Raw genomic sequence first — 230,686 nt, 5'->3', positions numbered from 1 at the left:
TGAGAAGTCTGGCTGAGCCTTCACCCGCTTGCCGCTGGAACCACACCGGCGCACCGCCTGCCGTCTCCCGTGATGGTGTGGCGTCACCACTGGTGTAACTACGAAGCCCCCACAGGCGCGGGACCTCGCCCGTCGCAGGTGATCCGCTAATCACAAAGGGCCCCTCGCGGACCTCCGCGCTGCCTGTGACCCCAAAGAGTTGCTCAAAGATGCCCAGCGGCCGCTTCAGTTCGTCCAGCGATGGCACCTCGTCCGCGAGCAAGAACCCGCCCTTTTCACACCAGGCGCGTATGGTCTCCGCCGACGCGCGCTTCATCAGGTGCACGTCGAACAGGCACAGGATTGCGTACTGGTCCAGCTTGCCCTGCGCGAGCTGATCCTCGTGGATGCAGTCCAGATCGCCATATGCCCGCCGGAAGGCCTCCAGGGCCACCATCACGTTCCAGTACTCCTCCTGCAGGAGAACGTGCTGAGTGCGCGGGAAGAGGAAAGCGGCTTTCGCCTGCGGCACTTTGCTGCGGGTGAGGAGCGGCGCGACCGCCTTCACTTCATTCATCGTCTCCCCATGGGTCTGCCACCAGCGTGGGTCCTCGGGGATGCCCCAGAATGTGTTCAGGTAATCACACCCGGCCGCAATCGCCGTGTAAGTCAGCTCCCTCGGAGACCATGTGAAGCGTCGCAGGTCTGACTCCGGCGCAAGCTTGCCTCCCCAGCCGGATTCCACCCAGAACCCCAGCTTCTTCTCATAGGTGTATGCCAGATTGCGCATCTGCGCGAAAGCCATGTGGATGCCGGCGATGCGCGGGACCATGGGGTCTCGGAACTTGCCCCGGCGGAAGTCCGTGGACAGGTACGGGTAGATGTCGTAATTCACCGAATCAAAGGGTGCTCCCCAGTGGAAGACGTCATCCACAGCCCAACTGCCTCTGAACCCGTTGCCGGCGGCCCCGAAGGTGTTGTGCGAGTCATGGGTCAGTTCCACCCAGAAGTCCGGGTAAAGCTCCTTGACCATCGCGTAGCTCTGCCGCCAGCCCGCAGCGAAACCGTCGCTCCAGAAGTCCACGTACTTGAGCCACAGGGCCGGGTCCTTCATGGCCTCCTCACGGGTGGGCATCTCAATTCCGTACCGCCGCCGGAACTCCTCACGGGCAGGCGGCCGGTCATCGAAGGTATTGCCGCCGACCTGGAAGGGTTCGTCCATATAGCCCTGCACGTTGAGCAGCCTCGGCACACGCCGGCAAGTCTCGACGGCTTTCTCGATCACCGGGCGCAGTGCCGCGCTGTATTCCGGCGAGTACACAGAAACGGGCGGTGGCGTATCCCGGTTCAGCAAAGAGAAGTCTCCCTGGAACGAGTAGCTGACGGCCATCCCTCTGCGTTGTGCATAGTCTTCGGCGAAGTCGAGTACCGCATTGGGGCCGGTTCGCAGCCGTCGACCGCTGAATGTGAGAGTGTTGAAGCCGTGGGCGATGATCGCCTCGATCTCCGCTTCAATGGCAGCCTGGTCGAAGGTGCTGAAGGGTGACAGGCGCATGGTGGTCGGGTAGAAATCCCCCAGATCCAGGCGCGGCACCACGTGAAACGTCAGTGCGGATTCGTCGAGGATCTTGCCTTCCGCGGTACTCACCCGGGTGCGCAACCGGTATTCCCCCTCCGCCAGGTTCGGCACACGGTAGGACCAATCGAATCGGTCCTCTCGAGGCGCCGGGGCGATACGCGCGAGTTCCCGGCCCGACGGGTCCTCGACCCAGGCAACGATTTGCGCCCCTTCGGGCAGGTCTCCCTGGCGGGTGCCCGCGAAGTCGATTTGAAAGCCCTCCGCGGTCACGGTGCGATTTCCCGGCACTGACAGCGCGATATTCACCGGGTTCGTCGCCTCCGATTGCCAGTCGCGGCGGAAGGTTACGTTGCCCTCTTCGTCGCTCATGGTTGCGGTGAAGACCAGCGTGCCTTCGGCCCGGTAGTCCAGAAGCCTGATCTCACCCTCCAGACCATTCCCATCCACAGTGGTGCGCAGCGGGCTCAGCTCTCCGGCTTCCTGCTCGAGTGTATGCCGATCCGCATATTCCACGCTCACCCGCAGCTCCACCGGAGACTGAGGGTCGGCCCTCAGCAGACGCAGGTACGGGCGAACCTGTCCGTCAATGGGGACAGTCTCGGGCAGATACTCGGCGGAACCGAAGCGCACCGGTTCGGCGCGCTTGCCCAGCCACAGCAGGCTGGTACAGAGCAGATCATCGGCCATCTCACCCGTCCCGATCCCTCCGCGCTTGCCTACGGTGTTGATCAAGAGCACGCGGCCCTGCCCCAACTCGCGCGCAAGCAGCACAGGCTGCCCGGCGACGCGTGCGAGGACCTGGGAACCGGGCTTCGGGTCCAGATCGCGCACGGTGCTGACGGGACCGAACCGGTCGGCGATGGCATTGAAGACGGGGTGCGTCAGGTCCATGGAGAGTTCCCCTTCCAGTTCGGACCCGCGGTCCGGCAACACGCCACGCGCTGCGAAAGGCGTAATCTCCCTAGCTGGTTGCCAGGCCTCGTCGTCGAACTCCACCGTGTTCCAGCCCTGCTCCTCCGGAATATGGAACTTCCATGTCCTGTCGCTTGCGATCAGCTCGCGGGTGCCGTCTTCGTACTCGATACCAACCTGCGCGTAGAACCCGCCCGGACCGTCGACATTGCGCGCCTTGAATGCGATGACGTTCTTGCCCTGCTTCAGATTGTCGGTGATGTTCCACAATTCCAGGTCATACCAGCTCCAGTGGTACCCCACCTGCTCACCGTTGACGTACACCCAGTACAGGTTGTCTGCGGTAGTCCGGATGTACGCCCGGCGCACCGGTTTGGCCACGGTGATCGTCTTGCGGATATGCCTGATGTGGTCGGGCGTCTCACCGGCTTGCGGGCCGGTCCACATCCAGTCGCCGGAATTATCGGGGAACAGGTCTGCAGCCACCACGTTTGCGGGAGCGGTATCGCCCAGTAACTGCCACAGTCGTGTGGTCTTCGACAGGGTCGCAGGCATGCCCGCGATGAGCAGGCCGCCTCCATTGCGCACGAATGCCTCCAGCGCCCCGGCCTGCACGCTCCGCGCGTCCAGGTCCGTCTCACCGTCAATCACCAACACGTCTGCGCCGCCCAGGTCCAGCGGCTGATTCAAACCAGGCGCCGTCACGGTCGCTCTTTCGCCGAGGTCGGCAAAGGCGTCGCTCAACGGCACGAGATCTGCGTCACCTGTGATATCTACAATTCGCAGCGGAGCGGCGAAACAAGTGCTTGTGAGAACCAACAGTGCCAGCAGCCATCTGACTTGCATCCGGGTCACCTCTTGCGCATCTCTACGGTCCGCCAGGCTCCCGGGCACACTTCGCGCGCAGCCCTTTCATCACCTCTGCGCACTGTGCGTGACCACGGGAAGGAACCTGGAACCCGCCCGGTGAAAGTGCGCCGGGTTGACTGCCGATCGTTCGCGCAAGCAACCGGTGCCTGCCCTTGACGCTGCAGGGCGTATCATTGAAACTCAGCGCAGCGTTGTCTGTGCATAGATCGAATGGAGGCCGACATGAGCACACTGGCTATTGACGGTGGCACCCCTGTCCGCACCACGCCCTTCCCGATGCGCGACCAGATCGACGACCGCGAGGTCGCCGCGATCATGCGTGTTGTGGAACGCGCCCGCACCGAAGGCGGCGCCTTCGAACGATACGGGGGCGTCGAGGTGGACGCTTACGAGAGCGAATTCGCCGCTCACATGGGCTGCAAGTGGGCAAACGCTGTATCCCATGGCACGGGCGCGGTCCATACGGCCATAGGAGCGCTGCGCCTCGACGCCGGCAGCGAGGTCATCTGCTCGCCGATCACCGATCCGGGGGCCATCATGCCGGTCCTCCTGCAGAACTGTATCCCAATCTTCGCCGATGCCGACCCCGAAACTCAGAACATGGACCCGGCCTCGGTTCGCGAGCGAATCACGCCACGCACGAAGGCTATCGTCTGCGGGCATATCGCCGGACAGCCCTGCGACATGGATGGGATCATGGCCATCGCGGCGGAGCATAACCTGTGGGTCGTGGAAGACTGCGCCCAGGCCCACGATGCCGAGTACAAGGGGAAGAAGGTTGGTTCCATCGGCCATATGGGCTGCTATTCGCTCATGAGCGGGAAGCATTCTACCGCCGGCGGCCAGGGCGGCATGGTGGTCACCAACGACGAGAACTTGTACTGGCAGGCCAAGCGTTTCGCCGACCGGGGCAAGCCCTTCAACTCCGACGCCCCCGGCAACATGTTCGTGGGTATCAACTACCGCATGACCGAACTGGCGGCGGCCATCGGCCGGGTGCAGCTTGAGAAGCTCCCCGAGATCGTCCGGGTGCGTCGCCGGTGCGCTGAGATCATCGGCGAAGTCCTCGCGGAGCACGGCTGCGAGGGTGTGCAGATGGGCAAGATCATTGAGGGTGCGAAGTCGGCTTACTGGTTCATCTTCCTTCGCTGGCATGCCGACCGGATGACTGTGGACAAGGCGCGGTTCTGCGAGGCCGTCGCCGCCGAGGGTGTCGGGGTGTCCCCGAACTACGGGGCTCTCGCCTGGAAGAACCCATACATCCTGGACCGCAGAGCTTACGGCGAGACCCAGTGCCCGTGGTGCTGCCCCTTGTGGGGAGGCCAGTTCGACTACGAGAACTGCTGCCCCAACGCGGAACTGGCCGATGCGAACCTGATGCGAACCTCGGTTCACGAGAGCTTCAGCGACGATGATGCTCGGGACGTGGGCCTTGCCATTGCCAAGGTCGAGCAGGCCTACCGGAAGTAGCCGGACCAGGCCGGCTTCAGTGTTCGATCGGCAAGGGTTCAGGCGCGCGGAACACGGGTTTTCCCCTGCGGCAGGTGACTGCACATGGGGCGCGAAGTACTGAACCGATGATGGACGATTGACAGGTTGCGCGGCTGCGCTGAGCGGTGGGGGGAATCCGTCTGGGGAGGAATGTCATGGTGACCAGAGCTCTCATGCTGACCTGCCTGGTGATGAGTAGGTGCCTGACGTGGGCACAGGACGAGGGGGTTCTGCGCAAGCTGGACTTCGAAAAAGATCTGGGGGGATTTGCGTCTGCCGATCCGCTGGCAGAGTTGGGTGTGACTACGACTGAAGGCTTCGCGTTCAAGGGCGCGGGCGCCCTCGAGCTTTGGTACCCGCAGCGCGCCATCAAGCCCGGCGACGCGGCGAACGGACTGCCCGGGTCGCTCATACTTCCGACCGAGGGCGGTCTTCCGGGACTGAAAGCCGTGCGGTTCGCAGCGACCGCCGAGATCAGTACCGCTCTTTCCGTGATGCTGGCTGAGGGCGGCGAAGACGGGCCGCGCTACAGCGCCTTCATCTGGTGCGAAGGCGGCGAGTGGGCTGAGTATGAGATCGGCATTGATGACTTCCACTACGACCGCGACAGCGGTGCCGACCCTGACGGCAAGCTGACCCCGGAGAGCGTCGAGGCAGTCGTGCTGGTGGATGTGGGCTGCTTCTTCCGGCTTCTTGCGCAGCAGAACCCAATGTTCCACGTGGCGCCTGCTGCCGAACAGGTCGTCATGCTCGACGAGTTCGAACTGTGCACGGTCGAGCCCGAGAAGGGTGAGACGCAGGAGGGCACGGTACTCATCCAGGACTACGCCTGGCCGCTGGAAGGTGTTGCGCTCCTGGGCGGCAGTAAGGTGAAGACGTCAGCGGTTACGCAAGAGGGAGCAGGCGCGGCGCTGAAGGTCGAGTATGAAGTCCCGGCGCAGAGTGTCTTTGCGCTTGTGCATCAGGTCAGGCCGGGGTCTCTGGAGGGTATCAAGACACTGCAATTGCAGGTGAAATCGGAGAAGGCGACTACCCTTGTCGTGGACCTCGAGGAACGCACCGGGCGTGGCGAGGAGAAGAAGGCCAACTACAGCGCGATGGTGCAGCTGCAGGCGGGGGATGACTGGCAGACGGTCGAGCTCCCCATGACCGAGTTCAAGAGGGGAGAAGACAGTATGGATGAGAACGGCAAACTCGATAGCGAGCACATCGTGATGGCCATGGTGATCGACGGCGGTGCTTTGATCAACCAGGCGGACGTGGCAAACACTCTCCAGCTCCGCGGTTTTCTGGGCCTAAAGTAGGAACTGGCAGGACAGCCCATCGCGCGCCCCAAGGCGACGTGGGAGGCAGGGTGTCCCCGACTGGCTGCCCTGTATCGCGAACACGAACCGGATTGGCCCTGGACGGACTCAAGAGATCGTACCCATGCGAGGCGTGACACCCATGCTGATACCTCCCGCATTGCTGGCTCTGGCGCTCTGCATTCCCGCCGGAGCGGCCCCGAAGTTCGAGCGCACCACCCACCCGGACGCCCAATGGTTCCCGGAAGCGGGCCTGGGCCTGTTCATGCATTGGGGAATTCACAGCGTTGCCGGAATCCAACCCTCCTGGGCGATGATCAAGGACTACCCGGCAGGCGGCGATCCCCGCTTCCACCCGCCTGACAAGTATTACGCGCTGGCCAAAGACTTCAATCCCCAGAACTACGACCCGGACAAGTGGATGCAAGCCGCCGCGGAGGCCGGCTTCACCTACGCAGTGCTCACCACAAAGCACCACGACGGCTACGCTCTGTGGCCCACGCATTTCGGCGACATGAGCACCCGCCAGTATATGGGCGGTCGCGACCTGCTACAACCCTACGTCGATGCCTGCCGCAGGCACGGTCTGAAAGTCGGCTTCTACTTTTCGCCCGTGGATTGGCATTACCCGGGGTTCCCCGTGGGCGACGTGGACTTCGACTACAATAAGCGTGGCAAGCACCCCCCACGGGAGCCTATCCAGAACCAGAAAGACTTCGACGCCTTCTACGAATACACCATCGGGCAGCTTGCCGAACTGCTCACGCGCTACGGAAAGATCGACCTGCTGTGGTTTGACGGCATGGGCTGGCCGGGCATCAAGGACATCCGCACCGAGCAGACCCTCCAGTGGGTGCGGGACCTGCAGCCCGGCATCGTGATCAATCCCCGCTGGGGAGGCGTGGGCGATTTCGCCACCCCTGAATGGAACTTCCCGGACGGCCGTCCATCGGGCTGGTGGGAATACTGCATCGCCTGGAACGGTCACTGGGGCTACAATCCGAAGGGGCGCTTTCGCCCCACATCCTGGGTCATCGAGACCCTGGTCAAGTGCCGGTCATGGGGCGGGAACTTCCTGCTCAATGTCGGCCCTGCTCCGGACGGAACTATGCCCCAGGGCTTCTACGACCATGCCGCGGAACTGGCCGGGTGGATGAAGCACAGTCGCAAGTCGCTCATCGGCGCCAGGCCGACCCCCGGCGACGACCGCGCCAATGTGCCCATCACCCGCGGGGAAGATGTCTGGTATCTCCATGTCCTTCCGGGGCACAGGGGCAATATCGAAGTGCTTCCTCCGGCCGTGCCGAAACGCGTGAGACTACTTGCCACCGGCCAGAACCTACCTCACCGCGAAGAGAACGGCAGACTCATCATCGAGGCGCCTACGGAGAGCGTGACAGGGCTGGACGACGTGATCGAGGTGCTCTGGCAGGGCTGAATAGGGACCTCGCAGAGAACGGTCTCGTCAACCACGATTGTAGTGTGCTTGACCCGGAGCGTACGGGTGCCTGACAGGCGCACAACGCCGTTCCCTGGCCGTCATCGGCTCGTTTGGTTCCAGGCGGCACGCGAACAACCGACACGAGGGACGCTTTGATCGATGACGACTCCTACTGGCCAAACGAGCAGATTCGTGCTTAGCGCGCTTCTCGCACTGACTCTGACAGCGCCAGTTTTCTCAGGCGATGTTCCCATCGCCTCGTGGGCCGCCGAGAGCATCGAAGGAACCGTTGTAACCGACACCTCCGGCAATGGCCACCCTCTCGCGCTCAAAGGCGACTCGGTCGAGCAGTTCATGGGCCGCACACTCCTGCGGACCGGGCCAGGGATGTACGCTGTCGGGCCCGCTCTGGGCGATGGCTGGCCCGCATTCTCCCTGGTCGCGGTGGTCTTCCAGGAGCAGCGCGGGAACCTCTACGCCGGGATCGTCTGCCGGGACGTGTACGGCGGTCCCGACGGCGATGTGTTCGGCATCATCACCGACCCGCAGGGCAACTGGGTCGGCCGGGTCACCACGGATTCAGGGCAGACCGGTGTCAGCGCGCCGATCGTGCCCGGCTGGCACCAGCTTGCGCTGACCTACGACGGCACGGCAGCGCGCCTGTATGTGGATGGCGGTCTCGTCGCGGAATCCAAGATCAGTGGTTCTCTCGTCTCCAGGCCCGGGACGCCTCTCACCGTCGGCGCCTACTCGAACCTCAACGGTCCCTACTCGGGTGGAGTGGCCCTTGCGGCAATCCACGACCGTGCCCTGTCCGGGGACGAGCTGGCGTCTGGTTGGGTACAGTGGCAGCAGAACCACCCCGCTGCTTTGGAGTTCGGTTTCGCGCAGGGAAACGACATCCATATCACCGACACAAAGAGCGTCGAAATCCTCAACGACGCGGTAGACATGATCAACGCCGACCCGTACGTGGCGTTCAGCCTGTGGCTGGGGGACCTGACGCAGGATTCCGCGTCAGACGCCATGGCCCTTGCGCGTATGGGACTGGATCGTCTACGCAGGCCATACTACGCTCTGCGCGGCAACCATGATCTCGCTGGGGGCTACTTCGAGCGTGAGTTCGGTCCCCTGAACCGGGTTTTCGAGTACGCCGGTTGGAAGTTCATCCTGCTGGACTCCAACCCGGAGACCGAGCCCATCGGCGGGGAGCGCATCGAGTGGCTTCGCGAGCTGCTCAAGGCTACTGACCCGTCTCAGCCCATCGTCCTGTGTACTCACCACCCGCTGTACCCCAATACCCGCGCCTATCTGGCTCCCGGCGCGGCGGATGTGATCGCGCTGTTCAAGGGGCACAACCTGAAGGCTGTTCTCTCGGGGCATTACCACGCCAATCAGGAGGAAGTCATCGACGGGGTGCTGTATACCACCACGGCCTGCCTCGCGACCACGCGGGGGAATCACGACGGCACAACGCCCCGAGGCTATCGGTTGTTCTACTGCGCGGGTGACACGATCACCACGCAGTTCGTGATTGTGCGCGATCCGCGACCGTAACTGTATCCGGCACGGCCGGCGCTCCCAGGGAGTTATCGCCAGAGACTCTGCCTCAGTCCCGCAGGCGGAACCGGAACTGCCGCCTGGTTCGCACATCCTGCGGTGCGTCCGCGCGAACGCTGAAGGTGTACGCCCATGTCCCCGTGCGTGGGTCATAATCGGCCTGCCAGACGTCCGCGCCGGGCGCTCTCATCCAGGTTTCCGCGGTCCGCGTCTCGAGGATTGCTGCTCCCGGTCGAGACAGTCCGGCGATAGTCACCGGCACGTACCCCAGCCCGCCCTCGAGGCTGAACTCCGCACGGTCCCCCTCAGCGCGGATCAATGCAGGCCGCTCGCGCTCCGTCCTCCCCACTGTGGCGGAAACCGCAATGTCGTTTCCGGTTGCCTCTCGGTACACCATCCGCCAGGTGTTGCCATCGCTCTCCAGCGCGGAACGCAGGTTCGCATTGGGGCCGTAGTAGTCCTCTGGGTGCTGGGGGAGGATCACATGCTCGATCGTGGCCTCCACGAAATCCCCCGGTTGCAGTTGGTTGACGCCGGGCGGCGGGATGATGTCGATGGTGGATGTGTCGGTCCCGCACGCACGGACCCCGTACTCCGCGACCCATGGTTTCGCATCCTTTCCGCCGAGGCGCGCCCTCCAACTGCGGATAATCAGGCCCCGGTTCGCCCACGCGCCTCCATTTTCGCCGGCCCGAGACACCGCATCGTGGAGCGACACCCACGGGACGCGGCCAGTGCACTGCATTGGCTCCGTGCGGTACTGGTCGCCTCCCCAGCGCGTGTCCCACTCGCGCACGAGGCCCTGCTCGTTGCCCAGCGCCATCTTCCGCTCGCCGGTGTAGCTGTAGGTGTCGGCGCCAATCTGGCAGATCACGAACCGCGAGAAAGGCGTCGCCTCGTTCACGTCCATCCTCAGCCGGTATACCCCCCGCACGATGTCGTCCGACCGGTACAGACTCACGGTGGCCTCGTGCTCGATGCGTCTTTGCGCCGTGCAACCTGCGTAGAGCACCTCGGTAAGAACCGGGCACTGACTCAGGTACGCGGTCTTCATGCGCGCGGGGAAACCGCGCTTGCCATCGGGGGCAAAGTACCGGAAGAAGTCGCCGCCGCCCACATTGTGCGTCCAGTTCCACTCCATGTTTCGGTTCATCGACCGCACCATCAACGGGCGCACGTCGAGGACCGTGGCCGCCGCCTGTGCCTGATCGGGTTCGTAGCAGATGCTCTCGCCCCACGAGCCCAGCGCCGACTGGTCCCAGAGCTGGTTGCTGCCCCAGCCGATCAGGCACAACTGGGCGTGTGACGCCGCCGCCACCCCGCCGTAGTGACCGTAGACGATGTTCAGCTCGAGCTCAACCGTCTCCCCGGGCGGCACGCGCACCATGCTGAAGCCGTGGAACCACTGGCCGGCATAGACGCCGCCTTCCGGCCTGCCGTGCCAGTTCTTGCTGATCTGGACGGGGATGCCCGTGGGGTTACCCTCGACGTCCAGCAGAAACGCGGACACGCCGGTAATCGGTGCGCCGAAGCGCAACGCGATCCCTGCCGCCCCCTTCTCGAACAGCAGCCTCGCGGTGCGCTCCACCGGGTCTGGGTTGGTCAGGGTAATCCTCACTCGCTCGACCGCGTCGTTCTGGTTCCCATGCCCGCCTTCCGGGATGATGGGCGCGACCCCGTTCAGGTCGATCCGATGCCAGCCCCGCGCCGGGTCATACTCCACCGCGCGCTCATTGCCCGCGGGCACCTCGGTTGCCGCCACCCTGAGCGACTGTCCGGCGTTCGGCGGCTCGTCTGTTCCCGGGGAGAGCACCAGCGCTGCTTCGCGCCAGGCGTCTGCATCCCAGGCCTCCCCCTCCGGCAGGGCCCATCGCCCTCGCTCTGTGCCTCTTTCCGTGCTCAGCAAGACCTCCATCGACGCTTCGCGCCAGCGCTCGCCGGGCCTGTTCGTCGATGCCTGCCCTTTCGGGTCGAAAGACCACTCACGCACCGGCGTTGCTCCTGCGAGCGCCTGCTCGGGCTTCGTGGTGCGCGACTGCAACTCCTCGGCGGTCAGCACGCGGTCGTACAGGCGCACCTCGTCGATCACGCCCCGGAAGTGGTAGCCGTCGCCGGAGTTGTCCTGGCGCCGCCCGAAGGCCAGTCCTCCGGCCCCTGCCGTGCGCTTCCGCCCGATCTTCAGCTCTCCGGCAGGCTGGCCGTTCACGGCGATGCGCAAGGTGTCTCCGTCATAGCTGATGGCCAGGTGGTTCCACTGTTCCGTCCGCACCACAGCTCCGCCCTGGGCCTCCAACTGGAAGCAGTTCTCGCGCCCCCCGCCGATATTCACGATCGCCCGCGGCCGGCCCCCGATGATCATGATTCCGTAGTTGCCGTCCACCCACTCGTTCCCGTTCTTGCATACCAGCCACGGGCTCAGGCGAGGCGATGCCTGGTAATCCACCGGTACGAACGCCCAGAGTTCCAGGGTGAACTGCTCTGGCTCAAGCTCCGGCGAGTGCGGGATTTCGAGGTGATTCGCGCCGGACAAGCCGTACCCACCGCCAATGCGCCCGAAACAGGGCTCGCCCTGCGGAATCGGCTGCATGCCCGGCCGGGCGGCGAGAATGAGCGCCAGGCGGTCGGGCCAGGCAACTGTCTCGAACCGCGCGTCCACATGGAGCCGGCTGCCGTCCTGCGCTGCGAATTCCAGGCCGGTCACATCCGCCCGCTGCATGACCCGTCCTGATTCGATGAGCCTAGGGCCACCGAACTGCGTCCACTTCGCGCCGCTTTCGCAACGGTAGGTCTTTCCGTTCACGGATATGGTGAGGGAGAGGTCTGCCGGGGGGAGGCTGTGCACGATGCTGTTGTCCGCCTTCGCAGCTCCGGCATAGTCCAGGCCCGCAGATACTCGACCAAAATGCGGAACCTGAAGCGTCTCGGTGTTGAGCGCGATGGCGTAGCGCCCAGTCTGGATGCAGCGCAGCCACGGCGCTTCCGGGGTATGGGACGGGAAGCCTTCTGCCCACCACATCAACGCGTAGTCTTCCGGACGGGGCACGCACTCGCTGACCTGTGTCGCGCCCGTGGCGAGGAGGAGCAATGCCTGGATACCCAACATAGGTTACCTCTCGTGATATCAGGAACCGAGTCCGGCCACGGGAACCAACCTCACCAGGGCCAGTCGCATCCCCCGGCCCTCCGCTTCAGCAGGTCCGGTCGAGAGCTGATGCGCCCCGGGCTCCGGGAAATCCACGATGCCCACGCGGTATGTACGGAACCGGGGCAGTTGCCCGCCGAAAGCTTCGCGCCGATCTCTTTCGCCGGTGTCGATGAGCGGAAAGGTCAGCTCCAGCTCATCGCACCGCACCCGCCACTCGGCGTAGTCATCTGCAGCAGGGCAGGAGTACTCCAGTTCCAGAGCATACGATCCCGGCTCGAGGGTGCGGAAAGTCCAGGTCGCGGTGCCGCCCTTCTGCCAGCCGCCCACGCACTCTGCGTGTTGCCAGTCGCCGAACTTCTCCATCCACTGGACCGTCCGCAACTCGCAGCCAGTCATCTCGGCGAGGCCTGCATCCAGTGTGTTCGTGCTCCCCGCGAGTACGGTCAGCTCCCGGTCCGCCTCAATCGGTTCCGGCACTTCCAGGACGACCACCGGTATCAGCTCGCCCGGCCGGACCGCCGGCAACTGCACCGTCACGTGCGCGTCTCCTGCAGTCGCCGGGAGTGTCTCATCGCCAATCCGGGCCGTTTCCACCGGCGATCGCAGCCCCGGAACCACCAATCTCCCGCTCGCAGGCCAGTCGAAGACGTGCAGATGAAGCTTGTTGGCCCTTGCCGTGCATTCACCCCAGGGGAGAGGGCCCAGCGGCGTGGGGTCAACGCCGTGGATCGCGTCCTCATGCGCATGCACCCAGCGTCCGACCTCGCGCAAGACTCGCTCTGATGCTTCCGGGATGCGTCCCAGCCCGTCGGGGCCGACATTGAGCATGTAGGTCCCGCCGCGGCTCGCAACCCTGATGAGCCGTTCCGCCACGGTGCGCGGGCCCTTGAAGTTGCGGTCATACCAGGCGTAGCCCCACGTATCATTGTGGGTGTCCGGCGTCTCCCAGAGACCCTCCCGAGGCAAACGCGGGATCTCCTGGTCACCGAGAGTATCGTAATCTCCCAGACCGTTGCCGATGCGGCTGTTTACCAGGCACTCCGGCTGCAGTTCGTGTACCAGATCCACCAGCATCCGCGACTGATCGGGCGTGATCGGCCCCGGCGTGTCGAACCAGACCCCGGCCACGGGGCCATAGCCGGTGAGAAGCTCCCGCAATTGGGGCACGACCTTGCCATGCAGATACCGGTCGAAATCCCCGCCCTCGGGCCAGTCCCAAGAGTTGCCCACGGCGTCCTGCTCGTGCCAGTCCTGGGTCTGCGAGTAATAGAAGCCCAGGCGCAGGCCCTCGGCACTGCAGGCATCGGCAAGTTCCTTCATCGGGTCACGGCCGAAGGGCGTGGCATCCACGATGTTGTACGGGCTCGCCTGCGACTTGAACAGCGCGAACCCGTCGTGGTGCTTCGCGGTGATCATAATGTGCCGCATGCCTGCGGCTTTCGCGATGCCTACCCACTCCGCGGCATCGAACTCCACCGGGTTGAACCGCGCGGCGACCTGCTCGTACTCAGCCACCGGAATTCGCGCGCGGTTCATGATCCACTCACTGATGCCATAGTAGGTCCGGCCCTTCCAGCGCCCGGCCAGTTCGGAGTACAGGCCCCAGTGGATGAACATCGCGAACCGCGAGTCCTTGAGCCAGGCGCCGCGCTTCAGATCGCCTTCCTGCTTCCCACCTGCTTTGCCCCACATCTCCGGGGAAGTGCCGTCAACCATGTCTGTGGACTCCTGGTCTATGATCTGCGGTGCTTGCCGTGGAACGTACAGTCTATCAGCGGCAGGTTCGCTGCTCAGTCGGTGCTGTCCTGCCCGACCGGACACTTGTCCTTGCCTACGTCCCAGCGTAGAATGCCGCGAGGACGCATAACGAAGCGCGTTGCGGCTTCCTGCCGGCAGCGCGTTTGTACTCACCGGAGGATCATGATGGACTGGAAGCCCTTTGTCTCCACTTTCACCCTTCTGCTGCTAGCCGAACTGGGCGATAAGACCCAGCTTGCGGTCATCAGCCAGGCTGCCAAGTTCCAGTCGCCCTGGCTTGTGTTCGCCGGCGGCGCACTGGCGCTGGCCGTTGTGACCGGACTCGGGGTCGTCCTTGGCCAGGTGTGCGCTACGTGTCTGCCCCGCGAGCTGATCCGGTACGTGGCAGGCGGGGCATTCATCGTCATGGGCGTGCTGGTGGTGCTGAAGGTGATCTGACGGGCCCCATACGCGCCGGTTGGTCCGCCCTCATCCCGCCCCTCCGTTGTTCGCCTCGCCTTGCGGGTCAACCCTCCAGAGTCTCCGCCAGTCTCCTCCGTCCGGTCGCAGAGACTGTCACATTGAATTGAGCTTAGTCATATATAAGCTTGAGTCAAACCAGAGAGGTCTGTCTTTTTCTTGGTTTTTTGAAAGGAACTGCCGGCTCGGATGTGGAACATTCATCATATCCGCCCGCTGTAGAGCGGGCCGGAGGGGGCAACGCAGCGAAATCTGGGTTCGCTACGTACAGGGAGGACGTCGCAATGCGAGTCAGAATGACGTGCTGGGTGCTTGTTGTGGCCGTGCTGGCTGTCGCAGTTCCCGCCGTGTATGCCGATGGAGTGGCCGTTGAGAACGCACGCGGAAAGGCCTATCTGACACTGGTTGTTGACGACCCGACCGACTTCCATTCACTGCTCATCAGCGTGATGCGCGGACGGGTTCAGGATTTCACCGCGCCGCCCGGCTGGGTGGCGACCCCGGAAGGCACCTCGGCAGTGCGCTTCGTTCCTGACGGCACCGACGGCTTCTTCCAGACTGGTGTCGCGGCCGGGTTCATGATGAAAGTCTCGGGGCGTGGGACCGGCACGTGGGCCACATACTACACCGATGGCACCGGCCTCACGGGACCAATCAACTTGAAATAGCAGGGCGGATGCACGCGGGCGCTGTGCCCAGTTTCATGCCCGCGAATCCGGACGTACCAAGCTGTTCCCCGGGCCTCCAGCGCATTGGCGTCTGGAGGCCCGGGTGTGTCCCACGGCACTTACGCGGATGGTGACTTTGTCCCCGGCCGAATTCGGCGACCCGTCCTGGAGGAACCGAGACCCTTCGGTCGGAAATGTAGGAACCAATAATGCCGCGCCGGAGGTTGTGGTGGTCCAGGACCGCGAGCGCACGCTGTTTTTCCTGATCATGTACCTGCGGCTTCTTTCCTGCGCTCACGTCCGGGTGAGAGTCCTATACTGGAAGGGACTCATCGGCGATGACTTGCCCCGATGCAGCACCGGGCAAGCCCGGACCAGAGATGCATCAAGCAGCAGGCGGAGAGATGTCGGGACTCATCAGGGCACGTGCTCTGGCACTTGAGCGCGCCGCAGTATCACATCGGAGGTCGATCCACTTGACGCGGGCAGATGCTGTGCTCAACCGTCGCCGGCCGGTCACACTGTTCGGGTTCCTGGGAGTGGTACTTATGGTCATCGAATCTTTGAGCGCTTCGGCGGGCCCGGCAAGCGGCCCCTTGCGCGTTAGTCCCGACAACCCCCGTTACTTCGCCGATCCCGCCGGAAAGGTGGTCTACCTGACCGGCTCTCACACCTGGAGCAATCTCAAGGACATGGGAAAGACCGACCCTCCGCCGGAGTTCGATTTCGTCGGCTGCTTGGAGATGATGGAGCACTACCACCACAACTTTATCCGGCTCTGGACCTGGGAACTGAGTCGCTACGCCTACGGCGGCGAGACCACCTACTGCGCCGGATTCCCCTGGCCCCGGACGGGGCCCGAGCTGGCGCTGGACGGCAAGCCGAAGTTCGACCTGTCACGCTTTGATCAGTCGTACTTCGATCGTCTCCGCCAGCGTGTTCAGGCTGCGGGGGAGCGGGGCATTTACGTGTCCATCATGCTCTTTGAGGGGCATGGTCTGCACGCCTCCGACGTGCCCTGGTGCTGGGACGGCCACCCCTTCAACGCCCGGAACAACATCAATGGCATCGACGGGAATCCCGATGGCAATGAGCGCGGCATCGAAATCCAGACCCTCGCGCTCCCCGCCGTGGTCGCGATCCAGGAGGCCTACGTCCGCAAGGTCGTGGAGACCGTGAACGACCTGGATAACGTGCTGTATGAGATTGCGAACGAGTCAGGGGCGTACTCCACCGACTGGCAGTACCATTTCATCCGCTTCATCCACGAGCTTGAGAAAGGCATGGGGAAACAGCACCCGGTGGGCATGACTTTCCAGTACTGCCGCGACTCGAAGCAGCGGGGCAAGAACGCCACGCTCTTCGAAAGCCCGGCGGAATGGGTCTCTCCCAACCCCGATGGCGGTTACCGCGATAACCCGCCGGCCGCGGACGGACGCAAGGTCATCATCAACGACACGGACCACCTGTGGGGCATTGGCGGGAACCCGCAATGGGTCTGGAAGAGCTTCTGCAGGGGGCATAATCCCATCTTCATGGACCCCTTCAGCCCTCCAATCCAGCCCGTGACACCGGGCGCGGCCCGCGCCTGGACCGACCACCTCACGGCGAACCTGTCGCTGGACCCGAAGTGGGACCCGATTCGCAAGAATATGGGATACACCTTGAGATTCGCCGAGCGGATGGATCTGTCGAAGGCGGTCCCTCACGGCGAGTTGGCGTCGAGCGGATACTGCCTGGCCGATCCGGGGGCGGAGTATCTCATCTACTCGCCCAATGGCGGCGCGGTGACGGTCGACCTGACCGGCGTCACCGGGGAACTGTCGGGGGAGTGGTTCAACCCCGCCACCGGCGAGCCGTCGGGAACGTTGACGGTCCCCTGCGGCGCAAAGGTGGAACTCGTGGCACCCTTCGACGGGGATAGTGTGCTGAAGCTTACTCGGTGAAAAGCGCGCGTCTGCCCCCACCCTGGGGGCCAGAAGACCGGCGTCGATAGTGGGGCCGCCTGAACTGATTTGTTCCCGGGAAGGATCATAATCGGCATAGAAAGAAGGTAAGTTGATAATAAAGGGAGAAAGTGAGGCTGACGGACAACAGTTCGACTCTAGTTGTGGGGGCACAGGGAATGAGCAGGTGAGTGGGCATGGCAGTGGCGCTTCGCGCTGTGCTGTTAGGCTGTCTCGCAATCCTATTAATCCCAGTTTCAGACGCTCAACGCGGAAAACCAGTCAGAGTGGCCGGCCCTCCATACGTGCCGGGTGAGATCGTGGTGGGGCTGCGCGACACTGCTTCGTCCCCCGCTGTGGCCCGTCTTGCCTCCCGGTACCGGATGACGCGCAGTAGAGCGGTACCGCGGGTGAATGCTCACGTCATGCGTCTCCGCTCTGCTTCGGACATGGACTCTGTGCTGGAGAACATCCGGCGGCGCCCCGAAGTCCGCTTCGCTGAACCCAACTACACCCGCCGCGTGCTTCTTGCTGCTCCCAACGACCCCGCGTACAATAACCTGGACAGTTCCATTGCCGTGTGGGATCCATCCGACGCCACCTGGTACCAGTGGGGCATGCATGTCATCGACGCTCTCGGCGCCTGGAACATCTACCCCAGCACCTACTATACCGCCGCGACAAAGCCCGCCAATCCTCCCAAGGTCGCGGTGATTGACACCGGCATCGACTACGGCGGGACTGACAGCATCGCCCACCCGGACTTCATCAACCTGGGGGGATCAAGCCCCGATGCGGCGCTGGGTGGGCAGATTGACATCGCCAACGGCACCAACGTGCTGGGCGGGTACTCCCCCACGGATTTCGCTGATGACTATGGCCACGGAACCGCTGTCGCAGGCGTAATTGGCGCCTCCACAAATAACGGCGGCACTGCTCCATCCAGCGGCATCGCCGGCCTGGCCTATCATTGCCAGATCCTGCCCATCAAGTGCTTTGACAACACGGGATACGGTACCGAATCGGACCTGGCCGAGTCGATCATCTGGGCGGTCGACCATGGCGCGGTGATCATCAACATCAGTGCCGGTGACATCTATTACTCCCAGCTTGAGCAAGACGCAGTGAACTACGCCTGGGAACACGGGGCGTTGGTGGTCGCCGCCGCAGGCAACGAGGGCGACTCCATGAACAGGCCCACTTACCCAGCTGCCTGTGCCGGGGTGATGGGCGTTGCTTCCACCAGTTGGCCTTACGACGCCCCGGCCTCCTACTCGAATTACGGTGACTATGTGGATGTTGCTGCCCCGGGCGGCGACGTGGACATGGACACCCTCGCCTTCTGGCTTACCTGGACTACGATGCCCACCGAACTCGTGCCCATGCATTACGCAGGATTGCCCGAGGGCAACGCGCGGTACCAGTACCAGACGGGCACCTCTCTCGCCTGCCCCTTCGTCTCCGGTCTTGCCAGCCTATATGCGGCCTCACAGGGCATCACCCAGTCAACACCAGGTGGTCTGATCCGGATCTTCCGAGCGATTCAGCGCGGCTGCGATGATGTCGGGCTCGTTCCGGGCTGGCATCCCTATTGGGGTTGGGGGCGAATCAACGCGGCGCAGACCCTTCTCGAGAATGACAACCGGGCGTCCGCTGTGGGGGCGATCACCGGCCAGGTCACGTACTATGGGACGGCGGTGCAGAATGCGGTGGTCAAAGCAACGCCGGTCGCCGGAGGATATGCGCCGGGGGCAACTACCCGCTCCGACGGCATGTATCGTATCGCCAACATCGATCCCGGTCTGTACGATATCAGCGCCACGTATTTCAGCCAGACCAAGACGATTGAGGACGTCGAGGTTCTCACAAGCTGCGACACACCCCGGGTCATCGTGAACATCGACAATCCGCGGGTGATATCCAGTACGCCCAGTTCGGCCCCGAATTCTGGTTCCGTCGCAATTACCGACCTCGAAGGCATGGGCTTCCAGAGTGGCGCGACGGTGAAGCTTGAGAAGTCGGGTGAGACCGACGTCATCGCGACCGGGGTCAGTGTAGTGAACTTCACGCAAATCACCTGCACCCTGGACCTGAACGGGGTCACGCCGGGCACTTGGGACATCACGGTCACCAACCCGGACGGACAGTGGGGGACCCTCACAGACGGTTTCACCGTTGAGTCCGACGATAGCACCCCACCTGAAGTCGTGGAATGGACAGTGGTGGCCACCCACGGCGGCGGCGTTGGGGAGATCGCCACAACCTGCACCGACGGCTACGTGGAGACCCGCACCGGGCGCGTGTCCAGGCTGGCCGTGGTATTCACCGACCCACTGGCTCCCGTGACGCCTGCTGATCTTATGGTTGTCGCCTCCAAGGCTGGGGATATTTCCGCGAGAGTTTCGGCGACTACCCTGAGCACCGACGCGCATACGCTGTTCATCGACTTCAGCCCCGCACTCCCCGACGATGACACCTTCGAGATCACTCTTTCGGAGACGATTACCGGCCGCGACAACGGTCTTGCGCTCACGGGTGATCGCGACCGCATCCTGAAATGCTGCGTGGGCGATGTCAACCACAGTTCGCGTGTGACCATAACCGACATGTACCTCATGCAGAGCATGCTGAACAAGGCGGTGACAGCGGCCAACTGCCACTACGACCTGAACCAGAACGGGCTCATCACTATCACCGAGATGTACCTGGTCCAGGCGAACATGAACCACTCCGCACCGGATATCACAGCCTCTTCGGCTTTGGTCAGCAACGCTCCGCCATCGTTCGTGGTCTCGCCTGGCTGGTCGCGCATCGCTATACCAGGGGACGTAGGATCGGCGGCTCTCGACACCATCGCCTCCGGACTGGGCACGCGTGGCGCTGACTGGGAGTTGTTCACGGTCGATGCCGGCGGCGCGCTGGCAGTCTCGTCATCGGGGACCGAGACGGGTCGCGGCTACTGGCTCTACTCCCGCCGGGGTGGATCTCTCCAGTGTCCGCCGCGAAGCGCGTCGTCTCCGCCTGATGAGGTCGTCCATCTCGAAAAGGGTTGGAACATCATCGGGTGCCCCTTCGCCCATGCAGTGGAATGGTCTGACCGGAACATCCAGGTGCTGCATTCCGGCGAATGGCTGCCGCTATCGGGTGGGGTCGAAAGGAACTGGATCTACGCGGTAGCCTACGGGTATGAGGACGGCGGAAACACCCGGCTGGCGGCCAATTCAGGGGCAATGCTGGAGCCCTGGCAAGGTTACTTCGTGTGCGCTCGCGTGCCGTGCGAGCTCCTTATATCCGCGGAATCAAGTCATGTGGAGTCCGGGGTCGCGGGCGCGGGAAGCGTCGAACAGGAAGCCGCGGACTGGCAAGTGCGACTGGTTGCTTCGGCGGGGGACTACGCGGACCGCTGCACGGTCATCGGCGCCGCTGCCCGGGGACTGGGCGCGTCGGAGCCGCACCCGCCCTTCGGCCCTGGCGTGGATCTCGTCGTGAAGTCGCAATCGTTGAGCGATCCGGGCACGCCCGGGGAGGCACTTTCCCTGCAGGCGTCAGGTGCGAGCGGCTACAAATGGCGGATCGCCGTACACAGCGGCTCCGCCGGACTGCCTGTCACCGTCTCCTGGCCTGATCTCACCCAAGTTCCGGTCACCCTGACACCGTACCTGGTGGACACGGTAACCGGGAAGCGGGTCTACATGCGCACCCGGACCGGGTACACGTACACGCCATCAACAGCCGGCGTGCGGGAACTCGGCCTTGAGTTCGTCCCGCGGATCGTCGGCGGCGGGCAGGTTACGAGTCTGTCCGCGGTGCCCCGGGGCGCGGGAGGCGCCGAGATTGCCTTCACTCTCGGCGAGCAGGCAGCGGTGGACGTGGACATTCTGAACATCGCGGGTCGGGTGATTCGGCGCTTGAGCAGCGATGCGGTGCTTCCTGCCGGCGTCAATCGCGTGGTCTGGGACGGGGTGAGCACTGCAGGCACGCGGGTCCCTTCGGGCACCTATTTCGTGAAGCTCACGGTGCGCTCGGAGGATGGCCGGCAGGCGTCGAGGACCTGCGCCCTGTCCGTGCACAGGTAGGCGACGCGGCAGCGCCCCGACCTGCGAGTGGGAGGTGGTGTCCGGCCGACCATACAGTGGGCGAGCGTCCCCAGTTCACGCATTGCGAACTGGAGGAGGGAGTCTGAGCATGAAGTGGTTCGTGCCGTTGGTGTTAGCTCTATCGCTTTCGACGGCCGCAGGCGTCCATGCCGCAACGGTCTTCCAGATGGAGACCCTGGCTGGTCACGGTTCCGCGACCATGTTCGACGGGGACACCCTGGAGATACTGGTGCGGATGATCAGTGACACGGACGTGCTGGCGGTACAGTACGATGTTGTCCTTCCGACCACCGACTGGTTGCTGGTCAGCCGCGACTACGGCAGTTACGGCTGGACCGCGGACGCGTCGTTCTTTGACCAGGCAACGCCGCGCCAGACCGCAGTCGGTTACCCGTTCACGGTGGATGCTGCTCTCTATCCCGACGGCGATCCAGGAGCAGCCGACTTCCACCAGGCCACGGGTCGGGCGGACAGCAACGCTCTTGTTCCGGGTACGTACACCATCGAAAAGTGGGTGCTGGGCGTGCCTCTCGGCACAGCCCCGGACACGTACTCCCTGACCCTGAGCAATATCCTGATCACTGAGGACGACTTCGACGAGCTCGCCGGTCAGGCCGGCAGCCCCTTCCAGGTGACTGTCCGTAATGACATCCCGGAACCGGGCACGCTGTCGCTGGTGCTCTTCGGGCTTGCGGGGATCGGGATCGCCATTCGGAGGAAACGCAGGGAACCGTTGTAACGCGCATGCATGCGAACGATCAGGGCGCGGGGTTACCCGCGCCCTGATCGCATTCGGGTGCCGGTTTGCGGAGCACGCGCCACGCGCAGAATGCCCGAATTGCGCTCTGCGCGGGAGAAGGCCTTCTGCCATTCGTCGAAAAGGTAGACCTGAGCCACAATGTCCCCGAAGCCGGACTGATTGCTCCGCGCGGCGAGGAAGTCCGCCGCTTTCGCACGTCCGTCGGGACGTAGTTGTGCACCCCCCTGCGTGCGCAGGTGTTCGTGGGAACCTCACCGGCGGTCCTTTGGCCTCACAGCCCGCGAGTCGGGCGGCAGCCGATAGGAGTGGAGCGAAGCGGAACGGAACCGGTGGAATGGGTGCAGTTCAAATCGCTTGAGCCCCCAACGGAGGCGACGGAAACGATGAGAACGCTGCGCGGCTGTACAGCAAGCACAGCGGCCCCTCTTCATCGCCGGCTGCAGTCGGTGAAGGAGACGGGGCCCCGTCTCGACCGGATTCACCTCTTTTCGGGGAACGCACTCTTGCATCACCCCCGGCAACCAACTGTCGGCAGGCTTGTACCATCTCGGTATACGTGGTACCGTTCCTGTGCAGCCACTCTGATAGCGGGCGGACCGATGCCGGCAGCGCCTGAGGCCAGTCCCTACCATGCTTCCAGGAGGTTCGAGCCATGCGCTTCTGTTGCTTCGTTGGGATTACCGTGGCAGTCCTGGTGTCTCCCACCGCGTCCTTCGCCCTCGATGATGCCACTCGCGACGCCATTCTGCGCGCCGGGAACGCGGATGATGACGCCGTTCGCCTCGCGATTCTCAGGGAACTCCAGCAGAACCCGGATCTGGATGCCGCCCTCAAGGAGGACCTGCCCAAGATAGTGTCCTTCATCGAGAAGTGGGTGGACGGCAAGAACCTGTCCTTTTTTGCCGGGCCGATCTACAAGTCTCGGGACTACGACTTCGGTATCGAGCCGGAGTCGCCCTTGTACCCCCTGACCTACATCTATCGAGGCCGCGGAGTGTTCGCCGCCACCATCCAGAGCGGGAATATCTGGAGCTACTACGACAAGCGCGCCGAGTGGTTCGCAACGGCCCGGGAGTTCTTCCAGAAGTACCATGCGGCGTTTCCCGAGAACCGCATCGCCCGGATGTACCTCGGCGAAGGCATCCCGTGGGAGAAGACATGGCCTGTGGTTGAGGGCGCCCCACAGTGGGCAGTAGACCAGCGCGCGGGTCTGGAGTCCATCGCAGACATCGTAGAGTGGTGGATCGACAATCGCCAGCAAGAAGACGGCTCTTTCGGCGGGGGCTGGGGCGATGATTGCGAGATGTGGCGGTGGTGGGTCCCGGTGATGATCGCCTTCGAGGACCAGAAGATCACCAGCGCCCAGGCCAAATTCTCGAACGCGGTCATGAGCCAAGACTACATGAAGGGCGGCTTCATGACGAAGATGACGGACGTGGAGCACTCGGCAGAGGATTCCACCGACACGGTCCTGCCGATGATGCACCTCGCGCCGGATGATGAAATCTGGCGCGCCCGGGCCTTGCGACTCGCGGAACTGATGCGGGACCTGTGGACCGGGCGCAATGAGCGTGGCTTCCTGCAGTTCAAGAGCACCTACTTCACCGTCGACAGGGTGCATGAGGACCCGCAGAAGGCCTGCGACACGCCCTACCACGTGCGGGCGATCCAGCCTGCCCTGCTGTACTGGCAGCGCACCGGCGACCCGCAACTCACGGCGCTCTTCTCAGACTGGATGAACACCTGGGTGGACGCCACGGCCCGGGAGGAGAACGGGAAACCGGCAGGGATCATCCCGGCGGCGTTGCACTGGCCCGAGGGTACTGTCGGTGGGCTCTCACCCAACTGGTGGGATCCGCGCAACCACAATGAGCCGACCCTCTACGAGTGGCCCAGCAGCATGGGGGCTTTCATGGATGCTATGCTGCTCACCTACCATATGACCGACGATGAGAAGTACCTGGAACCGATCCGCTCCATGGCCCGCATCCGCCTGGAATACCTGGAAAACGGCAGGCCGGCGGGCGATCCGGGCACGCGCAACTGGTGCGCCTCTCGTATGGGGTTCATCGGCGGAACTATGGCGAAGTACCGGGCGGTCACCGGGGATCCGCAGTTCGACGGACTTCTCGCCGGCGGCGGGTCGGCGTACCAGGGGTTCCTGCTGACAGGCGACCGCAAGCCGCTGGAAGCCGCTCTGGCAAGCAACGCAAAGGCCTTCGCGTACAATTTCCCGCGCTACACCAGCGAAGTGCGCTGGACTGATCGCGTGCTGCGTTTCCCGGCGGTCTTCACCGGCAAGATCAAGCTTGCGGAGCCCAACTTCGAGGTGCATCAGCCGGCTCCAGACCTTCTGTACTCCACAGCCACTGGCGACCCGGGGGCGCTCGGATACTTCCAGATGAACGCCGTCCGCTGGCTTACGAAGCCCCGCGAGATCGCGGCGCTGGTCACAGGCGCGGGCTCGGACCATTTCTCCGCCGAGCTGTTCCACTTCGGCGAGACGCCGCGTCCGATGGCGGCCGAGTTCTATCTGCTTGGTCCCGGCGAGTATCGCCTGAGTGTTCGGAGAGCGGGCGAGGAGCATTCGCTGGAGACCGTGACGTTCCGCGTCGAAGGCGCCAGGGCGCAGGCGTCCTTCACGCTGCCCGCGCGGGAGTTGTGCATGGTCGAGGTCAGGCCTGCACCCCAGGGTGCCCGGTAGCGTCCGGTATTCTCACGGGCATCGTGGCCACCATTTTCCTGTGCCCAGGGCGGGGCAGTAACTGACATGCTCTGCGGGAACTGCCATACCCGGAGCTTCCACGCAAGCGAGGGGAGGCCGGTACGCCTTACGGGCGATTGGAAGGCGAAGGGGTGGCGTGAGAGGAGTAGTCGATCAGCGGCGGCCGGTCTGCAGATAGCCGCGGGGTGTCGGCGTCGTCCAGCGGACGGGGCCCCGCGGGAAGCCGCCGCGCACAGGCACCGGTCCCGCGCTGCGGACCAGCTGGACGTCCGGTAGTCAAACCCTCCTGTCGCCGCGCAGGGCGCGCCAGGCCTTCCACCAGCGACTCGGGCGCAACAGAAATAGAGCTCGGCTCAGCGGGGTTGTCAGCCGCTGACCTCCCTCGCCGCCCCTTGGTGCTCGGAAAACTTCGGTAGCAACCGCCGATAGCGCGGTAACCGGGCTCTCCGAACTGGTGCATGCCAGGCGCCACAGCACCCGGTCCAGCCCCGTCGCCGATCCGGGGCGCCCGCCCATATGCGACAGCGCATCCGCGAAGGTCTCCTCAAGCAGTTGGGCCGCCCGGTTATGCACGAAACCGGCCGGGCGAAGCTTGCGGGTGCCATCGCCCACATCCATCCCCAACCAGTCGTGCAGCATGCACATTGCCCAGTACACCGCTCCGGACGAGTTCGTCTCACGAGCAGTGGCGACCAGTTCCTCGCCGGTCTCCTGCTCTGCAGCTCGTCCCGCGAGCAGCGCGAGGTCCAGCAGAGACTGCAGGCCGTTATAGAACCTGTTCTGGAACACGTAGTGGAAAGCCCCGAGAACGAAGAGGTCCACCAGGCATGGGGTCACGACGCCCGGGCTTACGGCAGGCGCATCCAGTCTCCGCATCCAGATTCGTTCGGGGGGGAAACGGAACGGGCCGCGCGCGGTGATGCGCCAGTGAAGCTCCACGATCCGGCCCTCGCACGCGAGCGTGACGTGGTACGCATCGCGGGGATCGGCGGACTCCTCAAGGTCCCGATAGCCCAGACTTCGAGCCACCGTGACCGCTTCCGGCAGCCTATCTTCGGGTACCAAAAGGTCGAGGTCAGACATGGTGCGGGGCAGGTCAGCCGGGTATGCGACCTGATCCAGCGCCGCGCCCTTGAGAAGCATGGCCGGCACACTGGCATCCGAGAGTGCCGCCGTGATGGCCCCGAGCTGGCCACGGGAGATCAGCGTCGCTGCGAACTCCTCCCTCGCGACACCGCCCAGGAGCTCCGAGGCCGAGGATGGCACGCGACAGTCTGTCCGGGCCAGCGCATGCGCGACTACTGCGCCCACGCGATGTGCGCGCGCCAGTTCGGCAACCCTCTCCCAATCAGACGCGCTGCTCGCGGCCGGGAGGTCGCTCAGGCCGCCCGCAACCACCCCGACGGCCTCGACCAGCAGGCGCTCCTCGGCCAAAGGGACCAGATCTTCGAGGGGGCGCAGTACCCTCATCAACCATTACATCCCACCCACGCGACGTTGCGGCGGCCAACGAGGGTCGATTATACTGCCTGTGCCGCATCAGGAAAAACACAAATGCCGGCCAGAGTTCCCTTCGCCATGCTTACAGCCAGCGAGAGACGGACGTTTGCCCTCACTGCACCCCGGGATGAGACGACTTCCCCCTCTGACCGGGCGGTGGCCAGCGCTGCACTGCGCATCATCCAGGAACAGTCTGACCGGCTGGCCCGTGTCTTCACCGCCGGCCTGCTGGATTCGCCTGACCAGCGTTGCCTGAGCGCGCTGATCAAGCCTGTGGGCGACAGCTGCAACCTGCGTTGCAAGTACTGCTTCAACAGGCCCGAACAGCCTGTGCAACGTATGAGCGAGGAGTTGCTCGAACGCATCATCTCCCAGGTCATGGCTCTTTCCCCCGGCAAGGCCAGCTTCTCCTTTCATGGCGGCGAACCCCTTCTGGCGGGTATCGATTTCTTCCGTCTCGCGGTGGCGCTGCAAACGAAGTACCGCAGGCCCGGGCAGCAGATCAGCAATTCCGTACAAAGCAACGGGACGCTGCTGAACCGCGAGTGGGGCCGGTTCTTCGCGGAGAATGGGTTCCGGGTGGGAGTCAGCATCGATGGCCCGCCGGAAGTGCATGATGCCAATCGCGTGGACTCCGCTGGACGCGGCTCGATAGCGCGATTGCTGGAGGGCATCGCCGCAGTGCAGGAGGAAGGCGTCCAGGTGTCAGCGATTGCCGTGGTCACATGCCCGCCGGCTGCGGCTCCCGGTGATCTCTTCAGGCTGATGACCCGGCTCGGAATCCGAAAGTGGCGCGCGAACCCGTGCCGCGCGCCCGAGACCGTTTCGTGCTTCGGCCAGTACATCGAAGACCTCTTCGACGCGTGGGCATGCGACGGCGGTGGCGCGCAAATCGGCATCATCGATGACGTCATGCGAGCCCTGTTGGGGTACTCACCCCAGACTTGTGCCCTGGGTGGGTCGTGCGCCAACTTTCCCGGCTTCGAGCCCGACGGGACCGTATCGCCATGCTGCGAGATGAGTCTGGAGCCTCGGTTTCATTTTGGGAATATTCTCAGCGACGATCTCGTGGACATCCTGAATTCGCCGGTTGCCGAGGCCTTCTGGCGGGCTCGGGCCGACGGCGATGCGGCCTGCGGCGAGTGTGATTGGTGGGACTACTGCCACGGCGGTTGCACCTACCACCGCATTCAGGCCAGCGGTTGCCCAGGTGGTGTGGACTACCTTTGCGAGGCCTACAAGGACGTGTTCACTCGGCTCGCTCGCAAGGTTGACGCGGCCCTTGCAGCAGCTGCGCAGCGTCCCGGCCGTGAGGGTGACAGGAAATGACCGAGGAGCAACTGGGGGTAGCGCGGGCCTTGCTGGGCCGGCGAGGTCTGACCGAACTCCTCGCCGTCCTGGAGGGCGCCAAACCAGTCATGCGCGTTCTCCTGCACCAAGGGTGTGTGGCGGATCTCATGGACCTCGTGCAGGCGCTGGGGCTGACCGGCGGGGTCTCGGAGTACCGTGTAATACCCCAGGCGCCTGTGGCTGGGACAGTACACGGGCACCGTCTGGCCCGCGATGACGAGACGACTGCCGCGTCCTCGGTGCATGCGTACATCGGCGCTGAACCGGTGGCTGTGCACCTGGCTCGCTTGTTTGACGGCGCAGATCCCGTGCGATTTGGGCGCCTTCTAGGGTATCCCGACTGCTGCGTAAGCTTTTTCCTCGACTGCACTGAGCGACGGCACCTGCCCGATGGGGCGGACCTTGTGGCTGCCGTTGGCTGGCCCCCGTCGGGACGTTATGATCCTTTGATCAACTATGCTTGCCGGCATTTCGGCTACGCACTGATCAGCCACTTCCCATGTCGCTGGGACTGCGAGGGATCCCTTGCCGTCGCGACCGGCACGCTTTCAGCTCTTGAGAAGCATGCGCCCGAACTTGCTCGGGAGACCCTGACATGTCTCGAGACGGATGTTGCGCATGCCCTTCCATACGTGGTCGCCTGGCGAGAAAGGCGGACAGGAGACTGTCTGCGTGTCTCCGAAGCGGCCTATCACACCGGAGAGCTAATGGTTTCGGACCTCTTGCGTCTGCGCGACGGGCGCCTGGAGGTCTTCCGAGACGGCGCCATGGTTGCGCAGGCAGGGGGTGCGGTCTGGCTTCCCTTCCGGAGTCAGTCGCCTGTGCCCGAGAAACAGGCAGATTCAGCTTGACCCGGCGTCGTCCAATGGCTACAATGGTAGTATGTAGTTTGCGCGGTTGGGCCAGTACCTTGGGAAAAAGGGAGAAACCGTGATGAAGTGGAGCAAGCCGGTGGTAAAGTCCTACAAAGAGAAGGAGCTTCTCGCTAAGCTCGCGGCCAAGGCACAGACCCACGAAGACGGCCACCTCGACCAATAGTAAGCAGTTCGTGTTTCCCAGTGTCGTTGCTGGGGTAACGTGTGCGGCCCGTGCAGGCAAATGCGCGGGCCGCGCCCATTCTTCCTGATTCCTGACCGGCCGCGAATGCCGCTTGTCCGCTGCGCGCGGTTTCGTGGTATCGTGATTGCGCCCACCCCAACCCGATCTGTCCCTTTAACCATGGAACGCCCTCCGCTGGAAGACTGCCCGCATCAGCTCGCTTTGACGCTTCTTGGGCGGCAAATCATCCTTGCCACAAATTCCCCTCGCATCCATCAAATACTCAGAGACACCTACGCAAGTCGCATTTTCGCGCCAGACCAGACCGGGCAGCGAATCCAGTTTCTGTGCCATTACCGCCCCGCCGAGGGGATCGAGGCGGCGTTCTGGACGCCGCGCGCCGGGTATCTGGCCAGCCGTTCACCCGACAACGGTTCCCTGTTCCATCTCACCCGGGTCGATGCCGAGACGGTTGTGGACGCGGGCACCTTCGGAGCCGAAGACCCGGGGGCTGACCTGAACGATGAGACGGCCCTGGAACTGCTCGCAATCCATTTCCAGAGGCGTGTACTGGACCACCTGCTTCGCGAGCAGCCTTCTGTCCGACTGGTGCATGCCGGCGCCGTGGTTCGCGATGCAGTCGGCGTGCTCATCCTGGCCCCGACGAAGGGTGGGAAGACCACGCTGAGCGTTGCCGCGACCATCGCGGGCATGCAGTTCATGTCTGACGACCTGAGCGCGGTTGATCTCGACCTCGGCATTATACTGCCCTTCGCCAGGGCGACTCGCCTGCGGAAGGGCACCCTGGAAGCCGAGCCGGAATTTGCATCGCTGCCCAGGTCCACAATCGTTGATCTGCGCGGGGAGACGCGCTACTATGTTCATCCCGAGGACGTTCGCGGGGACGCCCTGGGGAGCGAGACCCGGCTCACGCACGTCGTGCGTATCGTGGATTTCGGGCCCATGCCGTCTTTCTCTCCCGCCAAAGCGGGGATGATGGCGGGACACCTGGTCGAAGCAGACTGCTTCGCCACCGGGCGCGACGCCCTGGCGCTCATATGGCGGTGGGGTGCGATCCTGGACGGCATCGAATGCGCCAATCTGGTGGCCGGACCGCCCATGGAGACCGCGCGCTTACTGCTGGAATACACCGGGTGTGCGTCACATGGCTCAAGACGACGTTGACAGTTCGGACCCGCGTAGTGAGTATGCCTCCGCATTGGTCGCCATCCATGCCCGGAGTGGCGAACCCTTCCTGTTGCGGGTGGAGGGCGCAAGCATGGGAGGCTGTCTCGCTGGAAGCTGTGAGTGCTTGGTGGACCCTTCCCCAGGTGCATTGCGGATCGGCGACGTAGCCCTGGTGCGGCTGAAAGGTGAGTTCGTCGCCCACCGGGTCGTCGCCCGGATGGAGGACGGGTCTGTCGTCACCAAAGGTGACCGCTGCTTCCACTCGGACGAGACTTCGCCACCGGAGAGCATTGTCGGCCGCGTCACAGGAATCGTGCGCGAGGGGCGCCTGACCACACCCATCCACTGGCGCCCGCCCATCTCGCGTCTCGTGGCCCTGCTCTCGCGCGTGGAGGCGGCGCTCTGGCCGCGCTTCGGCTACCCGTTGCGTGTAGTACACAGGGCGTGGCGACTGGGGATACTGCCATCGGCGCGTCCCGCGACCGACGAAGATCGGAGGCCATAATGGACAAGCCAGTTCGTCGCAAGGACCTGCTGGGACGCCAGGTAGCCGATGAGTGGATGATCTACGACGCGAGTGGCAAGGCCGTCCATGTGCTCAACGAGACAGCGCGCTTCGTGTGGGACCGCTGCGACGGTGAGCACGACGTGGAGGACATCGTCGCCGAAGCCGTCGCCCTCTATGAGGTCTCCGAGGCCGAAGCGCGCGAAGACATCCTGGCGTGCCTGGCCAGTTTCGCTGAGCTGTCGATTCTGGAGCAATAGCGCCGAGAGCGGACGGACGAGCATGGACTATCAGGACGTGCTCAACCTTGCGCGATCGCTGGCGGCGGCGGCCCTGGTTGGTGTGGTTTGGTTCGCCCTCCGTCGGGTCTTCAGGGTCGAGGCGCTGGTCACCGGCGTCACCATATTTGCTCTGTCCGTGGTCCTCTACGGTTCCTACATCCATCTCGTCGAACCCAATCCGGGCGGCGAGGTGGAGCGGATTCTCCAGGGGAACCTGTCCTCCACCTTCCAGTTCCGCCTGCTTGTTCCCCTGCTGGCGCTGGCCCTCAGCATCGCCACTGGTATCTCCATCTCCACTTGCGCCCACATCATGCAATTCGTTTCGCTTGTCGCCGCGCTGTGGGTCCTGTGGCTGTGGTTTGGTGTCTGGTTCATCCGGGACGGGGCATTTCTGGGGCTGTTCGCGGCCGCCGCGGTGCTGCCCTCGACCTTCCATTACTGGTACTGCAGCGAATTCGCGGAACTGGCGCTGTGCACCGGGGGATACGTCCTGCTGTTGCGGCGGCCTGGGGATCTGACAGCGATGCTTGCCCTGCTTGCTCTAGCGGTGCTCAATAAGGAGACTGGCGCGCTCCTGCTGTGGCCCTGGGTTCTGGTGCAGTGGGCCCGGGGAGACAGGCGGGTGGCCGTGGTCACCGCAGTCGCGGGGGCCGCCCTGGCACTGGGCATTCTCGCGGCACTGGGGCAATACTACGGGAAGTCCTGGGGCCATCCGAATCAGCTGGCCCTCAATCTCCATTCCCTGTTCCGTCATCCCTGGGCCCTCATCCGCACCCCGGGGTATCGCAGGAATCTGCTGCTGGTTGCCGGGGGCCTGTGGCCCATTGCACTGTGGCGCCTGAACTCGGCCCCGCGATTGCTGAGGTTATGCGCCAGCACCGTCCTGCCTCTGCTCGTACTGGCGGTCCCCTTCGCATACATCGCAGAGACCCGCATATATCACCCCGTACTGGCGCCTGTCTTGGCGCTCATCGTGTGGCAACTTGCACCTTCGCTGAGGCGTGCGGACTTCCCGCGCATCGGAGGGGATGAGATGCACCCATGAGCGCCAGCCGCGCGGCCATTGCCCGTAACCGTGATGTCTGGGTGCTCGGGGCTGTCATGTTCATCGCGACGGCCCTGACGCTGCCGGGTTTTGCGAACCCCACGTGGCACGCAGGGCCATGGGTCGTTGACAATGTCCTGCACTACTTGCGCGACACGGCTCTAAACTCAAAGTTCGTCGCCTACCCAATGCTGCAGGCGAACCTCCTGGCGGCGACCGTCGTGGCCTTTTGCGCGTTGCAGGTGGCTTCGGGCGCCTGGACGTGGCCTGAGTTGTACGCGAACCTCATCGACTGGCGCGTATTCATGCCGGTTGCCAACGGTCTCAGCCTGGTGGTGGGATTGGCGGCTATCGTGGCCACATACTGGCTTGGGCGAAGTGTGGCCGACCGCACCGTGGGGCTGCTTGCGGCGACTCTGCTGGCCCTGACCCCGACGTTCAATGACTACTGTCACGAAGCGGTGCCGGACGCCACGATGACGACGCTGGCGGCTCTGGCGTGGGTGTTTCTGGCAAACGCGGCAGACAACCCCTCGCGGCGGAACTACCTGCTGGCGGGGTTGTTCACCGGCCTTGCCACGGCCGCGAAGTACAATGCGGGAATGCTGGGGGTGCTGGGAGTCGGGGTACACCTGTGGCATCGCCTCCGTCCTGGCGAGCGTAGCCCGCAAGCCCGGTGGTCCTATCTGCTCCAGGCGCTCTTGCTTGGCGTCGCCGCCTTCAGTGTCACCTCATTCCAGGTGCTGCTGGAACCCCACAAGTTCTTGCATTCCGTGCTGGTATACGAGCGCGACTACAAGCTGCTGGCCTATTCGGGTGCGGTGGATCCGGCCAGCTTCATCCCCTGGCTGTCGCATCTGGGCGTGTGCCTGCGCTCGGAGCACGGCATTGCCCTCCTGTTCGGGGTGGGTCTCATCGGGTGCATCTTTCGCCGCACACCGGCCCGACTGCTCATGGTCGTCGGAGTGCTCCTCGCGCTGGCCTACATCGGTCGCTGGCGCATGGTCCACATGCGCTTTTACCTGTTCTTGTACCCGGCTCTGGCGGTAATGGCCGCCGACGCCGTCGTGGTCGGCCTCCGACATCTGCGAACTCACAGGCCCATCTTTGCTCGCGCAGCGGCGGTTGCAGTCGCGGGCCTGGTCCTGTGGACTGTTGTGGTGTACGGTCGCGACTCCCTTTCTCTCCTCCTGCCCGACACGCGCGAACTCTCTCGGGCGTGGATCGAGGCGAATATCCCCCCGGGTGCAGTCATCGCCGGTCCGACTTCGCCCGAGGGCTACCCGGCGCTGCTTCCAATGGAGCGTGTGGAGGATTATCTGTCCCGCGGGGAGATACCGACGCAACACAGGGAAACCGTCAGCCGTATCTTGAAGGGCAAGCCGGTCTACAGGCTCTTGCCCTTGAGACAGACACTTCCCGAACCCGTTTTCCCGGAGAGCTGGCCCGGGCCGGCGATCGCCCGGCTCAAACGCAGCGAGTATGCCCGTCGCGAGGCCAGCCGGACGCTTTCTCTGGATCATGTTCGCGAGCAGGGCGCGCAGTACATCGTGACTTCGTCCACGGTCTACGATATGTACCTGGAGCACCAGAGCGCTGACGAACTCCCTCGGTACGACCCACGCACCGCGGCGTTCCCCGAGTTCCGCCGCTTCTACATCATTCTGGAGCGCGTCGCGCGAGGCGAAACAGAGCGCGGAATACGGCTGCTCAACTCCTTTGAGCCGCGAGGCGGGCAAAGAATCGGGCCGACCATCCGCGTGTACCGGCTTGCGCCGGGCAGCAGGTGAGCCAGTGCCAGCGCTCGTGCCCCTCCGCACGATGCCCCCGGGTCTTCGGGTATGACCAGGGCGCACTTGGACTGACCACGCTCGGCGGGGGAGAGTTCACCCTTCGGGCCGGCGGGCTTCAGGAAGTTGGACCGTTTCTCGGGCGCACCGGTCCAGCGCACTCCGGCATCGCTGACGATGGTCGGCGATCACATGGTCCTGGAGTCCTCCCGGCGCACGTCCCTATCCTCGATCCGGGCGTGAACGTTGTGGGAGTCCTCGCGTACACCGGGCTTGATTACCACGCGGTAGATGACGGCGACCTCGGCCGCGGTCTTCTCGCTGCGACGGCCTCGCAGTCTGGAAAGCCCTGGTCAATCCCGGCAATCCCCCCGATTTCACCGGGCTCCCCGGTGAGAATTGTGTGGCGTTCCCGTAGCCGTGCTGCGCAATGCAAGACCGGTTGGTGGGCAGGTAATCACCCGTGCCGAACCTGCTGAGAAGACCGCCGCCGCGGGCGATCACCGTCTGGGCGTTGGTGTCCAGTTGCAAGCCGCCACCGTAACGTTACGAAACAGCTATGGGGTACCAGGCGCCGGAAGCCGGCGGCTCACCGGGATCGCCTCCCCGTTTCGGGTCACGTCCATCTTGCGCGGGGATGGCTCTCACACTGCGTTGGTAGCGGGGATCAGGGCCGGCCAGACTGTAGGCAGCGCCGGGGCCTTCTCATGGAGTGCCGCCTGCGAGGAATGACGAAGGGACCCGATAGTTCGCTTCGTCGGCGCTGCATGCACCTGCCGCGAAACTGGCAGGCATTCGCGTTCGTGGCGGCGAATCTGGTTAGGACGAGACCCAGCTGCGGGAGACGACTGGAGTGATCCACGATGGCGCTTCGCAACTGTCTGTTCCTTATGATGATCATCGCGTCCGGCATAGCCTGGTGTCAGCCCCGGCAGGAGATAAGCCTGAACGGCGCTTGGCAGTATGTGCGGGTTGCGGAACTCACCACCCCGCCGGAGGAGGGTTGGTTGCCGATCGAGGTCCCGGGAACCATCAGTGGGGTGGACTACCAGCGGGCATGGTTCCGCCGTGAGTTCACGGTCCCGCAGTCCATGACCGGGCGGCGCCTCACGGTTCACTTCGGGGGCGTGAAGTTCAACAGCACTGTGTACATCAACGGGCAGGAAGTCGGCGGGCATTTCGGAGGGTACGACCCCTTCGACGTGGATATCACTGCCGCTGCGAGAGTGGGGGAGACCAACCGCCTGGACCTTGCCTGCCACGATTGGACTGGAGTGTTCAGCGCCAATGATGTCGATTTCTCTGTGATGCAGACGCGCCCGACAGACCCGCGTGATCTGCCCCGCGACCGGGTGCTCGCACCCATCGGGGGCCTGGTGAGCAACTTCGGCCCATGGGATGACGTGGAGCTTCGCGCGCACCCGGCGGTGTATGTGAAGGACCTCTTCATCAAGCCTTCGGTGCGGAACATGCGGCTGCGGGTCGAGTATACGCTGGCAAATCTCACTGATCGCGAGGCCAACCTGCAGCTGGGGGCGAGTGTGGAGGACGCTGGGCAACAGGCGCTGGAGTTGCCCGCTCAGGCTGTTACTGTACCCGCTCAGGGCGAAGCGACGGCCGTTCTCGAAGCGCCCTGGCCCGAACCCCGGTTCTGGTCGCATGAGGACCCCTATCTGTACTTCCTGCGGACGGTGATGACTCAGGACGACGCGGTGGTGGATGACCTGCGCACCCGCTTCGGCTTCCGGGAGTTCTGGGTGGAAGGCAGCCACTTCATCCTCAACGGCAAGCGTGTGAACCTGCTGGCGACTTCGTGGTGGCCGGAGTTGTCGAGGCCGAAGGAGTACATCCAGGAGCGCATCCGACAGATCAAGAATGCCAACTGCGTGATCTTCCGCACTCACACACAGCCTTGGTCCGAGATCTGGTATGAGACTGCGGATGAAATGGGCCTGATGATGATACCGGAAGGCGCTGTATGGAACGACGACGAGGTCTACCGCCTGGATGACCAGCGGTTCTGGGACAACTACGCCACGCATCTCAAGGCCATGGTGGATCGGGACAAGAACAAGCCCTCAGTGGTCATGTACAGCCTGGAGAATGAGTTCTATGGCTCCCGGATCAACGACAAGTCGCCGGCCAAAGCGCAGCTTGTGCGGCTGGGTGAGCTCATGAAGCAGTGGGATCCGACGCGGCCCATCTTCTACGAATCCGACGGCGATCCGGGCGGCGTGGCGGACGTCATCGGTATTCACTACCCGCATGAGTATCCTGAGCACACCGACTGGCCCAACACCGCCTACTGGATGGACACCCCGAAGAGTATCAGCTGGATGTTCACCAACGGTGAGGATCCCTGGCTGTGGGATCGGAGCAAGCCGGTGTATGTGGGTGAGTTCCTCTGGGTCCCCTCCTCCGACCCATCCTGGCACACGGTCTTCTACGGAGATGACGCCTATCTCGACTACGACCGCTACCGGGTCAAGGCCAAGGGCGATTCATGGCGGATGGCGATCCAGGCGTATCGCTACTATGAAGTGGGCGGGATCTCGCCGTGGACCATGGTGGAAGGTGGTCCGCTCAACGAAGACACCAATGCCATGTACGCGGCGCAGAAGTACGCCATGCAGCACATTGCGGCGTACATCCGCGAGTACGACCACAATTTCTACTCCGGCGAGCAAATCACCCGCACTGCGGACGTATACAACGACGTGCTCAGCGACTCAGAACTTGCCCTGAACTGGGCGTTGGTGGACGGTGAGCAGGAGACAGTGTGTGGCGAGATGACGCTGCAGATGAAGCCGGGCGAGCGGCGCGAGGTCCGGCTTTCAGTGAATCTGCCCACTGTGGACACGCGCACAGAGATGACCCTGCGAGTGCGCATATCGCGGGGAGGAGAGACGGTCTTCGAGGATAGCCACCCGGTGTCGGTATTCCCGCCGCTCAGGCTTACGGCGCCGGAGGGAACGCGCGCCGGGTTGTTTGACCCCGGCGGCAAGACGGCTGCGGCTTTGGAGAAATATGGGGTGAACCTTCCCCCGGTGGCCGACCTGGACGCGATCCCGGACGGTCTGCAGGCGGTGGTCGTGGGAGCCGGGGCGCTCAGTGGCATGACTGAGCAGGAGCCGGTTATCGGCCTGGAGACCGGGGCAAGGGGGCTGACCGACTTCGTGCGCGCCGGCGGCAAAGCGCTGGTGCTCGAACAGCCCGGCTACACGCAAGGGGTCCTTCCCGCGCTAACCACGGAAAGGGTCTCGACCATGACCTTCCCACAGGTGCCTGAACACCCCCTGCTTAGGGGCGTGAAACCCAATGACCTGAAATGGTGGCGTCCAGACAACTATGTGAGTCTCGCTGAGCCTGCCCGTCCGGAGGGCGGCGCGGCCCGGGCGGTCGTGGTGTCCGGCAGCCGGCAGGGCATTGCGTATGCGCCCTTGTGCGAGTATTTCTTGGGTGACGGCGCACTGGTGCTGAGCCAGCTTCGGCTCGTAGAGCGTCTGGACGTGGAACCCGCGGCCGGGCTGATTCTCCAGAACGCCCTCGACTACCTCGCCGTGAAGCCCGCACCCGCGAGCCGCACGGCCCTGTTCGCGCCGGATGCGGAAATGCGCGAGTACCTCGATGGCCTCGGACTGCAGTACGCAGACATCACTCAGGCACCCGGAGAAGCTGACTGGGCGGCCGTGGACCTGCTAGTGGCCTGCCCGCCGCTGGAGGCGCTCGAAGCATGCCGGGAAAAGATCGGGGAATTGCTGGCGAGAGGCGGGACCGTACTGCTTCACGGTGTCGCGCCGGATGATGCGCTGCTCCCGGAACTTCTGGGGAGCCCTGACCTGGCGCTGGTACCCCATCGCGGCGGGGTCGTCAGGCAGCCGGGAGCCCATGCGCTTTCCAGCTTCCTCGCCAACGAGGACCTTTACTGGCTTGGGGAATCCCGGGCCGCGCACTCGTGGGCGACGCGGCCGCTGGCCGATGACATGGCCGATTTCGTGTTTGCGAAGACCCTGGAGGGCAAGCAGGCCACCGAGTACCCGGCGGAGACCATGACGGTGGAGGGACCGTACACCGCGATCCGCAATGGTCAGGCGATCATCCCGAGTGGGTCGAGCACAGCGTCCGTCGACATCCAGATCCCTGCGGACGGCGCCTACATACTCGGGGTCGTGGCCGGTGGATCGCCGGCCCTGGGCGTGTATCCTACAGGGACCGTGAGTGTTGACGGGCGCGTGCTGGGCGCATTCTCCTGCCAGGACAGTGGGATGCGCACATATACCGTGTCGGGCGAGCTGGCCGCCGGCACACATCGGGCAGTGATCCGTTTCACGAATGACTACAACAGTGCCACGGAGGACCGCAACCTGATTGTGGAAGCCCTCAAGGTTGCGGCTGATGACGGGTCCGAAGGCGTCTCGATCCTCACCAATCCGGGTGCACTGGCCGTGATTGAGCGCGGTGGCGGGAGAGTGGTCGTGGATAACATCAACTGGGCGAAGACTGAGCGTGAGAGCCGCAAGGCCTCGCGCTACATCTCGGGCCTGTTGACGGGACTGGGCGCGCGGTTCGAGCAGGCCGGCGCCACAGTGTTCGAAGCGGAGACTTTCGAGCCTCAGCCGGGAATATCCTGGTTCCGACGCGAGGCCGGGGCCGCGTACATGGGCTCATCGGGCTGGATCGCCAAGACGGTCCGTTGCGCGCAAGCAGGACGGTACCAGTTGCGGTTGACGGCAAGTGGAACTCCGGTCAAGGGTATCTACCCAATCATTCGCGTGGAGATCGGCGGGGAAGCGGCCGGCGAGTTTGAGTTGAAAAGCGAAAGCTGGCGGAGCTACTCACTGCCCGTCGAGCTGCCAGAGGGGGTTTTCGAGCTGCGACTGGTTTTCACTAATGACGAATGGGCGCCGCCGGAGGACCGGAACCTTCGTATCGACAAGGTGGAGTTCTTCCCCGTGAACTGACGCGCGTCCGGGGATTCCGGCCGGGTCGGGCATCGGCCCGGGCGCTATGTGGCCTTTGGGTCCTGCTCCCTGGACAGGAGATCATCCACCGCGCAGATCAGCGCCATGCAGGAGAACGGCTTGTGCAGGACCCGTTCCGCGCCAAGTTCGAGGGCTCTTCGCTCCAATGCCAGGTCCATGACGCCAGTGATGACCAGCGCTGGCGGTCGGGGTTCCCGGGCGCTCAAGCAGGTGAGTATCTCCTCGCCGCCGCCGCCGGGCATAAGCATGTCGGTGATCACAAGGTCATAGGTGTCCCTGTGGAGCGCTGAGATGATCTCTCCGGTGGTTGCGAAACAATGGGCTTCGTGGCCGAAATCGGTAAGGATCGAGTAGATGAGATTGGACAGTTCAGTGCCGTCTTCCGCAACAAGGATCCGGGAGGACCTGGCGGCCGGCGCAGGGACTGTCCGCGCTGACTCGGGGCCGGATCGGGTGTCCGCCGGATAGTCAGCGGGATGGACGGGAAGCACGAGTTCGAAGGTTGTGCCGACCCCGAGCTGGCTGCGTACCCGGATCTCTCCACCGTGAGCCTTGATAATCCCGTGAGAGACGGAGAGCCCCAGGCCGCTACCTGAGACGCCCGGCTCCCCCAGGCGCGTCTTGGTGGTGAAGAAAGGCTCGAAGACCCGTGGCAAGTCTTCTTGCGAAATGCCCGTCCCCGTGTCGGTCACCGCGATGACCACATTTCCGTCGCCGGCGGGGCTAGGCACGTACCGGGTGGTCACGGTCAGCTCCCCACCGGACGGCATGGCGTGACAGGCGTTGACGAAGAGATTGAGCATTACCTGCTCCATCTGCCCCGCGTCCGCGTACACTCGCCGGTTGGCGGACTGGAAGTCGCGCCGAATGGTGACTTCACACGTCTGGATCTGCTGTGCGGCAAGTGCCAGGCCGGCTTCTATGGCCTCCTCAATATGTATGGGTTGCCGGTGAGGGGACGCCGGCCTTGCGAAGGCGGTGAGGTTCCTGCAGATATCCCCTCCATGGTTGGCGACATTGAGCGCTATTTGGGTCAGCTTCCGGTACCGTTCTTCGCATGGGTTTTCAGCGGTAAGCTCCGCCTGGAGCATCAGGCAGGCCATGAGGTTGTTGAACTCGTGGGCCACTCCCGCCGACAGTTGCCCGACGGCGGCCAGCCGCTGGGCATCTTCAGCTTTCTGTCTCTCGCGGATATCGCGTGCTACCCCGCGGTACCCCACTAAGACTCCGTCCGGTCCTGTGACGGGCATGGCATTGATTTCCGTGGGGATCAAGCAGCCGTCCTTGCGTCGCAGTTCAAACAGGCCGACGAGGGATCGCCCGCGGGCGGATGCGTCGGCAAGGCCCTCGGTTGCTCGCTGCAGGGTAACCTCATCCATTACATCTCGCACCGAAAGACCCGCGTCGAGATCCACCTGCGTGTACCAGAGCGTGTCCGTGGCGGCCTTGTTGATGTAGGTGATGCGCAGGTCCGGATCGAGTTCGAATACCATGTCGGGGAGCAGATCCGTTATCTCCCGGAACCGCGTCTCGCTCTGATCCAGTTCCAGAGCAGCACGTCTCGCTTCGGTGGTGTCCACGACGTGGGTGATGAAGTGCAGCGGACGGCCCTCGGCATCCCTCAGAAGCGACGTGTTGATTCTGGCATAGACCGGATGCCCGTCGCGGTGTACGTACCGCTTCTCAACCTGCACTGTCCATGGGCCCGACTCAGGTATGCTGCCGATCCAGTCCCGCGTTGTGGAAACATCGCCCGGGTGGGTGAGGGCCGCAACATTTACCCCCACCAGCTCATTCCCCGCGTATCCCAGCATTTCGCGGAATGCCCGATTCGCTCTGAGCAATGTCCCATCCACCGAGGTCAGGCAGACGCCAACCGGAGCGTTCTCGAAAGCCTGGCGGAAACGCTCTTCGCTCTCCCGCAGAGCGGCCTCCGAGCGTTTGCGCTGGGTGATGTCCACCAATGTCACCACGGCGCCCTCGACCTTACCGGTAGACGGGTCCAGTCTGGGCTCGCAGTTGACCAGAAGCCAGACGCACTCGTCGCTGCCTGCCGGGTAGAGCCCTACGACCGCACCTGTGACCCTTCGACCGGTTCGCAGAGTAGCAGTGACAGGCCAATGCTGCTCCGGGAACGGCGTACCATCTTCCCGCACCGCTCGCCACTGTCTGCCCGGTGGCACGCGCCTGCCGTTCTCCCCGCGCTGTAGCCCGAGGATCTCCAGCGCGTGATCGTTGGCGTCGATGATGTTCTCGTCCGCGTCAAAAACGATGATGCCGCCGGGGACTGCGTGATAAAGGCCGCGGTACAGTTCCAGGCTGGCCTGCAACTCCTGCTCATAACGCAAGCGGTCAGTAATGTCCCAAGCGGTGACAATATACGATTCGTCACCGGTTTCCACGCTCAAGGGTCGTGCCCGCAGCTGAACCTGAATCACCGAGCCGTCTCCACGGACCCAGGTGGTCTGTGTCTCGCGCACGTCCAGGCCTGGGTTGTCTCCATAGAGCGCCTGCCCCACCCGCTCGTATTCCGCTTCGGTCGCGTAGAGCGAGCGTGGCCCGAGGCGCAGGTGTTCCTCCACGGACCTGCCTGTCAGCACTGACATCGCATCGTTCACCCAGACCGGCATACGGTTGCGGGACAGAAGCATGCCGACGGGGGATGCTTTCAGTATCGAGTCGAGGATCGCAGCGCGTTCGCGCGCTTCGCGCTCCACCTCACGCTCCCGTGTGACATCCCGGCAGAAAGCGACCAGGCGACAGACGTTCCCGCTGGAGTCGATGACGGGATACACGGTGTTGGCAAAGACGCGTCCGCCGTTGCAGTCCTCGAAAGATGCAGCCTTTGCAGTGTCCAGAACCTGTTCAAGGTGAGCTGCCCGACTCCGGGCGAGGTCAGCGGGTAGATGCGATAGCGCTGGCGTGCCGACAAGCTCCGACACCGGCTTGCCCAGGCTTGCAGCAAGGCCGGGGCTTGCGGCGAGAATGACGAGGTCCGGTGATAGAAGCATTGCCACCTCGTCCATTGATCGCAAAATGTCCGATGCAGCGTCGTCCAAGTGTGAGAGCCTGGGCAGAACGGCCCTCTGAGCTCCGGAATCCACCAGGAACTGGGCGCTGATGGCCGCAGGGTCTCCATCCTGGCCGGGAACAGCGGAAAGGACAACGTCCGCCACCACGGCCACCCCCGTACTATGGATATACCGAGCCTTGAGTCGGGCGGTCCGGCACGTACCCGCGGCCAGTGCGTTGAAAAGTTGCAGCTGAGGCTCTCTGTCTTCGGGGTGGGTTAGCGATGAAATATCCCGGGCGAGAAGGTCAGACGGCGGCCAACCCAGCATGTCGCACAGGGCGCGGTTGGCCGTGATCAGAACACCCGTGAAAGACAGGATGCACGAGGGGATGGGCGAATGGTGGAATGCCGAGCAAAGAAGCCGGTCCCCCTGCAGCGCGGTACTGTCCGCGGCCCCCCCACGCTGGTTTCTTGGGGCTCTGCCTGACATCTCCTTCCTCCGAGCTCCCAGATCTCGTACCGGTTGATCCGACGCCCTTTCCGCGCTGGAGACGGGGGCACGATCATCCTGCGCGTGAGTGCAACGACGAGGGCATCGCCGTGCTCTTTGGGGCAGGCAAACAGGTTATCCTAGCAACGCAAGGATTGCGCGAGGATCCTTGGCGGAGTAGGTGTGGTACCGGATCCCCGCGCTCTCCAGGGCTTCGGCGGTGATGCTGTACCAGCCGTAGTCAATCAGTTCCGCGGCGATAACCACTTCCGGCACCCGCTCCTGCCGCTGGGAGACCAGGTCGATGATCGCTCGCATATTCCTCGTCTGCCACTCGGCATCCGTCGTTTCCGGGATGCCGCCGGGACGACGCTCGCCTTCCATGTGATGCCATCCGTGGACCAGCGAGGCGAACACAATCAAGTCGACGTCTCCGGGCTGGTAGGTTTCGAAAATCCGGCGCACGTCCGTGCAGGTTACCGCGGTATAGACAGCGTAACCATGGGCGCACAGAACCGCTGCATGGCCGAGATTCAGGGGCCTGTGGTCGGAGACCACGAGCACTCGTCCCCGGGCCTCTCCTTTGGGCAGGTACTCTTTCACCGGGGCGAGTCGGCCACCGGACATTGGCAAGTCTCCACGAGCACGGGGAGTGTCTCCCCGCGGGGTTGCGGCAGTGTTCATATATAATTCACCGTCAACGGGGCTTCTCCTTCAAAGGAGGAGTCACAGCCCAGGGGCTCACTGCCGACTGCCAGGGCCTGAGCGCGGGCCATCCATGGTCGGGCGAGCGTCCGGCTGGTCGGGCAGGGCTTGCTTTGCTGCTTGCGGCGCGGGCCGCGTCAGATGAGGCCGCGCTGCATGACCGGATCTTCTACGCTCTCTCGACCAGCGGCTGGGCGCGATCCGGCCCAATGGCACGCAGTGTCACCCAGACTTCTCAGTCCCCGAGCGAAGCTGATGACGGCCCCAGAGCCGGCACATTTGCGCGCGCGTCTTGCATCCGGGCCTGCAGCCCGCGGACTGTGATTCGATCCGGGCGCGGGCTGCAGACCTTGCGATGCGCCTGATGGAGGCTGACGGGATCGATCCGGCTTACTCGGCAGCCTTCAGTTCAAAGTAGTCCAGCCACAGACCGTCCTGGTTGTCGGGGTTGTTCTGCGGGCCCATCCAGACGTAATGGCCGGGGCCCGGCGTGATGGTTCCGAGCTTGTAGATGCGCCAATCGCTGTCGGGGATGGCGGTCATCGAGGGCTGTAAGGTACCCAGGTCCGCGCCCGTGAGGGTGTCGTAGATGCCTGCCCAGAAGGCGTTGCCGCCGTCACCTTTCTTCCCGACCTTGATCCGCGCGAACACATCGTACTTCGTTTCCGGCTCCAGCTCCTGGTGATTGTAGCGCCACTGGCAGCACCACTCGATGTGGTTATTGTTCAGGCGGATGGCGTAGCCGTCCGATGCGCCCTCAACCTGCTCAATCCATCCCCAGTTGCCGTAGTTGCCCAGGGTAATCTCGTCATCCTGGGCAACCAGTCTGCGTGCGCTGTGAGTCTCCGCACCACTGTGAACGGCTCTGGCGAAGGACGCCACATTGCGCAGGGGCCGCACCCACTGGCGCAGGCAGGCCTTCTCGCCGGGGGCCACGGTGGCTCTTGTCTTCACCTCGAAGGTGATCACGTCTCGACGGGCATCCACGCGCACCCAGACCCGCTCGATCTGCGGCGCGGAGGGGATGATCTCAACTCCCTTGCCCGCGGCGTGGTTTACGAACTTCACGCCGCCCCCGATCTGCTCGGGGGTGAAGGAAAGTTGCCGCTTGGCCTCGTCCTGCGTCAGCGACAGGCTGATGACGCCTTCCTCACCCATGGCCGGCAGGATCGCGGTGACCTGGTCGACATCGCCCAGGTCCAGGCCGAAACATGCGCGCAGGTCTCCCGGTTGCTGATCCTCGCGCCCATTGCTCACGCACGAGAGAATCTCGCAGTAGCCCTTGCCCTTGGGGACCATGACAGTACGGGTTAGCTTGACACCGTCCGCCAGATCGTGGGTCATCTCCACGGACCACGAGTCGTCCGTCTCTTGGACCGGGCTGGACTCGAAGGGGTCGGACCAGCCGGGCCCGTGCAGACCGCCTTGCCAGGACTCACCATAGCCACCTGTCGCCGGGTAGGCGGGATCTTCGGGTGCCCCCAGGGACAGGAGGTTGGGGCCGCCCTCGGACTGCATGATGAGGATGCGCCCGCCAAGCCCGGGCACGATGCCCACTGACAGTGCACGGTCGCCCATGCTCAGGACGTCGTAAGAAGAGGATTTCGAGCGAAGCCTCTGCCACAGCGTCTCCGGCGGAGTCCCGCCCTCGCGCAGCTGCGTCAGGTTGTTCTTCGCGGCGGTGGTGAAAAACCGGTCTACGCGCTCCCGGTAGCCGGGGATCGCTTCGGCCTCGTATTTGCCATTGCGGAACTCGTAGGCACTGGTGACGGTCCGTTTCGTGCGTTCCAGGATCAGCCAGTCCATGCTGAGTCGCGCCACGTTCACGCGGTTCAGCGTAGCTGGATCGTCGGCAACCGCCGCGGCGGCCTGATCCCAGAGCTTGTCGGCTTCTGCGATGAGTTCGTCGGTCAGGTAGGGAGCATTCGGGCCTTCCCAGATGTGCATGTGGATGTTCTCGTTGACCACCTTGTCGCGGAGCATGTCCAGGTACTTGCGGATCGGGGTTGCTGCCTTCCCGTACACGCCCGCGAGGAACTCGTCCATCGCCTTGTCTTCGTCGTAGTTCGGATCCCAGAGGAACTTGGCGTGCATGTATCCGTCCAGCGCGTTGAACTCTCCGCAAAGGGTCGTATAGGTGTTCTGCTCGAATATCCCGGTGACGTTGTTCTCGATAAAGAAGCGGATATTGTCCCGCAGCACGTGGCGGTTTGGGAAGGGGACGAGATAGTTCGCGAAAGATGTGGCATAGTCCCATACCCAGAGCCGTTCGCTCACCTTCGCCCAGTCTTCCAGGTCCTTGCGGAAAGCAGCGTTCTCGCCACTGTTACAGGTACGCAGCGGGTGGGAGAAGCAGCACTCGATGCTGCACAAGCGCACGATCACATTGGGGCGCGGGCGCACGTTCTTCGGCGCCTTGCGGGTGTACTGGTAGGCCAGGGTGTCGATTGCCTTGTCCGGGAACTCGTCTTTGACCGCGTCGGCGATCTTGTTGACAAATTCAATCAGCGGACCGGCTTCGGAACCCTCGCGCTCAACAATGGCCTGGCAGTTTTCGCACTGGCAGGCTCCATGCGTGTCGTTCTGCGAAACCGAGAAGACGAATGCCTCGGGGTGCTCGCGCATGCGCTTGCGGATTTCCTCGGTGGCGATCCGCAGCACGTCGGGGTTGGTGAGGCAAAGTTGGTAGTAGCCCTTCATCCGCTTGCCGTTGATGAGCGAGAAGTACTCGGGGTGCTCGTCGTAGTATTTCTCGGGCGGCACCAGCTGGTTGAAGGTATGGACGAACCCGTAATACTGGATCTTCCCGCCATGCTTGTCTTCCAGGCGCCCGGCCGAGCTGTTGACACGATTGCGCGCGCACCAGTCACCATCGAAGCAATCCATCACGAAAGGCTCTCGGTACTCAAGGGCCGGAATCTTCTTCTCATCCAGCGGCCCCACGGTGAGTTTGTTCCGCTTCGGGATCCGGCTGACTTCCGGCGTAAACCACCTGCAGCCGAGGTGGTCTTCAAGCAGCCCGAAGACACTGTACACCACGCCGCGCACCGGGCCGCCAATGAGCAGAAGGTGCGGGCCGCTGGTACGGATGATGTAGCCCTCCAGGCCGAGTTCATCCATGGGAGGTCGAACCCCGAGCTTCGCCAGGTGCGCGTTGGCGCCCAGGACGATCTCGTGCTCGGTCATGGCGGAGTCGTCCGTGGCAATTGGGAGCGTCGCCCCCGTCATCTCCTTGAGCCATCGCTGCAGCTCATCCGCCGCCCATTTGGTGGACGGCGAAGCGTCTTTCGCAATCACGATGCGGAACTCGCTCCGGCCATTGTCAGCGAGAGTGAGTGATTGCGCCGGCGCTTGACAGGCCGGGAGCGCTGCCAGAATACAGAGTAATATGCCATACTCGAAAACCTTCATGGCTGGCACCTCGCAGGTTGCTGAGGACTCAACAGGGTATTCGCCTCGGGGAGACTGAGACCTGCCCCATGTTCTTGACACCCTCTGTCAAGGGTGGCAGACTGTGCGACGGCCTGCCAGGTGCGGGCCGCCTTTGCGTCACTGATCGTCCCCAACTGGGAGCTGCACAGCATGGAAATGCATACCCACAGGCCCCCCGCGTCCGTTCCAGGCGATTTTCTCCTGCGTGATGATTCCGGCCTCTCTGCCCGTTTCTCGGAGCGGGGGGAACTGCTCGCGGTCAGCCGCGCGGATTGCGCGTGGGCGTTCACGGCGCCGTGCTTCGGCTGGTCGTTGCGCACAGGTTGGGAGGACAGTGCTCCCGAGCCACTGAGGCCGGATGACGCGGCGAGCATCGACCAGCTCGACGCGACGCACCTGCGGGTGGTGTTTGATCGGCTGAGTTACGAAGATGGCCGGCATGTCGACGCCAGCGTGTCTTTGCTCTGGGAGCTGTCCGACGGCTTGCTCCGGGGGCGTTTCGAGCACCTGGAACTTCCCGACGGTCTGAAGCCCGCAGCCTTGGCATTTCCGGAACTACGCGTCCCTTATACAGGCGATGCGCAGTGGGTGGTGCCGCTGGATCTGGGGATGCTGGTGGACAACCCGCTGAAGCACGCGGTGGATGCGCCGGACATGAGCGCCTGCTCCCGCCAGTGGATGCACGTCCAACTTACCGCATGGCTTGCAGACGGCGCAGGCCTGCACCTGGACTCGCGAGACACCAGCGGGTGGATGAAGTCGCTGCTGCTTCGCGTGGGACAAGGAACTGCCCAGCTCTGCATCGAGCACCTCCTGCCGCAGCCCCCCGAAGGGCGGCCGGAGATGCCCGCTTACCCGGTTTCCATCGCGCCCTTTGTGGGCGGGTGGTACGAGAGCGCCCGAATCTATCGGCCTTGGGCGCTGGAGCAGGTTTGGGCATCGCGGGGACCAGACCAGCGCCGGAACAGCTACGTCGCGGACCTCGCCTGCTGGCTGTGGCTTCGCGGGCGCATCGATAACGTGTGCCCGGTGGCGAAGGAAATCGCGCGCCGCCTGGACCTGCCCATCGCGGTGGACTGGTACTGGTGGCACAAGCACCCGTATGATACCAGCTATCCGGACTACTTCCCTCCGCGCGAGGGGACGGAAGCCTTCAGCGCGGCAGTCGCAGATCTTCAGGCGAACAATGTGAGCGTGCAGGTCTATAGCAACGGAATGTCATGGGACCGTGACGAGCCGCGGTGGGAGACCGAAGGCCGCAAGTGCACCACAGTCCTGCGCGACGGGGAGTACTGGGGCCACGTCTACAACACCTGGATGAACCGCAAGCTCATGCACACCTGCGGGGCCGCCGAGGGGTGGCACGAACAGGTCCTGAAAACCGTGGACGGTGCGGTGGCACTTGGGCTGGACGGTCTGTACATCGACCAGATCGCGATCATCGGTGGAACGCGACCGTGTTTCAGCACCGAACACGGACACGTCCCCGGCGGCGGATCATACGGCGTGCAGGGCTTCCGGGAGATGTTTCGCAAGGTGCGCCAACGCCATCCCGGGTTCGTGATCAGCAGCGAAAGCGTGGCCGAAGTATACCAGGACTTGCTCGAGTGCTGTATCACGCTGCAGACTAGCTGGGAAGCCTCCCGGGGAGCGGCCGGCTGCAAAGGGACCACGCTCATCCCCCTGTTCCACGCCATCTACCACGGGCACGCGGTGGTCTTCGGCAACTACTCCCATATCGACGGAATTACGCCGTGGGACGAGAAATGGCCGCAGGAGGCCCGGCCCGATCCGTCCGAGGAAAGGGATTGGCACGCGCTCTGCCCGGACCAGTTCGCGCTGGACATGGCGCGAACAGTGGCCTGCGGCTGCCAGCCTCTGGCGACCAATATCACCGCGAAGCACCTTGCAGACCCCGAGTTGGCGTGCGACATTGAGTTTTTCCTGGAACTGGCGCGGTTCTACCACGCACACCGGGAGTGGCTGCTGTGGGGAGAAATGCTGGCGCCGGGCACCGTGGACTGCGAAACAGTGGACGTGACCTGCATCATGCGCAGCATCTTCACTCCCCCATCCACAATCGAGCCGTTCACTGTGCAGCGCCCGGCGGTCCTGCACAGCGCGTGGCGCAGTCCGGATGGAACTGCCGGGCTGGTGCTGATCAACTACACGCGCGACGAGCAGACGGTGACGATCAGCCGGACGGACGGGCTGGTCCCCGAGGACGGCAAGGCCACGCTGTTCCTGCCTGCACGGAGCATGCGGTTCGTGCGGCTGATTGGGGGGTAGGCCGGGGAGAAGCTGCGGGCTTGTGCCGCCTCTTCGGGCGCTCGAAGCGTCTTGAGCGGGCCGAGTCCGCGGGTTCCGTTCCGCTTCGCTCCACTCGACCCGTGGCTATAGGCTGACGCCCGCTTCGCGGGCTGTGAGGCCCGAAACCCGGTCAGAGGGTCGGTGCGCACGCGCGAAGGGTCTGCCGGCCGGAACGATCTGCTGTCCCACACGGTCTTTTATCGCGGCCGGCGCTGGGCAGATGCCTACTGATCCGCGGTCAGTTTCACCAGCACAACCCCGTGGCGGGGGACTTTCGCTTCGAAGTGGTCCGTGAAGACGTCCAGGTCCTCCTGTCGCCACAGGTCCCGCACTCGCTGTGGCCCCTGAATCCACAGGTCCGGCCAGTGCGCCGTGACTGTGACCTCGGTCTCCCCGCGGTTGAAAAGCCCCACCGCTCGGCTTCCGTCTTCCAGGTACTTGCACCAGACCTCAGTTTTCCCCGTGACGGCTACTCGCCTGGCCTGCTCACCGAGAGGGTCCTGGTTGATCTCCAGCACTTCGTCATTGGTGAGCAGGCTCAGGGTGAAGTCGTCCAGCTTCTCCAGGTCGCAGCCCAGCAGCAACGGGGCCGAAAGCAGGCACCAGAGACTGATGTGGCTGTACTGCTCATTGGGCGTGAGGTGGGTGGGGTGCAGGTTCGGACCCCAGCCGACTTCCCCCACAACCAGCATGTCCGGGTCGTTCCAGTGGCCCGGGCCGGCAAAAGGTCCCCACGGGTCCTGCGAGAATCCGATCCCGCTCACGCTGCTCCAGCGGTCGGTGATGTCGCCGGTGGTCCGCCAGCAGTGGGCCAGACGCATCCACTCGGAAGCCAGCTCATACGGCGCGCTGTTGGACAGGCTGTAGACGATATCCCGCCCGCTTGCTCGCAGGGCGACGGCCATCTTCTCCACGTGCGGGACGTCGTTGGGGTTCCAGTCATACTTGAGATAGTCAAATCCCCAGGCCGCGAACTGCTTGGCATCGGCTTCCTCAAAGCCGAACTTGCCGTGGCCGCGCTCGCGGTTCCAGCTTCCGTCTTCGGAATTGCTGGAGCCGCCCGGGAAGCCTGCGTAGGAGGTGATCCATGGGGTCGAGTAGATCCCGGCCTTGAGACCGAGACTGTGTATCTCATCGCAGAGGCCCTTGAGGTCCGGGAACTTCTCGTTCCCCTGGAGTGCATTCAGCGGGCCACCTCTTGCGGCCTGCCACGTATCGTCAATGTTCACGTAACTCCACCCGTGGTCGACAAGACCGGTGGACACCATGGCTCTCGCGCAACGGCGCACTTTGTCCTCATCCACCGCTCCGGCCCAACAATTCCAACTGTTCCAGCCCATCGGCGGCGTGAGCGCGATGCCCTCGCCGATCTCGATGCGCAGCTCGCGGGACTTGCTTCCCAGCGCGTTGCTTACCGTGATGATTGCCCGGTACGTTCCCACCTGCACAACCGATCCGGTGATAATACCTGTGTCCGGGTCGATGCTCAGGCCCTCCGGCAGGCCTTCCGCCGCGTATGTGAGGGGCCTGTCTCCCGTGGCCGGAACCTTGAACAGGAATGGGTTGCCGGGGCGCGCTCCAAATACCTTCGGGCCATTGATGCGCGGCTCGGGCCCAGGTTTCGGGGTGAGGATTACCGGCTCGCCGTCAGGGCCAGCCATCGCCACGGGCCTCGCACCCGATACTTCGAACTGCGCATCAGCCCAGTCGGCGTGGTCGTAGTTGATGCCGTCTCCTGCGTCTGTCACGAGGAGCACCAGGATCTGGATCCCGCGGACATCGATGTCCACTTTCTTTGCTTCCTGCCCGCCCTTCATCACCCCAGACCGGAACAAGTCACGTTCGTCTCCCTGCACCACGAACTCCACGGTCCCGCGGTCGCCGATTTCGTCATCCACCCCGACCCAGGCCGCGAAGCGGTCGCTGCCGCCCTTGAGGCTCACATACAGCACGCTCATGGCGTGGGTTCCGAATCCGTGCTCGAACTTTCGGCCGCCGATGGAAAGCGGGTTGCCGTCCACCGACTTATCCACCCGCGGCGTTCCCCAATCCTGTGTGGCAAGATCCAGCTTGAGACTGGTCAGGGGAACTGTCTCCCCTGTGTGCCCGGTGACGGTAAGCAATGCAAGCAGTGCTACAGCCACGACGAACCGGCTTGCCGTGCGGGATGTTGTGTTGCCCATCTGTTCCACGCCTCCGCTTCGCGCTGATTGTGCTGGAACACACGTGGTTGTGTGCGGTTTCCCTGCTGGCATGCAGGCCACCTTGCAGCCACGGGGAGGACAATTCGGGGAAGTCAAGAGAGGCTCACAGCCGCCCCGGTCAGTGTTCCAGAAACAGGAGGTAAGGCCATGAAGTCTCGGCGACTCGTGCCAGGGCCGGGCATGTTGCATCTGCTGGATGGGTCCCCATTCCCTGGCCCTGCAAGTTGGGACAACCAGGAACTCAGCTCCATTGCAGGTCAGTCCGAGCGCGGTACCCTCGAAGAACTGGGCCGGGTGCCGCTTTGGGTACCGGCCGATGATCTCCCCTTCAACACCGATGATGAGCGCACTGATGTAGTACAGGTCACTCTCGGCCTGCATCATGGCGCGGGTACGCAGCCAGTCGGTGCGCTTCCCCGGCGGCGTCCCCCACCCGGCCTGCCTCACAGCCGGCGATCGGCGTGGCACCTACTTCGGCCAGGTTTCCCGCAGGATGCGCCCGTATTGCGGGTGGAATGTGAGTACGGGGTTCTCATCTCCGGCGGTGCTGTCCGGGTTCCCGTAGGACCAGTACAGTGCACCGGCCAGACCTGCGCGTCCCATACCCTCGACGTGCTCGCGGAAACAATCCGCGCCCAGTTCGTGGTTGATCTCCTGCCAGTTCGGTGCACTGCGCAGGTAGTTGGCGAACAGCCCGCATTCGCCCGACATCAGGGGCTTGCCGAGGTCACGCGCCGCCGAGCGGACCGTGTCCCACTCCGAGGACTCCAGGTTGCGCTCCAGGTGCCACGCGACGCTCTTCTCCGGGGTGCGCCAGGCGTACAGATGCAGGTCAACGTAGTCGAGACTCGATCGCAGCAAGGCAAGCGGACGCCCGGGGATGCGTTCATCGGCGGTCTGGTCCCGCGAACGCGTGCCTGGCCCACCTCTGCCCACGGCGGCGAAACTGAAGAGACCCGTGCCCACCAGTGTTTCGGGGTCAGCCTTGCGGATAGCCCGCGCGCAGCAATCGGCCCACTGGATCAGCACCGCATCCATGAGGTCCTGAGCTTCCGCGTCGGAGGAAAGATCGTAGCTTCGGCCTGCGAACCGGAATGCCCCTTTCCGCAGGCTGAAGGGCTCCTTCGTGGCGCTCAGATACACCTCGTTCTCAAGCTCCCAGGCCATAACCACGGGCAGCAGGTTCGGGTCCCGGGCGCGGATCGCCTCGATCAGCGCTACGATGGCATTGGCCCGGGTCCGCACCGAGCCCCGGTGCAGGCGGAAGCCGTTGATGCCCTGCGCATTATCCCAGTCCGGACGCAGGTCGCAGGCTTCCTCCCCAGGTAGCGGTGTCTCAGCCCACCAGTCCGAGCCGGGCATCCAGATGTCCCATGAGAAGATCACGTGGATGCCGTGGGCACGCGCCTGCTGCAGGAAATGGACCACGTTGTCCAGGTAGCCCGGCGCGATCTCGCGGGATTCGCGCGAGACCAGTATGCCGCTGGGGCCGACGTGGTACACCTGGAAGGTCCGGACGGTGTTGAAGCCCCAGGCTGCGACATCGGCCATCATCTTCTCGATGAAGGGCCTGTCATAGAAGCCCGGGCAGAAGGTGGCATGGACCACCTTGTCGCCGTCCACTTTGCCGACGCGGTAGTAGTTCACTCCCAGCGGGGTGAAGGGCTCGCCGGTTTCCTTGACCACGAACGCTCCATCTTTCACAACAATCCTGCCGGGCGTCTCCACTGTCTGTGCCATGCAGGAGCCCGCGGCGACAGCAAGCAGGACGGCACGTGCGGCAGCCGTGAAGCCGGCGAACGTCATCTCGGTGTCACGCTCCCTCGCCGGCGAGAACCGGGTTCAGTTCCCGGCCTGCAGGTCCCGCAGATCCTTGCCGGCCGGACGCGTGTATGCGGGTATGCGGAACACCAGGGCATCGAATCCCAGGAAGAAACCTTTGGACTTCTCGGGCTTCCCGACGCACTCCAGGCGCAGGATGTGCTCGCCAGCCTTGAGTTCCCGCATACCCCACTTGTGTTCCTTCGGGGTGGGTGCGGAGTTGTACAGGTCCATGATCTCCAACTGCTGTCCATCCAGCAGGGCTCGGTAGGTGCCGTAGTCCCAGGAGTGGATGAACTTGCCCACGAGAAGCGCGGTGGTGTCCTCGGCAACAGTGAAGGGGATTTCCACCCAACCCGTGTCATCCCGGGGGGTGAAAAACATCTGCTTGCCATCCGTGGCCATGCCGGGGAGATCCTGAACCGACATTGGGTGCTCTGAGTGGGCAGCGGTGGGCACAAGCCGGTAACCGATGGCGATGGTCTCGTCCCTGGAGGGTAGCCGTTTCGAGCCCGGCGGCAGCGGCGGCCAGGGCTTGTGGGGCTCGGTCTGGTACCAGAAGGCCACCGAGGACATGAGGTCATCGCGCTCGATGAACCCGCTCCAGGTATTGTCGGGGAAGCTCTGGGAGCCCTTGTGCTCGATCTCCACGCGCAGGGACTTCTGGAAAGACACTGCGTCGCCGATATGCCAGCGGTAAGCCGTGCCCCGGTCTCCGGGTGAGTAGCCCTCCCAGAGCGGGATGCCGTAGTAGGGGCCGTCGAACTGGCGGAAACCCCAGGCATCGCAGAAGTAGTCTTCAGTGCCCGTACCTCGCAGGCGCGGTTCCTCTTCACCGTCGATGAAGAAGAAATCGTCGCCCTCTCCGTACCATCCCTCGGATGTGTGATAGACACTCTGCACCGTGCCTACGTACTGCCCGCGTCCCTCAATGTCCGCGATCAGGTAGTTCCGCCCCATCATGCACGGGAACTCCTGGCGGTACATGGCGTGGAAGTAGGCAGTGTTCTCGGGCAGCGTGCTCTGCTTCTGCCAGTCGATGTACCAGAAGAACGCCCCGCACGGCTGGTCACTTTCATTGGTCACGGTGATTCGCGCGGATCTGGCGAAAGGCATGGGCCAGTAGCAGTTGCGCGCCCGTCCGTCCGAACTCACCCGCACGGGCAGAGATGCGAAAGGCCTGTCTACCCCGTGCCCGATCACGAAGAAGTCACCGACTGGCGCCTCAACGCTGGGATGCTCTTCGCCGTCCCAGTACATGCGCAGCGTGAGCAGGCGCGAGTACCCCTGGACATTGTGGGCGATGGTGAACCAGATGTGGGTGATGACCCCAGGGCCTTCGAGCTCGCAGAGCGTGAGCGTCTGCCCCGCCGGTATACCGCGGGCATCGCCATTCCCGTTCCGCCAGTCAGGGTCCGAGGACGAGGACCTCATGGTCTGCTGATCCCGCAGCAGTTCGAGGCCGGACAACGGGTTACCGGGCGTCATCTGCGCCCACGCAGCGCCAAACACACACGCGACGAGCGCGACTGTCGCCAGCAGCCTGGTCATCTCAGGTGACCTCCGCCTTCGCCCCCACAATCGAGGGCATATTGGCGCGACACGAACCGATTCACCGCAGCGCAGCTGTTCACCTGCGCGGTGAGGCATTCCCCGTACGCAGGCACAAGCACAGGTCACGGGTGTGCTCGCCGTCCAGAGCACGGGACCCGTGACAGCTTACAAGGCCCGTGGGGTCCGGGCGCCGGGAGGTTTCCGGTTCGTCGAAAGCGAAGGCAGCTTCGGGCTGCGACCGCCCGGGTGGAGGGAATTGTCCCATGAAGCCGTTCCCCTTGACCGCCATGCTTGCGCTGGGCATCACCGTACTCTCATCGTCCTGCCTGTGGGCCGCACCGGATGTCGAATGGACAGGGAAGAGCCGGTTCCGACTTCTCGTGTCGGTTGCCCCGGCGGACATCGCCCCGCGCCAGTTTGACTGCCGGCCTGCGACCATCGATCTCGACTTCGGCAAGGTGCTTGCCGAGACTGGTGTGAGTGGCCTCGTCGATCCCGCGTCAATCCAGGTCATCCAGCATGATGCCGCGACCGGGGCGCCAGTGGGGGGAGTGGCGTTCCGCCTCGGCAGAGGTCCGCATGACCTGCCCTACCGGTATGATGAGGTCGACCCGCGGCCCTACTGGTGGCTGTTCTCCCTGCTCGGAGACGGCCAGCGCGGCAGACTCACGTGGACCCACACCCAGCGCGGCGACGCAGTGTCCCACTACGCGATCTACTTCGACCTCGCGGAATCGTCCGATGCCGTGCGCGCCCCGGCGAGGGGCTGGATCGGCGACGGGGATGGGCTGTTCCGGGAACGCGGCCCGCTGCCGTCAATGCTGCATACCCGCCCGGACGCCTTTGACTGGGATGCCGACGGCCGGCTTGACCTGCTCATCGGCAATATCCGCGGATACGTGTTCCTGTACCGCAATGTCGGCTCTACCGAAGCGCCCGAGTTCCAAGGGCCATACTTCATCCAGGCCGACGGCGAGCCGTTGAAGGTGCCGTGGTATTCGGCGCCCCGCGTGGCTGACTGGGATTCCGACGGCTTGCCCGATCTGATCGTCGGTCACGACCCCAGCGGGCAGGTGAGGTTCTTCCAGAACGTGGGCTCGCGCACAGCGCCGAAGCTGACGTCTCGCGGGCAGATCCTCGCTGACGGGCAGCCGATCACCTGCCCCTTCGAGCCTGTGCCCGAAGCGCCGGGGATCTTCGGAAAGGACTACACCGGCGTCCCGGAAGTGGTGGACTGGAATGGCGACGGGCGGCTCGACCTGCTCATGGGCGGGTATGTCACGGGCCGCATCTTCTACTTTGAGAATGTGGGCGCCGAGGCGGATGGCCTCCCGATCCTGTCTGCTCGCGGGGCCCTCGAGGCGGACGGCGAGATCTTCGACGTGATCTGGCAGGCATCCCCCACGGCGCGCGATATCGATGGCGACGGACTGCCCGAGTTGGTGACCGGCAGCATGTTCATGAGCGCCAGCGGTGGGGAAGAGGCGCCCGCCGGTCGCCCCGGACTGTTCATGCTCAAGAACAGGGGAACCGCCGCCGCTCCTGTTCTGACCCAGGTGTCCTTCCCGCTGGATGGGACCTGGCACGAGACCTTCCTGCTCAATCCCAAGTTTGTCGACTGGAACGCCGACGGCCTGCAGGACCTCATCGTGGGCACGAACACCGTTGCCGTCGTATACCTGAACGTGGGTACCGCGACGCAGCCGCTGTTCCGCCGGCAGGAGCCGCTGACGGTGGGCTGGGTGCCCCACCTGGTTCATCCCGACTGGATGGGAGACTGGGACGGTGACGGCGGGCTGGATGCGCTCCAGGCGCACGGAGGAGGATCGGTTTCCCTCAAGTCGAACGCCGTTCAGGGCAACCCTCCCGTCTTCGAAGACGTGGCCGAGTTGCGTACGGCGTCTGGTGCGAGCATGTGCAAGCCCCCGGAGCATGGCGATCCGTGGGCCGCTTCGATTGCCTGTGACTGGGACGACGACGGCGATCAGGACATCATCGTCGGAGACGTGGCCGGGTATGTCTGGTATTACCGCAATACCGGAACGCGGGAAGCGCCCGTCTTCGACGAGGGAACGCGGCTGCAGCTTGAGACGGGTGCGCCCCTTGTCGCGGGAATCGACCCGGACACTCCCATCACCGACTTCACCGTGCTCCAGGGGAACCGTGCAGTCCCGGCCTGCGCGGACTTTGATGGCGATGGCCTCAAGGACCTCGTAACAGGCGATGCCGTGGGTGGGGTGACCCACTTCCGGAACGTGGGGACGGCCGCAGATCCGGTCTTTGCGCCGGGCAGGATACTGGCGAAGCTGTCAGGGCGCGTGCATGTGGCGGCTGCCGAGATGACCGGAGATGGCAGGCCAGATCTCATCGTCGCGCAGTCCGGCGGAGGCGCGGGCGATCAGGTGATGGTTGTCGAAAACCGCCCGGGGGATGATGGGCCGGTCCTCCAGTTCCCCGGTAGGAAGCTCGACCTTGCATGGATTCCGTACCCTCAGCCCTCGGTGGTGGATATCAACCGCGACGGGGACCTGGATGTTGTGCTGGGGTCCTCATACAGCGTGCTGTACTTCGCGGACGGCAGTTATATCCGCGCAGGAACCGCGAACGCAGAGGCTACAGGTGCGGAGAGGCGGGATGACTGAGCCCTGAACGTCGACGGGAATGAAGCGGTCCCCCGCCGGTCTGCCAGCAGGGGGCCGCGGTGTGTGTGCATGTCGCGCCTGTTACAGGGGGTGCTTGATGTTCGCCGACACCCCGACGCCGCCCACGCTCCGGATGGTTGATGTGTAGACTTCCTTGGTCGTCACCGGCAGCAGCGCCCGGCCGCGCACTCGGTTGCCGACCTTCAGCTCAACTTCCACCACCGCCTGCACGAGACGGACCTGCTCACGCGGTCCCTGAACCTGCACCGCGCCCACTGCCGTTCCCCCGCCGCCCCCACCGACTCGAACCACGGGAACGACCTTGGTCATCTGCTTGATCTCCGCCTCGCGCTGCAGGAGGATCGTGTTGATGAAGCTGTTTATCTCATCGCCGAAGATCGACACCACGGCCGCGATGCCGCCTCCTTTGAGGATATCGCCCACATCAATCGCCTGCGCCGCCGGCGGGCCGGCGAGGACGCCCACCAGGAAGCCCGCGGCAACCAGCGCACTGATACCTGTGAAACGCTTTGTGCGTGTCATGTCGGCAGCCTCCTTCAGAAGTCGTAGTCCACGAAGCCCGTGACCGCGCAGCCTTCCACGCGATCCAGGGTCTTTCCGGGGACTTCCGTTGAGATGGGCACGAATATGTCGATCTCGAGTATGTCCTTCCAGTGGGTCTCGAGCTGCGCGACAGCCTGCACATGCTGGAGCTTCGAGACAGGCCCGTTGACCCGTGCAACACCCAGCTTGAAGCCGGACAGCACGCTCACGATGGGCACGTACCGGTCATCGTACCGTTCGGGCGGCCTCCATTCGGCGCTGGGCGTGGAGGGATAGCCGGAGTACTGGCCATCTGCCTCCTGATAGTTCACGCCTTCGATGGTCCCAACGCCGCCGGTCACTGTGGCGTTGCGTCTCATCGCGATCCGGAGGTTCTTCGCCCAGGCTTCGGCGAGTTCAGCCCGCGATGAGTCTACGAGCTGTGCGTCAAATGGCATCACGGTGACCAGGTCCACCCCTCGCGCCCGGACGACGTACGAACCGCGAGACCGGGCCGAGCGAATGTCGGAGGGTTGCAGGCCCTGAGCCAACAGCGGCCGAAGCCGGTCAGCCACCATCTTCGCCCGGTCGGACGGGCTCCAGCTACCGTACTTCTGCCGCATTCGCATGACGGCCACGCCATTGACAACGATTGTCGCCACTTCGCGGCCACCCAACATCTCAGGCCATACGGTCACACCCAGATCGGCGCCAGCGCTGTATCGCGCCGGGGGATCGGCGTAGGCCGCTTGGGAACTCCCGGCAACGAATGACCTCGCCGCCGTTCCCAGAACTGCGGCCATTACGAAGATGGCCGCGGCTGCCAGGACTGCTTTCCAGCTCCTACTCATCTCGTCCACCCCTTTCTGGCTTTTGTGGTACGTCCGACACTGCAGCATACCCAACCCGATGGAAGCTATGGCGCAGCCAGTGTTACCGTGCCTACCGGCGTGTCTGCCCCAATAGCTACCGGGTAGTAGATCGGTGGCGCCAGGAGCGCTGTGTTGTACGTCTGGAATCCGGAAGCGGTGATGCTTACGGAATACTGGCCCGAGGGCAGGAATGCCCGGAAAGAGCCATCACTGGTGTTCACCGTGCCGGCTGCGATCGGGACGCTGCTGCCCATAGGCGTGACGTAGACCATGGCGTCCGGCCAGGCGGACGCAGGGTCCACAGTCAGCGAGAGCGACCCATAGTTCGGCAGCGTCTGGCTGACATCGACGATGCGTATGCCTGTGGGCTTGAACAGGTACTTGCCGCTCTGGCCTGCGGTGACGATCGCCCGTGACGGATCGAAGTCGAGAACAATGGCGTTGGCAACGCCCGGCTGGACCTCAAAACGCCCCAGGACCTTGAGTCCCGCCGTCTCGCCACTGGGGGTATCAAGGGGGAGTTTCGTTGTGGGGTCTGACAGCAAGGTCACATAGTTCGCGGGCGGCTGCCCTGACACGTTGGGAGCCACCACCAGTCTGACTTGTTCGTAGGTGCCCACGGGCACGCTCGCCGTTCCGAGTATTTCCTGCTGGTAGGCAAGATCAAGAACACTGACTTGCCGCGCCGGGGAGAAACTTGCGATGAGGGGAAGGCCGGGTCCCGTTGGGGCGCTGCCACTGCCAAGACGGACCACCCGGACGGCGACCACGGAGAGATGCACTTCAGCAAAGGGGCCACTCGCGTCTGTTATCGCAACCGAGAGACGAGCGGTCTGTGCCGCTCCACCATCATCTCCACCACCACATCCCGGACAGGTCACGAGTATAACACCAACGGCAACCAGCGAGATCACTACGGCAAGCACGGCCTGCTTCGCATAGGTCAAGGCGACCACCTCCGGCTGGTAACGGCGCTGAGATGCCCCTCCTGTCCGTTACCCATACCCGGAGTGACCGCGAAGTACTCCCTTCCTTTCCGGAAGCGAACGCCGTCGGCAATGGCAAGGCGCCGTCTGGGCTACGTTCCGGCACTCACCTGGCGGGTGCGAGATAGACCGGCTCCATGCCCGCGCGAACGGTCACCTTCCCGGTCTGTGGCACGGCCGTGAGTTTCGCCCCTTACAGGTCGCACGGGAAGACGCTCGCATCGCCCACGTCCACGGTAACCTCGCTGTCGCGCAGTGCATTCCAGACCACCCAGACGGGCTGATCGCCGTCGAACCTGTACACGCGGCTGCCGTCGGGCATTCCGGTCTCATCCAACTTCTCGAAGGACGGGTTCTGGATGATCGGCTGTGCCACGGCTCCCTGCGCGAACAACAACGCAGACAGTGCAGGAAGCGCGATCAGCAAGGGGGCCTCCGAACGCGTTCTCACGTCTCGTCCAGGTTTCTCTACTGAACCAGATGGCCCCTGCCTGTGCCACCCTTCGGCTGGCTGCGGGGGTAGTCCGGGTTGGGTTTCTGCTCGATGACCCTGATCAGCGCGTCGGCGTCCAGCGCCTGTCTTTCGCCGTCCGGGGGCTGAAGCGAAATCCGGCTCAGGCTGAGGTTGCGCACGGTGCAGTCCTTGTCCGGCGAGAAGATCTCGACCCAGGTGGCCGGGTCAGCCGGATTGTGCTTGTAGACGGCCGACAGCGGGCCTACACTCACCAGCGCGTAGCCGTCCGGCAGCGCGGAGGCCTGGAGCACCACGTTGGCAATGTCCAGCCCGTCCACGTTGCTGTGGACCTGCGCCAGCGCCTCATGCGTGGGCACGGTCACCGCGTCCCGCACGAAGATGCCGCGCATCTCGCCGATGGGCTGGGAGAAGTCCAGGTCTCGCCCCATCTCCAGATTCGGCTGGTCGTACATCTTGAGCGTGCGGATCGATCGGATGCGGCGGATGAGAACGTCTTCGATGGGACAGGCGAGTTTCGCGCCATCCGGGAAGCGCTTGTAACCCGGGAGCAGGCGGATCTCCGCGGAACCGTCAGGCACCGGTCCGGATGACTCCGCCGACAATTCGCGCCCCGTGACATCCTCCACCAGGACGTGGTGAATCCTGCCGAAGGTCATGGTGGATGCCTGCCAGTCCCAGGCATTCAAAGCCACCATGTCGTCCCCGGTGACACCGCTGATCCCGCGCACCAGCCCGTAGGATGCGGGACCATTCACATGCACGCCGTCGCGGCGGTGGTCTTCGAACCGCAGGTTCTCCACCAGAAAGTCGCGAGCATTCGTGAGATGGACCCCGAATGGCCGCGACTGGCGAACCACGAGGTCGCGCACCACAACCCGCGCCACGTTGGTGAGCACGATGATGCCATAGGCCCCGGGCACCGAATTCGCCCTGTCCACGCTGCCCCGGCCGTTGCCGTTGGATTCGGCCGGCGCTGTGGCAAGGTCGGTCCAGATGCCGCCCTGGATGGTGATGTCTGTGTCCGGCGAGGTCTCGGGAACAGGCCCGGGCCAGCCGCTCACTGGATTTGCGTTGCGGACCAGGCACGTGTTGGTACCGGGCTTCAGGCGCAGTTCGGCCTCGGGGTCAGCGATCAGCGTCTGCCCGAACTTTAGCACCAGCGGCGCGTCCAGGTAGTACGGCTCCGGGCGCGCCGGTATCAGCACCTTCGCGTGTGCGTCCAGGGCAGCCTGGATTGCGGCGCTCCACAGCTCGCCGCGCACTGCAACCGTCTTCATGCCGCCCGCGCCGTCAGGCCAGCGCTCATTCCACTCGCCGCGAATCACCAGGTGCGCATAGTCAGACGCCGGAACCGCGCCGTCTGTCGTCGCGGGGCAGCTTGGCCACAGCCCCTGCGCCCCAAGCCGATCCAGGATAGCCTCCGCGAGGGTCTCCGCCGGGCCATCCTGCGCCTGTGCGGCCGTCGCCAACAGGACGGCGATCAGCCCCACCGTCAGTGCGAATCCAATCATGTCTGCTCTCCTGGATGAATGGTGGTCTGCGTGGATCATCGCTGCACGAGCCCCTCGATCAGCCGCGCGGCCTCGGGAAGACGTCCCCGGGGACACACCAGCGAGACGGTTGAGCGGCGCTCCTCACTGGCCGTCACTGTCGGCACTCCATCACCGCGCGGCTCCTCACCCAGGGCCTGCCAGTGCAGATCGCTGAACTGCCCGTGCTGCACGAGCGCGTCGCCGATCCCCGACGCACACGAGATGCGCGCCTGACCGGTCCCGATCGCCAGCACCGCGATGAGGTAAGGCTCGCCCCCGAGGTCCGCGCCATCAAGGGACATCAGCGCGAAGTGCCCCGAGCCGAACCAGAGCAGGTCGCCGTCCAGCGACGCCTCCTCCTGGCACTCCACCGCGACCAGCGCTCCCCTTGCGTCGAAATGCGCCAGTGCCGGTCGCTTGGGGGTCAGCGTGAGTTCGAGGCTGCGTCCGGCGTGGGTCAGCGTCGCCCTCTTCGGCTCTTCCGCGGTGTTGAAAAGGACGTAGATCGTCCCGCCCTCCTGGGTGGCGTGCTGGAAGGAGTGGATCGCGCTGTCCGGTGGGGCCAACGGGATCCGCTCCACCTCCGCCAGGGACAGCAGCAGTTCGTACGGGTCGCCCGCTCCCGCGTGCGGAGCTTCCGCTTCGAGCTGCAACGTCCCTGCACGGGCCTCGATGGGGTCGGGTGCGAACAGAACCTGCCCGCCGCCCAGTTCATTCAGCACCAGACGCGGTCCGCTCTCGAAGTCCACCAGAACATTACCAGTGGTTGCTTCCACCCGGATGCACGGCTCTCCGGGCCGTCCCGCGAGGACCTCAAGGTGCGGGTAGTTCTGCGTTGTGAACCGGCAACCTGCGAGGGTCTCCAGCCGTTCTTCCCGGGCGCGTCTGCAGGACGGGTCGAAGGTGATGTCTCCGCTGAAGTAAAGATGGCCGCCCTTCTCGACGAACGCAATGAGTTCCGCGAAGACGCTGTCTTCCGGACAGAAGGGCACCGGATAGAAGAGCGCCCGCGCGGACTGCGGAAGACTGTCCAGATGCTCCTCACCGATCAGCCCGAAGCGCACCCGTCGGCGCATGAGCCGGTCGATGCAGTCCCGCACCGCGCCGTCAACCTGCCCGACCTTGTTGGTGCGCAGGTGTGCGTTGGGGACCACCACGAACACCTCCGGCGGCTCGTATCTAGGGCGGATGCCGGAGAACAAAACCGCCGCATTGCGGTAGGCCCGCAGGTGCTCCTTGGGCACGAGGTCATGGTGCGCGATGGACCATGGGAAGATGCACTCCTTATTCTCCTTCCAGTTCCAGTTGGACATCATCGTGGCGCCGACGCCCAGGCAGTAGTGGGTCGCCATCATGAAGAACTCATCGGCGCCATCGTGGGTCAGGCGGCAGTCGCGGTGCCCCGCCCATGCCGGATGGGTCAGGATGCCGAACTCCGTCTGACCAAGGGGCTTGCCGAGCACCTGCATGTCTGCGCGCTTCAGCTGGTGCGGGAACCGGAATTGGTCGCCGTAGAAGTGGGCGCTGGTCATGTCGATATCCGCCAGCACATCGGGCCGCGGCCACATGAAATCCGGCCACCAGTACATGCTGAAGTCCTGACAGTAGAGGGCCCCCCGGTTGCCCTCGTGGATGGCCGTGCTTGCGTTCTGCCGCCACGCGTCCCGGTATGTGCAGAGGAACTCTCCGGTATCCATCCCGCGCGCGCTTCCCCACGCGTCAGCCCGCGCCGCGTTCTCGTCGAACTTCACATCCGCAAAGCTCCCGGTCGCGTCCAGGCCCCAGGCGTGCGCGAGTGCCGGGTAGTCCGCATACTTCGTCTGGAGGAACCTGCGGAATGCTTCGTCCACACCCGGCCCTCCAGCGCGGATGAACTCCTGGTGGTCCATGTTGAACATGAAGCCGCCAGCCTTCGCGTAGCGTTGCGCAAGCAGGCTCAGGGCACGCCTGCGGCCCTGGAGGTCCGCGTCATCATCCCGCGCAAGCTGCAGGCCCACATTGTTCACGAACAGGAACCCCAGGCCGTGCTTGTGGGCAAGGTAGACCAGGGCGTCGAGCCTGCGAAGCTGCTCTTTCGGCAGGTCGTCCAGGGACTCCAGTGACTTGTTCGCGGGGTAGTCGCCGAAGAAGTGCATGCAGCGGTAGTAGCGCAGGCCCATGTCCCGCATGAGGCGGAACTGCTCGTCCCAGACCAGCGGGTTCTCGCTCTCGGCGTGGTACGGGTAGCCTGCATCGCCGGTGCCGCAGAGGAACGCGGTCTCGCCGTCTCTTGCTAGATACGCGTCCTTGGTGGTCCACCGCGGGGCCCTGCTTAGCTCGTCATCGCGCCAGACCACGAATGCATTCTCGTGCCGGTCGGTTGTCTGCCCATCCAGGATGAGCGCCGCGCTGACGGTGAAGAAGTCGGTCGCGAAAGAACCCGGCTGCCAGGTGGTACGGACCGTCGTCTTGGATCCCGCGGGCAGCGAGACGCTCTGCACGGTCTCGAATGCCGCAGGATCATCCGACCGGCCGGCGTGTACCACGAACCGTACCTGCGCATTCCGCTCCTGTGGCATATAGTTGGCAATCAGGGCCTCGACCGTCACCGGTTCGCCCTCGCGGTAGCAGGCGAATTCCGGATGCACCTCGGCGAGGTATGTCTTGTCCAGCATGGCTCGGAGAGTATCGCCGAAGAGCTTCCCGGCTTCAGGACTGGCCGGCGCGAAGAGGTCAGCGCTATTCACCCCGAAGACTGCCCAGTCCGAGCCCGCGTAGGCTCCCAGGTAGTTACGGATCAGAGCGCCGGCGCGTCCCCGGAGATTCCCGGCGCGGTCGAATGCGTCCAACAGGTAGATCGGGCGCGCGTGCGTGGCCGCTTTCACCGGGTTCCCGTTGCCGATGAACATCCCCGACGCGGAGTACCCGCCGACCTCTCCCGTCACCTCGAGCGCCGCGTCGGTGACCAACTGCCCCGGGCTGGTGCGCAGTGAGGTGACCTGCTCCAGCCGATACGACGGGTCGAACACCCCGATCTGGTCAGGACGCACGCGCAGGGAGTTGCCCGGCCCGTGGATGTCCCCCTCGCGGGTGTTCAGGCAGAACTCACCGCCCGTGTCGTTCACCAGTTCAACGTCGTCAAACCACGCCCGGCCGCGACCGTTCAGCAGCAGGTTCACCGTAACGTACTCGGTTCCGGCAGGGATCGTCCCCCGCACCTGCAGTCGCGTCCAATCCTGCGTTGTGGCGATCGGTGAGGACTGAGACCATGAGATGCGCACACCGTCCGCCCCGAAGTAGCTCATCGCGATATACGCGCCCACGCCATCCTTGAGGGTCTCGGTCTTGACCCAGGCGGTGAGGAGAACATCCTGCCTCGGCTTTACGCCATCCACACGTTGCAGCGCGCTGTAGAAGTCGACCTTCGCCTGATCGGTGACCGCGATACCGACGGCGCCCTCACCCGACCGCACTGGTTCGCGGACGGCTTCGACCCTCAGGCCATCAGTTTCGTGGCTTGCGCTCCAGTTGGCGAGTCCGTCCTCGAACCCCGGGTTGCCCAGGAGTCTCTCTGCTTCCGGCACTTCGCGGGAGCCGTAGAGATTGTCCCCGAAGTACCCGCCGGTGCTCAGAAGGCTCCCGCGCTGGCGCAGGAACTCCTTGAGCGCCGGAACCGCCTCACGCGGGAAAGCCGATCCATACGGCAGCACCAGGACGTCGAAGTTGGCCTTCGCAAGCACTCCGGGGACCGCCATCTGGGCTGCCGTCAGGAATGTGGCCCCGCATCCGGTTCGCCGCACCATCTGCGCGACGTGCTCCGGGTCCGAGGGCGCGCTCTCTTCCAACGGAACGGCGCTATCGCGGAAGATCGCCACATTTCCCCGGGGGGACCTTGTGTAACCGACGCTCTGAAGGGTGCTTCGCATGGCATCCTCCCCATCGCGTGTTCGCTGGGCCAGCGTCGCGCTGGACAGGCGCACGTCGTCGAACCGCACCATCGATCCCTGGAATGCGTCCAGCCCAATCCGACCGCTGGGAATGGGGGAGGGGTCGGTGAAGTCGATGAACTCGCGGCCATCAACCGATGCGCGGATTCGCGGCCCGTCGGCGCTGATCCTCACTTGTCGCCAGTCCAGCGGGTCGCCGGCATTCCGGGCGGTCGCCAGCCCGGGCATATGCACGCCGCCCTGCTCCTTGCCAAGCTCCAGCGTGCCGCCCTGGTGCAGCACCAGGTAGTAGTGGGTCCCTTGGTCATTGTACCGGAACAGTATCCGTGCCACGCTCCAGGGCCTCGCGCCGGGCTGGTCGGTCTTCATCCGCACCTCGAGAGTGTAGTGGTCCCAGGTCGTCGAGACGGCGAGAACCGTGGAGGGTACGGCCTCGGCGTTGGCAAGTTGCCCGTCGTGGATTCCCCAGCTTCCCGCGACCTGCTCCCAGTCGGCGGACAGACCAGGATCTGCGAACCTGTCTTCGAACACGGTATCATCGGCAGCCAGACAGGCCGCGCAGGCGAACAGGGCCAGGAGCGCAAGTGTGCGCATGCTTGGAAGGCCTCCTGAGGATCGTCATCTCACACGGGGATTCTACGCCCCGCGTAGCGCCGAGACCTCCTCCTCACGATGCGAGCACCGGCGTCAGACTTCAGGGGCGGGAGGGAATCGCCAGTCTGACGTGGAATCGTCAATGAACACAGACGCGCTTGAGAGTTGTCCCGGAAACGTCGGCATGTCCGTACAACATACCGTCCGACTTCTGCCCGGAGATTCGTCAGATGGCTCAGCCTATCGCAACAGGCCGCAAGAACACAGCCGGCTGGATCTTCGTGCTGGCCGCGCTGGTTGCGTATCTGCGGTTTCGCGTGGAGCCCCATCAGGGATTTGAGGCGGGCCCCGACTTCCCGCCATTCGCCACGACTGCGACGTTCTTGTGGCGCATCCTCGCTTTGCCCGGCGGCCCGGCGGAGTATATTGGGGCCTTCCTGGCCCAACTGTACCGCTGGCAGTGGGCGGCGATCCTGCTCATTGCAGCCCTCACGACCCTCCTGGCCCTCCTGACGAATGCGCTGGTGAAAGGGCTGTCAGGCAGATCTCCCGGTTGGGTCGCAGGCCTTCCCGCGCTGGCGTATCTGGGACTGGTCGTCCGGTTCAGCACGAACTTGTTTGGTGTGGTCGCTCTGCTCATCGCGCTGGCAGCAGGTGTACTGCTCGTGCGCACCGGGAGCCGGCCCCCTGCGAGACGACTTGCGACGGCGCTGCTGCTGTCCGTGGTCGTCTGCGTGCTTACAGGAGGAATGTTCGCGATCTTCGCCGCGGTCGCTGCCTTGTTGGAGTGGCGGCGTGGTGGTCGGCTTGGCGGGCTGCTCTGGCTCCTGGCTGCCGAGGCGCTGCCCTACGCCTGGGGCGTGCTGGTGCTGGATTTCGCGCCGGAGGTCGCCTTCCGTCCGCTCTACATGCGTCTCATGGTGCGCGATCCGCTGGAGTCAGCGCTCCAAATCCTCCTGTATGCATCGGTTCCTGCGCTGGCGGTGCTGTGGTGTATAGGTACGGGAGGCGCTCCGGCAATCGCTCGCACCCGCAGCGGCCTGAGCGCCGTCGCCGGGCCCGTACTGCTGGCGCTGCTTCTGGTCGGGACGGGAGAGGTCTGCATGGATCGTCGCGAGTACAACTCCCTGCAGATCGCCTCCCGAGCCAGCGCGAGTGACTTCGAGGGGCTCCTCAGGGTGGCGAAGTCTCTGTCACCCGAGGACTACACACTGGGTATCTGTACCCATATCAACCGCGCGCTGTTCGAGACCGGCCAGCTTCCTGACGCCATGTTCTCCTATCCGCAGGCGTCCGAGGGCCTGCTGCTGGGCATGGTCTGTGGTCCGTGGCTCGCGCCCGGGCAGGTTCGGGACATGCGCCAGATGGCCGCCTTCCAGATCGGGGATATCTACCTGCGCCTCGGGTTGGTCAGCCAGGTCGAGCACATGATGCACGAGTCACTCGAGCAGTGGGGTGAGCACGCGGCAGTTCTGCGTCTCTTGACCATGGCAAATCTCGCGAAAGGACGCAGCGACACCGCGCGGCATTTCCTGCACGCTCTGACCCACAACCTCTCGCGGCGCGCGTGGGCCAAGGGCATACTGGAGCGCATGGAGCACGACCCCAACCTGGACAAAGATCGGATGATCCAGGTGCTGCGACAGGTGCGGCAGACCCGGGATGCGCCGGATGTCGAACTGTCGCTTGAGAGCCATTGCCTGTCCTTGCTTGATGCCAATCCGGCGAATCCGGCGGCTTTCGAGTACCTCATGGCGGTATACCTGCTCAATCGCCAGCTTGATAAGGTTGCCGAGAACATCGGCCGGCTGGATGCTGTGGGCTTCGCCAAGATTCCGCGCCATTACCAGGAAGCGATCTTGCTGTACGAGAGCCAAACAGGCGAGAAGGTGGATCTGCACGGGCGGTCTCTGGACCCGGAAATCGTGCGGCAGTTCGAGCTTTTCACCCAGGCGGCCCGGAATGTCCAGTCAGGCCTGGGCACCGTGTCCGCCGCGCAAGTCGCGAAGGCATTCGGCAACACGTACTTCCATTATTTCGTCTTCGGCAGATCGGGGGTGGGCGAGCAATGACCCATCTCCTTCGCGGATTACTCCTGCTGGTCTTTCCCGGCGGCCTGGCTCTTCTCGCGGGCTGCAGTTGCGCGCCCGATTCGTCCCCGCTCGAGAGCGCCACGCTCATTCACCGTCTGCCGGAGATCAGTCCGGACTACTCGGGAGTGACTGTGCCCGCGAACTTTGCGCCCATCAATTTCGCTGTGCATGAGCCGGGCGACGCGTACCTGGTCAAGATCGCCGGCGACAACGGCAGTCCCGTCACTGTCAGCAGCCAATCCCCCGGGATCGAGATACCGATCCGGCAATGGCGCACGCTTCTCGAAAGCAATCGCGGGAAGGACCTTCTGGTGGTCATCGCAGTCCGGACCGGAGGCGACTGGCACCGATTCGCTCCGTTGAAGGTGTCCGTGGCAGACAGCGAGATCGACCGCTACCTGGTGCACCGCCAGATCACTCCGATCTACAATCTGTGGCGCGATGTGGGTCTGTACCAGCGAGACTTGACAGGGTGGGGACAGCGCACGGTACTCCACGGTTCGCATTTCAGCTGGGGCTGCACGAATTGTCACTCGTTCTCTGCGAACAAGACAGACCGGATGACGGTGGGTATCCGCAGTTCAGCCCACGGCGTCTCAACCCTGATGGTGGATAAGGGGCGCATCGAGCCCCTCGGCACGGGCTGGACGTACACTTCATGGCATCCGTCCGGCAATGTCGCGGCATACTCTTCGAACAAGGTGCGCCAGTTCTTCCACACCGCCCGGCAGGAGGTGCGGGATGTGGTGGACCTGGATTCGGACCTCATGATCTTCGACGCCCGCACCCACAAGGTCGCAGCGCCCCCCCAACTGGCCGAGCAGGATCGCCTGGAGACCTACCCGGCTTGGTCAGCGGACGGGAAGACGCTCTACTTCTGCAGCGCGCCCATACTCTGGAGTGACCGAGACACCATGCCTCCGGAGCGTTACGACGAGGTGCGCTACGACCTGCGTAGCGCAAGTTACGATCCGGATACCGGCAAGTGGGGCCCGGTGAAGACGGTGATCTCGGCCCGCGATGCCGGCAAGAGTATCCTTTTGCCGAGGCCTTCTCCCGACGGTCGCTGGCTCATGTATTGCCAGACAGACTACGGATGCTTTCCCGTGCTTCAGCCCAGCAGCGATCTGTGGTTGCTGGACCTGCAGACAGGGAAACGCCGGGAGCTCAAGGAGCTGAACAGCCAGTGGTCGGAGTCCTGGCACTCGTGGTCTCATGATGGCCGCTGGGTGGCTTTCAGCAGTAAACGCCTGGACGGTCTGTTCACCCGCACCTTTTTCAGCCACGTGGATGAGGCCGGCAACTTCAGCAAGCCGGTGATCCTGCCTCAGCGGAAAGCGGACTTCTACGACGGCTACCTGAAGACGTTTTCGGTGCCCGAGCTGGTGACCGAACCGGTTCCAGTGAGCCAACGGGCCCTTGCTCGCGCAGCACGATCCACCCGAAAGACCAAGCTGGAGTTGCCGGAAGTCTCGATGACCGCGAAGAAAGGCGAAGCCGGCTCTCCGTGGCGTCAGGGAGGAGCGCGCTAGCTTGCTGGCGATAGGGGTCACCTCTGAAGGTCACTCGCGTCCCACAGCGGAACAACCCCCTCATCCTGCCCTCGCTCACCATATTTCTGCCCGGAGTTGATCGCCATGCAGCCCACCCCCTCGGAGACCTGGGATCTCGCGCGCTTCGATGCTGCGCAGGGGATGCTGCACCTGTCGTGCGGCAATGGCGCAGTCACTATCGACACCTGCCCCGAAGTCTGGGTCAACGGTGAGCGCCTGCGGCTGTCGGGTGCCGAAGGACTCGAAAGTACCGACGCGGGACCCAGTGAGACAGCCACAATTACGGCACGGTTCCCGAACATGGGCTTCCGATGGGATATTCAGGTAGCCTTGAGTGCCGATGCGGAGACGCTGCTGCTGTCCTCGGTCATTGTGAACGAGTGCTGCGAGCCGATAGTCCTCGGCCGCTGCAGCCTCCTCGCTGTCCAGCCTGACGACGGACGGGTCTTTGTGCGAGGTGGGGAAGAGGACCTGGTCTTCCTGGAGAGCGCGGGCACCACCGGTCACGTTCAGGTTCGCCGGGCACGGGACATTGACGGTCTCGGCCGCGCTGCCACCATCATGCACATGGTGAGCGCCGGCGCAGGTCGTGCACTGCACTGCGGCTTCGTCTCATACGACACCACCACCACGTTCCACCTGCTCGGATACCAAGCAGGGAGTGGGATTGCGCAACTCGAATGTGTCAGCGATTTCGAGGGGTTTGCGCTCCAACCCGGTGACAGCATCGCATCCGAGACCCTCATGCTGGAGTCGCGCACGGATACCCACGCCTCCCTGCACCGCTGGGCGGATCGCGTCGCGGCCAGGTACCAGCCCAACTTCCCCGCGGAGACCCCGGCGGGGTGGCTTGGCTGGTCGTGGGTGGATGCCTTCAACTCCGAGCGCTGTGAGGACGTGGTGATACGCAATGTCCGGGCGATTCGCGAGCGCCTCCCCGGATGCGACATCGGGTACGTCTGGGTCAGCATTGCCAACATCGACCGCGGTCTGCCGGGGAACTGGCTGGAGTGGGACTTCAATAACTTCCCATCCGGTCACGAATGGTTGGTGGATCAGCTGGGCGCGCTCGGGTTCAAGCTCGGGTTCTGGTGCGGGGCGTTTTGGGTAGCCAGTTCTCTGACGGACCTTTGTGCCGAGATGCGCGACGCCATGCTAACCCTCAATGGTGAGCCGGTCGTCGGCTGCCCGGAATGGCGTTACGGTGAGGCCGCCAATCTTCCCCGCGCCCAGCGTCCCTGCATGTACTCGCTGGATCCGACCCATCCCAAGACCCGCGATTTCCTCACTCGGGTGTTCACGACCTACCGTGATTGGGGCGTCCGCTATTACATGGTGGATTTCCTGAATGCCGTGGCCGGTTCCACCGGAGGCATGCCCTACGACGGCTACCATGACCGCTCCCTTGTGAAAGGCCCGCAGGTGCTTCGCGCGGGCCTGGAAACAATCCGCAAGGCTGCCGGCCCGGAGACCTATCTCCTGTCCAGTTCCGGACCGACGCTGCAGAACGTAGGCTTCGTGGATGCCTGCCGCGTAGGCAATGACTACGGCGAAGGCCGCGCCATCGCGCCGGAGTCCTATTTCTTCCCCGCTACTTTCGTCATCAACTCTGCAGACTTCTGGACCTCTCACCGACACGCTTCAGACAACATGGCCGGGACGTACTTCACCCATCGCAAGCTGTACATCAATGACTCGGGGAACGTCATGACCGTGGACAAGCCGATTCCCCTGTGCGAGGCGCAGATCACTGCCACCATTTTCGGTCTGTGTGGTGGACCGGTGATGCTGGGGGATGACATCGACCGCATCGCCGAGGAGCGCCTGGCGCTGATTCGCAAGGTGTTCCCGCGCTGCGCGCAGGTCGCCAGGCCTGTGGACCTGTTCGAGCGTCCCGCGCCCGATTACCCCCGGCTCTTCCACCAGCATATCGTCACGGACTGGGATGAGTGGGATGTCGTCGGAGTGCTCAACTACGGCTCCGAGCCACTGAGCCTGCCGGTTGATCTTGGCGTCCTGGGACTGCCCGAGGACGGCGAGTTCCGGCTCTGGGAGTTTTGGAACGAACAATACCTGCAGACCGTCTCTGGCGGGTTCATCGCCCAGGTGCCGCCCCATTCTGCGCGCCTGTACCGCATCCGCGAAGTACTACCGCATCCGTGGGTCTTATCCACCGACATGCACACCCAGCAGGGGCAGTTCGAGCTGTCCGGCGTGGCCTGGAACGATGACACGATGACGCTTTCAGGGACTGCGAGTCGTCCGGCAGGGGAGTGCGGGAACGTGTTCATCATCGCCCCGCCGGGCCTTCAGGTCGCAGACCCGCGCGGCTTGTGGATCGCGAAGGACGCGCGTTCGTCTTGCCTGATCATCGGGGTCCGATTGCACTTTGGGGACCAACCTCTGGACTGGCAGGTGGGGTTCAAGTTCATCGGGGGCGCGGAAGAGGACGGGCGCTCCGACACATAGTAGTCCGCTCAGGTGTCGAACACGATGTCCACGGCCAGCCCCTCAATCGTCTGCCTGATGTGCAGGTCGTGGTACGTGACCGCTTTGACGCCCGCTTCCAGGCGGTCGCGAACTTCGTCCAGGGGCATGCAACTCACTTCGAAATGGGCCTCGTTGTCAGTGGCTGCGATGACCTGGGCTCTTACCGGGAGCAGACCGTCATCCTCGAGCAGAAGGAGTTCCCTGAGGGCCCGCACGAGCACCTGCTCGCGGCTCTCGCCGGAGACCTCGAATAGGCGGGCTTCCCGGCCCGAGAGTCCCTCAACGTCGGCCATGAGGTGGATCAGACCTTCCAGCGCTTTCTCGATGAGCCCTGGGAAATCCTCGGCCCAGACCCTGATGGCGTAATCCGCGGTGTGCTCGACGAACTCGTAACCCGCGTCCATTGCGTTTGCCTCACTTGCCCGCCCACCACGGTCCTGCACGGCATCCAGCAGAGGGGACCGGCTCCAACACACGCTCGCGTGGGGTGCCGGTCCCTTTGCCGGACGTGCGCTCCCTCCGTCCCTGCTAACCTTTTCGCTCCAGGACCTGTCTGATTGCCGCCTTGATGTCGCGTGGCATGAGTCCAAAGACGTCCATGAGTTCCTCGGGTTGGCCGGATTCGCCGAACCGGTCCTGGATGCCGATGAACCCCATTGGCACCGGGTATCGCTGTACCACGACTTCTGCGACCGCGCTGCCGAAGCCTGCCATAACCTGGTGCTCCTCGGCGGTGACGATGGCCCCGGTCTCGCGCGCGGCCTGCTCGATGATCTCGGCGTCGATGGGCTTGATCGTGTGGATATTGATCACTCGCACGTCCAGCCCCTCCTGGGCCAGTTCCTCGGCCGCGTCCAGGGCTATCTTGACCATGGGACCGGTGGCGATAATCGACGCGTCCGAACCGTCGCGGTACACATCGCCCTTCCCCAGTTCCAGGGGGGTGTCATCGGTCGTGATGATCGGGATCGGCTCGCGCCCGAAGCGGATGTAGACCGGCCCATGCATCTCCGCTGCCAGGTGCACGCAGCGGCGGGTCTGCAGGTAGTCGGCGGGAGAGAGCACTGTCATGTTCGGCAGCACCCGCATGAGTGCTATCTCCTCCAATGCCTGGTGGGTTGCGCCATCCGGGCCAACTGAAATCCCGCCGTGCGCGCCGCCGATTTTCACGTTCAGATTCGTGTAGCAGATCGTTGTGCGAATCTGATCCCAGGCACGGCCTGCCACGAAGACGCCGTAGGTGCTGGCAAAGGGGATCTTCCCGGTGCAGGCAAGCCCCGCGCACATGCAGAGCATATTCTGTTCGGCGATCCCCGCGTCGAAAAACCGCTCCGGAAACTGCTTCCAGAACCACTCGGTGCGCGTTGACTTGGCCAGGTCCGCGTCCATGACTACAACATTCGGGTTTGAGTGGCCAAGGTCCACCAGCGCCTCCCCGTAACCGTCCCGGGTGGGCTTCTCGTCCAGCTTGGTCCCGTATCGGTACGCAAGGTGAGAGGCGATTCTGGTCACAGGGCTGCCTCCTGTTCCCGGAGCTCCTGCAGCGCCAACGCAAGCTCCTCTGCGTTCGGGCACTTGCCGTGCCAGTCGGCAACATTCTCCATGAACGACACGCCCTTGCCTTTCACGGTATGGGCCAGAAGCACCGTGGGGCCGCCTTTATGAGCCTTCGCTGCATCAAAGGCGTCCACGCAAGCCTCCATATCGTGACCATCGAACTCCACAACATTCCAGTTGAAGGCACGGTACTTGTCTGGGAGCGGGTCGATGTTCATGACATCCTTCGTGAACCCGTCGATCTGCAGACGGTTCACGTCCACGATGCCGCAGAGATTGTCCAGGCCGAAATGGGCGGCGCTCATTACGCCCTCCCAGATCTGCCCCTCCTGTTGCTCTCCGTCGCCCATGATGCAGTAGACGCGGGCATCTGAGCCGTCCATCCTCAGACCCAGCGCGGCGCCGACGGCAACCGACAGGCCCTGTCCCAGGGAGCCGGATGAAACTTCGAGACATGGGCACTTGTCCGCCGCCGGATGGCCCTGGAGGACGCTGCCCAGTTGCCGGAGGGTGCACAGTTCGCCTTCGGGAATGTACCCGGCCTCATGGTTGATGGTGTAGATCAGCGGGGCGACGTGGCCCTTAGACCAGTACACGCGGTCCCGGTCGGGCCATTTTGGATCTTCGGGGTGGAACCTCAACTGGCGGAAGTACAGGGCGACGACAAAGTCCACTGCGGAGAGACTACCGCCGGGATGGCCGGAGCCGCCGGCATGGATCATCTCCAGCACGTGCTGGCGTACGTGGTTCGCCCTTCGTCTCAGCTCGGGAATCGTCATCTCGTCCATGGCGCTCCCCCTTTTCTGGGAATGTCGGACCGTGATCCCTCCGCCAAACAGGCAGTCAGTTGTCGGCGGGGCTTCGGGCACACGCAGTGATGCCCGCCACCATCCCACAGCGATATTCCCCTTTCGGCAGCGAAAGACCTGCCGAATTTCGGTGAAGTGAGGCCGCACTTGTCCGCGCGGCATCCTGCAACATTCGCCTCGTCTCGCACCCAACCCTTCTCGCGGTGAGACCACGAAGACCCTTCCTGGCCGATGCAACGCAAGCTTAACGCAGAGATTATCCGTCCCTAATGCCGGACGCATAGAGTACACACGGGCGCATGGGGCACAACACTCAAGCCGGGCCGGGGCGCAGCAGAATCATCCGGGGCAGATCACTGAACTACCCAGTGTAACGATGACAACACAACAACAAGAGGAGTGATGCCGGCACCCATGCACGATGCCCTCCAGGCTACCATTCAGCATCGCCTCGCGCGCCGCCTCGTAGTCTCCGCAGTTTCGGTCCTGACGGCTCCGGGCGTCCCCAGTTGCGCTTTCCTGCTTCTGTTGGCCATGCTCCTGATCCCTCTGGATGCCACGCTGGCACGTTGGTTCTCCAGTTCGGCTGACAGTATCGTTCCGGATGGGGTCTTCTTATTCCTGAGCCGATCCGGACGCGCTGCCGCTAATCTGGTTCTCCTGGGATCGATTCTGGCCTGCTCTCGCCTCCGCCGGTGGCGCGTGGCATACTTCTCCGTGATCGGCGGGGTGATCACGACGCTGGTCGTGGAGACCGTCAAGCACCTGGTGGGCAGGGCGCGTCCGGATACGGAGCAGTTCGCCCTCGTTTTTTCCCCGCTGTCCGACGCCGGAGACTGGCACTCGTTCCCCTCCGGGGATACCGCGAACGCCTTCCTCGTGGCCGCCTTCTGCGTGGCTCTCTATCCCCGCTATGCGGCTTTCTTCTGGTCCTGGGGCATTCTTGTCGCTGTGTCACGGGTCGCACTCGCACGTCACTTCCCGGCGGATGTGCTCGCCGGCGCCGGCATCGGCATTCTCGTCGGCTCCCTGCTGGTGGCGCGTCTCGAACTGCCGCTTGCCCCTCCCGGCGTCATGCCGGTCCAGCGCCACAGTGGTTGCGGCTGGTTCTCGCCGCACCGCACCCCCTGCAAACCGTTCAGATCCTCTGGGACCTCAATTTCCACCGCTCCTACTTCAACATGCCCGGCTTTCACCGCGCATCCGAATGCGCCCAGGATTACCGCATCGAAGTGGTGCTGCAAGATGGTTCGCACCATTTGTGGGCTGACGTCCCAGTAAACTACCAGCGTCTCACCCTTCACCGGGCACCGGAAGGTCTCACCTCGCCGGTGGCGGAAGTTACGATCACGGTGCTTGCCACAAACGGCGCCGATCGCGTGGAAATCGACGAAGTCCGGCTTTACTGAAAGGGGAAGGTTGCATGTTGCGCACATTGCTGCCTTGGTTCGCCGCCATTGTGGTGACTTGCGATATTGGCGCGGCGCAGACGGTGCTGGAACCTGTCTTCGCTCCCGGGAATGAGACGCAGTGGAGGTTTATTGGGGGCAACTGGACGATGGGAGATGGTACGCTGGCGCAGACCTCCACCGACGGCGGCACGAAGGCCATCCTCACCACCGGCGCATTCAGCGACCTGACGATCACATTCGAAGCCAGCGTGAAGGTCGAAGGCCCCGGAGTACGCGCAGCGGCCGTTCTGTTCCGCGCATCCGGGACCATGTCGTACTACTGGCTGCATCTGGACACGCGCAGCAACAACGCGATTCTGGTGCGCTCCACACCGGGCAATACCTGGGGCGAGATAGCGCGAGCGGCCTGCAACCTGCCCGACGGCGACTGGTTCCGCGTCAAGGTGGATTGCATCGGTGAGACCATCACCGCTTCCGTAAACGACCAGCAGGTGCTGCAAGCGACCGACCCGAATATCAAGGCCGGGTACGTTGGCCTGGGCACCAGTCAGGGAAGCGCCGAGTTCCGCAATCTGAAGATCGAAGGAGTGGCCGCCGAAATGCCGGAGACTTTGAAGGACGAGACCCCGCCGCACAAGATCATCTCACGGGGTGAAGCCGCCGGTTCATACCAGGCGTTTCCGGACGCCTGCCGTATGCTGAATGGTGACATCATCGCCGTCTTCTATGCGGGATACGGGCACGTGTCCATCCCCACCGATAACTGGCCGAAGGGTGGGCGCATCTGCACCGTGCGTTCCAGCGACGAAGGTCGCACCTGGACCGCGCCGGAGATCCTCTTCGACGACGACCGGGACAACCGCGACCCCCACATCGCCCAGCTGAGGGACGGCCGACTGGTCTGCACTTTCTTCTCGCTCATGCCCAAAGAGGGGGGAGGGTACAGGCACTGGGGCGCCGAAGCGGTCTTCTCGAGCGACGGCGGGAAGACGTGGGACACCACCCCCGTGCAATTCGCGCCTGAGCCCTGGGTCTGCTCCGCGCCGGTGCGCGAGATGCCCGACGGCACACTGCTGCTGGGCACGTATCGTGGCGAAGACGGGTACAGCTACGGTGGCGTGACACGATCAACCGACGGCGGAAAGACCTGGTCGGAGCCGGTTCCCATCGGTCGCGAGAAGAAGCTCAACCTCGACGCCGAGACCGACGTCATTCTCTGCCGCGACGGCATCCTCTGGGCGGCCCTGCGCAGCAGTTCAGTGAACATGCACTATGCCACCAGCACCGATATGGGGCTGACCTGGAGCCCGGCGTATGACATCGGTTTCAAAGGCCACGCGCCTCACCTCTACCGCCTGAGCACCGGCGCGATTGTGATGACCCAGCGCCTCCCGCAGACCTCCATGTACATCAGCCGCGATGAGTGTCGCACATGGCAGGGACCGTACCTGATTGACACGGTTGGCGGCGCGTACCCGGCGACGGTGGAACTCAAGGACGGAACGATCCTGGTGATCTACTACGAGGAGGGTGCCGGCAGCGCGGTGCGTGTGAAGCGCTTCCGGGTCAAGGCTGACGGCCTTGAGACGCTGGGGTGGGACTGAGGTCGCAGGCTCAGGTTCCAGGTGGCCGTCGTTTCCTGTAGGCCGGCTGCGGACCGGTGGCGAATGGCGTCCACCGCTGGAGAGCCCTCAGGGCCGCGACGGCAGCGAGGAGCACCATCGCCGCGGGAATGCGAAGGTCGCGATACGGCGACCGGGCGCCTTCCGCCATGATGTAGCCGGTTGCGCCCGCGACGCCCATCACCATTGCAAGCGCCATCGCCAGGTTGTGCAGGGCCTTGAGTACCTCCTGTCGTGGCGGAGGCAGCCCATTCCGTCGCGCCAGGATGATGGGTTCGAGGTGCTCCCGCGTCGCGCCGAAGACAGCTACGCCGAATCCCGCAGCCAGGAACGCAACAGACAGAAGCAGCCCGCGGCGCACAGGCAAGCCTGGACCGCGCGATGACCGGGGTTGCTCAGGGGGCTTGCCGGAGTCGATGATTGCGCGGTCGGCGGGGTTCCGACGGGGATCGAGGTCCTGGATTCGGGCGGGCCGAATGCCCGGGTCATGGGGACGCGCACAGCGGAGCCCAAAGTAGACGGTGCCAACCGTTCCGAGAACCATCACGACCAATGCGAAGTTCACCAACACGAGCAGGCTCGGCGCCGGGGGCGTCGCTTCACCCGGCCCGAGGCCCGTTCCGTCAGGGCTATCTGGCTTGTTCTGCCTGGGGCGTCTTTCCACCTGATGCCCCCATACCGGCCATCTTGTCCGGCGTCAGCATGGCGCCCCCGGCCCGGAAGTGTCCGCGCCGGGGATGCCGCTTTCAGACCTATATGCTCACGGGCAGGTCAAGCTTGATGTGCAGTTCCTTGATCTGCTTCGCGTCCGCGATCCCCGGTGCGCCGGACATGAGACACTGGGCTCGCTGGGTTTTCGGGAACGCGATGACGTCGCGAATACTGTCCTCATTGCACATGATCGCCACGATGCGGTCCAGGCCGAGGGCTATCCCGCCATGGGGCGGCGCGCCGTACTTGAAGGCCTCCAGCAGGAAACCGAACCGCTTCGCCGCTTCTTCCTCGTCGATTCCCAGCACCGCGAAAGCCTTGCCCTGAATGTCCGGGCGGTGGATTCGGATGCTTCCGCCCGCAACCTCGTTCCCGTTGAGGGACACATCATAGGCCAGGGCGCGTACCTTGCCCGGGTCGCTGTCCAGCAGTTCCCAGTCATCTGGGTGCGGCATGGTGAAGGGGTGGTGCATGGCGTCCCAACGCTTCTCATCCTCATCCCACTCGAACATGGGGAAATCGGTGATCCACGCGAACTTGTAGACGCCCTCCGGGATCAGGTTCTCCCGCCGCGCCATCTCGCGCCGGATCCAGTCCAGCGCTTCGGCAACCACCGCCGGGCTATCGGCGACCATGAGCAGCAGGTCGCCGGCTTCGGCGCCGAAGGCTCCGATGATCGCGGAGAGCTGCTCTTCGGTGAAGAACTTGGCGATGGGGGAGTCCACGCCCTCATCGGTGACCCGCATCCACGCCAGGCCCTTGGCCTTGTGGCTCTGGGCGAATTCGGTGAGCTTGTCCAGTTGCGCCCTCGGGTACCCGCCGCAGCCCTTCGCACAAATACCTTTCACCTGCCCGCCAGTGGCCAGCACGGTCCGGAAGACCTTGAAATCCGCCTCCTTCACGATCTCGCCCAGGTCCACAAACTCCATTCCGAAACGCAAGTCCGGCTTGTCGGTTCCATACTTCGCCATGGCCTCCGCGTAGCTCAAGCGCACCCAGGGGGTCTCAACTTCTACTCCGAGAGCCTCGCGGAACATGGCGGCGAAGAGGCCTTCGACCATATTCATCACGTCGTCGCGCTCCACGAAGGACATCTCGATGTCCACCTGGGTGAACTCGGGCTGGCGGTCTGCCCGCAGGTCCTCATCCCTCAGACAGCGGGCGATCTGGTAATAGCGATCCATGCCGCTGACCATGAGAAGCTGCTTGAGAATCTGCGGCGACTGGGGCAGCGCGTAGAACCGCCCGGGGTTCACGCGACTGGGTACGAGGTAATCCCGGGCACCCTCGGGGGTGGGCTGGAAAAGAAGCGGGGTCTCGATCTCCATGAAGTCGAGACCGTCCAGGTACCGACGCGCAGCCGCGGTTGCCCTGGCGCGGATCGCGAGATTGCGCTGCATTCGCTCGCCGCGCAGGTCGATGTACCGGTACTTCATGCGCACCAGTTCATCGGTCTCCGTCTGGTCGGCGATGTAGAAAGGCGGCGTGGCAGCGGCATTGAGCACCTCGGCCTTCGCCACACGCACTTCCACCATACCCGTGGGCATGCTGGCGTTCTCGGTGCCCGCCGGCCGGCGCTGGACGACGCCGGACACGGCGACCACGAACTCGCTGCGCATCTGGTGGGCCAGAGCGTGGGCCTCGGGGGCATCCTGCGGGTCGAAAACCACCTGCACGATGCCGTAGCGGTCGCGCAGGTCGACGAAGACGACGCCGCCATGATCGCGCCAGCGGTGGACCCAGCCGTTGAGGACGACTTCCTGGCCGATGTGATCTTCGCGCAGCTCGCCGCAGCGCTGTGTGCGCTTGAGGAAAGTGGGTTCGGACATTGCAGCCCTCCGTGGATGCATAGGTATGGCGAAGGCGGCCGGGTTCAATGGTCGCCAGATTTGCTTTCGATGATGTACTTCTCCATCAGCCGTGAGTAGTGCGGAATACGTGTGGCCAGGTAGATGAACCCGGCAGCCGCCAGGCCAAGATGGAGCACGAACCACTCAATACTCTCGCCAGTGAGAAAGAGCACCAGCCCGCATACAGCGATAGCGTCCGCAAATGCCGCCTGTACGATAGCGCAGGTGCGAACCGCGGCAACCGTCTCTCCCGGCAGGAGGAAGCGCTCGACTGTCGTAATCGCCACCAGCAGAAACACGCTCATCCCGAGGACGGCATATCGGAGTACGGGGGATCCCGGTTCTCCGCGGTCGACGGCGGACTCCACTATGAAGGCAAGTGCGCCGTACACCAGCAGGGATGCGAAAAAGGCGCTGGTCAAGACGTAGAGGAACGTAACCTCGCGCCGACCGGCCATCAACTGCGCGCCACACAAGGGACACGCGCCGGACTCGCCAGTTCCGTTTACATTCTGACCGCAAGCCGGACAGATCAACGGGCTCACCTGCCTTGCAGTCTGCTGACCAGTTCCTCCCGCGTCACTTCCACCTGCTCCGCCGTCTCCAGGTTACGCAGGCTCACCACGCCCCGAGCCATCTCATCCTCGCCCAGGATCACCACAGTGGCGAAATCATGACTGTTGGCGAACTTCATCTGGGCGCGCATGGAACGCTGGCGGTAATCCAGCTCCGCCTCGATTCCCGCCTTGCGCAGTTCAGCCACGAGCTTGATGCCTTCGGTCCAGGCGGCATCGCCAATGGTGATGACCAGGCACCCGTGGCGGGGTCTGGAGTGGGGGACAAGGCCCAGGGCCTCGCGCACGAGAAGCAGGCGCTCCAGGCCCATACCGATGCCCACGCCGGGAGTTGCAGGCCCGCCGCACTGCTCGACGAGACCATCGTACCTGCCGCCGCCACCGATGCTGCTCTGGGCGCCGATACCCTCGGCGACGAACTCAAAAGCGGTTTTCGTGTAGTAGTCAAGGCCCCGCACCAGCCGCGGGTCCAGCCTGAAAGTGATGCCCAGGGCGGTCAGGTGTGCCTGTACCTGCTCAAAATGCTCTCGACACTCGTCGCAGATCATGGCCGTGGTGACCGCGGTCACATCATCGTCCGAGAGAAGCTCTTGGCAGTGCGGGTTCTTGCAGTCCAGCACTCGCAGAAGGTTGGTCTCGTACCGTGTCTGGCACAGACCGCAAAGCTGCTCGAGATGGGGCCGCAGGTAGGCGCGCAAGTTGCTCTCGATGGTCGGACGACACACCGGACAGCCCACTGAATTCAGCTTCAGCGTGACATCGTGGATGCCCAGTTCGCCCATGAACGTGAGTGCAAGATCGATGATCTCGGCATCCACCGCGGGGTTCTGACTGCCGATGGCCTCCAGCCCACACTGGTGGTGCTGCCTGTAACGCCCCGCTTGGGGGCGGTCATAGCGGAAGATCGGGCCGATGTAATACAGTTTCACAAGGCGCTCGAGATCCTGACCGCGCAGGTTGTTCTCAAGGTATGCGCGGATTGTGGGCGCGGTGCCCTCGGCCCGAAGAGTGAGGCTGTGGCCACTGCGGTCCTCGAAAGTGTACATCTCCTTGGAGACGATGTCGGTTTCCTTACCCACGGCACGGATAAACAGGTCGGTGTCCTCGAAGATCGGCGTGCGGATTTCCTCATAGCGGTACAGCCCGCAGATGCGCCGGAAAGTCGCTTCGGCGAACTGCCACTCCCCCGCGCGGTCGGGCAATATGTCCTGGAGCCCCCTGGGGCGCTGGTACTTCATTCTGGGGACCTCCCCCAAACATGAAACTGCCCGCGGGTCACGCGGGCTTGGAATGCGGCGCTGCGCGGCGGACTGGTCGCCCGCGCATTGCCGCTAGTCGTTATTATTGTGGTCGGGCGCGTCGACGAACACCAGTTCGCCACGGACGGCTGCGGACAGAATCTCTTCGTACCGCGGGTGTCGCGAAAGCACGAAGACCTGGTAGGACAGGCCCAGCAGAAGCAATTGGGCGCCGTCGGTCATACGAAGCCCGGCCCAGACGGATATCACCGCAGCCGCTGCAATTGCCCCGCCGATGATGGTCAAGAGCTTCGCAGACCCGGCGACATCGCTGAAGGCAATGGAAGCGTGACCCGCCAGTTGGCTGCGCGTGGGAACGAACTCGCCGTTGCAGGTGGCGGTCCAGATCCTGTGGGCGATCCGGTCCGGGTTGGTCCATCGGCCATCCAGCCAGAATCCCGTGAGAAACAGGGCGGAACAGATGGCGAGGACCGCTTGGAAGCCGCGCTCAAGAATGTGCTCGTCCACGTTGGCAGGGCTGGCCCACACCGCGCTGGAGGTGAACATCAGGACGGTGGCGACGCAGAGCGGACCAAGGCCCCACATGAGCCATGTGCGCTGCATCTGCCTGCGTGCTTCGGACACTCGTTCGTCCAGTTGGGACTGTCTGCGCATGATAGTAGGCTGACAAGAACGCAGCCGCCCGAAAGCGGCCGCGAAGCATTTCACGCTTTGGAGAGTATAACACCGGCGAAATGCACCGTCAAACGCCCTGGGACGAGTACTGGCCTCCCCTCCATGCTGCCTCAAGATAATATCTGTCGAAACTCAAGGATCGCAACCCGAAAGGGGGCGAGAACATCGGTCCTGTGGGAAGCGTGCCAGCCGAGGCCAATCCGCGTTCAGCGCGCCCTTCGCCCGGAGCTCTTGCCCCGCAGCCCACTGAATGAGGGCCAGCCTGTACCCCCAGGCGGAAGCACCCGAATTGCCGCCCGGCGATGGCCTTGAGCGCCCGATGGGGAGACAGGCCGTTCCCCGCGCACCGGACGCGGGCCACACACGAGGCAGGCACGCACGCTGCAAAACCGATGGTCCTGGAATACGGCCCCGTCACGTGTGTCGCCCCGTTGGGGGCTCACGCGATCTGATATGCACCGAGTCCACGGGTTCCGTTCCACTTTGCTCCACTCCACCCGTGGCTATGGGCTGCCGCCCGCTTCGCGGGCTGCGAGGCAGAGGGCCCAACAGGGAGACTCCAGCACCCAAGGACCAGCGCAACTTGTTTCAAGCAAGGCGAGCGCCTGATTTCGGCAGACCCAGAGACGCTCGGGCCAGCGACCAGATCACGCGTAGATGTCTGCAAGACCGAAGCGCGCCCGGAGAGCAGGGTTCGGGAGTAGCAGGTCGCCTCATCTGCGACCAGAAGAGTCATCTTCCCCGCCACAAGTTTCAATGAGCCGGGTTCTTGCCGGGGCTGTGATTCCAGCGGTACCTGCCGAACCGTCGACCCCGGGACGCATCCCGGGCCCCCGGATGCAACAGTCGCCGCCAGTCAATCTCCTCTGTAGCCTCCAGCCTAGACTTCACCAAACTCGGTACGCGAGATGACTTCGTCCTGCATCCCTGGAGCCAGCCCGGTAAAGTAGTCCGTGTATCCTGCAATGCGCACCACCAGGTCCCGGTAGTCCTGCGGCCTTTCACGCGCTGCGAGGAGGGTCTCCCGGCTCACGCAGTTGATCTGCACTTCCTGCCCGCCTAAGCGCATGTACGCCTTGATGAGTTCGGCCAGTTTCCACCGGTCGGCATCAGTTGTGAGGGCCTTCGGGCTGAACTTGAGGTTGAGCACGAGCCCGCCGAGACAGGGGGTGTGGTCCCATTTCGTCGTGGATTTTATCGCCGCGGTCGGCCCTTTGCGTTCTCGGCCCTGAGCGGGTCCGGCGCCGTCCGCGAAAGCGACTCCCGCCTTGCGCCCATCCGGAGAAGCTCCGGTTTCCGAACCCAGACGCTCGTGCATGATCCAGCAGAAGAACCCGGGATAGAAGCGGTCATTGAGTCGCACCCGGTGCTTCAGGCATTCGCGGGTGAGAAACTCGGTGAACTCACGGGCCAGGGCATCGGCCTCTTCATGGTCGTTGCCGTACTTCGCCGGGTGGTTGAGGAAACACTGGCGGGTGTCCTCACATTCCGCAAAATCGTTGTCCAATACAGTCTTCAGGCCCGAAAGCGTGATGCTCTTTCGCTCGTAGACGAACTCTCGGATCACCATGAGCGAGTCCACAACGTTCGCCAGACCCACGAAGGAGCATTCGATCCAGTTGTGTCTCGCGCCGCCGTGGTCGATGTCCAGGCCGCGCTCCAAACAGTCATTGACAAAACACGACAACAGCGGATAACCCCCGAAACGCTCGCGAGATTCCCGGTATTCATTCTGAGCGGTAACTGCGTCCCGGATCGCGTTCGCAATCCGCTTGCGGTACGCGCTGTACAGTGCCCTGAAAGACGGTTTTTCCCCTCGCCCCACGAATGCGCTGATTGTCTCCAGCAGCAATCCTGTCAAGTTGAAGTAAGGGCTTGCCACCCAGACATTGCTGGATGCGATGGGGGAGATCTCGACACAGGTGGAGTTGATATACTCGTGGGCACGGTCTTTGCTCACGCCGGCCCGCAGGAGGCCTCGGGCGATCACGTCATCATTGAAAACGGCGGGGTTCGCGCGGCCGCCGGCCATGAGTCGGCAACCCAGGTCCAGCAGGTCGTCGGGCGTTCCCTCGTGCCAGCAGATGCCCAGCGTAGGATAGATGAGGGCGGTGTTCTCAACGGCTTGCAGGCACATGTGGGAGATCGGGTTGGTGACGTCCTGCCCGTCGGAATCCTGGCCCCCCACCATCACACCCACCGCCAGCCCGCGGGGCACGACTTCGTTGATCATGATGTAGAAGCAGTCAATCAGTTCCTGCGCCTGCTCGGGGGTGATGCGGCCCTCCGCGAGATCCCGCTGATAGTACTTGTTCAGCCACCGGTCCATGCGGCCGGGGCACAGGAGCACGATGTTGTCCGCGTACTGGATAGCGAAAGTCAGCAGGTGGACAGACTGGAGCGCCTCATGGAAGGTCGCCGCCGGCCCTGCCGGAACGCGCTCGCAGATATCGGCGATCTCCACCAGTTCTGCGCGTCGGGTCGGATCCTGTTCATTTTCGGCAAGCTTCCGGGCATGCTCCGCGTAACGGCGGGACAGGTCGCAGACGCCCTCCAAGGCCTCCCTCGCTGCCTGGAGGAACACGATCTTTCGTTGATCCTCGGGGTGCGAGGGCTTCAGTTCCCCAATTCGGGCGTCTATCTGGCTCTGGATCCCTCTGCAGCCGAGAGCCAGCAGTTTCTCATAGTCGATGGCCATGTGCCCGTTCTGGCCTACCGCTCGGGGCTGTCCGGACATGAATTGCCGGGCCTTTTCGAGCCGCATCGCCTCCTCCGCATTCGGGTCGCGTTGGGTAGCCTTGCCCACGATCAATTCGTCGGGGTCGATGACCACGTCCAGATTGCGCAGGATATGGGCGTCCTTGTGGCCCTTGCGCCGGATCCACCAGAGATCGCCCACGGTCTGCATCCACGCTTCGCCCTCGAACAGTTCGCGCTGCCAGGACCAGCGCACATTTCGGGAGAGGGCAACCTCCCGGAGACGTCGAACTCTTTGGGTGGCCGTCATACGTTCGTGCTCCATTCGCGTCTGGATCACACGTTGCTAAAGCCGAATTATACAGCATGCACGCGCCGCTTGCACACGGTTTGCGCGGCTCAGAGAGACCGATGAACTGCCCTACCTGCGGCTTTGAAACAGGGCGCGCGGTGAACTTCTGCCCCCATTGTGGCTGGCCGGCCGGTCGACTGGAGGCTGAGCTTCCCGGGCGCGAGCTTGGCGTTGCGGATGCGGGGGACTCCACCGCACCCCTTGTCCTGCGCAATGTGGGCGCGGGATACGTGGAGTACCGGGTCCGCGTGGGCCCGGACCAGCCCTGGGGACATCTCGTCACGCTTCAGCACCAACGCACGACGGAGCTTCCCGAACGCCGCCTTGCACCCGGAGCGACAGACAACAGCCTGCGGGTGGGCGTTGATCCCGAATCATTGCCTGCGGATGCGCGTTTCCTGGTGCTCGAGATCAGCTCCTCTGATCGCGGCGGCACACGCCCCGACGAGCCTCGCCCGTGGGACCCGACCCATCACCGCTGGCGGACCTGGCGCCTGGAAGTTCCGCTGCGGCGCCTTGGGAAGGCCGAGATCATCGTGGGCGCTGAGCTGGTGGTCTTCACCGCGCGCACTCGCGAGATTCGGGTGCCTGTGCGCAATCTCGGTGGAACCGGCGCGACGGTGTCGCTGGGCCCGATACCGGAGGGGATCCGTGCGGGGTGGGAAGAGCCCCCGACAAGCCCGGCTGATGATGTGCTGGAGATCACCTTCGAGGACGCAGCCCCGGTTCCGCTGGGGTCCGAGACCAGCACCATCGTCCCTGCGGGATCCGTGCGGCTCCTGATTCTGCGTGCCCGGGACGATTTCCAAGGGGTGGCGCGCCTGAATATTGATTGTGGGCGCGCCCCGAAAACCCTCCTCTTGTATGCCGAGTTTCGCCGGGATGAGCCCGACATCGTGCAGCGCTGGACCCTGGGTTTGGACTTCGGAACCGCGAAGTCTGCGGTCTACTATACCGACAACTGGGTGGACCCGCGAGACCGCGAACCTCGCCCGGTCCTGTGGCCGATGGCTCCCGGCTCAGCGGAACGCACCGCAACCACGACGCGCTCGGCCATCTTATACCGCGCAGATTCTCCCGTCCCCCTTTGTGGGCACAATGTTGTGGTTGCCGCAGGAGCTGAAGGCCCGGGGCAGATGGTGGTTGAATCGATGAAAACCCGCCTGAGAGGCGCCGCGGCCGAGCAGACCGTGAGCCTTCCTGGTGGCCGCGAGTTGTCGCCTGTACAGATGGTCGCAGAGTTCATGCGCTACCTCATGGACGAAGTTCGCGCCGCCGGGCCCTTCCGTGGGCAGGTGGACATGGATGCTCGGCTTGTCCTCACGCTTCCGGTCATGGAAGACGCGGCTGCTTACGCCAGCCAACGGGATCATACCCTCCGGGCAGCCGAGATGGCGGGTCTGGCAGTCGAGGACATACTCACCCCCAGCGAACCCGAGTGCGCGGCGCTGGACCTCATGCATAGCCTGCGCCGAGGCGACTACACCTTCGACGGCCGAACCTATCATCTGCAGGACGGGGAGCTGATACTCGTCTTCGACTGCGGAGCGGGGACTACAGACGTCGCGGTCTTGCAGGTGGCGGTTTCGGACGGCACATTCCGGGCCGTCCAGCGCTGTGCAGCCGGTTACCGTTTCGGTGGAGACACCGTGGACGACTTGCTCCTGTCGTGGCTCCTGGATCAGCGCGCGGACCAGGTGCGTTTCGGATGGGATGGTGCCCGGGCGCTGATGAAACTGCCGGGGATGGATCGGCCCCTGTCCATCCACGCGGCGCGCGAGGAGTGTCGGCGGCTCAAGGAGAGCCTTTTCCTGCCCGGCGCACCATCGGCGGTTCGCGAGTTCCACACCGACCTGGGCTCCTTCCAGATCAGCCCCGCTCACGTGGAGCGCCTGGTGGTCCCGTTCCTGGAAAGCATCTGCAGCGCCGGGATCATGCCCGACCCGGCGCTCTTCTTCCCGAATCTCAATGCGGCTCTGGATGACCGACTGCGGCAGGCATTGTGGCGCGAAATGACCCTTACAGCCCGGGCGCGCATTCGCTCGCTGGCCCAGATGCTCTCCGATGCCGGGCTGCGCAGGGGAGACATCACGTTCCTGTTCATCACCGGCGGCACCGGGCAGATACCCGTCATTGCGCCACGCTTGTACGATGCCCTGGGAAAGTCCCAGCGCGTCGTGGTCGCGACGCCGGCAGACTGCACGGTGAATGTTGCACGAGGGGCATCCCTGTACTACGACTACCGCGTGGACGGCATTCTCGCCTGCGACTTGGACCTGGTGGTGGCCGATCCGGAATCGGGGGACGAATTCGTCCGCCAGCGCCTGTGCCCACGGGGCGCTCTGCCGGGGATCAGTACCGAACGCGCCCTGCGCATTGGGGCACGTGAGGATCTGCGGGTGGAGTTGCGGGCCAATTACGCGCCGGATGGCCCTGAAGGCGCGATTTCGATCCATCATGTGCGCAATCCTGCGCCTGAGCCGCGCCAGCTTGTGATCAGCGCGGAGTATGGCAGCGACCAGTGTTTTTGGTGGCGTGCCGCGTTTCTGGAGGGGGAGACGGCAATCCCGCGCGAGGCGGCGCTGAGGTTGTGAGGCATTGGGCGGTGGTGAAAGGGTGCCTCTATCCAGTGCGCTGCGTCTTCCGAATTCTGCCGCCCCTTTGGGGCTCAGCTAGATCGACCGAATCCACGGGTTGTGTTCCGCTTCGCTCCACTCCACCCGTGGCTAGATGTTGCCGCCCGACTCGCGGGCTGTGATGCAGGGGGAGCCGCCCATGAACGACCAAGACACATCCGCCGCGGGCGACATGAATGATCTCACCCGGCGGCTGGGACAGTTTGACGTGGATGGCCTGCGCAAGCGTCTGGATGACCTTGACCGCGCCCCTGACGCTGCAAGTGATGCGCCGTTTCGTACTGCACTCGCGGAGGCGCGCCTTCTGCTTGCGGACGCTCGGTCGCAGGGCGCCGCGGCTGAATCCCTGGCCTTCCGCGAAGCCGGCCTTGATGATCTCGAGACTCAGGTAATGCGCAAGCTCTCCGGTCCTCGCGACACCCCGACCCTTGCCCAGGGCCTGCGCAGGCTGGCTGCTGTTCTTTCGCCCTCGAATGAAGGTCCCGCTACGGACGAGGCTCTCGCCCGGCTCGATGCGGCGATAATGCGGGCCCGCGCCGCTGCAGCCGAACAGCTGGCCGGCGATCTCGGCCTCAGCATCATGCTCGTGCGTCCGGGGGATCGGATCGATCCGGTGCGCCACGAGGTCGTCGAAACGCGTGTGGCACAAGATCCCGCCCTGGACAATACGGTCTGTTCGGTGGAAGATGCGGGTTGGCTCCTGGGTGACGACGTGCTGGTGCGGGCCGAGGTCATCCGCTATGCCGCGGAAGGGGGCGTGTTGCCTACGCTGCCGGATCTGGATGACATCCCCAGTGACAGGCTGGATGGCGGCGTTCTCGGACGCAAGAGATCCGGGCAGGAGTAGTACGCGATGCTGGAGATCGAGCTCTACGACATGGAGCGTTGCCACAACCCGCACTGCCGGGCGACCATCGAGCCGCCCTCGGCGACCCACCGCTACTGCCCGCACTGCGGCTGCGCCCAGGTGTTCGAGTGCCAGGCGTGCCCGTCGCGCCCCGGTGCGCTCCTCAGGGTCGCGGATGAATGCGCCTGTCCTCGTTGTGGCGCGCTGTACGTCCAGTGTGCGCGGTGCCGCCACCCGGTTCTCGTGACCGCGGACCAGCCACTGAACTGCCCTGAAGGCTGTGCGGGACCGGTGCGGCATATCCGCGACGGCTCCCGAGGGCCGCTGGCTAATATGCACCGGACCGGTCGGGTGCATCTCGCGGGGGAGGGTTCGGAACCCCGCGAGCCTCTTGTCTGGCGGCTTGGTGAGCCAGTCGGTCGGCCTGTCTGCGCCTTCGGGCGAGTGTACTTCCCCACTGCGCGGGGTGCGGTTCGCTGCGTCAGCGAGGACACCGGTAGGGATCTTGACCTGTGGACCCAGCACCCGTTGCTGACTCCCGGGACACATGAGTACGCGGACATCCAGGTTTCCGAGCGGTACCTTTACGCGGTGGTTGGTGATCGGCTCGCGGCTTGCTTCATCGGCGACGGCGACCCGTGCTTCGAAGTGCCCCTGGAAGGCCGCGATCACAAGGCCGGCATCGTCGATGACCGTCTGCTCATCTGCTCAACCGGGCCTTCCGGGGAGCTTCTCCTGCGCCTGTACGACACGTGCGCTCTCTGCCGGGGTGAGCGGGGATTGCTTCGGGCTACGGATGTGCCGGCGCATCCGGGAAGACGCGAGCAGCCCGTTGGCTGGCCCGCTGCAACCGACGACGCATTCCTGCTGCGTGATGGGTCCGGCAACCTGCTGCGACTGTCCATGTCGGGGATGGAGGAACCTGGCACATTCTGGTCGAATGATGTGTATGACTATGTGTCTGTACCTGCAGTGACCGGCCAATACGCCGTCCTGCTTTCATTCAGCCAGGACCGGGGAACGGCGCTGGTACGGGTGTCACTCAGGGACGGAACTGTTGCACTCGGCCGTATGCCGGGCACTCGCCCGTCACTGATCGGCCCGCGGGTGGGGCGTCGCCTGGCCTTTTTCTACGATGATGTGCGCGATTTCTACCAGTTCGACCTGGGGCGGCCGGCGAGTCCGCCGGTCTCCGTGTTTCACGGGATAGACGCCACGGGCGATATGGCGATGGACACGCTTCTGTTGCTGGAGCGCGACAATGACCCCGGCGTGTGGCTGGCATCGCTCCTGGGGGCCCCGGGCGATCTTGCACCGCGTATGGTGCATTCTGCCACGCGTGCCCGGCCGACACTGGCGGCGCCCGGTTCAGGACGCGCCTTCCTTGCCGCATCGGACCGGCTATTGCTGCTGGGGGACATGACCACAGGTGAGGTCTTTGCTTACACGGTCCCGAAGACGTGAACGTATGAGCAGGCGGCTTGTCACGTTGTCGGCGCTGGTCAGCATGGCTCTTGCGTTCGTCAGTTCCCTTCCCGGCTGCGTCCTGCTGGCCGGGAAGTCTACGCCTGCCCCGCCTCCACCGCCTCCGAAACCCGGGCCTGCGCCGAAGCCGGTAATCGAGCGCACTGATGCCTTTGCTACCTTTGACCGTATCCGCGACGACCTGCTCTCCGCCGCTCCGCATCTGAGTTCGGTCAATGGGGCCTTTGCGCTGGGAATCGACGTCTCGGGCAGCGCTCACGCCAAAGGTGTTCTTGAAGACACGATCAAGGTCCTCACCGACATGTGCGGCTTCTTCTTCTGCCCAGGGGACAGGATCGTTGTCATCCCGTGGGACAGCCGCATTCGCGAGAACAACGTGAGCACCTTCGACTACGACGATCCGGATGAAGCCCGCGAAAACCTCACCCACGCTCTGGAAGGCCTGGAGAGTCTCGTGGACCCCGAAAGCCGGGGCAGCAATGTCCTGGATGCCCGGGGCTACTGCATGGAGCGCGCTCTGAAGCTCTGGAAGGACACTGGCGGGAAGCTGTGCCCGGTAGTCCTGATCTTTTCGGACACGTACACCCCCGACATGGCCTTCGGCAAGCAGAAGTACACTCGGGAGCGCCTCGAAGCCCTGCGCAAGGATTTTGCCGGCGATGACGGGGAGTTTGCGGCCGGGAAGTACGGTACCAGTGAGGGCAGACAGATCATCCTGCACCGCATCATCGGCCCTGACGCAGACTACGCCCGGGCCGACGGGGTGGATCGCAAGCGCGTGGAAGCCCAGACGACCGTCACCGCGCCCGCCACTACCTACATACCGCCGCCGCCACCTGACTACTCGGGCTGGCGGATCGTGTTTATGATCGTGGCCATCCTGTCTTTGGTTGCCCTGCTCGGCCTGCCTCTGGCGTGGCGGCACCGGCTGCTCCTGGGTGACACCCGCGAGACCATCCGCGCCTTCGGGGGACGCATCCTTGTACAGTCCGGCCGGGGAATCAGCCCGCGCGGGGTGGTCTTCCTTCCCGTGCCCGGCCTGGACGACCGGCCGCTGGCGGCTTTTGAAGGCAAAGGGCCGCAGATAGTGGTGACTGCCCGGCGGGGGGTTCGCCTCAATGACGGCCGCACCGAACTCAGCGTGCCGCTGGGCAAGCCGGTCACATTGCGTATCGCCATCGACGGCGTGCCCGGCGAGCAGTCTCTGGACATTCACGCGGCGGACTTCTTCGCCACCAATACTGGGCCGATCATCGGCATGATCACGGCCCTGATCGTGCTCATCGGCTGTATCGTCGGCTGAATCTGCAGACCAGCCTGACCGCACCGCCCAGCGCGGGGAGGGACGCGCCTTGGAAAACATCCTCTATCTGTTCGCGATGATCCGACAGCCCCGTGACCTGGGCTTGCTGGTGGCCGTGGGAGTGGGCTGCTGGCTCCTGACCCTGTTCATCTACTGGGTGTTCTACGGCCTGTGCGCACTTGCTGCGGGACTGTCGATCCGGCTGGGATACACCTACGGCATCATCCTGTTCGCCATCGGTGTGCTGTTTGTGTTCCCGGACCTCCAGGAGTACTTCGTCTGGTGGCGCTACAGCCCGGGCCCAACCTCCGGCGTCATCGGCGACTTCATCCTGCTCATGGCCGTGGTCCTCATCAAGTTGATCCTGATCTGGGCTATCTGGCCCCGGCCCAGGAAAATGGATACTGCGTGGTAGTCTGAACGGCGTGCTTCAGCCGAACTGCCGGACGCGTCAACTGTACCTGTCTTCGTTTCTGGGGGTATGCAGCGCATGCCTACGACCTTCAATCCGGTCTTCGTCATCGCCCTCGGCGGCACGGGGACATCTGTCGCGCGGATGCTCCGCGAGCGCCTGGAATGGCGCTACGGCAATGTCAGCCGCCTGCCGTTCGTCCAGTTCCTCTTCGTTGATACGGACAATAACAACCCGGATGCAGCGGGGCCTGACGGGATTCTCATCAACCCGCATCCCGATCAGGTTGCGCGGATGATGACCAATCCCGAGGAGTTCGAGCATATCGGCCTGAAGAGCTGGGTGGACATGGACGCACTCAAACGGGCCGACAAGGGCGGGTTCCAGCAAGGCGCCCAGGGCGTGCGCATGTTCGGCCGTCTCGCTTTCCTGGCATCTCAGAGTTTCCAGCAGATGTGGAACCAGGTGGCGAACAAGGCTTCAAGGGTCAGCACCGTAACCGATGCCCAAATCAAGACCCAGCTTGGTATCGACCCCGACAATGAGGTGCAGGTGGGCCCGGCGAGGGTCTATGTCATCTCCTCGAGTTGCGGCGGGACCGGTGCGGGCGTATTCATTGACATGGGTTACATCGTTCACGAGATACTCCGGAATGAAGGCGTTCAGGCTGAACGCATCGGGATTCTCGCGATTGCTCGGCAGGATGCCACCAGCGAGCGGCAGTTCACCCGCAACACCGCGGCGCTTCTGTCAGAGCTGGACTTCTACAACCGCAGCGGGGTGGTGTACGAGGCCAAGTTCCCACAACAGGTCCCAGTGCGTACGCGCGCGGCCTGCTACGATTACTGCTACCTCGTCTCGCCGTCTGGGCCGCGGGGTGAAATCGGCTTCTCTGACTTCCTGCGGCGTATCTCCGAATACGTCTACGTGGATGTCATCGCCCAGACCCAGGAGGCCCAGTCGCGCCGAGTCGATTTCGGCCCCGACATGGCGGAGTACGACCTGGATGGCTACCCTCTGCGCTTTCTGACTTTTGGGGTCTCCTCCATCGAGTTCCCTGCCGACGTCTGCCACCAGGCCTGCTACCACCGTACAGTGTCGGAGTTCATCGAGAGCTGGTTGCATGTAGCCGCCGACCGGGTCCACTCCGACGGTGCTCAGCCTCAGGACCCCAGCGACAGGGATGTTCACGACCTGCTGAGCCTCGTGGGAGTGGGAGCGACCCGCGCCGCCGACGACGGCCTGCTGCTTCAGCTCACCGAAGTGCCGGAAGACCTGCGGGATGTGGCCGGTGGAATCCGCCCCCAGGACTGGATGAACGAGCAGATCCGGCGCACCTTCGCCGACGAGTTCTCCGATGAATCCTTCCAAGACCTCGAGCAGAAGCTGGATGGCGCACTCCGGCCTGATGGGTACTTCACGAAGTGCGTCGAGTACAACACAAGACGTCTGCGCAACACGCGCTGGCTGGAGCAGGCCGTGGTGGACTGGCTTATGCCCCGGGTCTTCCGCCTTGATCAGGGTCCGCGATACGCGCTGGGCCTGGTGCGAGCCTTGCGCCAGGCGCTCACGGCCGAACTGAAACGTATCGACGCGGAACTTGCGGCCACCAAGGTTCCCGGCTACACGCTTGACGATGCCCGCCAGGCCATCAAGGCTGTGCGAGGGGACTGGCTCCTGAGAATCCCGCCGATCTACGGCTTTCGCTGGCTCAACGAACACGCGGCGCGGCGCGAGATGCTCAAGCCCCGGGTGATGGTCTGCGAGACATACAACCGGGCGGCCGAGGCCATACTCCTGGCGGCCAAGAAGGATCTGTACAACGACTTGGCGCGCCCGGTGCTTGCCGCCCTGGATGCTCGTCTGACCCACCTGCTGGAGTACCTTGGCAAGTGGCACGACGAGGCCACCGGGGCCTATGCGGCGATCATGGCCCGACCGTTGGATCGCCGGACAAGCATGCTGTTCAGCGAGCAGGTCGTAGACCTGAAGATGGATCGCGTGATGAAGGACCCGGACGACGGCACCCGGGACAAGTTCCTGCGCGGGTTGCTGGAACCCACGCGTGTCCAGGAGATCGACGCTGCTTTTCGTGCGCCCCTGGACAATGACGACAGCCGGCCTTTCACTTCCACCTGCCCCACCGACGCCGCCCGCGGCGGGCTGGTTCAGATGCGTTATGTGAACGCCATCTGCGAGCACATCCGCGACCGCTACCGACGCCGCGCGCCCGCGGGTACTCCACCCATCATCTACGACGAGCGGGTGATCGAGCGTTTCCAGGAGGCTGCGGTCAAGTCGGCCGGGCTCTCCGCCGAGATCAACCAGGTTGTGGACGAGGGCATGGAGCTTGCCGAACTCAACCTGCAGCACCCCAAGTATTCGGACATCGACCCGATCAATCCGCGTGATGGGTGGTGGGCCTTCTTCAGCGGCGCCCAGGATCCCGATGCCTGGCCGGAATTCAAGGCGGCGCTGACCGATGCGGTCAATGCTGCCGCGGGACGTACAGGTTTCACCTCTCCGGGGACCGACAAGTGGCTGCAGGAAGTGCAAGATCCCTACATGGTCATTCTCTTGCGTGAGCGGGCGGCTTATCCAACTCGGATCATCCGCGGGTATGACATTGCCGAGCGCGAAGAGAAGATCCAGGGCGTTCGTGCGGTGGCAGGCCGGGTACAGGAGATGACCGCTTTTGCCCGTACCGGGGTGCGCCCGCGTCCGCCGGGCGAGAGAGACATCCGCGAAGCCGAGCAGTTCTTTGTTGGTGCGATTCTGCTGGGGCTGCTCAGTTACTCCCAGGAGCGCCAGGAGTTCAGCATGGAGCTTGCTCAGGCGCCCGGGATGCCTCGCCGCCTGCTTACCTTGCCCACCGACTTCGGGGTGAGCGTCGGCGAACTGGCCTACCGCAATGAGACCCGCACGGTGTTGGCGCAGATGATCCAGGACCGCATCAACGAGATGGGTAAGCCTGAGGCCCTGCGCATCACCACGGCGGTCAAGGGGCGCATCGAGATCACCGACACTGGCGAGGCGCGCACCCACGAAATGGCACGGCTCGGCCTGCGTGATCTGGACGACGCCCGAGCGGCCAATGTTATCCGCGGCTTTGAAGACCATTTTGACCTGATCAGTGAAGAGCAGTCGAAGATTGATCGACACCCGTACGCGGACCACGTGCTCGATCCGCCGATGGGACGGCGCCCGGGATATTACTGCCGGAACCGCAACTGCGGGATCTTCCTGGGCCCGGAGGTCCAGTCGATCCCGCCGTCCTGTCCGAACTGCAACATGTCTTTTGTGCCGTATACGGACTGAGGGCGCTGCATGGGGGCACAGGCACCCGCTTGGCAGACGGCGGCGAGCCGCGATGCCAGTCCCCCGGTCAGGCCATCTGTCATTCGCCGTCTGACATACACCCGTTCCTGTACAGGGGTGCATCGGCATGTCCTACTATAGTCCCCGGCTCATCGGCGGCTCCCTGGACTCGGGGCTGATCCCCAAGACCGGCCTGGCGCTGTTCCTCGGCATACTATTGGCGCTCGTGTGTGCGGGTGTCGCGGTAGGCTACGCCTTCTTCGGTCCCAGTGACGTGGTTGAGCGGATCAAGCTCGCCACGGTCTGGATCATCGTGGACGGCGATACCCAGGGCAGCGGGGTCATCATTCGAGAAGACGGTTACGTGCTCACGGCCGCCCATGTGGTGAAGGGCGGCAAGTGCGGCGAGATCATCGCGGTCTTCAAGAGTGGGCAGAAGGACGCCGAGAAGATCGCGGCTACCTGCACCGAGCACGTGGGCACGCCCGCAGGTCCGCATCCTTCGGAGATTGGTAAGGACTATGCCCTGTTGAAGCTCGAAGCAGACCATCCTCTGCCCACGCTGCCCGTGATTGGCAGCGACCAGGTCACTGAAGGCACGAGGGTCTTCGTGGCCGGCTTCCCCTTGGGCGAAGAGCTTGCTCAGAGCTACTACGGGCCCAACGTTCGCGTGGAGCCGGGTCACGTAACCACCGTCATGCGCGGCGGCGAGCAAGGGGCCATTGCCTTCAACACCGATGCCCGGACGGTGCAGGGCATGAGTGGTGGCCCGTGCACAACAGACCGAGGCGAGGTCGTCGGCATCATCTCAATGGGCAGCGAAAATGCGGCAACCTACCTGACCCTGCCCACATCCCGCTTCAAGCACGTCTGGGAGCCGCTGAAGAAATAGGGGGCGCATGATTGGCATGGACGGTGCTCCCGGACAGGAGGTTGCTGATACCTTCATGGAATACGCTCAACTCGGCAATGGTGGCCCGGAGGTCTCGCGAATCTGCTTCGGCTCATGGGCAATGGGCGCGACAGGCTGGGGCGAGGTGGATGATGCTCAGACCGCGGCTGCCGCGCAGAGAGCTTTCGATCTGGGCATCAATTTCTTCGATACCGCTGACGTGTACGGCAACGGTCACTCCGAAGAAGTACTGGGCTCGGCCCTGGCCGGGGTCCGGGACAAGGTTATCATTGCCACCAAGGGTGGCCGTCGGGTGCGTGCGGACGGGTCCTTCTGGAGCGACGGGAGCCCCGCGTGGCTGCACGAAGCCATCGACCTCAGTCTTCGGCGTCTGCGAACGGACTACGTGGATCTGTACCAGCTCCACTGGCCCGACCCGGAGATTCCCATCGAGGATTCCGTGGGTGCGCTGCATGAGATCCGGCAGTCCGGCAAGGCTCGGTTCGTGGGTGTCTCCAACTTCGGCATCGATGACCTCCGGCGCGTCCTGGGCATGGGCCCCCTCATCTCAAATCAGATCCCCGTCAACCTCTTCTACCGCGAGCACGTGCCGTCCACCCTGGACTTCTGCGCTCAGCAGGGCATTGGCGTCATGGCGTACGGCCCCATGGCTCAGGGGCTTCTCACCGGCAAGTTCTCGGCGGATTACCGGCCGGACGCCTCTGATGTGCGATCCAGAAGCCCTCTGTTCGCCGAGGGTGCCTTCGAGCGCAATCTGGAATTCGTGGAGCACCTGAAGGCACTGGCATCGCGTATCGGGCGAACCCCGGCGCAGACGGCGATAAACTGGGTCCTGCAGCAGGCAGGGGTGACCTGCGCCATTTGTGGAGCGAAGCGCCCAGACCAGATCGAAGAGTCCGCTTCCGCGGCGGGGTGGCGTCTGGGGGACGCGGACCTGGCGTTGATCGCCTCGGTCCTGCCCCCCAGTTACGCTTCCCCGCGGCCTCTGAAGTAGGCGACAATTGATCCGGGAGCAGCTTTCTTGTTTTCCTGACAGTCAGAAGGTGAAGAAGCAATCTTTGTCGAAAAGCAAGTAGTCGCGGCTTATCGTTGCGATAGGTGAGCGCACCGGCAGCACCAGCGCAATATACCCCAAGGGAGGACGTTGTATGTTCCACTCAGCCAGGGTCGTATTGCCGTTGCTCGTCACCTTAGCGGTGCTGGGCATTCTCGTGGTAGCGGGTTGTCCGAAGTCGACGCCTCAGGGAACGCCGCAGGGAGGCGGGCCTTCCGTGGTACCACCTGCAGGGGTAGGTCCCGAAACCGGCACCGGCGGTGCAAAGCCATCGGGAGAGCCTATCAAGATCGGTGCGATTTTCAGCGTAACCGGCCCCACCGCCCCGCTGGGTGAACCCGAGAAGATGGCCGCAGAGATGATCGCCGAGCAGATCAACGAGAAGGGCGGCATCCTTGGCCGGCCGGTTGAGGTCATCATCGAGGACGATAAGAGCGAGAACACCGAAGCCGTTATGGCGGCGAAGAAGCTCATCGAGACCGAGAAGGTCTGTGCAATCATCGGTCCGAGCGGCACCCCAGCCACCATGGCGATCAAGCAGATGTGCCAGGACGCCGGCGTTCCGCTGGTCTCCTGCGCAGCTGGACGCACCATCACCGATCCGGTCTTCTCCTACGTTTTCGCGGTTCCGCAGACCGACCTGCTGGCAGTTGCGAAGATCGTCGATTGGCTGAAGGCCAATAAGATCAAGAAGGTTGCCTCCATCTACGTGGCCAATCCCTTCGGCGAGAGCGGTCAGCAGCAGATGGAGAAGCAGTTCAAGGAAGCGGGTATCGAGCTGCTTGCCAGCGAGAAGTTCGGCGGCGAAGATACCGACATGACCCCGCAGCTGACGAATATCAAGGGCAAGAATCCCGAAGCGATCATCTGCTGGGGCACCAATCCGGGCCCGGCAAGTGTCGCGAAGGGTGTCAAGAAACTTGGGATCACCGTTCCCCTCATACAGAGCCACGGTGTTGCCAATGCCAAGTTCATCGAGCTTGCGGGTGAAGCTGCCGAGGGCGTGATGCTCCCGGCCGGTCGGCTCATCGTCTGGCAGTCCGTGCCGGATGACCATCAACAGAAGCCGGTTCTGAAGGAATTCGCGGAGGCGTTCAAGGCTAAGTATGACCGGGACGCCGACACCTTCGCCGGGCATGCATATGACGCCCTGCACATCGTTGCCAAGGCCATTGAGGCGGCGGGCAGCGACGATCCGGCCAAGGTCCGCGACGCCATCGAGGCGACTACCGGATTCGTGGGCACCGCGGGCGTCTTCAATTACTCCGCCGAGGACCACAACGGTCTGACCAAGGATGCCTTCGTCTGGGTCAAGATCGAAGGCGGTCAGTGGAAACTGGCAGAGTAGCGACACCGGCCGCATTTCCTGTACAATAGCTCGCCATGAGAACAGGCCAGGCGACCCGCCACCGGGTCGCCTGGCTTCCACTACTGGATAACGGCCGACCAGCGTGAGCCTGTCGTGCCTTCCAGTCCATCCGATCACGAGCGAAACGCACCGCATGGATCTCGCCGGGAAACTTCTCCAGCTAACCCTTTCCGGTCTGGCGATGGGCACGATCTACGGGATCGTGGGCATGGGGTTCAACATTATCTACAATGCCACGGGGGTGATCAATTTCGCCCAGGGCGAGTTCGTCATGCTCGGCGGGCTGATTGCCGTCTCCCTGGTGGCCGTCCACGTTCCCCTTGCCGTTGCTGTTGTGGTGGCCGCACTCATTGTGGCCGCCGTGGGGCTGCTGCTGGAGCGCCTTGCGGTGCGGCCGGTCAGCGGCCAGTCTGTCATCTCCATGATCACGATCACCATCGGCGCCTCCATGCTCCTGCGTGGGGTCGCCAAGCTCCTGTGGGGACCAAACGCCCAGAAGCTGCCGGCTTTCAGCGGCGATGAAATCATCCGCGTTGGGCCCGCCGCTCTCGAGTCCCAGGAGATCTGGATTGCCGGAACCGCCCTCATCATCGTCATCGCGACCCAGGTGTTCTTCAACTACACGGTGGCCGGCAAAGCAATGCGTGCCTGTGCCATCAACAAGGCCGCAGCGCGTCTCGCCGGCGTCAATGTGGAGCGCATGACCCTGCTGGCCTTCGCGTTGAGCGCGGGTATCAGCGGCCTGGCCGGCGTCGTGCTCACTCCGAAGACCCTGATGCGCAGCAGCAGCGGCGCACCCCTGGCGGTCAAAGGTTTCTGCGCAGCGATCGTGGGAGGCCTGGGGAATGGGATCGGCGCGGTGGTGGGGGGCGCGCTCATCGGGGTTCTGGAATCACTCGGGGCGGGACTCATCAGTTCCGGATATAAGGACGCTTTCGCACTTCTCATCCTGATGGTCGTCTTGTTCGTGCGGCCGAGCGGAATCCTTGGCCGCAATACTGACCGGGAGGGCCTCTGAGGCTACGACGCCTCTCGCCCGGATGCCATGATACGCAGGACGCTTCGTGAAATCTGGCCGTACCTCGTCCTAGCCGCATGCGTGGCGGCTTTCCCGCTTGTGGTGCGCAGCACCTACGTGCAGTTCGTGGGCGCAACCATCGGCCTTTATGCCATCATGTCACTGGGCCTGTGCCTGCTCTTGGGCTATGCCGGTCAGGCATCGCTGGGTCATGCGGCTTTCTACGGACTGGGGGCGTATACATCCGCCATCCTCACTACACGTTACCACACGAGTCCCTGGCTGGCCATGCTGGCGGGCATTGCCCTGACCTCCGCCGTCGCGATCACCATCGGCAGGCCCGCGCTCAAACTCCACGGGCACTATCTGGCCATGGCAACCCTGGGGTTTGGCGTCATCGTCCAGATCATTTTCCACGAGGGAGGGGACCTCACCGGCGGCTTTGGCGGGATCGCAGCCATCCCGCCGCTGCAGTTCGGGTCCCTCGCCATCAAGGGCGACAAACTGAATTTCCTGCTGATCTGGGCTATCACGATCATGGCTCTCGCCATCTCCGCAAACGTGGTCAATTCCCGCGTCGGGCGGGCGCTGCGGGCGATCCACGACAGCGAAGTCGCCGCTCAGGCCTGCGGCATTGATGTCTCGCGATACAAACTGATGGTTTTTGTGCTCAGCGCCACGTTTGCCAGTGTTGCGGGAAGCCTTTACGCGCACTACATTGGCTTCATCAGCCCCGATCCCTTCGGCCTGACCTTCTCGGTGCAACTCATCGTCTTCGTGATCGTCGGTGGCTCCCGCAGTGTCTGGGGCGCTCTCCTGGGGGCCGCGTTGATGACTATCCTGGGCCAGCAGATCGAACGGTATGAGGCCATCAAGGACCTGAATACCGTTGTGTACGGACTGATGCTGATCCTCTTTGTCATCTTCATGCCCGCCGGACTGGCAGACATCATCCGCCGCGTGACGGACAGGATCGGTCGCAAGGGCGTGGTTGCCAATGGCTAAGGCGCTGCTGGAGGTGGACCACGTTGCCAAGAGCTTCGGCGGCGTTCACGCGCTTGAGGACGTGAGCTTCGACGTCTACGAGGGCGAGATCCTCGCCATCATCGGCCCCAACGGCGCGGGGAAAACCACTCTGTTCAACCTTGTCTCGCGCATATTCCCGGTCACCAGCGGCGATATCGCCTTCGACGGACAGTCAATCGTGCACCTACCTGCCCACCGCATGTCGAGCCTGGGTATCGCAAGGACCTTCCAGAACTTGCAGATCTTCGGCCATATGACGGTGCTCGAGAACGTCCTCGTGGGGTGCCACAGCAGGGGCAGGGCCGGGATGCTTGCGGCCGCCCTTACCTTGCCGTCAGCTCGTCGCGAGGAAAGCCGCTTGCGAGCTCGAGGTATGGAGATTCTGGAACTCGTGGGGCTGGCTGAACGCGCACATGAGCCCGCAGGCAACCTAACCGTAGGCTACCAGCGCCTCCTGGAACTTGGGCGTGTCATCGGCATGGAGCCGCGGCTGGTCTTGCTTGATGAGCCCGCCGCGGGGCTTACCACACGCGAGACCGCGTCGCTCTCGGCATTGGTCGCCAACCTGCGACGAGACCTCGGCCTCACGGTGGCGCTCATAGAGCACGACATGAGTATGGTCATGGGGGTGTCGGACCGCGTTGTTGTGCTCGACCACGGCCGGAAGATTGCTGACGGCAAGCCCCAGGATGTACAGAAGGACCCGAGGGTGATCGCTGCTTATCTGGGCGAGGAAGACTGAGGTCAGACTTGTGTCCACTCTCTTGCGCGTGACTAGCCTGAACACATTCTACGGGCCGCTTCAGGTCCTGAAGTCCGTCTCCCTGCACGTGAACGAGGGCGAGATCGTGGCTCTGCTCGGTGCCAATGGTGCGGGGAAAACCACCACGCTCAACAGCATCTGCAGGATCGTCTGCGGCCGCGGCGGGACTGTGGAGTATGCCGGCAAGGACATCAGTCATGCGCGTCCTGAGACCATCGTGGGAATGGGACTGACACAGGTGCCCGAAGGCCGCCAGATCTTCGGTGAACTGTCGGTGCGTGATAACCTGACCATGGGCGGATATGTTCGTCTCCGCCGCGGAGATAGACGGGGAGTCGCCGAGGACATGGAGCGCATGCTCGACATGTTCCCTATCTTGCGTGAGCGCCTCCAGCAGCGCGCCGGCTCACTCAGTGGGGGACAACAGCAGATGCTGGCGATCGCCCGGGCGCTCATGTCTCGCCCGCGTCTGCTCCTGCTGGACGAGCCGTCGATGGGTCTCGCGCCTCTTATCGTGAAAGATATCCTCGCCACAGTATCGTCCCTGCGCGCGGAGCACGGCACCACGGTGCTCCTGGTCGAACAGAACGCTGCGGCAGCGCTGAAGATCGCAGACCGCGGCTACGTGCTTGAGACAGGCCGCGTGGTGCTCGAAGGAACCGCAACAGAGCTCATGCGCGACCGCGAGGTTCGCCGCGCATACCTGGGTAAGGATTACGATGAGGTGTGATGAGCGGCGTCGTCCCTGATCCACCAACCAGCCGCGCAGGAGGTGCCCCATGATGAGAGAAGGGGCCATCTGGAATCCCGAACGCGAGACAATGCCGCGCCGAGAGATCGAGCAACTTCAGCTCGAACGCCTCCAGGCGACCATGAACCGCGCGTATCGCAATGTCCGGCATTATCGCCGTATGTTCGAGGTCAACGACCTCGTACCGGAGGACATCGCGAGCCTCGAAGATCTGCGCAAACTGCCCTTCACCACCAAGCAGGATATGCGCGACGCGTACCCGTACGGTATGTTCGCTCTGCCTCTTCGCGAGGTCGTGCGCATCCACTCTTCCAGCGGAACAACCGGACTGTCCACTGTGGTCGGCTACACACGCAACGATCTCGAGGACTGGACAGAACTGGTCGCGCGGAATCTCGTGGCTGGTGGCGTCACGAAGGACGACGTGGTGCAGATCTTCTTCGGTTATGGGCTGTTCAGCGGCGGCTTCGGCCTGCATCAGGGAGCCGAACTGATCGGCGCGTCGGTCCTTCCCGTGTCCAGCGCGGACATTGAGAGCCAGGTCAAAGTCATGCAAGACTTTCGAACCACTGCCCTCGTCGGTATTCCCAGCTACGCCCTGCAGATTGCGCAGGCCATGGATGAAGTTGGAGTGGCGCCCAGTTCCCTGTGCCTGCGAGTGGGCCTGTTCGGCGGGGAACCGTGGTCGCAAAGAACACGGCAAGAAATCGAAGAACGCCTGCGCATCCGAGCCACGGACATCTACGGTCTTGCTGAGGTCGGCGGGCCTGGTGTATCGGGAGAGTGCGAATTCCGCTGCGGACTTCACGTCGCGGAGGACCACTTCATTGTCGAAGTCATTGATCCCGAAACCGGAGAGGTACTGCCCCCCGGCGAAGAAGGCGAGCTCGTTTTCACTACCGTTCACAAAGAGGCCATGCCGGTCCTGCGCTATCGCACCGGCGATATCTCCTCCATCGACCTCGAGCCTTGTGCCTGCGGCCGGACCTTCGCGCGTATGGCCAATGTTCGTCGCCGGACTGACGACATGGTCATCATCCATGGCCGCAACATATTCCCCGAAGACATCGCGGCGGTCATCGACCAGGCACCTGGTCTCGGGCCGAATTTCCGCATGATCGCCGAACGCCGTGGAGCAGAAGACACCCTCCGAGTCGAGGTCGAGCTCTCCAGCGTCTTGTCCGAGGACACGATTCGCGCCATCGAGCGCCTGGATCGCGACCTGGAGGAGCGGCTGTTGCGCGTTTTTGGCTTCGAGATCGGTGTACACATCACCGAACCGCGCTCCCTTTCGGCGAACGGGGAGAAGCGCGCTGTCGTCATTGACAATCGGAAGATATGACACCTCGGGGCCTCGTCCCCACACAGACAGGTGACCCCATGCGCATCCTCTGCCTGATGCTCCCGCTCGTGTTGCTGTCGACCTGTGCATTCGCGCTGGATCCCCCCGACGAGACCCCTGCCCGCGAGGGCGAGTGGGGATTCCGACCCTTCGACGGCTCATTGTCAGCGGTGGACCCGCCCGGCTTCGTCTGGCGCCCCCAGACCGAGGCTGCTTCCTATTCCATCCAGATTGCTGCCGATGCCGATTTCGCACGAATTGTGCATGAGGCGACAGACCTCACGCTTTACTGCCACTGCCCACCGATGTCTTTCGGTCCCGGCGAGTACTTTTGGCGCTTCCGGTTCGCAAACAAGGACGGCGAGCAGTCGCCATGGAGCAGCGTGCGCAGTTTCCGCATCGACGAGACCTCTCGCAAGTTTCCCATGCCGGATCGGGCTGAACTCCTGGGCCGCGTACCCAAGTCCCACCCGCGCCTGTTCGTGCGGCCCGAAGGCGTGCAGGAGTTTCGTGAGCTTGCCAATGGCCGCCTGAATGAGTCCTGGCAGGGCATTGTCAAGCGCTGCGAGGCGCTCCTTGCCAAGCCGCCTGATGTCACCGAACCACCGAAATACCCCTACGCGGACATGCGCATCAAGGACCCCGACGGTTGGGCGAAGATCTGGTGGGGCAATCGCGAGCGGGTGGTTGCGGCGCTGGACGCATCGGCCACGCTGGCCTTCGCGTACATGATCGGCGGCGAGGAGAAGTACGCCGCCGAAGCGCGCCGGATCCTGCTCGAAGCTGTGAAGTGGGACCCGAAGGGCGCCACCGGCTACCGGTACAATGACGAGGCCGGCATGCCTTTCTCGTACCTGGCTTCGCGGACCTACACCTGGATATACGACTACCTGTCGGAGAAAGACCGAGAAGCCGTGCGCGCCTGCATGGCAGTGCGCGGGAAGGAGATGTACGACCATCTGTCCGGCCGGCGTCATATCTGGATGCCGTACAACAGTCACTCGAACCGCGCCTGGCACAAACTGGGCGAGGTAGCCTGCGCGTTCATGGGCGAGGTCCCGGGAGCTGAAGACTGGGCCTGGTTTGCAATGAATGTCTTCTTCAACTCGTATCCCGTCTGGAACGACGATGAGGGCGGTTGGCACGAGGGTATCTCGTACTACACCAGCTATCAGAGCAAAGTCACCTGGTGGCTCGCTCACATGAAGCCGATTTTCGGCATCGACGGCTACCAGAAGCCCTTCTTCTCGAAGGCCGGGGATTTCCCACTTTATGTGGTGCCGCCGGGGGAGACCATGGGCGGGTTCGGCGACCTGACCTACGGCTTCACCGCCCAGCGTTGCGGTTCGCTCATCAGCATTTTCGCCCGCATGGCTGGCAACGGCTACTGGAAATGGCTGGCCGAGCAATCCAGGGCCGCGGACCTGCCCGGTGGCTACATGGGCTTCATCTACGGCAGCTTGCCGCCGGTCGAGGCGAAGGCGCCCGTAGATCTGCCTTCCTCCAAGCTCTTCCCGGGTATCGGGGTCGCCGTGTTCCACAATGACCTCATCAACCGCGACAATGACGTGCAGTTCATGATGAAGAGCAGCCCCATGGGCAGCCAGAGCCACGGGTACGAGTCACAGAATGCCTTCCTGCTCAGCGTGAAGGGCGATCCGGTGTTCATCTACACCGGACGCCGGGACCTGTACGGCAGCCCACATCATTCCAAGTGGATGTGGCAGACCCGCAGCGTCAACTCGGTCTTGGTGGACGGCCAGGGCCAGCGCCCGCACTCGAATGCGCGCCAGGGCGAGATCACACAGTTCACCACCTCGCCCAACTTCGACTACACCGTGGGTGAAGCGGCGCCTGCGTATGAGGGCCGGCTCAACCGGTTCACCCGCGCCTGCCTGTTCATCAAGCCGGAAGCACTTATCCTGTTTGATGTCCTGGAGGCTCCGCAGCCGGCGACCTTTCAGTGGCTCCTGCACTCGCCCCGCGAGATGCAGGTGGATGGCCAGAGCATCCGAGCCCACAGCGAGAAGGAAACCAGCGGCGCGGTGGCGCAGATCGTGCTCCCCCGGGGCCTGGAGATCAGCCAGACCAACCAGTTCGACCCGCCGCCCGGCCGTGGGGTGAAGCTGACCCAGTGGCATCTCACTGCAGCCACCACGGAACCGTCTGCGGCCCGGGATTTCGTCACGGTTCTGCGCCCCCTCATGGATCCCGAACAGGATGCGCCCACAGCTGCCCGGGCTGAGGCGACCGATACCTCCCTTGGTTGCGAACTGGAACTCGCGGACGGGAAAGCCCTTGTGGTCTGGCGCAAGAGCGGGGACCAGCCAATTGCGTTCGGTGGCCTGTCAACCGATGGCGACTGCGCCTGCGTGGTGCTGGACGCGGCCGGGAAGGTCCAGCGGGTCTTCACCCAGGGCGGGAGTTTCGCGTCATTCCAGGGGGAACAACTGGCGGGGCAGTAGGCATGTGTCAGAGCAAATGCGAGGGCCGCCCGGCAATGTCCAGGCGGCCCTCTTTGTGGTAGGCTTCGCTCAGTGCAGGTCGTGCAGATTGTCGCTGGCCGACTTCACGGCCTCGTTCCACCGCATCCACTTCGCGTGCCCATCCATGAATGCGAAGTTCTGGCCCCCATTATGCCTCTCAGTGTCCAGCAGGTCCCCGAACACAGGCGGCCAGGCGATGGTTCCGGTGTACCAGTTCCCGTTGGGCAGCCAACTGTCGTAGCACAGGTCGTAATAGGGGCTCATGGGGTCGGACGGGTCGTTGTCGGGCATCGACGCCCAGCCGCGCTGCCGTTCGGCCATCAAGATCGTCTCCGCAGGCTTGTCCGAAGCGTTCAGGGAACGTGCACCGGCGCTGAGCATCCCGTTCATCAGGTAGCTCCCCCACAGGTTCGGGTCACTCTTGTCGGGATCCGAGGGGCACCAGCGCAACTGGCGGTTCTTGACGTAGGGGTCGATGGCGCCCCACCACGCGGAGAGGACCGTCGAGGCGCCATGGGCGTCCACCTCCATGGTAATGGGCAGCATCTCGTCGTAGTCCTGGGCGTACATCATCATGGCCAGCCCCCACTGCTTCATATTGCTCAGACATGAGGCCTGGCGCGCCTTCTCCCGCGCTCGTGCGAACACGGGGAAGAGGATTGCCGCGAGGATCGCGATGATCGCGATCACCACGAGCAGTTCGATCAGTGTGAATCCGCGGCGGTGACGTTCGGGCAACATGGCTGTCCCTCCAGTAGGGTGATCACAACTCCGTTCGTGGTCGCGCAGGCGCAGGCCGCGAACGGACTGCTGCATGGGTTCTGGATGGACAAACCGGTTCTGATGATGTATAGTGTGGTTACGCAGGGTTGGCTTGTCCAATCCTCTCCCGGGCACACGGCGCTGCAACGTCGTGTGCCCTCTTACTTTGCGGTAGCGCCCAGGTCCGGCTCCCGTACTGCCATCGGCACCATCTCCTCTTCGCTCGGATTACATGCTTATCCAGCAACGCCCAGATGTTATAGATATCTAACTTACTTGTCAATGCCTAAATGGCTGCCGTGTACAGATGCAGGAGACGGTCGGGCACGTGGCTCCGATCCCGCGGGACCTCGGCCCGTCCCTGGTGATGCCACTGACGGGGGCGTTCGGAGGTGCCTCTGCTCTGCGGGGTCAAGTGAGGAAAAACCGGTACCCTCGCGTTCCTGTAACCGCCGACACGATCACCCAGACGCCGGCGATCAGAAACTCACCAACCACCAGCCCGAGGAACAGCGGCCGGGCGCGCCGGTAGGTCTTGCCCGAACCGTACCGCAGGAGCACCACTTTCATCAGCCAGCCGAGAAGAACCGACGACCAGAGCTGAATCAGCGGCCAGCTGGGGCCCATGGCATATCCCAGCGGGTGGAAGGGCCACCAGGTGAACTGCACCCGGGCGATGGACAGGCCCACCGTGATCGCCATCCCGATGAGCACGAACACGATGCTCATCAGGTTCGGCGGTTTCGGGGCGTCGATCCAGGAGACCAGCGTCTGGAAGGGCTGCTGAGGGCTGGCCACGCAGAACCAGCTTGAAAGCGTGACTGCGCCATTCTGGTAACAGGTGGTGATGACCGAGTAGTAGCTGGCCGCGATGGCCGCGAGAGCAGCCAGGGCCAGGGCGGGCATGAGCCTGCGCACATTCACGTCACTTGCATGTGCTAGCTTGTACGAGTCCATTATGCTGGGCATCGGGAACGTGCGCAGGTCGAACATGAAGACGCGCTCGACGAAGGTTGCGGCAACCAGGTTGTTCGGGGCGATCCACCGCAGGCCCACGAAGGTCTGGAAGATGTCGGTGGGCCGGAAGGGCGCCTGGATGAACAACAGGCCACCTTCGGCCACAAGCCGCGTGAGAACCAGTGCTGTCGCGAAGTACAGGAACAGGCTGGTCAGCGAGAACCAGACGGACATCCCGGCCTGCGAACACCAGGCCGCGAACAGCGCCACACCCACCACGATTCCCCATACCAGCAGCCATGAGGGCAGCGGCTCGTGATCTTCCCCCGGGCGCTTCAGCCCACCCAGCGCCGCGGCGACCATCTGCCGGATCTGCCCCCGCACGAGATACACCATGTAGCCGAAGATCACAAAGAACGCGCCCAGCATCTGCAGCGCGGCCTGTGCCCGCGTCGGGTAGTTCGGGATCGGCGGCACCTCAACACCCAAGGCTGCAAGCGCCACGGACTCCAGGTTGAAGAGAATGAAGAAGAACCACAGACTGAAGGAAAGTTCGGACGAAAGCAGATAGCTGAACCCGACGATCGAGAAATGCAGCCAGAGCATGATGATGCCCACGTGGTTCCACGGCTGAACCCGGAAGTACTGATTCAGCGGCACCTGGAGCGTGATATGCGGGATGGCGGGGAAATAGTGGTGGAAGCCGTTCCAGGAGTGGATAATGATTGGGATCAGCGCGCCGATCCACATGAGGCGGTTGCGGAAGAAAGGCGGCAATATGCCGGTCTCCAGGCCGTCCACCATGTCCAGAGGAAGCTGCACCAATGGGAAGATGAGATGCTCGTTCTCCACCCACTGGCGTCGGAAAACCGCGCTCACGCAGGCCATCAGGAAAAGCATGATCGCTGCCAGCGCCGTCCAGGCGAGGATCGGCGTGAGCCAGGCATCCCAGGGGATTGGCTCGCCTGGGTGCAGGCCCTCGAAGAAATCCAGAGCAGCGCGAGCATCCGTGGGCGCGATCCAGTCCGGCACGAGATGGAAGAAGGTCGGCTCCCACTTGTTCTCGACGGTGGCGAAGTAGCGCATTCCGGCGAGAGTGGGGAAGAGGTACTCGGTGAGCCCGAAGGAGGGGATGCCGCTGCCGACGAGCATCATCGCGTACACGGCCAGCAGTTCTCCGGCCTTCAGAGCGAACTTCCGCACAAGCAGCCGCAGGGCGGAGTTGACCACGACGATGAGCAGGAACTGGATGACGAAAACGCCGATGGGCAGGTGGCAGGCGGCAATCCAGGTGCCCTGCAGCTTCAGGTCGCTGTAGGGGATCAGCAGCCCGAGAATGCTGACGCAGACGGTCCCGATAATGACTGCGCGTGCCGAGACGCCGTGCATGGATGGGGTCCCCGCGGGTGAATAGGGGAGTGTTCGCCGACAGTTGCGCGGGGACCTGCGAGGGAGCGTTCAGGCTTCCGATTGGGTGTCGGACAGCAGGGCGCGCACTTGCTCAAGCAGTCGGGGCAGACTGTCCTCAGCGATGCGCCACACTTCGTCGGGTGCCACAACGTCATAGCCGTGGATCAGTACGTTGCGGAATGCAATGACATGTTGGTAGTCGTCGATGCCGGACGCCGTCTCCAGGTCGTCCCGCGCAATGCGCCCCATCGCCTCGCCGATTATCTCGAAGTGCCTCTCCACCGCAGCTTGCAGCAGTGGATCAGAGCGGTACTTACTGAGTGACCTCCCCAGGGTAGCATCACGGATGAACTCGCCTAAGCGACGGATGTCATCCAGCCACTTGGGCGTCTTGGGCCGAATACACCAGCCTCCGCGAGCGGCGCACTTCACGCGCGAAGTAGGGGTTCTTCAGCCCCGGCGAATTCGCCATCACCAGGTCCACCGACCGGCCCAAAAGGGCAGCGAGGTCATCCCGGAAGCTGAAGTACCGTGACATCCACGGGCCCATCGGCTCGTCAGGCTGGAACTCCACGATGAAGTCGATGTCGGAACGCGACGGATCGCCCCCCCCCTGCCGCCGCTGACCCGAAGACTTCCAGCCTGTTCACGCCGTACCGTCGGCACAGCGCCGCAACACCGTCGAGCTTCGCCGCCAGTGCGTCGATCATCGCTAACTCCGGGGACACAAAGCGAATCGCCGAATCAATTGAACCCGCTCTGGCGGCATCAGCCAAGTGGCGTCCCCCCTGCTACTTCCTCACCACATCCACCCTCGGCTCTCCCCACATCGCCCAGTCGAAGTTGAAGGGGCCGTCTGAATCAGTCACCAGCGAGAGCAGTATGGTCTTCTTCGCCCACGGGGTGAGGTCCGCCGAGATCTCACCCCACTGCCCCGGAACCATCTTCCGGCTTGCGACTTCCTCCCCGTTCACCAGCACCCGGAAGATACAGCCATCCGACTGCGAACCATCCCGCAGGCCTACGAAGCTGTGGAAGGTCCCCAGGGTCTCCGCGAGATGCGCCAGGAATTGCATGTGTGTCTGCCCCTGGTTGGGCGGATGCGCGGTGAATCCCTTGCGGCTCACCCCACCCACGGTCGCTGCCGCAACCGATGCTCCCGCGTACTGCGGGCTGCGCAGTTCCTCGCCCGACTCGGATACGAACCCCACAGAGAACGGTAGCTTCGTCATGTCGCAGGGTGGGTCGACTGCCAGCGGATCGCCCGACACCAGGCATATCGCGCCCGGGAAGACCGCGGACACCTCGTAGGTGGTCTCCCCGGTACGCTTCAGTTCCAGCTCGCCCTTGCCCAGGGCATAGCGCCAGGGGATGGGGGAAACCAGCGTCATTACACTCGGCGTCTGGCGGTGGCGTTCGATGCGCGGGTTCTCCCACCGGCCCCAGTCGAAAGTCGCCTGCTTGCTCGGTCCGGTATCACCGGTGAGAGTGACCGTGACCGACTTGCCACGAAGCTCCGCCAGGTCCAGTTCCAGCGGCACAGGTTCCGACGCGGTGGCGTGTTTCCAGGCCTTGAGCGTCGTCTCGCCATCCGACACCTCCACGGTAAAGGTCACGCCATCTGTCTTGCCGGGGCCGATTGCGCCCTTATCCATGAAGACGCGGCTGACGAACTTCGGCTCGCCCTCAGCAGGCAGGTTGACCTGGAACCTCGCATAGACCGTCCCGGTGCCGGATGCTTCGAGCACTCCGGTAGCGGGGTTCTTCCGCTGGGCTCGCCAGGGCGGGTGCAGGGAGAAGAGGTCGGTGCCGGTGAGCTGGAAGTGCGCGCCGCAGTCCGTCCCGCCGAGGGCGCCCGTGAACTCCTCGCCGCCGCCATCGTAGACCGTGTACCCGGTGCGCGCTCTGTCGATGAGGTCCGCAAATCGGGCCACCGATCTTCCGGTGTCCTGGGTGCTGATGACCGCCACGTCCGGATGCAGCGTGATCCCTGAAGGCCGGGTATCCGGCGGGAGCGAGGTCACGTGGAAGGCCTGCGGGTCACCCGGTTCGGGGCTCACCGCGTACCAGCTTGAGGGGTCCAGCCCGAAGACCTCGCGCTCGTTATATGCCCTCCAGCCCTCAACCGACCCTGCCCCTGTGTAGCTCCTCACGCCCGTGATTGTGCGGGAGACCGTTTTTCGTTCCTGTCCTGAGAGCAGCGCGAAGCCCTGGTCGGAGACGTACCACGCCGGCGTGCCGTCTGCGCCTCGGAAGGCGAAACGCGTGCCCGCGGGCCAGTCGCCGTCAGTGTCCGGGTCAAGCCGCTGGCTGTGGTAGAAGCGCGCTTCGGTCATGAGTTGCCGCTCAAAGCCCACCGGGGACTCGAGCGAGTTCACCGTGGGCCGCGACCACGTAGGGATGACGCCCCAGTGGCTGTAAGCCTCCATCCAGGCCGCATACAGTTGCGAGTTCCCGGGTGGGCATTGCCCCAGATATCCGTTGATGATGGTGTATGGCCGCAGCAGGTACGAGGAGACCGCGTGCGCGCACCGCAGCCACGAAGTGTGCCAGGTGCCCTCGCTGTGATTCAGCCCCCATGCGTGGCGCTGTGCGAAAGCTTCGTGCCGGAAGGTCACCTCATTGAGCCCCTCGCCCGATAGCGCAACATGGGGGAGCGCCAGCCGAAGCTCCCGGTGCTCGGCGATGTTCCCCTCGGCCATGGTCATCCCATCCACCAACCCGCCCGCGTGGTTCCAGATGCAAAGTGTCTGGTCCAGGTGGAGGGCATCCACGGGGTACTTGGTACACAGTTCCACCATGCGCGACACGAATAACTTGCGCCATTCGCTGCTGGCCGGGTTGATGTACGCGAACTTGATGGCTGGTTCCTCACCCGCCTTGAGCTTGTGGGGGTAAGGCCACGTCCACCAGAGCTTCTCGCCGCTGAAAGGATCGCGGGTGTGGTACTTCTCGAACCGCTCGTACTCGGGGTTTTTCGGGTCGCAGCCGAAATAGTTCACATGCAGCATCACACGAAAGCCCAGTTCGTGGGCGCGGTTGAGAAACGCTGCCAGGCCCTCTTTCGCGGTGTAGTCGGGGTAATTGCGATCATAACCATCCAACCGCCAGTCGGGGACGTAGAGGCAAGTCTGGGTCGCGTCGAACTTCTCGGCCATGACATCCAGCAGGTCCAGGTCCATGCCGCAGATCACCAGCAGGCGGATGTCCTTGACCCACTCCGGCTGCTGGTCCTCTATTGGCGTAAGCCCGAAAGCCGTGTGCGCCCAGTCGCGGTACTGCCGCGCGGGCACTCGCCAGTCGCCCCGGTATGCTGCCAGACGCCATTTCACGCTCTCGATCTCCGTCTTGTCCGCGAAAGGCGCGAGATTCTGGGTCTCGAAGGCCAGCTCCCAGCAATCGGCGCGCTTCCAGACCCGCAGCGTCTTGTACCGGCTCAGCGGATCCTCGGCCCATACCCAGAAGCCACCGCCCTCGCCCTCGACAATGACGAACTGGGCCTCCCAACCCATGGGATACGGGTACTCGAAGGACGAGCCGGGTGCGTCACGGGTGAGTCTCAGGCCGCTGTGCCCCGGCACGAGAATGCTGTAATCCAGCGGAATGCCCGTGATGCCCCAGCGCACGGCGTAGAGACCCGGGTCGCTGTCGCCGGACTGCCTCAGCACCAGGCCTGCGCCGCTGGAATCCGCCTCGATGTGCACGGTCATGGTGCCCTTGCCCTTGCCGGTCAGTTCCGGCCAAGATCGCTCCGCGGGTAGCTCTGCCTGTGCGACCTCGCCCGTTTCAGCCGCCGGGGTCAGGTCGCCCTCCAGCCGTCTCAGCCCGGAGAGTACTCGGTCTTCCGAACCTGCCGCCAACACATCGCCCCTTGCAGTGCGCAGGGAGGTGATGGTGCCCGCGCGCATCTCCCACTGCAGTGCGCTCGTGCTGAACCGGCCTTGTGCCAGACATCCAGCGGCCATTGGGAGTACGAGGACCATTGTCACGATGGGTCTCATATGTCAATCCTCTCCGCCTTCAGCGGCAAGGTTATGTGCCGTCTTCCATACTCCATTTCGTCTGTGAGGCCGTCCTTTCCTGCGGTTTCGTAGCGGCTTCACTGTCCCGTCCGCTGCTGCCACCTGCATGGAACAACTTTTTTTCGCCCGCCCTTATCAATTCCCGTTCCCCAGGCTATAATCCCAACATACGCCGCGCGCCAGTTGTGTGCTCCACGCGGCAGCAACTTATCCTGCGAGAGAAAGGGGGCATCACCACCGTGAGATCACCAGGACTGACCGCCTATCGGCCACTGATACATGGAAGCGGAGACATCTCCATGCTTGCGTGCCAAGCGACATCCATTGTGGGCACAGGCGTTCACGCGCACGTCATTGACATTCTCAACGCAGACAACTCGTGGCAGGTGATGGCCCCCGAGCCGGGCGACACCTGAGGTCAGAAGACCACACCGCGCAATCAAGCGGCCACGAGCGAAGAAAAGGCTCGTGGCCGTTTCATTTTGTCCGAAGGTGTATCCCGGGAGGGATTGCGGTGAAAACCCTGGTCCGCCGTGCTCAAATCGGCGACAAAGAAGCCCGGCAGCAGTTGGTGGCAGCGCTGCGCCCGCGGCTGACCAACATGGCGCGTTACTACGCCCGATGCTGTCACGAGGACTTCGACGACCTGCTGGGCGAGGCCTGGTTCGCGGTCTTCGAAAGCCTGGACGTGGTTGATATCGAGATCGGCCAGCCTGACCAGTTCCTGCTGAAGCGCGCGCGCTGGCGTATGCTGGACTACATCAAGTGGGCCCGCCGCCGGCGCTGCACCGAGCCCGAGGACAATCGCCACGAGGCGCAGTGCGAAGACACCGCCTGGGTTGTCCTGGACGAAGCCCTGCTGGCAACGCTGCTGGAGGGGCTGAGCGAGACCCAGCAGACGGTCCTGAACGGGCTGATGAAGGGACACACCTGGCGCGAGGTCGCTCAGCAGATGGGCTGCACCAGCGCCAACGTCGCCTATCACGTCCGCCAAATCCGCCGCCAGTGCGAAGATCTGGTGGCATGACCGAAGCCGTATCGCTCCCGCGGAGCCCGGGCTATGAATGACGTCCGGGCTCCGCGACCTCCGCGGGCTTGTTTCTCGTCTCACGCAGGTCTCAGCGGTCCTTCCGTCTAATACTCCCCCTCGCAGTACCCACTCCGGTGCACGCGGGGTTCCCACCTATGGCCTGGAAAGACGGCAAGCGCTGGGTCTACTCCATCACCTACGACGAGGGCTGTGCGCTCCTGCTCGAGCATGCACTCCAGGTACACCGCGAGTTCGGCATCCCGGGCCATGTCTGTCTGGTCGCAAGCCAGATCGGCGTACCCCGAGACGTTCCCGGCAGCAGTTATGACGGGATGATGATCCTGTCCAGAGATGAGCTTCACGCACTGCATGCCGAGGGCTGGGGAATCTCCTCCCACAGTATGACCCACGCGGCGGTTACCGATGCGAATGCGCTGGAAGAAGTGGGCAGGAGCCGGGAAGTCCTCGCGCAGGCCACCGGGCTGCCCGTCTCTCTCTTCTGCGTCCCGGGTAACAACGAAGGCTATCCTCCGGCGCTGAGAGTCGCCCCCGAATTCGGCTACCGGGGGATTCTCACCATTTACGACGATATCAACCGGCCGGGGATGGACCTGTTCCGTCTCGCCCGGTGTCCCCTGCATCACGAGTACCCGCCGCCTTTCTACTCCGCCTTCGATCCCTACAAGCGGCTGCACCAGGCCATCGACTCCGGGGGCTGGGTGATTGACTACTGCCACTGTCCCACACCGGGCGAGGCGATTCACCCCTGGAAGGACTGCACCCTGGAGGAACTCCGGCAGCGCTTCGAGACTGTCTGCCGGCTTGGGGGAGATGACGTCTGGCTTGCCGAACCCAATGAAGTTGTCCAGTACATCACGGGCGAGACTGCCTGACCAAGGAACGGAGGATCACTGTGGGCAATTTGCGTTTCGAGGGCCGCTACTACCGCACCATCCCGCTGACCGACACGGGCTACGAGACACACACCATCGAGCTTGACCCGTTGAAAACCGCGCTGGTGGTCATGCATTGCTGGAACATCGGCTGTGAGGGCGGGCCGGAGATTGACCCCAACTTCTGCGTGGGCATGGGGTTCCTGGAATCTTTCCGCGAAGCCGAACGGATCATGCGCGAGTGCATCCGCCCCGCAATGGACGCCGCGCGGGCTGCGGGCATCCTTGTCTGCCATGTTGAGAGCTCGGCAATCGGCGCGAAACACCCCGAAGCCATGCAGGACCTGGACGAACCCGTCCACAACCCCTATCAGCCCGGTCCAGTGGTACCCGGTTGGCGCGAGGAGATCCTGGCCAGATCCCATGGGCGAGATTACGCCACGCTCTCGCCCTATGGGAGGATGGACCGGGCGCAGATCGTGGCGCCGGAGCCGGGCGAACCCTTCGTCCACCAGACTGGTCAATTCGACCGCGCTCTGCGCCGCCATGGGATCGAGAACCTGCTGTACACGGGCTTTGCCACCGACATGTGTATCCTGCGCGCTGGTGGCGGAGTCGAACTCATGGCGCCTTTCGGATACCGCATTTTCCTGTTGCGGGATGCGACTCTCGGGGTGGAGACTCCGGAAAGCTTCCCGGAACGCATCGCCACGCGCTGGGGCATCCAGTATTTCGAGACCCATTACGGCGACACGCTGCTGACTGAGGATTTCATCGAGGCTTGCAGGCAGTTGGGTTGAGAGATCCGCGGTTCGCCTGGCACGGGAGCACGCCCGCGATAGTCTGTTGGACGGTTGACACGAACGAGGCGGCCCCGGCATCTCGCCGGGGCCGCGCACCTTTGCTCATCCGCGGGCAGGACCTATCCCGTATACAGCGCATTGATCCGTCCCCAGTGCAGGTTCTGGAAGAACAGGTCCATGTACGCGCCGCGGTTGGGGCCCTGATCGTGGTAATAGGCGTGTTCGAAGACATCCAGTGCGATCAGCGGTTTGGCTCCCCAGATGCCGCCCAGTTCGTGCTGGTCCACCAGGTAGTTATGCAGCCGGGCATCGCTGGGGTCGTAGCAGCACAGCGCCCAGCCTGTCGCCTGGCTGCCGATGGCTTTCATGTCCGCCATCCAGGCCTCAATGCTCCCGAAGCAGTTGCGGATCAGCGTCTCCACCGGGCCATTTCCGGGCTTCCCGTCTCCGCCCAGATTCTCCCAGTAGATCTCGTGGAGGATCATCCCGCTGGCGTTGAAGCTCTCCGATCGTTTCAGGCCGGCGTACACCCGGGCATCGAACCCCGCCGTGCCCGGCCCAAGTTCGGCCAGCTGCTTCTCGATGGCATTGCGCTTGGCCACGTAGCCCGCATAGTGAGTGTCGTGGTGCCAGGTGACGACCTGCTTCGAGATGCCTTTGAGCGCATCGTAAGGGTACTTCAGCGGCTTGACCTGGTGCGTTGCGAGTTCCTGTGCCGCTGCCGGGGTCTGCCCGAATAGCGCCGTCCCCGTTGCGAACACACCCACCGCCCCCGCGCCCATGGCGCCCACGAATGCGCGTCTGTCCACTGAACTCATTTCATCGCCTCCAGTTCTGTCTGTCCTTGGAGCCGTCCTACTCGGATGGCTTCTCCTTGTCGATGGCATGGCTGAGGATGATATTGATGTCCTTGGTGCCCTCTTCGGTGGTCACGCTGATGCTCTTGACCTTAGGCTCCTCTCCGACGGTCATGATGAGCATCTGCTGCTCACCCATGTTCATCTCGTTAGTCTGGGCATCGGGGTATTTCTTCTTGTAGAAGTCGGCGACTTTCTCGAAGCTGTCACTTGTCTTGAATACCGCGGAGATGTGGGTCAGCTTCTCATCGCTCATCCGGCTGCCGCCTTCCTGCCTGGCGCCCGGGTACACCTCGATGTCGAGACCCTTCAAGTCCATCTCCTTGCCGCCGGCGACCGTGAACTCCTCGCCCTTCTCATTCTTCATGGTCACGGTCATGTTCTCGTCCTTGCCCTTTGTCTCGATGGTCATCTGCTGCCCGTCTTTGCCCTTGATCGTTGCTTTGCCGTCCTGCATGTCCCTCGAGAAGCGCGCGGCTTCCCCCACCGCCTGTGCGGTCTCCTTGGCTTCCTGCACCTTGGCGCAACCGGTCACGATTGCACCTGACACCACCACGGCTGTCACGATTGCTGCAACGGTCATCCTCAACACGAATACGGCCCCCTTTCCATGAGCAGATGGACGTCGCGTTATGGCCATTGTACCAGCCGGCCCCGTGTGCGCAAAGGGCGGCTTTCAGTACGCCACGGCAGCGCCACCAGAATACTGACGGCGGCCCGTGTTATTCCCCTCTCTCCTTGGCCGCTTTGAGCAGGCGCACGATGACCTCCGCGTCCAGTTGGCGATCAGAGGAAACCAGGCGCACCGGCTTGTATACGCCCCCCATGCCGATGCGGTTGAACACGGCCACGGTGAGCTGGTTCGGTTCGTCGAGTTTCAGCTTGTCGGTCACATCCACTACAAAGGGCGTTACCCAGATGGATTCCGGCGGCAGGCCGGTGGTGGCGACGGTGTGTTCGAAGACTTTCTCACCGTTGAGATAGACGATCGCGTCCTCATCCACCGCTTCGAAGAAGAGCTTCACCTTGCTCGCCTTCATGTTCCCGGGTACGGTGAAGGTCTGTCGATACCAGCCCCAGCCGTTGTAGTCGGCGAAGCCCTGGCTCTCCCAACCGTTCCCGGTGTCACTGCGCACTGTGGCCCAGTCTGTGGCGTCAAGATCCTGCGCGAACCAGCGTTCCGCGACGCCCTTGCCCTCCGGGTCTTTCGCGAATTTCCACTCATTGCTCAGTTCCCAGCTCTTCCAGTCGTCCCTGCCGATGCTCGCCACCTGTTCGAGGATCCCGACCTCCGCGCGCCAGCTCTTGATCTTGCTCTCCACGTCCGGCGGACCCTCGGCAATGTGGGTCATCCCGACACGCTTTGTGATGGTCTCGAATCGGTCCACGAGGCCGGGGTATGCTGGGCCGGTCTCCGCCGGGCCGCGCATGATCTGTACGTAAATGATGGGCAGACGCTCCAGTTCCACCCGGTGGAGGATCTCCTCGCTCTCCGCGAGGGCCTCGGCCGTGTCGAACAGTTCATTGGCGCGGGTCAGGAAGTCCGCAGACAAGAAGGGAGAGCGCATATCGTACCGGATACCGCCCTCCGGGGCCTTCATGCTCTCTTCATGTACCCGCGCCGTCTCCTGCAACAGGTTGTAGTAGTCGGCGATTGCCGGGGCAGCCTTGCCGTAGTAGCCGTACACGAAGTCATGCATGAGCGCGTCCGTGTCCAGCGACGGGTTCCACAGCTGCTTGGCCCACACCCAGCAGCGCATAAGCCCCCGCTCGCTGCCCGGGCTCTGGTAGGCTCCTTGCAGCATGACGCCCTGTGCATTGTGCTCCACGAAGTTGCGGATATTGTCCGCCACCGCGTGCATGTTGGGCATGGGCGCGCAGTAATGGCTGAAGTTGACTACGTAGTCCCAGATATGAATACGGTCGTGGATCCGCGCCCAACCCTCCAGCGCGGGCTGGAAGATCTCGCTCTCCCGCGCGGGCCGGAAGGGCCGCGACCACATGCAGCGGTCAGTGCACAGGCGGATCGCCACATTGTGCCTGGGACGGATTGTCTTCGGCGGGAGGTACGTCTCAAGATAGGCCAGCGTGGAGACCGTCACGTCGGGACGCTCTTTCTCAATGCCTTCGGCCACCGCGTTCACAAAATGCAGCAGGCTGCCGGCATCGGAGCCTTCGGCCTCGTCGATGGCGCGGCAGTTCTCGCACACGCATGAGCCGCCACCGTCATTCTTGGAGACACTGATGATGACGCCCTTCGGCCGGTCTTTCAGAATCGCCAGCGCGGTCTCGGTCGCTACTCGGATCGTATCTGCATTGGTGTGGCAGACCTGCCGCGCGGTGCGCGTACCGTCGGCGTTCTGCATGAACATCTCCGGGTGATCCTTGAAGTACTTGCCCGGTGGAACCAGTTCATTGTAGGTGTGCACGAATCGTGCATACTGCACATGCCCGCCCCATTCCTCCGGCACCGGTGCAGAGGGGGCATTGGTCCGGTTGCGCAGAGACCACTCGCCGTTGAACGCATCATGGACGAAGGGGTCGCGGATGGTCAGCTTCGGGACGAAGACCCGCGGAACCGGGCGCACCTTGAGCGTTGGCCGGTGCAGGATACGCGTGGCCGACCTGGTATACCACCGGCATCCCAGGTCCTCTTCGAGGAACGCGAACACTGCGTTGATCGGTCCACGTCCCGAGCCGCCCCGCAGTATTAGTGACTCACCGCACACCCAGATCTGGTAGCCATCCGCCTTCAGGTCTTGCGCGGGCTCTCCCACAACCCGGTTGGTTTCGCCCACACTGATCTCGTGCTGCTGCTTGGGAGCGCTGTCATCGACCACCGCGTATTCCGCGTCGGTCATCTCATGCAACCAATGGGAGAGTTCCTGGGCAGCCTTCAGTTCCGCCCCAGTTTCCTGCTCCGGGATCACGATTACGTAGTCGGTCTGACCGTTTCTTGCGAGAGTCAGTTCGGGCCCGGGCTCACCTGTGGGTTTGAGCGCATTGCGCCAGTGCTGGTCGCCGGGGAGGTCCGACCATCCCGCGGCTGCCACTAACAGCATCAGAAGGGCAATCATCAGGACGGCGTGGGGGAGACTCATCGATTTGCCACCTGCTTTCGGGAAGTCGTGCTCCCAATCTGTTACGCACCTCGTTGTCTGCAGACCGCCGCCCGAGACGGTCGGTCTGAGCGAGACGACACCCACGCCGCGTAGGTCGAGCGTCGGCTCGACGAGGTAACCCTCTGTACCCCATTTCCCCGCCTGCTTTCACATCCCTCCGAAGGTGCCCCGTACATTCCGGCGAATACCCACCGCGGACGGTTGACATTCCGAACACGCAGTCCTGGAGGATGCGACCATGAAATGGGCGTTCATCGGGCACAATCACCTTGAAGGCGTGGAATCAGATGCGGCATTCGCGGCTGAGCACGGCTTTGCAGGGCTGGAGTACAATTACTGGGGGGACTTCAAGAATCTGACGGAGGAGACCGTGGTGGCCATGCGCGCAATTCTTGACCGCCACGGTGTGGGGGCATCAGCTATCGGCCTGTGGGGGTGGAATCACTTGTCGCCCGACCCTGATGTGCGCGCGGAGGCCCACGAGATGCTGAATCGCGCCATCAAGTTTGGCGGGATCCTCGGGGCGGACGTCCTCATTACCGGCGGCGGCGCCATTGAAGGTGCGTCTCTGGCGGAACAGGCGGCAGAGTTCGTGAAGGTTTTCCCTCCTTTCCTCGACAAGGCCGAGAAAGTCGGCATGAGCACATCCATGTATGCGGTCCACGGCAACAGCTTCTTCACTTGCCTGGAGGCGTACGAGCTTGTCTGGGAGCATCTGCCGCAGGTGGGGATCAAGTACGATCCGGCCAACTGGTGCCATCACGGCGCGGATTACCTGGAAGTTGCGCGGAAGCACGGGGACAAGGTGGGTTACGTCCACATCAAAGAGCATCTCTACATCGACGGCGAACTGGCCTCTCAGCCCCCTGCGGGCATGGGCGACATCGCCTTCCCGAAGGTGCTGGCTTTCCTCTACGAGCACGGGTACGATGGCTACCTGTCCCTGGAGCCACACGGGCCGATCTGGTCCCGCGATCCGTTCCGGGAGAAAATGCTGCGGATCTCCCGCAAACACCTGGACCCCTTCGTCCTGTAGCCGGGCGAGCAAAGGCATGACCGCGCGGCGCAGGTGAGATACGGCGCCGCGCGGTCGTGCCTCAACGACGATGCGTGCTGCCCTTCGGGATGAAAAACGCCACAATCCCCGCCGCTACAGGGACCCACACGATCCACCCCAGCGCGTAGGCCACGCCGTACTCGTCCGCCATCCTGCCAACGACTGGTCCCACAAGCCCCGCGATACCCCAAACGCCGCCCATGCCCAGGGACGCGCCGAGACTGGCGCCTTCGGGCAGCAGCTCCTGGGTGTGGGTGATGTTTGTGGCCTCTGCGCCACGCATGATGAACCCCGCCAGGAACAGGAGCGCGAAGAACACGTGCAGCGACGGCAATGCGGCGGCCTGCAGCGCGTAGTACAGGATCGGCGGGCTCATTAGCAGGCTGATGATGGTGATCCCGCGCCGGCCGAACCTGTCCGAGATATGCCCGCCGGCGATGCCTCCGATTGCCCCGCCCGCGATGAAGTAGAAGCCCGCATGCCCGCCGGACACTAGCGCCCGGCCCTGTTCGCTGAGCATCAGCGGGATGAAGTTACCGAAGGCGATTACCGTCGCGGACCGCAGCACCATCACGGCCATGAGCGGGGCCAGTTGCCCGAGATAGGGGAGAAAGTGCTGTCGCAGGCTGAAAGCCACGGCAGGCTTGGATATGCGCGCCTCAGCATTCACCCAGACCAGTACCAGCGCGCCCAGTATGCCCACCGGGGCCGCGTAGACCAGCCCCCTCATGCTGCCCGCGAGATCGTGCAGGTACGGGCTGCCCAGGTATCCGAAAGCGTATCCGATTGCCCCTCCAGCGCCAAACAGTCCCATCCCCAGCGCCCGTTTGTTCCCGGACACCGCAACCGCAAGCGCCCCAGCTCTCGGGTGGTAAATGGCCACGCCCATTCCGCCGAGAATGATGCATGCCAGGAACTCCGGCAGCGTCCGCGCATACCCCACGAAGCTGAAGAACAGGGTGCTGATGAGCGTGGCAACCACGATCAGTCGCCTGGGCTGCCTGCGGTCGGTGATATACCCGAACACCGGCTGGCTCAGGCTGGTGGTCAGTCCCCACCAGAAAGCGATCGCGCCGACATCCGCATTGTTCAGCACGAACCGCTCCTTGATCTGCGGCCAAAGCGGAGCGATGAAATTCACGTACGCGTCATTCAGCGCATGGCCCATAGACAGGGCCAACAACTGGGAGACGCGCGTCCGGCGCGATGTTGCGGCGATTTCGGGAACTGGATCGACGTGGGTGGGCGGCATGTTAGCACTACGCCTGGATGGATGCCCCAACGGGCATTGACTGTAGACCTTGCGGCACGCCAAGTCAACGGCCAAAGGTGCTCGAAGGCTTCTTGCCGTGGCTCCGGTTATTGCTTTGTCTGCTGACGGTCAGTATAATGGTTTTTGCGCACTGTTGCGCGTATGCACCCACCAAACGGAGGTGCCGCACATGACCCGTCGAGGCTTCACGCTCATCGAGTTGCTCGTGGTCATCGCCATCATCGCTATCCTGGCCGCCATCCTGTTTCCTGTGTTCGCAGGGGCCGTGAGAAGGCACGATCCGCCAGTTGCCTCTCAAACGTCAAGCAGATCGGCCTCGCCGTTCTCATGTATGGTCAGGACTATGACGAGCGCTATGTGTCGGCGGCCTGGTGGGGAAGCTACTTCTGGTGTGACCGCGTCGCCCCCTACATGAAGAACACCCAGCTGTTTGTCTGTCCGTCCCACAAAGGTGATCTCTGCGCAACCGGTACCTGCAGCAACCACAATGCCCACGTGCGCTACCCGGACCTTGGGTACGGGTACAACCACTATCACATCAGCTATCCCTCGGGTTTCGTGGGGCTATCCAACCAGCCGATGTCCGCGGTTATGTCCCCTGCCTCCGTTTTCATGGTGATGGACTTCCAGTGTTACTACACTGCGACCACCGGGAGCGTGGACGGCAGCAAAGGTTACGCCAATAAGCACAATGGCGGGACGAACATCTGCTATGCCGACGGCCACGCCAAGTGGCGGGGCTGGGACAGCCTGAAGTTCGGTCCTTCCACCTTCTCCGCGACCCCTCACTACTACGAGTTCGACTACCGCTTCGAAGGCTGATGCCCCCGAGACAAGACGCCACACGGCCGCCTGGATCGCTCCGGGCGGCCGTTTCGAGGCTGCCGGGTACCTTCATGGTCGCCAATGTACGGTTTCCTCTCGGTAGCCCACGTCGTAACCTTCCTGCGAACGCAGAGCTATTGCCGCAACGCCGCGCAAGCATGCGGCCAACGCACCCACCCCGCGCCCGACTGTCTTGATGAAACCGAGCCGTGAAAGCCGGGCCTCCCGCGGCTTCTGATTCCACCCACGCCTCTTCCCTTTTCCTCCGCTGACATTCTCCTGCAGACTCGGTATGATAGACCATACCATCTGCCTGGAGGATCGTCATGTCCCTGTACGCCGGTGCCGCGAAGGTCAACATCACCCCCCACGTGGGCTGCTGGATGGACGGAAACGTGCGTGAGGAGGGCAGCAAGGGCATCCATGACCCACTGTATGCCCGCGCGCTGGTCTTGCGCGAGGACGACGGCCCTGCCTTCGGCCTCGTGGTCCTGGACGTCTGCGGCTTCTACGCGCCCTTCGCCGCGGAACTGCGAGGCCGGGCTGCCGAACTGTGTGACATTGCGCCCGAGCGCATCCTCACCGCCGCCACCCACACTCACGCGGGCCCGGCGTTCCTGGGCATTCTCGGCGAGACTGCCGGTGCGGAGCTGGTCTCCCTCACTGCCCGGACTGCCGCCGGGGCCGTGAAGATGGCTTTCGATTCGATGCGCCCGGCCAGGATTGCGTGGGGGAAGGGCATTGCCGAAGAGCCCGTGAACAACCGACGCCTGCGCACCGCGGACGGGGAAACCCACATGAACTGGGAGGGGCTGGACCCGGACAGCGTGACCGAGGTATTGGGCCCGGTAGACCCGGAAATCCTGACCCTCCGTGTGGACGGCGAAGATGGTCAGGCTATCGCCTCGGTGCTCAACTACGCCCTGCACCCGGCGATCCTGGCAGGCGACAACTGGCTGTACTCCGCGGACTGGCCCGGATACGCGATCAAGGTCGTGGAGCAGGCTCGTGGCGGAACCGGGATCGTGCTCAATGGGGCAACGGGCAACATCAATCACATCAACTACAAGCGCCCCAACCAGCAGCGTGGGTTCTATGAGGCCTGGCGGCTGGGAACCATCGTCGGCGCGGCGGCGTTGGTTGGGCTATTGAGCCGGGACGACATGGCATCAGACGCTCCCGCCGGGATCGCGTCCACGGTCGAGAGCATCCCGGGGCGCAGTTTCACCCCCGAGCAGGTCGCTAATGCGCAACGCATCGTGGATTTGGCGGTGGGCCCCATCCGCGCTCAGGTGGACGGGGTGCCGGAGGCGGTCTTCGCCCAGGAACTGCTCAAGCTGGCGGCCCGCGGCGATTACCACGAGGACTGCGAGATACAGGCATTGCGGGTCGGCGACGGCGCTCTGGTGAGCGGCCCCTTCGAACTATTCGTGGAGTACCAGCTCGAACTGAAGTCCCGGTCGCCCCTGCCTTTCACGGGGTTCGTCGGGTACTCAAACGGTTACCAGGGCTATGTTCCGACGCCGCGGGCCTTCAGTGAGGGCGGCTACGAGCCGACTCCCTCGGGCTGGAGTAAGCTGGCCCCCGAGGCCGGTGGCATGGTGATTGATGCCGGGCTCCAACTGATCGGCAGGCTCGTGGCTGATAGCTGAAGGCGCACGGGCGGAATGTGGCCGGGGCAGGAGACGGTTGAGTTGCGACAATCAGGTCTTGCATCCCAGGCTGGTGCGATCCTGAAGCGCCCGGTGGGCAGGTGGGCCGTGTGGGTCCTGCTCATCGCCGTTGCGGTGTTCGTTGTCTGGCTCGCCCGCACCATACGCATCGGTGTGGTGGTCTCCGACTCCATGGACCCCACGCTGAAACGCGGCGACGTTTACGTGATCCGCATCGATGCGTACGGTGATCGTCTGCCGCAGCGTGGTGATATCGTGGTCGTGAAGCGACCCGAGAACCACGAGAACCTCGTCAAGCGTGTCATAGCTGTCGAGGGGGATCTTGTGGGGGTTGCTTTCGGCCAGGCCATGGTGAACGGCGTCTGGCCGAATGAACCGTACATCAAGCGGGAGCGACTGATCCGCGAGCGACCCGTTCTCACGACCGTCCCCGCCGGCGAAATCTTCCTGCTGGGAGACAACCGCAATTTCAGCGAGGACAGTCGCGACATCGGCACGCTCAAAGCCGACCACGTGCTGGGCAGGGTCGATGCGGTTATCTATCCCTGGTCGCGCCGCAAGCGGATTGAGCACGTGGAGCTGGAAGTCCCCGAGGACCCGCCGCAGCGACTTTGGTAGCCGCTACTGCCTGGGCGCGGGACCAGACAGGCTGTTGGCGATGAAACGTGCTGTCTCGGCGACCCCCTGGCGGCCCGTAAGCAGCGCGAACAGTGCATCCGAAATCACGGCCTGCGCCGCGTCCCAGCGTTCCGAAGGCACCCCGCGCGCCCTGTGAATGTCAGCGATGAAAGCCGCATAGTCGGGCTCGAGTCGGTATCTCTCCAGCAGGTCCGCGTGTACAGGTATTCCACCCAGAGCCAGCCGTGCTTCCGCCTGTTCAGAGCCAAGAAGCGACGCGAGCACCTTCGCGGAGGCTTCCAGATGACGCGTGGGCTTGAGGATGCATGCGACATCTACATCAATCTGGCCGACGACGGATAGCCCGGCAGGCAAGGGCGCGGTGGCCCACTTGAGGTCGCCACCTTCGGCCTTGAGGTACTGCGCGAAGTCACAGTCCGCCACCATCATCGCCAGCCGGCCATCCTCGAAAAACCCCTCAAGCGACTCCTGGTCCCACGCAAGCACCTCGGGCTCACTGGCGCTGTGCAGATCTCGGTACAGGCCCAGCGCGGCCTCCAGTGCCGCCATGTTGGTCCTTCCTGGCTCACCCACCAATGGCAGATCGCCCCCCAATGACCAGAGTACCTGCAGGAACATGCGCGCGCCTGAATCGTCCCGGATACCTGCCAGGCCGAATCCGTACACATCCGGCGGCCTGTGACATCGCCTTGCAGCGACCAGAGTGTCGTTCCAGGTCTTCGGGACCAAGACCCCGGCCGCCTGCAGCAAGTCGGGACGATAGAAGAGAGCGCGCGAGCGGGTGATCCACGGGATCCCGTAGAGCTTTCCGGCGTGGCGCAGGCTCTCCCTGACGGACGGCGGATAGCACTGCAGTTTCCGGCCGTCGACGAGAGCATTCAGGGGCTGGAGGGCGTGTGCGAAAATGGGGAGCCAGCGATCGGGAATGATCACGATGTCCGGCAGGCCTTCGTTATCCTGGCTGGCCCACTGCTTGAGCTGGTGCAGCATGGTCTCGGGTGGCAGCGCGCGGATTGTCAGAACCAGGCCGGGATGGTCGCGCTGAACCAGGCGCGTGACCGCACCAACCGGCTTGAGATCATCGCGGGTGCCACCATGCCAGATGGCAAGCTGCACCTGTTCACGCAGGATCCGCGTGGTTGCCGGCTGGCAATGGCCCGCCTGGAAGGCGGACAGCACGGCCAGGCAGAACAGGGTCAGAGGGGTTCTCATCACACGCTCTTAGATTCTCTTGGGCGTCTCGTGGTTCCCGTGGCAATACCGGCAAAATCAGACAGCCGCGGCGTAAGCCCGCGGCTGTCGTCGCTTCGCCCTGTGGCATGTTCTAGAACTTGATCGCAGCGTCGGGTGTGAACCCGAGCTTGATCAGTTGGTCGGCGGACGTGTCGATGGCTACCCCGCGTTTGCCCTGAAGCTGCGGTGACTCAGGCAGGTAGAAAACGCCCTCATCCTCGACCACGATGTAGCGCCGGATCGCCTGCGCGGCTGTACTCTTCGCGCCGGGCGGCGGAGTGGCGACATTGACGCTGGGCAGCGCGGCGTATTCCGTCTTCGGCCGGGCATTGCGGGTCTCGGAGCCCTGCTCCTCAACGATCTTGAGCGTAAGATTGGCGACAACATTGGTCATCATCGCATCGTCGCCCTGGGCCGCGGCCGCGCCACCGGCTCCCGCCATGCCTGGCATTTCTCCTCCCATGCCGGGGGGGGCCATTCCCGCACCCATCATTCCACCACCCATGCCGGGCGCACCACCCACCGGAGCTCCGGGCATGGCGCCAGGCCCTGGCATGGCGCCAGGCATCCCTCCGGCCATGCCGGCACCGGGCATTCCGGCACCAGGCATCTCCATGCCCATGCCGGGTCCCATCATGCCCGCCGCGCCGCCTGCCGCCGCGCCGCCACGCACAGCCAGGGACCGGTCCTCATCAATCGGCCAGGTTGCCCCGTCATACGGGGGGACCGCACGAGACATGGAAGGCATGACGATCTCGGACGAGGACCACAGCCGGTTGCGCGCGGTCCGGTCCATCAGTCCGCTGAAGCCGCCTTCATTCAACCACAGCTTGTGGAAGTAGTTGTCTTCCATGCCCACGACATGACCGGATCTGTAGGCAAAGTAAGTGACGCGCACCAGGTCGGTCTGCACCATGGCGGAATCTGAGTTGGTGCCGGTTGCCAGCAAGCGCGGGTTGATGTCGCTTAGGCGCCAGCCCTGCATCTGCTCCAGGCTCCAGGAATCGGGGTCCGAGTAGTTGCGGTACCGGGTGACAATCCGTGCACACTCGTAACCCTTGTAGTACTCAAAGCCGTCGAGAATATGTTTGATCGGGCCATTGCGGCCGCCCGGGAGCACCTCCACAATTTGCGTGCCCCCAGCAGAACCCACCATCCGGCGGGTGTGATGATACAGCGGGGTCAGGTGATTGGGACCGAAGGTCGAGCCGCCGTTGGGGCTAACGAGAATGTGAAACTCCTGATCGAAGAACGGAAGGACGGTCATCGGGCCCGTCCATTCGTCGCCCTCCTTGACGGGAGCCGTCGGGTATGTGATCCACAGTTCTGCCAGCGGCCAGCGGGGGTCACCGACCTGGAGCTTGGTCATCGACCCGTTGCTCTGGATCACCGTTCGGTACTTGCGGCCAAGGCCGTCCAGGTTCAGCGGCGCGAAGCTTCCTGCTCGGTCAAGCGCGCGCGTTTCGCCAGCGGTCGCTGCGCCCATTCCGCCGCCCATCCCACCGGCCATGCCGCCCATCATTCCGGCCTCGCCGCCCGGTCCTGCGGGCATTCCGCCACCGGCCATGCCGGGACCGCCGGCCATGCCGGGACCGCCGGCCATGCCGGGACCGCCGGCACCGGGCATCCCACCGGCCATCTCCCCACCCGCGCCGCCGGGCATTCCGGCGCCCATTCCACCCCCAGCGGAACTGGCGCCGGGGATTCCAAGCACAGTTGCCGCTGGATCACCGAGATAGTACACGCTGCGCCGTTCCCAGGCCTCACCAAGATCCGACAGGGCAGGTCCCAGCATCTCGACCCAGCCCTCTTCGGGGTACTGGTCGATTACGCCGTACTGCACGTCGCGCCAGGTTGATACCATTGCCCGCCGCAGCGGATCGCGGTAGTAGTCTTCGTCACGCTGTCCGTGCCAGCGCTTGCCGTCGGCCGTGTGGCCGGGTCCGAAGGGTTTTCGGACCACGTTGCGCCATTCGGCAGCCATTTTCATCTCGGCCAGCGCAGGCCGGGTCGGCTGCTGCAGGTTGTCCACTTCCAGTGGGGTCAGGCGAGCATTGAGTTCGCCCGTGGCCTCGTAGCGCACGGTCTGCTCGGGGGCGCCGCCGGGTTGAAGCAGGATCCTGCCGTCAGCGTTGCGCGGCGGGTTCGCGATGCCGTTAGCGACAGTGACCGTGATCTTGGTGGCCTCTCCAACCTGTTTGCCGTCCTGCCCAAAGGCAACAGCCGTGATGGTGTACGTTCCGTCAGGGAACCGCCGGGACCCATTGTGGGGGTCCCAGGGGTCTTCGGTATTGACGTATGTCTGTTGTGTGTCCCACGAATACTCGAAGGGGTAGATGACCGCCACCGCCAGGTCGGCCTTGGGAGCAGACATGTTCTGGCCGGTGATGCGGTAGGAGACGTAGCCGCTGTTGTTGCCATCCACCGGACGCTTCTCCGCCTGCACCACCAGTTCGCCGCGAACAACGGCGCCATCAGTGGGGGAGACGAAAGTGGGGCCTGCGGCGAAGGACAGCGTGGTGACGCTGAGGGCGAGGAATACGACCATTGCTGTGATGCGAGCGTTCAGCGACGCCATCATGTACAGTCCCCCTAGCGAGGAGGTAGACGGAACACCAATCGGCACGTCGCGCCGGACACGCCGCGCGGATACCGGGCACGCATACGACAACCGCAGCCGCCATATCTCCCTGTCGGCCAGCGGACTACACGCTACATTTCGACGCTCCGGCCCCATGCACCTGCCCGGTTCCACCGCATTTCCATCATCTCTCGCACGCCGCCTTCCCCTCGCCCAGTTCCGCCGCGATCAGGGGGCGCAGAGCACACGCCGATGCCTCAAGAGCCTGGGGCACGACGCGCGTATCGGCGCAACTGGTCATGAAATTGGTGTCGCCTTCCCACCTGGGCACGATGTGAAGATGGATATGCTCGTCGATCCCCGCCCCCGCGGCTTTGCCAATGTTCATGCCGATGTTCACGCCGTGCGGCCGCAGGCAACGCTTCATCGCCCGGATGCATCCCTGGGTGATGACCGCCATTTCGGCCAACACTCCCGGCGGGACGTCCACAATGTCGCCGACATGCTCATACGGGACCACCATCAGGTGGCCGCTGTTGTACGGATACGCGTTGAGCACCACGTAATTGTGCTGCCCGCGGTACAGGACCTGTTCGGCGACGTCGTCGCTGGCACGCGCCTTTGCGCAGAGAACGCAGCCTTCGACCTTGGGTCGGGCTACGTAGTCTATCCGCCACGGCGCCCAGATGTGTTCCAACCCAGTGATCCTCGAATTCTTGCATTCCCCGCTACGGCCGTCCTTGGCGGGAATGACCGGCTCCTACATGACCGCATTATACCGGGGCAAGAAAGCCAAGTCAAACTTGCGGAGCCGCTGAACGCCCCGAGCTCTACTGGGCGCGGTAGTGCAGAAACGAACCAATGACCATAGCCACGAGCCACACGATGGCCGAGTACTTGGTGATCTTGTACAGCCACTCTTCCTTGCTGCCGGGCTTGAACCGACGATCGGCCCCGCTACTCCCGCCCATGGCGGCTGAGAAGCTCTCCGCTTTGGTGGTCTGGAGCATGACTGACAGGATAAGTGCCGCGCCACTCAGCGCAGCGATCACGAAAAACGCCGTCTCCATACTCGTCTCCTCCGGCTAAGTGTGCCCTCGCCCGGGGCTCAGTTCCCGGCCGCCGCAGCAGGCTCGGGCATCAGGTTCTGGGATTTCAGGAACTCTGTCACCTGCTTCAGCAGCACATCAAGGGGCGGGATATGCCCCATCATATTGTCGCTCTCATACCAGACTATGCTCTTTGGCTCACCAGCGGCCGCGAACAGAGCCTGCCCACACTCGGGAGGCACGATTTTATCGGTGCGACCGTTCACCATGAACAGTGGCCGCGGCGAGATATGCCCCACGAAATTGAGTGGCTCAATGATCGCCAGCGACGCGCGAAACTGCCCAATGTCGCCGATCGCGGCCCGCATCTCCTCGGCGTCGCCGATCGCGGTGCGTGCGAACATGGTGACGAGGTCGCCTCCGGCAACCACGAGACAGGCTGCTTTGATCCGGGTATCCAGGGCGGCCACGATGCTGCCCATGATGCCACCCATACTCACCCCGAGAAGGCTGACGCGTTCTGCGTCCAGGTCCTCACGGCTCTGGATGTAGTCCACGGCGCGCATATTGTCGATGATCGTCTGGCGGAATGCCCCCGTGGTTGCGTCCACGCCGCCCGACAGGATCTTCTGGCCCTCCACCTTGCGATCGCCGTGCAACTGGGCGTCGATCCCGACGATTGCCACCCCCAGCGGGCAGAGAAGAGGTGCAGCAATGCGCAGTACGTCCTGCCGGCTTCCTCCCAGTCCGTGAAGGGAAAGGATCACCGGCGGCTTCTCGACGTTCTTCGGCTTGCAGACGGTGCAAGGCACGGTCTGGTCATTGACGCTCTTGAAGCGCACGGTCTGGGCGGTGAACACCCCGAGGTCGACGGGTTCCTCGGCCACCGGCTCGAGCGGCAACGAGTGGTCGTATGCGTATGCGGCCTGCAGTTGCTCCCAGGTTGGCTGCGCCAGGGAGACAGATGCGTGCAGCCCCAGAATCAAAACGAAGCCGACGAATGCTGCTACCCCTCGCACGCGCCGCATAAGAGTGCCTCCGAGAACAAGACATGCGGCCACTTTGGCCGCCGAACGATTCTACCGCAGCCGATAGCGAACGTCAAGCAATACCAAGCTGCGAATCGGAGCATCGGTCTTGTCGGATGCGCACCTGCATCGCGTGTGGCCGGCGTCCGGTGACCGCGGTGTTGGGGTCGTGCCCGGTGCTAGCAGGCCCTGGATGGTGTAGTCTGCCTCCAGCCCCCGGAGGAAGCTGAGGGCCTTCATGGCCTGAAGGAAAAACGCAGGCCGGGATGGCCTGCGGGCACAGTCAGATGACGGTCTGCGGATTGCGGGTTCGGTGCCGGGCTGTCCTCTCGTCCAGGCTACCAGCGGTCGTCGGAGCGGCGAGCCGGTCCCGGTGCAGCCTCGGTGACTACGACGTTCACGGCGCGCGGGCCCTTGTCGCTGGGCTCGATGTCGAACTCCACCACTGAGTTCTCGGTCAGAGAGCGGTAGCCTTCACCCGAGATGGCGCTGTAGTGCACGAACACGTCTTCTCCGTCCTCTCGTTCGAGGAATCCGTAGCCCTTTGCATCATTGAACCACTTCACACGACCGGTAGGCATAAATCGACCTCCTGCGGATTATCTCCGGCTTCGCCCCAGGCTCCGCAGTTATGGGGCCCGCGTGGAGGCAATCCTGCCCTGCCGAACCCTCTGCGGCTACTGCGTGGACGTGCCGGCACACATGACACCCCGCCAGACGTTACGCCTGTGTTGCACGCTGTGTTTCCTGCACACAGCCAACAGTGGGAACTCCCTGGCGGAGCTACAGCCATGCAGTGCACAAGTTCGGCCTTTCGTCCAATCAACCTTCCTGAAGAACATAAAGCTTTGCGGGTTTTTCTGTGAATGAACCGCGGGGCTTCCCGGGGAGGGGAGGCGGCCGGAGACGGGGAACTCATTCCCAAACAAGCACGCATCAGGGAGGGTCCCATGGGCGTTTTCGCGAGCGTTAGCGGCGGGGAACCGCCAGTTGATGACGGCAAGCTGAACATTCTGGTTTTCGGGGCGCATCCCGACGACTGCGACCTGCGTTTTGGCGGCACTGCCATGAAATACCGGGCCTTGGGTCACCGGGTGAAGTTCGTGTCCATGACCAACGGTGATACGGGGCACTACTGCGAGGGTGGTGGGGCGCTGGCGAAGCGCCGTTACGCCGAGGCGCAGGCATCCGGGCGGATCGCGGACGTGGAGTACGAAGTGATGGACGTGCACAACGGCGAGTTGGAGCCCACCGTGCTCATGCGCAAGTGGGTGATCCAGATCATGCGCCAGTTCCGGGCCGACGTGGTGCTCTGCCATCGCCCCAACGATTACCACCCGGACCATCGCGCAGTCGGGATACTCGTGCAGGACGCCGCATACACCGTGACCGTGCCCAATGTGGCGCCCCTCACACCCCACTTGGACAGGGCGCCGGTGGTTGGACACCTGTACGACAACTTCAAACTGCCCAACCCGTACGTGCCCACCGTGGCAATCGGGACAGACGAGGTCATGGAGCGCAAGATCGACATGGTCCACTGCCACGCATCCCAGATGTACGAGTGGCTGCCTTTCAACGGGGGCCAACTGGATGAGGTGCCCCAGAATGATGCAGACCGTCGCGCCTGGCTGGCGAAACGCATGTACTCGCGCTTCGAGGCGCTGGCCGACGATGTGCGCGACTGTCTCGTCAAGTGGTATGGCGAGGAGCGCGGCAAGGCAATCCGGACCGCCGAGAGTGTGTCAATCTCGCAGTACGGTCGGATTCCCTCTGAGGGGGAGCTGCGGGAGTTGTTTCCGTTCTTCGACTGACAGCGGCCAGTGGCCGGGGCGCTTCAGGTCATGCGTGCCAGCATCTCCGGCCGCACTTCGTGCAGCGGTTCCTCGCCTGTGAAGAACCGGTTGAGGTCGGCCGCCATCATCGCTCCCATGTCCGGCAGCGTGCGGTCGGCTACAGTTGCATACCCGGTGCTCAAGAGCAGGTTGTCCAGCCCGGACAGTTCCGGCGTGTGCCAGATCGGGTCATTGGGGATCAGATTGAGTGCCGCTTTGATGCGCCCGGACAGCACCTCATCCCGTAGCGCCACCTGGTCGAAAATCGGCATACGCGCGGTGTTCACCACAATCGCCCCATCACGCAACAGCCCCAGGCGCTCCCGCGAAAGCATGCCCTCTGTCTCAGGAGTCCAGGCCGCATGGACGGATAGGATTGTGCAGCGGCGCAGCAGGTCCTCCAGCGACACGGGCTCTACCTCCAGCGCCCGGGCGCGCTCCTCCCGCAGGTATGGGTCGTGGGCGATGATCCGGCACCCGAAAGGCTTCAGGAGCTCCACCACCCGCGTCCCCACAGCTCCCAATCCGACAAGCCCTACCGTTGCTCCACCAAGCCCTGTTGCCAGCCACCCGCCGGGAGTGTCATATCCACCGCCCGGTGGCTTTGGCAGGTTCTCTATCCGGGCGAGCCGATCATGCCATGCTACGTCGTAGCACAGCGACAGAATCAGCCCCAGTGCGAACTCGGCCACGTACTTCGCGATCGCCCGCGGGGTATGCAGGATACGGATGCCTCGGCCGAATGCGAGTTCCGGTGAGTACGCTTTGACCCCACCGCCCAGTACCCCGACTACCTGCAGGCGGTCTGCGGCCTGATAGACTTCCGGAGGCAGCGCACATCCCCCCCAGCCGGTAATGACCGCCTCGCAGCCTGGAATCCTTTCGGCAACTTCATCCGGGGTGAGGGCTTTGTCAGACGTGTTCCAAAGAACGTCGGCGGTTCGCTCGAGGAACGCCTGTGTCGCCGGCTCAAAGTACCGTTCGCGATCGATGGATGATTGCACCACGAGAACCCTTGGCATCAAAGGAGGGCCTCCTGTTGGCGGTAGGGAACAAAGCAGGTGTTCTCTGCGTCCCGCGAAATCTCCTTCCGCGGCCCGAGCCGCGCCCTGAGGAGGCTTTCATGTTCATTGATATCCACACCCATATCCGCGTGTTCGACGGGCCCGCTTCTTGCGACGACTTCGGGAGTCTGTTCGCAACGCCGGACCAGTTGCGTGAGAAGCTTGAGCCTCTGGGCATCCGCGCAGCGGTGGCTCTCCCGTGCGTCAATCCCGAATGCATCTGGGTAATCCAGTCGGTGCAGGAGATCCTCCTGGCCGCCGAGCAGCACCCGGATTTTGTGATCCCCTTCATGAACGTCGACCCGCGCCAGAACACCAACTCACCGAAGTCTAATCTCAGCCACCAGATGGAGTACTACAAGGAGCGTGGTTGCCGGGGGATCGGTGAGGTCTGCGCCAGTCTGCCCTTCAACGACCCGCTCATGGAGAATCTGTTCGCCCATGCCCAGGCCAATGAGCTGCCGCTCACCTTCCACATCGCCCCGGAGCAGGGCGGTTACTACGGCATCGTAGACGACCTTGGCCTGCCCTTGCTGGAAGGTGCGCTTCGGAAGTTCCCGGACCTCAAGTTCCTGGGGCACTCGCAGCCTTTCTGGGCGGAGATCAGCGGCGACCTGACCCGCGAGCAGCGCAACACGTATCCCTCGGGCAAGGTTGCAAAAGGCGGCGCAATCGTACGGCTCATGCGCGAGTACCCCAACCTGTATGGGGACCTTTCGGCGGGGAGCGGTCACAATGCGGTCAGCCGCGATCCCGACTTCGGGTACGCCTTCCTGACCGAGTTCCAGGATCGTCTGTTGTTCGGGACGGACGTCTGTGACCTGCGCAATGAGACGCCCCTGGTGGGGTTTCTGAACCGCGCGGTGGAGGACGGGTGCATCAGCCGCGAAGTCTACGAGAAAGTGGGCTGGAAGAACGCGGAGTGCCTGCTGGGCCTGCAGCCTGCTCAGTAGGGAGCGCGGCGGGTGGCACCCCATGGATCGTGTCTGGGCCTGTGCTACCAGCAAGGTTCGGGGCAGCCCCGAGGTAGCTGCCCCACCTTCCTCCGCACCCTCACTCCTGCGGCGCGTACACCTCCACCTCGTCCAGCATTATCCAGCCTCGGTGCTGGAGGTTGAGGCGCACGTAGCGTGCCTGGCGCGGCGCTAGACTGGCCTCGATGAACGCCGCCGTGCCTTTGTCGCCGGTCTCTGGGGGTATCGGTCCTGCGAGGGTCTGCCCGGACCAGTTCTCCCCGTCCAGCGAGGTCTCCACGGTAACCTGCCGCGGGTACCAGACCCCGGCCGGACCTCCGCCCTGCAGATGGGCGCGGACGAACCCGACCGGCTGAGGTTTCAACAGGTCCACCGTGATCTGCGGATCGATGCCGCTCCAGCCTATGGCCTGTCTCCAGTCATGCCGGGCCACGGGGTATTCGCCGTCGGTCAGTTCGCTACCACTGTCGGGGTACTGGGCCTTCGCCGTGGGTCCAGGAACCAACCGGTAAGCCCTCCCCAGGGCCACGTTCTCTCCCTGCGCGTACACCTCAAACTCGCTCAACATCGTCCAGCCCTGCCCACGGCAGGTGAGCTTCACGAATCGAACGGGGGTTGGGGCGAAGGTCGCCTCATACCACGCCAGTTCCTGGAGTTCGTCGCCCACGTTCTCGGTGAATGTCACCTCGGCCTTTTGCATGCGCGGCGCGAGGAGGCTCCAACTCTCGCCGTCATCAGAGCCCCATACCTCAATGGTCGTAGGGGCGTTCACCCACGCGTAGCCGCCACCTTGCAGGTGGATCCGCACCCTTTCGGCCTGCACAGGCTCTTCTGCGTCCAGAATGACCGAAACCGAGGCCACCTGTACCCATCCGACGGTCTTCTTGTCCGCAAACCCGCGTTCGGAGATCTCACCATCCGTGAGACTTCGTCCCCCCTCATCCGGGTAGTTCTCTTCGAACGCCGGAGCGATCTCATAGGGCTTGCCCCGCGCGAGATTGTGGGCGATTCGCACCTGCATCTCGTCCCAGGTCTCGCCCGGACCGCCAGATATCTGGAACTCTACCGTCCGCGCAGCCATGGCCGGCAGGGCGATGCGGACCCAGCCTTCTCCGTCGCCTTCAGCTTCCACGAAGTCGCTTTCGTAACTGGAAGCGTCGCGGGCGAGTGCCACCCGCGCCCGCGGCGTCGCTCCATCGGGGTCCCAGCGCACATGGGCCAGGGCCTCGCCCAGGAAGAGGTCGTCCGCGAGGGTGAACGCGCAGGCCCCCGGCCCGACGAAAGAGAAGCCCGGCGCATCTCCATCCTCGCCGCCCGTGAGCCCATCGGTCAGAAATGACGGATGTGGGAACTGTGTGCCGGGCGTGGGAGTGCCGGAGACTGCCCCGGCGTTTCCCCCCAGAGGATGGGGCGCGGGATATGCGAGGATTTCGTCAATCCCGCAGCCCTCCGATCCGCGCGGGGCGACGAGCTCGACTCGGATCGCCCTGCAGGGACGCGGATCGACACCGAGCAGCGCAAATCCGCCGACCCAGTCTCCGGTGCCGCAGAACCCCTCGGGCACCGCTTCGCCCAGAGCCTCGAAGCGCGTCCCGTCTTCGCTGGCGCTGATGCGAACGACCGCCGCCGGGGGAACCGCGCCATTCTCTTGTCCCGCAAGGTGGACTCGAATATCGCCGAGCATCATGCTTCCGGGAAGACGGATCTCCGCGACCGAACCATTGCGTGCCGTGAGCACGCGGCCCGAGTGCTCGCCCCGGGTGAGCCACAGGCCGTCGGTGAGTTCAGGTGCGGGCTGGCCGTCCAGTGTGGCCTGTGCGCCCTCAAAGAGCGACAGCGCGCGACGCTGGTACGTGCCCTTGTGGAAACGGTAGATGTCGTCGTAAAGACGCGCGGCGAAAGGAAAGTCGCTCTCGTACAGGTTCCAGATAAGCCGTGAAGACTGATACCACGCTCTGACCGCACCGTTCATCGTCCCGTCGATTTCGTCCACGCTGTGGTTGATGTACAGCGCGAGATTCAGCGCCTGCCCCGGGTCGAATGACACGCGCTCGCTCATTTCCATCTCCACGCCCAAGCCATGCTCACGAGCAAGCAGCGCGTTCTGGGTCAGACGTCCCTGGTCCGGAACTGCCAGCCGCGCCGGGGTGCCCATGAAGGCAAAGTTAGGCTGCATGACCGTGAAGTCGATTCCCGCCTCGCGCCAGCGGTCGAAGCCCGGCGCACGGAACCACGGGATCCAGTGGAGCTTGTAGCCGCGCGTGTGAATGTGGTCCGAAACCGCCTTTACCACGGGCATGTCCGGCCCGCCAATGCCCTCGTTCATCCAGTAGAAGCCCCACAGGCTGAGGTGGGGGAAGCGCGCCGGGTCCCAGCGCTCCAATACCTGATCCACCAGGTGATTGAAGGCTTTGATGCGGTCGGCATCACTGGCCGGGTTCTCGTCAATACCGTCGCCATCCACGTCGCCGAAGCCCTCCATGGACGCCGACAGGTAGGGGATCATGATGATGATCGGAATTAGCCGCGGCTCGGTCCCCAGTTCTCTCGCAACCCTCACCACAGTCTCCTCAAGCGCCGGGAGGTTCTTGCCCTCGGCGAAAAGCTGGTCGAGGTAGGTATTCCAGTCAGCCACGGTGACGTCGCCCTTGTAGTACGCGCCGCCGGAGGGTGCGCCACCGAACTGCAGGAGCAGGAAGGCGTCGAAAAACCAGTCCGCGGGCTTGCCCCCTTTGGCCCGGTCGAGATAGGCCACGTAGGGGTAGAAGTGTTCGGGCGTCCACTGGCCCTGTCCCATGTATGCCAGCATGATATCTCGCATGCCACCGGATTCGGGAGAGTCCGGCGGGCAGAAGTCAGCCGTCGAGACAGTGGCGATCAGCAACAAGGCGATTGCCGCAAGAGCGCGATGGCGAGTCACGCAGATCCCTCTCAGTCGTCCAGTTGTCCCGGCTCCAGACCCACCGGCAGCATGGCCGGACGCGCACAGGTGCTCTCGAGTTCCAGCCACTTGCCTGCCTGCCAGGAGTCAGCGAAGGAGAGCATGGCATCGAGGACGTGGTAGGCCAGCTCGCCGCTCACGCGGTGTGTCCGTCCGGATCGCAGCGCGTATGCCATATCCGCCACGCCGATGCCCCGATTCTGCTCGGTGTACCCGTGACTGGGCGGGAGCTCAACCCAGCCCTCATCGCTGGGTCGTCGCACCCGGACGGTGCCGCCGAAGCTGTTGGGGTCAGGCACCTGCATGGTGCCCTCGGTGCCGTAGATCTCAATTGGCGGATGGCTGGCCGCCCAGACGTCGAAGCTGGTGGTGATAGTCCCGATTGCCCCGCTGGCGAACTGCATGATCCCGTTCACATGAGTGGGGACTTCAACATCGATCACCGTCCCGCGCTTCGGTTCGCTGCCGATGGTGCGCTGTGGGAAGGTCACCGTGGCCGAACCAGCTATCTTGTTCACTGGCCCCAACAGGTTCACGAGCGCGGTCATGTAGTATGGCCCCATGTCCAGCATCGGCCCGCCGCCGGGCTTGTAGTAGAACTCGGGGTCCGGATGCCAGCTCTCGTGGCCGTGGCACATCATGTAAGCGCTAGCGGCCACCGGCTCGCCGATGACCCCGTCATCAAGAGCCTTCCGCGCGGTCTGGTTCCCGCCGCCCAGGAATGTGTCCGGCGCACATCCCACCCGCAGGCCCTTTTCGCGGGCCAGATCGAGAACTCGCCGCCCGTCGTGTCTGTACACGGCGAAAGGCTTCTCGCTGTAGGCGTGCTTGCCGGCTTCGAGACTGGCCAGCGCGATCTCGGCGTGAGCATGGGGGATCGTGAGATTGACCACGATCTCGATCTCGTCTATCGACAGCAGTTCGTCCACCGTGCACGCCACAGGGATGTCCCACTCGGCGGCCTTCGCCCTGGCGCGTTCGATCTCCAGGTCGGCGCACGCCACAATCTCGAGGATCGGGAAGCGATCCCGCGCGCTGAAGTACGCATTGCTGATGTTGCCACATCCGATGATTCCGATCTTCGTTGTCTGCACTCTCGTATTCCCTCGTACTCTCTATGGTATCTGCGGGGGAGGAGGTCCCCCTGCCCTGCGCGGCGCATTGCATGCCTGAGCTGTCAACGATTCCTCTAACATGGGGACTGCGTATGGCCACTGAATACCGCACCGACGACTGGAACACATACAATATGGACTACAGGAACCCCCACGGGGTCCTGGAGCCCCTGGATGTGGAAATCAGCGTTGTTGACGGCGCACTGCAATGCCTGGTGGATGCTGGCATACTGCCCCACACGCGCTACCCTCACGATCGCTTCATGGCCTTTCGCCGGGCGGTCGCCGAACGCTTTGAGATTCCCTGGACCGCCATCACGCCCCGGATGCAGCGTCTCCTTTACGCCATCAATGCGATCCGGCAGCCCCGGAATATGATCGCCGCCGGGGTGTTCTGCGGCAACACTTTCATCTCCAACGCCGGCGCGGGTGTGGGCCCGGGCGCGTGTTACACCGCCGACGCGCTGATAGGCGTGGAGATCAAGCCCGATGAGGCCGAACGCGCCGAGCGCAATGTGCGGCGCATCGATCCCACTGGGGTCGCCCGGGTGGTTGCGGCCGATGCCCGGGACATCGTCCATGAATTCCCCGGAAACATCGACGTGCTTTACCTTGATGCTGACGGGCCGCCGGAGCAGGGCAAGGGCATCTACCTGGATATTCTCCAGCGCGGCTTAGACCGCATGCCCGCCGGAAGCATCGCACTCGCGCACAACAGCGTGAACTGCGCTGAGCGCATGGCCCAGTACCTGCAGTTCGTGCGCGACCCGAGCAATATGCGGGCGTCCGTCAACGTTGTCCTCGACCCGGAAGGACTTGAGGTCTCTCTCCGGTAGGCAGTCCTCTCGCCTGCCGATCGATACAATCTCCTGGGCCCCGCGCAGAGCAGGCGTCTCGCCTGATCGCGGTACGAGCTCGCGCCCTGGACGGCGGCGGGCGCGACGCCCGTCCCACGCGGATGATGGCGAAAGGCAGACGGCGGCGAACACCGTCGCGTAGGCCGACCGTCCCGGTCGGGGATTGGCTACCTTTCCAGCAGCCCGCCTTGGACTATCGTCCGGTACAGTTCCCGTGCGATCAGTTCCTGCCCCGGCGCGGTGGGATGCACACCGTCGGCCATGCTGATATACCCGCCCAGACAGCGCAAGTCCGTGTGGTCAGGGCAGGCGCTTTCGAACTCGAAATCGACAGCGCGGTCGATGAACGCGCGGTAGACGTCGCACAAGGGCGCCCCCAACTCGGCGGCCACCTGCCTCACGAGCCCCGCGTACTCCTCCACCGCCCCATTGCAGCCGCCCCATGGAGCGTAGAAATCAGTGCCCATGGAGTACAGGTGGTATGCGTTGATGATGGGATTCGGGGTGGTGAAGATCACTTTGGCGCCGGTCTCGCGAATTTGGTCGTGCATCGTGCGCAGGTTCGCACAGAACGCATCGGGCAGGATGCGCTTTTCGGGTTCATAGCGGATGTCGTTCAGCCCGAACTCCACCACCACGAGATCAGGGGAGTGGTCGAGGACCGCCGGCTGAATGCGTGCCAGGCCTTCCGCGGTATTCTCGCCGCCCACGCCGGAGTTGATGCAGAGCACGCGTTCCTGCTGATTCATTCGCTGGCTGAGGCGACGCTCCAGCACCTTGACGTAAGTATCGCCCAGGTGACAATGGGGCACGCCCTGAGTGACGGAGTCACCGAAACAGACGATCTTTTTCACGAGTCTTTCTCCTCAATATCGGGAAGGGGTGGTAAGGGCCAGCGGCCGTTCGCCCTGCCCCAATCGCGCAGGGCCGCTGCGCAGGAATCCGGCACATGAATCTGCCCAATCTCCACCGGCGCGGGGCCTTCCGGGCCGTGTGAGTCCGAGCCCCCGGTGACGATCAGGTCCATCGCTTCGGCCATGCGCAGGTAGTGCTGAATCTGTGCGGTTCGGTGGTCCACGTGATAGGCTTCGAGGCCGGCGAGACCGAGCTTGACCAGGTGGCGGATCACTGCGTCGGGGCAGCCGAGACCCGGATGCGCCAGCACGGGCAATCCGCCGGCATTGCGAATAAGACGGATCGCGTCCTCGACCCCAAGGCGGTACCGGTCAACGTATGCGGGCCGTCCCCGGCGCAGATACAGTTGGAATGCCTCTTGTGGCGAGGAGACGGCTCCCATCCTGACCAGCGCGGCTGCCACGTGGGGCCTGCCGACACTGCCTTCACCCGCAACTTCCATGACTTGCTCCAGGGTGATTGGCACGTCGAGGCTGTTGAGTCGGCTCACGATGCGCTCGAGCCGGTCCTGACGCCCCTCGCGCACCCGCTTCAGTGCCTGGGCGAGCTCCGGTTCATCCACGTCGATGAGAAACCCGAGGATATGCAGTTCCTGGCGGCCCTGCTGCGCGCTGACTTCCACCGCCGGGAACAGGTCCAGCCCGTGCCTGGCAGCAATGCGCAGCGCAGTCCGTACCCCGGCCACGGTGTCGTGATCTGCCAGTGCCAGTGCGGACAGACCCCTGGAGGCAGCAGCCCGAACCACCTGAGTGGGGGTCAGGGTACCGTCGGAGCAAGTGGAATGAACATGCAGGTCAACGGCCATGGACGAGTGTCGCTTTCGGGGAGAGTTCGCCCGGCCCCGGGCAGTGAGCGTGCACTTTCTGCGCGGCACACGATAGCACCTTCTTCCTGCTGCCCTGAAGGAGACGCGGCGGCAATGGGCGAAGGGCTAGTCATGGCCTATCGGCGCGTGGGCCGATAATGAAAGCGTCTGGCCTGCAAGGGGGGCAGTACCCAGGTGGACCTCAAAGCCCGCGGATACAGCGGGGCCTTGATCCTCGGCCAGATCGCCGACCCCGGCACTGCCCGGGCACTGATCGACAGCCTCAAGGACCCGTGCCCACAGGTGCGCAGCCGGCGACGCACCGAAGTGGGGCGGCGAAAAGCCCTGAAGGAGCCGGGCTCGCCCAAAGGGAATTGCATCCGCCAACCCGCCGCGGCACATATCACTTTTTTCTGAAGGTGATTTTCATGGCCCTGAGAGTAGGCATCTGTGGCGTGGGCGCGTTCGCACGGTGTTTCATCCCTCTGTTCAAGGCCCACCCGGCTGTGGAACAGGTCATTCTCTGCGATCTCGATGCCGAGAAGCTGGCGGCCCGATCCGCGGAGTTTGACATTCCCGACACCTGCCCGTCCCTGGATGACCTGTGCGATACGGATGTGGACGCCATCGCCATCATCACCCAACACTGGCTCCATGCGCCCCAGGCGCTGCAAGCGCTCCAAGCGGGAAAACATGTGTATTCCGCGGTGCCCGCAGCGCACAGCGTCGAGGAGCTCGAAGCCCTGGTCACCACGGTGGAGCAGACCGGGTTGGTCTACATGATCGGAGAGACCAGTTACTACTACCCGTGCGCCGTCTACTGTCGCAAGCGTTTCGCAGCCGGTGATTTCGGGCGCATTGTGTACGCCGAGGGCGAGTACCTTCACGACTGGGATCACGGATTGTACGATGTGGCGAAGTGGCGCGGCGGCGAGCGCTGGCTTGAGACCGCCGGCGGCCCGCCCATGTATTACCCAACCCACTCCACTAGCCTCATCATCTCCGTCACCGGCGCCCACATGACCCACGTCTCCTGCCAGGGCATTCCCGATGTCGAGGACCCGCACATCTACGACCCGGACGTGAATATCTGGGGCAATGTCTTCAGCAATCAATCCGCACTCTTCCGCATGTCCGACGGAAGCGTCTGCCGCATCAACGAGTTCAGGCGCGTTGGACATCCGGGGACGGTGGGCATGAGCATGTACGGCACCCTCGGGTCCTACGAAGAGCAGGTGGGTGGCCAAGTCTGGGTCACGAAGGACCGCTCCGCCACCGTGGACCTCCGGGATCTTCTTGCCTGCAGCGGTGTCCCGGCGTCGGAAGTGAGCGGGGAGATGAGCAAGGTCACCTCGGCTGACGGAACCCACAGCGGGGCCTCGCGGGTACATGACCTTGCTCGCCTGCCCCAGGAGTTCATCGGTCTGCCCAACGGTCACAATGGCTCGCATCAGTTCCTGGTGGATGATTTCGTCCGCGCCTGCGTGAGCCAGTCCGTGCCGCCGAACAATGTCTGGCAGGCCGCGCGATACATGATTCCCGGACTGGTGGCACACGAATCCTCCAAGCGCGGGGGGGAGCTGCTGGAGGTACCGGATTTCGGCGACGTTCCTGCCGACTGGCCGCGACTGGAGTACTGACACCCTCCTTCCGAGAGGGGCGTCAATACCGGTCGCGCACACAGTCATCGGAAGCGATGGCCTGCCCTTGTCGGGTGGCCGTCCTGCGACCTGGCTCCCGCTCTGCCCCAAACACAGGCTGCGCTTGCCGGCAGTAGGCTGGGCCGTGGTTCGCCGCCAGACGACATCACGTCATTTTGTGCTCAACAGGAGAGAGCCAATGAACGACCCAATCCGCATCGGTTTCGTCGGCGCCGGCTTCATGGGCCAGAAGGCACACCTCGACTGCTTCACCACCGTCCCCGGCTGCCAGGTGGTGGCGCTCGCCGAAGGCCGTCAGGACAGCGCCCAACTCGTGGCGACCCGCTACGGCATCCCGAGGACATACCCCGACCACCGCGAAATGCTGCGTAACGAGGAACTTGACGCGGTCGTCGCAATCCTGCCCTACAGTCTGCATTCCTCGGTCATTCCCGACATCCTTGACGCCGGCCTTCATGTACTCACCGAAAAGCCTATGTGCATGAGCCCCGATACCGGCCGCCGCATGGCGAAGCTCGCGCGGGATAAGGGTGTCATCTACTACGTGGGCTACATGAAACGGTCAGCCCCGGCCACGCGGCGCGCTGTGGAGGTGATCAGCGACTGGAAGGCCTCCGGCGCCCAGGGCGACATGAAGTACCTGCGCGCCTGCATGCCCCCTGGCGACTGGTTATTCGAGATCGAGCCGCCGTTGAGCGCGGGGGATGGTGCGCCCGGCTACGAGGGCGTAGTCCCCGAGCCCTGGCCGTCCTGGATGGACGAACTCACGGGCCGGGAGTACAACAGTTTTATCAACTACTTCATCCACCAGGTCAACCTGATCCGCTGTCTGCTCGGGGAGGACTGGCAAGTGGAGTATGTAAGCCCCGGACGGTCCATGCTGGCCGGCGCCACATCCAGGGGCGTCGAAGTGGTCCTGGAGATGGCCGGCTACGGCCTGCGCACCGGCTGGGAGGAGGCGTACCGTGTTGTGTTCGAACAGGGCAAGGTGGAACTGGACATCCCCTCGCCCATGGCCAGGCAGCGTGGGGGAGAGGTCCGCATTTTCCGCGGCGGGGACATCCAGTCCGAAGAGATCCCGTGCATTCCGCCGCGCTGGCCTTTCCTGGAACAGGCCCGGCATTTCGTGGCCTGTGTCCGTGGAGAAGACAGTCCGCGGTCCATCCCGGAAGATGCGGTGAAAGACTTGGAAGTAGCCGAAGAGTACGCACGGCTCTTGAGTGAGTAATCGAGGGAAGTGAACCACGGAGGGACATCGACCATGTCCAAGCTGCGCATCGCCTGCATCGGAGCTGGGTCCACCATCGGCGCGCGCTCCAGCGGGTTCTTCGAAGTCATCAACCAGCTGCATGACATGTACGACCAGTGCGCGATTATGGACATCAACGAAGACCATGCCCGCGCGGCAGCGGCAGAGTACAACATCCCCGAGGTCTACACCAACCTGGATGACCTCTTCGAGAAGGGAAAACCCGACGTTGTGGTGCGGCTCACGCCCACTGATTCCACGTACGCCGTCTGCATGCGCGCGGCCGAAGCCGGCTGTCACATCCTCAATGAAATCCCCATCGCCACTACTCTGCCACAGGCCGACGCGATGGTGGCGAAGTGCCGCGAGAACGGGGTCCTGATGGAAGTTGCCGAGAACACCTGGACCTGGCCCCGGGAGCGCCTCAAGCAGAGACTGGTGGCGGACGGCTGGATCGGTGAACCCACCCACATGCGCTTGAAGTACCCCTGCGGTGCTTACCACGGCTTCTCGGCAATTCGCAAGCTCGCGGGTTCCGAGGCCGAGCGGGTTCTGGGCTGGGACGGCCGGGTGCCCGTGGTGAACATGATCAGTTACGGCGGCGAACCAATGACTGAGACCATGTGGGACGGCGGCCTCATCAGGTTTGCCGGGCATCTCACCTGTATCTTCGAGATGCCTCCGAAGCGCCCGGTCTGGCGACACGCGTGGGACGTTGAAGGGACAAAGGGATTCATCGGCGCAGTCGCCGGCGTCATTGACGGCGAGAAGGGCCACCGTTATGGCGAAGCACTGGTGCTGGATGACCCTGAGACGCTGCAGCAACTAACCGACGACTTTGAGGCCGGGGCAGGCACCCGCGAGCGGCACTATCCTATCGAGTGGGTGTACGGTGAACGTGGCGGCCGAAGGGTGCTGGAGGCGGTCAAGGTCGGTACGAGCCCCGAGGTGGTCTGGGAGAATCCCTACGCTCGATACGGAATCGTGGACGACGACGCCGTCTCCAAGGCGACCTATCTCGAGAGCCTGTACCGCGCCATAGTCTACGATGAGCCGCTGGTATATGGTCCCGAGAACGCCCGCAAGGACATGGAACTGTGGATCGCGATACGCGAGAGCGCCTGGCGAGGCAATGTCTGGCTCGATCTGCCCCTCAAGGAGACCACCAGCGTTGAGAATGCTCTCCACGAGGAGTTCCAGCGACGCTACGGCTGCGATCCGCTGGGGGATATTGACAAGCAGTTGCAGGTGGTCTACGACCGCACTCCAGTGATGTGGACGGTCTGCGGCTGGCTGTGACGCCGGGACAATAGAGGCTGGGAGGCTGGAGATGATCGCACAACTGGGGGCGCGCCCGGTCAGCCGGGTTTGTGCGGTGCTGGCGCTTGTGCTGCTTTCGGCGGTCGCTTTGGCTCAGTCAAGTGATACCCCGCTGGACCCTGGTGGGCTCGTCCGTCCGCCTGAACTCATCCCCCCAAGACCCGTTGCACCCGCCGCAGTAGGCACTCGAGCGGCGGGCGCCACCTGGTCGGTGCTAGTGCTCATCTACCCGAACTCGGACTTCAGCTACCAGACCTCCCAGGGTGCCACCCAGACATACACGGGCTCCATCACCGAGAGCCAGGTGCAGCGATTCGAGCGCGCCGCCGCATCCTTCGTGGACCTCGTGGACCTGTGGTCCGAGGGCCTGGGGAAGGCCAGCATCGAGGTGCATCGCATCGAGCGTCCCATTGCCACGGTCACGAAATGGGAGCCGGAAGGAGCGCTGAACTATTGGATCAGCCACGACGACGTGGCCACCGAGCTGCAGCAGTACATTCCCACCGGCAAGTATGATTCGGTCCTGGTCTTCGGACACATGGGCACGGCGCCGACGCCGTCTTACTGGGGATTGAGCTGGGTCGGCCCGATCAGCTTCGCCGGGCGAACCATCACCTATGGCATGGTCAGGTACAACAAGGACTCCGCGTGGGACGAGTCCTTTCTAGGCGAGGTGCCGCTCCATGAGTGGCTGCACGGGCTGGAAGGCTGGTATCGTGATCTCGGCTACCAGGTGCCGGACCTGCACAGCCTGGTCGCCCACGGGTTCCCCGATCCCGGAGGCAATGTCCCGATGTGGCGGGACTGGTATGCTCACTATATGTGCGGCAAGCTCACAGAACCCAACGGAGACCGTTCCGGCATGAGCGCGGGTGTTTGGGCGGGAGGCACTCCTCTGAGCACGGCCAACCCACTTCCCTGCCAGTTGCTCGCACCCGCCGACGGCTCGACGCATACCGGCTCGCCCTCGCTGAAATGGGCTGCGACGGAGGCCGACGACTACAGAGTTACCGTGCGCACGTCCGGCTCAGGGCAGGACCTCGCAAGCGCGATCGTCACGCGCACCTCGTGGAGCCCGCCGCTGAATAAGCTCCAGAACAACACCAACTACACCTGGTTCGTGCAGGGGCGCAAATCCGGCGTCTGGTCGGCGCAGGTTGAGACACTCAGTTTCCGGACCGGCACCCTGGTGGACCCGGGTGAGCAGCGCAAGCCTGACCTGCTGATCCGACACAAGACCGAGACTGCGACCTTTCACGGCGACGGGCTGTACAACGACACCGGCCTCAACCAGACCGTTGAGAGCACCACCGCCTACCAGTACCAGTTCGTCGTGCTGGCAGAGAACGACGCGCAAGTCGCCGACGTCATTCGCATCACCGCACCGCCTGCCCCTTCCGGCTGGACAGCCAAGTACGAGGTGGGTGGACAGGACAAGACCGCGCAGATCAACGGCAGCGGATACTCGGTGGACCTCGCAGCGGGCGGCGTCGTCGAGATCAACGTCACGGTGACGGGGAGTGTACAGGTTGGGGGGCAGGATGTCTGGCAACTATTGATCACCGGCACGTCCACCACCGACCCTTCCCGCGGCGACACAGTGAAAGCGGCGATCACCCGCGCCGCCCCACGCCCGGACGCTCTCCAGAAACTGTCCTCCGATGCCCTCTTCCGAGGCGGGAACGTCTACGACATGATCGGTTCGCAGCAGACGCTCTGGGCCGCGGTGGATTCCGGCCAGGCCGCAAGCTTCTGGTTCCGGGTGGAGAACGATGCGGCCGGCCCAGACGATCTTGTGCTGTCCGCCAACTCCCCCGCCACCGGCTGGACCGTGGCGTACTACGACAAGAATGGCAACTACTCGGGGAACGTCCTGAAGACCACCATCGTCGGAGTGCCGCCTAATGCCTGGGCTGAGATCCGCCTCGACATAACCCCAGGGGCATCCGTTGCGGCGGGGACCACGCAGGAAATCGAGGTGCGCGTCACCAGCGGTGACGGCAGCACGCGCGATGTGTGCCGGTTCGTGGCCGGGCAAAAGCCCTTCGCGAATGGCCGTCCCGACGCGATGGCACGCTCGCGGGTCGACCTGCCTTACGTGGGCGAGAACGTAGTTGGCGCCCCGCTTTCGCTCCAGACGTGCCGGTCGATTCTCACGGCCGGCGATGTGACCGCCTTCACGCTGCGCCTGGATAACGCCTCTGAAGCGACGGATGCGCTTACGCTGAGAGCCTCCGCCGCTCCCGCGGGCTGGACGGTGCGGTATTTCGATGCGCTCTACGGAGGAAATGACATCACCAGCGCTGTCCGAGGCTCGGGCTGGACCACGGGGTCACTGGGTGCGGGCGCGGGCCGCGAGGTGCGCGTGGAGATGACCGCCGGCGCCACTGCTGGACCGGTGTGCCAGGTTCAGTGCACGCTGGCTTCACCCCGGGGGGCGACGGACACGATTGAGCTGGTTACCGTCCGCGGCGGGGCCGACATGACTGGCGAGGGGGATGTTGACTGGAAGGACATCCGTGCCTTCCTGAATGCCTGGCGCCGGCATCTCACGGGCTTGCCGTGCGGCCCAGCTTTCGATCTGGACGGAGATGGTAACGTGGATCATAGGGACGTCGCGCAGTTCATGGCGCTGCTGGCATCCGGCGCCTTCGGTCCCGCGCAGTAAGTGTCGCAGATCTCCCCGTGGATCGCCTCGGAAAGAGCGGGCCCGGGACAAGCGTCCCGGGCCCGCGGTGCTTCGCTCTTCGCCCGATGCCTTAGTAGTCCGGCGTGGGCGGTGCGGGTGTCTCCTTCTGTGGGACCTCGGCCACCAGGGCTTCGGTGGTGAGGATCAGGGAGCCAATGGACGCCGCATTCTCGAGTGCTGAGCGGACGACCTTGGTCGGGTCAATGACGCCGGCCTTCACCAGGTCCTCGTACTCCCCGGTCAGCGCATTGAAGCCGAACTTCACGCTGCTCTTGGCCAGGATGGTCTCACAGACAACGCTGCCCTCGAGACCGGCGTTCGCCGCGATCTGGCGGCAGGGCTCGCTCAGGGCGCGCTTGACGATGGCCACGCCGGCCGCGACGTCGCCCTCGGCCTGAATGTCGTCGAGAGCCTTGCTGGCGCGCAGGAGTGCCACTCCGCCGCCGGGCACAACGCCCTCTTCCAGGGCCGACCGGGCGGAGGACAGGGCGTCCTCGAAGCGGTGCTTGAGCTCCTTGAGCTCGGTCTCAGTGGCCGCGCCAACCTTGATGACCGCAACGCCGCCGGCCAGCTTGGCCAGGCGCTCTTCGAGTTTCTCGCGGTCATAGTTGCTGTCGGTGGTCTCGATCTCGCGGCGGATCTGGGCGATCCGGCCGTTGATCGCATCCTGCGAGCCGGCGCCCTTGATGATGGTAGTATCGTCCTTGCTGACCACGACGCGCTCGGCGGTGCCAAGCTGGTCAAGCTCCACGCTGTCCAGTTTGATGCCCAGGTCTTCGCTGATGAAGGTCCCGCCGGTGAGGATCGCGATGTCCTCAAGGTTCCGCTTGCGCCTGTCGCCGAAACCGGGGGCCTTGACTGCACAGGAGCCGACGGCACCACGCATCTTGTTCACCACGAGGGTTGCGAGAGCCTCGGCCTCGCAGTCCTCGGCGATAACCAGAAGCTGACGACCGGCGCTGGCGACTTTCTCAAGCACCGGGACGATGTCTGCGGCGGAGGAGATCTTCTTCTCGTAGATCAGGATGTAGGGGTTCTCGAGCACGCACTCCATGCTCTCTCCCTCGGTCACGAAGTACGGGGAGATGTAACCCTTGTCGAACTGCATGCCCTCGACCACATCGATCTCGGTGCGGCCGACCTTGGATTCTTCGACGGTGATGACCCCGTCCTTGCCAACCTGGTCCATAGCGTCGGCGATGAGGTTGCCGATCTCCGGGTCATTGCCGGCGATGCCCGCAACATGGGCGATTTCGTCGCGGCTGTCGATGCTGATGGACATGCTGCGCAGCTCATCCACGACCTTCTCGCAGGCCATCTCGATGCCGCGCTTTACCAGCATTGGATTTGCGCCGGCGGCAACATTCTTCAGACCGGCCTTGACGATCGCCTGAGCAAGCACGGTGGCGGTAGTGGTGCCGTCGCCAGTGTCGTCATTGGTCTTGGACGCGACTTCCTTGCACAGCTGTGCGCCCATGTTCTCGTACTGGTCCTCAAGTTCGACTTCCTTGGCGACGGTGACGCCGTCCTTGGTGATGGTCGGCGCGCCCCATTTCTTGTCGAGCATGACATTGCGGCCCTTGGGACCAAGGGTCACTTTGACCGCGTTCGCGACTTTGTCAACGCCACGCTCCAACGCACGGCGGGCGTCTTCGTCAAAGGTAAGCATTTTGGCAGCCATTCCTGACCGACCTCCTGGAAGTGGGTAAGCTCCCCGCGGTGGGGGAGCGATTCTCGAGATTTCGCTGCGTTAGGCCTTGATGGCCAGGAGAGACCCTTCTTCGATAAGCAGGTAGTCCTTGTCGCCAACACGGACCTCATTGCCGCCGTAGCGGGTGTAGACGACGACGTCGCCCACAGCGACGCTCATGGGAGCGCGGGAGCCGTCGTCGAGAAGGCGACCGGGGCCAACAGCGAGAACTTTGCCCTCACGCGGGGCTTCCTGAGCGGCCTCGGGCAGGTAGATGCCACCGGCGCTCTTCTCTTCGGCCTCGAGGGGCTCGACGAGGACGCGATCACCCAGGGGTTTGAGCATAAAGACTACACCACCTTGATAGTATTAGAGTCAGGGTATGCCTGCGCGACGAGATTTGATCCGCTCCGTCGCGCCTGGACCCCCATTTCTTAGCACTCTCAACTCATGAGTGCCAAAACGACATTATAGCCAGCAGCGCCTCGCTGTCAAGGTGCTTCACCCGATTTTCAACGAGCACGCTGAACAGATTTCGCGTGAAGGTGTGTTCTCGTCGGTGGAGAAACCCTCACCATCACCCAGACCCGGAGGAGCGCGCCATGTCTCTCGAGCGTTTCGGTGTGTCCATGGACGGGGACCTGCTCAAGCAGTTCGACGCCCAGATCGAACGCGCCGGCTACACGAGCCGGTCCGAGGCAATCCGGGACATGATCCGAGACTACCTGGTCAAGCAGGAGTGGGAGGACGGGGACGTCCGCGTCGTGGCGACGGTGACACTCGTCTACGATCACCACGCGCGGGACCTGGACAGCAAGCTTACAAGCGTGCAGCACGATGCCCACGACCTGGTGCTCTGCTCAAGCCATGTGCATCTCGACCATCACAATTGCCTGGAAGTGGTTGTCCTGGCCGGTCCGGCAGACAAGGTCAGGGAACTGGGGCAAAGGCTCATCAGCCTGCGCGGCGTCAAGCACGGTGAGTTGACCCGCACCACCACCGGCGGCGTTCTGTAGTCCGGCCCTAGCCGCTCGGTCCCCTCTCGAGTACCGCCACCTCGTTCTCGGCAAGTTCGATCGGCACCCGGCCATCATCTTCCGGCCTGACCTCAGTGGTCTTGCGCAGGGAGCCGTCCTCGGCGAAGATGCGAAGGGTGCCTGCCGATGGCTGCTCCGGCCAGCCGTACCGGCCTGAATGCAGCGTAATGATGCGCTCCCGGCCCTTCAGATAGCCGTGATGCAACTCCATCGGAGTGAAGGGAAACAGGTAGCGCGAGATCTCATACGGGTAATCAAGTCGCGTGCCCACAAGCAGCGTCGCCATCTTCAGAGCGCGGGTAACGTTGCCGAAGTCCAGCCGGCTGCTGGCATACCCCAGGGGGGTGTCCAGGTTCCCTTCGTAAGCCAAGACCTCATTGTGCTGGATCTCCACCATGCGCTGGACCTGCTTCGCAAGCAGGTCCTTGGTGGTCGTGGGCCCGTTGCCCATCAGCGTTCCGCCGAGGCTTCGCACACGGTCGATGACCGCAAGACGGTGGGTCTCGCCCAGGATCGTGGTCACGCCGATCTCCCGCTGAATGGTGTAGGTCTTCGGGTCCAGAAGGCAGGACACCCCGTCAGGAATCGCGTAGGTAATGTGAGGATAGCCGTACGACACATTCTCCATCTCATCCCAGTAAAGGCCGTCGGACCCGATCTGGCGGGCGTATTGATCCACCACGTCCAACATGTCGAGGCCGAACTTGTTGCCCAGCGTTGCCACCATGGACCACGTCAGCGAGTATATCCCGCCCCATTCTGTGGAATGGTGGACGCCCGCCGCATTGGTGAGCAGGCTGTCGGGATAGCGCGTGGTGGCGTCGGCGTGAGTATCGCGCTGCGAGTCGTAGTAGATGATCACCTTGATCCCCGGCCGGGCTTCATGGAGCTTGGCCGTGGCAAGTCGCAGGCGCTCTCGGTAGTCCGCCCAGTAGTCTGACAGGACTTCCGAGCCGAACCCGATGCGCTTGCGGTCAGCCTTCGGGTCCACCCAGCCTCCCCAGGAGCACGCGTAGTTGATGCCGAGGCGGTCCAGGTCGCGCTTCAGGTCCTCGGCGGGGGCGCCAATGATAGCGTCCGGGCTGAAAAAGCACCACGCGCCCTCGACAGTGTAGTTGGAGCCCCAGTCCTCGCGCACCAGGTTGATGAAGTCGTAGTAGTCAGGCCCTGCTACAGGATAGATCGACCACTCAAGCGTCACAGAGCCGCCCGGCTGCAGGCAGAGCATGTCAGTGCGCAGCCCGGCCGACGGACCTTCGGGGTCCACAAACAGCCGCGCCTGGTTCCGGAAGATGCGATCCTCGCAGATCATGCCGACGCCGATGTCGCTGAAGCGCACGTGCACGCTGGGGTTGGCCGGTGCGTAGTATTCGTTCACCGACGGATCCGCATTGCCGGCAAGACGGATGCTCTTGGTCTGAAGTCCCTCCAGCCTGAGTGAGTGGCGCACCATCATACCAAAGGGCTCCGCCTCATGGCGGCTCGTGATGCGGTCGGAGACTTTCACGCAGCGGGGGGTGAAACGGACCTCGCGCACGAGGGTGTAGTCCGGCCCTGCGGCTGTGACGGTAGGGGCTTGCGAGCCTGTCTCCATCTTGGGCTGCCAGTCGGGTTGGCATCCCTCGGGGTTTGCCGTCGACGAGAGCAGGTTCAGACCGGCATTCGGGTATGAAAATGCGGAGTCGAAGACCAGTTCCCGGGAGCCGATCTTCAGGCGAAGCGCTCCTCCGGCGTCAATGCTGCCCGTGTAGCGGGCAGGTCCGGCAGCCGGATCCCCCCGGTTGATCACATGCTCCTGCGCATCCGCTGCGGCGAGCATTGGGCTGGCCCCTGGCTTCATGTCGATCACTGCCGTCTGGACGACCAGGTCGAGGGGCGTGCTCAGTTGCCTGGCAAGATCCGCTTTCGCCGTATTGCGGATTTCCACCACGTTGTCGGCGAGGGGGTCGATGAGGTCGGTGATGTCCAGCACCGTCGTGAAAGGGTCCCCCTCATAGAATGCCCCGAGTCGATCGCGGTCGAAGTTAGGGGCGTACAGAATTCGCCATCCGCCTGCGCCATACCAGGAGGAAACAATATCGGGCGCCACCGGCGAGTATAGAGGACGGTTTTGCAGCCGGCCCACGGTACGGGTCTTGTGGGGCAGCACCGTCTTACCATTGACCGCGAGGTCCATGAAGAACATGGAGCCGGCGAAGGAAGGCGCGTCCATACGGGCGGTGATCTGCAGAAGCGCGGTGGCATCCTGCGTGGTCATGCCCTGGAAGATGAGCTGACGCGACTCCCCCTGAGGTATCCTGATCGGTTCCGGGTTGAGGGTCACCGGCGCGGCCTGGAGGAGGGATGCAAGTACGACGTGGACAAACAAGGAGAGCATGATGGCGGACCTCCCGAGGATGCACACGAACAGGGCCCGGAAGTGTTTTCCGGGCCCCAGTGGCGTTTGTTCAGTGGGCTACTCGTCGCAACAGCAGCATCCGCTTTCTCCGGCCGCGGGCCGGATAAGCGCGGCACTGAGCTCTTCGGGCGGGCCGAAGTCGCCCTTATCCCAGATGGTGAGGGCAACGCCTTCCCTCTCACACGACTCGTCGTCATCGCAGTACCCGAAGCCGGCGATGAACTCCCAGTGGTACTTGGCCCGATCGAGGCCGCGGACGATCTTCAGAATCTCCTCCGCGGATCCCGGAAGCTTCGCCGGGTCATACAGATAGGCTGTCATCGCCTTGGAGCTTCCCTGGCAGATCACGCACGTCGCGTAGATGTTCACGGTCATGGCGAGAGTCCCCACGTTGAGGGGATCCGGAGTGGCGAAGCAGCATTGCTGGCCTGCCGGGTTGAGGACCGAGATCCGATACTTGCCGCGTTCCAGAAGGAGGCTGTAGTGTCCATTCGCATCGGTTCTCGTGGACCGGATCACGGTCGAGCTGCAGTTCACCGCGCTAGCTGAGTGGAACCTGATTGTATGATCGGCGGTTGCGACGCACGGTCCTGACGGATTCCTCAGATAACCAGAAACCAGAGCCATTGGTCTGTTACCCTCCCACTTGCATGTGATGGATAACGGTGACAGCAATGTCGCCGCCGCACTCATGCTCCCACATCTAGACCGGCTGCACTCGCGAGGTCTGCGTGCATTTTACAGCGTGTACGTTCCGCCATCGATGTCTACGCCTGTGTGCAATGGTTTGTACACTCTCAATTCGGCCGGACTCACCGCCGGACCACCGTTCACCTTGATGGTGTACTTGCCATACGCGAGCTGCACGGTGTACTTGCCCTGAGAGTCGGTGGTGGTTGAGGCGACCACCGTTCCGCTGGGTACTGAACAGAAGTCCAGGTCGTTCGGCTGTGTGGCATTTAGCAGCGTCCCGCTCACTGTCGCCAAATTAACTCCCTCCCTCTCCTGTTATTTTGCGCATGTCGCCAGGTACCCGAGCGACCAGCGCGGTGCGTCTCAATCAGTACATAGGCGCGGGACCCATTGCAGCCATGTTCGTGATCCATCGATCGATCTGGAAGTCCCGCGCCGCAGCCGATGGCGTGACTTCGGTGGTATCTGCTGCCAGGAGGTCCAGAATGCCGGTCATCGCGCCCGCCTGCCAGTTAAGCGCTCCGATCACCTGGGTGCCGTCGGTCAGTGTGCCGCTGCCGAGCAAGTCGGCCCCAAGGTTGAAAGAACCTGACGACCCATCCGAGCCCTGGAAGACCCACTTCTGCCACCTCTCGCTCGCATCGTCCCCGAGAATCGTGAAGTCTAGCGTTCGCCCTGATGGACCGGTGTAGGTGCCGGTGGCGCCCGAACTGAAGACAGGCCAATAGGACGTTCCATCGGCGGGTGCGGTTGGCACGGTCACGTACAGCATGGCGCCGTCAGGCAGTGTCACCCAGAGCTTGTCATCGACTTCCTGGGTCCGGACCACGCGGAACTGCATACGCTGAGTGTTGGGCAACTGAGCATAGCCGTCCCAGCTCTGCAGCGAAGTCGGCACGGAGAAATCAATGCTGAAGTCGTAATCGAGCGTGCCGCCGGTCCAGAGCGTCTCGGTGGTGTGGTAAGTGACCTTGTCGCCTTCCCAGACGGGTGTTGTCCATTGCAACTGTGTCTGGCTGCCGTCGGGCCGGGTATGCGTCCCTGAGCCCGATTCATCAGGGCGCAACACATAGTCATACTGGATGCAGTCGCTGGTCGTCCCCCACGCGTGGGTGGAACCGTCCGGCAATTGTTCTTCGAAATAAGTCGGGGTGCAGCCGCCCTGCGCGGCGCCGACACCCAATTTCTGGTGCATGATGTTGAACCAGCTGCGGACGGTCACCACGGCGGACAGGTGGTCGGTGGCCAGTGACTTGTAGGATTGCCCGGTCACTTCTTGGACGGGCTGTCCCGACCCGGAGCAGCCGCCAAGCACGACCAGGAGCGTGATCGTCCCCAGCGCCAATCCGGACCGCGTCAGGTGTGTCATACTCTATCGCCTCTCAACAGGCCGGTAGCCTTCAGAATCTGTATTCGATGCCCGCGCGCACGTCCCTGCCCCGGGCAGGGTAATTCAGCCAGAATGCCCGGTCGCTATCCAGCAGGTTCTCCACGTGCACGAAGAGGTCGGTGTGCAGATCGAGTTGTCGTGCCACGCGCAGATTCACAAAGTCGAAGGAGTCCAGCTCCACTGTGTTCGCCAGATCGGCGTAGCGCTTGCCAATGTACGTCCAGTTGGCCCCGATGCGGTAGCCGTTCTCGTCGATGTAATCCAATCGCACGATCCCGGCGATCTCAGGCTGGTACGGGATCTCCAGGCCGCCTGCGGCGTCGTTTTCGCTGTCCGTGTACCGCGCCCAGATGCCGGCGCTCAGATTTCGCCCGATCCATTTCTCCCACTCGATCTCGGCGCCACGGGTCGTGCCTGACGCCAGCACCGTGCTTGCCTCTCCGGCAGCCCAGGCTGGGTCGGCAAGGTCAACGATGAGGTTCTCCGCGTCTCGGTAGTAGATGCCCGCGCGAACCAGCGACCCATCCACGGGAGTGAGCTGGTACTGAAGCTCGTAGCTCTGGCTGAAGCCGCCGGTTGCCAGATCCAGCGGCGACATCTCCCGCAGAGCCCAGTGGTCCACCGGCGCCAGCGCGGAGATGTCATCGCGGAAGATCGGGTGCGTGAGCAGTACCAGCGTGCCGCTGGAGCCCATCGGCTTCACGAACTGCGCCTTTGGCCGCCAGACAGGGTCCATCCCGTCCCGCGCCACCATGCGCCCGCCCACCATGAGGCGGGTATTATTGTCGAACAGCCACTCGTGCTCGAGATAAGCGGTGCCGCCGTCGGTATCCTCCCGGTTCGCAAAAGGCGTGTACGAGCGGGCGCCATTGGTCCGCGAAGTGATGAGACCCGACAGCCGTCGTTGTTCGTCACTTACCGATACCCCCGCGGCAAGGCGGGTGTGACGGGATGGCATGGCATCGAACCGTGCCTCGGCGGCGAGCGCGGTGTACCGGGTGTCGAGGCGTCGGAGGGACTTCGGGTCCCCCAGCAGGCTGTCCGGGTTCTTGTCCTCCAGTTGCGCGTCCGAATACCCGAGCCGCAACGTCATCCTGGCACATTCGCTGATCGGCCGGGTGGCGAGATAGTCCACAGCGAAAGCGTCGAACTTGCTGTTGAAATCCGCATCTTCGGGTACTCCGCCCCGGAGTTCGGCGCCCGGGCGATCCCGGTCTTCGCTCTGTGCGGCAATGATCAGCGCCTGGGTTCGTTCGGGGGCATCCTGTCGTCCCGCGATGCCCAGTATATCAGTGCGTTCCCAGTCGGAACGCCGCCGGTCCCAGTCATCGTCTTCGTGAGCGACATTGAGGTAATAGGCATTCTGCCCTTCGTCGCCCCGGCCGTCGGTCTTCAGGTTCCCGGCGAAGCTTCCCGCTTCGAGCCTGAGTTCGGTGCGCGAATACTCGCGGGTTTCCAGGATCGCGGACGGCTGAAGGCGGAGCCCCTCGCGCTGTTCCTTGAGTGCGTCGCGCGGGCGCTCGAGGCGGTTGTAGACTTCAGCAAGCTGCAGATGGGCAAGAGCGTAGTCGCTATCCAACTCGACTGCCTTGCGCAGCGCCGCCCACGCTTTGTTGGTGCGATCCTGCTCGAGGTACACGCGAGCCAGAGTGGTGTATGCCCGCGCTGAGCGTTCTCCGAGCTGCACGGCGGTCTCAGCCTCGCGGAGAGCCTCGGCGAACCGGTTGAGGTCCAGGTAGGCAATGGCGAGGTTGGCGTGTGGCATGCCCCAGGTGGGTTGCAGCGTGGAGGCTTGTCGGAACTCGCTCACAGCCTCATCCAGGTTCCCCGTGGCCAGATAGACCGCGCCCAGATTGTTGTGGGCGCCGGCCGAACCCGGATCCAGAGCAATGGACGCTTTCTGCAGGGCGATTGCCCGGGCGAGCTTGCCCTGGCGCGCGTAGACCATCCCGAGACCTGCCTGGGGCCCCGCGAGGGTGGCGGAGAGCTCGGCAGCGCGGGTGTACGCTTTCTTCGCGACTTTCAGGTCGTTGCGCGCGAGACTCAGCATACCCAGGGTGGACCAGGCTCGCGCATCTTGTGGGTCAAGGGCAACCGCGGCCTGGGCTGCAACATAAGCAGCGTCCAGGTCTCCCGACGCGGCCGCAGTGTCAGCAAGAACAAGTTGGGCGGCCGCAGAGTCGGGGTCGATCTCGAGAGCGGCTTCGGCAGCGGCTTTCGCGCCGGCAAGGTCACCGGCGTAGAATTGCGCCGTCGCCAGACTCTGTTGGGCGAGGGCTGACCCGGGCGCAAGCTGAACAGCAATGCGTGCGCTGGCCAGAGCCTCCTCCGGACGCGCGGAGAGAAGGAGCAGGGACGAACGGTAGGCGTGTGCCTGGTACAAGTCCGGCGCGATCCGCACCGCCTCGGACAGTCCCAGGTTCGCCTCCTCGAGATCGCCCGATCGCAGGGCGACCACGCCGCGGACCGTCTGCACCAGGGGGTCGCCGGGAGCCTTGACGCACGCCGCCGCCACGCTGGCCCTGGCCTGCGCGAGAGAGCTCGGGGCGCCTTCGATGAGATACGCTGCTGCCGCTCCCGCAAGGGCGGTGGCTCCGTACTGCGGCGATTTCGTCCATTTTTCGAAAACCTGCAATGCTTCGGCGCTGCGATTCTGTCCCAGGAGACAGGCGCCCAGCCGCAGTTCAGCTTCGGGGTTACCCGGATCAGCCTTGAGTGCAGCCCGGTACGCCTCCTCCGCGACGGTATACTCCCCGAGGTCATGGTTCAAGTCGCCGAACTTGAGCCACGCGGACGCTTCTGATGTCTCGTCCGGGGGCTGCATCGCGCTGATTTCGGTCATTAGCTGCTCTCTCGTAAGTCCGGGCAGGAAACGCATCTCCAGGTCTAGGTGGATGGTTTCCATGGAGGCTTCCCACTGCAGTGCGCCGGACGGGTCAACGCGCATAGGCCGCGTAGGCGCCTGCCCCGGGGCCGCAGTGCTCTGCTCGTTTGCTCCGACGACCACCTGTCCGAGTTCGTTGTGGAACCGCACCAGGCCCTCATAGACCGTCAGCGTGGTGAAACCGCTCTCGGCAGCTTCCAGGGCAAACTGGGTGCCCTCGGCCGAAGCGATGGCACCGGCGGTGACAATCTCCACATTTGGTCTGGAAACAATCCAGCTCCAGACTTTCCCCCACAGGAGTCTCAACTGGCTGGGCTTCCCCTGTGCCGGCGGGGGAGGGATGATTACGTGCGTGCGTGGCCCCAGTTCCAGGCGAGCGCCGTCAATAAGCAGCCTGACTTTGGCGGTCTCCCCAGTGATCAGGTGATCACCAGCGTACAGTCTCTTGTGGGCCGCAGTCCTGACTACAAGCCAGGGTCCCCGTCCCGCGCGTTGTGTCTTGACCGTCCCTGTATGGGAGGTGATTTGCGCTCTCGGTATCGGCGCCGACCAGCACGCTGAGAGTAGACCGAGAGCAACCAGCGAGAGTATCGATGTACGCAGAACGCTAGATTTCATGCCCTTCTGCCACCTGTTCATTGTTGACGCGTACACGGGTGCGCGCTGCGATCCGGAATGTGAAACGCGATCCAGCTCCCGGAGCGCTGTCCACGGATACACTGCCACCGTGGGCCTCGGCGATCCGGCGCACCGAGTACAGGCCGATGCCGGTGCCCTCGATGGCTGAACCAGCCGCTGCGCCACGTTCATACGCTTCGAAGATGCGATCCTGGAAGTGGTGCGGGATCCCGATTCCGCCATCGATGACGTGCACCCCGGCCATATCGGGCGGCTCGGAGACCACCTTCAGAGTGACTGTGCCCCCCTCCGGCCAGTACTTGATTGCGTTGTCGAGAAGATTGCTAATCGCTCGAGCGATAAATCTCGGATCGGCTTCCACCACAAATACCTCGGGCGCCGACACCTCGATGCGATGAATATCGGACTTCATGGCCTGGGTGGTGGCCAGGTCACGGGCGAGCTTGGCCAGGTCGAACTCCTGCGGCTTGATGTCCAGTTCCCGATCAGGGTTGGCGTTGAGCAGTTCGTCGATGTCGCCAATCGCCCGGGACACCTGCTCCTGGATCTTGTCAATCAGTTCAGGCGCGATCGGTCCCCTCGACTGCTGGGTCCGCAGAGCCACCGCCAGCGCCCCAATTGCCGCAAGAGGCTGCTTCAGGTCGTGTGCGAGAGTGCGGGTGATAGCGTCTCGCGCCCGAACCTGACCAGCTAGCTCGATGGCCTCGCGCCGCGCCGATGAGTAGGCCCACACCGCGGATACCGCGCCTGTCAGCAGAATGCCGACTGATGGCGTCACGGAAAACAACCAGAAGTCAGCGCGGATGAGGATTGCCGCCAACACGAAGAGAAAAGCAATCTGCCCCAATGCGACGGTGACAGCCAACCAGGTTGCCAGTTGCCTGAAGGACGCAACCGTCGACAGGCACAGGCCGAAGATCAGCACCCACATCCAGCCGCTCGGGACGTGTCTGATGAATCGCCTGCGCAACAGCGTGTCGATGGCGTTGGCATGCATCTCCAGACCACTCATGGTGGTCTCGCAACTCTCGTCGGCCCGTTCCGGATCTTCCGGCACCACTGCCCGACCCATGGGCGTGCTTCCGCGGTCTGCGAGGGATCCGAACACCACGATCTTGCCGCCGAAGCGCTCCACCAGCTTTTCCTGGGGCGCATCCAGCACGGAGCCTATCGGGTATGTGGGAAATGAACCCGGAGGCCCTACCCAGTTTATCAGCATGAAGCAGCGGTTCGCCTGCGTCGTGTCGCTTACGGATGCGCTGGCCAGCGGCTCCATCAGATGAACGGCCTCACACGACCAGACCGGGATGCCCCTGCCATTGAGCCCCATTTGGTGGAGTGACGTGGGTTCGGGGATAGCATACGGCACGCCCAGCCAGGCAGCGTACGTCGCCATGCAGAGGGGTAGATACACAGTACCCACGGGCTGCAGGTGTCTTCCGATGTTGTCCCTCGTCCCGGAGGGAAGGAGGCCGTGCTGCATAAGGCTGACGCCCCGGACTATCCCGTGCGGGTTGCACAGAACCGGGGAGGCGATGACCGTGTGGGTGCCCTGGGTGAAAGGCTCCGGCGGATCCCTGAACTCCACCCAGTCCGGGTTGGAGTTGGTGTTGGCGGCGATGACGGTGGGAACCGGCATGTGGAAGGACTCTATGAGCGGCTTGTCATGCCACGCCGGGGTATTTCTGTACACGGGGCACACCTGTGAGAACATCAGGTCTACGGTGACCACGCGAGCCCCTGCACGCTTTACCCGTTTGATGGCATTTCCGATCCTGGAGCGGGGCACAAGCTCGCACGCACATTCGGGGGACCGTAGCTCGTCGTAATTCTCGATTTCCTCCCGGGTAATACCGACCAGCACGATCTCCGGGCTTGGTTCGGCAGGCGGGCGCATCCGCATCAGGACGTCGAAGACGGCGAACTCGGAGACAGACAGTGCCCCGGACCACCGGCAGGCGAGAAGGGTGGCCACAAGGGAGATAAGAACGACACCGGTCCAGCCGACACGCAAAGTGAACCACCGCATGCCGCTAAGCATGCGCCACCCGTAATCGACTAAGACGCCAAACGTACTGTCGCCCCCGCTTTTGTGCACCCCCGAACCAAGCCCTCCCCAACGACCACGAGATACCCGCGATTTGCGGTCGTGCCTCAGTCCTCCCGGAACCGGCCGGCGAGACTGGGTAGAAGTGCTATTCTCGCCACGGCTGACGCGGACGTGCAATCCCTGAACGCTGGTTCCCTCGGGTTACGGACTGGTCGGCGGCTGGACGGACTCGAGAATGCGCCGCACCACCAGTGCCAGGTCTCCATAGTCCGTTACCGGCTTCGTGTAATACCACGTGCACCCGAGGTTGATCCCGGTTGCCATGTGGCCAGGGTCGTTCATGGATGTGAGCATGAGTACGGGGATATTTCGGAGCTTCTCGTCGGCCTGGATGGCCTCGAGGGTCTTCCACCCATTGAGCCTGGGCATGCGGACATCGAGCATAATGAGGTCGGGCTGCACGGTCTCGAGCATGCGAAGCGCCTCCAGACCGTCGAATGCTTCTATGACATTGTACCCTTCGGCCTCGAGGAAGATGCGCGTAGCAAGAACGACGTCTCGCTCATCATCCACCACGAGGATGGTGTTGCGGTCACTTCCGCTGCTGGCCATTTACCAGAGCCCTCGCTCGTGTCGACTGCGGTCTCGCGGCTGACGATGTTGCACACTCACTATAATACAATAGCCGGGCGAGCACAACCTTTATGGGGGCGCGCGTTCTCCGAAAGTAGGCGGGTTCCATCGAGCCGGGGCGTCATCTCTTTCCCCGGGTGTACCCGGCGACGAAAAGCGACGCCGACGTTACCCCAGAGACCGCGATGCGAGCCGCGGACTCTGAACTCCGGCGCCCGAAAATCACCCAGGATGCCCCGGAAAGGAAGAAACAACGGTGCAGCGCCCTTCTGGTTCATTTCTGTCGCCCCCGTTGGGGGCTCAAGCCTTCTGTGCGCACCGAGTCCACGGGTTCCGTTCCGCTTCGACCCACTCCACCAGAGGCTATAAGCTTTCGCCCGCTTCGCGGACTGTGAGGCAAAGGGCCCACCAGCGAGATTCCAACACGCTCGGGCCGGCGGACCCAACGCCAAACAGAGCAAGCGGGTGATTCCGATCGGTCCAGGCACCCTTGGGCCAGCGATAGATGGCCCGCAGATGCCTGCAGAACTGAGACGCACCCCTGCATGGGCATCAGCCGCGCTTGAACACCTGAACACAGCTTCCCATGCCCCCGGTCACCTCGACACTCACCCCGGCCGGTTCACACATACCGCGGGATACGTGTGTGCAGTGATCGCAGTAGCATGGCAGGATATCTCGCCCGTGGGTCCGCAGGTGCAGGATTGCCGGGCAGGTGCGCACCTCGAGGGTCAACCTGTCGTCCTCCAGGCGTGTCTCGACTTCGCTGCCGGGTTCTTCGGGGAAAAGCGCATCCCAGTGCTCTTTGAGCGCCGTCAGTCCGCGTTTGCAGATGGCCTCGGTCACGGCGCGATAATGCTCGCGCCCCATCTCGTACCAGTAGCGATGGAGCGCCTCCTCGCCGTAGGTGTCGAGAATGTGTCTGAACGTCGCGTTCACCGCAAAGAAGAAATCAGGAGCACCCATTGTCCGGCCTCCAGATGTGCTGCCGGCGTCCGGCGGCGGCTATTGATTCAGATCTCATCAAGCGGCCAGATCGGGCGTCGCAGGCGCTTGTAGTTGTACCGGGTGACATCCGGGTTGTGTATGCCGGGTGTGTCAATCTCGATGATCTTCCGGGCAATCTGCTGGTAGTCCGCCCGAAAATGCACAGCCGACTTCAGGCCGATTATGAGCCGGTCGGTGGGCTCAATGCCCACGCTGCGCAGGCACTGCATGTCGAAAGGCTGCGCCCGGCGCTCGCAGATGAGCACCTCCACATCCCCCACCACGAACACCACCAGGCGCCCTAGATTGACAGGCATGTTCGTCATCATCGGCCCGCGGTTCACGTACGTGCCGTCAGAGATCAGGCGCACGTAGCCCTCCAGGTCCAGGGGCTCGCCGTGCAGGTCGTCGGTCTTCCCACCCACCCGAAGCCTCACACGGTTCCCGACCCCCGCCGCAATCGCGCGTGCGACCGACTCCGGGTCCACGATGACCGCGAGAGTCGAGCGGGGCGCGTCCATCTCCACCAGCGCCCGCAGCAGCGCAGTGCCGTCGCAAGGCGCGCCGCCGCCGGGGTTATCTGAGCCGTCTGGCAGGATCACCGGGCCCTCATTGAGTGCGATAGCCTCCCGGATCGCCTGCCGGACGGGGGTAAGGGTCAGGCGGAACTCCTCCCGGCGATCCCAGACATATCGCGCGAGTTCATCGGCCGTCTCCTGGGCGAGGCGGGCGTCGTTATCGGCGTTCACCACTACAGACACCCCGGCATGGCGGATGTCGGCGAACGGGAACCCGCCCGCAAGAGTGACGTCCAGAATCCCGGGGCGGCGCTCCATCTCCCGCACCAGCTCGAAGCACTCCTTCATCGGGGACACCAGAGTGCACTGTTTTGGCGGGCTAATGAGCATGTCCACCTGGGCGTAGCCCGTCGTTGGCGTGATCGCGCCCCGGGCGGCGTCGAGAACGATCTGCGCAGCCTCAAGACCTCTCTCGGCACAGTCCACGTGCGGGTAAGTATCGTAGCCCACCAGTGCGGTGGCCACCCCGGCCATCGCGGGAGTAATATTGGCATGTAGATCGAGAGTGCAGACCACCGGGATAGACGGACCGACTACGCTGCGCACGCCGTCCAGAATGGCCTCTTCGGCGTCCTCGAGCTCTTCGGTCACCATGGCGCCATGCAGGTCCAGGAGAACTCCGTCCACGGGCATGGCCAGCCGAAGACGGTCCAGCAGTAGGCCGAGAAGCTCATCGAATGCGGCCTGCTCCACGATGCCCGAGGGCTGGGCGAAGGTCCATAGTAGCGGCACCGCGGTGAACCCCAGGCGCTCCGACGCCTCAAGGAACCCGCCGGTGTCGATATTCTTGCCGCGCAACTGCTCGATGACCTGGCGCCCCTCGAGAAGCCCGGGAAATCCCCCCGGGCGGCGGAAATCGTCGATGGTTGTCAGGCCGCGGGCGAAGGTATTTGTCTCGTGGGAAATGCCCCCGATGGCGATGCGCATTTTCTGTTGCTCCGGTCAGGATATGTAGGAACGGCTGCTGGTAGCGGGCGAGCCGCCGCCTCAAGCGAGCAAGTGGAACGGCAGAGGGCATACAATCGAAATCGCCCATCTCGCCGGTGGCTCAGGCCGGCACGCGGATGCGCTCGAGTATCCGCAGGATCAGGTCATGGGCCGTGTGGCCGCTCATTCGCGCCTCCGGTCTCAGGATCACCCGGTGGGCGAGGACGCTGGGCGCGAGTTCCTTGATCTCGTCGGGAGAAACGAAATCGCGGCCCCGAAGCGTGGCCAGTGCCTGGGCGCAGCGGATCAGGCCCACTGTCCCGCGCGGGCTGGCACCAAGGCGCAGGGACTCCGACTCCCGCGTGGCCTGGATGATGTCCAGCGCGTAGTTGTACACTTCCTCCGCCACATGGCATGCTCGGACCACCTCGTTGACGCGGGCGATCTCATCGGCAGAAGCCACCGGTTCCAGAGACTCGACCGGATGCGCAATAAGCTGGCGCTTCACCACCGTCTTCTCTTCCTCCCGCGACGGATACCCAAGCTCCAGGCGCAGGAGAAACCGGTCAAGCTGAGACTCGGGCAGCGGGTAAACGCCCTCGTACTCGATGGGATTCTCAGTTGCGATGACCATGAACGGGTCGGGCAACGGGTAGGTGACACCGTCCTGGGTGACCTGGTGCTCTTCCATCGCCTCGAGCAGCGCCGACTGGGTGCGCGGTCCGGCGCGGTTGATCTCGTCAGCCAGGAGAATGTTGGCAAATACCGGGCCTTTGCGGAACTCGAAGCGTTGGGTGGACTGGTCGTAGATAGACACACCGGTCACGTCGGTGGGCAGGAGGTCCGGAGTGAACTGGATACGCTGGAACTGCCCGCCGATGCTGAGTGCCAACGACCGAGCCAGCATGGTCTTGCCCACGCCTGGCACGTCTTCGATCAACACGTGCCCGCCGGAGATCAACGCCACCACTGTGCGCTCCACGGTCTCACGCTTGCCGACGATCACGCGCTCGATATTCGCGATCAGTGCGGCGATGGCTTGGGAGGCCAGGTTCGGTGTCATCAATCGTGCCTCGTTGAGCGTTTCGATGAGCGAAGGGCGGCGGGCGAGACGCTCGCCTCACGCGGACAAGGGCGATAGGACGGTCCGTTCCGTCAGCAATGAAGGGCGGCGGGGGAGATGACGCCCCAGGCAGTCAAGGTCACGGAACTTCCGCTCCACTAACGGCGGACCGATCAAAACCCCCAGGTCGTCTGGTAGCGGCTCCCGACGTACATGCCGCCGAGCCATTCCGGACGAACCCAACTGCATTGGGGCGCACCCATCTCAAGTTGCGAACGCATCTCCTCGAGGTGCCCCAGGCGCGAGACAACGGACCACTTGTCGGTCGCGGTGGTCAGGCTGTTCCCATCCCAGAAGCAGACGCCTGCGGCGCCTGCGTCGCGGTACTGCACGGCCAGACGACGCATTTCCTCGACAGTCGGAGCCTGCCATGCCACGATGGTGGGGCGCCAAGGCACGCCTTTCGCCCCGCAGGCCTCGGCAAAGAACTCCAGGTCGTACGCTTTTGCTGAGCCTCCCCCTGCGCCGAGATACGGCGCGACCTCATCCAGCAGCCCCTCATCTACCCATTTGCGAATGTCTACACCATACTTCACGTTATCCGCTTCGTTCGCCAGCGTCATTGCGGCAATCTTCAGGCGTCTGCCGTCGCCACGACGCGCCTGTTCGGCATCAAGCATCTGGCGTATCTCGCGCATGAACTGCGTGGCAATATCCGTGCGCAGTTCCACCAGGCGAGGATCGGTCTCCGGAACGGCGCGTGCGTCCTCTCCGTACTTTTCGCGGAAAAGCGCGCAGAAGGGCTCCTCCCACAGCACTATGGGCAGGCCACGATTATACAGCACACACGCCCCATCCGCACCGAACTGGACGGCCTCGCGCAGAACGTTGATCAGGTAGGCGCGGACTTCAGGCACCGCAAAGCTCATGCGGGCCACCGGAGTTCCGTCTCGGTCTACGCACCGCCACTCCGGGTGGGCATCATAGAAGTCGCTGCGGAAGAACTCCTCCATGGGCGGCGGGAACTGCCAAGCTGCCGGACGGATGGTGGCGAAGACGGTCATGCCCACGTCGTGGGCTCCTTCGATAAGCGCCTGGGTGGCGTTGATCCCCAGCCGGATGCGTTCCTGCAGGGATTCGGCGTAGATGCGGTCCCCGTCCCGTGGGAAGACGGGGATGAGTCTGCCGTCGTCGATGCCGATGTTCTCACCTATCTGCGTCTCATAGTTCACCGCGTCCGCACCGGTCATCTGCAGGTAGAGGGTGCCGAAGTCGGAATGGCGGTACTCCTCGGTCTCCTCCTGCAGTTCCTCAAGGGTCACGCAGCCGCGGTCCCACAGGAAGCTGAAGCCATCGATGGTTGTTGCGAGATTGCGCTGGGCTATGTCAGCGCGGTCCGCCTGGATCTGCGCAACTTCCTCGTTCGTGAGAGGCACCAGCTTGACATAGGCCACCTGACACTCGTGCGGATGACCCTTGGACTGCTGCGCGAACTGGATGCTCTCGCCGGTGAGATCGGCGGCCTTGAAGAAAACCTCGGAGATGCTTCCCGAGCAGGGCACGCGCCCAACATACGCGGGGTCCGACGTGAGCTTCACGCGCACCTTGCCGTCATAGATGCCCAGGTAGATGGCATGCCAGCCGTTCACATTCAGGGGCAGGGTAACCGGCGGCGCGTCCTGTTCGAAGTTCGCAGAAAGCATCTTGCCTTGGTAAGGCCCGGCCTTGTAGTCGAGTATCTTCCATTTGCCCTTGAGCCTGCGGTCAGCAAGGGCCTCCGCGGGCTCGCATTTACTCATATCCGTCAGCACAATAGGGTGCGCGCCATTGGTCCAGTCAAGCACACTCGCACCTCCCATCGGTGTCGCCGGTTCAATGCTGATGTCGTCGCAGTCCAGCGTTCCTGCTTCGAACTGGCTGGTCAGCGTGACCCAGAAGTCACTCACGGGCCAGGTGGTCTTCGGGACGATGCGCACGCTAGCCCGGCGCCAGTCATAGGTGCCGGTGGGCAAGTCATAGTAGAAATGGTCTGCGTCCGAATAGGGCCGGTCTTGATAGAGCACGTGAACATAGAGCCGCGCGTGTTTGTCCTTGCTCTCTCCGAGCTTGAGATTATTCCCGCGGAACCACCCGGAGACGGTATAGGACCGGGTCGCGAAGCCCGGCTGCTGCTGCCGGAACCACTGCTGGGCGTCACTGGGGCGGAATCGCAGGCCGCGCTCGCCGGTGTGAGCGGCTTCCGCCGTGAAATCCCAGTTCTGCGGGCCGAAGGCCTTCCACTGCACGGGCAGGCCGTCGTCACCGAGGGTCTCGAAGCCCCCGTTCACGACTTCCGGTGAAACGGCCGCAAGCAGCGGAATATGGATGAGTATGGTGAGTGCGCAGGTCATCGCCAGACGCATGGCTATACCTCCGGCCGCAGTAATGGGGGAGAGTTAGCCCCCTGGTTCCCGATTACCTTCACGCGCGTGGAGGATTCCGGCGCTGTCGGGGTGAATTATCCTATCAGGGGCGTGCAACGCTCTTCATGCGGAGGCGCTCACAATGAGCCACGGATCACCCTTCCATTTCAGGCCCGCTGACGGCGGATACGTGGGGGACTGTATCCCCTTCTACTGGGCAGGGGTGTACCACGTCTTCTACCTGAAGCGTGGGTTCGGGGGCACGCCGTGGGCCCACATCGCCAGCCGCGACCTGGTGAACTGGGCCGAGTTGCCCACAGCGCTTCCCGTTGGCGAATCGAAGGATCACGACGGTGGTGACTGCTGGACCGGGAGTGTCATCGAGCACGAGGGCACCTTTCACATCTTCTACACCGGGCACAATGAGGCGCTGGAACGTAAGCAGGTCATCATGCACGCTACAAGCGCCGACCTGATTTCGTGGGAGAAGGACCCCGCCAATCCGGTGCTGGTGATTGACAATTCTCTCTACGAGGGCCAGGACTTTCGCGATCCCTTCGTATTCTGGAACGATGACGAGAGTTGCTTCTGGATGACCATCAGCGCGCGTGAAGCCGGGTCGCCGGTACCTGCGGCCGGCTGCATCGGGTTAGCCACTTCCCCGGATCTCCAGAGCTGGAACCTCCAGCCGCCGCTGTGGACGCCGCGCAAGATCTGGTGCCCCGAATGTAGTGATCTGTTCCCCGCCACCGGGCGGTGGTTCATGCTGTATTCGACCCACGTGACCGCGGTCGCCACCGCGCCTGAGCCCCGTGGACCCTGGCAGGCGCCCCCCAACGAGTTCCTGGATTGTCCCCGCAACTACGCCATCAAGCGTTTGTTCGACGGCCAGCGCCACGTGGCTTTCGGCTGGGTCGCCAGCCGCGAGGGTGAGACGGACAGCGGAAACTGGGAGTGGGGCGGGCATATGTGCATCCCGCGCGAGTTGGTCTGCAGACCAAACGGGTGTGTCTGCGTTCGGCCTGTGGAGGAAGTCCTGCACGCCTTCTCGCGACCGGTGGTGGACGAAGCCGGCCTGCAGCAGACCCAGGCGGTGACAGGGGCCTGGCACGTGGATCGCGACTGTGTTGTCGGAAGAAAGCTGGACGGTCGAGCCCTAAGTCGTCTTCAGGTGCCGGACAGCTATCTGCTGCAGGCGTGCCTGAGCTTCGACAACCCTTCGGCCCGGGCCCACATTGTCCTGCGGATGTCCGACGGATACGACGCCGGCTACGTGGTGAGCCTTGAGCCCGCTCTGCACCGTACCCGGATCAGCGCGTGGGGACCGTACGGACCCGGCGAACCCATTTTTCAGGCACCCGTCTGCGTCGAACAGCCGCCCACAAGCGTACGCGTTTTCGTTCAAGGGACCGTGCTCGAAGTCTTCGTGGGCGACCAGGTTGCTCTCGTGAGCCGAATGTATGATCGGCCCTCTGGCGCGCTGGGGCTTGTTGCTGAGAACGGAGAAGTGACCTTCGAGCACTTGCGGATCACAGATCGTTGAGAGGGCGTGTCCGCGGTCCTCTCAGTCCTTGGGCGCCACACACTTCAGGATAAACTGCACGATGGGCGTCGGGTCGTCCAGGCCGTGGGGATGGTGCCCGACGCCCGGCTTTGCAATGAGCGTTATCTCCCCGCCCAGCTTTTCGTACCGCTCCTTCACCACCAGGGTGTTCTCCTCCGGCGGCACAGTCTCATCCGCGTCTCCATACACGTGGATCAAAGGTATCTTTGCCTTCGCCAGCGGCGCAAGGTTGTCCACGGGGTTGAGCGGGTACGCCAGCGCCTCCTCCTCAGAGGCGAATCCGTAGTCCCGGATGAGTTTCTGCCAGTCCTCTTTGCTGCCGGGGCTCGCGCCCTTTCCGGCGGGCCAGCTCTTGAAATCGCACACAGGCGCGTCGCCGTAGATGCATGCCACCTTGTCGGTATTGCGTGCCGTCCAGTTATAGCAGTACAGGCCGCCGCGGCTAAGCCCCTCCAGCACCGTCTTCTCAGCCAGTCCGTACTTGCCTGTCATCTCGCGGTACATCACATCGAAATGCGCCATCGCCGATGGGCAGCCGAAGGTATTCCCAACGTTCATATACACCAGGTGCCAGCCCAGCTTGAGCAGCGCCAGGTCGGTCTCTGGGCGGTGGTCGAAGAACTCAGCGCGCCAGATCCAAGGACGGCCTTCGGCCACCTGCTTCGGGCGGACAACCACTACCGGGCAGCCGTCGACCACGAAGTCGTGGCGGGCGTAGCCGTGATAGTCGGAAGCTTGGCCCGGAAACGCGGGCGGCACATCCTCGTCTTGCGCGGCTCCAGCCAGGACCAGTGCTGCAGAGACAGCCAGGACAACGGGCGCGGCAGCGAAGAGGGGATCAGTCAAGGCACGGGCTCCTTTGGCTCACGGTCGATACGGGCAGAGAATGCCACACGGCAATGGGACAGCAAATTCGCCTCTGTGTCATTGTGGACCTTCTCGGCAAGGTCTGGCCGCCGGGAATGGTGTGCCTCCTGACTTGACACCTCGCCGATGTGCGCTATCATGCACAGGCACCAGTCACTCCGGCGCTCCCCGCCGTGTCACCTGGCCGGTCAATGGGCAGCGCCAAAGGACCGCGCGGCCACAGGTGGAGGCTCCTGTGGCCTGTCGCTGGCGCCCGCGTCATTGCGGGCCGCCGATGGACTTCCCGGGAGGTCATGCATGCCATCGAGGACATTGTTCAGGTTCTGCGAACGTGTTGCGCAGATCATCCGCACTGAAGGCGTGGTGTGCTATGGGCTGGGCCTGGCATCCAATCATCTGCGGCCCGAAGCCCTGGTGAACCTGCAATCATCCCGGTCACTTGAAGACGCGCGTGAGATCGATCTCGATACCGACGCGCCTCTGGCCGCCGCCGCGCAGAAGGCCCTGGAGACCCGCACGCCGGTGCTCCTGGATGAGACGGTCGAAGTCCTTCGCGGAGAGAGCGTCTCGCCGGTCATGCTGGTTCCTATCATCTGGACCCGCGAGCCAGTGGAGTCTGACGAAGAGCCGGTCGCTCGCCCGGTCGGCCTTCTCTCCCTGTGGAACAAGCGCGGAGGACAGCCCTTTGATGATGACGACGTCACACTTGTCCGGCGTTTTGCCCCGCAGGCAGCCGCTCTTCTTGTCGAGGAGCAGTTGCAGGAGTTCGATGAGATCCAGACCGCATTCGCGACAGTCCCCGTGGGGCTGATGCTCGTGGATGAGGACGCAACGATCCTTGTCGCAAACACGAAAGCATTGCGGATCCTCGAGGCTGACCTCGCCCAGAGCCGAGACCTGCGCACCTTCGACTATGGCAACCAGATCTCCCAGATGCTCAAGGCCGTGTTCGATGGCGAAGACCAGTCTTACGGGTCTTTCATCGCCCGAGACGGCGAGACGTACAACACCAATATCCAGCGCACGCCCGACGGCCAGCTCATCATCGCCTTCACCCAGTCCCCCTTCACCACCGCCGCGGAGGAGCTCACTGGGCAGGTGGCCCACGAACTCCGCACGCCGCTGACAGTCATCGAGGGCAACCTGCAGACCATCGACTATATGCTGGGGCCGGACATGACCGAAGATGACTTGGAGATCATCAAGGAGTTCGTTGGGACGGCGCTGATCCAGTCATCCCGGATGTTTCGCCTGATTGCCGAAACCCTGAATATCTCGCGTATCCACGCCGGCAAGGAGATTGAGCTGGACATACAGGAGTTCGATCTCATGGAGGCCGTGCGCCAGGTACTCCAGGAACTTGCTGATGCCCTCAATCGGCATAATGTGGCGCTCGAGGTCCCAGAAAACCTCATCATGGAGGGCGATCGGGGCAAGATCATCTCGATACTGGACAACTTCCTGAAAAACGCGGCCAAGTACTCAGATCCGGGCACCACCATCACGCTGCATATCGAGCAGCGCGGCGATAATGCGATCCTCGAAGTTCGCGACCAGGGCATTGGTATCCCGCCCGATGCGTTGGAGAAGATCGGGCGCGAGGCCGGATTCCGCACGGATATATCAAAGAAGCAGGCGGGCGGCATTGGCCTGGGGATGGTCTACGTGCGGCGGGTTATCGAGACCCACGGCGGGGAAATGCAGATCGAGAGCGAACTGGGTGTCGGCAGCACTTTCCGAGCGATCCTGCCCATCAAGCACGAAGAAGGTTAGGGTACCGGTCCGCGAGGATGGCCCGCGCTGAAGCACGGGCCTGTGGATCATGACGCTCCGTAGCCACAGCGTCATGACCACGCGTCCTGCCGGACGCGACGGCGTGTCAAGGCGGTCCCCCTGGCAGAGGCCACCAGACAGGGCCGGGCGTGGCACCAAAGGCACCCAGCTGACGTCCGTTATTGAGTGCGTGGGGCGGGCGTCTCGCCCACCAGCCGTTCGCCGTTGCCTTTGCACTTTTCCGCCGCCCGCCTTCCCGCCTGCCCAATCACAGTTCTCTGCTCGCCGTTCCCGGCCCATCTCACTGCCACGAGACTCTCGGTCCGCCGATGTCCTCCGCCACCGCACCCAGGAAGACCACATCCCCGGGAAGCGTCTGCAGGTATGATGCCGGGATTTGCGGAGTCACCGGGCCGTGGGTGACCAGGCGGCCGATGAACCGCTGCCAGCTCATCCCCGATCCCAGGTGTGCGTCCAGCCAGAAGCTCCGGTATTTCGCTCCGAGAATCACCCCGGGCCCCACTGTGTATGCGCACGGCGGGATGCTGGTCCAGTCGCCCCCGGCCCGCAGCGAGTTGTGCAGCAGGCTCATGGGATGCAGGCGTACGAACGCCGAGTGCGCCCCCATCCAGTCAACTTCCGATGCGAATTCCTCAATCAGATGCGGCTCCCAAAACGCGAAATGGCCACACCAACCCACGCCACCGTAAACCACATCCGCGCCTCGGCCGTTCGAGGCATCCAGAATCATCTCATCGTATCGGTCGATGTTGTCAGGCCCGGGGAAGTGTACGCGCGACAGGTCGAGGCCGGTGTCGCTGATGAGATCGAAGAGGTGCCGATGGGCCGTGTATTCAAAGCTCCAGGGGGATGACTTGTCAATGGTCTGGCCGTTGGGGTAAGCGTACTCATCCAGGAAAAACAGGGTGCAATGGTCCAGGTCCACGCGCTCGGCGATGATTTTCTGGGCAAGGCGCTCATACTGCCCGACGGGGCCCACCGGGAACACGCCTACAAAGGGCCGGTCTTCCGCTGCAGCCTGATTCATTCGCCGCAGCATGTTGGTGGCGAGTGCGTCGTAGAACTCCCCCGGCTCCTCAATGACGCGAATGTGGAACTCCTCGTGGTGGTGAGGCTCCCGCCGACGGATCTCTTGCTTGCGTATGGCGCGGACCGACGCCGCCACGGTCTCATCCACCACCGGCAGCAGGTCACGCAGGTCCCGGCCCAATGGTTCCATGGCTTCTCCGCCTTTCTTGCGGGCTACGATCGCACAGAAAGCATCGCGGCGATCTCGCTCAGGAAGACTACGAACTCGGCGGTGTGATCCAGCCGCACCACGGTGTCGTCGCTGTGCGGGTTGCGCCACCAGCCCTCGTCGCTTTGTTCGGACACCAGGTAATCCCCCATGCTGCAGGCCGCATCTCGCGCCCGAACGTCTCCGAGGACCGCGTACAGCGTGGCGGCCGCAACTGCCGACTTTCCCGCGGTCGGATATGCGAAAGCATCCTCGGCGCAGTTCATCTGGAACAGCAATAAGCGCGTGGCGGTGTCGAGGGCATCCTCGCTACCGGTGGCGAGATACAGGCGGATGCAGAACAGGGCGGCGATACCCGGGCAGTAGTACGCCTGCGCAGGCTGATCTGCATCCACGAATGGCCCGTCAAGCTTCAGTTCGCCCTCGGGGTCTGTCTGGAAATAGAACCGCCGGGCGTCCGGCTGCTGCTCCAGCATGCTCCGCAGAAACCGGCCTGCTTTCTCAGCAGCATCCACGTGTCCCATGTACAGCGCTGTCATCCCACCCCAGGCTGAGCAGACCGGCTCGATCACCGCATTGATCTCGGGCCACTGGAAGAACCCGCCGCAGGGCGCCTGGCATCCGAGGATGAAGCGCATCACCGGCATCGAGATGTCGAACCGGCCCATGCGATGGGCGCCTTGACAGAGCCAGTTGGTCTTGTAGAGCGCCAGACCCGCGTCGAAATGGTGCAGACGGCCGCCCTCACGCAGGTCATTGCGTTTCACCCACTCCAGCAGCCGGTTCGCCGCCGCCGGATGCCCCGTAAGGAGCAGTGCCTGAGGCGCCTTGTGGTACACATCGGCCTGCAGGTTCTCGCGGATGAAGGAGCCATCCGCATTCTGCATGGACAGCAGGTAGTCGGCCCCACGTGCGGCGGCGTCGAGGTACTGACGGATGCGGTCTTGCATGCCCAGGGCTCCCGGTGGTCGGTCTGTGAATGCACTCTGCGTCCCTGTGCCCAATTCCCCTGCGGGCGCGCGGGTTCCTCCATGCATGCGCCGCGCGTCTGCCTTCGCCGTCTGTGTGGCGCGGGCTCATGCCGCGCCGGTCGTCTGCCTCTACCCGCGTGGGCCGGGCGTCTCGCCCGCCGCCGTCCGTGTCCAGCGTCCAAACCGGAGACTGTTGTCCTGCAGGCCGCAACGCCCACCGCTATGGTCTACCTGTGCGTGGTGGGCAGGTACTTTTATACTGCCGGCGAAATGTGCGGGCGTTCCAGGAGGATGGGCGTGCATCGCCCCCTCGAATAGGCGAAAGGAAGGATCGTTTGTGACTCAACTGAGGGTCGGAGTCATCGGCACCGGACGGAAAAAGGAACGGGGAGATGCCATGGGCTATGCCATGGCCTACCAGCACGCGAATGCCTTCAAGCAACTGGACAACTGCACCATGGTTGCTTGCGCGGACATCGTGGAAGAGAACGCCAGGGCCTTCGCGGATACCTACGATATCCCCGGCGTGTACCTGGATTACCGCGAGATGCTGGCCAATGAGAAGCTGGACATCGTGAGCGTCTGCACCTGGATGCACCTGCACGAGCCCATGGTGCTTGACGCGATCAACGCGGGCGTCAAAGCGATTCACTGCGAGAAGCCCATGGCTGACACCTGGGGCGGCGCCAAGCGCATGGCCGCGGCGGCGAAAGAGAAAGGCGTCCAGCTAACCTTCAACCACCAGCGTCGCTATGGCGAGCCCTTCATGATCGCCAAGCAGATGCTGGACGAGGGCGCAATCGGCGATCTGTGGCGGCTGGAATGCGGCGCCGGGAACCTGTATGACACCGGCACCCACTTCATCGACATGTTCAGCTTCTTCCTGGGCGATGGCGTGCCCGCGAAGTGGGTCATCTGCCAGGTTGACTATCGCACCGAGAATCTGGTCTTCGGCTCGCACAATGAGAACCAGCAGGTGATGCTCACCGAGTACCAGAATGGTGTCTTCGGCCTGGTGATGACCGGCAAGCCGGGGGATGCCAACCCGGTAGGCTGCGTGGACCGGCTCATCGGCAGCGAGGGTGTGATCGACGTGGGGGTGGTCAATGGCCCGCCAATTCGCTACAAGCTTTCAGGGGAGAAGGACTGGACCGTGCCGGACACCGGTGGCGCCAGCATCCACGGGCCGAACTTCATCGAGCGCGCCATCGCGGATGTGGTGGACTGTCTCGTGAATGGCCGCAAGTGCCAGCTTGATGCGGAAAACGCGCTGGTTGCCACGGAGATCATCTTCGGGGCTTATGAGTCCAGCCGGCGCCGGGGCCGCGTAGACTTCCCGCTGGACATCGAAGACAACCCGCTGGCCGCGATGGTAGAGAGCGGAGACCTGAAGCCTGCGAAAGCAGGGTAAGCAGGAGCTCTCCCGGTGGCGGAAGCAGAGTCCTGCAGGCGCCGCCGCGCTGGTTGCCGGCGGCGCCTGGCGCATGCGAAGAGACCGGTGGCTCGAGAAAGGATGACACCATGCGACACTCAGTCTCGCTGATTCTTGTCCTCATCTCTCTGTGGCTGCCCGCGCTGGCCCAGCAGGAGGCGAAGGCTCCGGTGCAACTGGCCGAGTCCTATCTGAGCCCGTATGCAGGCGAAGACGCAACCGGCGATCATGTAGTGGCCCTCTGGCAGTTCGATGGCGACGAGGCCGCCAAAGACCTCTCTGGGCACGGACATGACCTCCGACTGCAGGGCGCCAAGTTCTCGCCCGACGGCCGGTTCGGTGGGGCGCTCGAAACTTTCGCGGGCTGGCCCGTGGAAGATGCCCCTCACCGGGCTAGCGCCAAAGCCCACCCGGACCTCACCCCCCGCGGCGCGTTCACGGTGGAAATGTGGATCAAGCCCAAGCCCGAGATGAAGGGCTATCCGGAGTCTTTTCTCCTGGACAACCGCTATGTGGACAAGACCGGTATGCAGCTGGTGTTGAACCCCGAATCAGGCGCTCTGCGGAACCTGAGGATGGAGCTGGGCTTCGGCGCTGATACCGAGGTCTTCGTCAGCGACCGCGCGCCTTTCGAGGTGGATATCTGGACCCATATTGCCTTCACCTATGACGGAGCGGGTACCGGCAGCTTCTTCATCAACGGCAGTCTTGCCGGGACACGCACCGCGCCCGGCCGCAAGGATGTAGCCCCCGGTGTGAAGGACCTGATGATCGGCGATCGTGTGGGCAGCTATTACCACGGTTTCCCCGGCTTCATAGACCAGGTGCGCATCTGCAAGGGCAAGCTGGAGTTCCGCCCGGCTGCGTTTTCGGTTCCCGTGCAGCGCAAGGTTTTCGTGCGCATGGAACCGGAAGCCACGATCTCGCTGGATATCACCAATAAGCTGCGGGCGTCCGTCAGCGGCGCGACAGCGGTGTTCCAGATTACGGGAATGCCGCCGCAAGTTGTGGCACTGCCCGACCTGGGCCCCGGCGAGACCTACCGGGCTTCGTGCAGGCTGGACACCACGCTCCGCCCCGATGACTATGATCTCGTGGCGACAATACAGATGCCCTCCGATCCGCCTTTCACCGCTACTGAACGTTTCCTGCTCACCATCGTACCGCGCAAGTTGCCGAACACCATGCCTGTCCTCATGTGGGGCGCGGGGCTCAAGGAGATCGACCGTCTGAGAGACATTGGTTTCACCCATGCCATCGGCCTGGGCGCGGACAATAAAGCGATCTGGGAAGCGAAGAGACCGACGCGATCCACCAGCGAGAAGGGGGTGGCGGACCAGATCGAGGCCATGGACAATGCGCTGCGCAACGGCATTTTCTGCACTGCCAGCTTGTCTCCCGGCCGCTGGGCACGGGAACTCGAAGAGTACGCCCGGGTGAAACGCGACGGCCAGCCCACGGGCAAGGAGCATGACGTCTGCGCCAGTGACCCGGCGATCCGTGAGTTCTGCTACAACGTGGGCGCGTCCGTGGCGCAGACCTTCGGCGACCACCCCGACCTGGATTCCGCGCTGATCCACACGGAGGTGCGCGGTGAGACCCAGGTCTGTTTCCACGAGCATGACCGGGAGGCGTTCCGCAAGTTCGCCGGGTATGAGATCCCCGAGAAGGTGACCTCCGCACGCGGCGTGTCATACCAGGAGATCGACGACTTCCCGGCGGATCGCGTGATCCCCGACGATTTTCCGCTGTATGTCTACTACCGTTGGTTCTGGGCCAAGGGCGACGGGTGGAACGACTTGCACACCGCCGTCCATGAGGGCCTGAAATCCACGGGCCGCAATGACTTGTGGACTTTTCACGACCCGGCGGTGCGTTGTCCCAGTGTGTACGGGAGCGGCGGGAATGTCGACTACCTGGCGCACTGGACCTACTCGTACCCGGACCCGATCCGCATCGGGCTGTGCACCGACGAACTGCTCTGCATGGCCGGTGGCGCAACCCGCCCCGATCAGCAGGTCATGAAGATGACACAGGTGATCTGGTACCGCAGCCAAACTGCCCCGGAGCCGGGCGAGGAAGCAAAGGTCCAGACCGCGGACTTTGCCGACCAGGATGTGAAGCCCCGGGGTACCGGATCGGTGGACGCATCGGGCCGCTACGTAGCCGAATGGGAGCGACGCATTCCGGATGCCCGGTTCATCACCATAGCGCCGATGCACTTGCGCGAAGCGTTCTGGGCGAAGATTTCGCGGCCGATCAAGGGCATCATGTACCACGGTTGGCAGTCGCTGGTGGACTGCGAAGATCAGCACGGCTCGTACCGGTATACTCACCCGGAGACGAAACATGAACTGCGGAGGCTTGTGGATACGGTGGTCAAGCCGCTGGGGCCCTCCCTGGTTCAGATCCCGGACAGGCCCTCGGACGTAGCGTTCCTGGAGAGTTTCGCATCCCAGACCTTCGCCCGCAGAGGCACCTGGGGCTGGAATGGCGGCTGGGCAGGGGACGCCTATCTGATCCTGCACTACGCCGGGCTGCAGCCGCAGGTCATCTATGATGAGACAGTGCAGCAGAAGGGGCTGGATGGCTTCAAGGTGCTGGTTCTCGTGGACTGCGATGTGCTTCTTCAGTCGGTGGTGGAGAAGATCAAGGCATTCCAGGCGGCCGGGGGTATCGTTATCGGCGACGAGAACCTTTGTCCTGCGATTCAACCTGACATTCTCCTGCAGAGCTATCAGCGGCCCAAAGAGGCCGACATCGCCCGGGCGAAATTGATCAAAGCCGCGGAGAGCCTGTGGGCCGAGCTCGCCCCTCATTACACCCGGTACGTTTCGTCCTCGGACCCCAGCGTCATCACCCGGGTCCGCGCCTACGGGTCCACCGACTACCTCTTCGCGATCAATGATCTGCGGGAGTTCGGGGATTACGTGGGGCATCATGGGCTAGTCATGGAAAACGGCCTGCCGGTCGGCGCCACGCTGGTGATGGAGCGATCCGGCGGACATGTCTACGACCTGGTGCGGCACAGGGAAGTTCGGCAGTCGGGCGCAGGCGACAAGGTCAGCCTGGATGTCGCCTTTGGTCCCTGCGAAGGCCGCCTGTTTATGGTGTCATCGCGGCCGGTGGCTGGGGTAAAGGTTGAGACGCCCGAGACCGCTGTTCCCGGCGAAACTATCACCATAAAATCGGCCGTCGTCGATCCCGACGGCAACCCGATGGATGCGGTCGTTCCGGTAGAAGTGGAGATCCTTGATCCCCACGGCCGACCGGCCGAGATGTCGGGCCACTATGGGGCCAAGGATGGTGTCGTGGAGATCAAGGCGACCATCGCGGCCAATGACGTGCCGGGACTGTGGCGCGTGCACGTGACGGAGTTGGCCTCGGGAATCGAAGCGGACGGGTACTTCCGCGTGCAGGCAACCGCATCGGATGAGTAGGGGAACGCTCTGGGGACACGGCACCGGGTTCGGGTGTGGCTGGAATCCGGTGCCGGTCCTCCAAGGCGCGGACGGCGTCGATCGGGACGATCGACCTACGCGAGTTTCGGAGTGCCTCGCGTAGGCCGACTGTCCTGGTCGGCAGCACATCAAGGCCCGGGGCATCAATCCGTGTGGAAGACTTCTTCCATCGGCGCCCACCATTCCCCCTCGGATCGGGTCGGCACCGGGTTCTGGCAGGGCATGCACAGTTCCCACCACTTCTGGGTCGTCGGGTCGGCCGCCATCTTGGCCATGTCGGCCTCGTAGTCCTCACCGATGTACTCAAAGTAGCTGAACAGCAGGCCGTCGCGATGGTATATAGAGTAATTACGGATATTGCAGTCACGGATCATCGCCAGAACTTCAGGCCAGACCGCAGCGTGCAACTTCTTGTATTCCTCGAGCTTCTCGGGACGGACACCGATCACCATTCCATAGCGTGTCATGAGCGCGCTCCCTTTCTCCCGTCGGAGAGGTCCTGAGCAGATGACCGGGAGTTTCCTCACACGACGCCCTATCCCCTGCAGCCCGCTCTGACCGGGCAAAGGCAGTTGCCGTCGTGCCCCTCGCTTGCCTGCCTGTGGTCTTCGCGCTGTCCGCCCTGCCACTGGCCGCTGATGCCCCGGAGCCCCAGGTCCTGACCGCTGAGGACACGGTGCCCGTCCGCGTGCTGCCTCTGGGGCCGTGCAACCTAGACAACTCCGAGGGCGATTTCGTCCGCATCCCGCGCGGCCAAGGTCTGCCCCGCGAGCAGCGCAATATGATTTGGGACGATCCAGCAGGGTGGTGGTGCTTTGCAAGACCGTCTATGGCACCTTGGCCGGGGCGCAGTCGGGGCACTGCGCCGGGAACGCGAGGGTGGTGCGCCTGAATCTAGCGTCCATAGCGCGCGCTGATATTGACCGGTCCTGCGGTGCGTGGGCAGTGAAGTGCCCGGGCTCTGTTGGGGGAGCGACATCCAGCCGGGTGGCTCGAGTGTGGTTGCTTGACGCCCCCCGCGGGGTATCCTAAACTTGACGCAGATTATGGAGGCGGTGCCCTGAATGTCCTTTTTCGGCAGCCGGCCCGGTATGAACCGGAAATTCAGCCAGTTCCACTACCTGATGCACGCCCCCAACTTCATCCGCCTGTTCCTGCGCCTTTATGGCGACCGGCGGGTGTGGTTCCTGCCCAAGCTGATCCTGGGGATCGGGGTGTTGTACGCCTTGTGGCCCCTGGATGCCATACCCGGCTTCCCGCTGGTGGGCTTGGGCTATCTGGACGACATACTGGTCCTGTACCTGACGGCGAAGCTGTTCATTCGTCTGTGCCCGCCGAATGTGGTGCAGGAGCACGTCCAGCTCATCGATCAGGGCGCGTAGATACGGCACCACGTCGAGCCGTGCGAAATCAGGCGGGGAAGCGTCCGGAACCCACCGGCGCTTCCCCGTTCGCGATTCATCAGGGCGGTCAGGCGGTCTTCTTCGCGCCCGATGCTGGATGTTGGCAACGGTGCCCATCCCCATGATGGCGATGAACCAGTGAGGCGAGAACCACTGATGAACTGACGGTCGGCGATTGAGCAGGTATCCGCGGTCGTCACGGTGGCGGTTTCCCCGGCTTGTCACAAGATTATCGGCGGCAGCAATCCGGCCACGGGGAAAGGAACCGTCTTGCACCCAATCGCGTTCTTTTCGTGGGGCGTGCAGGGCGCGGCAAAGCTGCCCTGCATGCGGAAGTCACGATGGGGAGAACTGACCAGCAATGTCATCCGGCAAGAACGCTAACGAAGTAGAGAAGAAAGAAGCAGTGGAGGAACAGGCCAAGACTGCCACCGACAGGAGGAAGCGCACCGCAACTATCGCCTGCGCGGGCTGCATGATTGCTTTCGTAATCGCGGCGGTCGCGGGCATCATCGCAGCAACCGTCTGGGACAACAAGGACTCCCGGCTCTATCAAGGCAAGCCTCTGCCTAAGAACGTGGGGTATATCGGCCGGTGGGTGAGTGACGGGACGATCGCGGCCCGCATTGATACCTTCGTGGTAGCAGGCGACCGTCTCGCCTGCGACTTCGCGATCCGTAACGACTCGAAACAGGACGTGACGGTGCAGGCCATCGGACGCACCGTGATAGGCCAGCTTGGCAGCCACTGGTTGACACAGTCGAAGATCCCACTGAGCATGAACGCCGACGATCAGCCAATGCTGGTTACGGACGACAAGAATACCCTCGGGCTGCAGCCCGGTATGCCGCCGATCAAGCTGGTGGAGAACGAGAACCCGCCTCCGCCCGAGCCGATCACCCTGAAACCGGGAGAGATGAAGCGCTTCAAATACCGGCCGGCCGCCCACCAGTTGCTCATGCCTGCGGCCGCTCTGAGGCTTGCAGTTCAGCTGGATGACGGCTCCGAGCCCCGCGCGTTCTATTTCCTGCGGATGTCTTCGGGAATCGGCGCGTGGTTCGAGGGTGGTGCGGAGAAGATCATGCGAGGAGCTCGGTAACGCGGGCCGTGTGTCGGCTTCCCGCTGCAGGAATCCGAACGTCTTTTTCGCTTGACAACCGTGTGGTAGCGTGTAGAATACACGTCCACAACCCAATAGCCCAGGTGGTGGAATTGGTAGACACGCTGTCCTCAGGAGGCAGTGAGCGCACGCTCGTGCCGGTTCGAGTCCGGCCCTGGGCACCAACCACGAGAAAAAGCGACGCCGAGCGGCGTCGCTTTTCTGATTCCTGTGGCCGCGCCCCGGGGGTGTCTATGGGACAGCCAGTAGCGCGTTCCCGATCTGCCTGCCCGAGGATGTGATGACACGCCCTTGCCCCCTAGGCCGATGCCCCGCCGTCCAGGTTCATCGCATCCCGCAAGACCCATGGGCCTTGTCCGTGTCCGAGATTCATTGACAGAGTCCCAAGAAGAGAGTACTATGCCCCAGACGCATCGACCGTCCGCTGTGCCACTGATGGCCGAGTACGCTGTTGTGTGACGGCGGCTCGCTATCGCGCCAGGTATAGCTCTGCTGTGAAGGTGTGTTGAGCAGAACAATGAGTGATTATCACAGTACGCGATCGGGCTTGTCCGGTGCCTGCCTTCCCTCGGGCTCGCCATATCCCACTCTTGTCTCCCCCGCGTAGCCGCAGCGCCGCGCGTGCGTAGACCAGGTCCCGGTGATATGGCCGGGACCATTTGGTTTGGGCAGGCCTCCGCCGGTCCAGTAACACAAAGGAGGCCTCTGTCCCCATGCGCACCCAGTTCCGCTACCGCCTCGGTGAGTACCGTCTTGTCCCGCCCGATGATCCGGAAGCCGAGATCATTGTGGTGGTCGCACCCTCCGACGAGGAGTGTGCCGAATTGACCGAAGAGTTCCTCATCGATGAACACACTCTCCAGTCCGCACTGGACCCCGATGAGACCGCTCGCCTGGAGTTCGAGCCGACGCATGTCGCGGTGATCGTGAAGCGGCCCCACGCGTTCTCCGATGGCGACGAAACCCAGTTCCGGGTCACGTCGATCGGTGCGTTCCTCTTCGCGGAACGCCTCATCATACTCCAGCGCGATGAGACTTCCCTCTCGATTCCGCGCCGCCGCGGGAATACGTGTGGTTCCCTGGCCGGAGTGCTGCTTGAGGTCATCTACCGTTCGATCCTGCAATTCAGCGCAGATGTGAAGCAGATCCAGCGGGTCTCCGAGCGAATCGAGCAACGTATCGAGTATTCGCTCGAGAACCGCGCGCTGTCAGCGATGTTCAACTTGCAGAAGGGTCTGGTGTACTACCGGAGTGCTCTCCAGTCGAACCAGGCGCTTCTGGGACGTTTGCGCATCCACGCGGACCGCATTGGCCTCGACGAAAGTGAGCGGGAGTTTCTCGATGACATCATCGTTGAGAACGAACAATGCCTGAAGCTGGTGGTGATGTACTCGGACATTCTCACCGGGATGTCCGACGCCCGCGTCTCGATTATCAGCAATAACCTCAATATCATCATGAAGAAGCTGACCGTCCTCAGCATCATCTTCATGCCGCTGAACATCATCGCTTCCATCTTCGGAATGTCGGAGTGGTCTGCGATCACCCAGAACGTGCCCTGGACCATCTCGTACAGCCTGTTCTCGGTGGGGCTGGTGATAGTGGGGTACGTTACATGGCTGTTTGTCCGCAACATTGGCATCGAGGAGGCCCCGGGTAGGTGGGTTTGGCATGCCCCCAGGGGCCTTCGCACTTCCCTGTGGAGTGCTGTCGGATCCAGGCTTGGATCCGTGGTCAAACGCGTCGTTGCGCAATCCGCGACAGCGACACCGCAAGTGTGGCTCACGGACAAGACCGAGGGACTGGATGCTACGGCTGATGCAGAGGGAGACGCCAAAGAAGACCGAGACCAGCCCTCGCATGGCAAGAGGGGATAGCGAGGGCTGATGCTGATAGCTCATTTGCAACCGGCGCGGCTACCGGTCGGTGCTGACCACGTATTGCCGCAGGCGCGCCAGCGTTGGCTCATCCACCTCGGCGTCGGCGGCAACGTAGTCGGGCTTGTATCGGGTCTCCAGCAGGCGCCCGTTGCGTCGCGTGAGTTCCAGCAGTTGCAGTTCCGAATAGGGAAGATGCAGTCGGATCGGGATTAGCTTCGTTGGCAGCATCACCCGGACACGCTCGCGCAGCTGGTCAAGCCCCTCGCCTGTGACGGCTGATACCGGCACCGCTTCCGTGAAGTTTCCCAGCAGCTCCGACTGCCTGCCTGGATCCGTCACCGTGTCCCACTTGTTCAGCGCGATAAGCATTGGCTTTTCGTGTGCGCCCAGTTCGAAGAGCACCTCGCGCGTGGCGAGGTTTTCGGTCTCTGCCCACGGGTCGCCAGCATCGATGACCTGGATCAGGAGGTCGGCCTCCAGAGTCTCCTCCAGGGTCGCCCTGAAAGCCTCAATCAGTTCCTCGGGCAGATTCCGGATGAACCCAACCGTATCGGCAACGAGGGCGCTGCGATTGTCGCCCAGGTCTACATTGCGCACGGTGGTATCAAGGGTCTCGAACAGCCGGTCGTTTGCGCGGACTTCTTCGGACCCACAGAGTGCATTGAGCAGCGATGACTTGCCGGCGTTGGTGTACCCCACCAGGCTGACAAGCGGCAGGTTGCTCTCCCGGCGCTTCTCGCGCTCCACATCCCGGTGCTCAGCCAGTTCCGCCAGCCGCGCGCGTATCGTCATGATCCGCTGACGTAGACGCCGTCGGTCGGTTTCGAGCTTCGTCTCACCCGGCCCACGCACTCCAACTCCGCCGGACCCGCCGCGAGCGGTAATCCGGTCCATCATCTTGCCCCGGCCGGTAAGTCGCGGGAGCATGTATGATAGTTGCGCCAATTCGACCTGCAGCTTGCCGATGCGCGTGCGTGCATGCTGGGCGAAAATATCGAGAATTAGCTCGGTGCGGTCGAGAATCTTGCACTCGAAGGTGTCCACCAGGTTCCGGATCTGCGCAGGGGTAAGCTCGCCGTCGAAGAGGATGATCTCGGCGCCGTGGGATGCCACGACGGCCCGCAATTCCTCGAGTTTCCCTTTGCCGATAAAATGCTGCAGGTGAGGTGTGGTACGGTTCTGAATCACCACATCCACCGGCGCAGCGCCTGCGGCCCGCGCCAGGCCGATGAGTTCCTGCATGCTCCGGCGGCCTTCTCCGCGCATTCGGCTGATGCCCACGAGCACCGCCTTCTCGCGCTCCATTCCCGGCTCGCGTTCCAGCCCTACATAGATATCGGACATTCACCACACTCCATCGTCATCTGCATCTCGCCGTCATCAGGAGTATAGAACCCCATGCTTGCGCTGGCAAGGCGACGGGGCGTTGATGGGAAGGCGTGGCATCGTTGCGCCTTCTGCTGTTCGCTGGTATACTGGCCCAAGCCCGGGCATCCGGGCTATATTCGCCCGCCGCGTCGTCAGGAGACTATCCATTGGCTCGTTTCGCGTTCATCATGCATCCATTGAGCGTCGCCGACGTCGCCAGGAAATACCCGGCGGCGGCGCTGATTCCGGGGCGTATTACTGAGAGCCTGCTGACGCTCATGCGTCCGAGGGCTGTTAGTGAGATCAGGGGCATCCAGTCACTCACCGGCGCAAGCACCGAGGGCTGGTTCGTGGGACTGTACATGACGGCAAACCAGCTCAAAACGGGCGATCCGGCCAAGGCCACAAAGCGCATCATCGAAGCCGGAAAGGTCGCCCAGGACCTTGGCGCCGGGATAGTCGGGTTAGGGGCTTTCACTTCGGTTGTGGGTGACGCGGGTTACTCAGTTGCCGAAGCACTGGACATTGGCGTAACCACAGGCAACAGCTACACGGTGGCCACGGCGCTGCAGGGAGCTATCGAGGCGGCGGCGCTCCTGGAGCATGACCCCGGCCAATGTACCGCCGCGATCCTGGGCGCAACCGGCTCCATCGGCCGAGTCTCAGCGAAGATCCTGGGGCCTCGGGTGCGCGAGATTGTGCTCAATGCGCGCTCACGGGAGCCCCTCGAAGAGCTCGCGGCGGAGCTTGCTGCGGGGGGTGTGAATGCCCGGGTCGAGACAGATGTGGCTGCCGCCCTTCGAGATGCCGAGATCACGATCGCAGTCACATCGGCAGTGGAAGCAGTGGTGCAGCCCGAAATGCTCCGGCCCGGCTCCGTGGTGTGCGACGTTGCTCGACCCCGGGACGTCTCGCGGCATGTTGCGGAGAAACGCCCGGACGTGCTGGTGATTGAGGGAGGGGCGGTGGCGGTGCCCGGTAATGTGGAGTTCAACCTGAACTTCGGCTTCCCGCCCGGCCTCTCGTACGCCTGCATGGCCGAGACAATGATCCTGGCTCTTGAGGATCGCTGCGAGGACTATTCCTTGGGTCGCGATATCAGGATCGAGCAGGTCCAGGAGATCTCCGGCCTTGCGGTGAAGCACGGTTTCAAGCTCGCAGGGTTCCGTTCGTTCGAGCGCAAAGTGAGCCAGGAATACATCGACCGGGTGCGCGCGGCCGCCGAAGCCAATCGCTGACCCGTCTGCCTGTCATACCAACCGGCAAGGCGCCGGCCTGGGAAGGAATGAACCGACGTGTCGGAAGAGCTCGACCAGGTGCAACTGCGCCTGCAGAAACTCAGCGCACTGCAGCAAAGCGGGAATGACCCTTTCGCTATTCACCGTTTTGACCGCACTCATCTTGCCGCGCCCATTATCGAGAACTTCGCCGAGCTTGATGGGAAGCCGGTCGCCGTCTGCGGACGTCTCATGGCCAAGCGCGGGCACGGAAAAGCCACTTTCGCAGACCTCGTGGACGCATCCGGACGCATCCAGCTCTTCGCGAACCTGGACGGTCTGGGCGAGGCAAGTCTGCGCGCGTTCCAGGACCTGGACCTCGGCGATATCATCGGCGTGCAGGGCGAGGTTTTCCGCACGAAGGCCGGCGAGATATCGGTGCGCATCGTCGAATGGACGCTTCTTGCCAAGGCTCTCCAGCCATTGCCCGAGAAGTTCCACGGTCTGAGCGACACCGAGACGCGCTATCGCAAACGCTACCTCGACCTGATCATGAACCCGGACAGCCGGGAGGTTTTCACAAAGCGCGCGCGCATGATCCAGGCCGCCCGGGAGCTCTTCTACAGCCGCGACTTCATGGAAGTGGAGACGCCGATCCTCCAGCCGCTGTATGGTGGTGCGAACGCCCGGCCCTTCACCACTTACCACAACGCGCTTGAGATGACCCTGTACATGCGCATCGCGCCGGAACTGTATCTGAAGCGGCTTGTGGTCGGCGGGATGGAGCGGGTTTTCGAAATCGGCCGGGTGTTCCGCAATGAGGGCATCGACACGAGGCACAATCCCGAGTTCACAATCCTCGAGGCATACCAGGCGTACACCGACTACGAGGGCATGATGGAGCTGGTGGAAAGCCTTGTCTGCGCCATGGCGGAGGCGGCGAACGGCTCCCTCAAATTCACCTACCAGGGCATCGAAATCGATCTAACTCCGCCCTGGCGCAGGTGGAGACTGTTTGACGCTGTGCGCGAAATGAGCGGTGTGGACTTCGCCACTTTCGAGACCGACGAAGAAGCGCGCGCGGCTTGCGAAAACCTGCGCCTTGGCGACGTGTCCGATGCAACATACGCGGAGCTTCTCGATAAGGCCTTCGACCATTACGTGCAACCGCAGCTGCTCCAACCCACGTTCATCACCGACTACCCGGTGATTATCTCGCCGCTGGCCAAACGCAAGCAGGACGAGCCCCGTCTCACCGCCCGGTTCGAGCCCTTCATCGGTGGGCAGGAGGTCGGAAACGCTTTCAGCGAGTTGAATGACCCGCTGGATCAGCGCCGGCGGTTCGAGCAGCAGGTGGCTGCGGGGCGTGGGGGAGATGAGGAGGCCCACCCACTGGACGAGGACTTCCTGACCGCGCTGGAGTACGGTCTTCCGCCAACAGGAGGCCTCGGGCTGGGTGTCGATCGCCTTGCGATGCTCCTGTGCGACCGCCCGAGCATCCGCGAGGTCGTGCTCTTCCCGGTGCTTAGACCCGAGCGCCGGGAGCACGAGGCGTGACCGTTCACATCGTGCTGTGGGGTGAGTGCGATGAGCCTTCCGCTGAACCTGCTCAAGGCGATGCGGCCCAAGCAGTGGACCAAGAACCTGCTCCTTTTCGCAGCCTTGCTTTTTGCCAAGGAGTACGCCCACGCGGACTCGGTCTTGCGCGTTGTCGCGGCGTTCGCCCTTTTCTGCATATTGTCCGGAACGGTCTACCTGGTCAATGACGTCGCCGACCTGGAGCAGGACCGCAAGCATCCGCGCAAGCGCCTGCGGCCCATCGCTTCCGGAGCACTGTCACCCGCAACGGCGCTGGCAGCTGCTGCGATCCTGGCACCTATCAGTGTGGTGGGGTGCTTCCTCGTCTCAACCCCCACCGGCTTCGTCGCCCTGGCATACCTCGGGCTGACACTGAGCTATCACTTCATGCTCAAGCACGTGGTCATCCTGGATGCGCTCGCGGTCTCGGGCGGGTTCGTGCTGCGCGCCGTTGCGGGAGCGGAAGCGATTCAGGTGGAGATCTCGCCCTGGCTGCTCATGTGTACGCTCCTGCTGGCGCTGTTCCTGACATTCACGAAACGCCGGCAGGAACTGGTGGCCCTGGAGGAAGAGGCCCTCGCAACGCGGCAGATCCTGTCAGAGTACACGCCTGAGCTCTTGGACCAGATGATCGCGGTGGTGACCGCCTCGACACTCATGAGCTACTGCTTGTACACCATCAGCGATCGCACCGTGCATGAGGTGGGCAGCCGGGACCTCATTTTCACGATCCCCTTCGTCATCTACGGCATATTCCGATACTTGTACCTCGTACACCGACACGGTCAGGGCGAGGCTCCAGACCGCGTCCTGCTCACCGATGCCCCATTGCTGGCAACCGTAGCTCTCTATGTGGTAGTCGTCGCGGTCATCTTCTACCTGGCCAGTGGCGGGTTGGGCGGACCACTCCTCCCTGCAAACGGCAGGTACTGAGTCGCGCATTACCCTAACTCAATGACCCCGTACTCTACCCGGCTCCCGGGACCCGCCGCAATGCGGGTGACTGGAATCCGGCTCCAGAGTTCGGTGTTCCGGCGTTGTTTGATCACCACTCGCCGCCGGGCGACACGCACCGCCTCGCGTACCGCCTCTCCGCTCAGTGGCTCGCGCTCCGCCACGGCTCGCAGCGGCGCCATGCTCTGGGACTTCCTGATGGGCTCGTCGAAAATCGGATCGAAATAGACCAGATCGAAGGATCTATCAGCACACTTGGGCAGGTACTCCCTGTGGTCGACGTGGATCGCTTCGATGCGCCGCATGAGCGCAGTGAAGGCCTTGCTGACCGTCTCCATGCGCTGCAGACCCTGGATCGCGAGGAACGCGATGATCGGCGACTTCTCAAGTCCCACGACGCGACCGGACTCCCCCACCACCCACGCGCAGACGATGGCTTCCGCTGCAAAACCCAGGGTGCAGTCCAGCACGTGATCCCCCTCTCGCAGCCCCATGGCGGACACGAGGTGGTCGGGCTTGCCGCCTTTCATATTGCCGATGCGCATCTTCGCGAGATTCGGGTGGAAGAAGAATTCCAAGCCACTGGCAGGCTCGTGATACACATCTCTGGAGCCAACAACCAGCACTCCCTCGGCGCCTTCCTGTTCGCAGAGCTTCGCCAGGCCGCGGCGATTGCGGGGTACGACCCGCGCGCCCAGGAACTCCCCGGCTTCCTGTGCTCGTGCCAGGCTCTCTCCGGTGGCGCCTACCGAAGTGGTGACCACGATCTCGGTCATCAGCTCTGACTGCCCTCCACCCAGATCGGGCTCGACCATGCCATCTGGCCATTGAGCTGGCTTACCCGCAGATAATAGAAATGCTTGCCCCGCGGTCCTTCCGGGTCATCCCATTCCATCTCGAACCGATAACCCGCCTCGGGGATCGCCGTATGCCGCTTGACGATGTGTGCGTTGTGGTAGAAGACATCCGGGTTCTCCACCGTGTCCGGATCGATTCGGAACTGCTCCCGCACTCGCTCCCGCGATTCCTCGAGGAAGACGATAAGCGCCGACCGCTTCAGGGCTTCCAGGAGGCGGAAGTTCATTACCTTCCCATCAACCTCCAGGATTATCGGCTCGGCCACGGGGCTGCGCACTTCGAAAACGATCGTCTGCTGGCTGGTGGCGGTGACCGCCGGCCCCTGCCGGTCCTGGGTGGTGATCGTGAACTTCATCTCACCGTCGCTCACCCGGTCGATACGGTTGCCGTGGGTGGTGAAGCATCCTTCGGCACCGACAACCGACCCGCACGTTACGCGCAAGCTGCCCCTCCATTCAGCGCGCCCGGTCTTGAACCCGTGGAAGCCCGCCGGTCCCCAGCCGAATTCCACCGGGATCTTCGCGCGGATCGTCCCATGGGTCGGCGGTGTCCAGGTGCCATTGTGGCAGTGAGTGTGTACTACCCGGTTGTCCCGGATGACTTCGATGCGGTCCAGCGCCTGAGTGCAGTCGAGCTTCGCCCGCACCAGGCAGTGGCGCGGCTCGCGAAGAACGTCGCCCATGAACGTATTGTTGATTGCGAACATGAGTTGGATGCGGTCGCCCGTCACCCCGTATGTGCGCCGCGCTTTCAGGGCCTCCCACACGGCATCGCGAGTGAGTTCTGGAGCCCACAGGCCCATCAGCCCGGTTCCCCAGCGCCCCGGGAAACCGCTCCCGTTGTCCCCGGAAGCTATGATGCCGGTCCTGATACCCTGGGCCAGGGCGTCCTGGACCGTTCCGCCTGACACCCTCGGAGCCATCTGGGCGTTGCTGACCATTCCGAAGGGCGTGTTACAGCCCTCCGACGACCCGTGGCATGAGAAGATCTCGGTCACCGGGCAGAGCCGCTCGTTGTGGTGGCTCCAGTCCTTGCCGCGCTGTCCCACGAGGTATCCGGTGTGATGCGGGATGGCGATGGCCTGGTGCCTGTTGAGGTTCGCGAACAAGTGCTCAATCTCCATTGACAGGTCCAGCGGCGGGTCGTCCTCGTTGTAGAAAACGTTGCAGTCACCCCAGCGGGTGCGGTCGCCGGTCCACTCATACGCGGGGTATGAGATTAATTCGCCGGGGGCGTTGTACTCGCGCACCAGGCGCTTGACTAGTTCCCACTCTTCGGCGAACTCCGGCCGCATGCCCACCGTCTCCACATGGAGCCCCTCGGGCGTGTTGTAGAAAAAGGCCGGGTAGTAGACCGGCGGGAAAATGTCGATGTGCCCACGGGCGCTTTCGAAAGCCCGGCGCAGTACCTGCTCCCAGTCGCCCTCGGGCTGCCATTGCGGTTTGAACTGGGCGTGCATATCGCCCCAGTACAACTCCATGCGCGGTTCCTCCGTCTCAGGTTCACTTAGCCGGCGTGAGGTAAAGGCTCACCGTCTCGCCCATTCTCATCTCGAGGGTGATCTCATTGGTGCTCTCGGCTAGCTTCGCGCCGGTCACCAGATTCTCCACGTTTCGGGGAGGCCCGGGGATGCGCACGGTTTTCGTCCCGTCCGCAGCCGCGTGAACAGCGAGATACTGCCCGTCGGTGTAGAGACCGTCGCCGGTATCTAGCCAGATATGCGCGCCGCATTCCCGGGCGATATTGCGCCACAAGGGGATCGGCATAGCCACCGGCGCGCAGTAGATCACCGGAACACCGTCAACGATCTTCCGCCCAATGGCCACCTGTCCGCTGTCGGAGTAGCGCGCGATGGGCTCTGCTTCGGCGTCGATAATGGCGAATCGCGGTGACACGGTGGTCTCCGGGCCCAGCAGCGCACTGGCCTCAATGCCGGCCGCAAAGCGCGTTCCCGGTTCTATGCGGTATGCACCGCCGGAGCCCTCCGCCTGCACCTGAACCTGCATCCCGGTCACCCGCTCCAGCCGCGAGTGATCGAAGCCGGAATCGGTGCTGTAGCCGGGCGCGTACACCCACAGGACGGTGGCCCCCTCCGCCCGTGCCTTCTCTAACAGCTTCCGGGCCGTGTCAGGGTCCATGCAGGTCGCATTCAGCACCGCATAGAGCCTGTACGCAGGCAGTGCAGGGTTGCCCAGGTCCGACTTGAGGTACATGTCCCACGTCGCGCCCATCTCGGGCATCCTGGAGACGGTCTCCTGGACCATTACATTGGTGAGATTCGAGCGCCGATAGTGGGCATAGCTGCGCTCATCCACGAACAGCGCCACGTCCGCCGTGTACGGGCGGCGGTGGGTGAAGATGCGGCCGATGATTTCCATCTGCCGCCGGTAAGCGTCGAGCATGGGCTGCCCGGAGAACCACCCACCGGACATGTCGAACCATGACACCCCGGCCTTGCGGGTGACCACGTTTGCGAACTCTCGCCAGGTGGTGGCCACCGAATGCTCCGGCGTTTTCGTACGGCCATAGCCAGCCCCCGGGTCAGACAGGTACGACCGCAGGTCCGACTCGTCCAACCACAGTTTGCCGTGGAGTTTTACCGACTCCGTTGCGGACATGAAGGTGCTGGTCTCGCCGATGTTCCGGTGTGCGTACATCGGCGGGCTCATGAGGAAGTCGATGTCCGGGGATGCCAGAACCCGGGCCAGAGCATTGTGCCCGCATACCTGCTGCCTCGCGCCGTGGGCCGCCATGTAACCGTAGTAGGTGCCCACAATCTGCGACCCATCCACCGCTTCCTTGGTCGCCCGGGCGAAGTGGCAAATGGCATCGGCAATGAAGTCGCTGCTGTAGAGGTTGTAATCGATGACCTGCCGATCTTTCGCGGGGTCCAGGAGGAAATCCCCGGCTTCCAGGCGGCGTTCCGCGGGCGGCACAGCGGCGGTCGCGAAAGTCACTTCGGCGTTTCCCCAGGCCTTGCGGAGCGCTTCTTCCGTGCCGTACCGCTCACGCAGCCAGGCGCGGAAACCGTTGACCGCCGGCGGGCTGTAGTCGCACACAGATGCCTGCCAGGTGCCCCAGCTCTGCCACTCCGCGGTGTACCCGGCGTAGAAGATATACCCCAGGATTCGGTCCGCGTAAGGCGCCTTGCGCAGGTGCTCGATGAGCTTGCGCAGGTCGGCGGACATCTCCTGCATCCAGAGCTTCGATGCCATGGAACTGGGCCACCGGTCGCCGTTCGCGAGTACACAGCACTCATCCGGGTGCTGCTTCTGCCACCAGAGCGGCGCCACCACGCCGATGTGGGGCAGGAACCGGGCCTCGGGCACCGCTTCGAGGACGGTCGTGAAGTAGTCATCGAACCGCGCATAGTCATACTCGCCGTCTTCGCTGCGTCCAAGATCGCCTGCCACAGAGGCGCCGAACCAGTCCGAGAAGACGTGGATGCCCGTCTGGCGCATCTCACCGTGCAGCTTGCCGGCCTCGCCACCATGGTGCAGGTAAGTGATGAGCGGCTCCGCCTTGCCGTTTACGTAGAGGCAGGGGTCGCCGTTGAAGTCACGCACTTCGGTGACCGGCGGCGTCTGCTTGCCGACCATTGGGTTCACGACCCTCACCGGAGCATTCGCTTGCGCTTCGCCATCCAGTTCCAGGACCCGCGCGGTGACGGTCATGTCTCCGCCGAAGGAGTACTTTGAGGTCGGGAACAGATCCCGCAATCGCAGTTCATCCCGCGCCAGGTCAACCGGCAGAACGTGAACCTGCAGGACCCGCTTCGGCCCGGTGATGGCCAGTAGAAGGTTGCCTCTCTCTGGCCTGCCCTCGCCGCTGACAGCGCACGAGAACTCGGCCGGAATCCCCTCTCCCGCCTGGACTTCCGCCGGGACCTGGACAGTCGCCCCTTGCGCGGTCCCCCGGGGCTCAAGTTCGATGCCCAGTTCGCCGCCGGGCTCGGTGGACAGCGTCACCCGGTCGACCACCACCCAGCGCCCGTCCTGGTTGCCGGGGTCGATGCGCAGCATGATGACCTGCTTGTTGCGCCCACCCCACTGTCGGGCCTCGGCGGCCATGCCGGACTCGGTCCACAGCGCCTCGCGCAAATCGGCACGGTAGATGGCCCAGCCCTTCTTCACCGGGAGCGTATTCCCCAGGCCCCACAGACCATCGGTGCATTTGTAGTACACCGCCAGCGAGTCGGCGTCTTCGGAAGAGTACATGCGGACTGTGAGATACGGCAGTTCGCTCACATTGTGCCCCAGTTCGGGCATACGCATGTATATGTACGGGTCCCAGCTGGTCTGGCCGAAGACCAGCCCCTTGCTAACCCCGCCGCCTTCCACGTGATTCACGCTCATCAACTCGTCCGGAGAGTCGAAGTCCCAGGTGAGGTCTCCCCAGGCCGCCGTCACCAGAACCACCCCGATTGCAGCGATGAATCTCAGCATCATGTCCTCCCGGCTGTCATGCTCAGAAATCGAAAGACCAGAGCGTCTTGATGTACGCGGCTGGAATGGGCTGTACCGGGTTCGTCGCGATGAACTCCAATGCCTTCACCATCACCGGCACTGCCACATCCGGGTTGGGGTTGAACCCGCCCACGCGCCACAGCCAGCCCCAACCGTCCAGCCGGTAGCCGCCGATGAAGTCCTCACTTCGCCCGGCAACCAGGGCGACATGGCCGGGATCCTCGGGGCCCCGCGGAAGAGCGCGGTTCACGGGGCTCGTGAGGCGCGCGACGGCGCCGGCAAGATCAGCACCCAGCCACCGCTGCGCCCCGTCCGGCACGGTCAGCGGCTCGCCCGGGGCATCTACTTCTCCGCCGCCAATGGGCAGGCCCATGATGCCCATGCCCTGGGGGCCGACGGACTCGGATTTCCAAACGTTTCCGTCCTGCCAGATCGCATTGTAGAAGCTGTACCCGGCGGTTTCGCACCAGATCCCACCGCTGTTCACGTAATCCCGGATCGCGCTGAGCCCGTCCTTCCACCGTCCCGGTCCGGGCGAAGGGAAAGTCTCCCCGTACGGGTTCACAATGGCCAACCACTTGCGCGGCTCGGCCTTCAGTGCCTCATACAGCGCTTCGCTGCCGGTGATACGGACCACCGACAGTCCGAACTCCTCGGCAAGCCGCGACCTCTCCAGTGCACGCAACCAGTCTACCGGCTGAATGGACGTCCAGCTCGGACGTACGCCCGAAAAATCCAACACGCCGATGTAGGGCTTTTCTCCGGGCCAGTTCACCGGAGCCAGTTTGGCCAATTCATCCGGCGGCAAGATACGCTCCGCTCGCGGCCGCAAGGGGATGCTCACCGTCCGGGTTGCACCATCTGGGAGAGGCACGGTGACTTCCCGCGCCTCCCGCGAGTACACCCACACCCGGGTGCGCTGCCCATCTTGTTGCGACACGAACTCCACCGGCTCGCCGCCATCTTCCTTTTCAACGCATCCGGCGAGAACTCCGGGCGCGCTCGCCACAAATCCGTACGGAGCGATGCGTACGCCGTTCTCGACCCGTGCTGCCGGCCCCAGGTTCGCAGTGATCTTCACCGGCCCGTACTGCGCACGGATGATTCCGTCATCCGCGGTCGTGGGGTCCGGTCCGCGGTCATGTTCGAAAGACACCAGCGGCTCGCCCACGTATTTCGAGCAGACCGACTTCTGGATGCGATCCAGCCACTCCAGCCAGCCCCGAATCTGATCGCGGTCCAGCGAGGCCGCGCTGACTCGGTAGCTGAGCCCGAAACCCAATCCCAGGGTCCAGGAGAGCGTCTCGCGGTTGGTGACGAACTGCCCCAGGTCGTGGTGGACCATGGAGCACTTGTCATGAGCGATGTATTGGGCCACCGGGAAGACCGACCACGTCGATGGATGGTAGACGTATTTGGTGAGTTGCCGCCAGGTGGGGCCGCCTTCGGTGGGGACCAGACCCCAGCTCATGCCGCACAACTGGGCCTCGTGGTTCACCACCCGGTCCCAGCCGCTTTCGGTAGACAGCGGCTTTCGCTCGCAGTCTTCCTGGATCATGGAGATTAGCCCGGCGGTGTACGCGTCCACCGAGGGGGATGCGGGGTTGGTATCATACTGCCAGCCCCGCGCTCCGCACTGGTCCTGGAAGAGAATGTCCACGGGGTAGTCTTCACTGAACTGCCGGACCACTTCGCGATTGGCCGCCTGCACCGCCGGGTGCCAGTGGCAAACGGTGTATCCCGGGTTGTTCCCGTACTGCTCGTGAGACAAGCTCCCATCCAGCCGCTTGAGGAGCGGTTCTTCACCTTCTCGTTGGAAAGTCGGGCCCTTGGGGTCGTAGCACCACCAGGTGGGGTTGGTGTAGGGCATGATGAGGTGCCCCAGTTGGTGGGCCCGGTCGAAGAACGCCCGGAAGTCCGCACCCGTCCCGAAGTTGGGGTTCGGCGGGAGATGATCCGGGTATTGCTTGTCGAAACCGCCCTTCAGATACTCCGCGAAATGCAGCAGCGTGGGGACGGGGAGTCGGTCCAGGTATTCGGTCTTGTCCACGCAGTTCCCCGCGTAATACAAGAGGACGGCGTTGCGGAACTTCTCCAGCACTTCCGGGCTCATCTTTTCGTCGAGACGGCGCGAGATTCCGTTTGCTTGGCAGTACGCCGCAAGTGCAGCCCCGGGATCCGCGCCGACCTGGAGGATCACGGTCGGTGCGCTCCAGGCCTGCTCCGGTAGCACATAGGTCGCGAATGGCCGGTCAAAGTACCCGCCGCTCTGGTCGCCGCCACAGGCTAACCGCCCCGGGGTGAACCAGGATGGTGTGCCCCTTTCGGCCTGCCAAGGCTCATCCAGTAAGGGTTGCGCCCGGTAAACCGCGAGCTGGCCGCCTTCGGTCTCCAGATGGAAGAAGTCCGCGAAAGCTGCCGGGTAGGTGCTCTCGGTGCTCATGTACCGCATGGGCCGCATCTCGTAGAAGAACGGGTAGCCGCCCACTTCAAACCAGTTCCCGCCGGCTTTCACGTACTCGCCCACAGCCCTGACGGTGGCGTCCATCCCGCCCTCCTCGGGCACCGGAGCCCACTCGCCATACGGGTTCAGAATCGCCAGGAAGTCGCCGGATTGGACTGCCTGGATCATCGCAGCCGCGCTGTCGAGTTCCACGAACTCGATCTTGCCGGCCTTCACCGCGCCGACCTGCCGCAGTTCGTCGCGCCAGTCGTCTAGCGACACATCCGACCATCCGCCGCGCATGGGGGAGTTCACCAGCGCCAGCAGGCCGAGCTTCGTCCTGCCGCCGGGAGCTGAAGCAGCCAGGCGCTCCACTACCCGGCGGATCATGGCCCGGGACAGGTTCGCCTCATCGCGGCCCACACCGCCGCCGATACGCCACAGAAAGCCCTCTCCGCCGAGATGCGCCGCCGATAGGTAGGGGCCGTTGGGAGAATCTACCAGCACCAGGTCAACCTGCTCCCGGGTGGGGGGCCGATTCACGCGCGCCTGTGTGCCTTCGGCGCGATCGGCCACCGATGCCCCGAGCCACTCTCGGCCCTCATCCGTGACCTTCAGGGTCGTGGGAGGGTCCCTGTCCGGTCGCTGGTCCAGGGGGCCTCCGAGCAGCGCGATGTACCCCTTCGGACCGGATGCCTTGGGACTCCATCCCGAGGGTCGGTCCGTGGGCTGCTCGCTGAAGAAACGTCCATTCAGCGCCATTCCTACGGAGCTGTTACCATTGGCCGGGCTGATAAGCCGCTTCGTGGTCTTCGGGTCAAACCGCATGCGCGCAGGGATGGCGAAGTCCATGAGCACGGCTGTGTGGGGCATCATGCGGGCGCTCAGAGACACACCGTCCGCGGTGGCCCTCGCCCGGACCTCCACATCGATCTCCGGGCACCGATAGGCCAGCCGCAGACCGTCGCCATCCGGGGTCATCCGGAAGCTCTTGCTCGCGGCCGGCTGGGCGAAATCCGCGGCACTGATCACCGTCCCGTCCTGAAACTTCGCCTGCCACAGGCCGAACTCGCCGCTTCCCGCGATGGCCGGGCGCGATCCGATGCACACCCGCAAGATGGCCCCATCGCGCGCACCGAAAACCACCGAGTAGCCCTCGCCTGTAAGCGCCGCCCCCTCGGCCGTCCGGGTCACTGCCGAGCCGGCCGCTGAGCACATGAGCACCACCGATACCATTGCCGCCCAGAGCGTAGTCGCTTTCATTGCTTGCCTCCCTCGTGGTAGAAGAGCAATTCCCGCCAGGTCGTCGGTCGCCCTCCTCAGTCTGGGCAGAGGTTCGCGGCCCACTCACGGGGAAAGGGACACTCATTCCGCCCGAACGGGCGCTTGGAGGTCTGAGCCAAAGGTGACATCCCGCGAGATTGTGCGCAAGAGCCTGGAATTCGCGTCCCCAGACCGCATCCCCTACGCCATGGGCGGCGGTTTCCCCAGCGACGTCCGCCATGTCGGTCGTGCCGGGGCCCCAAACTCCCGGGCCCGCGGCTGGGAGCAAAAGCCCGATGGAACCTGGGAGATGATCGACGAGTGGGGCAACACCTGGGGTCGCTTGGAGAATATCACCAAAGGCGAGGTCACCCGCGGGGTGATCCAGGATGACTGGTCGCAGCTGGATGACTACGACTTTCCACGCGTCGATGATCCCGCGCTCTACCAGGCCGCGAAAGAGCGGGCAGCAGCCTTCCACGATGAAGGCTACTATGTTCTCGGTGGGACGAACTGGCCCTTCAATGTGGCCCGGTACATGCGGCGCATGGAGAACTTCCTGGCCGACGTTGCCGGAGAGCCGGAGCGGGTGCGCCGCCTGCTCGATCGGGTTGCGGATGTGGTAGAGGCCGAGATCATCGGTCTGGCAGATGCCGGCGTGGACGGGATCATGACGGGGGAAGACTGGGGCACCCAGGACCGGCTTCTCGTATCGCCACGGTCATTCCGTGAGATTTTCAAGCCCGTGTTCAAGCGCCTGTGCGATGTGGCCCACTCCCGCGGCCTTGCAGTCTGGTTCCACTCCTGCGGCTACGTGAAAGACGTGATCGCCGACTGGTTGGAGGTCGGGATCGACGTTTGCCAGTTTGATCAGCCAGAACTGCACGGGATCGACTTCCTGGCCGAAAACTTCGGCGGGAAGATGCATTTCTGGTGCCCCGTGGATATTCAGACGACCCTTCAGACCGGGGATGCAGCGATCATCGAGGCCGCAGCCTGGGAGTACGTGGACAAGCTGGCGGCGAAAGGAGGCGGGTTCATCGCCGGCTACTACGGTTCCAACGAAGCCATCGGCGTGGACCCGGAGATGCAGGCGGTGGCGTGCAGAGCCTTCATGGCGGCGGGCGATCCTCCCCCGTGGCGGCGCTAAGGAACCCCGGGGGATCGGCCAGGGCCCCGCTGGACGACGGGCACCTTTGCCATCAGCAGCGGCACCACTGCTAGCGGGGCGCCATCAGCACGCACCCGATCCCGATTTCGGTCCCTTCGGCCGAACTGTGACCGTCCGGAAATCGGTATAGGTCACGAATCCCGGCGGGGCTCCGGGAGGTTTGCGCAGGTGCCGGGCCTGGGTGTAGTTGACATCAGCCCGGCTGTCGGTGCGCCACTTGCTCAGGCCCGCCGCGAGTTCCGCCGCCTCTCGAATAGTGTTCTCCGGGACGCTCTCTGGCCGTCCGTTCGTGCGCACCACCACGTGAGCGCCAGGGCCCTCCTTGACGTGGAACCAAAGGTCATCCGGGTTCGCCGCCCGCATGACGGCGTCATTCTGCGGCCCGGTTCGCCCGTACAGGATTGCAAAGCCGTCACTCGATTGGGTGCGTGCCGGCTCCACCGCCCCCACCCGCGGCGGCCTGCTTCGCTTTCGGGCCTGGTCGCCCACGTAACCCTCTCGCAACAGTTCGTGCTCGATCTGATCCAGTTCCTCAGACGTCCGCGCCAGGGCGATCTGCTCCAACACGCCTTCCAGGTAGCCGCGCTCCATCCTTGCTTGCTCCAGCAACGGCGGGACGCGCTCCAGGATGCGCTGGGCCCGCTTGTACCGCGCGAACAGCGCTTGTGCATTCTGCTGGGCTGAGTAGTGTGGATCGAGACTGAGGGTCACCTCCGGAGCGTTCGGCTCGTAATAGTCGTTCACCGTCACTTCCGCCGCCCCCGCCGGGATTGCATGTATATTCGCGAGAATCAGCTCGCCGTGCCGCCGGAGCTTCCCCGCATCCCCGGCTTCGCTCAGCGCTCGCAGGCGCTCGTTTTCCCGTGCCTGGGCCTTCTTGAGCGCCTTGCCGGCCAGGCTCCTGAGACGCTCCCTGCGGTCCCCGACCGTCCGGGCGACCTGCCGCAGGTGCACCAGTTCTTCCAGCGCTTCGGACAGGTCATCCGTCTCCACAGGCACCAGTTCGGGGTGGCTGATCAGCCGGATTGGCCACGCGAATTCCGGGAGCTCCGGCCGATCTTCACGGATGTATACGTATCCCGGTCCCTCGGCCTCTGCCACCCCGAGGAGCTCCTGCATTGCCCGGCAGACTGCTTCTGCCCACGCCGGCGGCAGATCCGCGGGCCGAGCCTTCGGGTCCAGCCCGCTGCGCGCGCAGGTCTCGTCCAGGAAGATCTCGCTGGCGCCCATCAGCGTGGCCCGCAGCATGTCCCAGACCGTTTCGCCCGAGCCGGTCGCGCAGATTAGCCGGTCCGGGGTAACCACATGCGGGTCGATGCGGTCGAAGGTCGGCGGCGGCACGTACTCCAGCCCCGGCAGCGTCTCGCGATAGCGGTTCGTCCGCGCGGCAACGTGCCTCGCGCACCCGGTGACCTCACGGTCCCCATCAAGCAGGATCAGGTTCGAACGACGCCCCATGATCTCGGCCACCAGGGTGGCTCGCGAGTGCGGTCCCAGGCCCGCGCAGTTGGCGAAGTCGATTTCCAGGACTCTGTCGAACCCCACCTGCCGGCAATCAGTGATCGTTGCGCCGCGGATGTGTTTGCGCAACAGCTCGTTGAAGGGGAGTTGGATCACCGGCGATGGCTCCGCATCCCTGCACAAATGGACGCGGCCGAACTCGGGCGACCAAGACAGCAGCAGGAGCGGCCTGGGCAGCCGGCGCCGCAGTTCCAAGGCAACCTCGCTGCCGGACACTGCAAACACACGCTGTACCCGGGTGCCCGTTGCCAGGCGCCGGATGTCTGCCGCGATTCGCTTCAGTGTCAGGGAGTCGAATGCCATTGCGCTCAGCCCGGCACCTTTTCGATGCCCAAGAGCACAGGGATGAAGTCGAGGCTATGCACGACCGCCTGGCATTCGGTGTGCTGCGCGGTACGGAATGCGCTGGTCTCCCCGCGATCAACCCAAACCGCGAAGATGCCCTGCCGTTGCGCGCCCGGGAGCTCTTCGCTGTCACCGTCGCCCACGTAGACCACTTCGCGCGGGTCTGCTCCGAGACGCTCGCAGGCCAGAGCGTAGATCGCCGGGTCCGGCTTGCGCATGCCAACGACGCACGACAGCACCGGGTCGGGCACGAACTCGGCCAGCGGTGATTCCAGCCACAGCGGTGGGGTCTCGGGGGAGCAGTCGCTAATCACCTGCACCGGCACCTCGGCTTCGCGCAGACGTGCCAGCGCCTTGAGTGCGTCCGGGTGCGGGTTCATCAGATGCTCCCGGGTATACGCCGCACGGATGTCCGCTGCCTGCCGAACCGTATCTGCGCTTACCTCGTGCCCGAGCCGCCGTGCTATGTCCGCGAGATTCTGTTCCAGGTTTGTCCACTGTCCTTTGGTGCGCATCGCGGCATCGGCCCGGAACGTGTCCCGAAAAATCTCGCGCTCAATGCCCAAGGCATCCGCGCAGTCGTCGAGTACCGCGAAGTAGCTGGCGCGGTCGAACACTGGCACCAGCGTGCCGAACAGGTCGAAGATAACCGCGCGCCGGCCCGCAAGGGTGAGGATCGGCACCGTCGGGCCGTCCAGTTCCCGCGGGCTGATGAAGAACTTGGCCGTTGAGGTCGCCGCCGTCGTCCCGTCCGCGAGCATCAGCAGACCTTCGGTTTCTGCGAACTTCCCGCGCACCCGGGAGAACCGGGCTTCCACCCGAAGGGGCTCGCCAATGGGGATGCGTGCTTTCAGCCGCACGGTCATCTCCGCCGTGACCGCGTCGAACCCGCGCCGATAGATGAGGTGGGTCATCACTTCGTCCAGCAGCGTTGAGGTGATGCCGCCGTGAAGGATATCCGCCCAGCCCTGGTGCCACTTCTCGGGTGTGAAGGTGCAGACGCAGGAGTCGTCTTCGAGGTGGATGTCCTGCAGGTGCAGGCCGTGGGGATTGTGATGCCCACAAGCGAAACACCACCGGTCGTCCTTGAGAAGCAGTTCCATGGCTCGCCTCACCAGATTTGCCGATCATCACACACTGCTCTCCGAAGCAGTGCCACTTGTACGCTACCGTTTACCCAGCCAGCCCGCGGCGCGTGCAAGACAGTCTTCCAGGGGCTCGCGGGTCAGTTCGCACCGCTGAATAGACTGAAAGAATCGGCGCCCGTACCCCTTGGTCAGGACGCGCCGATCCAGCACGAAGACCACGCCCGTATCCGTTCGGGTGCGGATCAGTCGTCCGAAGCCCTGCTTGAACCCCACCACCGCCTCGGGGATGTAGTACTCGTTCATGGGGTCCAACCCACGCCGCGCGGCATCTTCTTGACGCGCCTGGATAATCGGGTCGTTCGGCACCGCGAAGGGCAGCTTGGTGATGACCACGCACCGCAACGCACGCCCCGGCACATCAACGCCCTCCCAGAAGCTCTTCAGGCCGAACAAAACCGCTCGTGGATCGGCTTTCAGACGCTCCAGAAGCGCAGAGCGCGGGCCGGACACATCCTGGCACAGTGGCGTCATGTCCAACGAGCGCAGGTCTTCTTCCAGCGCCTCGAATGCCTGGATCATGCGGTTCCGAGCGGTGAACAGCGCGAGCGTGCCGCCCTCTGTCACCTGGCAGATCTGGCCCAGGGCGTCGATAATCGCCTGGTTGTAGGCCGGGTCGGATGGCTCCGGAATATCCTGCGGGATGCACAGGAGCAGTTGCTCGGTCAGATCAAAGGGCGAAGGTACGCTCACTTCGACCAGCTTCTCGTGGTGCTCGTCGAGGCCAAGGCGCTGGCGGAAGTAACTGAAGGCACCGTCAACGGTCATAGTCGCGGAAGTGAAGACGATGGTCTCCTTGGTGGAGTAGAGGGTCTCTTCCAGCACCGGGCCCACATCCACCGGCGCCGCCTGCAGCGCCCAGGAATCGCCTCGACGTCCCGTCCAGGCCTCCGCCCAGACCACATATTGCACATGGTCGCCCGGGGAGTGCAGGACCGTGTGCAACGCCCGTATGGCCTCGGCAACCCGCATTCGGACGGCTTCGGCGTCGGTCTTCAAGCCCTCGCTTCCCAGTGTGGCGGACACGTCGAGATCTGCGAGCGCCACCGAGAATGCGTCCAGCCGCGCCGCAAGTTGAGCCCCGGCCTCGATGGCGGCGTCGCCCAGCTCCAGCACTTCCAGCCACTCATCTGCCGCGAGGATCTCATCCACCAGCCGCACCGTCGCCCGGTCGCGCGCTTGCTGATCGGTGCCGGCGATGAAGCAGAACTCGAAGAGCATCTCCCCGAACTGCCCCACTGCGTCTTCAAAGAGGCTGACCGCGGGCTTGACCAGCTCCAGCGCGTCGAGAGCGGCCTGTCTACGGGGGCTGTCATGCTGTTCCTCAAGCCTGCGTCGGGAAGCGGGGACAAACCCGCCGGGCTCTTCCACCAAGGACCGCACCAGGCGGTTCGCACCGTAGCTGGAAAACTCCAGACTCAGGTTCTCGGTGGCCACATTCTCAAGGTTCTGTGCCTCGTCGATCACCAGGCGCGTGTACTTGGGCAGGATCGGCGCCTTGGTGTCCTCGAGAGTCAGCGCGTGATTTGAGACGATGATGTCTGCGCGACGTGCCCATGCTCGCGCCACCTGAACCGGGCAACAATTGAAATGCGAGCAGTTCCGGCCGATGCACGCGTCTGCCTGCGACCGCACTCGATCCACTGCCCGGTTGATCTCCGGCAATAGTTCCAGGGCATGAGGGCTGAGCTCCGCCACGTCCCCGCCCTCAGACGCAACCAGCCAGGACATGACATACGCTGCGGCCAGCCGTTCCCCGCGCATGAGCGAGTTCGCTGCGTCGCTCGCGAAGGCCATCAGCGCCCGCAGACAGGGGTAATTGCCCCGGCCCTTGAGCAACGCCGCTTCGAAATCGATGGGCAGGGCCTGATGAAGTAACGGGATGTCCTTGTCGATGAGCTGTTCCTGAAGGTTACGGGTGTTGGTCGAGATAACCACTGGCTGATCTTCGCGTCGGGCGCACAGTATCGCGGGGATCAGGTACGCTAGCGACTTACCCACACCGGTGCCCGCCTCCACCACCAGGAACCGGCTGTCGCGCATGGCGTCGGCCACTTCCGCCGCCATGTCCACCTGTCCCTGCCGATGTTCGTACGCGGGGTGAACTTGCTCCAGCATGCCCCCCGGAGACAGCATCTGGATGGTGATGTCCCGGATGTCGCCAGGAATGTCGTCATTGCGACCCTCGCGCTTACGCCGCTCCGGAACGTCCGGGAGCGCCTTCGCGAGCTGCAGTACGCTGGCCGAGGTCGCGGCGCCCCGTGGCCAGGGCACCCGCGCGAAGGCTGACTCTGTCGCGAGTACCGGCGCCATCGCCTCCAGCAGGTACGGGTCAGCGGCGCTGACCGCTCGCTCCACCAGAGCCAGCACTTCCACTGTGCGCGCCAGCACCTCGGGCAGACTGGTCTCGGTGATCCGCGGCACGAGGGCTTCCAGGCTGTACTCGGGCTCCAGCGGCAGCCAGATCATCGCCTGTTCGCGAAGGTCTTCCAGACGGCCCAGAAGCCTCCGGGCCAGGGGCAGCACTTCTGGCCGCGACAGGTGCTTCGACAGCTCTTCCGCGTGGAAACAGGCCAGCCGCGCCTCGCCGCATGCCAGAATGAAGTCGCGCAGGGCACGGTCCTTCTCGCCGTCGCTGCCCCGGTTGGGAAGGGACCAGGCGTGCAGATCACCGCCCACGTCGCGCAGGTGCAGAATCACCCGTCGCGGCTCGGACTCCAGCGCGGCAACGCAGATTTCGGGTGCCGTGTCAGTCATGGTGGGCAGTCGGGGTGGATCTGGAGAGATGCCGCCGCTTCCGGCCGGCCGCACGTGCGACCGCCCTTAGTCTACACCAAAACGAAGCGGCCGCCTACTGTATCGCAGGCGGCCGCCAGGGTCAAAGCGTGGATCGATCAGTACTCTTCGCTGTCTTCGTAGTCTGCGTCGGCGGAGGACCCATTGGCGCCGAGCAGCGCCCCTTCGAGCAGTTGCACCGTGGTCACCAGCATGTCGCGATCCCAGCAGTCCTGCTTGAGCTCCTCTGCGTCCACCTGGCCATCCAGAAGGCTCTCGCCCAGAGGGCGGATGTACTTGGCCTTGACGATGGTCAGGTGCTCGCGGCCGCCTCGCGTGGTGTAGCTTTCCTTGTTCAGAGTGCCAAGCACCAGGAGACGAGTGCCCTCACGGATGTTGTCCACTGCCCAACGCCCCAACTCCTCCCACACGTCCACGAGGAACAGATCGGACACGGGTTCGCCGGTGGAGCGGTAGAAAGGCCGATCCACCTCAAAGCTGAACTCCGCCTTGACTTGGCCGGACGACTTCTGTCTCAGTGTGGCATCCCGCGTCGCGAAACCGGTGAGAGCAACGAGGTTCAGGTCTGCCACAACAGCCACCTCCGCTTCGGTTTGGCCCCAGTGCAACGACTGTGGCGAATGGAGTACTGCAGTACCTGTCTGCAACACAGCGGGGCGACGGCCAAGCCAATCGCCCCGGTACTCGGGCAGATTACAGCATAGACCTTCGAAAAGTCAAGAATGAAACTACACTCTGATTTGGCTATCGCTAAGCTATGATTCCGTCTCCCCTTTGGGATCGTAGTAAGAACAAACACAGTTTCACCCATGTTCCAAGGGAATTTTCTGTGAAACTGCGTCGTCCAAACTTGGGGAATGCTCAATTGTATCCGCCGGGTTCCGGAGGGAAGAGGGCACTCCGACAAGGGCGTCGAAACTACCCACTAACCCACGCTACGGAGGACACTCGCGACCATGCATATCGTCCCCAGCATCATCCGCCGGCGGCTTTCCGAGAACCTGCCCGTGGTACTGTTCGCTCCGACCCCAGCTGTCGAACCCCGGTTCGTCGAGATGGCGGCGATGGCCGGCTACCACGGAATCTGGATCGACCAGGAGCATCAGAACTACACGGACACGGTGATCGCCGGACTGTGCCTCGCCTGTCGCGCCGGGGGAATCGACCCCATGGTCCGCGTGCGAAAATGCTACGCCGAGAGCCACTGCCGCGGGCTGGAGATGGGAGCGACTTCGCTCATGCTCCCCCACTGCAATACCCCGGAGGAGGCTGCCGCCTTCGTGCGAGAGGTGAAGTTCCCGCCCGAGGGCAATCGCAGCGCCGATGGCGTCGAGCCCCCGGCACGCTTCGGATGGATGCCCCTCAAAGACTACGCCGAGCAGGTGAACCGTGACATCGTCCTCAGCATCCAGATCGAGGAACCCGCAGCAGTGGACAGCGTGGATGCCCTCGCAGCAGTGCCCGGCGTGGACCTGCTTTTCGTCGGACCAGGCGACCTGAGCCTGCGCTATGACGAGTGGAGCGCAGACAGGCCCCTCACCGAGGCTGCGGTCGAGAAGACCGCCCGTGCTGCCGAAAAGCATGGCAAGTGGTGGGGCATCCCGGTCGCTGACGCAGATGCGGCCCGCAGGCGCATGGACCAAGGCGCCACGTTCTTCGTCTGTGGCTCCATGTGGGGCTTCGCGTACCAGGGCTTCACCCGGTTCCGCGAGACCTTCACGGACCTGCTGGACCTGGGGTAGCCGCTCACTTCAGTTTTCCGATCCACTCCACCATCCCGGCGCGGATTGCATCCAGATCGCCCGAAGGGTCCACCGCATCCAGCCACTCGCGCGCCTGCCGAGCAAGGTCCGCCTTGTCTGCGGGCGCATTCTGGATGGCCAGTTCCAGCGTGGTAGCGTAGCGAACGTCATCCACGCCTTCCCGAAACCCTTCCCACTGTACGGTGCCGATAACGCCGTTCACCGTGGGGTAGGTGAAGTTGTGGTCCCGGTAGTGGGGGCTGTCAAAGTCGTTCCAGACGTGGCCGAATCCGTGCTGGTAGGCGTAGTCCATGGCCCCGTCGAACCCGGCCTTCCAGAGAGCGAGGCCGAAGTTGCGGCGGTACGTCTCCGGCTCTTCATTGCCTACCTGCGGAAAGGCGTAGGTGAATACCAGCGAGCCGACGCTGTGCCACTTGTCGCGCTCTTCGATGTCCGGCTTCCCCGCGAGGACCGCGCAGTTGAGCAGCGCGCCCATGGCTTCGAAGGTCTTCTTGTAGCCTGCCACGAAGGTCTTGCCGCCTGCGTCCTGCACTGTCTTCCAGGCGGCTCGCTGTGATGTGAGACGCTCACCGGTTGCCTCATCAATCCCGTAGAAGTAAATGTCGCGGTAGCCGAACCGCCGGCACTGATCGAGCCATTTCTGCACGTCCTTCGCGAGCGCCGCCAGCCTGGCTGGTTCAACCGAATTGCCCGTACCGAGGCCGAGGTTGAAGAAATGCTCGGTGGGTAGACCGGCCTTCTGGCGCAGTTCGAGCACGCGTGGCAGCAGTTGGTCGTCCCATCCCTGATAGTTGGTGGGGTAAAGCACCCCGTGGTCTCGCATGTCCTCGATCTCGGCCAGGTATTGCTCCTCTGACTTGAGTTCCGAACCGATGGTAGGCTCACCGTCGGGAGACAATCGCCCCCGATAATAGATGGAGTAGATCAGCCGCGATGGCGCAAGCACGAAGGGGTGAACGGTGATGCTGAGCGGGATCGCCTGCTCACCGTCGCCGCTCTTGACGCTGACCTGCCCGGTGTACACTCCCGCCGCCGCGTCTGCCGGGATCTGGATGCGCAGCCAGAACTGCTGCAGATCGTCGGCGTCGAGGTCCACGGGCTGGAGGGTGGTAGCATCCACCGGTCGCGCTCGATCAAGGTCGGGGTTCGCAACGTCGCTGCACAGCAGGTACTCTTCGGTTCCATCTTCATGGGTGCTGCGCAGGAGGTTCGTCTCGGCTTCGCGGTCCACGCGCACGAGGTCACTGTCCTTCAGCAGCAGTTCGGGCGCGAGGGTCTTGTTCTTCAGGTCTCCAATCCCGCGCCCGGCCTGGTACCAGACTTTCACCGCGTACACGTCCACGACAGACGCTGGGATTGTCCCCGCCGGGCCGATGAGGTCGGACACCGCTATCGTCAGTCCTGCCACCGGCTTGAGCGCCTGGACCGCGATCGACAAGGATTCAAACTCACCCGGACAGCCTGCGCAGGCCAGGTCCGTCGCGGGCCGCGCGGGGATGGGAAAGACCTGGGAGATGAGGCGCTCATTGGTGATAGGTTTTGGGGCGTACAGCAAGTACGGCTGGTTTGACTCGATCCCGCGGATCATGGCAGCGACGGTCTCGGGGCCGTGGCGAAGCACCCGGATAGCCGCCTCTATGCTGTCCACTTCTTCGCGGGAGCAGTAACCACGAGCCGCAACGTCGTCGATGAGCTTGCTGCCACGGGCCACTTCATCGCGGATTGCTTGCACCTTCGGCGCCAACTCTTCCGGTACCGCCGGGAGTGCTGCCAAGGCCTTCTCGGCTTCGGCGAGGCGCGCCCGCCAGTCTGCAATCAGTGCCGAGAAGCGTTCCTTTGCTTGCTCCCAGCGCTGCCCAATGTAGCGGTTGTAGTCTGCCTCCGAGGGCACTTCCCCCTCGATGCGAACGTCGTCCACGTAGACGACCGCACGCTTACCCTCGCCCCCGAGGATGAACAGGGACCAGCGGTCAAGATATGCGCCCACGTCTTCGCCGCTTGTGGTGGCTGTGTGTCTGGCAATGACGCTATTCTTGCCGGAGATACCTTTGTCCACGAGGTCGATCTCCACAAGCTGCCAACCGTCGGTCGGCTTGTCCCAGCTCCGGTCCGGGCCGCAACCCGAATGGTGTGTGGGCGGATAGGTCATGTTGGTGCCGAAGCCCACACTCGCCGTGGTTCCTGGTGCCACCAGCACCCGGGCCGTTAGCTTCAGCTTCCCCGCCGCTGGAACGCGTACGGGCACGCCAAAGTAGTGGTAAGACCCGCCCTCCAGAGTCACATCCAGCTTCAGCGAGCGCTTCCCATCAAAGGCCATCTCGTCGGTGGGACCACTGAAGTTGATGGTGGACGGACCGTTCTTCGCCCACAGCCCCAGAGTTGGCGCATCTTCCTCGAAGCTCTCGTGGTAGCTGAAGGGCTGGAGGACGAGAGGGTCCTGCGCAAGACATACGCAGCAGGTCAGGGCGCAGATCACAAGGGGGTAGATGCGAAGGGCCATCGTCTCACCTCAGAGCCTTGTATTCCTGTCCAGCTTGGCGTATTCTTCGCCGAAGTGCACGTCGGACCTCCAACATCGTATCAGCGGAAGTGACCCAGCAACCATGCGAATCTTGGTCGTCGGGGCGTCGGGACGCGTCGGGAGCCTTCTCGTACCTCTGTGGGATGCCGCACACGAGGTCGTCCCCGCTGATGTGCGGCCCATGGACCATCCTCGATTCATGGGCCTGGACGTTCGTGACCTGGACGCTGTTCGGGTGGCCGTGGCCGACGTGGATTGCGTTGTCTATCTGTCAATCGCGCGCTCCGAAGACCTGGGGCATGGCACCGCGGAGTACGCAGACGGGGCCTTCGATGTGCACGTCAAGGGCGTCTACAACGTCCTTCGCGCGGCACATGAGGCGGGTGGCAAGCGGGTGCTGTACACCGGCAGCGTGTCCTCTGTGAACCACTATCCGCCCCACGAACTGGTAACCTCGGACCATAGGCCCGACGGCGGCGGGCTGTATGGGATTACCAAGGGGTTCGGCGAGGAGCTCTGCCGCATCTTTCACCGCGACACCAAACTGCCGGTGGCTGTCCTACGGCTGGGGCATGTCTACATCGAGGCCCACGGTGGAAAACGCGGGCCCGTCGCAGACCATGTGCTCGTACACGGGTCGGACGTCGCCAGGGCTTTCGATGCGGTGCTGAACGCGCCCTTCCCGCCTTACGCGGTGATTCACGTTGTGGGCGATGCCGTCCCGCGCCGCTGGGACCTGGAGACCGGCGCGCGCCTTTACGGCTGGCGCCCGAAAGTGAGGTTTCTGCCCGGAGGCACGCCTGACCCCGACACGCTGCCGGGCTGATGTCGAGTCGCCCCCTCAACCTTCCGGCCCCAGGAAGTCCAGCATCTCCGCCCAGTCCACTCCGAGGATGGGCGAGTCATGGTGGCCGCCGTCGATCTCGTGATAGCGGACCTTGCGGCCTAACCCCTCCAGCCGCTTGACCAGTTCCCGGGTTGAATCAACGGGAATGACCGTGTCCGCTGAGCCATGCACAATGTGGACGGGGATTGTCAGTCCGCCGGCATTGGCCAGCGCAGAGCGCTGTGCGAGCTCGTCGGCCAGGTTCCTTTCGCCGGCGGTGTAGTGGTGGCGTATGGCCTCGGCGATGTTCCGCAGCGTACCGTTGCTGGATGCTTTCGCGAAAGCGTAATAGGCCTCGATGTCACATGCCGGGCACCGCGCCGCAACACCATCCAGCAATGCCGCGTTGCGCGCTGCGAACACCATTGCCGACGACCCGCCCATAGAGCCGCCCATGAGATGCACCGGCACTCCCGGGTGCTCTCTGCGCAGGATCCCAATCAGCTCCACCATCCCCGCTTCTGCAAGTGGGCCCATCCACGAATTGCCGCCGTAGAAGGGGCAGACGTAGGCCCACGACCGCAGGAGAAGTTCCCGGCGAAGTCTCCCGAAAGCATCCTCGTAGATGCCGGTGGTCATGCCCTGGTACTGGTCGCTGTAGTGGCCATGCAGATAGATCAGAACCGCACGCACTGGTGTGGGCGGCGTCTGCACCAGGTAGGGCCAGCGCGAGCCGTCGGGTGGGCAGGTGAAAGTCCGGCGTTCGGCGTTGGGCAGGGGCGAAGACATGGCGAGCCTTCCGTCTCTCGTGTTCACGCGACCCCGCCTGATTCGACTGCGACAAGGCATCCTCCTCCGTCGGGGAGGGTGCTGACGGATGCGGGACGAATATCCACCAGTCTACATTCCACACGTGAGGGGCGATATGTCGCTGCGCCGCGGTCTCACATCCAGGCAGCGTCTCGTGCTTGTTGCCGCATTCGCGACGGCGGCAACGCTGTGGCTGGTCATCGTCTACTGCCACTCGGCTCCCATCATCTGGGCGGATTCTTGTGGCTATTTGTCGGCGGCCCGGACCATCCACAATGAGGGTGTTTTCGGATACAGGCTGGTACAGCTGAACCCGGACACACTGGCTGACCCTCCCGACACGGTGCGCGGGGGCTGGTGGCCACCTCTTTACCCCTTCGTGATTTCCCTGATCGCGGGGGACAGCATCAACACAGCGGAGGGCGCTGAGCGCGCATTCTTCGGACTCAATCTTGCCGGGCAACTGGCGTCTCTCGCATTGCTTGGATGGCTGATTGTCTCGGCCACAGGCAGTCTTCCCGCCGGGTTCGTCGCGGTGGGCGTGTATGTTCTCAGCGCACCCAGCATATGGGAGGCGCCCCGTGTGGTCTCCGAGCATCTGTTCATGCCCCTGCTGCTGGGAGCTATGCTGGCCCAGCTCCGATCCATACATTGCGGGCGGGTCTGGCCGGCACTGTTGGCCGGAGTGCTGTGGGGGCTTGCCGGGCTTACGCGCCACAATGCCCTGGTGCTGCTTGCCTGCGCGTGTCTGGCGGCGCTCATCATCCAGTGGAAGGGCGGCTTCCGTCCGGTTCTGGTGAGCGCCTTCATCCCTGGTATTATGGGAGCGCCCATATGGGGAGCCTGGGCTGTGCGGAACCTGATGGTTACCGGCGAGGTCATCGGTGGCTACTATGCGCCGGGCACGGGCGACCTCTTCCTCGAGACAGTGAGGACACTCAGAGGCTTCCTGGAAGGCTTCGCGACGCTTCCCTGGCACGCTTCCCTCTGGCCTGCATATCGGACCGGGCTCAGCCTGTTCACGGCTCTCCTCGTGATAGTCGCCTGGCTGGTGTCGATCCGGTGGATAGCCAGGCAACGCAACATCCCTAAGCCGCAGAGGTGGCTGGTTGCGGTGGGTGCACTCATGACCGCGGTCTCGCTGGCCATGCTGATCTCCACCAATGCGAGGTTCCACATCAACAATCCGCTGGGACGGTTCATGTTGCCGCCGCTGACAGGCACGCTCTGTGTGCTTCTTCCTGCTGCAGTGCGTGAGAGAGTCAGCCGGGCAGTCCTTGTCGTGCTCTCAATATGCGTCGCCCTGGGCGGTCTGGAGTTGGGCATATCGCGCCTCATGGAGCCTGGAGGGCGGGCGCTCACCAGGGCCTGCAGGCCCGACGTGATGGCGCCGCTGGTCGAGAGCATCCTCCAGGGGCGTCCCGTGCTTCTCTCGGAGGGACCCAACATTGCGCCGGCGTCGGTCATTCTCACGGTCTCTCTCTACATTCCGCGGGTGAAGACGCTCTACTGGATTGACTCCCCTTCGTACAGCGGTGTGACCGTGGACTCCGGCCACGTAGAGCAGTTGGCAGCGAGAACGGGCATGCGTCATGTGCTTCAAGGCCCGCCAATCCCGATTGTCTTCGAGCGCTACTGGCCGGAGAGCCGTCGCGTGCCATTGTTCCCGGTGAGCTGGCAATTGGCTTTTCGCGAACGGGTACGCGCGAGGTTTACTGCCGCCGACGAGTTGCAGCGCGACAGCACCCGTCCGCTTGAACTCAGAAAAAGGGTGACCGCCGCGGGCGGTGTCTGGAGACTACTCGAACTGGAACTCACGGAATCGCCTGGCTGATTGCGCAGGTTCGCGGTTCTGGTGCCGAACTCTCCACTATTCGCCTCTCTCGCCTGCCCTATGCCCACGGAGGCACGTTGTACCAGGAGGACTCAATATGGAGTACGCCGGACGCTACCCGATGTTCGACTTCTCACGCGTCACCACGTTTCCGCTGGCTGAGAGGAACAACACACTCACACTGGATCGCATGAAGCACCCTGAATCTGCCGGCGGAGCCGCTGACCATTTCCCGCACGATGATCTGCGGCGGGTGGTCGAGCACGTGCTTGCCGCGCGCGAGCGTGACTTGCCGGTGATCTTCTTCACCGGCGCTCACCAGCTGAAGCTCGGTTTCTCGCCTCTCGTGATTGACCTGATGAAACGCGGGATCATCACTCTCCTGGCCTGCAATGGCGCGGTGACGATCCACGACTTCGAACTCGCACTCATCGGTGAGACCAGTGAGAATGTGCCCAATGCCCTGCCCGAGGGCAGCTTCGGCATGGCTCACGAGACGGGCCTGAACATGAACGCGGCACTGATCGCGGGCAACGAAGAGCGCATCGGGTACGGTGAAGCGCTCGGGCGACTCATCGCCACCGGCGAGCCCCTGGGTCTGCACTGTCCGCACCGGGACATAAGCCTGCTGGGTAACGCCTGGGAGCTTGGGGTCCCGGCGACAGTTCACGCCACAATCGGCACGGACATCATCGACCAGCACCCGAACTTCGATGGCGCGGCCAAGGGTGGCTGCAGCGGCCGGGATTTCGGTATCTTCGCCCAGCATGTCACCCGGCTCGCGGGCGGCGGGGTGGTTCTCAACGTGGGCTCAGCGGTCACCGGTCCCGAGGTGCTCCTGAAAACAGTGTCGATGGCCGCGAATATCGGGTGCCCACCCACAGGGCTGATCACCGCGAACTTCGATCTTCGCGCCGCGAACTGGGATGCCACCATCCATCCCTCCCAGGCGGGCTTTTACTACCGGGACATGAAGAGCGTGGTCACGCGTATTCCGCAAGCCTTCGGCGGCCACGGGTACATGGTGCAGGGGAACTTCCTGGACACAATGCCGGCGTTGTATGACCTGCTCACGCGCTGACCTCCATTCATGTCTGTCGCCCATACTTCGGGCCGTGCGAGGCAGGAGGAATGACGCATTCCCACCGATCTGCTGCTCGTCAATCCGAACCGCATCAAGCCCGCCGTCGGCCCTCTGGCGGTGGAGTATCTTGCGCAGGCCGCCGAGGACGCGGGACTGTGCGTGAGCTTCTGCGACCTTTGCTTTGCCGATGACGCCGCGGCCGAACTGGCCCGGTCCCTCGGCGAGACCACACCGGCCCTGGTGGCCGTCACGCTGCGCAATACCGACGACTGCTATATGGCAACCAGGCACTCATTCCTGCCGGACCATGCCTCTGTGGTACAGACCATCCGGCAGCACAGCGACGTGCCGGTTGTTCTGGGCGGGGCGGGCTACTCGGTCGCGCCCCGTGAAGTGCTCCTGAAGACTGGCGCGGATTACGGAATCGTGGGCGACGGGGAAGCCGCCATCGTCGCCCTCGCGCGGTCGATACGAGACCACACATCATTCGACCATATCCCGGGGCTGCTCTGGCGGGAAGATGGCGAGATAAGGACTAATCCGCCATCGTGGCCGGCCTTTGGGCAAGAGCCCCTCCGCCGCCGGACCATCGACAACCTGCGCTACTTCCGTGGGGGCGGGCAGGGCAATGTGGAGACCAAACGCGGCTGCAACCAGCAGTGCATTTACTGCGCCGATCCTGCGGGCAAAGGCGCCCGTCTCCGCCTGCGTCCGCCGAAAGCCGTGGTCGGTGAGGTTGGTCATCTCCTGACCCAGGGGGTGGACGTCCTGCACCTTTGCGACAGTGAGTTCAACATCCCCGGTGATCACGCGCGCGCGGTCTGCGACGAGATGATCCTTCAGGGCCTGGGAGAGCGCGTGCGGTGGTATGCGTACCTGTCACCGACGCCCTTCGACGCGGACCTCGCCAGGACCATGCGCCGCGCGGGGTGTGCCGGGATCAACTTCGGCACCGACAGCGGCAGCGCCCGAATCCTCAAGTCTCTCGGCCGCGCACATTCGCCGGAAGACATCCGGGTGGCGGTGCGTGCCTGCCGGGAAGCAGGCCTGCCGGTGATGATCGACCTGCTTCTCGGCGTACCCGGTGAGACGCTGGAGTCTGTCTCGGAGACTATCGCTCTGATGCACGCCCTTGAGCCCGATTGCGTCGGCGTGGCCGTTGGAGTGCGCCTGTACCCGGGGACAAGAGTCAGCCGCCAGGTGCTGGGGAGTGGGGAAGAAGCGGCCCCACCCGGCGTCACCTGCTCCGGCGACTGGCGCGACCTGTCCGAGCCCGTCTTCTTCCTGGAACCCGCCATCGCTGACGACATCATGCCCCACATCAAGCGACTCATAGCGGGCGACCAGCGCTTCTTTGTGGGCGGACCGGATGAGAGTCAGATGGACTACAATTACGACGACAACTCGGCCCTGAGTAATGCCATTGCTGCCGGAGCGCGCGGGGCATACTGGGACATTCTGCGGAAACTGAGTGCCTGATCACGTCACGCGCTGACCAATAAAGAAAGAGAGATTGCCAATGGGCCACACATACTACCCGGTGCTGTGCGTCTTTTTGTTCACACTCGCGGCAGGGTCCTTTGCGGCGCCGCTGCCCCCGCTGGAGGACATGGGTACAAGGGAAAAGCTGCGCATTGTCGTGGACAAGGTGATGCAGCCGGTAGAAGGCTGGGTCACCAAAGAGTGGATGATCACCGAATCTGCCGAAGCCGGGTTCAATGTCTTCTCTCCCCGGCGCGGCCATGAGAACCTGGACGAGGTGCGCCAGGTCGCCCAGTGGTGCGAGAAGGCCGGCATCTACTTCATGCCCTGGATGCGCGGCAGTCTTAGCGCGCCCGAAGGCCCCGAGGCAGACGGCAAGCGCTTGGTCTGGGAGAACGGCGGGGAGCAGCCCCTTTACAGCCCGAACTCCGACGCCTTCTGGGAGTGGACCACACGGTACATCGTAGAGTATGCCAAGATGAGCGTGGAGCTTCCCGCGATCATGGGCGTGTTCCTCGACTACGAGAACTACGCGCCCGGGCTGCGCATGGGGAACCTGTACTCCCTGTCCTTCGACACCGACATCCTTGCGCGCTTCGGGAAGGACAAGGGGCTGGAGATTCCCGAGCTCGAGCCGGCCAAACGCGCCCAGTGGCTTCGGGACAAGGGGCTTTTCGAGCAGTTCGAAGAGTACCAGGTGAACCACTGGCGCGAGCGCTGCCGAACCTTGCGCGAGGCCGTCGATCAGCACAATCCGCGCTTCCGGTTCTGCATCTACCCCGCGCCGGGCACGCCCTTCATGCTCAAGGCCTGCTACCCGGAATGGGCTACCGAAAAGGCCCCGGTGATCGCTGCCGACCCGTGGGTTTACGGCAGGCCTTCTCGCTACATGCCCCAGAAAGAGGCCCTGGAAGCGAACCTTGCGCGCCTGGAGAGCGGCATCAAGACCGTTGAGGCCCTCGGGGTGCCTTTCATCTACTCCGGTGGAATCGATCCTGTGGTCACCGGGGCTGACCCCGAGTTCTGCGGCAAGAACGCGGTGATGATCTCCCAGGTCACCGGCGGCTACTGGATTTTCTACGAGGGCCCTACTTACGACACCACCCACAAGGACTACTTCAAATGGTTCTCTTGGGCGAACCGCGAAATCGCGGCGGGGCGACTGGACTCGTGGAAGATCCCCCGCGAAGAGCCCGAAGAGTGGTTCCTGAATGTGTTCGCGAAAAACACCGGCGGCGACCTCGTGCTGCCTGAGTTCACCGGTGAGACGGTGAAGTTCACGGAGTTCCAACTGCGCAGCGACAACTTGCTCTTCGTGGTCGGGCGGAAGGGGGAACCGGTGCGGATCGCCGTCCGGCACCGACAGGTGGGCAAGTACGAGGCGCCCATCGTCTGGAATCTGCGCGCACCGGACCTCACGAAGCAAGCGGAAGGGACGATACCAGCCGGCGAGTCCGGCGTCATCGAGTTCACACCGCAGGCGGATGGAATTGGCCTGCTGGGCATCTCCGCCGGCTCCTGTGCGGTGACCATAGAGAGTTCGAACGCGCCCATCGGCCTGGCTGCGAGTGAGGGCGTGACCCCTATCCTGGCCGTGCCCCGTCTATACTTCCATGTTCCCCCGAAAACGAAGGAGTTCAGCCTGATCGCCTCCGGCGGCAGCGGCATCGAGACCGTGAGGATCAACGTCTATGCCCCGGATGGCTCCCTGCGGGCATCCGCGCAGACCACCCCCCAGCAGAACACGGCCGAACTGAAAATCGCCGCAGGGGAGGATGCGGGCAAGACCTGGGCATTGGAGGTTGCGAAGGCTGACGAAGGTGTGCTGGAAGATTCCCGGATACGCCTGATGCCGCCGCTCCCGGGGGTGCTTTCGCTCGCGCCGGAGCATGTGTTCCGGGTGAAGGAAAAGGCGGCGGAGTAGAGGATTGAGCCGAGGTCCGCAGTGTCCGGGCGCTACTTCCTGTTTCTGTCCCGCAGGTAGTAGCGCCCGCCGATTTCCACGAACCGTTCGCGGAGGCCCTGGTAGAACGCGCCCGAACTCATGGGGACCCGCTGGCCGTTCATCAGGCACCAGGCAACCATGCGGTTGAACAGCATGTGCGGGGTCCGCTCTGACAACCGGCCGTCATCCTCGGGCAGTGCCCCGAGGTGCTCCGCCACAAATTGCCAAACATCCAAGTTCCCGCAATTTGCGGATCTGCAGAGGGGCGGCTTTTCCGGGCCGGGTCTGAGGGCCGAGATCACCAGGTCCTTGCGCACCGCAACCTGCGAAACCGCAGCTTTGAAGGCCTCGGCCTGCTTATCGAGAATGCGCACATCCGCGACCTCGAAGCCCGACTCCTGCAGGGCCGACTGGATCGCGGCCCAGATGGAATCGTCGGAGTTGTGGAACTCCACGGTAATCCAGCCTCCGGGCTTGAGCACCCGGTGGAACTCGCGCAGGCAATCGGTCATCAATGCGGCGTACTCAGCCTGCCCTTTGCGCTGGGTACGGCTGACGATGGCCTCGGGGTGCTGGTTGGTGGTCACGCCCAGCCAGCTCTCCCACAGGTAGTTGACCTCGGAATAGATGATATTGCCCCCGAAGGGCGGGTCGGTGAAAATGTAGTCCACCGACGCGTCCGGGATGTTCCGCAGGTCTGTTGCCGACTGGGTGGAGATCATCACGGAGCGCTGGTCTCCCTGGGGCAAGGTGGCCATGGCCCTGCCGATTGCCCTGAGCTTGCGCTCAAGCACCAGGATGGCGTTGCATTCCCGTCGCAGTCGGGGGAAATAGAGAACGAGCGGGATGACGCCCTGGTAGGCCCGGCGCATTCGGGTCAGGTTGAGCGAGGTATTGATCACCGTGGTCTGCAGCGCGTGCCGCGCCTCATCCGAGCATCCGGCCCTTCCGATCCAGTCCAGCGCCGCCGCCAGGACCCACAGAGTGCGCGGGTAGTAGAAATCTGCCACACGATGAACCCCCGAGTGGTATCCCCGCCGCCACATCTGCCCCCACCCGTCAGGACCGGGTTCGCGCCCCATCATCGGCCCCTCGGGGTATCCGAACGGGATTGCGTCCTCCCTGGCTCGTGCAATCAGATCAAGATCCGAGTCCGACAGGTCCCGCTCCCCGGGCTGCCCCGCGTACTTGATGCGCACGGGCCGCTCCACCGTCTTGCCGGCCTCGTCCAGCACGCGGCGCAGGTCACTGCGGCCAAGCTGAGCGCCACAGTCAGGACATTGGATCGCCTTGCGAGGCTTGCGCGCTGAGAGATCGAACCCCATCTCGGAGAAGGGCGACTGCGCCGAACATCGGGGGCACCGGTACACTTCGGACCAGATCACGTACTCCATCTCACTGCGCCCGTCAGGCGGCGTGTACAGGTGGCCGCACACCTCGCGCAAGTGTCTGACGAGCTCGGCAGCGAGTGCCGCGAACTCTTCGGCGCGGACGGGCAGGCACAAAGACGCCGCGATTGCCGTCGCGGCCGGAGACAGGTCGCAGAGGATCGCCCGTCGCCCGGTGAGCCTCGCGGCAACCCCCGTCATTCCCGAGCCGCAGAACCCATCGAACACCACGCCTCCGGGGGGGCAATAGTGTTCGATGTACCGTGCAACCGCCGCCGGCGGTACCTTCGTGTGGTAGATCTGGCCGCGGTAGATCGGATCCGCTTTGCCCTCGCTCACGTCCGCTGCCAGTGGCTCACAGGTCACGGGTGCATCGCGCGCCGTGCCGGCTGCTTCGAGCCAGTCGGCGATGAAAGGGTTGGGGCAGGCGGTGTACTCACGCGGGATGGACAGGGCCAGAATACGCTGCACATCGCCGCCAGGGAATCCCTGGATGCCGCGCATCCCCTCAACCTGCTCCGCCAACAAAGCGCGCAGCCGCCTTTTCCGCTCGCGTCCGTCGCTGTCGCCCACTACGCCTCTCCCGCGAGGCATTTGGTCTTGAGTTCCATGTAGTACTGGAAGTCGTCGTACGAGATATCCGGTGGGAATGTGTGATCCAGCGTCGGGATATACCCGCCTTCTTCTACCAGAGGCGGGATCTTCTTCATGATCTCCTGCCTTATCGCATCAGGCCCCTTGGCGATCTCGCGCTTGTCGATCCCGCCCCAGAAGGCCATGTCCTTGCCGTACTGCGCCCTGAGCTTCACCGGGTCCATGCCGGATGCGGCCTCAAGCGGCCAGTGGACATTGATCCCGACCTCGATGAGCTGCGGGATGAGGACCTCTGTATTGCCGTCAGAATCCAGGGAGATGATGCTCACGCCGTGCTCGCGCAGGAACTCATTGAGGCGCCGGTAATGGGGCGCGAAAAACTTGCGGAAGATTTCAGGGGAGAACAGCGGCCCGCCCTTGCACGCGAAATCCTCGAAGTAGTTGAAGTAGTCGATGTCCACATCGTGCAGCGCCCGGTGCAGAGTCTCCATGGTGAAGTCGGCGACGAACTCCACCATTTCGTGCACCAGTCCCGGCTGGTCGTAGAAGGCGAGAGACAGGTTCTCGGTGCCCATCCAGCGACGCAGGTTGGAGTAAAGCCCCATGGCGCAGTTCACGCACAGGCAGATCGGGTGATCCCGGCAGGCCCAGCCCACGCAGCGGCTCTCCCAGTATGTCGGGTATCGCAGCGGGTGTGAGGGCTCATAGCGCCGCTTCATCGCTTGAAAGTCTTCAGGCGTCTCCACAGGGAACTTCAGGTACTGGTCCATGGACATCCGCGTTCCGTGGGCAGTGCCTTCCTTGAGCGCCTTGGTGATGACCCCCTCTCCGTTGCGCGCGACGACGTACCTGTCCGTCTCCTCCAGCACCTCATAGTCGAAGCCGGGAATCATCCAAAGGTTGACGTGGATGAACTCGCGCCGGTCCAGCCCGAAGTACTCGTTCCCGTCGAACCAGCTTTCGCGGATCGCATGGGCCGGCATGCCCTCGCTGATCCAACGGTCATGGGTCTGGCCCCAGATGCCGAGCTCATGATTCGGCACGCGATCAACAGGCTGGAACTTGTTGCAGTTGAGGAAACGCTCGCGCGCGGTCATAGCCTCAGGCCTCTCGCGAAGATGGCGGATGCCCGGAGCCATTCGCCATCCGCGCGGTGATTCCTGCCGACCAGTAGCCTCCGGCACACACAGACAGGGCCCTCGTTGTCCGAGGGCCCTGCAGTCCGTGAAGCGGTCACGTCGGCTCAGTACTTCAGCTTGATCTCCTTGCCGGCAGCGCTGCTGCGGTACAGTCCATCGAGGATCGCGATGACATCCATCGACTGCTCCGCGGGAACTGGGGACGGCGCGCCGTTTACGATAGCCTCGGCGAACTCTATGCACTCCTGCGCGTGGGGCTCGCGGCCGTCCACCTTGCCAAGCTGCAGGTTCATGAGCTGCTGGAGCTTGTTGTCGGAGTAGAGGATCTCGTTACTGGGCCAATGGGCGCCGGCTTCGTCGCCGTACAGCCACATCTGCATGTCCTCGCCCTCGGTCTTGTGGTGCAGGAGCCAGCTAACCTCAAGAACAAGCGTGGCGCCGTTCTCGAAGCGTACGAACGCGGCGGCGAAGTCCTCGACGTCGAACTCCTTGGGGATGGCCCCTCCCCACTTGCTGAATGCGCCGGGCTTGTGGGCGAGAATGTCCTTGGTTACGCCGCTCACGGAGACAGGCCGCGGGTTGCCAAGCATCCAGAGAGTCAAGTCCAGAATGTGCACCCCGATATCGATGCAGGGCCCTCCACCGCTGTTCTTCTTGAGAATGAACCCGGGCCGCACGGGAGCGGCACTGCGGCGCAGCATCCAGCTGCGCGCGTGGTAGACCTCGCCGAGAACGCCCTTGTCTATATGCGCCTTGAGGGCCTTGGCGGTTGCCTGGAACCGGAAGTGCTGCGCGGTCATGAGCAACTTGCCGCTCTTGTCGCGGCTGGCGATCATCTTCTTGATATCTGCGGTGGTTGGGGCCAGAGGTTTCTCGCAGATCACGTGCTTGCCCGCGTCCAGCGCGGCGCAGGTCAAAGACGTGTGATACATGTTAGGGGTGCACACGTCGACGATGTCGATGTCGTCGCGTTTGATGAGCTGCATTGGGTCGGTGTAGAGGCTGCTGATGCCTCTCTCCTTGCCCACGCGCTGCACGATCTCCTCGCTCACGTCCGCCAGCGCCACAACCTCCGTGTGCGGGCTGGCCTCCCAGCCGGGGAAATGGCTTCCCGCGATACCGCCTACGCCGATGATGCCGACCTTGAGCTTCTTGGCCATGACCGGGTTTTCCCTTCCCTTTGTATGAAACGGTGGGCAGCTTGCCACACCGCTCTGGAGCCTGACGTGTGAGCCTCTATCGGCTCTCCGCCGCCAGTTGCTCGCGCACTGACTCGTGATACTCCTGCAAGGTTCGAACGTCGATGTGTCCCTTGATGACCGCTTCGAGACCCATGACCGCCACCATCGCCCCCGAGATCGTTGTGATCACCGGGATGTTGTACATGACCGCTTCAGCGCGGATCGCCCGCTGGTCCACTCGGGGCTCTTCGCCCGCGACCGGAGTGTTGATAATGAGCTGAATGCGATTCTCGCGGATCAGGTCGATGACATTGCGCCGGCGACCGCTGGGATCACTCACGCGGTCCACCACTTCAGCCTTCACACCCACACGGGACAAAACACCCGCGGTTCCTTCCGTCGCCACGATGTCGAAGCCCAGTTCTTGCAGGCGACGGGCGAGGAAGATCACATCGCGCTTGTCGCGATTGCGGACGCTCAGGAATATTGTGCCGCGCGTGGGCAGGTTGTGACCAGCGGCGATGTACGCCTTTGCGAAGGCCGCACCGAAATTCTCGTCGATTCCCATAACCTCGCCCGTGGACTTCATCTCCGGGCCGAGGAGCGTATCGATTCCTGCGAACCGAGAGAACGGAAACACCGGGCACTTTACGGCGGTGTGTTGAGGGATGATTTCCTCGGTGAAACCGAGCTCCTCCAGCGTCTGTCCCGCCATCACCCGGGCGCCCAGTTTCGCCAGCGGAACGCCGATGGCCTTGCTCACAAAGGGCACGGTACGCGACGCTCGCGGATTGACCTCGAGCACATGCAGGTGCTCGTCCTTGATCGCATACTGCACATTGATAAGCCCGACCACGCCGAGTTCCGCTGCAAGAGCCCTGGTCTGCTCGGTAATGAGCGCCAGTTCATCCTCCGCGAGGCTGAACGCTGGCAGCACGCAGGCCGAGTCGCCCGAGTGAATACCGGCTTCCTCAATGTGCTCCATGATACCGCCGATGACGCAGCGGTGACCGTCGGCGATGGCGTCCACGTCGATTTCGATAGCATCCTGCAGGAACTTATCGATGAGGATCGGGTGGTCCGGGGATGCCTCCACCGCCAGGTCCATGTAGCGTTCGAGCATCTCGCGGCTGTAGACGATCTCCATGGCCCGGCCGCCGAGAACGAAGGACGGACGAACCACAACTGGGTAGCCGATGTGCTCAGCTTTCGCCACCGCTTCCGCCGTGGAGAACGCCGTGTCGTTCGCAGGCTGGTGCAAACCGAGTCGATCCAGCACCGCCTTGAACTGCTCGCGGTCCTCGGCCCTGGCGATACTGCTCGGACTGGTGCCGATGATTTTCACCCCGCGCTCCTCAAGGGCCTGCGCGAGGTTTAGCGGTGTCTGGCCTCCGAACTGCACGATCACCCCGCTGGGCCGCTCCTTGTCGCAGATGTTCAGCACATCCTCAAGGGTGAGAGGCTCGAAATACAGCTTGTCCGAGGTGTCATAATCGGTGCTCACCGTTTCCGGATTGCAGTTGACCATGACGGTCTCGAAACCGGCCTCGCTCAGCGCGAAGGCGGCATGGACGCAGCAATAGTCGAACTCGATGCCCTGCCCGATGCGGTTGGGGCCGCCACCGAGAATCACGATGTTCTTCTCGTGCGGCTCGCGTGATTCGTCGTCGCGCTCGTAAGTCAGGTAGTAATACGGGGTGTAGGCCTCGAACTCCGCGGCGCAAGTGTCCACCAGCTTGACAACAGGCTCAACACCCATCTCCTTGCGGAGGGCGCGTACCTGGTCTTCGGAAGTCTGCGTGAGCACTCCGATCTGGCGGTCGGAGAACCCCGCCTGCTTCAGCCGCTTCATCGCTTCCGGTCCGATGGGGGGGAACTCTTCCACCGTCGTGCAGGCATCCCGCAGGCTCGCAAGTTCGTCCTGCATCTCCACCAGCTGCTTGAGGTGCCGTAGGAACCACGGATCGATCCCGGTCACAGCGTGCAGGTCATCGGCGCTCATCCCAAGCCGCATGGCACTGCGCAACTGGAACAGGCGGTCGGGGTGGGGGATGCGGAGCTTGGCCTCAAGCTCGTCCAGAGGCATTTCATCGTAGTGGCTGCCCTTGCCGTCAGCACCGAGACCGAAGCGGCCGATTTCCAGGGCGCGGATCGCCTTCTGCAGCGATTCCTTGAAGGTACGCCCGATGGCCATGGCTTCGCCGACTGACTTCATCTGGGTCATCAGCGTGGGATCGGCACCGGGGAACTTTTCGAAGGCGAACCGGGGGATCTTGGTCACGACATAGTCAATCGTTGGCTCGAAGCAGGCCGGGGTCTCACGGGTGATGTCATTGGGGATCTCGTCAAGCGTGTACCCAACCGCCAGTTTCGCCGCGATCTTCGCAATGGGGAATCCGGTGGCCTTCGATGCCAGCGCCGAAGACCGGCTGACGCGCGGATTCATCTCGATGATGACCATGCGTCCGTCGGCCGGATTGACCGCGAACTGGATATTGCTGCCGCCGGTATCCACACCAATCTCGCGCATGACCCGGATCGCCAGGTCACGCATGTGCTGGTACTCGTGATCGGTCAAAGTCTGGGCCGGCGCGACGGTGATGGAGTCTCCGGTATGAACCCCCATCGGGTCAAAGTTCTCGATGGAGCAGACAATCACCACGTTGTCCTTGGAGTCCCGCATCACCTCAAGCTCGTACTCTTTCCAGCCGATGACGGACTGCTCCACCAACACCTCGTTCATCGGGCTGGCGTCGATGCCCTTGGCAACCGCGACCTCGAGCTCCTCCATAGTATAGGCGATGCCGCCTCCGGTGCCGCCGAGGGTGCTCGAAGGCCGGATAATCAGCGGGAAGCCTATCTTCTCGGCGATGTTTCGGGCATCGCGGACGCTGTGGGCGAAATCACTCAGCGGCAGGTCGAGGCCCGCGGCGAGCATGGCGTCTTTGAAAAGCTCCCGGTCTTCCGCCTTCTTGATGGCCTTCCGGCTCGCACCGATGAGCTCAACATTGTGCCGCGACAGGACGCCGCTCTCGGAAAGCTGCAGGGCCGCGTTGAGCCCCGTCTGGCCGCCGAGAGTAGGCAGCAGCGCGTCCGGCCGTTCGCGGGCGATGATCTTCGCGATCGTCTCCGAGTTGATCGGCTCAATGTAGGTGCGGTCGGCGGTCTCCGGGTCGGTCATGATCGTCGCGGGGTTGGAGTTGATGAGAATGACCTCATACCCCTCCTCGCGCAGCGCTTTGCAGGCCTGGGTGCCGGAGTAATCAAACTCGCACGCCTGACCGATCACGATGGGACCGGAGCCGATGATGAGGATTTTCTGGATATCTGTGCGCTTGGGCATTTAGTTGTCCTGGCAGGCTGGATGTGGGCGAAAGGGCACTACTGTGGCGCCACGGGCGGCGCTATGTCCTTCATCTTGATGGGCAGGACCTCGCGCGGGTCCGGTACGATGTGCCAGCTGTGGAATTTCACCGGCGCCGCGCTGGGGAAATACGCGGACACGGCGACGGGGTCGGCGTACCAGGTTGTGCCGTCGGAGAACCGTACCGCTGACGGGTACATGACCGTGGTCCACACCGCATCTGGGTACCTCAAAGGCATCGACCAACGGCCGTAGTCAGTGCGTTGGGGCGCCAGCGCGGTAACCGAGCAAGCTCTCAGCGTATCGATATACTGCCCGAAGGGATCATAGCAGACCACCTGAATTTCATAGGCGTACACCGTCTTCGGGCTGATGTTGTCAACCTGCAGGTAGATTGGAAGCACGGCGGGATCAGGCACTTCGGCTTTGTGGGCATCCGACGCCCAACTGGGCGCGACCGGACCCGCATGCAGGTTCTTGATCTCCACGGGTGGGGCCAGGAAGGAGATATTGATGAGACGCTCGTCGATGTTGGCGATCTGGGCCACTGCGGATGCGGCGATGCACAGGAGCACGGCGGCGGTCAGTGTTGCTCGCATGGGCGTTCGGCCTCCGTTCACACAAAGAACGGCGCCCGCTGGGTAGCGGCCACCGTTGGTTGTTGGTTACGGCTGCTCAATTCGATCAGCCTCCGACTTTGCACTTCACCCCGTACTTCTCTACCGTCCCACGCAATTCCTGCATCAGTTCATCGCTGGGGGGCTGCTCGATCCGCTCCGGGCAGACGAGGCCCAGACTCTCGTATTTTCCCTCGCCCAGCCGGTGATAGCGCAGCAACTCCACGTCCGGCACCGGAGACAGGCTGCCCACCAGCGCGCCAATGCCATCCATCGCCTCCGCGGAGGCATTGTGTCCGGGAACAACCGGCACTCGAATCTGGATCATTGCGCCCGCTGCGGATAACTTGTGCAGGTTCTGGATGATCAGGTCGCAGTCCACGCCCGTCGCGCGCAGGTGTTCCGCCGGGTCGGTAGACTTGAGATCGTACAGAAACAGGTCCGTGAAGGGGAGCGCGCGCTCCAGGTGGGACCACGGCACGTAACCGCAGGTGTCCACCACATTATGCAGGCCGGTCTCCTTCGCTTGCCGCAGGAGCTCTTCAGCGAAGTCGATCTGGCAGAGCGGTTCGCCGCCGGACAAAGTCATGCCGCCGCCCGAGTTTTGGTAGAAGGGCCGGTCCTTTTCGACTTCTGCTAGCACTTCCTCAACCGTTACCGTACGGCCGTGCAGGACCAGCGCTTCGGCATAGCAGGTGCGCGTACAGGTCCCGCAACGGATGCAAGCCTCGCGGTTGATCAGGATCTGCTCTTCGCCGCGCGTAATCCCGTGCTGGGGGCACACCTCGATGCACTTGAAGCATGCGATGCAGTTGCGTGGGAACTGGGCCAGAACGGGTCGCGGGTCCTGGGATTCGGGATTGTGGCACCACAGGCACCGCAAAGGGCACCCTTTCAGGAACACGGTGGTACGAATCCCCGGTCCGTCATGGATCGCGAACTTCTTGATATCGAATATGACGCCGGTCACCGACAAGCCAACAGCCCCCTGGGGATTTCGCGCTATTCTACCCGCGCCCCGCGGGGGAGTCAACTTCCTGGGGGCTGCGTATGCCGCCTCTGCTGCCCGCCCTTACGGCTTCACGGTCCTGCCGGTCCGCGCCGACTCGTAGCACGCATCGATGACTCGGTGGCTCCAGAGGCCGTCCTCGCCGGTAATCGGCGGCTCGGTCCCGTTCACAATGGCCTGGCAGAAGGCCTCAATGTGAGCCTGGTACATATTCACCACGTCGGGCGTGATAGTCTCCTTGGGCGTTGCCACATCTCGCACCTGGCCGGCGTCGTATTCCTTGTCGCCCTTTTCGAGAACCGCGGTGAGGCTGCCTGAGGAATCCTGCCCGATGGTCCCGAAGGCGGCCACGCTCCCCTTGCTGCCGTAGACTTCCAGAGCATTGCGTGCTGCGGCGTCAGGCACGTTGAAAAGATTGTCCACGAAGCCCACTGCGCCGCTCTCAAAACGCAGCATGGCTACGCCGGTGTCCTCGCTCTTGTAGTCATGCACGAGATTGCCCGTGAAGCAGCTGACCTCAGTGGTCTTCCCGAAGAAGAACTCCAGCAGGTCGATGCAATGGTTGCCCATGTCAATGAGCGCGCCGCCGCCGCCAAGCGCGGGGTCTTGACGGAATGCCCCCGGAATTGGTGGGTACCAGCAGGTGAGCTCCGCACGCCCGAAGACCAGTGTGCCCAGTTCCCCCGCCTGGATCATGTCCCGGAGCCGCGCGTGGCACGCATGGAACCGCATCATGAAATTGGTGCCCAATTTCACACCTGCATCCCTGCAGACCTGGATCTCCTCTTCGACTTCCTGGATCGTCATGCCCAGTGGCTTCTCGCACAACACATGCTTGCCTCGCGTTGCCGCGGCTTTGACCTGAGCCGCATGTACATTGGTCGGGGTCGCAATGTACACCGCATCAACATCGTCCAATTCCAGCAGATCAACCTCAGACGTGAACACCTTGTCAACGCCGTACTTTTCGCCAACACGCTTCGCGCGGGCCTCGTCCACGTCCTGCACCGCAACCAGTTCGGCTCCCGCTGCCGGGATAATGCCCTCGGGAATGGTCCTGCGGTCGGCAATGCCCCCTGCACCGATGACTCCCCAGCGTACCGTCATTGCACTGCACCTCCAGCGGATGTGTCTCGCGATGTGATCTGCCCGACCTGTCCATGGGCAGGCGCAGCCTACAGGCGCCCTTCACCAGCGGAGGCAGCGGCCTGCACAAGTTCGTCCGTGCTTGCGGCGGGAATGCCAAGCTCAACCTGCGGTCTCACCAGCCGCGTTGTGTGGCTAAGGATATTTCCGGTGGTCTCCCCGATCTCAAAGCCCGCGTCTGCACCCATTTTCCGCACCGTCCATGGGAACACGTAGTCCGGGTCGAGCACCAGTTCGTTCACAATCAGTGCCGCCCCGGGCTTCAGGCACCGCAGCATCTCTCGGAACATCGCCGGACGGTCCTGCACTTCACCAAGCACGCTCACCAGCAGGGCGGCATCGAAGGCCGCGTCTGTGAAGGGCAGCATTTCACCGTTCCCGCAGACCAGGTGCAGGGCATGAGCGGGATCGTGTACCTTCTCCTGGCATTTTTCCAGCATTTTCGGGCACATATCCAGCCCCACGAGTTGCCCTTCGGGCCCCACTTCCCGCGCCGCTTCGTGGGTAAGGAACCCCCATCCCGGGCCAAGCTCAAGCACGCACCAGCCGGGCTGAATACCGGCCTCGAGCAGCACCCGCGCGGGGCCGAAAAATCGGTTCCGCAAGGGGGTGCGCAGGCCCAGGTTTGCCAGCCCCGGCAGCGCACCGGGCCGGAGTTTCCGGATGGTGCGCAGGATTGCGGTGAGAATGATGGTCAGCAGTATGAGCTCGGTCATTGGGTGCGCTGATGCCTCGGTCGTGCGTCATTGCCGGGCGCGGGGGCATCCGGCGTTGGGCTGATAGTGCTCTCTTGGCTAACGCCCTTGGCGCAGGACCGGTTCCGGATGGCCTCCATTGGGCAGCGGTTCGACACCTGCCCGGCGCATCATGTCGAGGGCATTGAGCCCCAGAATGCGCCTCTTGTCCTCCTCAGGGATGCGGGCGTGGAGGATTGGGCCCATCCCCAGCGGAATCGGCAGGTCGGTCACGTCTGAGCCGTACACGATCTTCGCCGGGTCAATGGCTTTCACCAGCGTTTCCATTGAATCATACATCAATGGCTCGCATGTGCACTGATAGACGTTTGGATAATTGTTCACCACCGGCGCGTAAGCGGTGGAATAGTGACCGACGATGAGCGTGGTGTCGCTGAACCGCTCGGCAATTTCCCGGAGCCTTCCCAGTGACCCCCAGCCGTGGTTCAGCACAATCATCTTTCGCTCGTTCGCCCACTCCAGCGCCAGGTCAATGTTGGGACCCTCTTCGGGGTACCCCTGGTATTGGGGGATGAGTTTGATCCCGATGAACCCCTTGTCTTCGCAGCGCTCAAGCTCCGCCATCATCTGTTCGGGGTTGTTGGGGTTCACCACGATCAGCCCGAAATACCGATTCGGGTGGCTCTTCATGGCTTTCGCGACCAGGTCATTGTCGCAAGTCCAGTCCCCAATGACGCCGGAAAGCCCGAAGACGATGGAGCATTGCACGTTCAGCCGCTGCATCTCCTTCTCAACCAGCGCCGGGGTGCTGTCCGCGAGGTGGTAGATCGCTGCCCTGCCCAGGTGGGCGTGGGCGTCGATGACCAATTCGCCTGCCGGGGGCTCTCCACGCAGGGCTTTCGAACGCAGGGAGTCTCCGGTCGCCGCGCTCAGTTTGACGCGGTGAAGCGCGGTCTTCCGCAACTTGCCCCTGTGGGCACCAGCCAGAAGTTCCCGGAGATTGTCGCCTCCGATGAGGGCCTTCTCCCGGTCGCTGATGTCCGCCATTCGGATGGTGGCGACCAGCCCACCCACCTCACGCACGGGCCACTTGCTCCCGAACAGCAGGCGGTTGGCCCCGAACTCCCGGCAGACGAACTCGATCCCGTGGTGCACCCAGAAGCCCGACAACTCAATGTGCAGATTCGGGCAGGCCTGCAGGGCCTGGTAGATCATGCGGTTGGCGGAACGGAAGCGAGCTTCGCTGACGATCACCGGCAGACGCGGGAGTGCCTTGCAGAGGGTCACGATGGCGTCCCAGTCGGTGCTGTCGGGTGGCCAGCCGCCTACGAACTCCCGGTTGCAGTCGATGAAAGTGGGGATGCGCCCCTTTTCCAGTGTTTCCAGCAGGTCGCCCACACACCACTCGTTCAGACCGAAGGTGTAATGCCCCGGGAAGAGTTTCGCCGCTCGCACCCCGGCTTCGCGCATGCGGTCCAGAAGCGTATTCAGTGGGCCGATCTCTCCGGCGCGCGGGGGAATCAGAGACCAGCAGGGGTGCAGGCGCGGTTGCCCCGAGGTGAGCTCGATGATCCGCCTGTTCCCCGGTTCGCAGTGGACTTCCCGCGACGCCGTGTCGCAAACCAGCGCCTCGGCAATACCGAAACGGTTCATGTCCGCGATCAGCTCTTCGCGCGACCAGACGGCTCCCGGGCCCATCTGGCGGTAACGTCCGATATAGGCATTCGCGTCGAATAGGTCCATCGCTGTCGTCCCTCGCAAATTGGTGGAGGAAAGTTTTGGGCGAAAGCCCACGCCCCGTATTCTACACGTCAAAGTACAGCCGCTTCCCGGCTGCGAAACTGAATGCTTTGCCGGTCACGAAACCCACGATCACCGCCGCCACGGTCGCGAACATGTACCCGAAGCTGATGCCCAGGAAGAAGGGGATTGCGCGGGCGTGAGATTTCGCCCCCCAGTAACGCAGGATGATCTTCTGTGCTGCCCAGGTGATCATGAAGCTCGTCCAGTAGGTTGTCCCGTAGGTCGAAGCGATCAGGTAGCCCCAGGGTGTGAAGGGGAAACCACCATATCGGGCGCGCAAGTTCGCAAGCAGCAGGACCATACCCGCGCCACCCAGCCGAAACAGGTTGGGGATGATGTCGAACCCGGTACGCGACTGGCCGATGGAGATAGCCTTTGCGTAGCTCCCCCGGGCCCACTTGACCTCATAGTAACCGTCACCCTCAGCGCCGATGGCTGACAGTGCACCCATGTCGTGGAAGGTGCGCAGATGGGTCCAGTAGGCAATCACAAGCCCCGCGATGATCGCCAGCACGTTCACCCAGAGCATCGCTGACGGGTTGATGCCCGTCTCGCGCCCTAGGCGCACGTTTTCCACGTGGTAGGCGCCGGTCTGCGGGAACTGGCCCGTGGTCATCCAGCCAAGAACGCTGAAGTTCGCCAGCCCCGCGAACCCCTTGGGGGTTGTGAATGGCCGCGAGCCGGTGATGTCCACAATCATGTCCCGTTCCTGAAACAGGAAGGGCAATGCCCAATAGCTTGGCAGGCCCGTCTCCGCCCGGATCCTCGCGT

Annotated in this window: 154 protein-coding genes, 1 tRNA gene and 1 pseudogene (2 of these 156 cut by a window edge); 74 read left to right on the top strand and 82 right to left on the bottom strand. The window is 63.6% G+C overall.

The genetic code is table 11. The features are described 5' to 3' along the window. Positions 1-3,316, bottom strand: the 5' portion of a protein-coding gene (locus HPY44_11290) for a hypothetical protein (protein NSW56592.1). Its footprint begins 671 nt before the window's first position; 3,316 of the gene's 3,987 nt are visible here — the first part of the coding sequence; it begins with the start codon at positions 3,314-3,316; the stop codon falls past the left edge of the window. A gap of 246 nt (positions 3,317-3,562) precedes the next feature. Between HPY44_11290 and HPY44_11285 the strand changes: the two genes are divergently transcribed. From HPY44_11285 to HPY44_11270, 4 genes are all read left to right on the top strand, one after another. After that, on the top strand, positions 3,563-4,810 hold the full coding sequence (locus HPY44_11285) for a DegT/DnrJ/EryC1/StrS family aminotransferase (GenBank protein ID NSW56591.1): 1,248 nt from the start codon (positions 3,563-3,565) through the stop codon (positions 4,808-4,810). A 176-nt stretch (positions 4,811-4,986) separates the two neighbouring features. Then, positions 4,987-6,135, top strand: a complete 1,149-nt coding sequence (locus HPY44_11280; protein ID NSW56590.1) for a CIA30 family protein — start codon at positions 4,987-4,989, stop codon at positions 6,133-6,135. Positions 6,136-6,259: 124 nt separating this feature from the next. Beyond that, on the top strand, positions 6,260-7,573 hold the full coding sequence (locus HPY44_11275) for an alpha-L-fucosidase (protein ID NSW56589.1): 1,314 nt from the start codon (positions 6,260-6,262) through the stop codon (positions 7,571-7,573). Between the two features lie 195 nt (positions 7,574-7,768). Next, a complete protein-coding gene (locus HPY44_11270; GenBank protein ID NSW56588.1) occupies positions 7,769-9,133 on the top strand; it encodes a metallophosphoesterase in 1,365 nt (454 codons plus the stop codon). Positions 9,134-9,185: 52 nt separating this feature from the next. On the opposite strand, the gene HPY44_11265 is transcribed toward HPY44_11270, so the two are convergent. Together HPY44_11265 and HPY44_11260 are read right to left on the bottom strand one after the other, a co-directional pair. Next, positions 9,186-12,239, bottom strand: coding sequence for a LamG domain-containing protein (locus HPY44_11265; GenBank protein ID NSW56587.1), 3,054 nt, complete (start codon positions 12,237-12,239; stop codon positions 9,186-9,188). An 18-nt stretch (positions 12,240-12,257) separates the two neighbouring features. Continuing rightward, positions 12,258-13,997 (bottom strand): alpha-L-fucosidase, encoded by a 1,740-nt coding sequence (locus tag HPY44_11260; GenBank protein ID NSW56586.1) that lies wholly within the window; start codon positions 13,995-13,997, stop codon positions 12,258-12,260. 204 nt (positions 13,998-14,201) lie between these two features. Between HPY44_11260 and HPY44_11255 the strand changes: the two genes are divergently transcribed. From HPY44_11255 to HPY44_11230, 6 genes are all read left to right on the top strand, one after another. After that, a complete protein-coding gene (locus HPY44_11255) occupies positions 14,202-14,477 on the top strand; it encodes a TMEM165/GDT1 family protein (protein NSW56585.1) in 276 nt (91 codons plus the stop codon). A 305-nt stretch (positions 14,478-14,782) separates the two neighbouring features. After that, on the top strand, positions 14,783-15,166 hold the full coding sequence (locus HPY44_11250; GenBank protein ID NSW56584.1) for a hypothetical protein: 384 nt from the start codon (positions 14,783-14,785) through the stop codon (positions 15,164-15,166). Positions 15,167-15,642: 476 nt separating this feature from the next. Next, positions 15,643-17,112 carry a hypothetical protein gene (locus HPY44_11245; GenBank protein NSW56583.1) on the top strand — a complete coding sequence of 490 codons (1,470 nt, stop codon included), beginning with the start codon at positions 15,643-15,645 and terminating at the stop codon, positions 17,110-17,112. A 425-nt stretch (positions 17,113-17,537) separates the two neighbouring features. Continuing rightward, positions 17,538-21,188 carry a S8 family serine peptidase gene (locus HPY44_11240; protein NSW56582.1) on the top strand — a complete coding sequence of 1,217 codons (3,651 nt, stop codon included), beginning with the start codon at positions 17,538-17,540 and terminating at the stop codon, positions 21,186-21,188. A 109-nt stretch (positions 21,189-21,297) separates the two neighbouring features. Further along, positions 21,298-21,948, top strand: a complete 651-nt coding sequence (locus tag HPY44_11235) for a PEP-CTERM sorting domain-containing protein (protein ID NSW56581.1) — start codon at positions 21,298-21,300, stop codon at positions 21,946-21,948. Positions 21,949-22,621: 673 nt separating this feature from the next. Next, positions 22,622-24,673, top strand: coding sequence for a hypothetical protein (locus tag HPY44_11230; protein ID NSW56580.1), 2,052 nt, complete (start codon positions 22,622-22,624; stop codon positions 24,671-24,673). A 297-nt stretch (positions 24,674-24,970) separates the two neighbouring features. Here the strand turns inward: HPY44_11230 and HPY44_11225 are convergent, their stop codons facing one another. Next, on the bottom strand, positions 24,971-26,164 hold the full coding sequence (locus tag HPY44_11225; GenBank protein NSW56579.1) for a nucleotidyltransferase family protein: 1,194 nt from the start codon (positions 26,162-26,164) through the stop codon (positions 24,971-24,973). Between the two features lie 84 nt (positions 26,165-26,248). Here HPY44_11225 and HPY44_11220 point away from each other — a divergent pair, with 84 nt between their 5' ends. The 8 genes from HPY44_11220 (at position 26,249) to HPY44_11185 (ending at position 38,352) form a co-directional block, all read left to right on the top strand. Next, positions 26,249-27,523, top strand: a complete 1,275-nt coding sequence (locus tag HPY44_11220; GenBank protein NSW56578.1) for a radical SAM protein — start codon at positions 26,249-26,251, stop codon at positions 27,521-27,523. Beyond that, a complete protein-coding gene (locus HPY44_11215; GenBank protein NSW56577.1) occupies positions 27,520-28,395 on the top strand; it encodes a hypothetical protein in 876 nt (291 codons plus the stop codon). Before HPY44_11220 ends, HPY44_11215 begins: the two co-directional genes overlap by 4 nt. Before the next feature lie 367 nt (positions 28,396-28,762). Then, entirely contained in the window at positions 28,763-29,767 is a 1,005-nt protein-coding gene (locus tag HPY44_11210) for a hypothetical protein (GenBank protein ID NSW56576.1), read from the top strand. Next, complete coding sequence (locus HPY44_11205; GenBank protein ID NSW56575.1) at positions 29,748-30,275, top strand: S24/S26 family peptidase; 528 nt, start codon at positions 29,748-29,750, stop codon at positions 30,273-30,275. Before HPY44_11210 ends, HPY44_11205 begins: the two co-directional genes overlap by 20 nt. Further along, positions 30,275-30,535 carry a PqqD family protein gene (locus HPY44_11200; protein ID NSW56574.1) on the top strand — a complete coding sequence of 87 codons (261 nt, stop codon included), beginning with the start codon at positions 30,275-30,277 and terminating at the stop codon, positions 30,533-30,535. Before HPY44_11205 ends, HPY44_11200 begins: the two co-directional genes overlap by 1 nt. A gap of 22 nt (positions 30,536-30,557) precedes the next feature. Further along, positions 30,558-31,601: a hypothetical protein gene (locus HPY44_11195; GenBank protein ID NSW56573.1), complete on the top strand. Its 1,044-nt coding sequence runs from the start codon at positions 30,558-30,560 to the stop codon at positions 31,599-31,601. Further along, positions 31,598-33,391, top strand: a complete 1,794-nt coding sequence (locus HPY44_11190) for a glycosyltransferase family 39 protein (protein NSW56572.1) — start codon at positions 31,598-31,600, stop codon at positions 33,389-33,391. Before HPY44_11195 ends, HPY44_11190 begins: the two co-directional genes overlap by 4 nt. Positions 33,392-34,254: 863 nt before the next feature. Then, a complete protein-coding gene (locus HPY44_11185; GenBank protein ID NSW56571.1) occupies positions 34,255-38,352 on the top strand; it encodes a hypothetical protein in 4,098 nt (1,365 codons plus the stop codon). 44 nt (positions 38,353-38,396) lie between these two features. On the opposite strand, the gene HPY44_11180 is transcribed toward HPY44_11185, so the two are convergent. The 3 genes from HPY44_11180 to HPY44_11170 form a co-directional block, all read right to left on the bottom strand. Further along, positions 38,397-41,876: a PAS domain S-box protein gene (locus tag HPY44_11180; protein NSW56570.1), complete on the bottom strand. Its 3,480-nt coding sequence runs from the start codon at positions 41,874-41,876 to the stop codon at positions 38,397-38,399. Between the two features lie 135 nt (positions 41,877-42,011). Beyond that, positions 42,012-42,503 (bottom strand): hypothetical protein, encoded by a 492-nt coding sequence (locus HPY44_11175; GenBank protein NSW56569.1) that lies wholly within the window; start codon positions 42,501-42,503, stop codon positions 42,012-42,014. Positions 42,504-42,971: 468 nt separating this feature from the next. Continuing rightward, a complete protein-coding gene (locus HPY44_11170) occupies positions 42,972-45,992 on the bottom strand; it encodes a DUF4838 domain-containing protein (protein ID NSW56568.1) in 3,021 nt (1,006 codons plus the stop codon). A gap of 171 nt (positions 45,993-46,163) precedes the next feature. On the opposite strand from HPY44_11170, the gene HPY44_11165 reads away from it, so the two are divergent. Beyond that, entirely contained in the window at positions 46,164-48,302 is a 2,139-nt protein-coding gene (locus tag HPY44_11165) for a hypothetical protein (protein NSW56567.1), read from the top strand. 245 nt (positions 48,303-48,547) lie between these two features. Here the strand turns inward: HPY44_11165 and HPY44_11160 are convergent, their stop codons facing one another. The 3 genes from HPY44_11160 to HPY44_11150 form a co-directional block, all read right to left on the bottom strand. Next, positions 48,548-50,506 carry an NPCBM/NEW2 domain-containing protein gene (locus HPY44_11160; protein ID NSW56566.1) on the bottom strand — a complete coding sequence of 653 codons (1,959 nt, stop codon included), beginning with the start codon at positions 50,504-50,506 and terminating at the stop codon, positions 48,548-48,550. 489 nt (positions 50,507-50,995) lie between these two features. After that, positions 50,996-52,333 carry a cellulase family glycosylhydrolase gene (locus tag HPY44_11155; GenBank protein NSW56565.1) on the bottom strand — a complete coding sequence of 446 codons (1,338 nt, stop codon included), beginning with the start codon at positions 52,331-52,333 and terminating at the stop codon, positions 50,996-50,998. Positions 52,334-52,369: 36 nt separating this feature from the next. Next, a complete protein-coding gene (locus HPY44_11150; protein ID NSW56564.1) occupies positions 52,370-53,836 on the bottom strand; it encodes a DUF2961 domain-containing protein in 1,467 nt (488 codons plus the stop codon). Between the two features lie 329 nt (positions 53,837-54,165). Between HPY44_11150 and HPY44_11145 the strand changes: the two genes are divergently transcribed. Continuing rightward, on the top strand, positions 54,166-56,544 hold the full coding sequence (locus HPY44_11145) for a VCBS repeat-containing protein (GenBank protein ID NSW56563.1): 2,379 nt from the start codon (positions 54,166-54,168) through the stop codon (positions 56,542-56,544). 81 nt (positions 56,545-56,625) lie between these two features. Here HPY44_11145 and HPY44_11140 read toward each other — a convergent pair whose 3' ends face one another. From HPY44_11140 to HPY44_11115, 6 genes are all read right to left on the bottom strand, one after another. Further along, positions 56,626-57,087 carry a hypothetical protein gene (locus tag HPY44_11140; GenBank protein ID NSW56562.1) on the bottom strand — a complete coding sequence of 154 codons (462 nt, stop codon included), beginning with the start codon at positions 57,085-57,087 and terminating at the stop codon, positions 56,626-56,628. Positions 57,088-57,101: 14 nt separating this feature from the next. Then, positions 57,102-57,938: a hypothetical protein gene (locus tag HPY44_11135; protein ID NSW56561.1), complete on the bottom strand. Its 837-nt coding sequence runs from the start codon at positions 57,936-57,938 to the stop codon at positions 57,102-57,104. Between the two features lie 65 nt (positions 57,939-58,003). Next, positions 58,004-58,906 carry a DUF4382 domain-containing protein gene (locus HPY44_11130; GenBank protein NSW56560.1) on the bottom strand — a complete coding sequence of 301 codons (903 nt, stop codon included), beginning with the start codon at positions 58,904-58,906 and terminating at the stop codon, positions 58,004-58,006. A gap of 232 nt (positions 58,907-59,138) precedes the next feature. Beyond that, a complete protein-coding gene (locus HPY44_11125; protein ID NSW56559.1) occupies positions 59,139-59,372 on the bottom strand; it encodes a hypothetical protein in 234 nt (77 codons plus the stop codon). Positions 59,373-59,413: 41 nt separating this feature from the next. After that, on the bottom strand, positions 59,414-60,931 hold the full coding sequence (locus HPY44_11120; protein ID NSW56558.1) for a hypothetical protein: 1,518 nt from the start codon (positions 60,929-60,931) through the stop codon (positions 59,414-59,416). Between the two features lie 35 nt (positions 60,932-60,966). After that, on the bottom strand, positions 60,967-65,472 hold the full coding sequence (locus tag HPY44_11115) for a DUF1080 domain-containing protein (protein NSW56557.1): 4,506 nt from the start codon (positions 65,470-65,472) through the stop codon (positions 60,967-60,969). A gap of 230 nt (positions 65,473-65,702) precedes the next feature. Between HPY44_11115 and HPY44_11110 the strand changes: the two genes are divergently transcribed. From HPY44_11110 to HPY44_11100, 3 genes are all read left to right on the top strand, one after another. Beyond that, on the top strand, positions 65,703-67,544 hold the full coding sequence (locus HPY44_11110; GenBank protein ID NSW56556.1) for a hypothetical protein: 1,842 nt from the start codon (positions 65,703-65,705) through the stop codon (positions 67,542-67,544). Continuing rightward, entirely contained in the window at positions 67,541-69,097 is a 1,557-nt protein-coding gene (locus HPY44_11105) for a PD40 domain-containing protein (protein NSW56555.1), read from the top strand. Before HPY44_11110 ends, HPY44_11105 begins: the two co-directional genes overlap by 4 nt. Before the next feature lie 105 nt (positions 69,098-69,202). Next, positions 69,203-71,587 (top strand): hypothetical protein, encoded by a 2,385-nt coding sequence (locus tag HPY44_11100; GenBank protein NSW56554.1) that lies wholly within the window; start codon positions 69,203-69,205, stop codon positions 71,585-71,587. An 8-nt stretch (positions 71,588-71,595) separates the two neighbouring features. On the opposite strand, the gene HPY44_11095 is transcribed toward HPY44_11100, so the two are convergent. From HPY44_11095 to HPY44_11085, 3 genes are all read right to left on the bottom strand, one after another. After that, complete coding sequence (locus HPY44_11095; protein ID NSW56553.1) at positions 71,596-72,012, bottom strand: archease; 417 nt, start codon at positions 72,010-72,012, stop codon at positions 71,596-71,598. Positions 72,013-72,136: 124 nt separating this feature from the next. After that, the gene (locus tag HPY44_11090; protein NSW56552.1) at positions 72,137-73,075 is read right to left on the bottom strand and encodes a transketolase family protein; all 939 of its coding nucleotides are present in this window, start codon (positions 73,073-73,075) and stop codon (positions 72,137-72,139) included. Positions 73,076-73,116: 41 nt separating this feature from the next. Continuing rightward, positions 73,117-73,953 carry a transketolase gene (locus HPY44_11085; GenBank protein NSW56551.1) on the bottom strand — a complete coding sequence of 279 codons (837 nt, stop codon included), beginning with the start codon at positions 73,951-73,953 and terminating at the stop codon, positions 73,117-73,119. A 435-nt stretch (positions 73,954-74,388) separates the two neighbouring features. Between HPY44_11085 and HPY44_11080 the strand changes: the two genes are divergently transcribed. Beyond that, positions 74,389-75,255 carry a phosphatase PAP2 family protein gene (locus HPY44_11080; protein NSW56550.1) on the top strand — a complete coding sequence of 289 codons (867 nt, stop codon included), beginning with the start codon at positions 74,389-74,391 and terminating at the stop codon, positions 75,253-75,255. Positions 75,256-75,397: 142 nt separating this feature from the next. Next, on the top strand, positions 75,398-76,990 hold the full coding sequence (locus HPY44_11075; GenBank protein NSW56549.1) for an exo-alpha-sialidase: 1,593 nt from the start codon (positions 75,398-75,400) through the stop codon (positions 76,988-76,990). 10 nt (positions 76,991-77,000) lie between these two features. Here HPY44_11075 and HPY44_11070 read toward each other — a convergent pair whose 3' ends face one another. From HPY44_11070 to HPY44_11045, 6 genes are all read right to left on the bottom strand, one after another. Next, positions 77,001-77,672: a hypothetical protein gene (locus HPY44_11070; protein ID NSW56548.1), complete on the bottom strand. Its 672-nt coding sequence runs from the start codon at positions 77,670-77,672 to the stop codon at positions 77,001-77,003. An 88-nt stretch (positions 77,673-77,760) separates the two neighbouring features. Next, positions 77,761-79,548 (bottom strand): aspartate--tRNA ligase, encoded by a 1,788-nt coding sequence (aspS, locus tag HPY44_11065; protein ID NSW56547.1) that lies wholly within the window; start codon positions 79,546-79,548, stop codon positions 77,761-77,763. A gap of 44 nt (positions 79,549-79,592) precedes the next feature. Next, the gene (locus tag HPY44_11060; protein NSW56546.1) at positions 79,593-80,027 is read right to left on the bottom strand and encodes a hypothetical protein; all 435 of its coding nucleotides are present in this window, start codon (positions 80,025-80,027) and stop codon (positions 79,593-79,595) included. A gap of 83 nt (positions 80,028-80,110) precedes the next feature. Further along, positions 80,111-81,382: a histidine--tRNA ligase gene (locus HPY44_11055; protein ID NSW56545.1), complete on the bottom strand. Its 1,272-nt coding sequence runs from the start codon at positions 81,380-81,382 to the stop codon at positions 80,111-80,113. 93 nt (positions 81,383-81,475) lie between these two features. Further along, positions 81,476-82,057 (bottom strand): hypothetical protein, encoded by a 582-nt coding sequence (locus tag HPY44_11050; GenBank protein NSW56544.1) that lies wholly within the window; start codon positions 82,055-82,057, stop codon positions 81,476-81,478. A 901-nt stretch (positions 82,058-82,958) separates the two neighbouring features. Further along, positions 82,959-85,085 carry a hypothetical protein gene (locus HPY44_11045; GenBank protein NSW56543.1) on the bottom strand — a complete coding sequence of 709 codons (2,127 nt, stop codon included), beginning with the start codon at positions 85,083-85,085 and terminating at the stop codon, positions 82,959-82,961. A 101-nt stretch (positions 85,086-85,186) separates the two neighbouring features. On the opposite strand from HPY44_11045, the gene HPY44_11040 reads away from it, so the two are divergent. From HPY44_11040 to HPY44_10970, 15 genes are all read left to right on the top strand, one after another. Next, a complete protein-coding gene (locus HPY44_11040; protein ID NSW56542.1) occupies positions 85,187-87,721 on the top strand; it encodes an Hsp70 family protein in 2,535 nt (844 codons plus the stop codon). A 181-nt stretch (positions 87,722-87,902) separates the two neighbouring features. Further along, the gene (locus HPY44_11035) at positions 87,903-88,610 is read left to right on the top strand and encodes a hypothetical protein (protein NSW56541.1); all 708 of its coding nucleotides are present in this window, start codon (positions 87,903-87,905) and stop codon (positions 88,608-88,610) included. Positions 88,611-88,616: 6 nt separating this feature from the next. Further along, entirely contained in the window at positions 88,617-90,074 is a 1,458-nt protein-coding gene (locus HPY44_11030; protein NSW56540.1) for a hypothetical protein, read from the top strand. Positions 90,075-90,078: 4 nt separating this feature from the next. Beyond that, a complete protein-coding gene (locus tag HPY44_11025; protein ID NSW56539.1) occupies positions 90,079-91,398 on the top strand; it encodes a hypothetical protein in 1,320 nt (439 codons plus the stop codon). A 49-nt stretch (positions 91,399-91,447) separates the two neighbouring features. Further along, positions 91,448-91,813 carry a hypothetical protein gene (locus HPY44_11020; GenBank protein ID NSW56538.1) on the top strand — a complete coding sequence of 122 codons (366 nt, stop codon included), beginning with the start codon at positions 91,448-91,450 and terminating at the stop codon, positions 91,811-91,813. 75 nt (positions 91,814-91,888) lie between these two features. Then, positions 91,889-95,128, top strand: a complete 3,240-nt coding sequence (locus HPY44_11015; GenBank protein NSW56537.1) for a hypothetical protein — start codon at positions 91,889-91,891, stop codon at positions 95,126-95,128. A 127-nt stretch (positions 95,129-95,255) separates the two neighbouring features. Further along, a complete protein-coding gene (locus HPY44_11010) occupies positions 95,256-96,020 on the top strand; it encodes a trypsin-like peptidase domain-containing protein (GenBank protein NSW56536.1) in 765 nt (254 codons plus the stop codon). Between the two features lie 55 nt (positions 96,021-96,075). Further along, positions 96,076-97,035: an aldo/keto reductase gene (locus tag HPY44_11005; GenBank protein ID NSW56535.1), complete on the top strand. Its 960-nt coding sequence runs from the start codon at positions 96,076-96,078 to the stop codon at positions 97,033-97,035. 154 nt (positions 97,036-97,189) lie between these two features. After that, on the top strand, positions 97,190-98,443 hold the full coding sequence (locus tag HPY44_11000) for an ABC transporter substrate-binding protein (GenBank protein NSW56534.1): 1,254 nt from the start codon (positions 97,190-97,192) through the stop codon (positions 98,441-98,443). 154 nt (positions 98,444-98,597) lie between these two features. Next, on the top strand, positions 98,598-99,482 hold the full coding sequence (locus HPY44_10995; GenBank protein ID NSW56533.1) for a branched-chain amino acid ABC transporter permease: 885 nt from the start codon (positions 98,598-98,600) through the stop codon (positions 99,480-99,482). 27 nt (positions 99,483-99,509) lie between these two features. After that, positions 99,510-100,487: a branched-chain amino acid ABC transporter permease gene (locus HPY44_10990; protein NSW56532.1), complete on the top strand. Its 978-nt coding sequence runs from the start codon at positions 99,510-99,512 to the stop codon at positions 100,485-100,487. Beyond that, positions 100,480-101,250 (top strand): ABC transporter ATP-binding protein, encoded by a 771-nt coding sequence (locus tag HPY44_10985; protein ID NSW56531.1) that lies wholly within the window; start codon positions 100,480-100,482, stop codon positions 101,248-101,250. Before HPY44_10990 ends, HPY44_10985 begins: the two co-directional genes overlap by 8 nt. Positions 101,251-101,260: 10 nt before the next feature. Then, positions 101,261-102,001: an ABC transporter ATP-binding protein gene (locus HPY44_10980; GenBank protein ID NSW56530.1), complete on the top strand. Its 741-nt coding sequence runs from the start codon at positions 101,261-101,263 to the stop codon at positions 101,999-102,001. 52 nt (positions 102,002-102,053) lie between these two features. Continuing rightward, positions 102,054-103,364, top strand: coding sequence for a phenylacetate--CoA ligase (locus HPY44_10975; GenBank protein ID NSW56529.1), 1,311 nt, complete (start codon positions 102,054-102,056; stop codon positions 103,362-103,364). Positions 103,365-103,402: 38 nt separating this feature from the next. Next, positions 103,403-105,829, top strand: coding sequence for a DUF4962 domain-containing protein (locus tag HPY44_10970; protein NSW56528.1), 2,427 nt, complete (start codon positions 103,403-103,405; stop codon positions 105,827-105,829). A 69-nt stretch (positions 105,830-105,898) separates the two neighbouring features. Here the strand turns inward: HPY44_10970 and HPY44_10965 are convergent, their stop codons facing one another. The 4 genes from HPY44_10965 to HPY44_10950 form a co-directional block, all read right to left on the bottom strand. After that, entirely contained in the window at positions 105,899-106,591 is a 693-nt protein-coding gene (locus HPY44_10965; GenBank protein NSW56527.1) for a DUF1559 domain-containing protein, read from the bottom strand. A 432-nt stretch (positions 106,592-107,023) separates the two neighbouring features. Next, positions 107,024-108,958 (bottom strand): hypothetical protein, encoded by a 1,935-nt coding sequence (locus HPY44_10960; protein ID NSW56526.1) that lies wholly within the window; start codon positions 108,956-108,958, stop codon positions 107,024-107,026. Positions 108,959-109,027: 69 nt separating this feature from the next. Next, complete coding sequence (locus HPY44_10955; GenBank protein NSW56525.1) at positions 109,028-109,312, bottom strand: DUF86 domain-containing protein; 285 nt, start codon at positions 109,310-109,312, stop codon at positions 109,028-109,030. A 458-nt stretch (positions 109,313-109,770) separates the two neighbouring features. Next, on the bottom strand, positions 109,771-112,980 hold the full coding sequence (locus tag HPY44_10950; protein NSW56524.1) for an NPCBM/NEW2 domain-containing protein: 3,210 nt from the start codon (positions 112,978-112,980) through the stop codon (positions 109,771-109,773). Positions 112,981-113,515: 535 nt separating this feature from the next. Between HPY44_10950 and HPY44_10945 the strand changes: the two genes are divergently transcribed. The 3 genes from HPY44_10945 (at position 113,516) to HPY44_10935 (ending at position 115,724) form a co-directional block, all read left to right on the top strand. Next, positions 113,516-114,028 (top strand): sigma-70 family RNA polymerase sigma factor, encoded by a 513-nt coding sequence (locus tag HPY44_10945; protein ID NSW56523.1) that lies wholly within the window; start codon positions 113,516-113,518, stop codon positions 114,026-114,028. A 158-nt stretch (positions 114,029-114,186) separates the two neighbouring features. Next, positions 114,187-114,924 (top strand): polysaccharide deacetylase family protein, encoded by a 738-nt coding sequence (locus HPY44_10940; protein ID NSW56522.1) that lies wholly within the window; start codon positions 114,187-114,189, stop codon positions 114,922-114,924. 20 nt (positions 114,925-114,944) lie between these two features. Beyond that, a complete protein-coding gene (locus tag HPY44_10935) occupies positions 114,945-115,724 on the top strand; it encodes an isochorismatase family protein (protein NSW56521.1) in 780 nt (259 codons plus the stop codon). A 122-nt stretch (positions 115,725-115,846) separates the two neighbouring features. Here HPY44_10935 and HPY44_10930 read toward each other — a convergent pair whose 3' ends face one another. From HPY44_10930 to HPY44_10920, 3 genes are all read right to left on the bottom strand, one after another. Then, positions 115,847-116,545 carry a superoxide dismutase gene (locus HPY44_10930; protein ID NSW56520.1) on the bottom strand — a complete coding sequence of 233 codons (699 nt, stop codon included), beginning with the start codon at positions 116,543-116,545 and terminating at the stop codon, positions 115,847-115,849. A 37-nt stretch (positions 116,546-116,582) separates the two neighbouring features. Further along, the gene (locus HPY44_10925; GenBank protein ID NSW56519.1) at positions 116,583-117,176 is read right to left on the bottom strand and encodes a hypothetical protein; all 594 of its coding nucleotides are present in this window, start codon (positions 117,174-117,176) and stop codon (positions 116,583-116,585) included. Positions 117,177-117,306: 130 nt separating this feature from the next. Then, the gene (locus tag HPY44_10920; GenBank protein NSW56518.1) at positions 117,307-119,685 is read right to left on the bottom strand and encodes a DUF4838 domain-containing protein; all 2,379 of its coding nucleotides are present in this window, start codon (positions 119,683-119,685) and stop codon (positions 117,307-117,309) included. A 259-nt stretch (positions 119,686-119,944) separates the two neighbouring features. Here HPY44_10920 and HPY44_10915 point away from each other — a divergent pair, with 259 nt between their 5' ends. Then, the gene (locus HPY44_10915) at positions 119,945-120,742 is read left to right on the top strand and encodes a sugar phosphate isomerase/epimerase (protein NSW56517.1); all 798 of its coding nucleotides are present in this window, start codon (positions 119,945-119,947) and stop codon (positions 120,740-120,742) included. A gap of 61 nt (positions 120,743-120,803) precedes the next feature. On the opposite strand, the gene HPY44_10910 is transcribed toward HPY44_10915, so the two are convergent. Then, positions 120,804-122,015, bottom strand: a complete 1,212-nt coding sequence (locus HPY44_10910) for an MFS transporter (GenBank protein ID NSW56516.1) — start codon at positions 122,013-122,015, stop codon at positions 120,804-120,806. Positions 122,016-122,205: 190 nt separating this feature from the next. Between HPY44_10910 and HPY44_10905 the strand changes: the two are divergent. The 3 genes and pseudogenes from HPY44_10905 (at position 122,206) to lepB (ending at position 125,152) form a co-directional block, all read left to right on the top strand. Beyond that, positions 122,206-122,477: pseudogene (locus HPY44_10905) on the top strand (prepilin-type N-terminal cleavage/methylation domain-containing protein). A 710-nt stretch (positions 122,478-123,187) separates the two neighbouring features. Next, the gene (locus HPY44_10900; protein ID NSW56515.1) at positions 123,188-124,513 is read left to right on the top strand and encodes a neutral/alkaline non-lysosomal ceramidase N-terminal domain-containing protein; all 1,326 of its coding nucleotides are present in this window, start codon (positions 123,188-123,190) and stop codon (positions 124,511-124,513) included. A 42-nt stretch (positions 124,514-124,555) separates the two neighbouring features. Continuing rightward, on the top strand, positions 124,556-125,152 hold the full coding sequence (gene lepB / locus HPY44_10895) for a signal peptidase I (GenBank protein NSW56514.1): 597 nt from the start codon (positions 124,556-124,558) through the stop codon (positions 125,150-125,152). A 3-nt stretch (positions 125,153-125,155) separates the two neighbouring features. Here lepB and HPY44_10890 read toward each other — a convergent pair whose 3' ends face one another. The 6 genes from HPY44_10890 to HPY44_10865 form a co-directional block, all read right to left on the bottom strand. Beyond that, on the bottom strand, positions 125,156-126,385 hold the full coding sequence (locus HPY44_10890; protein ID NSW56513.1) for an extracellular solute-binding protein: 1,230 nt from the start codon (positions 126,383-126,385) through the stop codon (positions 125,156-125,158). Between the two features lie 112 nt (positions 126,386-126,497). Beyond that, the gene (locus HPY44_10885; GenBank protein ID NSW56512.1) at positions 126,498-128,987 is read right to left on the bottom strand and encodes a hypothetical protein; all 2,490 of its coding nucleotides are present in this window, start codon (positions 128,985-128,987) and stop codon (positions 126,498-126,500) included. A gap of 184 nt (positions 128,988-129,171) precedes the next feature. After that, positions 129,172-129,684: an HIT domain-containing protein gene (locus HPY44_10880; protein NSW56511.1), complete on the bottom strand. Its 513-nt coding sequence runs from the start codon at positions 129,682-129,684 to the stop codon at positions 129,172-129,174. 133 nt (positions 129,685-129,817) lie between these two features. Continuing rightward, positions 129,818-130,057: a preprotein translocase subunit SecG gene (gene secG / locus HPY44_10875; GenBank protein ID NSW56510.1), complete on the bottom strand. Its 240-nt coding sequence runs from the start codon at positions 130,055-130,057 to the stop codon at positions 129,818-129,820. A gap of 38 nt (positions 130,058-130,095) precedes the next feature. Further along, positions 130,096-131,064 (bottom strand): alpha/beta hydrolase, encoded by a 969-nt coding sequence (locus HPY44_10870; GenBank protein ID NSW56509.1) that lies wholly within the window; start codon positions 131,062-131,064, stop codon positions 130,096-130,098. Positions 131,065-131,402: 338 nt separating this feature from the next. Further along, positions 131,403-131,645 carry a cold shock domain-containing protein gene (locus HPY44_10865; protein ID NSW56508.1) on the bottom strand — a complete coding sequence of 81 codons (243 nt, stop codon included), beginning with the start codon at positions 131,643-131,645 and terminating at the stop codon, positions 131,403-131,405. Between the two features lie 369 nt (positions 131,646-132,014). On the opposite strand from HPY44_10865, the gene HPY44_10860 reads away from it, so the two are divergent. Further along, the gene (locus tag HPY44_10860) at positions 132,015-132,878 is read left to right on the top strand and encodes a PIG-L family deacetylase (GenBank protein ID NSW56507.1); all 864 of its coding nucleotides are present in this window, start codon (positions 132,015-132,017) and stop codon (positions 132,876-132,878) included. A gap of 23 nt (positions 132,879-132,901) precedes the next feature. Here HPY44_10860 and HPY44_10855 read toward each other — a convergent pair whose 3' ends face one another. After that, positions 132,902-133,921 carry a hypothetical protein gene (locus HPY44_10855; GenBank protein ID NSW56506.1) on the bottom strand — a complete coding sequence of 340 codons (1,020 nt, stop codon included), beginning with the start codon at positions 133,919-133,921 and terminating at the stop codon, positions 132,902-132,904. 101 nt (positions 133,922-134,022) lie between these two features. Here HPY44_10855 and HPY44_10850 point away from each other — a divergent pair, with 101 nt between their 5' ends. Next, on the top strand, positions 134,023-134,916 hold the full coding sequence (locus HPY44_10850) for an amidohydrolase family protein (GenBank protein NSW56505.1): 894 nt from the start codon (positions 134,023-134,025) through the stop codon (positions 134,914-134,916). A 100-nt stretch (positions 134,917-135,016) separates the two neighbouring features. On the opposite strand, the gene HPY44_10845 is transcribed toward HPY44_10850, so the two are convergent. Next, complete coding sequence (locus tag HPY44_10845) at positions 135,017-137,857, bottom strand: DUF4855 domain-containing protein (GenBank protein ID NSW56504.1); 2,841 nt, start codon at positions 137,855-137,857, stop codon at positions 135,017-135,019. A gap of 11 nt (positions 137,858-137,868) precedes the next feature. Beyond that, entirely contained in the window at positions 137,869-138,972 is a 1,104-nt protein-coding gene (locus HPY44_10840) for a Gfo/Idh/MocA family oxidoreductase (protein ID NSW56503.1), read from the bottom strand. Positions 138,973-139,085: 113 nt separating this feature from the next. On the opposite strand from HPY44_10840, the gene HPY44_10835 reads away from it, so the two are divergent. Next, positions 139,086-139,829: a hypothetical protein gene (locus tag HPY44_10835; protein ID NSW56502.1), complete on the top strand. Its 744-nt coding sequence runs from the start codon at positions 139,086-139,088 to the stop codon at positions 139,827-139,829. Between the two features lie 188 nt (positions 139,830-140,017). Here HPY44_10835 and HPY44_10830 read toward each other — a convergent pair whose 3' ends face one another. Both HPY44_10830 and HPY44_10825 read right to left on the bottom strand, forming a co-directional pair. Next, positions 140,018-140,704, bottom strand: a complete 687-nt coding sequence (locus HPY44_10830) for an SGNH/GDSL hydrolase family protein (GenBank protein ID NSW56501.1) — start codon at positions 140,702-140,704, stop codon at positions 140,018-140,020. Further along, positions 140,701-141,639 (bottom strand): PHP domain-containing protein, encoded by a 939-nt coding sequence (locus HPY44_10825; protein NSW56500.1) that lies wholly within the window; start codon positions 141,637-141,639, stop codon positions 140,701-140,703. The genes HPY44_10830 and HPY44_10825 overlap by 4 nt, the downstream gene beginning before the upstream one ends. A gap of 126 nt (positions 141,640-141,765) precedes the next feature. On the opposite strand from HPY44_10825, the gene HPY44_10820 reads away from it, so the two are divergent. The 5 genes from HPY44_10820 (at position 141,766) to HPY44_10800 (ending at position 148,468) form a co-directional block, all read left to right on the top strand. Continuing rightward, positions 141,766-141,987 carry a hypothetical protein gene (locus HPY44_10820; protein NSW56499.1) on the top strand — a complete coding sequence of 74 codons (222 nt, stop codon included), beginning with the start codon at positions 141,766-141,768 and terminating at the stop codon, positions 141,985-141,987. 11 nt (positions 141,988-141,998) lie between these two features. Next, positions 141,999-143,210, top strand: a complete 1,212-nt coding sequence (locus HPY44_10815) for a Gfo/Idh/MocA family oxidoreductase (GenBank protein NSW56498.1) — start codon at positions 141,999-142,001, stop codon at positions 143,208-143,210. Positions 143,211-143,409: 199 nt separating this feature from the next. After that, entirely contained in the window at positions 143,410-144,459 is a 1,050-nt protein-coding gene (locus HPY44_10810) for a Gfo/Idh/MocA family oxidoreductase (protein ID NSW56497.1), read from the top strand. 33 nt (positions 144,460-144,492) lie between these two features. Beyond that, a complete protein-coding gene (locus HPY44_10805) occupies positions 144,493-145,779 on the top strand; it encodes a Gfo/Idh/MocA family oxidoreductase (protein ID NSW56496.1) in 1,287 nt (428 codons plus the stop codon). A 31-nt stretch (positions 145,780-145,810) separates the two neighbouring features. After that, positions 145,811-148,468: a hypothetical protein gene (locus tag HPY44_10800; protein NSW56495.1), complete on the top strand. Its 2,658-nt coding sequence runs from the start codon at positions 145,811-145,813 to the stop codon at positions 148,466-148,468. Between the two features lie 91 nt (positions 148,469-148,559). On the opposite strand, the gene groL is transcribed toward HPY44_10800, so the two are convergent. Continuing rightward, positions 148,560-150,170 (bottom strand): chaperonin GroEL, encoded by a 1,611-nt coding sequence (gene groL, locus HPY44_10795; protein ID NSW56494.1) that lies wholly within the window; start codon positions 150,168-150,170, stop codon positions 148,560-148,562. 69 nt (positions 150,171-150,239) lie between these two features. Beyond that, positions 150,240-150,524, bottom strand: a complete 285-nt coding sequence (locus tag HPY44_10790; protein ID NSW56493.1) for a co-chaperone GroES — start codon at positions 150,522-150,524, stop codon at positions 150,240-150,242. Between the two features lie 257 nt (positions 150,525-150,781). Between HPY44_10790 and nikR the strand changes: the two genes are divergently transcribed. Continuing rightward, positions 150,782-151,195 carry a nickel-responsive transcriptional regulator NikR gene (gene nikR / locus HPY44_10785; GenBank protein ID NSW56492.1) on the top strand — a complete coding sequence of 138 codons (414 nt, stop codon included), beginning with the start codon at positions 150,782-150,784 and terminating at the stop codon, positions 151,193-151,195. Positions 151,196-151,202: 7 nt separating this feature from the next. On the opposite strand, the gene HPY44_10780 is transcribed toward nikR, so the two are convergent. The 11 genes from HPY44_10780 to HPY44_10730 all read right to left on the bottom strand — a co-directional run bounded on the left by HPY44_10780 (position 151,203) and on the right by HPY44_10730 (position 167,860). Beyond that, positions 151,203-153,593: a hypothetical protein gene (locus tag HPY44_10780; protein ID NSW56491.1), complete on the bottom strand. Its 2,391-nt coding sequence runs from the start codon at positions 153,591-153,593 to the stop codon at positions 151,203-151,205. A 78-nt stretch (positions 153,594-153,671) separates the two neighbouring features. Further along, positions 153,672-154,133 (bottom strand): hypothetical protein, encoded by a 462-nt coding sequence (locus HPY44_10775; protein NSW56490.1) that lies wholly within the window; start codon positions 154,131-154,133, stop codon positions 153,672-153,674. Positions 154,134-154,352: 219 nt separating this feature from the next. Next, a complete protein-coding gene (locus tag HPY44_10770; GenBank protein NSW56489.1) occupies positions 154,353-154,601 on the bottom strand; it encodes a hypothetical protein in 249 nt (82 codons plus the stop codon). 73 nt (positions 154,602-154,674) lie between these two features. Then, a complete protein-coding gene (locus HPY44_10765; protein NSW56488.1) occupies positions 154,675-155,676 on the bottom strand; it encodes a hypothetical protein in 1,002 nt (333 codons plus the stop codon). Between the two features lie 31 nt (positions 155,677-155,707). Beyond that, the gene (locus HPY44_10760; protein ID NSW56487.1) at positions 155,708-159,199 is read right to left on the bottom strand and encodes a TonB-dependent receptor; all 3,492 of its coding nucleotides are present in this window, start codon (positions 159,197-159,199) and stop codon (positions 155,708-155,710) included. Beyond that, positions 159,189-161,261 carry a CHASE2 domain-containing protein gene (locus HPY44_10755; GenBank protein ID NSW56486.1) on the bottom strand — a complete coding sequence of 691 codons (2,073 nt, stop codon included), beginning with the start codon at positions 161,259-161,261 and terminating at the stop codon, positions 159,189-159,191. The genes HPY44_10760 and HPY44_10755 overlap by 11 nt, the downstream gene beginning before the upstream one ends. A 210-nt stretch (positions 161,262-161,471) precedes the next feature. Next, a complete protein-coding gene (locus HPY44_10750; protein NSW56485.1) occupies positions 161,472-161,882 on the bottom strand; it encodes a response regulator in 411 nt (136 codons plus the stop codon). A 573-nt stretch (positions 161,883-162,455) separates the two neighbouring features. Further along, positions 162,456-162,869, bottom strand: a complete 414-nt coding sequence (locus HPY44_10745) for a hypothetical protein (GenBank protein NSW56484.1) — start codon at positions 162,867-162,869, stop codon at positions 162,456-162,458. Between the two features lie 47 nt (positions 162,870-162,916). Continuing rightward, entirely contained in the window at positions 162,917-164,395 is a 1,479-nt protein-coding gene (locus HPY44_10740) for a M81 family metallopeptidase (protein ID NSW56483.1), read from the bottom strand. Positions 164,396-164,516: 121 nt separating this feature from the next. Next, positions 164,517-165,458 (bottom strand): MoxR family ATPase, encoded by a 942-nt coding sequence (locus tag HPY44_10735; protein NSW56482.1) that lies wholly within the window; start codon positions 165,456-165,458, stop codon positions 164,517-164,519. A gap of 173 nt (positions 165,459-165,631) precedes the next feature. After that, on the bottom strand, positions 165,632-167,860 hold the full coding sequence (locus HPY44_10730) for a hypothetical protein (protein ID NSW56481.1): 2,229 nt from the start codon (positions 167,858-167,860) through the stop codon (positions 165,632-165,634). Between the two features lie 142 nt (positions 167,861-168,002). On the opposite strand from HPY44_10730, the gene HPY44_10725 reads away from it, so the two are divergent. Further along, positions 168,003-169,403, top strand: a complete 1,401-nt coding sequence (locus HPY44_10725; protein NSW56480.1) for a family 43 glycosylhydrolase — start codon at positions 168,003-168,005, stop codon at positions 169,401-169,403. A gap of 21 nt (positions 169,404-169,424) precedes the next feature. On the opposite strand, the gene HPY44_10720 is transcribed toward HPY44_10725, so the two are convergent. Continuing rightward, a complete protein-coding gene (locus tag HPY44_10720; GenBank protein ID NSW56479.1) occupies positions 169,425-170,234 on the bottom strand; it encodes a prolyl oligopeptidase family serine peptidase in 810 nt (269 codons plus the stop codon). Positions 170,235-170,588: 354 nt separating this feature from the next. On the opposite strand from HPY44_10720, the gene HPY44_10715 reads away from it, so the two are divergent. Next, positions 170,589-172,064: a PAS domain-containing protein gene (locus HPY44_10715; GenBank protein ID NSW56478.1), complete on the top strand. Its 1,476-nt coding sequence runs from the start codon at positions 170,589-170,591 to the stop codon at positions 172,062-172,064. Positions 172,065-172,365: 301 nt separating this feature from the next. Here the strand turns inward: HPY44_10715 and HPY44_10710 are convergent, their stop codons facing one another. Beyond that, entirely contained in the window at positions 172,366-173,304 is a 939-nt protein-coding gene (locus HPY44_10710) for a hypothetical protein (protein ID NSW56477.1), read from the bottom strand. 23 nt (positions 173,305-173,327) lie between these two features. Further along, the gene (locus tag HPY44_10705; GenBank protein NSW56476.1) at positions 173,328-174,272 is read right to left on the bottom strand and encodes a hypothetical protein; all 945 of its coding nucleotides are present in this window, start codon (positions 174,270-174,272) and stop codon (positions 173,328-173,330) included. 85 nt (positions 174,273-174,357) lie between these two features. Between HPY44_10705 and HPY44_10700 the strand changes: the two genes are divergently transcribed. Together HPY44_10700 and HPY44_10695 are read left to right on the top strand one after the other, a co-directional pair. Next, positions 174,358-175,704: a Gfo/Idh/MocA family oxidoreductase gene (locus HPY44_10700; protein ID NSW56475.1), complete on the top strand. Its 1,347-nt coding sequence runs from the start codon at positions 174,358-174,360 to the stop codon at positions 175,702-175,704. 110 nt (positions 175,705-175,814) lie between these two features. Continuing rightward, positions 175,815-179,165, top strand: coding sequence for a beta-galactosidase (locus tag HPY44_10695; protein ID NSW56474.1), 3,351 nt, complete (start codon positions 175,815-175,817; stop codon positions 179,163-179,165). Positions 179,166-179,329: 164 nt separating this feature from the next. Here the strand turns inward: HPY44_10695 and HPY44_10690 are convergent, their stop codons facing one another. Beyond that, positions 179,330-179,653, bottom strand: a complete 324-nt coding sequence (locus tag HPY44_10690) for an L-rhamnose mutarotase (GenBank protein ID NSW56473.1) — start codon at positions 179,651-179,653, stop codon at positions 179,330-179,332. Between the two features lie 597 nt (positions 179,654-180,250). Here HPY44_10690 and HPY44_10685 point away from each other — a divergent pair. The 4 genes from HPY44_10685 to HPY44_10670 all read left to right on the top strand — a co-directional run bounded on the left by HPY44_10685 (position 180,251) and on the right by HPY44_10670 (position 183,586). Next, positions 180,251-180,568 (top strand): DUF1232 domain-containing protein, encoded by a 318-nt coding sequence (locus HPY44_10685; GenBank protein NSW56472.1) that lies wholly within the window; start codon positions 180,251-180,253, stop codon positions 180,566-180,568. Between the two features lie 382 nt (positions 180,569-180,950). Next, the gene (locus tag HPY44_10680; GenBank protein ID NSW56471.1) at positions 180,951-181,688 is read left to right on the top strand and encodes a hypothetical protein; all 738 of its coding nucleotides are present in this window, start codon (positions 180,951-180,953) and stop codon (positions 181,686-181,688) included. 98 nt (positions 181,689-181,786) lie between these two features. After that, positions 181,787-181,873 (top strand) — tRNA-Leu (locus HPY44_10675). Between the two features lie 549 nt (positions 181,874-182,422). Further along, entirely contained in the window at positions 182,423-183,586 is a 1,164-nt protein-coding gene (locus HPY44_10670; GenBank protein NSW56470.1) for a magnesium transporter CorA family protein, read from the top strand. Between the two features lie 39 nt (positions 183,587-183,625). Here the strand turns inward: HPY44_10670 and hflX are convergent, their stop codons facing one another. Then, positions 183,626-184,933, bottom strand: a complete 1,308-nt coding sequence (hflX, locus tag HPY44_10665) for a GTPase HflX (protein NSW56469.1) — start codon at positions 184,931-184,933, stop codon at positions 183,626-183,628. Between the two features lie 191 nt (positions 184,934-185,124). Here hflX and HPY44_10660 point away from each other — a divergent pair, with 191 nt between their 5' ends. From HPY44_10660 to HPY44_10650, 3 genes are read left to right on the top strand one after another with little or no spacing between them, the layout of a single operon-like run. Further along, the gene (locus HPY44_10660) at positions 185,125-186,195 is read left to right on the top strand and encodes a shikimate dehydrogenase (protein ID NSW56468.1); all 1,071 of its coding nucleotides are present in this window, start codon (positions 185,125-185,127) and stop codon (positions 186,193-186,195) included. Positions 186,196-186,252: 57 nt separating this feature from the next. After that, the gene (gene lysS / locus HPY44_10655) at positions 186,253-187,731 is read left to right on the top strand and encodes a lysine--tRNA ligase (protein NSW56467.1); all 1,479 of its coding nucleotides are present in this window, start codon (positions 186,253-186,255) and stop codon (positions 187,729-187,731) included. A 30-nt stretch (positions 187,732-187,761) separates the two neighbouring features. Beyond that, positions 187,762-188,685: a decaprenyl-phosphate phosphoribosyltransferase gene (locus HPY44_10650; GenBank protein ID NSW56466.1), complete on the top strand. Its 924-nt coding sequence runs from the start codon at positions 187,762-187,764 to the stop codon at positions 188,683-188,685. An 8-nt stretch (positions 188,686-188,693) separates the two neighbouring features. Here HPY44_10650 and HPY44_10645 read toward each other — a convergent pair whose 3' ends face one another. From HPY44_10645 to HPY44_10630, 4 genes are read right to left on the bottom strand one after another with little or no spacing between them, the layout of a single operon-like run. After that, on the bottom strand, positions 188,694-189,482 hold the full coding sequence (locus HPY44_10645; GenBank protein ID NSW56465.1) for a class I SAM-dependent methyltransferase: 789 nt from the start codon (positions 189,480-189,482) through the stop codon (positions 188,694-188,696). Next, on the bottom strand, positions 189,482-191,044 hold the full coding sequence (locus tag HPY44_10640; GenBank protein NSW56464.1) for a DUF3604 domain-containing protein: 1,563 nt from the start codon (positions 191,042-191,044) through the stop codon (positions 189,482-189,484). Before HPY44_10640 ends, HPY44_10645 begins: the two co-directional genes overlap by 1 nt. Positions 191,045-191,066: 22 nt before the next feature. Continuing rightward, positions 191,067-194,012, bottom strand: a complete 2,946-nt coding sequence (locus HPY44_10635; protein NSW56463.1) for a beta-galactosidase — start codon at positions 194,010-194,012, stop codon at positions 191,067-191,069. Positions 194,013-194,031: 19 nt separating this feature from the next. Continuing rightward, complete coding sequence (locus HPY44_10630) at positions 194,032-197,736, bottom strand: hypothetical protein (protein ID NSW56462.1); 3,705 nt, start codon at positions 197,734-197,736, stop codon at positions 194,032-194,034. Positions 197,737-197,878: 142 nt separating this feature from the next. On the opposite strand from HPY44_10630, the gene HPY44_10625 reads away from it, so the two are divergent. Then, positions 197,879-198,886, top strand: a complete 1,008-nt coding sequence (locus tag HPY44_10625; protein ID NSW56461.1) for a hypothetical protein — start codon at positions 197,879-197,881, stop codon at positions 198,884-198,886. An 84-nt stretch (positions 198,887-198,970) separates the two neighbouring features. On the opposite strand, the gene HPY44_10620 is transcribed toward HPY44_10625, so the two are convergent. The 4 genes from HPY44_10620 to HPY44_10605 all read right to left on the bottom strand — a co-directional run bounded on the left by HPY44_10620 (position 198,971) and on the right by HPY44_10605 (position 205,286). Continuing rightward, complete coding sequence (locus tag HPY44_10620) at positions 198,971-200,731, bottom strand: fibronectin-binding domain-containing protein (GenBank protein NSW56460.1); 1,761 nt, start codon at positions 200,729-200,731, stop codon at positions 198,971-198,973. 5 nt (positions 200,732-200,736) lie between these two features. Continuing rightward, positions 200,737-201,876 (bottom strand): HAD hydrolase-like protein, encoded by a 1,140-nt coding sequence (locus HPY44_10615; protein NSW56459.1) that lies wholly within the window; start codon positions 201,874-201,876, stop codon positions 200,737-200,739. Positions 201,877-201,939: 63 nt separating this feature from the next. After that, positions 201,940-204,675: a hypothetical protein gene (locus HPY44_10610; protein NSW56458.1), complete on the bottom strand. Its 2,736-nt coding sequence runs from the start codon at positions 204,673-204,675 to the stop codon at positions 201,940-201,942. Between the two features lie 137 nt (positions 204,676-204,812). Beyond that, complete coding sequence (locus HPY44_10605) at positions 204,813-205,286, bottom strand: single-stranded DNA-binding protein (protein NSW56457.1); 474 nt, start codon at positions 205,284-205,286, stop codon at positions 204,813-204,815. 384 nt (positions 205,287-205,670) lie between these two features. Between HPY44_10605 and HPY44_10600 the strand changes: the two genes are divergently transcribed. Then, positions 205,671-206,456 carry a hypothetical protein gene (locus tag HPY44_10600; GenBank protein NSW56456.1) on the top strand — a complete coding sequence of 262 codons (786 nt, stop codon included), beginning with the start codon at positions 205,671-205,673 and terminating at the stop codon, positions 206,454-206,456. A gap of 4 nt (positions 206,457-206,460) precedes the next feature. On the opposite strand, the gene HPY44_10595 is transcribed toward HPY44_10600, so the two are convergent. Then, entirely contained in the window at positions 206,461-208,977 is a 2,517-nt protein-coding gene (locus HPY44_10595; protein NSW56455.1) for a hypothetical protein, read from the bottom strand. Between the two features lie 103 nt (positions 208,978-209,080). On the opposite strand from HPY44_10595, the gene HPY44_10590 reads away from it, so the two are divergent. Next, on the top strand, positions 209,081-209,824 hold the full coding sequence (locus HPY44_10590) for an NAD(P)-dependent oxidoreductase (GenBank protein ID NSW56454.1): 744 nt from the start codon (positions 209,081-209,083) through the stop codon (positions 209,822-209,824). A gap of 15 nt (positions 209,825-209,839) precedes the next feature. On the opposite strand, the gene HPY44_10585 is transcribed toward HPY44_10590, so the two are convergent. Further along, positions 209,840-210,613 (bottom strand): alpha/beta hydrolase, encoded by a 774-nt coding sequence (locus HPY44_10585; GenBank protein NSW56453.1) that lies wholly within the window; start codon positions 210,611-210,613, stop codon positions 209,840-209,842. Between the two features lie 136 nt (positions 210,614-210,749). On the opposite strand from HPY44_10585, the gene HPY44_10580 reads away from it, so the two are divergent. From HPY44_10580 to HPY44_10565, 4 genes are all read left to right on the top strand, one after another. After that, positions 210,750-212,468: a hypothetical protein gene (locus tag HPY44_10580; protein NSW56452.1), complete on the top strand. Its 1,719-nt coding sequence runs from the start codon at positions 210,750-210,752 to the stop codon at positions 212,466-212,468. Positions 212,469-212,565: 97 nt separating this feature from the next. Then, positions 212,566-213,549 (top strand): hypothetical protein, encoded by a 984-nt coding sequence (locus HPY44_10575; protein NSW56451.1) that lies wholly within the window; start codon positions 212,566-212,568, stop codon positions 213,547-213,549. Positions 213,550-213,669: 120 nt separating this feature from the next. Beyond that, the gene (locus tag HPY44_10570; protein NSW56450.1) at positions 213,670-215,031 is read left to right on the top strand and encodes a radical SAM protein; all 1,362 of its coding nucleotides are present in this window, start codon (positions 213,670-213,672) and stop codon (positions 215,029-215,031) included. A gap of 40 nt (positions 215,032-215,071) precedes the next feature. Further along, positions 215,072-216,958, top strand: a complete 1,887-nt coding sequence (locus tag HPY44_10565) for a hypothetical protein (GenBank protein NSW56449.1) — start codon at positions 215,072-215,074, stop codon at positions 216,956-216,958. Between the two features lie 32 nt (positions 216,959-216,990). Here HPY44_10565 and HPY44_10560 read toward each other — a convergent pair whose 3' ends face one another. The 10 genes from HPY44_10560 to HPY44_10515 form a co-directional block, all read right to left on the bottom strand. Beyond that, a complete protein-coding gene (locus HPY44_10560; protein NSW56448.1) occupies positions 216,991-218,940 on the bottom strand; it encodes a DNA methylase in 1,950 nt (649 codons plus the stop codon). After that, positions 218,940-220,058, bottom strand: a complete 1,119-nt coding sequence (locus HPY44_10555; GenBank protein ID NSW56447.1) for a hypothetical protein — start codon at positions 220,056-220,058, stop codon at positions 218,940-218,942. The genes HPY44_10560 and HPY44_10555 overlap by 1 nt, the downstream gene beginning before the upstream one ends. 146 nt (positions 220,059-220,204) lie before the next feature. Continuing rightward, positions 220,205-221,260, bottom strand: a complete 1,056-nt coding sequence (locus HPY44_10550) for a Gfo/Idh/MocA family oxidoreductase (GenBank protein ID NSW56446.1) — start codon at positions 221,258-221,260, stop codon at positions 220,205-220,207. A 76-nt stretch (positions 221,261-221,336) separates the two neighbouring features. After that, a complete protein-coding gene (gene carB / locus HPY44_10545) occupies positions 221,337-224,624 on the bottom strand; it encodes a carbamoyl-phosphate synthase large subunit (protein NSW56445.1) in 3,288 nt (1,095 codons plus the stop codon). Between the two features lie 38 nt (positions 224,625-224,662). Next, positions 224,663-225,244: a hypothetical protein gene (locus HPY44_10540; protein ID NSW56444.1), complete on the bottom strand. Its 582-nt coding sequence runs from the start codon at positions 225,242-225,244 to the stop codon at positions 224,663-224,665. An 85-nt stretch (positions 225,245-225,329) separates the two neighbouring features. Then, positions 225,330-226,232, bottom strand: a complete 903-nt coding sequence (locus tag HPY44_10535; GenBank protein NSW56443.1) for a glycyl-radical enzyme activating protein — start codon at positions 226,230-226,232, stop codon at positions 225,330-225,332. A gap of 102 nt (positions 226,233-226,334) precedes the next feature. Beyond that, on the bottom strand, positions 226,335-227,378 hold the full coding sequence (locus HPY44_10530; GenBank protein ID NSW56442.1) for a Gfo/Idh/MocA family oxidoreductase: 1,044 nt from the start codon (positions 227,376-227,378) through the stop codon (positions 226,335-226,337). 68 nt (positions 227,379-227,446) lie between these two features. Beyond that, complete coding sequence (locus tag HPY44_10525; GenBank protein ID NSW56441.1) at positions 227,447-228,133, bottom strand: class I SAM-dependent methyltransferase; 687 nt, start codon at positions 228,131-228,133, stop codon at positions 227,447-227,449. Positions 228,134-228,211: 78 nt separating this feature from the next. Next, on the bottom strand, positions 228,212-229,855 hold the full coding sequence (locus tag HPY44_10520; GenBank protein NSW56440.1) for an amidohydrolase family protein: 1,644 nt from the start codon (positions 229,853-229,855) through the stop codon (positions 228,212-228,214). 61 nt (positions 229,856-229,916) lie between these two features. After that, positions 229,917-230,686 carry the 3' portion of a hypothetical protein gene (locus HPY44_10515; GenBank protein NSW56439.1) on the bottom strand. The gene runs 1,174 nt beyond the window's last position, so only the last 770 of its 1,944 coding nucleotides appear in the window; the start codon falls outside the window, past its right edge; the stop codon is at positions 229,917-229,919.

It is taken from the genome of Armatimonadota bacterium (assembly GCA_013314775.1).
GTDB lineage: Bacteria > Armatimonadota > Zipacnadia > Zipacnadales > JABUFB01 > JABUFB01.
The sequence above is the reverse complement of the archived record's forward strand: the minus strand, read 5'-3'. Positions and strand labels throughout refer to the sequence as shown.

Bases quoted from the DNA above. Each gene is read 5' to 3' on its own strand.
- HPY44_11095 (NSW56553.1), bottom strand. From the start codon at position 72,012: ATGGACGCGGGTTACGAGTTCGTCGAGCACACCGCGGATTACGCCATC.
- HPY44_10555 (NSW56447.1), bottom strand. From the start codon at position 220,058: ATGACCGCGCGCGAGCGTTTCCTCAACTGCAACAAGTTCCAGCCTGTT.
- HPY44_11010 (NSW56536.1), top strand. From the start codon at position 95,256: ATGTCCTACTATAGTCCCCGGCTCATCGGCGGCTCCCTGGACTCGGGG.
- HPY44_10650 (NSW56466.1), top strand. From the start codon at position 187,762: ATGAGCCTTCCGCTGAACCTGCTCAAGGCGATGCGGCCCAAGCAGTGG.
- HPY44_10985 (NSW56531.1), top strand. From the start codon at position 100,480: ATGGCTAAGGCGCTGCTGGAGGTGGACCACGTTGCCAAGAGCTTCGGC.
- HPY44_10810 (NSW56497.1), top strand. From the start codon at position 143,410: ATGAACGACCCAATCCGCATCGGTTTCGTCGGCGCCGGCTTCATGGGC.
- HPY44_10705 (NSW56476.1), bottom strand. From the start codon at position 174,272: ATGCAAGACCGCATCCGTCAGTACCTCGACGCCGCCGCACGTGGGGCC.
- HPY44_11185 (NSW56571.1), top strand. From the start codon at position 34,255: ATGGCGCTTCGCAACTGTCTGTTCCTTATGATGATCATCGCGTCCGGC.
- HPY44_11015 (NSW56537.1), top strand. From the start codon at position 91,889: ATGCCTACGACCTTCAATCCGGTCTTCGTCATCGCCCTCGGCGGCACG.
- HPY44_10855 (NSW56506.1), bottom strand. From the start codon at position 133,921: ATGCCAAGGGTTCTCGTGGTGCAATCATCCATCGATCGCGAACGGTAC.
- HPY44_10750 (NSW56485.1), bottom strand. From the start codon at position 161,882: ATGGCCAGCAGCGGAAGTGACCGCAACACCATCCTCGTGGTGGATGAT.
- HPY44_11180 (NSW56570.1), bottom strand. From the start codon at position 41,876: ATGTCAGGCAGAGCCCCAAGAAACCAGCGTGGGGGGGCCGCGGACAGT.
- HPY44_10540 (NSW56444.1), bottom strand. From the start codon at position 225,244: ATGCGAGCAACACTGACCGCCGCCGTGCTCCTGTGCATCGCCGCATCC.
- HPY44_10670 (NSW56470.1), top strand. From the start codon at position 182,423: ATGCGCACCCAGTTCCGCTACCGCCTCGGTGAGTACCGTCTTGTCCCG.
- HPY44_11235 (NSW56581.1), top strand. From the start codon at position 21,298: ATGAAGTGGTTCGTGCCGTTGGTGTTAGCTCTATCGCTTTCGACGGCC.
- HPY44_11005 (NSW56535.1), top strand. From the start codon at position 96,076: ATGGAATACGCTCAACTCGGCAATGGTGGCCCGGAGGTCTCGCGAATC.
- HPY44_10620 (NSW56460.1), bottom strand. From the start codon at position 200,731: ATGGCATTCGACTCCCTGACACTGAAGCGAATCGCGGCAGACATCCGG.
- HPY44_11060 (NSW56546.1), bottom strand. From the start codon at position 80,027: ATGGCCGGTCGGCGCGAGGTTACGTTCCTCTACGTCTTGACCAGCGCC.
- HPY44_10595 (NSW56455.1), bottom strand. From the start codon at position 208,977: ATGGCCCTTCGCATCTACCCCCTTGTGATCTGCGCCCTGACCTGCTGC.
- HPY44_11215 (NSW56577.1), top strand. From the start codon at position 27,520: ATGACCGAGGAGCAACTGGGGGTAGCGCGGGCCTTGCTGGGCCGGCGA.
- HPY44_11190 (NSW56572.1), top strand. From the start codon at position 31,598: ATGAGCGCCAGCCGCGCGGCCATTGCCCGTAACCGTGATGTCTGGGTG.
- HPY44_11035 (NSW56541.1), top strand. From the start codon at position 87,903: ATGAACGACCAAGACACATCCGCCGCGGGCGACATGAATGATCTCACC.
- HPY44_11280 (NSW56590.1), top strand. From the start codon at position 4,987: ATGGTGACCAGAGCTCTCATGCTGACCTGCCTGGTGATGAGTAGGTGC.
- HPY44_11140 (NSW56562.1), bottom strand. From the start codon at position 57,087: ATGACACGCACAAAGCGTTTCACAGGTATCAGTGCGCTGGTTGCCGCG.
- HPY44_10575 (NSW56451.1), top strand. From the start codon at position 212,566: ATGGAGTACGCCGGACGCTACCCGATGTTCGACTTCTCACGCGTCACC.
- HPY44_11165 (NSW56567.1), top strand. From the start codon at position 46,164: ATGGAAATGCATACCCACAGGCCCCCCGCGTCCGTTCCAGGCGATTTT.
- HPY44_11055 (NSW56545.1), bottom strand. From the start codon at position 81,382: ATGAAGTACCAGCGCCCCAGGGGGCTCCAGGACATATTGCCCGACCGC.
- HPY44_10990 (NSW56532.1), top strand. From the start codon at position 99,510: ATGATACGCAGGACGCTTCGTGAAATCTGGCCGTACCTCGTCCTAGCC.
- HPY44_10725 (NSW56480.1), top strand. From the start codon at position 168,003: ATGAGCCACGGATCACCCTTCCATTTCAGGCCCGCTGACGGCGGATAC.
- HPY44_11200 (NSW56574.1), top strand. From the start codon at position 30,275: ATGGACAAGCCAGTTCGTCGCAAGGACCTGCTGGGACGCCAGGTAGCC.
- HPY44_11230 (NSW56580.1), top strand. From the start codon at position 22,622: ATGCGCTTCTGTTGCTTCGTTGGGATTACCGTGGCAGTCCTGGTGTCT.
- HPY44_10680 (NSW56471.1), top strand. From the start codon at position 180,951: ATGTCATCCGGCAAGAACGCTAACGAAGTAGAGAAGAAAGAAGCAGTG.
- HPY44_11045 (NSW56543.1), bottom strand. From the start codon at position 85,085: ATGACGGCCACCCAAAGAGTTCGACGTCTCCGGGAGGTTGCCCTCTCC.
- HPY44_10890 (NSW56513.1), bottom strand. From the start codon at position 126,385: ATGAGAACCCCTCTGACCCTGTTCTGCCTGGCCGTGCTGTCCGCCTTC.
- HPY44_10910 (NSW56516.1), bottom strand. From the start codon at position 122,015: ATGCCGCCCACCCACGTCGATCCAGTTCCCGAAATCGCCGCAACATCG.
- HPY44_11170 (NSW56568.1), bottom strand. From the start codon at position 45,992: ATGAAGGTTTTCGAGTATGGCATATTACTCTGTATTCTGGCAGCGCTC.
- HPY44_11225 (NSW56579.1), bottom strand. From the start codon at position 26,164: ATGAGGGTACTGCGCCCCCTCGAAGATCTGGTCCCTTTGGCCGAGGAG.
- HPY44_10865 (NSW56508.1), bottom strand. From the start codon at position 131,645: ATGCCTACCGGTCGTGTGAAGTGGTTCAATGATGCAAAGGGCTACGGA.
- HPY44_10780 (NSW56491.1), bottom strand. From the start codon at position 153,593: ATGCTCTCCTTGTTTGTCCACGTCGTACTTGCATCCCTCCTCCAGGCC.
- HPY44_10740 (NSW56483.1), bottom strand. From the start codon at position 164,395: ATGCGCATCGCCATCGGGGGCATTTCCCACGAGACAAATACCTTCGCC.
- HPY44_11265 (NSW56587.1), bottom strand. From the start codon at position 12,239: ATGTTGGGTATCCAGGCATTGCTCCTCCTCGCCACGGGCGCGACACAG.
- HPY44_11110 (NSW56556.1), top strand. From the start codon at position 65,703: ATGGCTCAGCCTATCGCAACAGGCCGCAAGAACACAGCCGGCTGGATC.
- HPY44_10695 (NSW56474.1), top strand. From the start codon at position 175,815: ATGCGACACTCAGTCTCGCTGATTCTTGTCCTCATCTCTCTGTGGCTG.
- HPY44_11220 (NSW56578.1), top strand. From the start codon at position 26,249: ATGCCGGCCAGAGTTCCCTTCGCCATGCTTACAGCCAGCGAGAGACGG.
- HPY44_11135 (NSW56561.1), bottom strand. From the start codon at position 57,938: ATGAGTAGGAGCTGGAAAGCAGTCCTGGCAGCCGCGGCCATCTTCGTA.
- HPY44_10860 (NSW56507.1), top strand. From the start codon at position 132,015: ATGGGCGTTTTCGCGAGCGTTAGCGGCGGGGAACCGCCAGTTGATGAC.
- HPY44_10745 (NSW56484.1), bottom strand. From the start codon at position 162,869: ATGGGTGCTCCTGATTTCTTCTTTGCGGTGAACGCGACGTTCAGACAC.
- HPY44_10710 (NSW56477.1), bottom strand. From the start codon at position 173,304: ATGGAACCATTGGGCCGGGACCTGCGTGACCTGCTGCCGGTGGTGGAT.
- HPY44_10920 (NSW56518.1), bottom strand. From the start codon at position 119,685: ATGAGTCTCCCCCACGCCGTCCTGATGATTGCCCTTCTGATGCTGTTA.
- HPY44_11175 (NSW56569.1), bottom strand. From the start codon at position 42,503: ATGTCCGGTGGCCGACTCGCCCCGGTGAAAGAGTACCTGCCCAAAGGA.
- HPY44_10790 (NSW56493.1), bottom strand. From the start codon at position 150,524: ATGCTCAAACCCCTGGGTGATCGCGTCCTCGTCGAGCCCCTCGAGGCC.
- HPY44_10755 (NSW56486.1), bottom strand. From the start codon at position 161,261: ATGCTTAGCGGCATGCGGTGGTTCACTTTGCGTGTCGGCTGGACCGGT.
- HPY44_11000 (NSW56534.1), top strand. From the start codon at position 97,190: ATGTTCCACTCAGCCAGGGTCGTATTGCCGTTGCTCGTCACCTTAGCG.
- HPY44_10640 (NSW56464.1), bottom strand. From the start codon at position 191,044: ATGGAGTTGTACTGGGGCGATATGCACGCCCAGTTCAAACCGCAATGG.
- HPY44_11120 (NSW56558.1), bottom strand. From the start codon at position 60,931: ATGATTGGATTCGCACTGACGGTGGGGCTGATCGCCGTCCTGTTGGCG.
- HPY44_10630 (NSW56462.1), bottom strand. From the start codon at position 197,736: ATGAAAGCGACTACGCTCTGGGCGGCAATGGTATCGGTGGTGCTCATG.
- HPY44_10870 (NSW56509.1), bottom strand. From the start codon at position 131,064: ATGCGGCGCGTGCGAGGGGTAGCAGCATTCGTCGGCTTCGTTTTGATT.
- HPY44_10850 (NSW56505.1), top strand. From the start codon at position 134,023: ATGTTCATTGATATCCACACCCATATCCGCGTGTTCGACGGGCCCGCT.
- HPY44_10700 (NSW56475.1), top strand. From the start codon at position 174,358: ATGCGCCGCGCGTCTGCCTTCGCCGTCTGTGTGGCGCGGGCTCATGCC.
- HPY44_10530 (NSW56442.1), bottom strand. From the start codon at position 227,378: ATGACGGTACGCTGGGGAGTCATCGGTGCAGGGGGCATTGCCGACCGC.
- HPY44_10615 (NSW56459.1), bottom strand. From the start codon at position 201,876: ATGGAACTGCTTCTCAAGGACGACCGGTGGTGTTTCGCTTGTGGGCAT.
- HPY44_10635 (NSW56463.1), bottom strand. From the start codon at position 194,012: ATGATGCTGAGATTCATCGCTGCAATCGGGGTGGTTCTGGTGACGGCG.
- HPY44_10645 (NSW56465.1), bottom strand. From the start codon at position 189,482: ATGACCGAGATCGTGGTCACCACTTCGGTAGGCGCCACCGGAGAGAGC.
- HPY44_11085 (NSW56551.1), bottom strand. From the start codon at position 73,953: ATGGACGAGATGACGATTCCCGAGCTGAGACGAAGGGCGAACCACGTA.
- HPY44_11100 (NSW56554.1), top strand. From the start codon at position 69,203: ATGCAGCCCACCCCCTCGGAGACCTGGGATCTCGCGCGCTTCGATGCT.
- HPY44_10950 (NSW56524.1), bottom strand. From the start codon at position 112,980: ATGAGACCCATCGTGACAATGGTCCTCGTACTCCCAATGGCCGCTGGA.
- HPY44_11255 (NSW56585.1), top strand. From the start codon at position 14,202: ATGATGGACTGGAAGCCCTTTGTCTCCACTTTCACCCTTCTGCTGCTA.
- HPY44_10995 (NSW56533.1), top strand. From the start codon at position 98,598: ATGGATCTCGCCGGGAAACTTCTCCAGCTAACCCTTTCCGGTCTGGCG.
- HPY44_10805 (NSW56496.1), top strand. From the start codon at position 144,493: ATGTCCAAGCTGCGCATCGCCTGCATCGGAGCTGGGTCCACCATCGGC.
- HPY44_11155 (NSW56565.1), bottom strand. From the start codon at position 52,333: ATGACGTTCGCCGGCTTCACGGCTGCCGCACGTGCCGTCCTGCTTGCT.
- HPY44_10760 (NSW56487.1), bottom strand. From the start codon at position 159,199: ATGAAATCTAGCGTTCTGCGTACATCGATACTCTCGCTGGTTGCTCTC.
- HPY44_10835 (NSW56502.1), top strand. From the start codon at position 139,086: ATGGCCACTGAATACCGCACCGACGACTGGAACACATACAATATGGAC.
- HPY44_10900 (NSW56515.1), top strand. From the start codon at position 123,188: ATGTCCCTGTACGCCGGTGCCGCGAAGGTCAACATCACCCCCCACGTG.
- nikR (NSW56492.1), top strand. From the start codon at position 150,782: ATGTCTCTCGAGCGTTTCGGTGTGTCCATGGACGGGGACCTGCTCAAG.
- HPY44_10930 (NSW56520.1), bottom strand. From the start codon at position 116,545: ATGAGTTCAGTGGACAGACGCGCATTCGTGGGCGCCATGGGCGCGGGG.
- HPY44_10735 (NSW56482.1), bottom strand. From the start codon at position 165,458: ATGACACCGAACCTGGCCTCCCAAGCCATCGCCGCACTGATCGCGAAT.
- HPY44_10885 (NSW56512.1), bottom strand. From the start codon at position 128,987: ATGATGGCGTCGCTGAACGCTCGCATCACAGCAATGGTCGTATTCCTC.
- HPY44_11205 (NSW56575.1), top strand. From the start codon at position 29,748: ATGGCTCAAGACGACGTTGACAGTTCGGACCCGCGTAGTGAGTATGCC.
- HPY44_10970 (NSW56528.1), top strand. From the start codon at position 103,403: ATGCGCATCCTCTGCCTGATGCTCCCGCTCGTGTTGCTGTCGACCTGT.
- HPY44_11145 (NSW56563.1), top strand. From the start codon at position 54,166: ATGAAGCCGTTCCCCTTGACCGCCATGCTTGCGCTGGGCATCACCGTA.
- HPY44_11080 (NSW56550.1), top strand. From the start codon at position 74,389: ATGCACGATGCCCTCCAGGCTACCATTCAGCATCGCCTCGCGCGCCGC.
- HPY44_10960 (NSW56526.1), bottom strand. From the start codon at position 108,958: ATGCACGGCGTCTCGGCACGCGCAGTCATTATCGGGACCGTCTGCGTC.
- HPY44_11050 (NSW56544.1), bottom strand. From the start codon at position 82,057: ATGCGCAGACAGTCCCAACTGGACGAACGAGTGTCCGAAGCACGCAGG.
- HPY44_11040 (NSW56542.1), top strand. From the start codon at position 85,187: ATGAACTGCCCTACCTGCGGCTTTGAAACAGGGCGCGCGGTGAACTTC.
- HPY44_11240 (NSW56582.1), top strand. From the start codon at position 17,538: ATGCGTCTCCGCTCTGCTTCGGACATGGACTCTGTGCTGGAGAACATC.
- HPY44_10610 (NSW56458.1), bottom strand. From the start codon at position 204,675: ATGACTGACACGGCACCCGAAATCTGCGTTGCCGCGCTGGAGTCCGAG.
- HPY44_11260 (NSW56586.1), bottom strand. From the start codon at position 13,997: ATGGTTGACGGCACTTCCCCGGAGATGTGGGGCAAAGCAGGTGGGAAG.
- HPY44_10565 (NSW56449.1), top strand. From the start codon at position 215,072: ATGGGCCACACATACTACCCGGTGCTGTGCGTCTTTTTGTTCACACTC.
- secG (NSW56510.1), bottom strand. From the start codon at position 130,057: ATGGAGACGGCGTTTTTCGTGATCGCTGCGCTGAGTGGCGCGGCACTT.
- HPY44_10800 (NSW56495.1), top strand. From the start codon at position 145,811: ATGATCGCACAACTGGGGGCGCGCCCGGTCAGCCGGGTTTGTGCGGTG.
- HPY44_10715 (NSW56478.1), top strand. From the start codon at position 170,589: ATGCCATCGAGGACATTGTTCAGGTTCTGCGAACGTGTTGCGCAGATC.
- HPY44_11275 (NSW56589.1), top strand. From the start codon at position 6,260: ATGCGAGGCGTGACACCCATGCTGATACCTCCCGCATTGCTGGCTCTG.
- HPY44_11150 (NSW56564.1), bottom strand. From the start codon at position 53,836: ATGACGCCCGGTAACCCGTTGTCCGGCCTCGAACTGCTGCGGGATCAG.
- HPY44_10730 (NSW56481.1), bottom strand. From the start codon at position 167,860: ATGCGTCTGGCGATGACCTGCGCACTCACCATACTCATCCATATTCCG.
- HPY44_11105 (NSW56555.1), top strand. From the start codon at position 67,541: ATGACCCATCTCCTTCGCGGATTACTCCTGCTGGTCTTTCCCGGCGGC.
- groL (NSW56494.1), bottom strand. From the start codon at position 150,170: ATGGCTGCCAAAATGCTTACCTTTGACGAAGACGCCCGCCGTGCGTTG.
- HPY44_11115 (NSW56557.1), bottom strand. From the start codon at position 65,472: ATGCGCACACTTGCGCTCCTGGCCCTGTTCGCCTGCGCGGCCTGTCTG.
- HPY44_10965 (NSW56527.1), bottom strand. From the start codon at position 106,591: ATGTTGCCCGAACGTCACCGCCGCGGATTCACACTGATCGAACTGCTC.
- HPY44_11250 (NSW56584.1), top strand. From the start codon at position 14,783: ATGCGAGTCAGAATGACGTGCTGGGTGCTTGTTGTGGCCGTGCTGGCT.
- HPY44_11030 (NSW56540.1), top strand. From the start codon at position 88,617: ATGCTGGAGATCGAGCTCTACGACATGGAGCGTTGCCACAACCCGCAC.
- HPY44_10580 (NSW56452.1), top strand. From the start codon at position 210,750: ATGTCGCTGCGCCGCGGTCTCACATCCAGGCAGCGTCTCGTGCTTGTT.
- HPY44_10765 (NSW56488.1), bottom strand. From the start codon at position 155,676: ATGACACACCTGACGCGGTCCGGATTGGCGCTGGGGACGATCACGCTC.
- HPY44_11285 (NSW56591.1), top strand. From the start codon at position 3,563: ATGAGCACACTGGCTATTGACGGTGGCACCCCTGTCCGCACCACGCCC.
- HPY44_11075 (NSW56549.1), top strand. From the start codon at position 75,398: ATGTTGCGCACATTGCTGCCTTGGTTCGCCGCCATTGTGGTGACTTGC.
- carB (NSW56445.1), bottom strand. From the start codon at position 224,624: ATGCCCAAGCGCACAGATATCCAGAAAATCCTCATCATCGGCTCCGGT.
- HPY44_11160 (NSW56566.1), bottom strand. From the start codon at position 50,506: ATGGGCAACACAACATCCCGCACGGCAAGCCGGTTCGTCGTGGCTGTA.
- HPY44_11195 (NSW56573.1), top strand. From the start codon at position 30,558: ATGGACTATCAGGACGTGCTCAACCTTGCGCGATCGCTGGCGGCGGCG.
- aspS (NSW56547.1), bottom strand. From the start codon at position 79,548: ATGTCCGAACCCACTTTCCTCAAGCGCACACAGCGCTGCGGCGAGCTG.
- HPY44_10590 (NSW56454.1), top strand. From the start codon at position 209,081: ATGCGAATCTTGGTCGTCGGGGCGTCGGGACGCGTCGGGAGCCTTCTC.
- HPY44_10915 (NSW56517.1), top strand. From the start codon at position 119,945: ATGAAATGGGCGTTCATCGGGCACAATCACCTTGAAGGCGTGGAATCA.
- HPY44_11210 (NSW56576.1), top strand. From the start codon at position 28,763: ATGGAACGCCCTCCGCTGGAAGACTGCCCGCATCAGCTCGCTTTGACG.
- HPY44_10815 (NSW56498.1), top strand. From the start codon at position 141,999: ATGGCCCTGAGAGTAGGCATCTGTGGCGTGGGCGCGTTCGCACGGTGT.
- HPY44_11025 (NSW56539.1), top strand. From the start codon at position 90,079: ATGAGCAGGCGGCTTGTCACGTTGTCGGCGCTGGTCAGCATGGCTCTT.
- HPY44_10525 (NSW56441.1), bottom strand. From the start codon at position 228,133: ATGACCGAGCTCATACTGCTGACCATCATTCTCACCGCAATCCTGCGC.
- HPY44_10550 (NSW56446.1), bottom strand. From the start codon at position 221,260: ATGGCCAAGAAGCTCAAGGTCGGCATCATCGGCGTAGGCGGTATCGCG.
- HPY44_10690 (NSW56473.1), bottom strand. From the start codon at position 179,653: ATGACACGCTATGGAATGGTGATCGGTGTCCGTCCCGAGAAGCTCGAG.
- hflX (NSW56469.1), bottom strand. From the start codon at position 184,933: ATGTCCGATATCTATGTAGGGCTGGAACGCGAGCCGGGAATGGAGCGC.
- HPY44_10975 (NSW56529.1), top strand. From the start codon at position 102,054: ATGAGAGAAGGGGCCATCTGGAATCCCGAACGCGAGACAATGCCGCGC.
- HPY44_10600 (NSW56456.1), top strand. From the start codon at position 205,671: ATGCATATCGTCCCCAGCATCATCCGCCGGCGGCTTTCCGAGAACCTG.
- HPY44_10685 (NSW56472.1), top strand. From the start codon at position 180,251: ATGTCCTTTTTCGGCAGCCGGCCCGGTATGAACCGGAAATTCAGCCAG.
- HPY44_10520 (NSW56440.1), bottom strand. From the start codon at position 229,855: ATGGACCTATTCGACGCGAATGCCTATATCGGACGTTACCGCCAGATG.
- HPY44_10585 (NSW56453.1), bottom strand. From the start codon at position 210,613: ATGTCTTCGCCCCTGCCCAACGCCGAACGCCGGACTTTCACCTGCCCA.
- HPY44_10940 (NSW56522.1), top strand. From the start codon at position 114,187: ATGGCCTGGAAAGACGGCAAGCGCTGGGTCTACTCCATCACCTACGAC.